The following is a 202433-nucleotide window of genomic DNA, read 5'->3' as shown; positions in this document are numbered from 1 at the left end:
TTAGTTTTTTAATGCTTAATAAATAGCCGTATTTAAACTAATAATAGTATAAAAAGGAGGAAAGAAGGTAGATTTATGAAAGTTGCTATTATGGGGGCTGGATTATCCGGACTAGCCTGTGCCATTATTTTAGAACAGCAGGGCATTTATCCTACTATATTTGAAAAGAGAAGTAGAGTTGGTGACAGGTTTGTAAATATGGAGAACATTTTTAATATACTAGAAAGACCAGTAAGTGATTCTTTAAATTACTTGAAAGATACCTATGGAATAACCCTAAAACCAATAAGTGAAGTGAAGGAAATAACAGCACATTCAAAAAATAGAAAAGGACACTTAAAAGGTAACTTTGGGTATTCTAATATTAGAGGAAGACACGAGGACTCTTTCGAGAATCAGCTACTTTTAAAGATTAAATCCCAAATAATTTATAATTCTCAGTGTAGTTATAATGAATTGTTAAAGGATTACTCACATATTGTAATAGCCACAGGGAACGGAGAGGACGCCGCTAGCATGAAAAATTACACACAGGATTTACAGGTTAGCATAATAGGTGCTACTATAGGTGGAGAATTCAATCCTAGCCATATTAGTACTTGGTATAATAATGATTTTGCACCTAAAGGATACGGATATTTAGTGCCTTTTTCACAAAGCAGAGCACAAATTTCTATTGCATACCCAGAGTATATAAAAGAAGATAGAATAGATAAGGATGAGTTGTGGAGTAGATTTTGCCAAGAGGTTCAAGAAGATGTTGGAAATAACTTAAACATTACTGATAACTTTAGTATTAAAGGATATAAGGTAGGTATTTGTAAGAAGCCTAAGATTAACAACACCTATTTTACAGGAAATTGTTTTGGTGCTATTATGCCTGCCTACGGATGCGGGCAAATTCCAGCTATGTTAACGGGTATATATGCAGCTTTGGATATATGTAGAAAGGGAAGTTATGATGAATTAACTAAGCCACTTCGACAATCCTACGAAGATTCACTAGTACTTAGAAGAGGTTTAGAAAAACTGGATAATGATAAACTGGATGTTTTAGTTTCCATACTTAACAGAAATCTGACTAGTCGAGCCTTAGATAAAAGTGTTGAGTTTAATTTTTTAAAGTTAATAAGTAAGTTCTTAAAACCTTTTATAAGGGATTAGAAATATATACTTTTAGAAAAAAGATACAGGAGAGTATTATTGATACACATCAATTAGCATAATACTTTTTAAATTTTCCTCATCTACATCATATTAGACAAATAGTGGAATGAGATTACAAGTCATTCCACTATTTGAGAAAATCTTTTTCGTAACTTATAATAGCCTCCTTAAGTTTATTGAAGGAAATAAGGAATTTTTCTGTTTCTTCTATACCTAATTCCTCTAGAATTTTGGAAAGATGTTGGGTTTTAATATCTCTGACCCTCTTAAAATCCGGACAGTTTTCAGATAGAAATATTTTAACAGTTCTACGATTTTCTTCAGGAATTTCTCTTATTAGGTTACCATTTTTCTCTAGACGATCTACAATTCCAGAAACGGTGCTTTTGGATAAACTCAATCTTTTGCTTAATTCATTCAAGCTGATTCCTGGATGCTCAGATAGGATATTCATAAGCATTATTTGGGGAACTGTGAAACCCAAGTCATCTGCTTCTTTTGTTATATGGCCTTTTAAAATTTTGCTTAACAATCTAAATATATCTATAATTTCCTCAGCATAATTGATTAGTTGTTGATTCACCATGCACCACTCCTTTACCTATTTGTTTTTATTGTTATCCTCGTGGAGAATACATAATTATTAGTACTCCAATGAGAGCGATAAATCCACCAATTAAATCAAATCTATCAGGAACTATGTTATCTATCTTCCATCCCCATAAAATTGAAAGAACTATGAAAATTCCACCATAAGCGGCGTAAACTCTTCCGAAGTTAGAGTTAGGCGGTTGAAGAGTTGGTACAATTCCGTAGATAATTAAAGAAACAGCACCAGCTAATCCATACCAAAAACTTTTACCATCCCTTATCCACAGCCACACTAGGTAGCCTCCACCTATTTCAAATAATCCAGCTAGTATAAAATAAAATATTGATTTAATAATTTCCAAGTGCATTTCTCCTCTCCTGTTATTCTTTACTTAAATACATGATAATAAATTATCATATTATGGAATATTTATCTATAGGTAGTCTAAAGATAAATAGGAAAAAGGCTGAATTTATAAATAAACAAAATTATTTAATGAGAAAAGTAAGATGACTTACAGTTTTATGGTATAATGGTACTGAATGGGAAAGGGGGAGAGTTATGATAGAATGGTGGAATGGCATACCAGTCTTCGAAAGGTTTTTTTGGATAGTGGCTTTTCCTTCTAGTGTTATTTTTGTGATTCAGACTATTATGACTTTATTGGGAATAGAGAATGGACATGACTTTGAAGTGCATAATTTAGATATGTCTCAAGATCTTCATGAACATAATATATTGGGCAATGAAAATTCGTTAGGTATTTTAGATGTTAAATTTAAATTATTTACCATAAGAAGTATAACTGTATTTTTTACCGTATCTTCATGGGCAGGAATTGTAGCTGAAAGGCATGGTAAAGAGCATTTGACTTCATTGCTAATAGCTATGTCCTTAGGATTTATAATGATGCTTGTTGTTTCCTTTATATATTACTTTGTTCAAAAACTTACAGAAGAAGGAAACATGGATATTAACAATGCCATTGGGAAAGAAGGAGAAGTTTATTTAACCATACCAAAACAGGGGGAAGGCTCAGGAAAAATACAGGTAGTGGTGCAAGGGGTCTTAAGGACTATGGATGCTGTTACTTATGGAGAAAAACTGGCTACAGGAGAGAAAGTAATAGTTATTAAAGTTGTTGATAACCAACTTTTGTTGGTTGAAAAAATAAACTAAGTTAGGGGGATTTGCTTGTGGAATTTTCTTCAATTATACTAATTTCAGTTATTATAGCGGTAATTTTTATTACTGTTATTTCAGTAGTTTCCAGGTATAAAAAATGTCCATCAGATAAGGTTCTTGTAGTTTACGGTAAAACTGGCAAAGGGAACGACGGAGCTTCTCGTTCTGCCAAATGTATACATGGTGGTGCAGCATTTATTTGGCCTGTAATTCAAAGTTATGAGTTTTTAGATTTAACTCCTATTTCTATCGAAGTAAACTTAACCAATGCCTTAAGTAAACAAAATATAAGGGTTGATGTTCCTTCAAGGTTTACTGTAGGTATTTCTACAGAACCTACCATCATGCCTAATGCAGCTGAAAGATTATTAGGATTACAATTAAGAGATATTCAAGAACTTGCTAAAGATATTATATTTGGTCAGTTAAGACTGGTTATAGCTACAATGGACATTGAAGAAATCAATTGTGATAGAGATAAGTTTCTTGCTAATGTTTCTCAAAATGTTGAAGCAGAACTCAAGAAAATAGGTTTAAAACTTATAAATGTTAATGTAACAGATATTAAGGATGAATCTGGATATATTGAAGCCCTCGGTAAGGAAGCAGCAGCTAAAGCTATAAATGATGCAAAAAAATCTGTTGCAGAGAAAAACCGTGATGGAGCTATAGGTGAGGCTAATGCTAAACAAGAAGAGAGAGTCAGTGTATCAGAAGCAAATGCTAAGGCGCTGCAAGGGGAGAATTTAGCAAAAATAACTGTTGCTAACTCAGAGGCAGAAAAGAGAGAAAAGGAAGCGGAAGCAAACAGGAGAGCTATAGCTGCAGAAAAGGTTCAGGCAGCAAAGGCGTTAGAGGAAGCATATATAGCAGAGGAACTAGCAGAGAAGTCTCGTGCTGAAAGAGAAAGAGCAACTAAGGAAGCAGATATTATAGTCCATGCAGAAATTGAAAAAAGAAAAGCAGAAATTGATGCTGAAGCAGAAGCGGAAAGAATCAGAAGACAGGCAAAAGGGGAAGCAGATGCGATACTTGCTAAGATGGAAGCACAGGCTAAAGGTACAATGGAAATACTAAGTAAACAGGCAGAAGGTTTTAAAAGGATAGTAGAGGCAGCAGGAGATGATGCACAAAATGCAGTAATGCTTATGATGGCTGATAAAATGGAGGAACTTGTTAAACTTCAGGTTGAGGCTATTAAAAATATTAAAATTGATAAGATTACTGTTTGGGATAGTATGGGCGGTAATGGAACACCAGCTACTGCTAATTTTCTTTCTGGAATGATGAAATCTATCCCACCACTAGAGGATGTTTTCAAAACAGCTGGCATGGAACTGCCAAAATATTTAAAAGGTGACTTGCTCAAAGAAGAGCAGAGGGATGAAGTAGAGATATAAAACAGGAGAGTTCATTAATTCCCAAGGGTAAATTAATGAACTCTCCTTAAATATTTAAGAAGGATAACCAGCGTAGCCTATTCCTAAAACCTCTGAGAGTTCCTTATCAACGGAAACTAAATCCTTAGAATTCAGCTGGTTTATGTTATCCTTTCCCATTGCAATTAATACTAGCTTCATCTCTTCTACAGAAGAAGTTAAAAAATTAGCTAATGTTTCAGCGCCTCTATCAATATCGAGCCTGTCTGTTAGCTTTCCATTATACAGCACCATTTGTGGAGCAGGATATTCAGGAAGAGCCTTAGTAATTTGACTTTGAATTAGTGCCATAAGTGCTATTGTTCCTATATAAACTGCATTAGCACCAAGGGCTAATGCTTTAACAAAATCTCCAGGTGTTTTTAAACCGCCAGTTATAATCAAGTCATACTTATTCTTTACACCCTTACTATCCAGGTATTTTGCTGCCCTTGATAGAGAATACAATGTTGGAAGTCCTACATCATCCTGCAGAGTAACCATAGATGCTGCGGTACCACCTTCGGAACCATCGATTACTATAAAATCTACATTTGTTTGTAAAATTACGTCTAATTCCTTTTCAATGTAATGAGTACCTGCAATTTTAACTCCAATAGGCACATCATACTGAGATTTTAAATTATTTAACAAGTTAATGATATCCTGCGAACTGTTTATACCTTTAAATCTTGCTCCACGAATTCCGTCTTGCCCATGTTTTAGGTGCCAAGTTTCTCGCATGTGTTGTCTTATTTTATCTGCCTTAATATTAGCAGGTAATGCACCACCCCAAGCACCCTGACCTAATTGCACCTCTATAGCATCAAGTCTTGAAAGTTGATCTTTTGTATTCATTACTTCATATCGATTATATTGACCTATAAGAAGGCTGGCACTTTCTCTTTCCTCATTTGAAAGAGCAGATTCCCCTGTATTAGTAGCTGTACCTACTTTACTAGCAGCTTTTGCTAATGAAACCTTTGCATCAAGACTTAAGGAACCACCATAGGACATTGCTGAAATCATTATAGGCATGCTTAACTTTAATGGTTTTTTTGCATTTTTTCCTATTGTAACTTCTGTGCTTATAGTAGTGTTATCAGCTGTAGGCAGTGAAAACAATTGAGTAGGATTTAAAAAAAGTTTACTCCAGTAGGAATGCACATTAGGACTTCCTAAAGGGCGTTCAAGTGCTTTTCCCAGTTCTCCTCTCAAACAAGCTTCTAGTGCTGCATGAACTGTTACCTTTTGTGCAGTTGTTACTGTGTCAAAAAGATTTTCACCGTACTGAGTTGTAAGTAATTTTGGAAGCATATTGTCAATTAAAGCATTTGAAACGTATCCTGTAATACCTTCAATCATGAAAATTCTCTCCTTTAAACTAGTATTATTTATTTTATTATTACTTTTTTATAAGCTAGTTATTCTTAATTATAGTTATCACTAAAGAAGATTATCCAGGAACCTACTACCTTGCTTTCAAGTTATTCTTAATTATAGTTACCACTAAAGCTAAGATTAGGAATAAATAATCCATTAATTACTCCTCCAATGACAATAAAAAGTACTACTATAAGTAAAAAAAATATTGTATTATATATACTATCAGGAAGAGGTTATTAAAATGAAACCTTATATTTAGGATAAAGGGGAGGTAACTGTGATGCAAAGCCTACAAAATATGGACCTAAATTTGCTAAGGTTTATCCATGATAATTTGCAAAATCCTATACTAGATAGAATAGTACCATTCATAACTTATTTGGGAAATGGAGGCATACTTTGGATCACTATAACAGTTGCTTTAGTGATTACCAAAAGGTATAGAAGGATTGGATTAATATGTGGACTAGCATTATTGGTGAATACTATTATTGGAGAGGGAATATTGAAACATTTATTTCAAAGACAGAGACCTTTTGTACTAGTGCCAACTGTTGATTTAATAATACCTAAGCCATCATCATACTCTTTTCCGTCAGGGCATACATCAACAGCCTTTGCTGCTGCAGGTATACTAGCAACTCAGTTTAAAAAATATAGGGTACCGATTATTATACTAGCGGTGCTGATAGCCTTATCAAGACTATATCTCTTTGTGCATTATCCGTCAGATATCTTAACAGGAGTTATAGTGGGATTATTTTCCGCAAAGATAGTGCTAAGATTTTATCCATCAGATAAAAAATATAAATTGGGAGTTCCTAAACAAGGCTTTACTATAAAAGAAGACTGATGATTATATATTTTGTCATCAGTCTTTTAATATTGGTTATATAACCATGTTTTGAAAATAACAAACTTGTGAAGAAGTTGACAAAGCTATTGGATAGTTAAAGCTTTTAGTAATATAGTGATTTTAATATGCACATAATATCTATAGAATATGAGTAAATTAAAGTCATTTACTGGAGGTATTTATAATGATAACTGAAATGCTTCACAAAATATCTAATGTTACCATGAAATCCGAACAAGTTACAGAAGACATTGTACTTTTACAATTTACTATTGTTAATGCATGTTTAGTAGGAAGTAAAGATGGATTTGTTCTTGTGGATACAGGTATGGAAAATTCAGCAGATTTTATTTTAAAAGAGGTGGCGGAAAGATTTGGTAGGAATACTAAACCTAAAGCAATTATACTTACTCATGGTCATTTTGATCATGTGGGATCAGTGATTAATTTAGCAAATCATTGGAATATACCAGTATACGCCCATCAGTTAGAGCTTCCTTATCTTACAGGGAAGAAGGACTATCCTCAAGGAGACTCAACAGTAGATGGAGGATTGGTATCAGAAATGTCTTCAGCCTTCCCGCACAAGGCTTTAAATTTAGGTGATAAGATTCACTCTTTACCACAGGATGGAACAGTGCCTGGTATGCCAGAGTGGACCTGGATACATACACCGGGACATACAGAAGGGCATATTTCATTATTTCGTGATAGAGACCGTACAGTTATAGCAGCAGATGCCTTCTGTACTTTAAAACAGGAATCACTATTCTCAGTGCTTAGCCAAGAAGAACAGATAAGTGGACCACCTAAATATTTAACTACAGACTGGAAGGCAGCAGAGCAATCAGTGAAAAAAATTGCAGAATTAAAACCGGCATTGGCAATAGTAAGTCATGGTTTACCAATGAAGGGAGAAAAATTAAGAGAACACCTACTAATGTTAGTTAATGACTTTAAAGAAATTGCGGTACCAGAACAGGGACGCTTTGTAAAATAACATAAGTTAAATTTTTAATTAACAAATTCTAAGTTTCAGATATGAGAAAAGTCTTTAATTGTCATTATAATAGACATATTAAACCATAACCATAGGTAAACTCTGTCAGAAGCTTAGAATTTTGTCTAATAAGAGGTTGATATTTTAAATTTACTTGACAAAATAATGCTATATCATATAATTACATTGTGAGTTAAATCTTGCAGTGCTTAAAACAAAATTATGGTAATGATAAAGGTCAAACTATTATACTAATAAAAAAGTTTAATTAACATTAAATGCAACTAATTTATCAGTATGATATAAGAAAGTTGCCATAGACTAGTTGGTGAAAACGTTTTTCTTGTTGAAGGAAATTATTCCAAATTAAACCAAAAAATTGAAGCAGAGAATTTGTATTTTTATGCAGTTATCTATGCTCCAATATATTGGTATGTCATAAATACGGAAGAGCTTAACGGTGATGAAAAACTATATTAAATAGTTATCATAAACTTGTGTACGAGAAATTAGCAGAGCACCTAAGTGATCAATAGAGGGTGTGGCTGAAATCCTATACAGGAGAAATAAAAAATATATTCAAAGGAGGAAAATTATGAGTGAAACACTAGCAAAGAACAAACGTCCTTTTGGTTTCTATGTTTGTTCAATATCGTTCATGTTAGAAAGAATGGCATATTATTCTGCCAAGTATTTAATTTTCGTTTTTGTTGCTGCTACGGTGGTAACAGGTGGATTAGGTCTCACAAAGGTTGAGGCTGCACTTATTCAATCAAATCTTGTTGCTTTTACGTACCTTGCACCTATTGTTGGTGGATACATTTCCGATAGATATATCGGCGCTAGATACTGTATTCCTGTTGGATTAGCTTTGATGGCTGTGGGATACTTTGTAGGTGGATTCGCAACCAGTGTTACAACTATGAATATAATGGTGGCCCTTGTAGCCATTGGTACGGGCCTTTTCAAAGGTAATGTTTCCGCAATTAACGGTTCTTTATTTGAAGATGAGAAACAGCTGGATTCAGCATTTTCAGTTCAATATTCCTTCGTTAACTTGGGATCCTTTATTGGAACAACATTTGTTGGTATTCTTGTAGCAACTACTTTTGCAAATGGTGCTATTCAGGGATTTAGACCTGCGTTTCAAGTATGCGGTGCCATCTGTCTTATTGATGCTTTATGGTTCCTTTTTGGGACAAGATTTCTTGGAGAAGTAGGTAAAAAGCCTTTTAAAGAGGGCAAACACGTTGAAAAGAAAGTTGAAACTGAAGTCAAGCCATTAACAAAAGTGGAGAAAAGAAAGGTTTTTGCAATTGTCTTAGTATCTATGTTTTCAGTTGTATTCTGGGTATTCTGGTATCTAACTTATTTGGCTGTTTACGATTACGGCGCTCAGTTTGTTAACATGAATCTAGGTAGCTTTGCAGTGCCTCTTTCATGGTTCGACTCTCTAAATGGTTTGGTATGTATTGCTCTTGGACCAGTATTGGCCGCATTGTGGTTTAAGCTTTCCAAGGGTCCTAAGGGTGATTTAAGTTTATTCAAAAAGTTAGCACTAGGACTTGGTTTTCTAGGAATGTCTTTCTTGATGCTTGTATTTGCAGAACTTTCAAGAGGTGTAGGGGCAGCAGATACATCTAAGGCAAGCATAGTTTGGATCATAGCATTTGGTATACTTCTTAGTATAGGAGAAATGTTGTTCTCACCACTTGGAAATTCCTTTGTTACTAAGTATGCACCAAACAAAATCTATTCAGTATTAATGGGAGTTTGGATTTTTGCTACCTTTGTTGCAGGTAAATCCTATGGATACCTGTATGCTATTGCTTCAAAATATCCAATAATGCAGTCCTATGTTATCATTCCGGTCATCTTGTTTGTATGTGCAGCATTACTGTTCTTATTTGATAAGAAGCTTGTAAAACTGTTAGAAGATAAAGACTCTGATAATAATGATAACAACATAGCTGAAACTGCATAAATGTTAATATAACAGATCTATTTTATAAAATAAAAAAGATGACTTCCTTGTATTACAGAGAAGTCATCTTTTTTTATAGTTTAGCTAAATCCGGCTATTCAATGTATTTTTTTCTTATTTCCTCAAGATTAGCTTTTTTTACATCCTCTACAACTTCGATAACACCAAGAATAGTTTCATCTTTAACTATCCCATAGCCACCTAGTTTATCGAAAGTTATCTCTAGGTCCACAACTCCTTTTTTTCCTTCAAAATATGTTAGTACATCACCGGTTTCAGCAGATACCAAATCAAATCTTCCTTCAGCGTTATCAAAGGAAGTTAAGTCAAAGGTTAGCTTAGTCTTTTTGTCCTTATCTACAACAACGATGAGAGGCTTTAGTTCGTAACCAACTCCTTTAATTGTAGTGCTTTGATTATTACCAACTACCAAAGCTTTGTTAACTACTATCTCAGTAGGAACTTTACTTAAATCACCGTAAATACTGTCCTGTTGAGGTACAGCAGCGCCTCCTCCACAGCAGCCGCTGCTTCCTGCAGGAGGCAGGGAGGAATCTGTTTTGGATGTATCCACTGAATCTAAATTATCTGTTACTTTAATAACTCCTCTTATCATTCCCATCCAGCAGCTAAAGGTAATATCATCAGCTGTTGGTGTAAATTCTATTATATTTTCTCCACTTTTTAGTTTTTTTCTTATATTTTGAGAAGGAACAACAATTTCGTTATTACAGGATGTAATTTGCTTACCATCAATTATCCATTTAACTGGAATACCTTTTTGGACATAAAAAGCATTAGGAATATATCCGCTGCTGTCTGCAGTCATATTTATAATTTGAACACCATCTTTTAATGTAGCTTTAGCTACATTTGCACCAGAAGATCCTACAGCCCTTTGTGGCATAAGTGAGCCTATTGTAGGGAGGTTTACACCGGCTAGTGCCAGGCCTCTTCTTCCCATTATAAGCCCAAGAACCACCACAAGAATTCCGCTAAATTTTAAAATTTTCTTTGTATACCCTTTGCTTAGCAGTCCTGAAATTGCACCAAAAGTCATCATTAAAGGCACTGTTCCAAGAGCGAATATAAACATTGATAAGGCGCCTTTTAATGCACTACCTGTGCCTAAAGCATAGAGCTGCATAGTTTGCAGGGGGCCGCAGGGCATAAAGCCGTTTAAAATACCTACTACAAAAGGGGCTTTTGGTTTGTTTTTAACCTTACAAAAAGACCAAGGAAGTTTTACTTGAAGCTTCCTAAACAAGGAAAAACCAGCCATATTAAGCCCCATTATGATCATAAATATCCCTGCAAAAATTTGAAGTGCTGATTGAGTTCTTAAAGAAAGAGATAAAACAGAACCTAGGGCACCAACTATGCCTCCTAAAATAGTATAAGAGATTACTCTTCCTAGGTTATATAATAATGTTGGTTTTATTGCTTCCAGCTTACTAGTGTCTTTATATGATAAACTTTGAGAGAGCATTATTCCACCGCACATACCTACACAGTGAATAGATGTCAGGATTCCCACTATAAACAGAACAAAGTAGGTAGCACCATTTAGCATACTGCTCATATCAATTCCAGAAGTTGAAGAACCAAGTAGAATAATAGCTGCTGCGATTACAAATATTCCAGCTAGATGAAAGCTTCCAGATTTTTCAGTAGAGTACCCTGCATTATTTATAATAGTTTTTAGCTCATTTAAGCTGCACAAATCCGAATCGAACTCAATAGCTACAAATTGTTTAACATAATCTGCTTTTGCCTTTAAAACTCCAACTTGCTTTAAAAGCTTTCCTTCAATAGTCTTTTCACAAGATGAACAGGTCATATCATATACTTTTATCTTTATTTTTTTTAAAGTCATAAATCCACCTCTTAATCAATAATAGCTTCAGTTATTATTTAGAAGTATACAACATTTTTATGTAGAATTTATGAAGATAAAAGTGTAAATTTTAAATTGAAACTTTACATTATTAGAAATTAATGATATTTTATATAGTATATGTGATTGAATAGGAGTGGTAGCAGTGAACAGAACAGTAAAAGTTTTCTTATTAGCACTGGCGACGGTTTTTACAGTTAATGGTGCAGTTTTTGCAGCGCCTAGAAGCAATTCTCAGTCTCAGGTTGAGAATTTAGAGATAAATATTGAAAAGCTAGACAATCAAATAGAAAGCGTGTTACATAATTTAGAGGATAATAAAAAACAGATAGCTAAAACAGGAAATGATATAAAGACTGCAGAAAAGGAAATAAAAACTGCGGAAGATAATATAAAAAAGCAACAAGGTATATTTAATAGTAGAATGAGAGCAATGTACATAAATGGTTCTAGTGGATATATAAATTTAGTATTGGATTCAGAAGGTATTGGAGATTTTATTTCAAGAGTTGATATGATGAAAAGAGTTATCAGCTTTGATAAAAAAGTAGTAGAAGATTATAAGGTAAAGCAGAGTGATATTAAAAATAAAAAGGACAAGCTAACTGCAGAAAATAAAAGGTTAGTATCTTTAAAATCAGATAACGAAAAAAAATTATCTAAACTTAATGAAGATAAAGAAAAGCAAAAGGCTTTAGTTGCCCAAGCAAGACAACAACAAAGGCTATTAGCTTCAGCAGACCAGGCTGTAGTTAATAGTGCATCAAAACAGGTTCAGGATATAAGGAAAGCAGCACCTAAAGTAAATTTATCAAGAGGTGCAGCATCAACTAGCAGTAACAATGTAATAGCCTATGCTTCCAATTTTTTAGGAACACCTTATGTATGGGGTGGAACTTCTCCTAATCCTGGCTTTGATTGTTCAGGATTTGTTCAGTATGTTTATGGACACTTTGGTGTATCTACAGGCAGAACAACTTACGATCAAATAAATCATGGGGCAGCTGTATCAAGAGACCAGCTTCAGGCAGGAGACTTAGTGTTTTTTGGGACAAGCGGAAACCCTACTCATGTAGGTATTTACCTAGGAAACGGTGCCTACATTCATGCTCCTCAGACAGGAGATGTAGTAAAAATATCACCACTTAATAGAAGAGATTATTTAACTGCAAGAAGAGTTAATTAATAATATATAAAAAAACCATCTTTAGTAAAGGATGGTTTTTTTTCATTTAATTTAATAGGTTAATAATCTTATAAATGCACAAACTGTCATTACAAAGGAAATTTAAATTAAAGAAAAGCTAAGGAGGAATAACATTATGGCAAGCAGAAATAGTAATAGAGTATTAGTACCAGAAGCAAAGGCAGGATTAAATCAATTTAAAATGGAATCAGCTAGAGAAGTAGGAGTAGATTTAAAAGAAGGCTATAATGGAGATCTTACAGCAAGAGAGGCTGGATCAGTAGGTGGAAACATGGTTAAAAAAATGGTTGAAGCTTATGAGCAAGGTTTAAAATAATATGAAGAAAAAAATCAGGTAGGTCATTTACTACCTGATTTTTTTCTTCATATTTTCTTCATAAGAAAGTGATATTATCTTCTCAAAGAAAAAGAGGAGGTAATAACATTGAACATGACACATTATATGTCCCTTCTAGCAGAGAATCAGCCTTGGAACTTAATAATATTTATGGCTATACCTGTTATAATGGCAGAAACACTTACCATAACTGAATTTTTTATTATTTTTAACAGAACTAAAAGTGGTGGCCTAAGGACGCTGAATAAAGTAGTTGGAATTTTTGATGGTTTTTATTTTACAGGAATTTTTATTTATCTATTGTTTAATGCAGTTATTCCTTTAACCAAAACTGGTGGTTGGCATACCTGGGTAGATGTGGTAGCTGTTGGTTTTTATCTAAGTGGAGTTTTATTCCTACTTCCAATTGCATTAATGGAGCTAGGTATTATATTTAGAAAAAAGACTGACAATGAAAAAATGAAAATTCATTTTATTTTAGTAGGTGGTTTCTTAGTTGTTGCACATATTGCAATGATTTTTGGTATGGTAGATCCTTCAATTATAAATGATATGTCAAATATGAAGATGGATATGTAGCATTATTATGCGACACAAAGGTAGCCTAGCAATTAGACTTGGCAGCCTGTGTATGTGGGCAGTTATGTAGTGTTCTATTAGCCCTCACTTCGACAACAGCCTCTAATGCTGGCTCGATTTTTAAAAAGGTCAAATTTTTCAATGCGTCTCTTCGAGAACTGAAAAATTTGAGTCCTTTTTAAACTCGCCAGAATAAGAGGCTGTAGTCTTGATTGAAGCTAATTTTCACACTACATAACTACCTACACACAGGTTACTAAGTTTTAATTCTTACCATAACTTTCCTTTTTATCTAAATAAAAATATCCTTATATTATAGGGCGATAAGCCCTAGCGTTATAAAACTTTTGGGTGCACTAAAAACAGGTGTGTAGGTAGCAGTATACCTCTATCGGTCACACCGGTGTTCAGTGCACCCAAACTTTTAGTATTTAGGACAATGGCCTAGCTTTAAGTTTTAGCCTCAGTCTTAATGGATTTTAAAACTAAAAATCCTGCTAGTGCCGATACAACGGATGCAGATATTATACTAATCTTAGCAGTAGACAATAAAGGCCCCTCAGTAAAGGATAGTGATGCAATAAATAATGACATTGTGAACCCAATACCGCTAAGTAAGCTGGCACCGTAGAGATGCTTAAAGGTTACTTTTGAAGGTAGCTTAGAGATTTGAAATTTAACTAATAAATAAGAGGTTATAAAAATACCTAATTGTTTTCCTAAGAAAAGACCTAGGAAAATCCCAAGACTGACAGGGTTTAAAAACTGTTCAGTAAAGCTGTTGATTTGAATGGTTACCCCTGAGTTAGCTAATGCAAATATAGGCATTATTAAAAGTGCAGACCAAGGCTCTAAAAGATGTTCTAGTTTATACAACATTGATTTTTTGAATGTACGAATATCTCTTCCAGATGGTATTGTCATTCCAAGTAAAACTCCAGCGAAAGTTGCATGTATACCGGACTTTAAAAAGCTAACCCACATAATAAGGCCTAAAGTTAGAAATACAGGGACGGAGTTGACTTTGAATTTATTTGCCAGTATAAGAATTATTAGTATTGCCAGAGCAATTATAAGGGCTATCCAAGAAATTTGGTTAGTATAGAATATAGCAATTACCAAAATAGCACCAAGGTCATCTACTATAGCTAAGGCAGTTAAAAAAACAGCAAGGCCTTTAGGTGCTTTTTTCCTTCCTACTAACGAAAGTATGCCTAAGGCAAAGGCTATATCAGTGGCCATAGGTGTACCCCAACCAGCAATAGTTTCTTGGTTATAGTTAAACACTATATAAATTAATGCAGGGATAATCATTCCACTAAAGGCAGCAGCTACAGGAAGTATGGTTTTTTTAATATCCTTAAGTTCACCAACTAGCACTTCTCTTTTAATTTCCATGCCAATGACAAAGAAAAACACAGCCATTAGCCCATCATTTATCCAATGAAGAACTGACATTGATAAGGAGTACTTACCATATCCAATGGTTACATAGCTATGCAGTATATTGTTATAAGTAGATGCTATGGGAGAGTTTGCAGCAATTATTGCTATAATAGCGCAAATCATAAGTACAATGCCGCTAGTAGATTCATGTTTGAAAAATTCTCTAAAAGGGGCAAGAATTTTACGTGCAAGTTTTACCATAATTTAATCACTCCTTTATGTTATCTAACTAATAGTCTAATCACAGATAATAATATTATTATCTGTATAACTTTAAATTGTTAACCTTTTTTGTTTAGTAGCATAAATGCAAAAAATAAAAAGAAGGAAAACTCATAAAAGAGTTTCCCTCCCTAGAAACCGAACTGCTTGAAAGCAAATTTTTAAATTTGCCCAACCGATAAGTATTCTTTTTGTTTTGTAGTAAAAATTATATCTTTAAATAATGCAGATGTCAATATTTATTAATATAAAATATCTTTATAAGGAGTCACAAAAACCCTATATCTTAATATAATATTATTAAGCAAATATGGTAAATCTAGTTGACAGATACAACATAAATGGTATACTATACTTAAACATATGAATATATGTTCAAATATAAAGAAAAAGGTGATAAAGGTGATTATTTTTGAAAATAATATAGATGTTTGCAATTGTAATGTAATACATGAAGATATAGTGCAAGAGGTAAGAAGTAATATACCTAAGGAAGAAACTCTCTACAGTTTATCAGAGTTGTTTAAAGTTTTAGGTGAACCTACTAGAGTTAAAATTTTATATGCTTTACTTAATGCGGAAATGTGTGTATGTGATATTGCGGCATTATTCAATATGACTCAATCTGCTATATCTCACCAACTTAGAATTCTAAAGCAATCAAGACTTGTAAAGTATAGAAGAGAAGGTAAGATTGTTTATTACTCTTTAGATGATGAACATGTTAAGCAAATATTTGATCAAGGATTAGTTCATATAAGCGAAAAATAATAAATTTGCATTTTATCCAATATATGTTAATCTAAAAATAATGAATTAGGATCAAGTGTAATATTCATTGAAATTTAAAAGTAACCTCAGACTATTAAATTTAATATTTTAAGGGGGAAATAATATGGATACTAATGTTAAAGAAAAGGGAGTGACTGGTGGAAATCTTATAACAGTAGTTAAAAAGAAACCGGGAAAGCTCAAAAAAGAATTAATATTAGAGGGGTTATGCTGTGCAAACTGTGCAGCTAAAATTGAGCAGAAGGTTGGACAGTTAAATGGAGTAGCCAGTGCCTCTATGAACTTTATTACAAAAACTTTAGCGGTAGAATTAGAAGAAATAAACAAGATGGACGAATTTATAGCAGCAGCAAAAAGTATCATAAATAAAATAGAACCGGATGTAGTGGTTAGAGAAAAAGTAACAGACAAGAGCGTTAAGACAGTATTAATATTAGAAGGATTGTGTTGTGCAAACTGTGCAGCTAAAATTGAAAGAGAAACGGAAAAGATACTTGGTGTACAAGCAGCCACAGTAGACTTTGTATCTAAAAAGTTAATTATAGATATAATAGATACTAATAGAAGAGATGAAATTTTTCATGAAGTAACAAAGATTGTAAATAGAATAGAGCCAGATGTAAAAGTGATTATAGGGGAGCAGGGTAAAACTAAAAGCTTAGAAAGTCATCAGCATACTCATGAACATGGAGGTGTGGACAAAGACGATTTTGTAAAATTTGCATTAGGCGCTGCTGCCTTCGGAATAGCTACAGTTTTAAACTTTTCCTTTTGGATAGAGTTTACCCTATACCTGGTAAGTTATTTATTAATAGGAGGAGAGGTATTAATAAAAGCAATCAAAAATATAGGTAGAGGGCAAATTTTTGATGAGAATTTCTTAATGTGTATAGCGACCATAGGAGCCTTTGCAATTAAACAATTTCCAGAAGCTGTAGCGGTTATGATGTTTTATCAAATAGGCGAGTTTTTTCAGGACTTAGCAGTGGATCGATCTAGAAAATCTATATCTGAACTGATGAATATTAGACCAGACTTTGCAAATGTGAAAGTTGGACAGAGTATAAAAAGGGTAGCACCAGAAGAAGTTAAGGTGGGAGATTTTATTTTGGTAAAGCCTGGTGAGAAGATTCCCTTGGATGGTAAGGTAGTTGAAGGAAGTTCTATGCTTGATACATCAGCCTTAACCGGTGAGTCTCTTCCTAGAGAAGTTCAATCTGGAGATAATGTGCTAGGCGGTTTTATAAATAAGAATGGACTTTTAACTATTAAAATAACTAAAGAGTTTGGGGAGTCAACAGTAGCTAAAATACTAGACTTAGTACAAAACGCAAGTAGTAAAAAAGCACCAACGGAGAGTTTCATAACTAAATTCGCAAGATATTATACACCAGCAGTTGTAATACTTGCAGCAGCTTTAGCTTTCTTACCACCATTATTTATAACTGGAGCAACCTTTTCAGAATGGTTGTATAGAGCATTAGTTTTTCTAGTGGTTTCCTGCCCTTGTGCTTTAGTTGTTTCGATTCCTCTTGGGTTCTTTGGAGGAATAGGTGGAGCATCTAAAAATGGTATTCTTGTAAAAGGTGGAAACTACTTGGAAGCTCTTAATAATGTAGAGACAGTAATATTCGACAAAACTGGTACTTTAACAAAGGGAGTATTTAAAGTTACAGAAATAAAGCCTAAGAGAAATGTTACAAGAGAAGAGTTACTAGAATATGCGGCATATGCAGAAAGTTACTCAAGTCACCCTATTGCAACATCTATATTAAACGCTTATGGTAAAAGAGTGAAAAAAGAGGAAGTTCAAGGTTATAATGAAATTTCAGGCCAAGGAGTGAAAGTAAGATTAAAAGGAAAAGAAATATTAGCAGGAAATTCAAGGTTAATGAAGAGTCAAGGAATTTCATATGATACTACAGAAGTAGTAGGAACAGTAGTTTATCTGGCTGTGGATAGACAATATGCAGGTTATATACTTATCTCTGATGAATTAAAGGAAGATTCAGCAAGGGCAATAGAAGCTTTAAGAGCTGTTGGAGTTAAGAAGACTGTAATGCTTACTGGCGACAATAAGATTGCCGCAGAGAAGATAGCTAGCGGCTTAGGTCTTGACGAAGTGTATTCAGAACTTTTACCAAATCAAAAGGTTGAGAAATTAGAAAAACTAGATAGAGAAAAATCCTCTAAGAGTAAGCTGATATTTGTAGGAGATGGAATTAATGACGCTCCTGTACTTGCAAGGGCGGATATAGGAATAGCTATGGGAGGAATAGGTTCTGATGCGGCTATAGAAGCGGCAGATGTAGTAATTATGACAGATGAGCCTTCTAAAATAGCTACTGCAATTAAAATAGCTAAGAGGACAAAAAGCATAGTATGGCAGAATATAATATTTGCATTGGGAGTTAAGGCTATAATACTAGTTTTAGGAGCTTTAGGTGTGGCTACTATGTGGGAAGCCGTATTCGGAGATGTAGGAGTGGCATTGATAGCAGTGCTAAATGCAATGAGAGCAATGAAGATAGATAGGGCCTAAAAATTACAAGTGTAAATTAAATCATTAATAAATACAGAAAATTAAAGAGAAAAATAGATTAAATAAAACAGAGTCAAAGAAGTCTCTATGGAAGCGCAAAATTCCGTAGAGACTTTTTTCTGTAATAAGCTTTAAATTTATCAGTTGGAAAATATCACATTAAATTTTTGTAAAAGAGCATTTTTGTAACAGAACATACACAATGGGGTGATATAATTAGAAAATAAGTTTAGCTGAGGAAAATTTAAATACTTATCACTATAATTTGGAGTTATCATTTATTGAAGGGAGAATATTTATGGTATCTAGGAAGGTTTTAGCGTTAGTATCACTGGCGGTTTTAATAGTTGGAGGCAATTTTCTAACTTGGGAACCTGAAGCACTAAATAGTAATGGTATAAATAATACAAACATAAATAAAACTGTACAGGCTTTCTATCATAGTGGTGTTAATACAGGAAATATAAAAAAAGATTTGCCTAGTGGTAAAAATTATATAGATGCATCAGGGCGATATAATAATAAACAAGATATGAAAAGACAGTTAAGAGGTAGGGAAATTAGGAGAGTACAAGGACAAAATCCAGTAGGAATAGTTGAGCCGATAAAAAGGACTCCTGTAAATAAAAATTCTGGCATTACCGATATAGCTTTAAACACTGATTCCGCTGTAAATGATCCGGGATATAAGTATGAATGGGCTGTGACTTTAACAGAGGCAAATAAGTCATGGGCTTTAATTAACCAACAGCGACAAATTAAAGTTGCAGTAGTAGACACAGGAGTTGATTATACTCATAATGATTTAAAGAATAGAGTTCTTACGGATTTGGGGTATAATTTTATTGATAATAACAAAAATGTAATGGATGATAATGGACATGGAACTCATGTATCTGGAATTATTGCAGCAGAGGCCAATAATAATGAAGGTATAACAGGGATAGTAGGAGCATTGGATGTAAAGATTATACCTATAAAGGTCCTAGATGCACAGGGAGAAGGAGAGGCAGATGTGGTTGCTAAAGGAATTAAATATGCTGCAGATAACGGTGCAGATATTATAAACCTAAGCTTTGGTACTGAAGGTGAAAGCAGGGTTATTGAAAGTGCTATAGCATATGCCAAAGAAAAAGGAGTATTTATTGTAGTTGCTGCAGGTAATGACAATTCAGATGCTGATTTATACACTCCTGCTGGAGATGATAAAGATGTTTATACAGTATCTGCTATAAGTCAACAGTATAAAAAAGCTAGTTTTTCTAATTATGGAACGTCAATTGATGCTGCTGCACCGGGAGTTAAAATAATAAGTACTGTACCTAATGGGTATGCAGTTTGGGATGGTACCAGTATGGCTGCACCTATAGTATCTGGAATCTCTGCATTAGTTAAAGCACAAAACCCTAATTTGACACCGGATGAAATTGCTGAGGTTTTAAATAGTACTACAACAGATATATTAACAACAGGGGAAGATTTACAGTCTGGTCATGGCTTAGTCAATGCTTATAAAGCTGTAAATAAGGTGAAATCCAATTTTTAAAAAGTTTTAGAAAGTTGGAATGTTCATTGAAAAAAAATCATAATGATATAGTACTCAAAGTACTAATTAAGATGCTCTCAATCAAAGCTATTCAAAGGAGGCATACGAAACAATGCTTGTAAGTCATTCCTATACTTTTCCTGTAAGCGAAATACGCAAACAGTTTCCGGCTTTAAGAAGAATCTATAATGGTAAACTGGCTGTTTATTTAGACGGACCTGGAGGTTCACAGGTAGTTGACACTTCAATTCAAGCAATATCAAACTATATGTCTAGTGGTAGTGCAAATCTTCATGGTCAGTTCCCAACTAGTAGAGAAACAGAAGAATTAATAAGAGAAGCAAAGGAAGCAATTGCAGATATGTTTGGAGCAAAGTCGAAGGAAGTGGCCTTTGGAGCAAATGCTACAAGTTTAGAGTTCTCAATTTCTAGGGCTCTTGGGCGCAATTGGCGAAAAGGAGATGAGATAGTTCTTTGTGAGTCAGATCATAGAGCAAACGTAGATCCTTGGTTAGCTATTGCAAAGGAAAAAGGAATGATAGTAAATTGGTTAAAAGTAAATAAGGATACTCTTACTTTAGATTTTACTACTCTTGGTTCTATTATAACGGATAAAACTCGTCTTATAGCCATAGGACTTGCTTCCAATGCTGTAGGCACAATAAATGAAGTTCAAATAGTATCATCTCGTGCAAGAGCAGTTAACGCTATTGTAGTAGTGGATGCTGTTCATGCCGCACCCCATTTTTCAATTAATCGTGATGAGTTAGGAGCAGATATTTTACTATGTTCAGCTTATAAATTCTTTGGACCACATATAGGTATAGCAGTAATTAAAGAAAATCTATTCAAAAGCTTAAACTCCTATAAGTTAGAACCAGCTCCATCTTATATTCCTGATAAATTAGAAACTGGTACTCAAAGTCATGAAGGAATAGCCGGCATAAAGCCAGCTATTGAATTTATAGCATCTCTTGGCACAGGAGAAACACGGAGAGAAAAAATAATATCAGGCTTTAAAAAAATAGAAGATTACGAGAATAGATTAGCTAGTAAGATTAGAAAAAGATTAAGTAAATTAGAAAGAGTAACTTTATACCAGGCCCCTGAGTGGGCTGGAAAAACTCCCACTATTGCCTTTACAATAGACGGGATGTCTTCAAAGGAAGTATGCAGAATAATGTCAGAAGAATATTCTATATTTGCTGGAGATGGGCATTTTTATGCAACTACCTTAGCCGAAAAGCTTAATGTAAATAAAACAGAAGGTTGGATTAGGGTAGGAATTGCGCCTTATAACAGTGAAGAGGAAGTAGATTTATTTATTAATGCAGTAAGAACATTAGTTAGTCAACTGCAGTAAAACACTAATAAGAACCCATTTCTTAAAAGACGTTAGGAAATGGGTTCTTATTTTGCTAAAAGAATATTACGTGGATAATTTATTTTTTGAAATAAGTATTATTTTTTAATAGTTTGTAATGAAATATGTAAAATTAAATATAATAAAAGAATTAATGTCATATAATGAGGACAAATTTAAAGAGATAGAATAGAAAAATTCAGACTAATACAGAAGATTATAAAAAAGTAATACAGCTTATCGAACTGTGGTGAATTGCATTATAAAATCTTAAAAATAAACAAAAAAACTATTGATACAGATTTCAAAATAGTATATAATAGACTCATAAGATAAGAAAAAGTCGTAATTGATTAAAGTATAAATGAAGGAATTAAAATAGGGATAATTCATTTATAGAATTAAGGAGTGAATGCAGATGATAAAACAATGGATGGGTTTTAATGAAGGTAAATGGACAGAAGAAATAAATGTTAGAGACTTTATACAAAAGAACTATAAAGTATATGAAGGAGACAAAAGTTTTTTAGCATCTCCTACAGAAAAAACTAAGAAGGTTTGGGAGCAGGCAGAAACGCTTATAATAGAAGAAATTAAAAAAGGTGTTATGGATGTTGAAACTAGTAGGTTTTCTGGTATAAACAGTTTCGAGCCAGGATACCTTGATAGAGAAAATGAAGTAATAGTTGGTTTTCAAACAGACGCCCCTTTAAAGAGAATAATGAACCCATATGGTGGAATGAGAATGGTAGAACAATCTCTTGAAGCTTATGGATTTAAGATGGATGAAGAGTTAAATAAGAATTTTAAAAAGTACAGAAAAACTCACAACGAAGGAGTTTTTGATGCTTATACAGAAGAAACAAGAAAGGCAAGAACAGTAGGACTACTTACAGGACTTCCAGACGCTTATGGAAGAGGAAGAATAATAGGCGACTATAGAAGAATAGCTCTTTATGGAATAGACTTCTTAATAGCTCAAAAGAAAAAAGATTTAAAAGAATTAAAAGGTTCATCAGAAGAAATTATAAGACTTAGAGAAGAAGTGAATATGCAAATCCGTGCTATGGTAGAATTAAAGGAAATGGCTGCGTCATACGGATTTGATATATCAAGCCCAGCTGAAAATGCTAGAGAAGCAGTTCAATTCTTATACTTTGGATATTTAGCTGCAGTTAAGGAAAATAATGGAGCTGCAATGTCTCTTGGAAGAAATACTACTTTCCTAGATATATTTATCGAGAGAGACCTTGAAAGTGGAATTATTTCAGAAGAAGAAGCTCAAGAAATAATTGACCAATTTGTTATAAAGTTAAGAATGGTAAGACATTTAAGAACTCCAGAATATAACGACCTATTTGCAGGAGATCCTAACTGGATAACAGAATCAATTGGAGGAGTAGGAGTAAATGGAAAGCCGCTTGTTACTAAAACAGCTTTTAGATTCCTACACACTTTAACTAATTTAACACCAGCACCAGAACCAAACATGACGGTACTATGGTCAGAAAAGTTACCAGCTAACTTCAAGAAGTACTGTGCAGAAATGTCTATAAAAACTGATGCTATTCAGTACGAAAATGATGATATAATGAGACCAATATATGGAGATGATTATGCTATAGCTTGCTGTGTATCTGCTATGGAAGTTGGTAAGAGAATGCAGTTCTTCGGCGCAAGAACAAACCTTGCTAAAGCATTACTTTATGCTATAAATGGTGGAGTTGACGAGAAGAAAAAGGCTAAAGATGGCAGCTTAATCCAAGTTGTACCTGGAATAGATAGAATAACTGATGAAGTTCTAGATTTTGATAAGGTAATGAAAAACTACAACAAAGTTATGGAATACGTAGCTGAGTTATATGTAGATACAATGAATACAATTCACTATATGCATGATAAATATGCTTATGAAGCAGGACAAATGGCTTTACATGACACAGATATCAAGAGATTTATGGCATTTGGTATAGCAGGATTATCTGTTGCAGCAGACTCACTAAGTGCTATAAAGTATGCTAAGGTTACACCTGTAAGAAACGAAGAGGGAATAGCTGTTGACTTTAACATAGAAGGAGATTTCCCTAAGTTTGGAAATGATGATGATAGAGTAGATGACCTAGCTGTAGAGGTTACAAAGAAATTCTCTACTGAACTTAAGAAGCATAAAACTTATAGAGATGCAGAACATTCACTTTCTGTTCTTACAATAACATCTAACGTAGTATATGGTAAGAAAACTGGATCAACTCCAGATGGAAGAAAAGCAGGAGAAGCTTTTGCTCCAGGAGCTAACCCTATGCACGGAAGAGATGAGAATGGAGCCTTAGCATCACTTAACTCAGTAGCTAAAATACCTTACAGAGAGTACTGCCAAGATGGAGTTTCAAACACATTCTCCATAATACCAGATGCTCTTGGAAAAGATGAAGAAAGTAGAATAAATAACCTTGTAAATATGATGGATGGATATTTCGGACAAGCTGCTTTCCATTTAAATGTTAATGTTCTTAGAAGAGAAACATTAGAAGATGCTATGGAGCATCCAGAAAAATATCCAACTTTAACAATAAGAGTTTCAGGATATGCTGTTCACTTTAACAGACTAACTAAAGAACAGCAAAGAGAAGTTATAAGCAGAACATTCCATGGAACAATGTAGTTAGTATATTGTAGTATCCCCTATAATTATATAACATCATGGATGGGCCCGTTGTTTTAATGCAGCGGGCTAAAGTTTTAGCTAACGATAGATTTAGTTTTGCTAAGAAAACTTTCGAATTTTAAATTTTACAAAGGGAGGATAATAAAATGACACTAGGAAGAATACATTCCTTTGAGAGTATGGGTTTAGTAGATGGGCCTGGAATTAGAACTGTAGTGTTTATGCAGGGCTGTGCTTTAAGATGTTCCTACTGCCACAATCCAGATACATGGATCTTTGCTGGAGGAACAGAGATAACACCACAGGAATTAGTGAAAAAGATTATAAGATTTAAACCTTATTTTAAGGATGGTGGCGGAGTAACATTTTCAGGTGGAGATCCTTTAATGCAGCCGGATTTTTTAGTAGAAACATTAAAACTATGCAAGGATGCGGGAATCCATACTACCATAGACACCGCAGGCTATGGTAGAGGAGGGTATGAGGAAATATTAAAATATATAGATTTAGTTCTCCTTGATATAAAGCATGTTACTGACGAAGGTTATAAAGACTTAACTGGAGCTAGTAAAAGAGGTTTTGATGAGTTTTTGGACGCTGTGCAAAAGGCAGGTACCAAGCTTTGGATAAGACATGTAATAGTACCAGGTATAACGGATTCTAAAGAGCATATTTTAAAATTAGCTGGAATGATAAGAAATATAAAAAATGTTGAAAAGATAGAACTTCTTCCATATCATACTTTAGGTGTTGACAAGTATAAAAAACTTGGCATAGAGTACAAATTGGAGAATGTAGAGACTATGGATGAAGAAGACTTGAAAGAGTTAGAAAATACTTTAAAAGAAGAGTTAAATAATTAAGTGGAATAATAATAAAGGGCTTTGGTAATCCCCTAAGTTAAGAAGAGCTGTTCAACTGAAGAGCTCTTTTTGCTTTGGGAAAAATAGTTTTATATAGACAGTTTATTTGCTGATTACGAGATCTGATATATTTTAAAAATTTAATACATAAAAATAAATAGTTAAATAATAGTGATTTTCTCTTTGAACTGTGCTAAAATCTATTTGTAAAAATGTAATATTTTATTATAAAATGTTGAAGAAAATATTTTCTTAGTGATGTTAGTTAACTAATGAAGAGACTGAACTAAAGGCTCTCTAGAGAAAATGTTATCAAAATAAGGAACTATAAAATTTTAAGTTTTAATAAGATTACAAATAAAGTTTACCATCTACAAAATTAAAATTGTCTGTAAAATATTAAAAAAAGCTAATTTTTTACGACAATTAAAGTATAATTAAACTTTGAAAGGAAGAACTTTATGAAAAAAAATATATCCATAAAATTAAAGATTTTAACAGTGCCTTTAACTATAATGTTTATAGTTATAGCTATAATAGCTACAGTAGCTATTACTATCGCTAGAGGCAAAATAATAGGCCAAATGCAGAATGATGGGGCAAATATGGCAAATCAATTGGCAAGCGAATTTGGGAAAAACAGTGCTGCTATAGATACTTTAAATGAGTCTATAGACACTAGAATAAAAACTTTAGGAAATTTCATTGTAACTAACTCTAATAGCGTAAATAATGAATATTTACTAGCTATAGCAAAGCAATTTGAAGTTGATGAAATAAACATTGTAGATTCTAGTAGAAAGATAGTTTATTCAAATTTACAACCTAATATAGGATTCGTATTTGACGATAAGCATATCTCTAACTCAGTGCTAAAGAATGAGAAAAGCGAGCTTATGGAAGCTATAAGAAAAAGCTCTGTAGGTGACAACTACTATAAATATGGTTATATAGCAAACCAAAATGGTGGAATGGTTCAAATAGGAGTACTTGCAAATAAAGTTCAAAAATTAAGTGAAAATCTACAGCTGCAAACTTTAATTCAAGATTTAACTAAGGATAAAAATATAGTGTATGCATTATTTATAGATAAAAACTTAAAAGCTGTAGCTCATAGTGAAAAGGATAGAATTGGAATATCACTCAATGATGAAGGAAGTAAAAAAGCAGCAGTAGAAGGAAAGACACATTCTTCAACTTTCCTTTATAAAGATAAGGTAAAAGTATATGATGTATTAGTTCCAGTTTATAAAAATGGTGCTCATATAGGAGCTATAGATATAGGGTTGTCTCTAGAAAACGTAACCAAGACTGTATATAATACAGTAATGTTAATTTCAGCCATTGCATTAGCTGCTTTTATAATATCCTCATTAATTATGATGAAAATATCTAGGGGAATAATAGATCCGCTTTTGAAACTAGTACAAGTATCAAAGAAGATATCTGAGGGGGATTTTGATAATGAGATATCTATTCAAAGTAATGATGAAATAGGGGTACTGGCATTAAGTTTTAGGAATATGTCAGATAGTCTTAAAAAAACCATGGGAATGATAAAAATGCAAAGTGCCAATGTAAATGATATGGCACAAAGTCTAAATATGAATGCAGAGCATATGAGTGGTGCTGCAAGTGAAGTTGCAGGAGCAATTCAGGAGGTAACTAAGGGAGCAGAAGAGCAGGCCAATGCTCTAGTTGAGGTTGCTAATCATATGTCTAGTCTATCTGATGAACTAGAAAATATAGAAAGAAAAATATCCATAGTAAAAGAAAGCTCAGATGCTACTGGAGATAAGGCGGCAGCTGGAAAAGATCAAATTGATATTTTGTTAAAATCAATTCAAGATATAAAGCTATCCTTTGAAATGGTGGTGGATAAGGTTAACAGCTTGAATACCAGTGTGTCAAAGGTGGGAAATATAACAGAGGTAATAAATGGAATATCAGAACAAACAAATCTTTTAGCTCTTAATGCGGCGATAGAAGCGGCAAGGGCAGGAGAATCAGGCAAGGGGTTTGCGGTGGTAGCAGAGGAAGTAAGAAGACTCGCTGAACAATCAAAAGGGTCCACTGAAGAAATACAAAGATTAATTTATTCAATAAGCAGTGAAACTGGAGAGGTAATAACAACGTCAAATGATGTTAAAAGCTTGGTGGAAAACCAGGTTAACATTGTAAAGAACACAATTATATCTTTCGACGATATGATTAAGGCTGTATCCAATATAACACCATTGGTAAATGACTCTTATGTATCTCTAGAAAAAACTATGAAATCCAAAGAATTAGTTTTAAGTAAAATAGAAGAAGTAACTTCAGTAGCAGAAGAAACGTCTGCGGCTTCAGAGGAAATTTCAGCATCTTCTCAGGAAATGATGGCAAGCACTGAGGAAGTTTCTAAATTTACATTTAAGCTAAATGATGTAGTAAAGCAGCTTAATGATGAGACAGATAAATTTAATATATAAATACTGAAATAACAGCTGATTCATTAGTATGAATCAGCTGTTTAACTAGCTTCTAATCCTAAATACATTTGGTTCTTTAGAATTATATTATAGTTACTTATAAGCTAAAAGCTTTCAAAGCAAAGATAATAATATTTCCAATATAGAAATTTTGAAGATTATAATAAGTTGAAAATAAGATCTTTCAAAATTATTATAATCTCTATTTTTATAAGATTAAAATTCGATATTTTAAAGGGGTTGAGAAATAACAATACATATTTAGGGGGAGAGTCCTAAATAAGCTGGATTAGAAACTATAAGAAGCAATAAACATTACTTCCTATAATTATTATAGCATATGAAGATTTAAAATCAACGCTTGTTTTAGAATATTTAGAAAATTCAAAGAAAGGAAAGCTGCAAAGTTAAATCAACATGCAACCTATATGCTAGGTAAGCAAAAATTAAATTGTTTTTATATGCACGTATATGTTATACTAATTGTATAATATGTATTATAAAGTATACTAAATGTTTGGGAAAATTAAATAAAGTATATCATTAATTTAGTGTAATAATGCTTTAAAGGAGATAAACAATATGATTTTCTATGATGAAAATAATTTGGATTTAATAGAAAAAGATTTAAGATATTTGCAATTATTATCTAAGCAATATCCAACAATTTCAGTTGCTAGTACGGAAATAATTAACCTTCAGGCGATTTTAAACTTGCCCAAAGGAACAGAGCATTTTATGACTGATGTTCATGGTGAATATGAGTCCTTTACCCATATGCTTAGAAATGCTTCAGGTGTGATAAAAAGAAAGATTGACGATGTGTTTGGAAATTCACTTAGGGAAGAGCAAAAGTCTAGTCTTGCAACATTAATTTACTATCCAGAACAAAAGTTAGAGCTGATTAAGCAAACGGAAACTAATCTTGAGGACTGGTATAAAATAACTCTTTATCAACTAATTGATTTGTGCAAAAATATATGTTCAAAATATACTCGTTCGAAAGTTAGAAAGGCTTTAACTCAAGATTTTGCATATATAATTGAAGAGTTGCTTCATGAACATGATGATAGAGTGGATAAACAGGCGTACTATAATGGTATTATAAAAACTATAATCGATATAGATAGAGCAGGAGAATTTATCATTGCTATATCTAACGTTATACAAAGATTAGTAGTAGATAGATTACACATTATAGGAGATATATATGACAGGGGACCTGGTGCTGAAATAATAATGGATGCATTAATGGATCATCACTCAGTAGATATACAGTGGGGAAATCATGATTTATTATGGATGGGAGCTGCAGCTGGCTGTGAGGCTTGTATCTGTAATGTACTTAGAATATCCCTTAGATATGCGAACCTCAGAACTATTGAAGATGGATATGGCATTAATCTACTACCTTTAGCTACCTTTGCTATGGAGTTTTACAATGATGATTCCTGCAAGGGCTTTGTATCTAAAACATTAGACAAGAATGTAAGTGAAAATGAATTAAATCTTCTTGCTAAGATGCATAAGGCTATTTCTTTGCTTCAATTTAAAGTAGAAGGTCATATTATTAAAAGGCATCCAGAGTTTCAAATGGATGACAGATTGCTTTTAGATAAAATAAATGTGGAAACCGAAGAAATCCAGTTATACGGAAAAAATTATAAACTTAATGATATAGTGTTTCCAACTGTTGATTGGAGCGATCCTTATAAGTTAACTGAGAGAGAAGAAGATTTACTTAAAAAGCTAACAGCATCTTTTGTTAACAGTGAAAAATTACAGAGACATATTAAGTTTTTATATAGTAAAGGAAGTATGTATTTAACTTATAATTCTAATCTTTTATTCCATGGATGTATACCTTTAAAAGAAGATGGAAGCTTTAAAGAAGTAAAAATAGGAACTATAAAATATAGTGGTAAGGCACTTTTGGATAGAATTGACAGGGTTGCAAGAGATTCCTATTTCTTCAAAGATGACATTAAATTGAAGAAATACGGAATGGACATGATGTGGTATTTATGGTGTGGACCAGATTCACCTGTATTTGGGAAGAAGAGAATGACTACCTTTGAAAGATATTTCATTGACGATAAATCCACTCATTATGAGGAAAAAGATTATTATTATAAGTATAGAGATAATGAACAGGTATGCAAGAATATTTTATCTGAGTTTAATCTTAATCCTAATACTTCCCATATTATTAATGGACATATTCCTGTAAAAACTAAGGAAGGGGAGAGTCCTATTAAAGCAAATGGACGGCTTCTTGTTATTGATGGGGGCTTTTGTAAAGCTTATCAACCACAAACAGGGATTGCAGGATATACACTAATTTATAATTCCTATGGTCTGTTGCTTACATCCCACGAACCATTTGCAGCTATTAAAAGGGCGGTTCAAGAGGACAAGGATATCATCTCCTCTACTAGAATATTAGAACATGTAGTTGCACGAAAGAGAGTTGCAGATACTGATGTAGGAGTAGGCTTAAGAGAAAGAGTAGCTGATTTAGAAAAGCTTTTAATAGCTTATAGAAAAGGACTTATTAAAGAAGGTAGTGAGGAAATAGTATCATAAAAGCAGTTTTATGCGATACAAAAATTTGAAGCACTGAACACTGGTGCTTCAAATTTTTGTGTCCCATAATACTTCTTATAATAGTGATGAAAACATTCTGCAGAAGGCTTCAAAGGCTTTTGTAATTGGAGAAAGATTGTTAAAAAAGTCTTCTGTTATCCTTTTGCTTCTTTTCAAGTCCTCAAAAAATAAATTTTCCAGTTCTTCTGTAGTTTCCTCATCGTAAATTACAGCGTTGATTTCATAGTTTAATACATAGCTTCTTATATCCATATTAGCAGTGCCTATTGTACATATCTTTCCATCTATAGAAGTAGTTTTCCCGTGGATAAATCCATTATAGTCATAAAAATATATCTTTACCCCATTTCTAGCTAAATCTTCTAGATATGTTCTTGAAGCATAATGAACTAGGAGGTGATCATATTTTCCAGGAAATAAAATATGAACACTAACGCCGCTTAGTACAGCAATTTTTAAAGCATTTAAGATGCTTTCACTTGGGATAAAATAAGGAGTTGTTATATAAATATGGTCCTGTGCCATACTTATCATTTTTAAAACTGCCTGCTCGATTGCTGGAAATTCTGAATCAGGTCCACTTTTTACTAATTGCATTAGTTTTCCGTTGCCATACTTGGTTTGGGGAAAAAAATCTTCGAAATTGTCTCCGTAGGAAAACTCTTCCTTATTGGCTGACTTTATAGTTGCAAAATCATCTAAAAATACTGCTTGAAGACCATAGGCGAAATCACCTTTTACCATAATGTGAGTGTCTCTCCAGTATCCAAATTTACTTTTTCCTATATACTCATCTCCTATATTTATACCTCCAACAAAGCCAACCTGGCCATCTATTACTACAATTTTTCTATGGTTTCGATAATTAATTTGAGTATTAATATACCTAAGCAAAGGTGCTAAGAAATAAGAGTATTGAACTATATCTACTCCCGCTTCTTTAAGTTCTGTGATGTAGGATTTTTTTAACTTTATACAGCCTACTCTATCAAATATTAATCTTACTTTCACTCCTTCTAAAGATTTCTTTATAAGAATTTCTTTTATTTCACTACCTATACCATCACTTTTTACAATATAGTATTCCATATGAATATGATTTTTAGCTTTTAACAGTTCTTCCTTTAATGATTCGAATTTTTCTGTACCATCTTTAAAGATTTTGATACTATTGTCTTTAAAAAGAGGGGACTCACTGTTTTTTGAGAGTAATTCGATTAAAGTAGTGTAACTGTTATTTTTTACATTTTTTATTGCCTCATAGATTAGTCTTTCCACATTTATATTGGTTTCATTATGAAGTTTATGCTTTTTCCAGTTTCGTCCTAGGAATATATATAGAAAAAAACCTATAGGAGGAAATAAAATAAAAACTAGCAGCCAAGCAATAGTTTTTTCTGGATTTTTCCTTTCTAATATAATTATAAATATAGATACTATTGCGTTAATTAAAAATAACCAATAGAGAGTAGTTTTCAACTTATTTCCACCTCCTTACAGTTATAATTTTTTATATTTGATTTTTAAGTTTCACGTAGTTAACTTCTTGAAGAATTTTATTTAATTAATAAAATTCTTTCTTAATTATAACATATTTAGAAAAGTTAAATAGGTACCAAGTAATTTTTATAAGAATAAAACAGTATTAGCTATTTTACCCACTAGTATATGAAATTACTCACATTAGTATAATAGTTTAAAATGGGAGCATTAAGAGTAAAGTTTTTTAATAACTATTATAAAAAAAGGGTTTTCACGGAATATATAGAATATTTTATTTGTAAAGTAAAATTTAGTTATAGTTTAATTGAAAGGGTGAGTTTTATGGACTTTGATAAAATATTATACTATGGTGCCACACCTACCTTTGTATTATTGTTTATTTTTTTGGCCTATGCCCTAGTAAAAAATTTGAAAAATAATAAAAAGCAATAAAGGTGGCACTATTGTAAATATGTTGCATTAATAAAAGGTATTTAAATGCTCATAATAAATTAAGAAAGTTAATTATGAGCTAGGAGTGATTTGAATATGCCACCATTAACATTGAAAGCAAAGGCTATCAGTTTATATAACAGTACAACAGTAAAATGTGAAAGTAGAGGATTTACTTTTACTCTTCAACAATCAGAAGAGAATCCGGAAAAAAATTATGCTATGAATCCTATGGAAGCGTTACTTTGTGCTTTAGGAGGATGTCAAGTTATCACAACAATTAACTATGCTAAAAAGCATAATATTGATTTAGAAGGCGTTTCAGTTGAATTGGAAGGAGAATTTGATACTGATGGTATACTTGGAATAAAGGATGTAAGATCAGGGTATAGCGGAATAAGTTGTAGGTTACTGTTAGATACTAATGAAAGCTCCAGAAAAATTGATAGTTTAATTAAAACTTTGCAAGAAAAGGCACCAGTAGTAGACACCATTAATAATCCGGTAAAACTACAGATAGAAGCAGTTACAATGTCTAAACATTAACGGTATTAATTTTTAGTTTTAAGATATAAGATATCAATAATTAATATACCTTTTTAGGACGAAATTTTGGAGAAAAAATTTCGTTCTTTTTAATAAGAAAAAGTACATATATATTATTTTTAAGATTTAAAAAGAATTTATGAATATGGTGATAGGGATATGGAAGATAAAATTAGTTGTATAACTTGTAGTTGGAGAAAAAGGAACAGCAAGAATAAGAAGCTGAAATTTAATTGCATCAATATAAAAAATGAATTTAAACTTCAGATGGCATACTTTAGTCAGCTTTATGAAAATTCCTTTGAGGCAGTAGCCATTCTTAATAATCAAGATGAAATAATAAGTATAAATAAGAGTTTTACAAAGATTTTTAAGTATGAACTTAATGAGGTAGTTGGGAAATCCATAAATGAGGTAATAGCAGATAGAAAATTGACAAAAGACGCTTTTGATATATCTAAAATCGTTTTACAAGGTGGCTTTGTAAGTCGGGAAACTACTAGAAAAAGAAAAGATGGACAATTAGTAAATGTAAAGATGACAGCCTTTCCTATAATAGTAAGCAATACTCAAATAGGTATATATGCTGTATACGAAGATATAACTGAGCAGAAAGTTATTGAAAAGGCACTGAAAGAACAAAAAGAATGGCTTAAGGTAACTCTATCTAGTATTGGAGACGGAGTTATAGCTACAGATAGAGAAGGAAAAATAAATTTTATGAATAATGCTGCTGCAGAACTCACTGGACACTCAGTAACTGAAGCTGAAGGGAGTGCGTTAACTGATATATTTAATGTGTCATGGGGAAAAAGCTATGATGATGATAGTGAGAGAAAAGACCTTATACTTATGACAGTGATAAATGAAGGGAAAACTTTTAAAAGTGAAGAAAATGTTCAGTTGATTTCTAAAGATAAAAAAGCATATAACATAAGTATATCAGCAGCACCAATACAAATAGAAGGTGGAAAGAGTATAGGAATGGTAATTACATTTCAAAATATTACAGACAGAGTGTTAATGGAAGAAAAACTTATAAAGATGAGTTTATACGACAGCCTTACAGAGGTATATAACAGGACTTATTTCCACAGTATTAGCAATGAACATGATAGTAAAAAATCTCAAAATCTTGGGTTAATTCTTTGTGATTTAGATGGATTAAAAATAATTAATGATACCCTAGGTCATTTTGTAGGTGATGAATTACTAATAGCTACTACGGAAGTTCTAAAAAAAGCATGTGGCAGTAATTGCATAGTTGCCAGAATTGGTGGAGATGAATTTGTAGTTGTATTGAAAAATACTAGTAAAAAAGAAATAGAGGAGTTAAATAGTAAAATTGAAAATGAAATAAAAACATACAATAAAAACAATAATAGACTGCATCTGAGTATATCAAAGGGAATAGCTTTCAGTGGACAAACATTCAAGTCTATGAAGGATATTTTTAAACAAGCAGACAATGATATGTACATATGTAAGTTACACAATAGAGAGAGTAATAGAAATGCAATAATGAAAACTATGATAAAAGCTTTAAAGGAAACAGATTTTGTTACAGAGGGACATATAGAAAGAATGAAAAAGATATCCGTTGGATTTGCTGCTAATTTAGGGCTGCCAAAGAAAATCATAAACTCAATAGGGCTTTTAGCTGAATTTCGTGATATTGGTAAGGTAGGGGTGTCTAGTGAGTTGTTGCAGAAACCTGGTATGCTAAATGATGAGGAAAAAAAGGAGTTGAAACGGCATAGTGAGATAGGTTATAGAATAGCAAAACATGCTACTGCTTTGGAGCATATCGCAGAACTAATACTAAAGCATCATGAAGCTTGGGATGGGAATGGATATCCAATAGGATTGAAAGGAGTACGTATTCCTATAGAATGTAGGATAATATCTATTGTAGATGCCTATGATGCAATGACAAGTAATAGTCCTTATAAAAAACCCATGAGTAAGAGGGAAGCCATAGAAGAACTTAAAAAATGTGGTGGTGTTCAATTCGACCCTGAATTAGTAGATAAATTTATTAAATATCTAAAACCATAGAGTTTCTCTAAACTCTATGGTTTTACAATTATACAGAGGTTTCAGATGGGGATTCTGAGACCTTTTTTTCTTTGCTGCCAAAAAAGGTTGAGAATAAAATTAATAAACCACCAATTACCTGGAATACTGTCATAGTTTCTTTTAGGAATACAAAGCCAAAGATGACAGCGGATATAGGATCGATATAACTTACTACAGCTATGCTTTGAGCTTTTAAATCCTTCATAGCGGAAAAGTATAATAAATAAGGTATTCCTGTATGTACTATTCCAACTATAAGAATAAATATTAGGCTTTTTAATCCAGAGATATGCAAATTGTTTCTGTATATTATAATTGGAAGTAATACTATTGCGGCGGTAGAGATCTGAACTACAGTCATTTCATAACCGGACAAACCCTTTATGTACTTGTTTAATAAAACAACTGAAGCATAAAATACTGCAGCCATAAGCCCAAAAATAATTCCTTTAATATGATTGTAATTAGCGCTAGAAGTAACCCCTTGGTTGTTTAATATTAGGAATAAACCAAGCATAGCACCAGCTACAGCAAAAAATTTAGATTTAGTAAATTTTTCTTTTAGGATAAAGGGTGACAACAGTATTACAAACACTGGAGCAAAGTAATAACTTAAGGTAGCGTTTGAAATAGTAGTATATTTGTAGGATTGAAATAAAAGCATCCAGTTAAATGCCATGGTTATACCAGAGGCAATTAGGATGTAGATTTTTTTTCTATCATCATTTTTATTTATAGATTGAGATTCTAGACTATTTTCTATGGAACTAGATTTGCTTATACTTTTTCTCGTGAAACCATATACTATAAGAAATATACTAGCTATGGTTGCACGAAGAAATACAGTTTCAATTGATGGTAAATCAATATTTTTGACGAAGAGTCCAATACTTCCCCATATAGCCATTGAAAGGATAACCTTAAACATAGCACTCATTTAAAAACCCCCCTTATTAAATTAATGGTTCTAAGATTAGGTTAAAATTACTATTTTTAATTATAACATATAAAGCAAATTAAGCTATAAATAAAGTACTGAATTTGTCATTTGATTTAATATTCTAAATTAAACCAATTCCATAATTATTTTCATGTGTAATATCTCAAAAGCTGTGATATAATTGAGCTATAAATTAATGTTTTAATAATAGGAGGGGAAAAATTGCTAAGGTGCGAAATCTGTGGTAGACAAGCGGATAAACATCATATAGTATACAGAAGCCAAGGAGGCGTGGATTTTCCATTGAATTTTAGATATCTCTGTTCTGAACATCATAGAGGAAAAGAAGGCCCTCACAAGAATAGGAGATTAGACTTAGAATATAAGTTGCAGATGCAGAAAAGCTTAGAGCAGTTATTATACAAGGAATATTACAGTATAGATGAACTTGTGCTCTTGCTTCAAATAAATAAAGGAATGTTAAAGAAGCTTTTTAAGGATTATAAACTATATAAAGAAGGTTATAAAAAATCCGATATAGTATTTAGACTTATGGGAAAAAAAGTATACACAGAATATATGCTTGAAGAATATTATGATTTTATAGCAAACTTTTAATTAAGGTAAATTATCTGATAAGGATTTTATATAATAGTAAATAAGTATCTAGGGATTTAATAATGGAATATTTAAGTAGAATTTATTACTAAGGTAAGGTAATTATAGACACTTTACTTTAGTAAAAAAACATTTTTCAGAATATTTAGCATTATGAAAAAGACTGTGTGAGAAACTGGCTTTTCTATTTTTTTATATTGAAATTTTCTTGAATTATTATAACAAATGGTTAGAATCTGTGGGGATTATATGATTTAACAATATCACAACAGAAATATGGGGGGATGGAAATGCAAGAAAATATTTTAATGATTTTAACTTTAGATGAAATTAAGAAAATTACAGAAGGATTAAAGTATGGATTGCTTTTTATGGATGAGAATGAAGGCAAATTTAACGAGAAAGAAAAGGACAATTTAGAGGATATGCTTATAAAGCTATTAAAAGCTCAATATGATTGTTCAAAAAGCTAGTTACGAAGATTATCTTTAGAAAATTCTTTAAAACAATCTTATTTATAAATACATTATTTTTATCTACATGGATAACCTATAAATGAAAAAACAGATAAGGGGGCTTTTTAAATATGGATAGATTTGAATTAGATGATATAAAAGATATTCATGTAGGTGATGTTCCAATAGCTAAAAAAGGAGTAATTGACAGCCTTTTAGGCAAGGATATTCATAAGGATGAGGTGCCTATGGAAAAACTTTCATCCTATAGAAAAGGCCATGAAATCGGAACACATGTAGAAAACTTACTCAAAGGTGATCAAGTGGATCGTAAAAAAGATGAACCAGAAATTGATTAAAATTTATAGTTGAACTTTCAAAAACTACCTTATTCTGAAAAAGATAAGGTGGTTTTTGTTTATATTTGGTATTTTATTCTATGTGTACATGTGCTAGCTATTATGATAAAATTTATTACTGCATCAACTAAATCAAATTCAAAGAGGTGTAGAAATGAAAAGAAAAATTGGTTTATGGGATTTAGTCTTCATGAATGTATCGGCATTATTCGGAATTAGGTGGATTGCAAAATCTACTGCCTCCAGCTTCGGATTAGGGCTTGGGGCTATACCAATATGGATTGTTTTCGCCTTTATCTTTTTTGTACCTAGTGCCTTAATATGTGCAGAATTAGCGGCTACATACCCTAGGGATGGTGGTCTCTATGAATGGGTAAAAGAAGCTTATGGTGAAAAGTGGGGATTTATGGTATCTTGGCTAAATTGGACTGCCAAGATATTTTGGTATTCGTCTTTTCTAACTTTTTTAACTGTTAATATTTCCTATATATTAGGAAGACCAGAACTTGCTACCAGCAAACTATTTGTACTGATAGCATCACTAGTTCTTTTTTGGATATTATCTCTAATAAGCACTAGAGGAATGGCCTTAGGAAAAGTTTTTACAAGTGCTGGAGCTTTGGGTTCTACAGTGCCGGCGATACTTTTAATAAGTATGGCCTTTATTTCGGTGTTTATATTTGGGAATAGACCAGCATCAACCTATACAATGGCTACCTTAACTCCTAAGTTAAGCGCAGATTCCTTTGCTTCAATTTCCTCTATAATGTTTGCACTTGCTGGTGCTGAAATTTCTGCAAATTTCGTAACAGAAGTTGAAGATGTTAAAAAGACTTTTCCAAGAGCGACTATAATAGCTGCAGCATTAGTTGGAGGACTTTATGTTTTAGGATCAATAGCCATTACTATGGTACTTCCATCCGATAAGATTACTGCATCACAGGGAATATTAGAGGCTCTTTCAGCAGTTGCAGGAGATTTAGGAATAGGTCCATGGTTTATACGTATTGTAGCCTTTGGAATAGCACTCTCAGTAATAGGTACTATAATAATTTATATAGCGTCCCCTATAAAAATGTTATTTGGAAGTGTGCAGAAAGGTATATTTTCAGAAAGATTAACAAAGGTTAATGACAGGAATATACCTGTTAATGCTGTTATACTTCAGGCGGTAATAGTAAGTATTATATTACTTGGCACTAATTTGCTGCCATCTGTTGATGCTATATATAACGTACTTCTTACAATGACTGCTTTAACAGCATTGTTTCCATATGTTCTTTTATTTGCTGCCTACATAAAATTGAGAAAGACTAGGTTAGGTGAGATTAGACCCTATGAAATGTCAAAATACAACAAGAATGCTATTGGGTTAGCATACTTAGTGCTAATAGTTACTGTGCTAGGAATAGTGTTATCAGCAGCGCCTGTTATGAATACTTTTAAGGAAAATCTACTATATGAGATAGAAATGGTAGGTGGAGCTGTTGTAGTTGTAGGACTAGGGCTGAGAATCTGGAGCAGCTTCGTTAAGAAAACAGGGTTTAAAGATAGAGTGGAAAGTAAAAGAATTTCACAATAAAAAGTATAAAAAAGTATGATTAAGTAGAAATTATAAGTTAGTTTTTACTTAATCATATTTTTAAGAAAATGAATAATTTATGTCATAAAGATATTATTTATATGCTGAAAATTAAAATTAATTTTGCTAATTTTAAGATTTGAACTTGCGAAATTTAGAAACTTTTTATATTATATAAATAAGGAATCACTTAAAAATATTTAATTAAGCAACAAAAATATTTTTCCAAGACTTAATCTAGTAATTCTTACTTAATAAGAGTTAACAAAGACTTAAGCATAATAAAGGAGGAGCTAAACTATGAATATGGAAAGACTTAATAAAGTGTTAAAAGAAATGGAAGCTGCAAATACACCTCAAATGTTGGTTTCTGATCCAGCAGCTATATTCTATCTAACTGGAAAATGGATTCATCCTGGTGAAAGAATGCTTGCACTATACATAAATTTAAATGGTAATAATAAATTATTTATAAATGAATTATTCCCTGTTACTGAAGACTTAGGAGTTGAAAAGGTTTGGTTTAATGACACTCAGGATGCAGTTGAAATCGTTTCCCGATATGTAGAAAAGGATAAACCAATGGGAGTTGATAAAAACTGGCCAGCTCGTTTCTTACTAAGACTTATGGAGCTAAAAGGAGGAAGCACTTTTATTAATGGTTCAGCAATATTAGACAGAGTTAGAATGTGTAAAGATGCTGCAGAGAGAGATTTGATGAGAGAGGCTTCAAGAATAAATGATTTAGCTGTAGACAGAATGATAAAGCTAATACCAGAAAAACATTCTGAAAAGAAGATGGGACAGTTATTATTAAGCATATATGAAGAGTTAGGTGCAGAAGGTTATTCCTTTGACCCAATTATAGCTTATGGAGCAAATGCTGCAGACCCACATCATGGATGCGATAACTCCGTAGTAAAAGAAGGAGATAGTGTAATAGTAGATATAGGTTGCGTAAAGGATTCTTATTGTTCAGATATGACAAGAACTGTATTCTATAAATACGCTTCAGATAAAGGTAAAGAAATATACAATATAGTACTAGAAGCTAATAGAAGAGCTATTGATATAGTTAAACCAGGAGTAAGATTCTGTGATATAGATGCTGCAGCAAGAGATCATATATCAGCTCATGGATATGGAAAGTTCTTTACTCATAGAACAGGACACTCAATAGGTATTGAAACTCATGACTTTGGTGATGTTTCTTCAGTAAATACTGATAGAGTACAGCCAGGTATGATATTCTCTGTAGAACCAGGTATATACTTACCAGGTGAAGTTGGAGTTAGAATAGAGGATTTAGTTTTAGTAACTGAGGACGGATGCGAAATACTTAATAAGTATGACAAAGAATTAATTATAGTAGAATAGTAAGACAAAAACCTGCTGTTATAAAATTTAAATATCAGCAGGTTTTTTGACTGATTAAATATTTAGCATTATAATTATATTTAAAGAGTAGAATATAAAGTATAAAAACTTATTGTAAAAACAAAGAATACCTATAAGGTTTTTAAAGAAAAGTATGTTAGGAGAAAGGGATAATATGAATATAGCTTTTTTTCTTACACCAAAAAATGATGTAATATATGCGAGTTTAAATTCAACAATGAGACAAGCATTGGAGAGGATGGAGTATCATAGATATACTGCTATACCTCTTATCGATGAAAAAGGAAAATATGTTGGAACTTTGACAGAGGGAGATTTGCTTTGGAAATTAAAGAATACCTCTGGGCTAACTTTTGACGATACAAGTAAGGTTTTTATAAAAGATATAGAGAGAAGGGTGAATAACAAGCCAGTCTATATTAATTCTGATATTGAAGACTTAATAACCTTATCTATTAACCAAAATTTCGTTCCAGTAGTAGACGATAACGAAATATTTATTGGGATAATCAAAAGAAGTGATATAATCAACTATTGGTATAAGAATTTATTTGCTAAAAAAGATTAAAAATCAGCTTAGGCTATATTACGTTAGTCTAATGATTATATCTAACATAATTTGTTCCACTTACTTTAAGGAATATTCATGGATTTTAATTTAAGTTTGTTCCAGAAAAGGTGTAAAATCTTTTCTGGAACAAACTTAGTGAAATTAAATATGTCTACATATGAGAGCCGTTATCGTTATTAGCTAAAACTCTTTGTTTTTGAGCAATACCTGCAGGGTTTCCACGCTGCATATATCCATTATCTGCTTCTCTACTGGCGTTATCTTCAGCATCCATAGACTTCATTTTTGCATCTGTTGTTGGATCAGACTTTTTGTTTGCCATAAATTTATCCCACCTTTATTTTTCTTCTTGTATTATCTTCCAGAATACTTTCCAGACATTCCGGGGATTTCCTTATTTATTCTTCTCTCTGCATCTTTAACTGCAGGATTGTGAACTCTATCTTTTTTTGTAAGAACCTCAATTTTTTTCTTAACCATTTACAACTCCCCTTTCAAAATTATTTTTTCCTACTGGAACAGTTTTATTCTTTATAATCAGTGGCTAATATTCCATTATTGTTTAAAGTAAATTATAAAAGAATAGGACAAAATAATGTTATCTAAATGTCTAAAATTCAACTCGCACTTGTAACTAAAAAAAGATTGAGAGGTGATTTTTTGCATTCAGATATATTAAAATTAAATGATGTTAGTATATTTACTGCAGATATAAAAGAAAACAATAGTCTTGCAATAGGAGTTCCACATCATACTCCATCTGGAACTTACAAAATGCCTTGTGAAAGTCATAAATATGGAGATGAAAATACAGGATATATTGGTAATTACATTGCGGAAATGCTAAACTGTTCTTTCTTATGCGCTTGTAATTATTTTATAGATCCAAATAAAAATCATGATTATAACTATAGCGATTATTATTTGGCACTTCAGAGGTGCAGGCCTAGATATTTAGTCGAAATACATGGACATGGACCCTTTAATGCTGGTGAGTATGATATAGAAATATCCTGTGGAAGTAAGGAAGAAGAAATCTATGCACATAATCTTAGAAAGGAAATTCAAAGATTAATAAATAACGAATGCTTAAAAAATGATAGTGACGGAGATTTAGCAGAATTAAAAAAGCTAAGAATAAATTCAGATTTTGATAATATATATTTCAAAGCAACTAAATCGTCCACCATAACTGATAAGAGATGGGTGAGCTATCATATTGAATTACCTCTTATGCTAAGGATATCTGATAAAAAAGAGGAGCTGCCAAAGATAGGGGAAAAGTTCACAAATATTCTCTGTAAGGCTATAGCAAATACTTGTAAGTGAATTTGTAATATAATAATTTTTTGGACTATTGGGAAAACTATCGTTGACAATGCTCTATTAAACTGGTAGTATATAAATACAGTTTAATATTAATTAATCCTTTGATGAGGAAGAGTAGCTGTATTACTTAGTTACAGAGAGTTGAGGATGGTGTGATCTCAATACGATAGTTACCAGTGAATGGGCCTTTGAGGAGTAAATCGAAATTTAGAGTTTTTAAAGAGTAGTCAATTACCGTAAGCCACACGTTATAGTGGATGAGGCATGTTAGTGCCTGAAATTAAGAGGTGTTTATTTTAAACACAATTTAGGTGGTACCGCGGATATCTCCGTCCTATTTATTAGGACGGAGTTTTTTATTTTAAATAAATATTTCAGGAGGAGTTGCTATGTTGTGAAAGAGTTTATATATTCATCTATTATCATTTGATTATTATTTGAAAAGGAGATGTATTTCATGAATGTAAAAAACCTTATCTTAAACTCACTGTTTTTAGCTATAGGTGCTGTATTGCATCAAATTTCCCCTCCAATAGTATTAGGTATGAAGCCGGATTTTTCTTTGGTAATGTTATTTATAATAATGATTCTAAATAAGGATTATAAAACTTGTATAAGTGCAGGAATTGTAGCAGGAATACTATCAGCAGCAACAACTACTTTTCCTGGGGGACAAATAGCAAATTTTATAGACAAGATTATAACAGCAAATGTAATATTTTTATTCTTAAAACCTATGAGAAATAATATAAACCATCAATTAAAAATTGTTTTAGTTACAATAGTAGGAACTATAGTAAGCGGCACAGTGTTTTTAACAGCAGCTTCTCTTATGGTAGGCCTACCGACTAAATTCACTATACTATTTTTATCTGTGGTTTTACCGGCATCTTTGATAAATACTGTAGCCTCACTTATATTATCTAATGTAGTAAATACAGCATTAAGAAGGGCTGTATAATAGGTTTAACTTACAGATAACAATAATCGCAAATTTAGAAAAAACTTAATTTGATTGAGTTAACCAATGGATTTTAATATTTTGGTTAACTCACTTTCGGATAAGTTTCCTGTGATTGTATATTCTATATTGTTATTTATCCATTTGATTTCCGTTATTAGTATGTTTGGGTTAGCTGTATCCTTAGTCTTAGAAACATATGCCTTTGAACCATTAAAGTCGATACTCTCACCAACATAATTTATATAAGTAGTGCTTTTATTTTGTACTATTCTAAAGTAAGTATTTTCAAAACTATAGTTCAATTTTACATATACTTCCTTAGAGTTATCTTTTGGTATTGATACATCTGTAAGCTGGAAGCCATTTGGTAAATAAGAAGGCATGAGAATTTTATCTCCCCAAAAGTTTTCGGCATCAGCAACACTTATAGGATTAGGAGAGTCTAATGCAACTTTCATAGAAGGCGTATCCATGTTTAAAAGGCTACTTTGAGGAATATCATTTGTTTCATCTATATTAAAGTCCAATGATGATTTTTCTGGTATACTATTTGTTGTATTATGTTGTGGCAAGGTTCTGGAAGCCTCTGTTTCTGGTACTCTGGTTAAGCTTTCATTTTTGCTTGAGTCAGTTAGGTTATTATCATTATTAGAGGAAATAACTTTTTCTTCCCTTTGGTTATTTTTAATAATGGTATCATAGTCATTCTGTTGACTTTTGTCTTTTGATTGAATTTCACCCTTTGTAAGATCGCTTTTTAAAGTATCTTGATCATTTGTCTTACTTTCCTTTGGAAAAGTATCATTATCAATATTATTAAGACTAATTGATTTATTAGGTAATTCTTTACTAACATTATTATTTAGTTTAGGGTTATGTAATATAAATTTATAGTTGAAAATTGAAAATGCTATAATAGCTGCTGATGCAGCAGTTATAAAAATTGGTTTAGTACTATGTTCTTTTTTTTCTTTGCACTTTTTTAAAGTTAATGATTTTAGTTCATCAGTAACTTTAATATCCTTAAGAACAGAATCCGTAATTTCTCTCAAATTATTAATATCTTTACTCATAGCTTATCTTCCCATCTAAATTATATTTTAAAATTTCTCTAGCCCTAAATAACTGACTCCTTACTGTTCCCTCAGGTATACATAGTATTTTACTTATTTCAGCAGTTGAAACTTCTTCATAATAAAAAAGAATAACTACTTCCTTATATTTTTTAGGAAGTTTCATAACTTCCTTTAGTAATTCATTATATTCGAATTGTTTAATAACTTCTTCATCGGGATTGTCCAAAATATTGGTATCACAATTGAAAAGTTTTTGATCTTGGTTGAATACTATTCTTTTTAACCAAGAACTTCTTAATATATCTTTACAAGTATTCATAGTAATAGATAAAATCCAAGTTTTTACACTGCTATTTCCTTGAAATTTATTAAGGTTCTTATAGACCTTCACAAACACTTCTTGGAATGCATCTTCTGCAAGATGCTTGTCCTTCAAGTATATATAGGCAATTCTGAGTACATCATTCCCATATTCGTCAATTAGTTTCTCAATCTCTTTATCCATATACGCAATAATATCTTATGTTAAGATATTTCCCCCTTTCAGCATATTAGACGCATTATAAGCGTCTTATGCTTCAAAAAATAAATGAAAAGTTTTAAAATTTTTGTTAAGGAATAAATTTTTACCAACCTAATAATTAAGAACATATAAACTATTACTTTAATCATATCTAAAGTAATTAATTTTACAATATTTATTTTGAAGTTTAATGAAGATAGAGACCTATATATCTTCAAATTTTCAACGAATTTTTCTTAAAAAATCCCCTTTCACAACTATCTTTGGTATTAGGCGTACTTAGTGGTAGAATGTTCCATTAGGTTTGTGATAGAATAAAATTGTAATTAAAGTAAATCTTAATATATATCAATATAAAAGGAGCTGGTTATATGTCATTTGATAATAACGAAGTAAGTTCAATGAATGAGGCTATGAATGAGATTGAATCCTCAATGAAAACTGTTAAAAGGGGAGAAATAGTAAAGGGGAAAGTAATCTCTGTTACAAATAATGGGGCAATTATTAATTTAGGATATATGTCAGATGGAGTTTTGCCAAAAAGTGAAGTTACTGAAGATACAGAGGTAAACCTTAATGAATTATTAAAAGAAAATGATGAGATTTATGTTTACATATTAGATATGAACGATGGAGAGGGCAATGTTGTTGTGTCTAAAAAGACAGCAGATAGAGAAAAGGTCTGGGAGCAGTTACAGGAGTTATTTACTGCAAACAATACTTTTGATGTAGTAGTTAAGGAAGTAGTAAAAGGAGGAGTAGTAGCCAACGTAAAGGGGGTTAGAGCTTTTATTCCAGCATCTCAACTATCAGCATCCTTTGTAAAGGATTTAAATGAATTTGTAGGCAAAACTCTGGAAGTAAAGGTGATTGAACTTGATAGAGATAAACAAAGATTAGTGCTATCTAGAAAAGAGGTAGAGCTAAAGGAGCGTGAAAGTAAGAAAGAAAAGCTATGGGAGGAAATTAAACCAGGGGAAAAAAGAATAGGTAAGGTAAGCAGACTTGCCAAGTTTGGTGCCTTTGTTGACTTGGGAGGAATAGATGGTCTAATTCATATATCAGAGCTTTCATGGAAGAGAGTTAAAGACCCTTCAGAAGTGGTCTCTGTTGGTCAACAGGTAGAAGTGTATGTGTTGGAAGCAGATAAAGAAAAAAATAGAATATCCTTAGCTTTAAAAGATCTAAGTGAAGATCCTTGGAACAATATCATAAAAAACTTTAAGATTGGAGATGTAATTGAGGGAACAGTCACTAAATTTTTAAACTTTGGTGCTTTTGTTGAGATAGGGCTAGGAGTTGAAGGATTAGTTCATCTTTCAGAGATATCCGAAGAAAGAATTACTAAGGCAAGTGATGTGTTAACTTTAGGACAAAAGGTAAAAGTTAAGATACTAAATATAGATGAGAAAGAAAAGAAAATAAGCTTAAGTATAAAGGAAGCTGTGGAAAAGCCAAAGGAAGACATTAAAAAATATGTTGATACAGCTTCAGGGGTGACTCTTGGAGATTTATTCAAAGACAAACTAAAGGATTTTAAGTTTGATTAAAGAAAAAGTAATTTTATTGTAATATAGTAGTTTTTAGTTGATAGAACAAGTTATCAAAATAGTGATAGCTTGTTTTATTTTGTTTACATGAGCTGGTAGGTTATGGTATGTTAATATGTGGAGAGATATTTCCACAATAATTAGGAACTTTTAAAATTTGACAAAAAAATTATAAATTTTTAACACATGAGCCATTTAATATGGTAAAATGTAAACAAGAGTGTATATTTATTTAATTTATGCATGTTATTTTTAAAATTTAATGGTAAATTTATTTTAATTAAAAGGCACAGAAAATTCCATGCAATTAATATAATTAGTTCAGTATAGAAAATGAAAGTTGGTGGGAGCTTGGAATATAAATTTTCGGAACTAGTGAACATGGGCGAGTTACAGGAGTTGGTTAATAGTTTTTATTCAGTAACAGGGATAAGTTGTCTAATAAAGGACAACGATGATAAATTAGTAGCCAAAAATAGTGATAATTGTAGTGATATAAACAAATATGATTTCTTATATAGATTTAAATGTGATGGGGCGGAAAGAAATATTTTAAAACAAATAAAAGAGGGTAAGGAATACGCTATATGTAGATGTACGAGCGGTTTGATATATATAGGTGCTCCGATAATAATTAATGGGAAAAACATAGCTACATTATTTGCAGGTCAAGTATTTTTTAAAGAACCTAAAATTGAATATTTTAAAAATCAGGCTAAGTATTTTGGACTTATTGAAGATGAATATATAAAAACTATACAGCAAATTCCTGTGGTTTCAGAAGATGATATTAAAAAAATGATAGATTTTCTTTGTAAGGGTGCAAGGATGTTCGGAGAATTAGGATATAAGAATCTAAAAGAATTAGAAGCTAATAAATTAATAAACGAAAATTATTTAGAACTTTCAGCTGTATATGAACAGCTTAGTGCTGCAGAACAAGAGCTTAGAGAACAGTACAAAGAGATGGAACGAATGGCATACTATGATTTTGTTACGGATTTACCTAACTGGAACTTTTTTAGAAAAGAGCTGAACGATAGGATAGATAACCATGAGTACTTTGCTGTTTACCACATTGATTTAGATAATTTTAAAAATGTTAACGATACCTTTGGACATGAGTATGGAGATAAGCTGTTAAAGAAAATAGGACAGGCTATTCAAAATGAGCTTGGCGAAGGGTTTATAGTATCAAGAACTGGTGGAGATGAGTTCTTGATACTGCAGACAGGGGTAGAAGATAAAGAAGTAGTTGCAGCAACTGCAGAGAGATTATTAGCATCCTCAAATGGTTTGTGGGAAATTGATGAAAAAGAGTTTTTCATATCAGTTAGTATAGGTATAAGCATTTATCCAGGTGATGGTGAAGATATTACTAGAATATTAAGAAATGCAAATATAGCAGTAAACAAAGCTAAGGCTGATGGAAAGAGTTCCTATAAGTTCTTTAAAAGATCAATGTATGATGAGGTTCTTAGAAAAACCGAATTAGAAGCTGAGCTTAGAAAGGCTATCAAAAATAGAGAATTTACGCTATATTATCAGCCGCAAGTAGATGTAGAGACTAGAAAAATAGTAAGTTTCGAAGCACTTATTAGGTGGAATAATAAAAAATTCGGGTGGGTTTCACCTAGAGAATTTATTAGCCTAGCTGAGGAAACAGGCTTAATAGTACCAATCGGTGAGTGGGTTTTAAGAACTGCTTGTAAGCAAAACAGGGAGTGGAGAAATAAAGGTTATTGTTATAATTTTATTTCTGTTAACGTCTCTGCCATTCAGCTTCAAAAAAGTGATTTTGTAGCGGCAGTTAAGAAGGTTTTGAAGGAAACAAATACAGATCCGCAAGCTTTGGAAATTGAAATAACAGAGAGTGTTATGATGGAGTCCTTAGAATTAAATTTAAGTGCCTTAAACGAGTTAAGAGGTATAGGGGTAAGAGTAGCTCTAGATGACTTTGGAACGGGATATTCTTCCTTAAATTATTTAAAAAGCTTACCTATAAACACGCTAAAAATAGACAAAACATTTATTGATGGACTTTGTAAAAATTCCTATGAAGAAATAATCACTGAGCAAATAATAAATCTTGCACATAAAATGGATTTAGAGGTCGTTGCAGAAGGGGTAGAGCTAGAGGAACAACTAAAATCTCTAGAAGTTAAAAGTTGTAATAAAATTCAAGGATATTATTTTGGAAGACCTCTTCCGCCAGAAGAAATGGCTACAGTTTTCGAAAACTCATCCTTTCAAAAGGGGATAAAGTAAAAATATTAGAAATAAAGCAGAAAAGCTAAGAACTTTTTATAAAACTGATAGCAAGTTCTTAACTTTTCTGCTTTTATTAAATATTTAGTAATGAAGATAAACTAAGAATCAGATAGAATATCGGATAAAAATTTACTGGTATTTCAGTACCTTCATCACATCTTCTCTTTTCATTAATAATTTAAATAAAGGGTATCCTATACAGGTGACTACAACAAATTCTCCTAGAGCGACATATAAAGCAGATTCCAAAAATGGAAGATTTAATGCAAAATATAATTCAGCCCCTACAATTAATCCGTTTGCTATAGTAGGCCAAAGGGTTGCAATAAATAAACTTTTTGTTTTCTTTATCATGTAAACTGCCAATAGAGTAGCTGTAGTTCCAACTAATACATCAACTATCCCTAAAGGGCTGTAAAGATTTGATATAGCACATCCAAGTACAAGACCAGGTATATATATAGGATCAATGAATGCTAAAAGAGTCATCACCTCGGAAAATCTAAATTGCACAGCACCGTAACTTAAGGGAGCTATGGATACTGTTGCTACTGCATATATGGCAGCAGTTATTGCAATTTTGACTAATTTTTTTATGTTTTTACTACTATTATTCATTTTATTCTCCTCCAACTCCAAAGTCAGTATTATTCCAAAGAATTTCTATATTATCATTATGCTCTAAGAAACTGTAATTCTCTCTAAACCATTGAATTAGCTCAGCGTCTCTCTTCAGGGGTGTAGTATTTTCAACATACATGTTTATACATCCGTATTGGAAATACTTTAATAAATATTCAATGTCTTTTTTAATCATATCTTTAGTTTGCCCTTTAATTCCTACCATGAGACATATAGAGTTGAAATATTTAGATACTTCCTCTGGACCTGAGAATATGGCTCCTTTATTTAGAACATTGTTTCTGAAATTGTCATCGAAGGTTTCTATACCGCATTTAAAGATAATGGGAACTTCAAAGAACTCCCTCATTTCATTAAGTCTGTTTCTATAAATCCAGTGACTTTCTAAAAATAGCTTTTCTATACCTTTAGAGAATATTGCTTCTTTAACGTCGGTTAAAGTATCCTTAGGTAATTCAAAACAGCTTCCTGAATTTATCACTTCTAAGGATCTGTACTTGCCTGTAATATTTTCAAGAACTTCTTTGTTTAGCCTTACATTGGCGGCGGTATCTTCGCTATTGTCGTGTATATAGTCACAAAAAGAACAGCGACTCCAAATACATGGTGACGCCTTAAGTAAAACAATTTCACGTTGATTTTTATCTTCTACTAAGCTGTATCGTATCATTTTTTATTTACCTCCTTGTTTTTTTTATTGTAGAAGTGGTTAGGCAAGGAACACTTCTCACGGCTTACAAACATTGATTATACAACACTTCCGGGGTATTGACAAGGCAAACGGCAAAAAAACGGCAAAAATTAAAAAATATTAATGTTACACTTAAAAATTATGATTAGGAATATAGGTAAATTTAGATGCGAAATAATATGTGTCTAGGTAATAAGAAAAATTGAGGATATAATAATAGGGGTTTTTATGTAATAAAGTAACTGCAGAATATTCAGCAGTTACCCGAGCTAATTATATTAAAACGTGTAAAGCATCAGCACCTTAAGACGCGTAAAGCATCTGCTACTTTTCTTGCGAAATTTAAAGGTTCATCAATAGATTCAAAGTGAATATACATGAGTCTTGGATTATCAAATAACCAATGGTTATGGAGAGCAGTAACTGTTATTCCATGTTCTCTAAGAATTGTAATGAAATCATTAATTTCTTTCTGTAAAATTACTGTTTCACCTAAATTAAGAGTTCTTCCACAGCTATCGGTAGATTCGAAAGAGAATAAAGCAGCTAAAGCTAATGGAGAATGAGTTGGTCTTCCTAATATTGTTGCATCTATATCTCTAAGAAATGTCACAACGCATAAATCTCTTGTAGATGTTAAAATTTCTGCTCCAAGTATCCTGGCAAATTGGTTGCAAAGATTACAAGGATTTTTAGTGTGGCTACAAGAATCTTTAGTTTTTTTATGACAATCTGTCATCTTAAGTCACCCCTATAATATTTTTTAGAAAATCAAGATTATAGCTTGTCCTTAGTTTTTGAGCAAAACTTGATTTTCTATGTAATATGGAGTGGGTACCTGTGGTAATATGATATGCAACTTACTTATATTTGTGCCTAATCAGGTATAATTCCTATAAAATCAAGTGAAAGAGAGAATATGTATGAGTAAGCAATATGTGAGATTAGCACTAGAAGATATGCGCTATAGAACATGCATTTCAACTTAAAGTAGAAAATAAAAGGATAATGCTTGCGTTCGCTAAGGTAGCCGCTGACTTAAGTAAAGACATTACGGAAGTAGAGAAAATGAAAAAAAATATGAACCATGAAGAATCATTAATAAAGAGGTTTGAGAAAAATATAAAAGATTTATAGTTAAAATCATGAGACAAATTTGAGATTTTATTGAGACAAAACACTGTTAAAAGTGATTTATAATAGTAGTATAGAAATTTGGACTAAAGGCTGTGTTAGGCAATGGGTATTACGTGGCACAGCTGGGAGAGGAAACTCCCCTTTAAATATGAAATAATAAGCAACTGGGGCTTACATGATAGGTTAGAATCCTATTTGTTCCTACTAAACATCCCCATACTCTGAGAAAAGGCACTTGGAGAAATATCAGGTGCCTTTAATTTAATAATTATGTAATACTAACGACACAAGACTGTAACATTAGATATCTATAATAATAATTGTCCTAAGTTGATAGAACTTAGAGGAAAATCCTTTTTAGGAGGTATTATTATGAAAGAGCTAGTTCTTGGTCTATTAGACATAATGACAATAGTAACAACTTTAGCATTGTGTAAAGCAAGTGGTAAAGCTGAAAGGATTCAGGAGAGTTTAAATAAACTAAATATAAATACAAAATAGAGATTATATAATAAGTCCCCCTTGTTATATATGGAAAAGCACTGGTAGAAATACTGGTGCTTATTTATTCTGAATACAAATAGAGGAGTTTTATTATAGCAATAAATCCAGTCTCTGTTTAAGATGCAGGCTTTAAATGAGAATAGAGTAAAATACTCTATCCTCAAATAAAAGTCATATGATATTTAAGTATTATCAGTCTCGATATAGTGAATCATTTATATCTTCGTTAATAACTGATTTATCACCACCAGCAGTTAATGAAGAAGTAGTTTCAGAATCTCTATCAGATAGTCTATTAAAGCTATTAACTTGAGAGTAATTTTTCAATCTTTTATCATCACTGCCTTTAGTTGGAATGTTTTTATTAGCATCCACAGTTAACACCTCCATTTCTTATAGTGTGCAAATAAAAGATAAATATAAGATTTTATAAAAATAGTTAAAAAAACACACCATAAGGGGGGGTAATTATGGAACAGCAGAAAGAAAAATATAAATATGACAAGTCCCTAAAAGAGATAGGAAAAAAACTTTACATGTGGAAGTTAGCAGTAAATAGAAAGGGAGAAGATATAGTTGATGCTGTCTCTAAGATATTAAGTGTATAGATTTTTATATCATGAATTTAGGGACTCAGCTGAGTCCCTTTTTCCGAGGCACTTATGCCGAGATTAATCCAAGTTCATTGGTGCATAAACATTGTATTTGAAAGCCGGATATATGGCTTCATTCACCACTTTGCTTTCCTCCCTGTTGTTACAGTATGCCTTTATAGAGAGTGTCTTTATCATCATTTTGTCATAGACAACGCTGGTTTTTGTGGCAATGTTTGCGTTTCTTAAAATATCTGCAAACTCTTTGCCGCTGTCCATATTGTCTGCTGTAATATCAAAGATGAAAAGCTTCTCCTTCTCAGATTTTTTAACGACAAGCCCCGGAATCAGAGTTCCTATAAATGTTGCGGTACATATCGCTATGATGCTGAGTATACCATCTGACTTTGCCATCCTCACAACAGCAAGCATATATACAGTTGTAGATAACGCTGCTAGCAAGCTGGAAAAGAAGAATTTTTCACGGGTTAGATATATATTCTTCATTGTGCCCAGAGTGTTATCCAGTAATTTAAGTAAAAATACTATTAAAATTTCCATTTTACCTCCTAATTTTTGTTGCAATAAAAAAACAAAAGCTCTTGTAATAAAAATCACAAGAGCCGAATAATATCTTAATTTATTGATAAAATTGTTTTGCGCCATAGGGCGTGTTCTTATGCAATTATATTAGTATATCATAAAATATATAAATTGTCTACATAATTGATTAATTCACCGACTACATAAATAAAATAAAAGGGTACTACAATTCACCTCTATGCCTTAGGTAGCCAAAAATTCCGCCGCATAGTCCGCCAAATATGTGAGCAAACTGTGATATATTATCTTTAATTAGAAGCCCACTTAGAATTTCCTTTCCGAGAAATACAAATGTAACAATAATAAGAGTAAGAGGTACCTTTCCAGATTCAACATTTGCAAAGGAACTAAGTAGTATTAGCATAAAAACAATTCCACTAGCTCCAAGAAGGCCAGCGTTAAAGAATATTGTATTTATAAGACCAGTTAAAAAGGCTGTTACTAAAATCATTTCCATTAGAGAGGAAGAACCATATTTTTCTTCTACCATAGGCCCGACAAGTAGAATAATTAAAAAATTACCTGAAAAATGACTCCAATTAGCATGACCTAAAATATAACTGAAAAGACGTACGTATTGAAGAGGGTCTTTAATGGAAGTTCTAAAGTTTGTAAAGAGTAAGTTATTAGTAAACCCGCCAGTAGACTTATCAAGTAGAAGAACAGCAAAAGAAATAAAGGTAAAGGTTAAAATCACTGGAGAGTTATAATGAATTCTTTTAAACATAAATTACACCTACTTTACATAATAGATTTATAAGATAAATACTAAGATTTAGGTTATCCAAATTATTATAATTATATCAGCATTGAAATAAATGTAAAGTTATAAAAACCCCATGTTAAAAACATAGGGTCTTACGGTAAATAAGTTTAATGTAGTAAATATTGAATTTTTAAGAAGAAGCTAGTTTAAGTTAGCTAGATTTATAATATTTTAAGTAATCAAATAGAGGTTTTCTTATTCTTATAAGTTGAAAAGCTAAATCTATAGTTGGATATCCTATTGTTTGAAAAAAGCTTATAATAGAATCATAAATTCTTACAATTTCATTAGAAGAACTCATAATTTTCTCCAATAAATTGCTTATATATTATTATATGAATTAGTAGAGTTAGCGTTACAAACTATACTACTGAATATAGTCATAATCATGTTTAGTATTATTTGTTATAGTTTTTAAGTATTCCTTCTAATATTCTAGCATGTCTACCTTCATCTTTAGCGGCTATGCTAAAGAATTCTCTGGCTGAATCAATTTTAAGTTCATCTGCCTTTAAGGAATCGGAATTTTTAGCATTATTAGCGAAAATTTCTCCCTCTAACATTTGCCGTATATCTTGAAAGCAGTTATCAGTAATCATTCCGTTAAGTTCAGCACAGGTTGCAGCGTGGTCTAATTCTTCTAAAGCCATAACCTTTAGAATTTCTGCTATATCTCCATAGCCTTGTCTCTGAGCCTGGCGGGCTATGGCCATGTATAAACCTGCTTCCTTTGTTTCACCAGTAAAGGTTTGTTTAACAGCTCTTTCTAATATAGTACCTTTAGTATCTCCTAAAGTACTTTCGATGGTTAGTTTAATTTCATCCATAATTCAAACATCCTTTCTATTATTTTAAATAGTCTTTTAGATTTTATTTTTTAGCATTGACAAATGCCTCATATATCCTGCTGGATAGTTCAGCATTATCTTGTTTTACATCATTTAAGTATAATAAAACGCTTCCGTTATAGTCTTTAGGATTTCCAAATAAAATTACTTCACAAGAACTCCTAAGTATGTTAATGATACATTCTTCATCATGATAAGCATTGCAATTTTTACACTGATTAAGAATAAGGCCAACAGTTTCAACTATGGAGCTTTCGTCAAAGATCTTTGTATCAAACAAAGGTATGTTATCTATTTCTCCATTAATAAATTGTTCATTAGTTTTCAAACAGGTAAGTAGATTTTTTTTGCAATAACCAATTAAACAGCTCTCTTTAGAGCATGTACCACAATCCTTTTCTCCTAAGCAGCATTTACCAACAGAAGTTATAAGAGAATTAAAGTTTATATCTGTTTCCAATAAATTCACCCTTTCCTTAATTTTATTCAATTCAAACTTAAATTATTAAATAATATAAATTACTACCTTGTAATAATTTCTACAACATATTAAAAAATCCTTCTAATTTCTAAAATTTTATTATCAAGTTTAGAGAAGTTAAGTTGACTCAATAGTAAAGGCAGTACAATATAACAAGCGATTTACTTGCATTGTACTGCCTTTGTGGTTAAGAGATTAAATTACTCCATTTGATCTATTGTTCTTGCTCTATTTTTTTGTTTTTCTTCTACATTAGCTAAAGTTTTACTATCTAATCTATTGCCAAAGTGGTCTAAGTATTCCTTTGTATCTTCATAATTTTCCTTTAAGTTCTCTAATGGATGATCATCATATTCAGCACCATAAACAATCTCATTTTTTAGGTGTTGAATCTCCGCTTCTCTAGCACATTGTATATCTCTAGCATGAGCTTTGTTTTTAGGATCACCTATATGAGAATATTGCTCAAGATGTCTCTCTGTTCTAGTATAGTTTTCTACGGTATCTATTAGCTGATCTATACGATGTGCATCTTTTTCTTGTTCTCTTGTTTTTTGCATTAATCTATCTTTTTCTTGTTGATTTGTCATTTATAATTCCTCCTCACATGTCATATGATACACTATTATTTTGACTTCTAAGAGGAGTTTTAATACTATAGAAAGTTTTCTAAAATTACAATTATTTTAGCAAGTATTATTTCTAATTTTATATTAAAGGTTAATGTTATTTTTTAACATTCTTAAATTTTTTATGCTTAAGTCTAAAACTTTGAAGGAGTGTGTTAATACACCTGTAGAGATATAGTCTACTCCAGTTTTAGCAATCTCATCTATACTATCTAAGGTAACATTGCCGGAAGCTTCTGTGGTTGCTTTTCTGTTTACAATTTTTACTGCTGTCTTTAAGGTTTCTATATCCATGTTATCTAACATTATTATATCCGCTTTAGCTTCTAGAGCTTCTTCAAGTTGACTTAAATTTTCTACTTCAACTTCTATTTTTCTAACAAAGGATGCATTCTTTTTTAACAACTCAATTGCATTTTTTATTCCTCCAGCAGCATCTATATGGTTATCTTTTATAAGAACTCCATCATTTAGCCCAAACCTATGATTACATCCTCCACCTACTTTTACTGCATATTTTTCAAAAACTCTCATACCAGGAGTAGTTTTTCTTGTATCTAAGAGCTTTGTAGTGGTTCCTTCTAATTTTCTTACAAATTTATCTGTAAGAGTAGCAATACCACTCATTCTTTGAAGGAAATTTAGCGCTACTCTTTCTCCAGTGAGGATAGCTCTAGTATTTCCGTAAATCTCACCAAGCTTCTGGCCCTTATAGATTTTATCTCCATCATTAACATAGAGTTCTGTATTAGCACTGCCTAAGAGAGTAAAAACTCTCGTAAAAATTTCTGTACCTGCTATAATGCCATCTTCTTTGGAAATTAAGTCTACAGTAGACTGAGAACAATGTCCAACTATAGAGTTAGTAGTTATATCCTCATAATAAATATCTTCTTTAAGAGCACCTTTAATAAGTTCATCAACAAGTAACCAGTTCATTTTTAAGATCTCCTCTCAACTTAAGTATGTTATCTATTAAAATTTGTTTATACTCCTTCTCATAATACTTAGTGTGATATTTAAGCCTAGGAGCTTGCATTTTATATATTTTTAGGGTATCAATAATGCTATTTATTTGAATAGCACCTCGCTTTGAAAAAACCAATCCCTCTAGTAGAGAATTACTAGCTAATCTATTAGCACCATGAACTCCAGTACAACTTACTTCTCCAAAGGCATACAGGTTTTTAAGAGAGGTTCTGCCCTGTAAATCTACATCTATACCTCCCATAAAATAATGTTGAGCCGGTGAAACTGGAATAGGTTCTTTTGCTATATCAACACCATTTTCTAAACACTTTATATATATATTTGGAAACCTTTTAATTAAAAAGTCCTTATTCATAAAACTAACATCAAGATAGACGTTGCGACTATTAGTCCTTTTTTCTTCTTCATATATATACCTTGTAACTACATCCCGAGGAAGAAGTTCCTCTACAAATCTTTTACCTTCATTATTTATTAGTTTACCGCCTTCACCTCTAACAGATTCAGAGATTAAAAACCTCTTTTCATCTTGATTAGAGCAAAAAAAAGCTGTAGGGTGAAACTGAATATAATTTAGATTTTTAACTTTTACTTTGTTTTTTATTGCGATGGCGATACCGTCTCCAGTAAGTATTCTCTGGTTAGTAGAGTTCTTAAATATACCGCCGATTCCTCCGGTAGCAAGGGTTGTAACTTTGGTTAGGATATTAATTTGTTCATTGTTTTTTAGACAAATTCCTCCCATACAAACATTATCCTTTTGTATAATATCTATTAAACAACAATTCTCCAATATAGTTATGTTTTTTCTTGACTTAATATTAGTAATAAGAATATCTTCTACTTTTTCACCAGTAAAGTCCTTACAATGCACTATTCTATTTATACTATGAGCTCCTTCACGGGTATAGCATAGGCCTTCTCTGTCTTTATCAAAATCTACACCTAAATTACAAAGGTGATTTATATTTTCCATTGATTCTTCAACTAAAGTTTTTACCGCTTCTACACTATTTTCCATTTGCCCAGCCCTTAAAGTATCTTGTGTAAAAGAATCTATATCAGTGTAGCCCCTAGCAACAGATATTCCTCCCTGGGCAAGACTGGTGTTACATTGGTCTATATTACCCTTTGAAATAATCACTATTTTTAAATCTTTTCTTAAATTAAGGGCGGTATACAACCCTGCGATGCCTGTGCCGACTATCAAAACATCCGCTAAAATATCCATGGATATTACCTCCCAAGCTCATGCATGTTAGCTAGTGATACATAAGCTTTTTTTCTTATCTCTTCATTTATTTCTATCTTATTTTCCATATTCAATAGACTATTATATACATCTTTTAAATAGGTTTTTTTCATATTTATACAGCTCATACCGCCTCCTGGAAGATAAAATTTCTTTTCAGGATTTTTTCTTTTTATCTCATGAAGAACACCTTCCTCCGTTACAATAAGAAACTTGCTATTAGAGCTTGTACTTACAAAGTTGATAATTTCACCAGTACTTCCTATAAAATCTGCAGCAGCTCGTACAGGTTTTTCACATTCAGGGTGGGCTGCAATTAGTATATCCTTATGTAGACTTCTAGCTTTTTCTAATGCTTCAGCTTTAACTTTTTTATGAGTTATACAGAATCCATCCCATAGTATAAATTCTTTATCAGGAATTTGCTCTGCTATATGTTCACCTAGGTTCTTATCCGGTAGAAATATTATTTCCTTTTCCTCTATACTATTTATAATTTTTAATGCATTAGAAGAAGTGCAGCATACATCAGATAGAGACTTTACCTCAGCAGAAGAATTTATGTAACAAACAACCTTTGCATGAGGATGCTTTTCTTTTAAAATTTTAACTTCTTCAGCTGCTGCCATGTCAGCCATAGGACAACCAGCATCTGCAGCAGGAAGAAGAACTATTTTTTCTGGTGATAAGATTTTCGCGCTTTCAGCCATAAATCTTACCCCACAAAAAACTATTAAATTTTCACTACATTCTCTTGCCATTTTGCTTAGATAATAGGAGTCTCCAACAGCATCAGCTATATCTTGAATTTCAGGTCTTTGATAATAATGAGCTAAAATTATGGCATTTTTCTCTTTTTTTAACTTTATGATTTCTTCATTTAGATTGATTTCCATTACTATTCCCCCGCTCGATATACATATTGTTTTACAGGTGTATATACACCTGTAAAACAATATTATCACCAAAGACAGGGAATATCAATATAAAATGAATTTTATTCCATAATTAATTGTAATAGAGCCATTAGTATTCTTCTCTCTACGCAAGAAAAATGACAATGGCTCTAAGTTATTATGATAAATATATTTAGAATAGTGGATCTTTAGGAAGTGGTTTTATATCTTGAAAAATATAATTATATATTTGCTCTTTAGTTGTACTTAAGCTTGGTTTAGGTACAAGATACCATATGTCATCTACTACTTCTCCTTTACAATAACCATCTACAGGAAATCTTTGTTGTTCTAAATTAGAAATACCAGAAAAAATAAATTTCCCTCCTACAGCCAGTATCTCTGACTTATCGAGACTTGTTTCCACCGATGGTAAAAGCTCAGAAACTATATATGGATATTTTCCAGGGGATACTGTTTTCATCTTGCTTATTATTTGGTTTAAAATTAGACGCTGCCTTTCTGTTCTTTCAAAATCGCCATCTCCAACCTTCCGTATTCTTGCATAGGCAACAGTTTGAATACCATCTAATGTTTGGAGTCCAGATGTTTTAACAAGGGAATAACCTTTTTTTTCGATTTCTCCAGTTTCAGCAATACATCTGTTAAGCTCTCTTAGTTCGTATTTTTTTACGTCAACGTCAATGCCTCCTAAACTATCAATGATTTTTGTCATTCCATTAAAATCTACAGTTACATAGTCTTTAATATTTAAGTCAAAATTATAATTAATTGTGTCTAAGGCTAATTTTGGTCCTCCATAGGTATATGCCTCAGTAATTTTAGTTTGGTTATGACCAGTTACTGCAACATAAGTATCCCGCATTATTGAAGACAATTTAATTTTATTATGCTTATAATCGATAGTAGCAATTATTATACAATCTGAATGAGGAGGATCTGACTTGCTACTTCTAGAGTCTACTCCGAATAATGCTATATTAACTATTGAGTTATTTGTTTTACTTTGTTCATCATAGAGCTTGGAAGAATCTTTTTCTATGTTCTTTTTAGTATAGGAGCCGTATTCATCATTGGATAAACTCTCTGAGTTATTTTCTTCTCTAGTAATAGGGTTAATTTTTATTTTATCTAACTGATAGTTAACATATAAAAAACTTCCTAAGCCGGCTATTGTTATAAATATGATTGTGAGAAAGATTATTTTTTTTAGATATCTTTTTTTATGCCTTCTTTTTCGTCTCATCTTTGGGTCCTCCTTGACTTAAATCAAGATTATTATTAGTAGTATTCGACATCTATAATAGAAATAAATCAAGGAAATACTTCCAAGCCACTGTATACCACAGTTGGACAGGTTATTAAGAAAAACGATTTAAAAAAATACTTGTGAATTTTCATGTTTTTTAATACTTTGCAAATAATATAAAGTGAAATAGTATTATATTTATTATCAAAGTAAATTTAGAACTATGGTAATGCTGTTAGTTAAATCTAAGGTGAAAATATGCTTTCCAAAAGTGAGGTGAAATTTATGAAAAGTGGAATTAGGTCAGATAACAAAGATCTAAAAGGGGAAAAGCTAGATTTTGACACAGTCCTAAGCAATAATAAAAAAGACCAGAAGAAGGCTGCTAAGAGCAAACCAGATGAAAAGTATCCTTGGGACTACTAAATATTAAAATACGGCATAAACTTAGATATGATTATCCTAAGTTATGTCGTATTTTAATATTAGTGAGGTATTGAATTTTCATAGATTACAGAAAGTTCAGTATAAACCTTTTTTAGTCTACTATACTCCTTGTTTAAGTTTTCTATATTGAAGGAAGATAACTTCTTAAAGGCCTGAGTTAGTTTTAATTCATATTCTAACATCTGAATCAAAAGCTTTAAATCAAAGGCTTTAAGGTTTAGTTCTATATCTTCATCTTTATCCAATGCATTTCTGCATAATGATAACACTGTACTATATACTGATATTCTCCTTTTTAATACAGCAACATGTTCACTATGATGAACATGTCCTTCAATGATTTTAGAAAGAAGGGATTCAGCACTTCCTAAAGCATGAGCAGTGGAAGAGTATACTACATTTAAATCATTTAAGCTAATTTTAATTTTTTTAGCGCCAGGATATATAAAGTCGTCGATAAAATACTCACCACTATTTTTTGGATTATCTTGTTTATCACCGTTCATTTACATTCCACCTTAATCAAGATTTTGTAATGCCATTAAGGTAATTATAGCCATACTTATAAAAAAATATGTATAATGGATTGAAAATAATGGATTTTCAAATCTGCTATAACGTAAAAACGGTAGTTAATATATGCAAGTATAATAAATTTTACTGTAGGAAAGCATAAACAATGTACAAGATGATAAAGTGGAGGTGTTTTATATTATGAAAGTTGGAGATAAAAGAAACTTTAAACAAAAGGGCTTTAAAGATCAAAATCAATTTTCAAAAAATCAAATAAAACAAACTATAGAAAAAAGGGCCTATAACGAAAGTGGTTATGAAAATAAAGATGGAGAACAATATGTGTAATAAAATTCTCTAAGTTGCAATTGTTGGAAAAAAGTTGACAAATGCAAATATGGTGATAGAATTAAAGTATAACCTAATTATTTGTGAAATCGGATATTTTTAGAAATTTCTAAAATGTTGGATTAGCAGATAAATTCAATGTGTTTTGAGTAAAACCTAACAGAAAGGAAATATCTGATCTGAAGGGAAATTAGAGTACACACAATAAATAGGTATTTATATCTATAAAATTGGGTAGAAATCTGACTTTCCCTAAAGTATAATTTAGGGAAAGTTTTTTATTTTCTGAAATAATGAAGGGGACTTTAGATGAAGACGATAAGGGGAATGATTATACCGATATTTATTTTAATAATATGGTGGACAGGCTCTGTTTTACATATTTTTAATGATTATATAATACCAAAGCCGTTGGCTGTAGCAAGTACTGCTTATGAATTATTAAAAAGCGGTATTTTGCTTAAGCATTTGATGGTTAGTTTTTACAGAGTGTTTTTAGGCTTTATAATAACCTTTGCAATAGCTTTTCCTTTTGCTATTTTCGTAGGAATGAATAAAAAAACTATGGACTATTTGGAACCTTTTTTAGAATTTAATAGACATATTCCACCAATGGCTGTTATTCCTATGTTAATATTGTGGTTTGGCATTGGAGAAACCTCCAAATTGGCAGTTATTTTTCTTGCTACCTTTTTTCCCGTGTTTTCAAGTACGTTAACTGGCATTACTAATTATGACAGAAAGCTTTTAGAAGTAGGAGAAGTATTTAATTTTAGCAGTAGAGATAAGTTTTTTAAGATAATATTTCCTCAAGCAGTTCCATATATATTAACCGGAATACAGCTAGGACTTGGTTACAGTTGGAGAGCTTTAATGGGGGCAGAACTTATTGCAGCATCTTCAGGTATAGGATACATGATAATGGATGCAGAGCAACTGTCCAGACCAGATATTATTATAGTAGGAATTTTTTCTATAGGAATTTTAGGCTATGCTGTTGACTATATCTGCTTAAAGCTTACAAATAAACTTGTAATTTATCATGGAAAAGAGGTTGAGTATGGAGGCACTGATAATAAGGAATCTATCCAAGAATTTTAATATAAAAGGAAGGGAAGTAAAGGCCCTTAACAATGTAAATCTATCTATAAAAGAGGGAAGTTTCACATCAATAGTTGGTAAAAGTGGCTGCGGAAAGACAACCCTCCTTAAAATAATATGTGGATTAGAGCAGCAAACAGAGGGGGAAATTAATTTTGGACAAACAATAAGGGAACTAGATAGAGCTAAAAGAGTAGGTATTGTTTTTCAGGAACCTAGACTTATGCCTTGGCTAACTGTAGAACAAAACATGGCCTTTCCTCTTACTAAAAATAGAGATAAAGAAGAAGTTTATTATATAGTTCATAAATACTTAGATATGTTGGGATTGGAAAGTTTCAAGGATGCTTACCCAGCTCAAATTTCAGGAGGCATGGCACAGAGGGTAGCCTTGGGAAGAACTCTTTGTTATGATCCTGAAGTAATTTTAATGGATGAACCATTAGGAGCTTTAGATGCCTTTAATAGGAGAAAACTACAAAATGAATTTATAAATATATTCAGAGAAAATAATAAAACTATAATTTTTGTAACACATGATGTAGAAGAAGCCATTTATTTGGGGCAGAAGGTAGTGGTGTTAGACAAAGGGAGTATCTTAAGTGAAATTCCTGTGTCTTTGGGCTATTATAGAGATGCTGCTTCTTTGGAGTTTATAAGACTAAGGGAACAAATAATGGATCAGCTTTTAAGTACATAGCCACAGGTTTGTAGAAAGTTATTATACAGTTTGTTAAGTAATTTATTTTAAATAAAATTGAGAATAGGGAATAAAGAATTAAGATTACAGTTTTTCTATAGTTTTAAGTTTCTGATTCTCCATTCCAAGCTAGAAGAAATTGGGGGGTAAAATGATGAAAGAATTTTTAGCAGAAGAGTTCATTATAGATTCTGAAATAAGAGAATCTATAGAAGAAGGAAAAGAAAAAGTCAAGGATAAAGAATATGTAGTAGGACTTATAGAAAAGGCGAAGGCATGTAAAGGTCTTACACATAGAGAAGCAGCAGTATTACTAAATATTGAAGATAAAGAAATATTAGAGGAAATGTTTAGAGCTGCGAGAAAGGTAAAGGAGACTATCTATGGAAATAGAATAGTTTTATTTGCACCACTTTATGTAAGCGACTATTGTGTTAATGGCTGTAAATATTGTGGATATAAGTGCACTAATAAGGATTTCCCAAGAAGAAAATTGACTATGGATGAGATAAAGCAAGAGGTAGAGTATATAGAGGCATTAGGACATAAGAGAATAGTGTTAGAGGCAGGGGAAGATCCTGTTAACTGTTCTCTAGATTATATAATCGATTGTATTAAAACTATTTACTCTATGAAATTTAAAAATGGCAGTATAAGACGTATAAATATTAATATTGCAGCTACTACTGTAGAGGACTATAAGAGGTTAAAAGATGCAGAAATAGGAACATATACGCTTTTCCAAGAAACCTATAATAAAGAAACTTATGAAAAGTTACACCCAGTAGGACCAAAACATAACTACAATTGGCATACTACTGCTATGCACAGAGCAAGGGCTGCCGGAATTGATGATGTAGGAATTGGCGTGCTATACGGTCTATACGATCATCAGTATGATACAGTAGCAATGCTTATGCATGCCGAACACTTGGAAAAAGCAACAGGAGTTGGCCCTCATACTATATCTATGCCAAGATTAAGAGCTGCAGATGGAGTAGATTTTAAAGAATTTCCTCACCTAATCACTGATGAGCAGTTTATAAAAATAGTAGCAGTTTTAAGATTAGCAGTCCCTTATACTGGAATGATTCTTTCAACTAGAGAGGAAGCAAATTTTAGAGACAAGGTTATATCTGTAGGTATATCACAGATAAGTGCTGGCTCCTGCGTGGGAGTAGGAAGTTATGCAGAAAGCAACGCGCTAAAACATTCAGATGAAAAACCTCAATTTGAAGTAGCGGACCACCGTACGCCGGCTGAAATTCTTAAAAATCTTTGCAAATCTGGTTATGTTCCAAGCTACTGTACAGCTTGTTATAGAGCAGGAAGAACTGGTGACAGATTTATGGAGTTTGCAAAGAGCGGCACTATTCACAATTTCTGTTTGCCTAATGCATTATTGACCTTTAAAGAATATTTAATAGACTACGCAGATGAAGAATTACTTGCTGTTGGAGCAGAAACTATAGAGAAGAATTTAATGGATATTCCAGATGAAAGAGTTAGAAAAGAAACTATAGAAAAGCTTGCAAGGATAGAAAAGGGAGAACGAGATTTAAGATTTTAGAAGGGAAGAGCAACAGTGAAGATTTTAAAAAAGTTAGGAATAATTTTTAGTTGTATTTTGATAACTACTACAACTTTTACAGGTTGTAATAAGTCCCAAGGTACAGCTAGTACATCAAATAATAAAGAGACCTCAGATAAAGTGAGCAATGTAAATATTTCTTATGTAAAGGCACCATTAAATGTACCTTCTATTATTGAAAAAAAGAAAAATATGTTTGAAGAAGAATTTTCTAGGAAGGATATTAAGGTTACTTATCATGAAATTACAGAAGGCTCTAAGATGACAGAGGCTGTTGCAGCTGGTTCATTAGATTTTTGTAATGCAATAGGGGCGACTTCTGTTATCTTAGCTGCTGCTAATGGGGTAAATATTAAAATTATAGGTATGTATAGCAGAGCGCCAAAGGCATTTACTATAATGGTTAAGGATCCTTCAATAAAAACATTATCAGATTTAAAAGGTAAGAAGGTTGTTGGGCCAAAGGGTACAATACTTCATCAGCTGCTGCTAGGAGCACTTAATAAGGAAAGCCTTAAGGTGGAAGATGTGCAGTTTATAAATATGGGAATACCCCAAGGAGTTTCTGCTATGATGTCAGGTAGTGCAGATGCAGCGCTAGTAGCAGGACCAGCAGTACCTCAAGCTATAGAAAAGGGTGCACGAGTTATAACTACAGGAGAGGGTATACTAGATGCAACTATTGTAATAGCAGCCAGAGGAGAATTATTAGAAAAACATCCTGAAATAGCAAAAACATATATGAGTGTCCATAATAAGAGTTTGGAATTTATGAAAAGTAATCAACAGGAAACCTATAAGTTAGCATCTGAAGAAACAGGTCTTTCCGTAGATAAGGTTATAGATATGTATAGCTGGTATGATTTTAACCCTAGTATTACAGCTAAGGATATTGAAGAATTAGAAAAAACTCAGCAATTTTTAAAGGAAAATGGAATGCTTACTAAAAATGTAGATATTAAAAGTCTAATAAAGGATATTTCAAAATAAGTGTTTTAATAAAAATAGACTATAGGTAGAAGACTACTTATAGTTTATTTTTTCATCATTTTAGGTTTAAATCTATTAAGGGCGAAGATTTCAAGTTATGCTAAAGAAGCAGAAGTAGCATTATACAAATGCAGTTATATAGGTTTGATAAAGATCAAAGTTATAAGTTTTTTATGGCTTTGATCTTTTACTATTTCAGGCTAGGTTTTTTACTAATAATTATAATTCCATCCTGGAGTTAGAGGGTGTATATCTACCACTGTTTTGAACCAAGATTTCTCGAATTCTATCTTTAATATATGGATTTTCGTATATAATCTCTAAATTATATCTACACTTTTTAACTATAGACATAAAGGTTAATCTTTTATTTGATTTTATTAAATTGTTAGTTGCTCTATCTATTTTTTGATTTATTACCTGTAGTTCTTTATAATATACCATTCTTGTTAGTATATAATTCCTTAACTCAGGATATTTTCTTACTACAAACCGTGTTACACCAGATTTTTCTGCAACCACAGCAAAGACTAATCTTTCCTTTTTAGAAATCATGTATTGTATAACAGTATCAACATCGCTTTTATACTCATCTAAATCTTTATAATAGGTTTCTGCCGCAATTAAACAGTTTTCCATGTTTGTTAACCCCTTTCGACAACATTTATACTATAATCATATAGCATAACTTGAAATTTGTAAATATATCCCTACTTAATTGACATAATGAAAGGAAAAGATAATATTTTGTTATAATAACCAGTATGTTCATAACCTTTTCTTATAAATATTGAAATATATAGAAGCAGTTGTTATACTTGGAATTACTATCGCGGGAATTAAGGAGGAATTTACTATGGCAAAGAACCCAAGAGAAATACTTAATGATTTTATGTCAGGTATGAATGAAGTAGCAAAAACTAATGGAGAACAAGTAAGTGCTTTTATGAATCTTGCAGGAGTTACTGGAGCATCAGGTGTAGTTGATGTGAAGACAAAAGAGCTTATAAGTATAGGAATTGCTGCATATAATAGATGTGAATACTGTATAGTTGTTCATACTTATAATGCTCTAAAAGCTGGTGCAACAAGAGAAGAAATAATGGAAGCAGCTATGGTAGCTGTAGGTTTCGGTGGAGGTCCATCTATGGCGTACAGCGTAACTTTATTAAAGGATTCAATAGATGAGTTTGAAAAGGATTTTAAATAGACAAGTATGCAAAGCAAAGCTATGTGTTAAAGGCACATAGCTTATTTTTATATGGATGATATTTTAAAAGCTATATTTTAAAGATAAGCAATATAAAGCTAAGTTTGCTCCAAGTTATGACAGTAAGTTAGTAATGGCAGAAAACTTTAATTAGGTTATAATATAATTATAGAAAAGCTAAGGAGGAGTATAGAATGAGTGACTTGAAAAAAATAGACATTAGAAATGTAGTTCGTGACAGCTATAAAAAGATAGCTGTAGCTAATGTAAAAAAATCTGGATGCTGTGGCGATAGTCTTTCTTTAAAGAATTCTTCAGTGGAAATATCTCGCAAGATAGGATATTCTAACGAGGAAATAGAGATGGCTCCAGAAGGTGCAAATATGGGGCTTGGCTGTGGAAATCCTCAGTTACTAGCTGATATAAAAGAAGGGGAAACAGTTATAGATCTAGGAAGTGGAGGCGGCTTTGATTGCTTTTTAGCCTCAAAAAAGGTTGGAATTAATGGGTACATAATTGGTGTAGATATGACTCCAGAAATGATAACTAAGGCAAGAATTTTAGCTAGAAAAAATAGATACAAAAATGTAGACTTTAGATTGGGAGAAATTGAAAATCTTCCTGTAGCAGATAATACAGCAGATGTAATTATATCTAATTGTGTCATAAATTTATCTCCTAATAAACAAAGAGTGTATAATGAAGCCTATCGTGTATTAAAGAAAAGAGGAAGAATTGCTATTTCTGATATAGTACTTATGAAAGAACTTACAGAAGAAATGAAGCAGGATGAAAAGCTTTACTGCGGCTGAGTTACCGGTGCATCTTCAGTTGAAGAGTTAAAGGCGTTCTTGGAAAAGGCAGGATTCAGTGATATAAGTATAGAAACTAGTGAAGTATCAAAGGAATATGCGGAAAAGTGGGGACATAATCTTAAAGTTGGAGAATATATCATGTCTGCATCTATTAAGGCATCAAAGATTTAAGAATAGGGAACAGGTCAAATTAGGAGGGAATAGCTATTAGTTATTCTCTTTTTTTTATTAAATAATTTCAAATTATTTAATTTATATCATTGCAAATAATTTGGTTTTATAAAATTATCTAGATAAAACTAAAAATTCACATATATATTGTTATAATTGTTAGAAAATTTATAACAATAATACAGATAAGATGATATAATGTATTTAAACAATATTTTGGAAACGATTTTACTAGTGGTTATTTTAATTGTATAATTTTTATTGCTATAAGTTTTAGTAAAATTTTATAAACATATGTAATTACAAAGGTAGGGGTAAGGAGTGAAAGTTAATGTTTCTTATGATTGACAATTATGATTCTTTTGTGTACAACCTTGTGAGATACTTAGAAGAACTAAAAGAAGATGTTAAGATAGTGAGAAATGATGAAGTAACCCTAGAAGATATAGGGAGAATGAATCCAGAGGGAATTATAATTTCACCAGGACCTAAGTCGCCAGAACAATCAGGAATTTGCGTAGATGTGATTAAGGAGTTTAGCGGTAAAATTCCTATACTAGGAATATGTCTTGGACATCAAAGCATAGGTTATGCCTTTGGAGCAAAAATAGTCAAGGGAAAGGAACCTGTACATGGAAAAATTTTCGATGTTTACCATAGCAATAAAGGAGTATTTAATGGACTAAAAAATCCTGTAAAGGTAACTAGATATCACTCCTTAATAGTAGATAAGAAAACTCTTCCAAGTTGTCTTGTAGTAACCGGAGAAACTTCCGATGGAGTTATAATGGCATTTAGACATAATAGGTACTTAGTTGAAGGAGTACAATTTCACCCAGAAGCAGAACTCACCGAATTTGGTCATGAAATGTTGAGGAACTTTTTAGAAGAGGCTAAGGAATTCAATAGTATGAAAGTGGAATTATAAATATTACAAAAGAGTGAAAAAATTGGGAGGAAATGCATGAAGGCTTTAATTGAAGAAATAAAAACTGAATTAGATGGCTTTGATATTTACTCTTTATTTAAAGAGGATAAAACAGTTACTCTTTTAGATAGTGGAATGGATTATGAAGGATTGGGGAGATATTCCTTTATAGGATTAAATCCTTTTTCTATATTTAAATATAAGAATAAGATTTGTACTATAGATAATGAAAGAATTGAAGGAGAACCTTTTGAGGAGCTTAAAAAGCTAATTAGCAAGTATAAGGTAGATAATGATACAGGACTTCCTTATATAGCTGGAGCTATGGGTTACTTTTCTTATGATTTAGGAAGGAGCATTGAAAGGATTCCTAGTATGTCAAAAGAGGAAATAAAAATACCGGACTGTTATTTTTATTTCTATGATAACGTCGTTATAGTAGATAATTTACAAAAGAAAACCTATATCACTGCAGTAGGGATACTAAAAGAAAAAAATGAAAGTATAAATGATATAAAAGGTAGAATTTTGGCAGGAAAAAGGGTTAAGTATGTAGACTTACAGGAAAGGACTACTAAGTTTTATTCTAATTTTGAGGAAGATGAATATATAGATACTGTAGAGAAGGTTAGACAATATATAAGAAACGGAGATATTTATATAACAAATTTAACTCAAAGATTTTCCTGTGAAACTAGAAGATCTCCATATGAAGTTTATAGAGATTTAAGACACATAAATCCTGCTCCTTTTGCTGCTTTTATAAATGTTGAAGATTTTAGCATAGTATCTTCATCACCGGAAAGATTTTTAGAGGTCAGAAATAATATGGTTGAAACAAGACCAATAAAGGGAACAAGACCTAGAGGCAAAAATAATGAGGAGGATTTAAAAAATAAAGTTGAACTAATGAATAGTGAAAAGGATAAGGCAGAACTCTTAATGATTGTGGATTTAGAGAGAAATGATTTAAGTAAAGTATGTAAACCTAATTCTGTAAAGGTTACAGAACTGTTTAAATTGGAGCAGTATAGTACAGTCTTTCACTTAGTATCAACGGTAGTGGGAGAGCTTAAAGATAAGTATACTGCTTTAGATTGCATAAAAGCATGTTTTCCCGGAGGTTCCATAACTGGTGCACCAAAGATTAGGTCAATGGAGATTATTGAGGAATTAGAAGAAACAAGAAGAAATATATATACAGGAGCTATAGGTTACTTAGGTTTTGACGGAAATGCAGATTTAAATATAGTTATAAGAACTATTTTGATGAAGGATGGAAAAGCTTATTTTGGAGTAGGTGGAGGAATTACATGGGAGTCAATAAAGGAAGCTGAATATGAAGAAACTATAGATAAGGCAAAAGCTCTCATGAGAGTACTATAATATTCTCTTGGTTATTTAAATAAATCTATTAATTTTTAATTTTTAAGAAGATATAAACTATTAACAAATTAAAATAAAATTTATTGATTAAAGGAGAGCGAGAAAAATGAGAGAGATGGATGAGATTTTAAAATATATCAGTGGAAGGATTAATATACTTGAGAATGAAAAAGAGGAACTATTTGAATTCTTAAAAAATGTTGGAGAAGTAAGTTCTATGGATGAAAAACAAAACTTAGTAGAGAAAAAAATAGAATTTTATGCAAAAATGGGAGCTTTATCTGAATTAGAAGAACTAAAGGAAAAATTAGCATAACTCTAAGGGGAATAGAAATGATTGTTTTAAACGGAGAGATGGTAAGGGAGAACAAAGTAAATATTGATACTGGGCTTTATTTCGGAAGAGGACTTTTTGAGACTATGCTAGTGACAGAAAAACCTATTTTTCTTAAAGAGCATCTAGATAGGATAAATAAGGGTCTTAAAATTATAGGAATAGATAAAAAAGTAAGTCCAGAACAAGTTCTAGATGCTGTGGAAAAGCTAAATTGCAGAAACTCTGTATTAAAGCTAGTTGTTACAGAAAAGAACACAATTTATAGTACAAGAAAAAATAATTACAGTGAAGAACAATATAAAAAAGGATTTAACGTCAACATAAGTTCTATAAAAAGAAATCCTTTTTCAAGGCTTACCTATTTAAAGTCTTTAAATTACTTAGAAAATATTTTAGAACATGAAAATTGTATTAAAGAAGGATATAACGAGGTATTATTTTTTAATACTAATGGAAAACTAGCAGAAGGAAGTATATCTAATGTTTTTTTTATAAAAAATAAAAAAATTTATACACCCTCTGTAGACTGTGGGTTACTTAATGGTACTATAAGAAATTTCATAGTAAGTAATTATGATGTAACAGAAGGTCAATTTACTAAAGAGGATTTAGAGGAAGCAGATGAGGTTTTTTTAACTAATAGCCTTATGGGAGTAATGAGTGTTACAAAAGTTTGTGGAAAGATTATGAGAAATAGTGGTATTATAGAAGTAATAAGAAGAAATTATGAACAAGCTGTAGGCATTATGGATTGCATAGAAACAAAAAAATAAGTAAAATAGTGCATTCCTACTATGATATTAAAGCTTATAAGAACAACAAAAAGGGGGGAGTTCTGGTAGTTAGCTTAATTATTTGCTACAGAAAAAACCAGAAGAGAGATGACAAAAATAATGAAAATTGGAAAGAAAGACTTTCAAATCGGCAAAAAAACTTATGTCATGGGTATACTTAATGTCACTCCAGACTCATTTTCTGACGGAGGAAAATTTAATAACTTTGATTTAGCAATAAGACATGCAAAGGAAATGATAGAAGAAGGAGCAGATATTATTGACGTAGGCGGAGAATCTACAAGACCTGGACATACACAAGTCTCTACAGAAGAAGAAATAAGTAGAATTGTTCCCATAATAAAAGCTTTGGTAAAAGAGATTGATGTACCTATTTCTATTGACACCTACAAAGGGGCAGTAGCAGAAGAAGCAATAAAGGCAGGAGCTTCATTAATAAATGATATATGGGGATTTAAAAAGGACTCATATATAGCAGAAGTAGCAGCAAAATATGATGTTCCTTGCTGTCTAATGCATAACCGAGATAATACCGATTATAATAACCTTATGGAAGATGTATTAAATGATTTAAGAGAAAGTATAGATATTGCTTTAAAAGCAGGCGTTAAGCCAGAAAATATTATGACAGATCCAGGAATAGGTTTTGGTAAAACACATGAACAAAACCTAGAGGTTATGAATCATTTAGAGGAACTTTCTACATTAGGATATCCTGTGCTGCTAGGAACATCCAGAAAGAGAATCATTGGCAACACTCTAGACCTTCCAGTAGATCAGAGAGTTGAAGGAACTGTTGCTACCACCGTTATAGGAATTATAAAAAGTTGTGATTTTGTAAGAGTTCATGATGTAAAAGAAAATTATAGAGCAGCTGTTATGACAGATGCTATAGTAAGAAGATAAAGAAGAATGCTTTTGGAATTGTGTCCAAAAGCTTTTTTTACGCCATAATTTACAATGAAATTAGATATAATGTGTCAATACTGATAACACCTGGAGATTTTTCATTTAATTTAATAGAGTAATAACTTGAAAATTACATATAATTTAAGTACAACAAAGGATAAACAAAATTAATAAAAAGAAATTAAAAGGAGGAATTAACTTATGGCAAATAGAGGAAATAGAGTATTAGTACCACAGGCAAAGGCAGGATTAGATCAATTTAAGATGGAATCTGCTAGAGAGGTAGGAGTAAACTTAAAAGAAGGATATAATGGAGATCTTACAGCAAGAGAAGCTGGATCAATAGGTGGAAACATGGTTAAAAAAATGGTTGAAGCTTATGAGCAAGGTTTAAAATAACATATGATTAAGCAGGAAAAAGTCAGATAGGTCATCTACTATCTGACTTTTTCTAATGATAAAATTTAATAGAATTATATAGGTACGTAATATTTACGAGGTGTTTTTATCATTCTTTTCGATATATATATTTAAAGCTTTAATGGCTAGGTTTGAGAGCTGTATAAATTGTATCAAGCTGTATATTAGCAAACCTACTGTTGAAAGGCAGAGTATTAGTCCTAATATTCCTACCGTAGTAACCAATGCTATGTTCAAAGGAACACCACCTCCTAGAATAAATATATTCGCTAAATAATAAAAAATTCTCATTAGCAGATAATTTAGACTAATTCTAGTAACAGTTTTTAAGGAATTTAATATTATATTAGTGTAAAGACTAAGGAGGTGAACGTGATGATGGATTTAACAGGAATAGGTGGATGCCAAGGACATCAAGGCCATAATACTCAAGGACCTTGTGAGCAAAGAGGAACTTTAATTTGTATTGAAATACCACCAGGAACAATAATTAGACTAGCAAATCTTTTAGAAATATCCTCACCTAGAGGCATAAGTTTGGTAATTAGAATTCCACTGTTAGGAGGTAATTCCAGCAGTGCTGCACTAGATTCTATTGTAAATTCCTTAAAACAAGCAGGCGGAACTATAGAATTTGTTAAGGGATGCTAGCTAGGATAATGATATAAGGTAGTTTATTATACTCCCCGTAGGATAATCCTGCGGGGCTTTTAGATTTAACAATTATATGGTAAGAAGATAATAATTTAATTAACGACTTTATTGAATTAAAAGTTAAAAAGAGTCAATAATTATAAAAAAGAAATTTTAATAGATAATACCTTTATTAAGAGTAGTGTTAAAATATTATGGAAGATGGAGTATGTTTTACTACAGGGACTACAGTGGCAATACAGTACTAATTTTCCAAAATAGTTATAGTGAGCACCTAGGTATCTCTAGGTGCTTATTAAATTCGTAGAAACTTGCTGTTGCCATAAAATACTTCATTAATAGCAATTATAATAACATATAATATTAGTGAAACAACAATTTACAATAAAGTACTTATTGGAGGTGACGCACTGTGGAAAGTAAGGACAAGGAAGAAAGGATGCTTGGAAGAAGTATAAAGGAAAATTTAGATCTTATGATGTCTTATGGTTCTGAGAATCTAGGCTTATATAGAGTAAAAAAGGATAATGCATCTAAAAATAGACTTGAGGAAGATATCAAAAACTAAGGTATAAGTAGGGTTTTATGCATAAAGTTCTATCCTTCTGAATATGTAAAAGTAGGAGGGATTTAATATGGTAAATACTGTAGTATGTAAAAAAGAAGGTTGCGTAGGAAATAGGTTTAAAATAAGTGTACAAAGGCTTAAAGTTGTTCTAATATGTACAGAATGTAGAACCTGTGAAAAATATGATAGAGAGATGAATCAAAATGTTCCAACCATTTGCAGGCAATGCGGAGGCGAAATTTTTAAAGTATGCAAAGATGTTGAGAAGAATGAAATATATTTTCAATGTGCAGAATGTGATAGAAAGTTTACATTTAGTTCCATGTTATAAATGTCTATGTTTAAAATGTTACTCAGTAAAAAAGAGCTTTTACTAAAATAATTAAAGGCTCTTTTTTGTTATTTTTATTTAAGCTATATAAATTATGTTGTATCATTATAATTAAAGAAACAAATTGGTTGGTGATTTTATTGACAGGAAAAATTAAATCTTTTTTATACGAGAACAAAAAGCGATATGTGAAAGGAGCTATAGCTCTTCTCCTTATAAATGTACTCCAAGTAACTATACCTAAAATTACAGGAAAACTCATAGACAGTGTTCAAATTGGCAGTATTGGCACAGGAGGAGTTGTCATGTACTCATCGCTAGTAGTAGCTGTTGCAGCGGCTATCTTTGGATTAAACTATCTAACAAGGCTTCAAATTATGGGTGCATCATTGCTATTTCAATATCAAACGAGAAATCATATCTTTAATCATTTGGAAAAGCTTTCTACTAGGTTTTTTAATAAAAATACTACAGGAGATATTATGGCTCTTTCTGTAAATGATGTCTCCGCGGTAAGAATGGCATTAGGAAGAGGAGTCAACTTAATAATAGATACATTATTTTTACTAATTTTAAGTCTTGTTACTATGGGGAACACCATAAGCATTAAGCTCACATTAATAGCCTTTTTACCATTTCCTTTATTAATATTAATAGCAGGTAATTTTGGTATAATTATAAACAAGAGATTTAAGATGGTCCAGGAATCCTTTGGTAATCTTACTACTAAGGTTCAGGAAAATATTTCAGGGATAAGAGTAATAAAGGCCTTTGTGCAGGAGAAGGAGGAAATAGAAAATTTCAAAAAGGTGAATAGAGCAAACTATGAAATTAACATGAAATTAGTTAAAACCTGGGGAGCTTTTTATCCTTTAACTGAATTCCTGACATCAGCTTCATATTTAATTGTATTGGTGTACGGCTCCACTTTGGTGCTAAAAGGCGAAATAACCTTAGGAGATTTCATTGCATTAAATAGTTATATAGGTGTTTTAGTTAGGCCTATTAGGTTTATAGGTTCTATAGTCAATGTAATTCAAAAGGGAAGGGCTTCTATGGAAAGAATTGAAAAGCTTTTTGGCGAAAAGTCTGAAGTCTTTGACAGCATTAAAGAGAATGCAGTGAATTATAAAATTAAAAGAGAAGACTTTAAGTTAGAAGGAACAGTTGATTTTAAAAATCTTACTTTTCGATATAGTAATGAACAGAAGCCTGTTCTTAAAGATATAAATTTATCTCTAAAGAAGGGTAAGATAACGGCGGTAGTGGGGAAGGTTGGTAGTGGCAAATCTACCTTGGCGAACCTAGTATTAAGACTTTATAATCCTCTGGAAAAAGGACAGCTTTTAATTGATGGTACAGATATTACAGAAATTCCCCTAAAGACTCTGAGAAGCTCTATAGGATATGTACCACAAGATAATTTCCTTTTTTCTCAATCCATTAAAGATAACATTGCTTTTTCAGAAAAGGAATATAGTATGGAAGAGATAAAAGAGGCAGCAAAGATAAGTCAGATATACCAAAGCATTCTGGATTTTCCAGATGGATTCAATACGGTGCTAGGCGAGAGGGGAGTAAATATATCTGGAGGACAAAAACAGAGAATTTCTATTGCTAGAGCAATAATAGGAAATCCATCTATACTTATTCTGGATGATTGTCTATCTGCAGTGGATACAAGTACGGAGAGTAAAATATTAAAAGAACTTAAAGATATTATGAAAAACTGCAGCTGTCTAATAATTTCTCATAGAATTTCAACTATAAAATATGCAGATGAAATAGTCCTGTTAGATGAAGGTTCTATTGCAGAAAGAGGAACCCACAATGACCTTATAGAATTAGGCGGACTATATTACGAGATGTACAAAAAACAGATTTTAGAGGAAAGTAATTAACATACCTAAGGGGGCAGGGTGATAGCATGAGAAAAAATTCTAGAAGATTAGAATATAACACAGCTGATAGTGAAAAAGTTGTTAAAAAAAATAATTCTAAAATGACCAAAAGACTTATGAAGTATATATTGCCCCACTGGAAGGGATTTTTATTATCATTGATACTAATTCTTATAGTATCTGCTGCAAGTCTTGCTAGACCTTACATAATAAAAGTTGCTATAGATAGCTATATAAAGAGAGGTTTGGATAAGTCTATACCTGTGAATAGTGCCATTAATAGTATAAAGATTTTAGCCTTTGTTTATTTCTCACTAATGCTTTTGGAGTTTATTCTAAGTTATTTTCAAGCTTATATTCTACAAAGCACAGGGAAAAAAATTATAATGAGGTTAAGAGAGGATATATTTAATCATCTGCAAAAGCTCCCTGTGGCTTATTTTGATAAAAACCCTGTAGGAAAGATTGTAACTAGAGTTACAAATGATACAGATTCCCTAAATGATATGTTTACAGATGTGGGAATTGGTTTTCTTCAGAATGTATTTATAATGTCAGGGATAATTGTTGTTATGATAAACTTGAACTCTACACTTACAGTGATATGTCTTTTAGTAACTCCGCTAATGTTTTTAGCTACCCTTTCCTTCAAAAAAAGAGCGAAGTCAGTCTTTAGAGAAATAAGAGCTAAGCTTGCTCTTATTAACAGCTTCATATCGGAAAATGTACCAGGTATGAAAATAATTCAGATATTTAATATGGAGAATAAAAAATATGAAGAGTTCAACAATATTAATAAGGATTTTTACGATTCCAGTTTGAAACAAATTGTACTTTTTGGTGTATTTAGACCCTTTATGGACGTAGTTAAAACCCTATCCCTTGCTCTAATTTTACTTTATGGAGGTACAGCTCTAGTTAAGGGCACAATAGAAGTTGGAACTCTTTATGCCTTTATAAATTACATAAATAGATTGTTTCAGCCAATTATAGAGCTTACAGACCAGTATAATACTTATCAAAGTTCCATGATTTCTGCAGAAAAAATTTTCGATTTATTAGATGAAGAAACAGAAAAACAACCACAGAAAGAAGAAAAATTGAGTAAAGTTAAAGGAGAAATTCAGTTTAGAAATGTATGGTTTGCTTATGAAGGTACAAACTGGGTGCTTAAAGATATTTCCTTTAATATTGGAAAGGGGCAATCTGCAGCTTTTGTTGGAACTACTGGAGCCGGTAAGACCAGTATAATAAATTTAATCTGTGGATTTTATCAGCATCAAAGGGGAGAAATATTAATTGATGGCATAAGTATAAAAAATATAAAAAAGGAAGATTTAAGGAAAAACATAGGATTGATTCTTCAGGATGTATTTTTATTTGCGGGAGATATAGAAACAAATATAAGATTATATAGTGAAGATATCTCTCTAGATGATGTGAAAAAGGCGGCAGAGTATGTAAATGCAGGTTATTTTATAGAAAATCTTTCCGAGGGCTATAAGCATCAGGTTAAAGAAAAAGGAGTTGAATTTTCTATGGGACAAAGACAGCTTTTATCCTTTGCAAGGGCTTTAGTACATAATCCGGCTATATTGGTTATGGATGAGGCTACCTCAAATATTGATACAGAAACGGAAGCAACTATACATCAAGTAGTGGAAAAGTTGATGAATGGCAGGACTAGTATTAGAATTGCTCATAGACTGTCTACCGTAAGAAATGTAGATAAAATTATAGTACTAGATAAAGGCCAGATTGTGGAAATAGGTTCTCATCAGGAGCTAATGCAGAGAGAAGGATTTTATAGTAATTTATATAAGCTTCAGTATAAGGGTATTATTTAGAACTGAAAAATATAGTTTTATAGATAGTTACTATGAAAATTCCTAGACTTAGAATTGGAAAAAGAAACGGTTTGCAAAAAGAACACTATAGTTATAAAATATAATCGAATAAATAAATAGGAGTTGATAAATTTGAATAACATCCTAAATATAATAAAAGATACAGTATTAACTTATGAGCAAAAGGTATTATCTCTTGCACGTGAAGCAGAAGCATCATTACAGGTTTTAAATATAAGCGAGGATGTGCAAAAGCTAAGGGAAGAGGGAATAATTTGTGATTTAAATGAGGGAAATGCACCTTATAGACCAAGATATATAGTGCCAGATTATGAAAAGTTTATGAAGCAGGGCAGTGAGTTTTTAGGATTAAAGCCTGCTGAAGATATTTGGGAGGCAGTTAATAACCTTTTAATTTTATACAAGCATGTCCCTTCTATAACATCAATGCCTGTATATATAGGAAACATTGATGAGTTATTAGAGCCTTTTGTAGAAGATGAAAAAGAGGCTTACAAGGCAATAAAATTGTTTTTAACTCATATAGATAGAACTATTACAGATTCCTTCTGCCATGCTAATATTGGGCATAAGGAAAGTAAAGCAGGAAAGATAATATTAGAGGTGCAAAGGGAACTTCAAACTGCCATACCTAATATTACACTAAAATACAGCAAAGAAACACCAAGGGATTTCGCAATAGAAGCTGTAAAGACAGCTTTAGTTACAGCTAAGCCAAGCTTTGCAAATCATGAGATGTTTTCTGAAGAATTTAAACCATATAACTACTCAATAGCTAGTTGTTACAATGGACTTTATATTGGAGGAGGAAGTTATACTTTAGTTAGGTTAAACTTAGCTGCTTTAGCTAAAAAGGCATCTAGTGTAGAGGTTTTCTTAAATGAAATTTTGCCAGATACTATGAAAAAGATGGCAGATTATATGGATGAAAGAATAAGATTTATAGTAGATGAAAGTGGTTTCTTCCAGTCTAATTTCCTAGCAAAAGAAGAACTAATTTACAAGGATAGGTTTACTGCTATGTTTGGTATGTTTGGATTGGCAGAATGCGTAAATAGTCTCTTAGGTGCCGTAGAGCAAGAGGATAGATTTGGTCATAGTGAGAAGGCCAATTCTTTAGGTCTTCAAATTATAGATAAAATGTACCAAGTTGTTAATAGTAGAAATAATAAGTACTGCGAAATAACAAAAGGGCATTTTCTTCTTCATGCACAGGTAGGTATTGAAACGGATAACGGAACAAGCCCAGGATGTAGAATACCTATAGGAGAGGAACCTCAACTATATGCACATCTACTTCAAAGTGCTAAATTTCATAAGTACTTTCCTTCAGGTATTGGTGACATATTTCCATTTGAAGCTACAGCGAAGAACAATCCTGATGCAGTTCTAGATATAATAAAAGGTGCATTTAATGAGGGAATGAGATATTTCTCATTATATTCCTCTGACAGTGACGTGATAAGAATAACTGGATATCTTGTTAAGAAATCAGATATAGAAAAGCTAAATAGAGGAGAACAGGTGCTTCAGGATACAGTGGTTTTAGGTCTTGGTGCAGTTAAAAACTCTAGAATATTAGAGAGAAAAGTAAGAGAAACTCTATAGATCAAGGGGAATGAATTGTAGTTATTTTCAAGTTAGCTATGTAGAAAATATTGAAATAGAAAGGTAATAATAATGCTTAAAGGTATTGTAAATAAAATTATTCCATTTAGTTCAGTAGATGGACCAGGAAATAGAACAGCAATTTTTTTTCAAGGATGTAATTTTGACTGTCTATATTGCCACAATCCAGAAACTATAAAAAGATGTGTAAATTGTGGAACATGCCTATTTAGCTGCAACTTCGATGCTATATCCATGATAGGAAATACAGTAGTATGGAATGAAGATAAATGTAAACATTGTGATGGATGTGTAAGAGTATGTAAAAATAGCTGTGGGCCAAAACAAAAAAGAATGAGTGTAGGAGAAATACTGAAGGAGATAATAAAGGTTAAGCCTTTTATATCAGGAATAACAGTGTCAGGGGGAGAGTGTACTCTTCAGGCTGAATTTCTAGTAGATTTATTTGATAAGGTGAAAAAGCTTGGGCTTACAGTATTCGTTGATACAAATGGATCAACGGATTTTAGAAAAAATAAAGAGCTTACAGAGTCTATGGACAAGGTTATGCTAGATATAAAGTCCTTTGATAGTGAAGAACACAAGATGCTTACAGGAAAGGACAATAATATTGTATTAGAAAACGCTAAATATCTTGCTAGCATTGATAAGCTTTATGAAGTAAGAACAGTAGTAGTGCCTAATGTTTTGGATAATTATAATAACGTAAATGAAATCAGTAAACTGATAGCATCATTAAACCCTGAAATAAGATACAAGCTTATAAAGTATAGACCTCTAGGAGTTAGGTTGGATAAGATAAATTCAACTCAACCTACAGATGGAATGATGGAAGAACTTAAGCTTGCCGCTGAGAAAAACGGATGTAAGAATGTATTGGTAATATAATATATAAATTTTTAGATGCTGTATTAATATTTGTCATTATTGTCAAAAATATAAGTTAATGAAGTGAAACTTGAATCAGGTGGGTTTTCAAACCCACCTGATTCCTTAGTTGAACGAATCCAGGGACGCGGCCGCTCTAATACTCCCTCTTGGAGAAGAGGGAGTATTAGAGTGGGTAGTCATCGGATAAATAATAATTAACAAATTATAGTTTTAGAAAGGTAAGGTACAGTAATGATAAAGGCATTTAAAAAACTATTATATATTACTATGGTTTTTATAATTGTATTTCCTCTTTCAGCATGTTCTGCTAATCCGGATACAACTATAAAGGGGTTTTTTGATGCATTAAAAAAGTCTGATATAGAAACAGCTTCAAAATACTTAAATGGAAATACTTCTATAGACAAAGGTGGGCTAAAATTTACTAAACCAGAGCATGAAAAGTTAGCTAAACAAGTGTTTACAAAAACAACCTATCAGATACTATCTTCTACTAATCACGGTGACACAACTATAGTGAAAACTAAAGTTACTGCTCCTGATTTGAATAGTATAGGTGGAGAACTTGTAACAGAATTATTTCCAACCATATTTAATAATGCAGCAAAAGGAGAGGAAATTAGTCAGGAAAAAGTAAATAAATCTATTATTGACTATTATAGCAAAAGACTTAACGAAGGAAATATCCCTATGACAACTAGTGAGGTGGATATAAAATTAAGCAAAAGTAAGGATAAAAAAATGTGGCTTATAAATCCAGATGAAAGTCTTTCAAATGCTATGACAGGTAACTTGTTTAAGTCATTAGGCACATTAGAAAGTGGGAAGATGACTATAAATCCCAGGAATAATTCTGGAGTTTACAAAGTAGGGGAAGAAGCTAGAACAGGCAATGTAGCAGTAAAAGTAAATAAAGTACAAAAGTGCCTAGGTGATGATTATGTCAAACCTATGATTGGAGACGAATTCGTAATAGTTACAGTGAAGGAAAGAAATCTAAGTAAGGACAGCAATATAGATTACAATGAAGCCTACTACCAGATACAAAACTCTAAAGGTCAGATCAAGGGTTTAGCTACAAATGCTTTCGATAGAAGACTAGATTCAGGAAGATTAATACCAGGAGGAGAGGTTGATGGAACTTTAACATTTGAGGTTCCTAAAGATGATCCTCAATTAACCCTTATATATAACCAAGATTCAAAGCCAGCATTGAGATTTAAGCTAAATTAAATAATTAATCTATATGAGATTATGTGAAATTAAAGTAACATAGTGGTATTATATTTGCTGGCAGAGTATAATAAGGACAATGGGTAAACTGTTTCACGTAAGGGAGAGGATAATAATGCTTAGTTACGTAGTAGCAATGGACAAAAATAGTACTATAGGAAAAGATAATGCTCTGCCTTGGTACCTACCAAAAGATCTAGAAAAATTTAAAGAAATTACAACAAAAGGGACCAAAACTATGATAATGGGCAGAAAAACCTTTGAATCTCTTCCTAAAATATTGCCAGACAGGCATCACATTGTCATTACTAGAGATAAAAATTTTAGGATAAATGATAATAGAGTAACGGTCATTAACAGTATAGAAGAGTTAACTCCATTAATAGAAGATAATAGAGAATATTTTGTTATAGGTGGAGGAGAAATTTTTGCTTTATTACTTCCTTTTACCGAGAAAATGTATATAACTAAAATAGATAAAGAGTTTCAGGGGGATACTTATTTTCCTAAATATGAGGAAAATAAGTGGAAGATACTTATGGAAGAAGAGGGAATAGTTGATGAGGAGAATAGGTATAGCTATAGATTTTTGATATTGCAGCGGATTTGTAATATATCTTCTAATTGACCAGCATAGTTCCATTAAGGGCAACATGAGTGCTTCTAAAAAGGGTAGTATTTTTAACTATTAGTCATATTTAAGAGTTTTAGCAAAAGTAGTAGTTACTGAAATTTTAGTAACTACTACTTTTATTTTATATAAGGATAGCCTAAAGTTTTTTACATTAAGTTATTATGTCATATCCAGTATTTTTTATACATCTTTCAATTTCCATTTGATTTGCAGGTTCGTTATAATCTATTTCTATAGAACCTCTACTCAAATCTACTGCAACCATTTGAATGCCTTCTATTTTATCTAAGGCGTTTTTCACCTTAGTCTTGCTTTGAGAACCAGCTAATCCAGAAACATTGTAGTGAACTGTTTTCATAAAAAAGTCTCCTTTCAGAATGTTATTTTAGTAAAATTATAATCTTAAGCTAGTAATTCTTCATCTACCATAGTATTTGAAAAGGTAGCTAATTTAATTCCAATAAATTATTCGCTTAACTTAAAAATAGAGAAAACTATAATAAGCATAAGACAAATAAATTCTACACATAATTGTAAGGTATAAGCATAGATTATTTTAAAGCGGATTTCTTTAATAAGGGGGCAAAGGTATGCCGGAGAAATATTGGCCAGAAACAGTGATACTATGGGGTGCTGGAGCTACTAAATCTTTAGGTCTTTACGCCACTAAGGAGTTAATTCAATTAGTAATTAAAATTAATAATAATGATTTTTCCTTTTTAGAAAATAAAGATGAAAAATTAAAAAAGGCTTTTAAAAAATTAGTAACTGAAGATTTAATAAAGGATCCTAGGCTTTCAAAAATATATGATTTGAAAGCTTTAGAAACTATTTTAAAGACAAATACTAAATTAAATATGCATGAGCTTTTTACAATGCTTGATCAACTTATAGATAATGATATGGGTTTTAATGCTTTTTGTAATGGGAAGACTGAATTTTTAAGGGTTGATAGAATAAAAGCAGCGAAAAGATGCTTGATTTTACTTATAGAAGAACTGGAAAGAATAAGTGTGCAGAAGTCACCAGGGTATATGGATGAACTTAGTGTAAGTTCTTACTACGAATTTTCTAAAGTACTTACAGAGCTTATGAGAGAAGAGGCCTTATTCTTTGAGAAAAGAGGGTATAAACGGGATGCTAGGAGATTTTACCTTTACTCTTATGCTATTATATCCTTTAACTGGGACCCGATACTGTTATGGAATATATTTAATGCCCATAAGGAAGAAAATGATAATCCAGTTCATTTAACAGACGGACTAAAATTGAGGCTATTTGATGATTTTGGAAGTAAAATAACTTCAACAGAAATGGACAGTTCAGAATCAGAAATATGGTACACTGCAGATGAATCTCAGTGCAAAAGAGTTAATGATTATAAATACCCATCTAGGATAGTCAGAATAGGAAAGATACTTTTTCCTCACGGGGTATTTGGGTCAAGAATATGTCCAGAATGTGGTAAATATATAACTACCTTTGGCAACAGGTGGGACAGATTATCAACAGAAGTTTTTGGGCCATCTGTATGTGAAGAATTACAAATTAATTGGAAATACAAGACAAAAAAGGAGGCTAAGTACAAGAGAGGGGCCATAGAATGTCCTTATTGTGGTCAAGTAACCTACCCTTATGATATGCCTCTAATAATGCAGACTTTAGCAAAAAAAAGAAGTATACCTCCCTTAGAAGAAATAAAAACAGAGATGGGATTACTAATGAAAAATGCAAAGCACATAATTTTTGCTGGATATAGCTTACCACTAGACGATATTATGGTAAAAACCTTTTTCATGTCATCTATATCAGGAAACGATAGAAGTAAACTAAAATGTACAGTAGTAAATTTTGATGAAAATTATAGAGGCAATGAAGATTGGTTAAGAGGGGAAGAATTAAATAGATATGTAAAGGAAAGCGGTAATAGTCAGGTAGTAGAATGCATAGAAAATGTTTGCGATATATTTAATATACAAAATGTAAGAGTATCCTTAAAGGGCGTACCTGATGTATTTATGGAACATGGAAGGTGCAAGAAAGAGAAAGTAATAGACTTACTATATCCAAAGGAATACTTTAAGGAAGGATTTCCTTTGATAAGAAATTAATTTTTTTCTAGGATTAAGAAAATGTGGATATTGATTAAGGTTAGCTTTAGGTTAAAAATCCTTTTAATCTAAAGCTAATTAAAAAATAAATAATTTTTTCAAAAACTAAGAATATTATTACTTTGAAAGTAATATTGAAATTCCCTATAAAAGTGGTAAAATTAAAACGTCGGTATTCTTTAAGAAACTGAACAACATTTTATAAAGGAGGGAATTTCGAATTATATCCATTAAGGAATAATATCGAAGAAGAATTATGGAAAAAGGATTAAGAACAGGAGTAAAATTTAAAACAAGACAGCTTACTGTAATTGGTATGCTCTCAGCTATCTCCATTATATTAGGAGTGACTGGATTAGGGTTTATACCAATTCCACCAGTTAAAGCAACTATACTACATGTGCCTGTTATTATAGGTGCTATTTTAGAAGGACCGGTAGTAGGGGCAATGGTAGGATTAATTTTCGGTATCTTCAGTATGGTACAAGCCATTACAACACCGACACCAGTATCCTTTATCTTTATGAATCCATTGGTAGCGGTAGTACCAAGGGTGCTTATAGCTTTAACCGCTTACTATACTTATAGGATTGTGAGAACAAATGTTAAAAGTTTAAATATAGCAGTTGCAGCAGCAGTTGGTTCTCTTACAAATACCATAGGAGTTCTTGGAATGATATATGCTATTTATCTTGAACCTTACGCAAAGGTACTTCATTTAAGCGTTAGTGGTGCAAAGAAAGGAATAATAGCTGTTGGTGCAACTAACGGAATTCCAGAGGCAATTTTATCAGTAATAATTACTGCAGCAGTAATAACTGCAGTTTCAAAAATAAGACGAAGATAAATTAAAATTAAAGAAAGACATAGTTTAGGAGTAATTACTTCTAAACTATGTCTTTTTCTGTTTATAAAAAAGTAATTTTTAGTCTTTTTAGAGCATATTTATATATCAGTGAAAAATTAATTCTATTATATAGAATTGAATTCCGCAATGTAGAATATTAGGAGGGAAAAAGATGACCAAGTTTAAGGTGCCGATTCTGATCTTCAACAGTATGAAAAGAAGGTATTGAAGAAATTGTATTAGGCTATAAATACAATAATTCAAGGTGGGGGGTATTATAAATGAAGATAGCTATAATTGGTGCAGGAGCTATGGGCAGTTTATATGGTGGATATCTATCAAAGTCTGGTGAAGAAGTGTATCTGGTTGATATTTGGCAGGAGCATATAGATAAAATAAACGAAAATGGTCTTATTATAAAAGAAGAAGATAGAGAATTAATCACTTACCCTAAAGCAACTACAAATGCTTCTGAGATAGGCATTGTAGATTTAGTAATAGTTTTTGTTAAGTCTACCTTAACAAGGGAGGTCGTAGAGAATAATAGGGATCTTCTAGGCCCTAATACTTTAGTTATGAGTTTACAGAATGGATATGGCAATATTGAGCAGATAGAGAGATATGTTAAAAGGGATGACATAATAGCAGGAACAACATCCCATGGTGCTATCATGATAGGCCCAGGAAAAATCAGTCATGCAGGAAGAGGGGACACTTGTATAGGCTGGGTAGGTTGCAACAAAAGTAATAGCATAGATGCTATCAGTAAATTACTACATAAATCAGGATTTAATACTATAATCTCAAATAACGTGATGGAACTTGTATGGAAAAAGCTTATAGTTAACGCAGGGATAAATGCTCTTACAGCTATACTAGAAGTAAAGAACGGAGAACTTTTGAATGAAGAAGATACAAGAACAGTTATGACAATGGCTATTGAAGAGGCGGTAGATGTTGCAGAAGCTGCAGGTATAAAACTCAATAAAGCAGAAACTGTAGAAAAGGTTATGAAGGTTGCTATAGACACTGCAAATAATAAATCCTCTATGCTCCAAGATATTTTAAATAAGAGAAAAACAGAAATAGATACAATAAATGGTGCTATTGTACAGGAGGGTAAAAGATATTGGATTAAGACACCGGTAAATCAGGTGCTTTATAATCTTATAAAAGCGAAAGAAAATCAGTATTTTAAGCAGAATACAAGTGAATAGTTATAGTGATTTTGGTATTTCGATTAATAAGACATAGTTGATAGTCTCATGGTATAGCTTCATGAGACTATTTTAGATAGAAAATTTTTAAGGAGAATTAAACATAAAGTAATATTTAGGTGGTGATTATTATGAGGATTATATAACTAATTTAAATCCTCACTAATCTTATGGAGGGAGTAAGGTGAAAAATAGTAAAAACCAAAATATAGGATATGCACAGAGTTATAAGGAACAGCTTACAGCTAGAAGTTTAATAATTGGAGCTTTAGGTGCTTTCATAATCACTTTAAGTTCAATGTATGTTGCACTTAGAATGGGAGCCCTTCCTTGGCCAACGATATTTGTTGCAATCTTATCTATGGCGGTACTAAAGCCATTAGGAAAGACAAATTTAAACGAAATAAATGTTGCAGCTACCACTATGTCGGCAGGAGGGCTTGTAGCAGGGGGATTAGCATTTACCATACCTGGAATATGGATGATAAATAAAAATGCAGCAGTAAGTGTATTATCTTTGCTTATGGTCACTTTATCAGGAACCATTTTAGCAATAATCTTTACTGTTTTAATTAGAAAGTACTTTATTGAGAAGGAGCAATTGCCTTTTCCTATGGGGATTGCAGCAGCTCAGACCCTTGTCGCAGGTGATGAAGGTGGAAGCAAAGCCAAAACTCTATTTATAACATTAGGGATTACTGCAGTGTTTACAGCAATAAGGGATTATTTTGGAAAAATTCCTGCAGCTATAACTTCTTCTACTTTAGCAGCAAAAAATATATTCTTTGGTGTTTGGGTATCTCCGATGGCAGTAGGCATTGGATATATTATTGGACCATTATACATGGGAACCTGGTTTCTAGGAGCTGTGATTAGTTATTTCTTTCTAATTCCTGTAGGTATTTCACAGGGAATCTTTAAGGATGTAGCAGCAGCTACAGCTTTTAAAGATAGCCTAGGTATAGGATTTATAGTAGGGGCAGGCATTGGAGTTCTTATAAAAGGTATACTTCCAAAGGCTAAAGAGTTATTTGCACCAATGCTTAAAGGTGAAACTGGCGACAACGGTATAAATTTAAAATGGGCTCCTATAGTTTTTGTAGTTATTGCTTTTATGCTTACAATTTTTACAGAAATGAGGCTTATTCCAAGTATTATTACAATATTAGGTGTTTGGGTCACAACTTCAATGGCAGCGACTATAACTGGCCAAACAGGTATAAACCCAATGGAAGTGTTCGGAATACTAGTATTACTTTTAGTAAAAGCTTTAGTTAATGTTGGTCCTATAGAAGGTTTCTTAGTAGCTGGAGTTATTGCTGTTGCTTGTGGTCTTGCTGGTGACGCTTTACAGGATTATAAAGCAGGATTTATTCTTAAAACCTCACCAAAAGCTCAGCTTATAGCTCAGACTGTTGGTGGTCTAGTGGGTGCCTTTGTATCAGTAGCAGTTTTATTTGTTATGCATAAGGCTTATGGAAATATGGGACCAGGGACAGAACTGGTAGCACCACAAGCTTATGCAGTATCCACTATGGTTTCAGGATTGCCAAACTTTAATGCCTTTCTAGCTGGACTTATTATAGGAACAATCTTATTCTTATTAAGAGTCCCTGTAATGACAGTAGGAATAGGAATATACTTACCTATGTATATTTCCACCGCCGCTTTTATTGGAGGACTGTTAAAATTTATAGTTCAAAAGATAAAACCGGATTCAGATGAAGATGGTCTGCTTGTATCATCGGGATTACTTGGTGGAGAGGGAATTACAGGAGTATTAATTGCGCTTATTAAAGTATTTACCTTAGGGTAGAGTTGAGTGGCAAAATGATTTGGAGTAAAATATTAGTTAAAGTACTTTAATTTTATTTTGACAATGGATAGCAATGTCCATTGTCAATTATTTAAATTAACAAGTAGTAGGAGGAGTTTATGAAAGAAGTTTTAGTAAATGAAATAAAAGGTATAAAGATTGGAAGTGCAGAGGACTTAAAGGCTCTTACAGGGTGTACTGTGGTTATTTGTGAAGCTGGAGCTACAGCTGGCGTTGATGTAAGAGGGGGATCACCAGGCACTCGAGAAACAGATCTACTTAACCCAGTGAATATGGTAGATAGAATCCATGCCGTTACTCTTTCAGGAGGCAGTGCTTTTGGATTAGATGCATCTAGTGGGGTAATGCAATACTTAGAAGAAAAAAATATTGGTTTTGATGTAGCTGTTACAAAGGTACCTATAGTATGCTCTGCAGTACTATTTGATTTAGTTGCTGGAGATTATAAGGTAAGACCGGATAAGTCAATGGGCTATGCAGCATGTAGAAATGCAGAGCTCAACCAGTGCAGAGAAGGTAACGTTGGTGCAGGTACCGGTGCAACAGTGGGAAAAATTAATGGTCCTGAGTACTCCATGAAAGGTGGATTAGGGTGTTATGCCCTTCAAGTAGGAGATCTTCAGGTAGGTGCGGTTATTGCTGTTAACTGCCTTGGCGATGTGGTAGATCCTTTAACTGGGAAAATAATTGCAGGGGCATTAAATGAGGATAAAAGTACCTTTGTTGATACGGAAGAAGTAATGATTTCTAGATATTCTGAAAAGAGGAATCTATTTAGCGGCAATACAACTATTGGTGTAGTAGTTACCAATGGAAAATTTACAAAAGCGGAAATGAATAAAATAGCATCTATGGCCCATAATGGATATGGGAGGACTATGAGACCTGCTCACTCCATGTTTGATGGAGACACAATATTCGCTATGGCAACAGGAACGGTTGAAGCAGACCTTAGTGTTGTAGGATTACTTGCAGCAAGGGTGGTAGAGCAAGCTGTGTTAAGAGCAGTTAAGAATGCTGAATCTGTGTTAGGATATAAAGCATACAAAGATATGTAATGCATAACAAAAGTTTGGAGCACTGAATACCAGTGTTCAGTGCCTCAAATTTTTGTGTCGCATCATACCTATAAAGTAATGTACTAAAAAAAATGTATTATTTTTTTATATTTTGGATAAAATTATATCGAAAAGTAGTTGACAAGTATGACATAACTCATTATAATATATAAATGTGTGGTGAACAAAACAACACATTGGGATATCGCCAAGCGGTAAGGCACCAGACTTTGACTCTGGCATTCGTAGGTTCAAATCCTGCTATCCCAGCCAGATGGTTTACTAGCTCAGTCGGTAGAGCACATGACTTTTAATCATGGTGTCCGGGGTTCGATTCCCCGGTAAGCCACCAAAAGCAATTGAATAAAGATATTAATTTATAATATTCTATTGCTAATTATAAATTAAATATGCAGGTGTGGCGGAATTGGCAGACGCACTAGACTTAGGATCTAGCGCCTTAGGCATGGGGGTTCGACTCCCTTCACCTGCACCATATTTAAACCATGATATTGGTACAATAGAAAGCTCTTGATTTCAAGGGCTTTTAGTGTTTTTTGGAGAAAAGCCAGTAGAAAATTTTAAGGTTTTAAGGTTGAATTTATAGATTTTTATAAGTAGTAGCTATGATGGATTAAATAAGTATCACATTTATAAAAAACTATGAGTTAACTATAAATAGTAATTTGTCATTGAGTTAAACATAAATTTAGTACAGTGCAATGTATCATCATAAACAATTTGTAAAAAATATAACTAAAAAAGAGGTATAAATTATGATAAAACCAATTATAAAAGATATATTGTTTTTAGGACAAAAATCAGAAGATGCAACTAAAAATGACATAGTGGTAATTGATGATTTAATAGATACATTAAGGGCAAACCTTGAGAATTGTGTTGGATTAGCTGGTAATATGATTGGAGTAAAGAAGCGTATATTAGTATTTGCTGTAGGCAACCTTATTGTGCCTATGATAAATCCAGTTGTATTAAATAAAGAAAAGATTTATGAAGCTGAAGAAAGTTGTTTATCTTTAATTGGCTTTAGAAAAACAAAGAGATATGAAAAGATAGAAGTGGAGTATCTTGATAGAAATTTTAAGAAGCAAAAGCAAGTGTTTACTGGATTTATAGCACAAATAATTCAACATGAAATGGATCATTTTGAAGGTATAATAATCTAATTGAATAATTAAAATATGAAGTAATTATTAGCCGAGAGGTTACTAAGAACCATGTGAGTTTGATAAGTGAAGTTTTCCTCTGATCATTAATTAATAATGATTAGGGCTGCTGTTATTTAGAAACATAGTATATACTTGATTTGAAAAGAAATAGATATTTAAAAAAGAAAGAGAGTGAAAAAATGGAAAAGTTTTTTAAAGCAATAGAGGAAAAAATAAGAAAGTCAGGATATCCTGGGGAAGTCAGTGGCGCAGAAATCTACGCTGAAATAAGTGATGAGGCCGAGGATCAAGAAGAAGGAAGTTACTTATTCATGAAGAAGCAAAATGATGATATCATGTTCGAATACAGAGTGGATATTTTAGAGGACAATATTAATTTATCAACCCTCACGATACATACATCAGAGAGAAATTACTTTATTGATTTTGATGCTGAATAGATAGACGCATTAGGGATGAAGTATGTTACTGGTAAAGTAAAACTGTATTAAAATATATGTTTAACCTAACTATCTCATTTAAATTACAGTGAAAAATCGATGATATATGTCATCGATTTTTTTTACATGTATTGAAAAACAATGTAAAAATTATTGATAAGTAGCCCTTTCCTCAGTGTTAAATGCCAATTCATGTTTTAGTACTTTAATAGAATATTAATAATGCTTAATTGTAAAAATATAATAAGGAATTCCTATTCTCTCGTTTAGGTATTTTCTAAAGGAAGGTTGTATTTTATTTCGAAGGGAGCAGCTTTGATGGATAACTCAACTACAAGTATAATTCCGGAATTACTTTTGATATTAATTTTAACTCTTATAAATGCATTTTTTTCAGCTGCTGAAATGGCTATAGTTTCACTAAATAAAAATAGAATAAATCATCTCTCGGAGGAAGGAAATGAAAAGGCACAGCTAATATTAAAATTGTTAAAAGAGCCAAGTAAGTTTCTTTCAACAATACAGGTTGGGATTACTCTTGCTGGTTTTTTCGCTAGTGCTTCTGCGGCTACATCTGTGTCAAAAAGTTTTTCACAGTTTCTTATGAGGTTCAACATACCTTATACTGAGAGAATCTCTGTAATTATAGTTACCATAATATTAGCCTATATTACATTAGTTTTTGGTGAGCTATTTCCTAAAAGAGTGGCTTTACAAAAATCTGAGACAATTGCTATGGCTTCTGTAAGACCTATTTTATATATTTCAAAGATAGCTAAACCCTTCGTAAGGCTGCTTTCAAACTCTACTAATATTTTAATTAGACTTAGTGGCATGAACCTGGAAAATCTGGAAGAAAAAGTATCTGAGGAAGAGATAAGATCAATGATAGAAGTTGGCCAGGAAAATGGTCTTTTCAATGAAACAGAAAAGGAAATGATTAATGGTATATTTGAATTTGATGATACCTTAGCTAAAGAAGTAATGAAAGCCAGACCAGATGTATTTACAATAGATATAGATACTCCTAGTAATATAGTTATTGAAAAGGTATTAGAAGAGAAATATTCTAGGGTACCTGTATATGAAGAAGACATAGATAATATAATCGGAATACTATATATAAAAGACCTGTTTAGTACTATACTAAAAGATTGTAATGATAAGGTAGATATAAGAGCGTTGCTAAGACCACCGTACTTTGTACCGGAGAACAAAAATATAGATATCTTATTTAAGGAGTTACAGAATACGAAAAATCCTATGGCAATTCTCATAGATGAATATGGCGGGTTTTCAGGCATTGTGACCATAGAAGATTTAGTGGAGGAGGTTATGGGAAACATATTCGATGAATATGATGAGTATGAGCAGCTAGTTAAAAAGATAGATGCAGATACCTACATAGTAAATGGGCTACTTTCAATAGATGAAGTAAATGAGTTATTACACTTGGAATTGGAGTCAGATAACTCAGATACTATTGGTGGATTCGTAGTTGATCTTTTAGGAAGTATTCCAAGGGATGACGAAGAACACACTGTAGAATATGAGAACTTGGTGTTTAAGATTGAGAAGATAAGTGAAAAAAGAATAGAAGAATTAAAGATATATATTAATAGGGAGAGCTAAATATGAATATAAAAAGGACCTATTCTAATAGGAGAAGGGAGCATATTCATATTATAAGGCAATATAATTTTGACACTGGAGAGTATACTGGTACTAGACTGGTCATATTCACGAAGGAAGGTATTAAGTACATAAAGGATTATGATAATTTTATTAAACATAGGTATAAGAATCCCAAGAGCAAGACTAATAATAACTCTTCATGGAGAATAAAAAAATCAAGTCTTAAAGATGTTATAATAAAAGAAATGTACAATACGGATGAAGACGGTAGGCTAAAAATGCATCATATTCTTTATGAATCAACAACAATTCCCCTTATTGAATATTATAATGTAGTTCTTAAAAAGGAAAAACTGCACTTAGATGAAGATATATTAGAATTTTTTTATAAATTGAGATAAAAACTCTTGTCTTTTATAACTGTTTGATAATTATAAAAGCAGGAGTTTATTTTTATTATCCACAATATCTTTAAGATTTATAGATATAGTATGGTTATACCATACTAAGTTGAAAAAAATGCAATTATATATTAGAATTAGTAATAAGTGCTATTTGAAATATTTGTAAAGTATGTATTAGTTTATATGTATCGTTAAAATACTAATAATTTAAAAGTATTTGCCTTAAAAATGATAGTTTTTATACGTAAATATAAGGAGGAATTTAAGTGAGAAGACTTAAAATTAGAGGAAAGTTATTTTTAATGATAACCTTTGTATTAGCAATTCTAAGTATATCTATTTTAACAGTTACATTTTATCAAGTGAATATTCTTACTAAAAACAATCTTGATAAACAGTTAAATTCAAATAGTAAATTAGCGTTAACTTTGATGGATAAAGTTAATAGTGGATATTGGAGAATAGATGGAGATAAACTTTACAAAGGCCAGTATTTAGTAAATGACAACCATGAGTTTGTAGATAAAATAAAAGAAGATACTGGTGACGAAATTACTATATTTTTAAATGATACAAGAATCTCTACAACTATCATTAATTCAGGAAAAAGAGCTACTGGAACCAAGGCCTCAGCGGAGGTTGTGGACAAAGTATTAAATAAAGGGGAAGAATATGTAGGTACTACAAATATTTTAAACACACCTTATGAAGTAAAATATGTTCCTATAAAGGATAGGGAAGGAAAAAACATAGGAATGTTTTTTTTAGGGGTAGAGAAAAGTAAGATTAATGAACAGGTTGTAAAATTAATGAGTATGATTGGGCTAATTACTTTAACAGTAGTTTTCTTTGCCTTTTTATTTGTTGTTAAAGTTACAAAAAGTATAACAGACCCTCTTCATAGCGCAGTGAGTTACTTTGGAATTATATCTAAGGGAGATTTATCTGTGGAAGTGTCTAAGGAATACGTAAAAAGAAATGATGAAATAGGAGATTTGTCTCGGGCTGCACAGAGAATGCATCAATCCTTTATGCAAATGATAATTGATGTTAAAAATCTTTCTGAGAACATAAATAATAAATCCAAAGATTTAAATTCTATTTCCGAAGAAATGTCTGTTATTTCTGAAAATGTGTCTAAAGAAATTTCTACAGTAGCAGATTTTACTGAAGAGCAGGCGGAAGATTTAACATCAATTACAACAGTACTAAATAGATTTGGAGAGAATCTAGATGAAATGGTACAAGCTATTAAAGAAATAGATGTTACCGCCAAAGATGTTAACTATATGGCTAATAAAAGCAATAATAAATTGGAAACTTTAATACAGTCTATAACAGAGATTAGTGGTTCTTTTAAAGAGTTTTCTGTAAAAATAAATATACTTGTAAAAGATATAGATAAAATTGATGAAATAACAAAGGTAATAAATGATATTGCAGATCAGACAAACCTTTTAGCTTTAAATGCTGCTATAGAGGCTGCCAGAGCTGGAGAAGCAGGGAGAGGGTTTGCCGTAGTTGCCCAGGAAATAAGAAACTTAGCAGATCAGAGCAAGATATCATCAGAGGATATAAATAAGCTTATAGATGGAATATCAAATGAAACAGAAAAAATTCTTTATAATACAAAAGGTATGAGCGAAGAGTTAAATAATGAGATTCTCATTATTAAGGAGAATATAGATTCTTTTAAAACAATAATTCAAGCTGTAGATGGAATTACTCCTAGAATAGAAGCAGTTAACATGTCCGCTTTAAATATAAGCGGGGAGAAAAATACTATTTTAGAAAAAATAGAAACATCTTCAGCAATTTCCGAGGAAACAGCAGCTTCCTCAAGAGAAATTGCTGCAGCATCAAGAGAAATGAGTAGTTCTTCTAACGAGGTGGCAGATACAGCAGGGGAGCTTTTAGACATGACTAAGGATATGATGGACAAGGTAAACAAATTTAAAATGTAAATATATTAAGGAGGATGAAACTATGGCGATAAAAGAAATTCTGTTATTAGGCAACAAAGAATTGTATCATATTTCAGAAGAATGTAAGTTTGAGGAGCTGGATTATATTAAATCAGTAATTCAGGATTTACAGGATACTATCATAGGCTTTCAAAAAACTCATGGATGGGGAAGGGCGATAGCTGCTCCTCAAATAGGAGTAAAGAAAAGGCTTATATATACTTATATAGATGGAAAACCTACCGTGTATATTAACCCTGTATTGATTTTTGAAGATGATGAGAAGATGGAAGTATTAGACGATTGCATGTCCTTTCCAGATATATTAGTAGATGTGATGAGATATAAGAGATGTAGAGTTGAATCCAGAAATTTAAACTGGGAGTTAGAAGTAAGAGAGTTTGAAGGCGGAATGTCAGAGCTTATACAGCATGAGTATGATCATCTTGATGGGATATTGGCAGTGCAGAGGGCAAGGGATAACAAGTCATTAAAGGTAAGAGTAAAATAGTATATAGTAAAGCTTTAGAGCATTAAATACTGACATACTTAATGAAAGTATGTTACTTAAAAACTTTCCTAAGAAAGGAAAACCTAGTTTTGGCTCGGCTTTTAAAACTAACTCCAACTCAATGCTTTCTTTGAAGGCTGAGTTGGAGTTAGCATTTTCAAAAGTTTTTACGTATTATTGTATATAACTTAGAATTAGGTTGATAAAGTATTATTATATAATAAGATAGTTTTTAAGTGGTGAAAAACACCATTAACAGAGGAAATAGGTTATGTGTTAAAATAAAACTATAGAACACTTTATAATTGAGGTGATTAGAATAAGGTACTTAGAAGTAGAGAATAAAATAATAAACGATAAAAATACAGAAAAATGCATATTAATTAATGGAAAGTCAGCTAGTGGTAAGACAACATTGGCTATAAAAAAGTATAAGTATCTAGTAGAAAAGGAAAATGTAAACACTGATCAGATACTAGTATTTATAATGAATAGATATCAAGGATTAACCTGGAAGAGAGAGTTATGCTTGAGAACTTCCTCGGAAACAAAGATATTCACATATCAGGGTTTTATAAGAAAAGAGCTAATAAAGTATTGGCCAATAGTAGAGAAAAATTGCTCTAAAATAAAGAAAAGTAGAGTTGGGCCGGAATTTGTATCAGCAGACACAGCAAATTACATGATGGAAATTTTAGTGAGTTTTTTTCGAAGTAAGGGCTACCTTTCAAATATAACTTCCACCTCTAGTAGAATAGCATCAGATTTAGTCTCAAATATAAACAAAGCGGCTTTATCTTTGTTAGATATAAAAGAAATAGGCAGTAGAATATATAATTCAATAGAAGTGAAAGAGGGAATTGACAAAGAAACCTATAACCATATGGACGAAATCATAGAACTATATATAAATAGATTTTTAAGTCAAGGAGTTGTAGATTATGGTTTAAGTGTATACTTATATAATAATTATTTGTTAAAAGATACTATTTACTTAGAATCTTTGAAAAAAATAAGATACTTAATTGTTGATGACTTAGATGAAGCTTCACCAGCAGAAATAGAGTTTATAAATACTTTAACTGAAAGTATAGATAAAGCTTATCTTTTTACTAATCCTGATGGTGGTTTTTGCAGTTATTATGGAGCAGATCTTAAATATGTGGAAGATGGTTTGACATTTATCGATAACAGCTTAAATTTAGAGGAACATTTTTGCTGCAAGGATGAATTTATAACCTTTGCAGATAAAATTAATGAAAGAACTTTGAATATCATATCCCGATGGGATAGTAAAATACCGGTTTCTTTTGATATATCTTCTCAGCTTAGAAGCGAGATGATAGAGAAAATAGGAGACAAAATAGTTGAACTTATTTGTAAAGGGAAAAAACCAGAGGAAATAGTACTGATGTCTCCATACAATGATTTTATATTAAGTTATGAGATAGAAAGTAAATTAAGGGGTATAGGTATAGGTGTAATAAACACATCTAAGAAAAGCAGGTTAATAGATAATCCCTTCATTCATGCTTTAGTAGTAATAGCTTATCTTTGTAGTGAGAGGATAGAAAGTAATTTTACTATAGATGATTACCGAAGATTTTTTAATACCATATTAAATTTAGATTTGATAAAATCATCTATACTTTCTAAGTATGCAGTAAAGAATAATATGCTTCAACCTTTAGAAGAAAAAGTTATTCAGAGAATTGGAGTAGAGAATGCTAAAAGATATAACTACCTAAAGAACTGGATTGACAAGCATAGGCTATATACTGGTATGGAGGGAATTCCTCTAGATGAGCTTTTTAGAAGAGCCTATCTAGAACTTTTGATTACTGTTCCTGGAAGTAGAAATAACATATTAGTATGCAAAAATTTAAGTGAAACTGCAGAAAAGTTTATAGGGATACTACTTCAATTTAATAAAATGGATAACCCAGAACAGAAGTTTATAGACTTCATTAGAAGTGATGCTACTGATTTTTATTCTCTTAGAGAATTAGAAGAAATAGCAGAAAAAGCTAATAGCGTAATAATAACTAACCCTTATAATTTTTTAACTTCAAATATAAAGAGTAAAGTTCAGATTCTGGCAGACATAAATAGCAATATGTGGTCTCCAAGAAACATTAAAGAGCTTACTAATAGCTATGTACTTAGAAAAACATGGAGTATTAATGAGGTATACACTAATGAACTAGAAGAACGAAACAGACAGAATAATTTAGTCTCTATAATAAAATGCATTATGAGAAAATGCAGTGAAGAGTTGTACTTCTATGGAAGTGAATATTCTGTAAGTGGTTATGAGCAGCAAAGCCTTTTTTCAGATTTAGTGATGGATATGATGAACGAAAATGATGATATGCATAATATTTAAAAAAGAGGTGACATAAGTGGCATTTAGAGATGACCAAATACCTATAATGGAATATACCGGAGGTACTATGGCAGTACCAGCAGTGCCAGGTGCAGGCAAGACCTTCATTGTAGCTAACCTAGCGGCTAGAATAATAGAAGAAAGAAGACATAAGCCAGGAAAGGTCTTAGTTGTAACATATATGAATAGTGCGGTAAACAATTTTAAAAGCAGGATAAGCTCTGTGCTAAAGGACAAAGGAATTACTACAACTAATGATTATGAAGTTATGACAATTCATAGTTTAGCTATGAAGATATTAAGAGACAGACCAGATGTAGTAGGGGTTAACGAGGAGTTCGGAATATTAGATGATGTGAGAAAGGTCTTTTATCTAAATGAAGCTATTGAGGAGTGGAGAAAAAATAATGGGGAGAGGATATTTAAGTCTCTTTTAACGGACAAAGCTGCGACAAACTATAGAGATAAGGGTCAGGACTGGTGGAAGGATTTTTTTAGTATCGCAGACTGCTTAATTAGTGAACTAAAACTTAATGATATATCTCCGGAAAAGCTTAGAAAATATTTGGAGTTCCTTTCCCATAATAGTATTATAAGACATATTTATGAAATTTATAGACTTTACACTAAAAGACTTAAAACTGAAGGATATCTTGATTATAATGATTTATTAGTGTTGGCATACAAAGCCCTTCTAAGGGATGAAAAGCTAAGAGATAAATTTCAAAGCAGATATACATTTATATTTGAAGATGAATGCCAGGATTCTAACTTGGTTCAGTGCAAGATTCTAGCCTTGATTTCAGAAAACAGCGGAAATCTTGTTAGAGTAGGGGATCTTAACCAGAGTATAATGGGCACTTTTACTTCCTCAGATCCTAGATTTTTTGCGGATTTTTGCAAGGATGCAGAGGAAAAACATGTTATGAATATGGCAGGGAGAAGTTCCAAGGAGATTATCGACTTAGCAAATTTTTTAGTGGAGTATGCTAGATCTAATCATCCAGTTCAAAGATGCAGGGAAGCATTAGCAGAACAAAAGCTAAGACTTGTAACAGGACTTGAAGATTTTAAAAATCCTCAGCTAGAGGAATATGGAATTCAAGCCTATTACCTAGATTCATGGGATGAGGTAAAGAAGGATACCATAAAAAAGATAATTGATTTTAAGAGTAGGTGTCCAGAGAAAACCATAGGGGTACTTGTCCCTTATAATAATCATGTAACTGAAATAGCAGGGGATCTTAGAAGACTTAATATAGAATGTGACGAGCTTTCCAATACTGCAGAAAAGCGAATTAGAGTTACTAAGGTTTTAGGTAATATGCTGCGCTTCCTAGGAGAGCCTGATAACATACATAAGTTTATGTCATTAATAGATGTACTTATTGATGACAATAGTGAAGAGAAAGAAGAGATATTAGAATTTATATCTAAAAATAAGGTAGATAGTTTAGTGAGAAGTGATATAAATCTAGAAAATACTAAGGTTTCAAGGCATTTATCAGAAAAAATAAAAGAAATAAATAAGGTGTTAAGTGTTTCTCAAAGTTCTATAGATAACTTGATTTTACATATAAGTACCTCATTGAATTTAAGTACAGAGGATAAGGCAATGGCTCAGGCAGTGGCTTCCTTTGTTAAGTACGAGATAAAAGAAAATCCAAGCTTAACCTTAGAAGAGATTTCAGAGCAGCTCTTAGATAACAAAAAATCTGTGTTTAAGCATATGTCAGATATAATATACGACTTACAAGGTTATGAGCCTGTACCAGGAAGAGTAACGGTGGCTACCTGTCATAAGTCAAAAGGGTTAGAGTGGGATTGCGTATTTCTTTTATGTTTAACAGAATATAATTTTCCAGCATTATTAAATGCTAGGTTTAGGTCTGACTATTATTACTTTAAAAAGGAGTATACAAATCCAGTAGCACTAGGAAAGTCTGAAATACAAAAGCTTTTAGGGGAAAGAGGCTATGATAATCCTTTCCTAGAGGCAAAGATAGATGTCTTAAATGAAAAAATAAGACTTTTATATGTAGCTATAACCAGAGCAAGAGAGTATTTATACTTGGTAGCCCATAACGGAAATCAAAGGTTTAACCCTGATAAACCTTCAAAGTATTTTGAGGTGCTTCAGAAATTTATAGAAGGTGAAAGAACAAGGAAGGGATAGATATGTTAGATATTAGGAAGCTTAAGTATTTTTACTATAGTCAAAATTCCTTAAATACTTTTAGTAAATGTCCACTGAAATTTAAACTAAAATATATGGAAGATATAGCTTGGAGAAATGACTCTCCTCTAGATTTAGAGTTTTATAACAGCATTAAGACTGGATTGGATTTCCACTTAATCTGTGAAAGATATTTTTCTAATATTCCAATAGGAATAGAGTGCTGCAGTGAAGAAGTTATAAAGTGGACAGAAGCTCTTAAAAGAAAAATGCTTATTAATAAAAATTATTTGTATTTTCCAGAATATGAAATAAAGATGGTAAAAGACCATATAAGGCTTCAGGCTAAATATGACTTGATTATTATTAAGCCTGATGGCGGCATAGAAATATGGGACTGGAAAACAGAAAACAGAAAACTTACACAAGTGGAAATGGAGAAAAGAGTTCAAACCATTGTTTATATGTATGTTATTATGGAAAGAGCTAAGGACATTTTTGGAATAGATGTAAAGGCTGAAGATATAAAAATGACATTTTGGCAGCCACATTATGAACATCAGGAACTAACGGTTTGTTATTCAAGAGATATTCATATGAAAAACGAAGAATATATAGAAAAGCTCATTAGGAATATCAAGGATTATAATTTTGAAGAAGATTTTAATAAGGAACTCTACTCTAAGCAATGTAAGTTTTGTGAATTTAATTATTTTTGTAATAATGAAAAGGTTAATTTTAACATAATAGAGGAATCAGATAGCTGCTAAACTATTCCTTTGAAGTTATCTCCATGGATGTATAATCAATTTTGTATAATATAAAACAGGGTTTTTTCGACTAAAATCGCACAAGCTATTAATGAAATGGGGAGATATCTATGAAAATTAATAGCTTTCTTTTATCAAAATATGATAGAGGTGAACAATTTGAGTATGGAGTAAAGTTAATACCAAATAGAACCTTGGATAGGCTAACAGACAGCATGGTTATCTCTGCAGAAAAAAATATTAGTGGAAAAAATTTATTTAATCTGTGCTTTAATAAGAGACAAGAAGGTAAATTGATTAACAATAAATTTATTTTGCCAGAGGAAAGTTTTAAAGAATACATTACTTTTCTAATGGGGTATTGCAATAAAATCAAAGAGCATGAAAAAAATAAAAAAACTGAATTTAATATTGAGGGTCAGGGCAAAATAATAATATCCTCCCTTAATAAAGATATTATAAAAATATCCTCTGAAAAAGCGGAAAAGGATTCAAAAGGTAAAGTGTTTTTTACTTTACTAAAAACAGAAATGCTGCAATACATCAAGGCATTGGATGATGTTTATCTAGGAAAAGAAATAACAAGTTTACTAATTTATCAGATGGGTTATCTAAATAATCCCTTAAGTAAAAAGGAAAGAGATAAGCTTTATTTAGATGCACTTTATGTATTTGCTGATTGTGCCTTAGATTATAAGGACAAGGAATCCTTTCAAATTTTATCAAAGGAAATAAAAAAGATATCAAGTGCTTAAAGTTTTCTAATGTGGTGTCGAATATGTATAGTACATATTCGACACCTTTTGTACTGTTAAAAAATATAACGTATGTATTCTGTAAAGTATAGAAAAAGGAGGAAATGACGTGAAAGAAGTAAATTCTATAGATAGCATAGATGATTTTATAAAGGAAAATAATTTAGCATTGATATACATATCTTTAGAAGAGTGTAGTGTCTGTAAAGTGCTGATGCCAAAGGTTGAGGAATTACTAAAAAAATATGATAAGATAAAGAGTATAAAGGTGGATATGGATCAGACTCCTGCAATATCAGGAAAGTTTTCTGTTTTTACAATTCCTACAATAATATTATTTATCCATGGAGAAGAATACATTAGAGAATCAAGATTTATAAGTATATCAGAATTAGATACTAAGATACAGAGATATTATGATATAATGTTTAAGTAAGGATATACAAGTTTAATAGTTTAAGAATTTAGCTAACTTTCTTAAAAGGATAGTTAACTGTTAACCCATGCAAATCCGTTAATCACTAAAGAAAAGGAGATGAGTTATTATTGGATAAGAAAAATATTAAACAGGTAAGCATTTACTCATTAATAGGAATAATAGTCTTTGTAGCGGTTTCCTTTGGTAGTTATAAATTTTATAAGGTACAAGCTTATAACAAACTTATAAGCAGTGCTAATAAATACATGGAGGAAGGAAACTATGAAAAGGCAATAGATGTGTTTAATGAAGCGTTGGAATATAAGGAAGATTCAAATGTAAAGAACAGTGTAATATTAGCAAAAAGTTTGTTAGCATCTCAAAAATACTACGAAGAGGGTGTTAAAGAGATGAAGAAGCAAGATTATGAGAAAGCAATTGATAGCTTTAAAAAGGTAGTAAAAGAAGATACAAAGAGATATGAAGATGCACGAAAAAAAATAGATGAGTGTACAAAAGCTTTTATAGCCTTAAACTTAAAAAATGCTTCTGAAGCTGCAAAAAACAGCAAATATGAAGAGGCCAATAAGTATTTAGATGAAATATTGAAAATAGATAGCGCAAACAAAGAGGCAAAAAAGCTGAAAGAGGATTATTCAACAGCTTCCAGTAAAAAACAACAAGGTTCAGAAGATAAAGACAAAGGTTATAGTGCAGGAGTAACAGCAGATCAAGCGGTTAAAATTGCAGCTAAATATGTGACTAATAAAGGGACAAATACTAAATTCAGCTTTGATCATGAAGATTCAAGGAATGGAGTTAATTACTACGTAATACATGCTTTTGAAGACATGGGAGATCATGTTGCTACCCTTGGTTGGTATTACATAGAGAAGGGTTATGGAAAAGCTTATGAATGGGATCTGGCTGAAGATCAACTAATACCATTAAATTAGGTAGCGGTAAAATAAAATTCAACTAGATATAACAAAAGTATTTATACAAATTATTAAAGGTATCAAATGGCCCCCTAGAAGTCATCTGGTACCTTTTTGTTATTCAAAAGCATTCATTTCAAGTTTTTCATAAAGTTCCTTATCGATATTATGAGTAAGGGTAAGTTTATTATCCTTTCTAAACCTAATTACTTGGGCTTTCATTCCATCGCCATAAACACCATCAAGTTTTCCAAGATAGTATCCTTTATCTCTAAGTCTCCTTTGAACTTCCCATACATCAGCACCTCTATCACCGGGAATCAGATTTCTAAAGTGATTAGAATAAAGTCCATAAGGACCACCATATATGACAACGGTAGTACCTACTCTTACTCGTTTATACAGATCTTCTACATCTTTATTAAACATTCTAATGCAACCTAAGGACTCAGCACCACCAATGGTTAAAGGCTTATTAGTTCCATGTATACCATATTTTCCCCAAGGTACATTTAGTGCCATCCATCTACTTCCGAAGCCTTTTCCCCAGTCAGCTTCTTTGCCAATAATAGTCCAGGTTCCAATAGGAGATGGAGTAGATGGTTTACCTCCAGCTATGGGATAACTTTTTATTACCTCATTAGTATCTTTATCTATTAGGAACATTTTCAAATCATTTAAGTCAACTAAAATATTATGGTTAGTATTATTTTCAATATTGGAGCTTACTTCAGGATTCAAAGCCCCTACATTAATGTTTGTGAAAAAAATTAACACTAATGTTAATAATATAGTTATAGGTAAAAATCTATGATTTTTCATTTAAACACCTCTAGTTGTTGATATGGTATAAATTATTTAGATATTCTAAAATGATATTCAGGGGTACTGGCAGTTATTGGCTTAAATTTATACCCTAGATCCTTATAATGTTTTATTATTTTAGGGAGAGCTAAGCATGTATTTTTATTAGGTTGATCGCAGTGGGCCAGCAAAAATACTTTAGTCGGATTAATACATTTACTAGTGGCCTCTCTGTATAGTTTATCTGCAGGGGTATTATAATCTAGGCCGTCGGATACACTTAGGTTCCAGTCATATATTTTATAGTCTTTAGCATGTAGCTTCTCTAAAAGACTTCTACTTAAATGATTTTTACTTCCTGAAGGAAACCTGATTGGCTTAGGTTCAGTGCCTATAACTCGTTTAATTTCTGCTGCAGTTTTATCCATTTCGTCAATAAAGGCATTGTCACTAGAATATATTTTCTTATACTGGTGAGTGTAAGTATGAAGACCAATACTATGACCTTCATTGAACATTCTTTTTATTATTTCCTCTCTACCTTCAATTTTATAACCTACAACAAAAAAGGTAGCTTTCACATTTTCTTCTTTTAGAATATCTAAGATTTTATTTGTTACTACAGTACTTGGGCCATCATCTAAAGTTAAATATACAACTTTTTCAGTACTATTAGCTGTAGAAGCTGGGTCTGCCTTAGCTATGTTTAAAGAGCCCATTAATATAAGACTAGCAAGTAATACTGTAATGATTGATACAATCCTTTTTTTGTTTGACATAATCATGCCTCCTTATATGCAAATAGGTTTATCCATTTATGTGTATGAGAAAAAATCTAATTCTGTTATCTCCCCAACCTAAATCCCAAGGTACATGATACCTATCCGTAGTGTGAGAGTTAACTAAAGGATATCCATGGGAGTCCCAACCAGTAATTACTGCAAAGTGATCAGTAGTTCCCTTCTTTTCGTAGCATACTAAGTCCGCCAGTTGAAGTCTTTGAACTATACCATTAGCAAACTGTAAAGTAGATGCTGTTAGCTCACTAAAAGTCCCTTTTCCAATCACACTTCCAGTACCGCTATACCGTAAGTAGTCTTTTAATCCATCTGCATTTACCCAAGCAACAGTGCCTTGATTATTGCCAGCTTTAGAGTATTCACAGTGCCAAGCTGAATCCATAGGAAGGGCACCAGCTTCTTTATCACCTAAAACCTGAGAGGCATAGTTTGTGCAATCTCCCCCTATACCGTTAAAGTCCTTGTATTTTTTGTTATATTTAAAATCATTACCACTTCCCCAAGCTGCGCCACAGTACTTATCTGCATATTGAACAGCTTGCCGTCTATTATAGAAAAACCTTTTGTTACTTTGAGCATTCCTACAGCTTAAAAGCATACTAACGAGGGTTGGTTTATAAGTAGCATGTAAACCATCAGAAGGAATTAGATTTTCTGCTATATCTCCGGAATAGGCTTGTAGAGCATCTTCAAAACAGTCTGTATAACAGTCATTATAAACAAGCCATTTATTATTTTTTTTCGTAAGACTGAGAGTATGTTTTATACCTACTCCAAAGGAGTTAGTTATTGGAGTTTCATCTGCGGGATAAATATAATCAAATTTATAGCTTTCCTCTAAGGAGATTGTCAATCTTCTATCTTTAGAAGGAATTTTGTTGATTCTCACGTCAGATTGAACTTTTGCAAGCTTTATACCTCTTTCCTTACACCAGGTGTGTAAATACTTAACACGTTTGACCTCATGCTCTAAAGCCCATTGACCATATTTTTCAGAAGTATCAAAGAGACCTTTCAAAGATAACAAATCTCCAGTTACAAAGGCTGAGGAACGCTTATTATATATATCCTCTACCACAGTCTTTAATTCATTTTCATCATAGCTTTCCTTAGTAATAAGGCAATTTTGTGAAGCATAAACAACAGTATTACTGTTAAAGTTTGAAAGTGACATACTAATAAGCAAAGTTATGAAAAGATATATAGTAAATTTTTTCTTGTGGTATAAGTTATAATGCAAAGGAAAAACCTCCCTGGTGATAGTTTATATTAGTATAAATGCTTATTTTAGTATTTACACTTTCTACGGTTTTAACATAATTAAAACGATAAAAGTACAAGTTAAATAATGGCAGTTTATATTAGTATTGTTGGATTTATGAGGAATTAAAGTTTAATTATAAAATTAAAGCTTTTCCTTCACAAAAACCACATAATTTGGTATCATAATATTTTAGAGATATAATAGTATAAATAAATATTAATTCAGACAAAACTTACAGAATTTTTACAGTTAGAACTGCTTATTCCATTAAGTATATGATGAAATCTATTAATATTTTTAAAGTATTAAGTTCTGATTAAGATAAATATGCTACAGTAAGTCAATAATATTAATAGCTTACAATGCGAAATCAATACAGGGAGTGATAAAAATGGAGGTTTATTTCGATAACAGTGCTACTACAAAGCCTTATGACGAGGTTATTGAAGCAATGGTTGATATAATGAAAAACTACTATGGAAACCCTTCTTCAGCCCATTCATTAGGCTTGAAGGCAGAACAAAAAATGAATGAAAGTAGAGATATAGTATCAAAAACTTTAAACTGTAGTAGAGATGAAGTAATATTTACATCAGGAGGTAGTGAAAGTAATAACTTTTTAATTAGAGGCTTCATAAAAGAAGGTTCTCATATAATTACTACCAATATTGAACATCCTAGTGTTTTAAATACATGTAAAGAATTAGAAAAAGAGGGGGTACAGGTTACTTTTCTGAAAGTAGATTGTACTGGAAAAATAGACTTACAAGAGCTAGAGAAAAGTATCAATAAAGATACACAACTTGTAAGTATCATGCATGTAAATAACGAAACTGGCATAGTACAGGATATTGATGCCATAGGTAAACTTATAAAAGAAAAAAGTAGTAGAATTAAATTTCATGTAGATGCAGTACAAAGCTATGGCAAATACAAAATAGATGTGCAGAAATCAAAAATAGACTTGCTATCTGCTAGTGGACATAAGATACATGGTCCAAGGGGAGTTGGGGTAGCTTATGTTAGAAAAGGATTAATGCCAAAACCTTTAATATACGGAGGCGGTCAGGAAAAAAGTTTTAGATCTGGTACTGAAAATTTGGCGGCAGTAGTAGGATTTGCTAAAGCTGCAGAAAAAATATATAAAAATCGTGAAAATAATTTTGAAAGAGTACTAGAACTAAAAAAGTATTTTATACAAAAGGTTAGAGATATATCTAATGTAAAGATAAATAGCGAAGGTGATAGCTACATTCCTCATGTATTAAGTATTTCTTTTGCTGGTGTAAGAGGAGAGGTTTTACTTCACTTCCTTGAGGAAAAGGGAATTTATGTTTCTACTGGTTCAGCCTGCTCTGCCAAGGGTAATAAAGATAGCCATGTACTGGGTGCTATAGGATTGAAAACTGAGGAAACTAAGGGTACAATAAGATTTAGTTTTAGTGAGCATAATACTAGAGAAGAAGTAGATTATACAATAGAGGCTTTAAAAAATGCCTTGAAATTTTTAAGGAGAGTTGGAAAATGAAGAAATTATTATTGATAAAATATGCACCAGAAATATTTTTAAAAGGATTAAATAGAGGAAAGTTCGAAAGAAGATTAAATGATAACATAAAGAGAGTATTAGAGGGTACAAATTATAGTTTTGTTTCAGACCAAGGAAGATGGTTTTTAGAATGTGAGGATATTGAAGAGGGAATAAAGAGGGTAAAGAGAGTATTTGGAGTTTCTGAAATATGTATAGTAACTGAAGTTGCAGCCAATATGGAGGAAATTCAAAAACAGGCCCTTAAGGAAATAGAAGAAATTAAGCCAGCTACTTTTAAGGTAGAAACTAATAGAGCTAATAAGAGTTTTCCAGGGAACTCTATGGAAGTAAGTAGAGAAGTAGGAGCTTATATTTTAAGAAACAGCGAAGACTTAAAGGTAAGTGTAAGCAAGCCAGAATGCATAGTAAATGTGGAAATAAGAGAGAGAGCCTATGTTTATTCTAAGAGAATAAAGGCTGTAGGTGGTATGCCTTATGGTACAAATGGCAGCACGATGCTTATGCTTTCAGGAGGAATAGATTCTCCAGTAGCAGGTTACATGATGGCTAGACGTGGAGTAGAGCTAAATTGTGTATACTTCCATAGCCACCCTTACACTAGTGAAAGAGCTAAAGAAAAGGTTAAGGATTTAGCATATATTTTAAAGGAATATACAGGAAGAATAAATTTATATGTGGTTCCTTTTACAGAAATTCAGATGCAGATTATTGAAAAGTGTAGAGAAGATGAACTAACAATAATAATGAGAAGATTTATGATGAGATTAGCTTGTAAGTTAGCAGAAATTCATGAAGTTAATTCTGTAACTACTGGTGAGAGTGTAGGGCAGGTTGCAAGTCAAACTATGGAAGGTCTGGTAGTAAGTAATGATGTAGCAGATAGACCAGTATTTAGACCTTTAATTGCTATGGATAAGATAGATATAATGGATATATCTAGAGATATAGGAACTTACGAAACTTCAATTTTACCTTATGAAGATTGCTGTACTATTTTTGTACCTAAGCATCCTAAGACAAAGCCAAGACTTGATAGTATAAGAAAGGCTGAAGAGGCTCTTGACATTGAACTGCTTGTAGAAAATGCAGTTAAGGGCACTGAAGTTTTTAGATAATAAATAATGGACAGTGAAGAAGTTTTTCTTCATTGTCCATTATCAATTTAGTTAAAAAAATTCATAATCATCTCTTTTTTTTCTTTTATTTTTTATGACTTCCTCAAGTTTATCCGGTGCATCTACCTGAATAAAAGCAAGTTGTCCCCCAGGATATATACCATTGTTAGTTACTTTATAACCATCATGATTATGCATAGGGTAAAATTGAGGGAATAATTTATCATTGACATCATTACTGCCCTGAGAATAAATTTGTAGATAATTCGTAAGAGTAGGTTTTTGGCATTTTAAAGGCTCTGTTGGAATATTAAAGATTGCTGAGGAATCTTCTTGAGATAGAGATTTAAGCTGACTATATAAATAAGGCACTCCAGAAAAACCTTTTGTTATATAGTTTTTGTATTCCTCTCTCTTGTCATCTGAAGATATAATTAAATCATAGGTTTGACCTGAGGCTATAGAAACAGTGCATCCCATTTCACCAATTTCATTTGCAGTATTTTTAATATTTAAATGTGACTTCAATTTTAAAATGCTATTCAGAACTGCATCTTTTCCAGCCACTAGAAAAGGCCATCCATGAACATACCAAGGCACTACCTGATACCCCATATTTATCATTCTTAGAAGAAACTTTTCTCCTGTTTTCACATGAACATAAGACTCATAGTTAGCTTCCCCTGCCTTTGATGTTAAAGGATGGGGATAAAGTGTATCAGGAAAAGATCTTCCATTAATTAACCAATAGTCTGATTTGTAATTTATGGCGTTGAAGGATGAATTGTTAAAAACACTTTCATGCCATGTAGAGTCTATATCTGACAAAAGCATGGTGTATTCTTTGTCGAAATAAGTAGAAACATTTTCGTATGCAAAATTTCTATTAGTAGCAGTAAAAGGAATATGACTTTGTTCAGTGCCATTAAAACACCATCTACCAGACTTATTCTTCTTTATACCGGCTTCATTTAAGCTTTTCATGGAAGGGTACACAATTAGTGCTCCATACATACCCATTTGAATATGTTCGGAGGCTTCAACCTGGCAATGATACATACAAGTGCCGCTACCCATTGGTTTGTAATAGTAAGTGATTGCAGGAGGGCATTCCTTTAACTTTTCCCATACAGGCACACCAAAGGAGGTTTCAGGGAATCCATCTATTTGAGTGGATACATGGGCTCCGTGAATATGGATTGTGTGATAATTTCTAAGATCTGGTCTGTATTTCATACCTAGGTTTATTAAGGTTATTAATATATCATCATCTACTTCACCCCATATTAATGGAGAGGGGATAGAGGCAGTACCTTTTAAGTTTTGGTAATCACTCCAGTTATGAGGATTTTGCCAATTTAAATTAGAATTGATTATGGTACTGTCTACCCTAAATAACCCTCCTACAAAGCCAAAAACATATAGGTTTTTCCTATCTGTTGAGTTATCAGAAAGGCTAGAACTTGAAGGTGAATTTATAAATCCATCTGTTGAAAACAATACATAATGTCTTACAGACATTTAAAACACCTCACTTTTTAATCTGTATTGTAAATAGTCTTTACTAATTCATCATATTCTTATAAGTGAGGTTAGGTTACTGTTAATAAGTACGTTTCCGTAACAAATGCTGTTTTACAGGACATCTTAATTGTTAATTACACTTTAAACTTATTTATGGCTTCCTCAAGAGATTCACAGATAGTTACTAAATTTTCTGCTTCTGTTTCAATGCTTTGGATAGATGAAAGCTGTTCCTCTGCGGAAGCAGCAACTTCTTCTGTTTCATTGGCGTTTTCATCTGATATAACTGCTATATTTTTTATAGAGGTATCTACAAATGAAGCGTCTTTCTCAATATTTTCTATTTCCGTAGCAATTTCATGTATATGTTCCTTTATAGTTGTAGACACTTTCTTAATATTATCAAACATTTCAATTGTGCTTAAGACAGCCTTTTTCTGTTCTTCCATTAGACTATTCATATTGTGAACTTCCTCTGAGGACTGTCGTGTATAAGCTTGAGTTTCATTAATCAAGTTATATATGTTTTTCGTAGCATCATTAGATTGCTCTGACAGTTTACGTATTTCTTCAGCAACTACTGCAAAACCTCTTCCATGTTCACCGGCACGAGCTGCCTCTATTGATGCGTTTAAAGCCAGTAAATTTGTTTGAGCTGTAATGCTTTCAATGGTACTGATAATTTGTCCGATTTCTTGGGATTTTTGCGAAAGAGAATCCATTGACATAAGTACTTTACTAAAGGCTTGTAGGTTTTCTGACATTGTATCACTTTGATGTTTAATAATCTGAACACCGGATGTTGCCACTTCCTCACCCTTTTGGGATAATTCCTCAGAGTATGATATATTTTCGTTTATATTTATAAGCTTTTCAGTAATAAAGCTTATAGAATTGCTTCCTTCTTTAGCAGCGGCAGCTTGATTAAAAGCCCCTTTAGAAACATTTGTTATACTATTTGTAACCTGTTCAGAAGCCTTAGAAACTTCATTTGTAAACTTCATCATATCCTCTGAAGATGACGTTACAGCTTTACTAAGTTCTTTTGACTTAGATAATAAATCTCTAATATTTAATACTAAATTATTAAAAGATTTCATAAGGTATCCTAACTCGTCTTTAGAGTGAATTTTTCCCTGAACTGTCAGGTCACCTTCTTCTACCTTGGTAATTAAAGAAGACATTTGAGAGATAAATATTGCAATATTCCTATAGGTTTTCATTGTAGTAACACTAAGTAGCACTATAAGCAAAATTCCAAATACTATAATAGAGATTAATATTCTTTTAAACTGCAAATTTTGAAGCTCGGCCTTTTTATTGATTTCTTTGATGGAATTATGAGAAATAGCCTTTATTTGCTCTACTAAGCTATCTAGCATATCTGTAGGGACTCTGTCCTGTCCTTTTACTAGAGTATCTACAGTAATATAGCTGTCAGCTGTATTAGGATCAAAGCTTTTTAATGCATTATTGTAAGCTTCATTTAACTTATTGTGACTATTAGAAAAGTCATCTACTATCTTAGTATCAATATTAAGTTCTTTCATATGTTCTTTTAGTGCTTGAAGATCTGATTTAACCTTTTCACTTTCATTTAAAAACTCTTTGTAATTGCTTTCCAAGGATTCTTTATTTGTACCTCTAAGAAGGGTGTTTTTCCAAGCTTGTACCTGTTTTTTAAAGTGAAGTTGGGTACTACGGGAACTATCAACTAATTCAAGATAGTTTTCAATCAATGATAACCTAGCATTGGATTGTTCTTTAATCTGGCTTAGTGAAGTCCAAGAGAATGTGCCTAAACTTACTGTAATTATTATGCATATGGATATGAGCATAATTAAATTTCTTCGTATTTTGTTATTTTTCATATAATTTCCTCCACCAAATATGTAATAGATTAATTATATATTACTAATATTTATTAATATGTTCAATATGTTTATACAAAGCGTAAAAAAAGGAGCAGATATAGGGTCAATCTATATCTGCTCCAAAATTGGTCTTATAATGTATATATAGGGGGAGGAGTGTCAACGAAAACAAAGAAAAACATCCATTTATAAGTTTATCCTTATTTTAATCAATTAATATGTCATTAATTAAGGGGGATCAATTAATAAATATTTTCCTTTGATATTTATTATTATATATTAATGTTTATTAAAACGCAAGTGTAAAATTTAAATTTTTAAAAATAACTAAATTTTATACTTTGCCTATTGATAATATATAAATTTATCAATCTTTCTAATATCAACTTCAAAGGGATGCCAGTTATAACCATCCCATCTCCAACCAGCAGTATGTCCTCCGCCTATAAAAGAAATATAAGCCCAGAATTCTACGCCATCTCTAAACCATAGGTATGTGTATTTAAATATAGCAGCTTTAAGAGGAGCAGAATCTACACCTAGACCAGTCATTTGTAAGTAGTTAACAGGCGATGATTTTGAAGAGGTAAAGTTTGGTGGAGGTGAAACAGGTGGTTTAGAAATTAGTGAACCTATTGTTCCACCTACAGGTGGAAAGCATTGAGTACCTCATCTAAATGAAGAACTGTTAAAATTATTTGACATAACCAATTTAAATCACATCCTAGAGGATCGTTAGAAGCATCCAAATCCAGCAACTAAATCTGAATTCAACCTAAAAGGTACCCAGTTAGAACCAGTCCATCTATAGCCAGCGAAAGAGGTATCATCTACATAATTAATCCATGACCAAAATCCAGTATTAATATTCAGCCATATATAGACATATCTAAACATACATGTACCTATTACACTGGTATCAACAGCATAAAAAAATCCAGTGCCTGAACCAGTAGTTTCGTACACAGCTTGTATTTTAGATGGTATAAAGTTAGGTGGAGGACCAGGAGGAGCTATAGAAGGTGGAGTTCCTGTTAAACCAGGAGATAAACTAAACTGTTCAGGTTGAAAAGTTTGGCGACAAAGCGGTTCATAAGGGCAATTGCTATAGTAAAAATACATTCTTATACTCTCCTTTAAAAGCTTACATTACATATTATGTTTTTAAATAACAAAAGGTTAATACTATATTGTAAAAAATAGTATAATCTAAATAAATGGGCAGATTTTTATTATCAATATCTAATTAGAAAAGCTCTGTTATCAAATAAATATTCTATAAGAATAATGTATTTTCAAAATTTAAAATATTACGAAAGGAATACGGATACTTGTATAGAACTTATATGCATCAGGGGGGATGCATATGAAAAATACTACAAATAGTTGTGAGACACTGGATAAATTTATACATAAGAAAATTATTATTATTGTTATTTTAGTCATATTTTTAAACCTTTTAATAAAAAATTGGCTTTTTACCCATATTTTTATTGAATATCTAACTAATATTGTGGGAATGAGCGTATGTATTATAGCGCTAAACACTTATAAGATATGCAAAAATGAGTTTTTTGCATTTTTGGCTGTAGCTTTTGCTTTCATATTCCTATTTGAGTTTATGCAGATGGCTGCTTACCAAGGCATAAGTATTATAGGTCAAAGTAATTATAATCTTACTGTGCAGCTTAACTTAATTAAAAGCTATTATAGTTGTATAACTGCTGTATTAGCATTTAGGTATATAAGAACAAGATTAAAGATTAATGTGATATTTTACATGTTTTTATCTATATCATTCATACTACTTTTATCCATTTTTTATTTTAGAGTATTCCCAGTATGCTATATAGAAGGTTACGGACTTACTACATTCAAGAAGGTAAGTGAATTTATGATATGTATAATGTACATTATCAGCATTATAAAGTTGAGAAAAGCAAAATTTTACTTTAATCAGCAGGTTTATAGTTACTTATTTTATTCTTTAGTATTAATTTTAGCCTCTAATGTTCTTTTTAGCTTATATATAAATGAATATAGTACACAAAATATTGTTGGACACTTATTATTAATTTTATCTTACTTTTTCTTATATAAAGCAGCAGTACAGAGCACCTTAAGAGCACCCTTTAAGTTTTTATTCTCAGAACTCAGTATAAAAAATATAAGATTAAATGAACGTAACAGGGAACTTGAATATGCACGGAAAATTGCAGAGGATGATAGACAGAGATACAAAAACTTAGTAGAAAATATACAGGTTCCCATAATAGTAAAAAAGGGAGAAAAGATCACCTTTGCTAACAAAAGTGCCTTAAGTCTCTTTAAAGCAAAATCACAAGAAGAGCTTATAGGTGAATGTCTATTGAAGGTTGTACCAGAAGAGCATAGAGATCTTGTTAAAACTTGCATTGCAAGCCAGAAGGAAGAAGGGGAACGGAATTACCATGGACTAAAGCTTCTTGCTTTGGATGGAAGTTATTTGTATGTAGATGTATCCAAATTAAATATAAGATATGGTGGTTTAAATTACAGCTATTTTGTGTTTAAAGATATTGCTGAAAAACAGAAGAGGAAAGAAGTTGAAAGAAAGCTTAAAGAAACAATGGAACTTGAAAAGCTAAGAACAGAATTTTTTGCAAATCTATCCCATGAGTTTAGAACGCCTATAAATGTTATTTATAGTGCACTTCAAGTTATGGATATATATATTAAAAACGAAAATATCTATAATATAACTAAATATATATCAACAGTAAGACAAAACTGCTATAGATTACTTAGACTGGTTAACAATTTAATAGACATTACTAAGATTGATGCTGGATTTTATAAATTTAACTTAAAAAATTGTGACATAGTAAGTTTAGTTGAAAATACTGTAGAATCAGTGTTACCCTACATACAAGGTAATGGAATGGAGATTACTTTTGATACGGATATAGAAGAAAAGATAACCGCCTGTGATCCAGATATGATTGAAAGGGTGATGCTTAATTTAATTTCAAATTCAATAAAATATAGAAGAGAATATGGAGGTGCTATTACTATTAATATATATAATAGTGATGAAGGTATCACTATATCTATAAAAGATAACGGAATAGGTATACCGTTGAATAAGCAGAGCAATATCTTTGAAAGATTTGTACAGGCTAACAATTTACTGACAAGAAAATGTGAAGGAAGCGGAATTGGTCTCTCTATAGTAAAATCTTTAGTAGAAATGCACAAAGGAACTATAACTTTAATAAGTGAAGAGGGAGAAGGGAGCGAGTTTGTTATTGATATTCCATTGAATATTACAAAAGGAGAAGAGTGTGGCAAGAACTTATTTGTAGGAGGGGACATAATGGAAAAGGTGAATATTGAGTTTTCTGATATATATAATTTGGGATAAAGTACAGAAGATAAACCTCTTCTCTTTTGTCCTGAAAAATATGAAGAGGTTATAAATTATTTGTGTGTTAAAAATAAATATCTGGGAAAAATATTATGAAAGACTTACTAATTAATCGAATTAATCGAAAGGAGAATTCTATGAGAAAAACTTTAGTTTTAGGGTCCACTATAGTTATGGTGGCAGCATATGTTTTTTCAAGAAAAATAAGAAATGATGCACTAATAAGATGTTTTGTAAATAAGCAAGCAGAAGTAGAGGATGACGATTATACTTCAATAAGTGAAGAAAATGGGGAAAATACTGTGGTGTATGAGAACTCTTGTAACTTTCCTCCATCTAAATCTAAAACATTAAAACTTAAGACTAACAATTCATTAATTACCTTAAATTTTAAATGGAACTTCTCTTTTGGTGGAGGAAAGCTTTTTAAATAGTTAATTAAGAAAGTATTATTTTTCATCTATTAGCTGTTTATGTCTAAAGCAACCTGTTATGTGATCATTTATAATCCCTGTTGCTTGCAGGTGAGAATAAACTATAATAGAGCCTAAAAACTTAAAACCTCTTCTTTTTAAGTCCTTGCTGACTCTATCTGACAACTCAGAGCTTGCAGGGACTTCAGATAGGCTTTCCCAATGGTTAACAATGGGATTGTAATCTACAAACTTCCATATGTAATTATCAAAGCTTCCAAACTCTTCTTGTATTTTAAGAAACATTTGAGCATTGTTAACTGAAGCTTCAATCTTTCGTCTATTTCTTATAATCCCTTGATTTTCAAGTAGTTCATTTATCTTTTCTTCTGAATATAAGGCAACTTTTTCAGGGGCAAAGTTATCATAAGCTTTTCTATAGTTTTCCCTTTTTCTTAAAATTGTTATCCAGCTAAGGCCGGCCTGGGCAGACTCTAATACTAAAAATTCAAAATGTTTTCTTTCATCATGAACAGGAACACCCCACTCTTCATCATGATATTTTATATAAATAGGGTCAGTTCCGCACCAAGAACACCTTTCCATACTTTTATCACCTTCTAATATTTTATTTTTTAATAGTTTAAATATTCCTATAGGCAACGGTATTTAATCCTTTATTTATATATAATAACAAATTTAAGTTAACATATAAAGGATTAGGGTATTACAGGTATAAAGTGGTTATATAGAACTTATTTAGTAACATATAAATAATAAGGAAGCAATTGGAGGGATATGGTAAAAGTGATAATTGACTTTTCTTATAATAAGAAAACTATAGATTTTATTCAAGGACATATTTTGAAAGGAACTTTTTATAAATGCAGCTATATAAGATATAAAACTTTATACAGAAATCCAGCTCCTGGAACTGAAAATGTTGAATTGTATAATTTTACTCCAAGAGGGGGAACTAGAGCTTCGGTGCTTATTCTTCATGGTCTTGGGAGCAGAAATATTAAATTTATGCTTTGGCTTGGAACTCATCTTGCTTCCGTTGGAGTTAACTCAACTATTATTATTCTACCTGGTAACTACACTCGTGTAGAGGATAAGTCAGTAAGTGGGCGGAGCTATATATGGCCGGATATTAAGCTTATGTATCAATTTTGGGAGCATGCAGTAGTTGATGTTAGGACTACTATAGATTTATTACAACAGCAGAAAATTTGGAATGAAAATAATTGTGTAGTAGGCTATTGTTTGGGAGGTATGATTTCATCAATATTAGCATCCATTGACAAAAGAATAGAGCAGACAATATTCATGACTACAGGAGGATATATCCCAAAAATATTACACGAATCCCATGTAACTGCTTTTGCTAGGAGACTTTTTGAGAAGGGATTAAATAGTGAGTATTATTTGCAGGATAAAGCAAGGTTGTATAACATATATAAGGAACAATTTCCTATAGTTAAAGAGATGAATCTATCAGAAATAATAGGAAATAAATTCATACATCCTTTATTTAGAATAGATCCTATTTCCTATGCCCATTTACTGGATAAGTCCAAGGTTACCTTTATAGATGCTTTGTTTGATGAAACACTGCCTTTAAAAAGTAGGACTATGCTTTTTAAGGAAATGAAGGGCGCGAATAGGTATATAGTTCCTACTACTCATGTAGGGTGGCTTCCTTTTGAATCTTTTCTGGCTCAGTATATATTACTTAAAGTAAACATTAATGACAAAAAATCTGCTGCTTTAGTTAAAAAGAAACAAGAAATCTTTGATTATATTAATCTTAAGTTTTTAGGCAAACTATAAATTAATAAAATTTCTTTTAAATAAGCCAAACAAATATAAAATCAATGAATAGTTTCTAAATAGGATTAGCATAATAATTCTATAATATAAAATTATTAATTTGTTAAGAAAATGTAAATATAGATAACTATTTCATATTTACCTATTGACATTGTTGAATTTTCAGAATACAATGATATAAAATAATATTAAAAAAGCAATGACAAGGACGAGTAAATATATTACTGTTCAAAGAGAGAGAAACTGATTCGCTGAAAGGTTTCTTGTTCAAGAATTATTGAAAACCACCTTAGAGTTGAGTACTGAAATTAGTAGGTATGTCCGTAGCCAGCGTTAATGGTTTAGAGATGATAGTTTTAAATACCGATGTTTAAATCAGAGATTTATTTATACTATTAATTTGAGTGGAACCGCGATGTATGCTCGCCTCAAAATTGAGGGGAGTTTTTTGTTTTTTTAAAAATATAATACAAATAAATGCAATGATGAGGAAGAGTAAATAGTATTCTAATCACAGAGATGGAAATCCATTGGCTGAAAGATTTCTTGTTTAAGAACTATTGAAAACCACCTCTGAGCTAAATGCTGAATTTTAGTAGGCATCCTTCGCTTTCTGGCGTTAACAGTTTAAAGTGATAGCTTAACTTTTGTCGTTAATTAAAATTAGGTGATTAAAAACTTAATTTTAATTTTATAGCTATAATTTGGGTGGAACCGCGATCATAACTCGTCCCATTTTTGGGATGGGTTTTATTTTTTTACAAATATACAATATATTGAAAAAATTAAAAATTAAGGGAGGAATAATCATGAAAACCATAACCACCAGTAGTATTTTAATGAAATTATTTAAAAATAGGAGGGATAGAGATGACTTGTATAGCTATGCTTGGCTATGGCACTGTAGGTAGTGGGGTAGCTGAACTTATATTAAAAAATAAAAATAGATTGAGAAAAAATATTAAGGATGAATTAATCCTATCTAACGTATTAGTTAGGAATTTAGAGAAACACAAAGAAAGCGACAATATAAATATCCTAACAAAGGATATTGAGGATATATTTAGAGGAAATGTAGATATAGTAGTTGAGGCTATGGGGGGAGTAAACCCAGCTTATGAATATGTTAAAAGAGCATTGCAGTTAAAGAAACATGTGGTTACAGCAAATAAGGATTTAATAGCAGAGCATGGAGGAGAACTTTTAGATATAGCAAACAAAAATGGAGTTGTACTAAGATTTGAAGCCAGCGTAGGAGGAGGAATACCTATTCTAAAATCCTTAAGCGAGTGTCTTGTAGGAAATAACATAAAAGGTATTAAGGCTATTCTTAATGGAACAACAAATTTTATATTATCAAAAATGAGCAAGGAAAATATGAGCTATGAAGAGGCACTAAAACTTGCACAAGATATGGGTTTTGCTGAGGCGAATCCAGAAAGTGATGTAATGGGCTATGATGCAGCCAGAAAGTTATCAATACTTTCCACTATGGCCTTTGAAGAGAAGGTTAACTGGAAAAACATTAAAATCAATGGGATAACTGATATTGATACTGTGGATTTTCAATATGCCCAAGGTGAAGGTTTTGAAATTAAATTACTGGCAATTGGGGAATATCAGGATAATAGTATATATGCTTCTGTTTCTCCGGTCATGGTAAGAAAGAATTCTACCCTAGGTAGAATTGAAAATGAGTATAATGCTATTTTAATAGATGGAGATGCAGTTGGGGATGTAGTATTCACAGGTAAGGGAGCAGGAATGTTTCCTACTGCTAGTGCTGTGTTCTCTGATATAGTGGATATTATTCAAAATAAGAAAGAGAAGGGAATTTTATTTGATTATAACGAAGCATCGGTAGATACCCTTTGGAGAAAAGAAAATAAATGGCTTCTAAGAGTAAATACAAGGAATAGAGTAGATGCTATGGCAGGTTTATCTGAACTGTTTCCTTATTGTAAGATTATTACTAAAGGCATGTATGGTTTAGAAGATGAGGTTGCAGCCTTTGTAAAGTCAGAAAATGAAGCTGTATTAGATAGAAATATAGAAACTTTAAGAGAAAAGATAGATTGTAATAATATTAAAAAAATGATGATGTTAGAAGATTAATTAAAATTGGGGGATTAAAAAATGAAATGGATGGGTCTTATAGAAAATTACAGAGAGTTTTTGCCTGTTAATGAAGGTACAAGAATAATTAGTTTATGTGAAGGTAACACACCATTAATTAGAGCAGAGAATATTGAAAAACTTATGCCTGGACTTGAAATATATTTAAAATATGAAGGATTAAATCCAACAGGGTCTTTTAAGGACAGAGGGATGACTATGGCAGTAACTAAAGCTGTAGAAGAAGGTTCAAAGGCTATAATATGTGCTTCTACAGGAAATACTTCTGCAGCAGCCGCTGCCTATGCCGCAAAAGCTGGTATAAAATCTATAGTCATAATACCAAATAAGAAAATAGCAATGGGAAAACTAGCACAGGCATTAGCCTACGGGGCAAAGGTAATAGCTATTGATGGAAATTTTGATGATGCCTTAAATATGGTTAAGGAAATATCAGAAAAGCATCCTATAACACTAGTAAATTCAATAAACCCTTATAGAATAGAAGGACAAAAAACTGCTGCCTTTGAATTATGTGAACAGCTTGGTGAAAGTCCAGATTATGTATCAATACCTGTGGGAAATGCGGGGAATATAACTGCTTATTGGAAGGGTTTTATGGAATATAAGGAAATAGGTAAAATAGATAATTTACCTAAAATGATAGGCTTTCAAGCAGAAGGAGCTGCTCCTATAGTTAACAATAAAGTGGTAGAAAATCCTGAGACTATAGCAACAGCAATAAGAATCGGAAACCCTGCAAGCTGGAAAAAGGCAGTATCAGCCTTAGTAGAGTCGAAGGGAGTTATAGACAAAATAAGTGATGAGGAAATATTAAAGGCTTATAAGATGTTAGCAAGCTTAGAGGGAATATTTGCTGAGCCAGCTTCTTGCATATCAATAGCAGGATTATATAAGCTCTATAAGGAAGGAAGAATTAAGGGAGATAGCAAGGTTGTATGTATACTTACAGGAAACGGGCTTAAAGATCCAGATACTGCAGTGAATTCAGGAGGAGATATAGTAACATTACCTTGTGATTTTAAAGTAATAGAAGAAGAAATAATTCATAAATAAATTTGATGTATCTTAATTAAACTAGAAAATTCAATGTATACAAAAACCTTGTGAATTAGGAAGGAGGAAAAATTTATGATAAAAGTTAGAATACCTGCTACAACTGCTAATATGGGGCCAGGTTTTGATACCTTAGGAATGGCTTTGAAGCTATATAATGAAATTGAAGTTGAAGAGAAATGTGGAGAAACTGAAATTTATAATAACGGACAGAGAAGTCAAGATGATTATAGGGAAAATTTGATATATACTAGCATGATAAAAACATTAAGTAGGTTTGACTATAATTATGATGGGTTTTATATAAATGTTTCCAGATGCGATATACCTATATGTAGAGGACTTGGAAGTAGCGCTGCTTGTATAGTTGGAGGAGTTGCTGCGGCTAATGCCCTTATGGGTGAGGTTATGTCTATGGATAAAATAATAGAGGTGGCTACAGAAATAGAAGGTCATCCTGACAATATAGTTCCTGCAGCAGTAGGAGGAATGGTTGTTTCACTGCAAGAAGGAGAAAAGGTGAGCTATTCAAAGGTACAGTTGCCTCATAAGTTAAAATTTGCAGCAATGATACCAAATTTTCAAGTAAGTACAGCTATGTCAAGAGGGGTACTTCCAAAGAGCTATTTAAAGGAAGACTGTGTTTTTAATATATCAAGATCTGCTATGCTGATAAGTGCTCTGTACAATGGGGAGTTTGACAAACTTAGAACTTGCTTTGGTGATAGAATTCATCAGCCTTATAGAAAAACTCTAATTAAAAACGCAGAACTAATATTAGATAAAGCTAGAGAAATAGGGGCTATAGGAGAATTTATCAGCGGTTCTGGTTCTACACTTATGGCTGTGGTAGAGCCTAAAGATGAAGAAAGGTTTGAAAAGGAAGTTAAAAGCTTTTTAAGCAGTTTTGAAGATCAGTGGAAGGTCATATTGTTGGAACCAGATATGGAAGGAATAAAAGTTGGATCATATTAATATTATAGCTTAATTCTGAAAATGAACTACAGCTCAATGCTTTCTTAAAAAGATGAGTTGTAGTTCATAATAGTTTAATTTATAATTCACATGAATATAATATATAGAAAATATTATATTCAGGAAGTGATTATTATAAAAATATATATTTATAAGCCTGTAATAGTAAGAATTATAATTATTACAGAGATATTGATATATTGTTCATTTATTTATATTGATTACAATACAAATTTTAGATGTATGTATTCAGCTGTATTAAAGTATGTGGGAATATTACTATGTTTACTGCTTACTGTTTTAATAGGAAGTAAAGGACATGATAAAAAAGATACTAGATTACTAAAATTGGCATTTTTTTTAACTGCTGTAGCTGACTTGTTTATGGTGATTTTAGATTTTAATACCTTAGGTATACTTGTATTTTGTTTAGTACAAATAACCTACATAAAACGACATAGGAGAGCAATAAGAAAGAAAGATAAGTTAACTTGGTTAACATTAGCAATAATATTAGTTATTATAATTTCTAGGATACTTACAGGTAGCTTTAATGAAGGAACAAACAACACCAGCTTAAGTGAAGTTACTTTAACTTTGGGAAGTATTTATGCTGTTATACTATCTTATAGTGTTTACACTGGCTGGAAAACTGTTAAGGGAAATTTCTATCCAGTTTATAGTAAATATTTAATTTCTATTGGCATAACTTTATTTCTACTTTGTGATATAAATGTTGCTCTATCAAGCATAGCACAGAATTTATTTATAGATAGCATTGAGATTTCAGCTGTTTCAGGATTTCTAGTTTGGATATTCTATCTACCATCACAGGTGTTATTGGCATTAAGCGGATATAGTAGAAAATAGGTAAATTATAAACTCTGTAATGCTATTGTAACTTATTGTATTAACAAAAATTATATAATAATATAAAGACAAGCTTTCCTTTTGTTGAAATACAGAATAATATTACTAACAGGAGGTTGTACGGTGAGCAAGGTATTGATAATAGAAGATGAAGAGAGTATTAGAGGATTTTTAAAAATTAATTTTCAAAGGCATAATTTTTTAGTTGTAGAATCCAGCTCTGGGGAAGAAGGTCTGGAGAAGGCAAGGTTAGAAAATCCAGATGTTGTTCTTCTGGATGTTATGCTTCCGGGAATTGATGGTTTTCAGGTATGTGAAAAGCTAAGAAAGGATTTTTCTAATATTGGAATAATTATGCTTACAGCCAGAGGACAGGATGAAGACAGAATAAAAGGACTGGAGTTTGGTGCAGATGACTATGTTGTAAAGCCCTTTAATCCATTGGAGGTAATACTTAGGGCAAAATCTTTGATGAGAAGAATGGTTGAGAAAGAAGAAAAATTGCAATGCGAAACCTTAAATAGTGGACCCTTTGTTTTAGATATATACTCACAAAAGGTGTTTAAGAATAATAAAGAACTATCACTTACTCCAAAGGAATTTATTCTCATGAAACTTTTCCTGGAGAGTCCTGGAAGAGCTTTTACAAGAAATGAACTACTAGACACAGTCTGGGGGTATAATTTTGTAGGAGATACAAAAATAGTAGATGTTAACATAAGAAGACTGAGAGCGAAGATTGAGGATAGATCTTCAGATACATTATACATAGAAACTGTTTGGGGCACTGGTTATAGATGGAGAAAGGAATAAATAAATGATTATAAAAGAAAAAGATAAGGTTTCTTCAAAGGGAATAAAAGTAAGGCTTGTCGGTAACTTTATGCTTATTATTTTAATTAGCGTTATTGCTTTTGAAGGGTTACTTATTTATTTTACAAAATATTATTTTTATAAGAATGTGGAAGGCGTACTAACAAATCAGATAAAAATAGCTTCAGACTTTTATGAAAAGTATTTTTCAAATGTTGATTTAAAAAACAATGTTCTTGATAATGTTGATGTATTTTGGAGACAAACTACTGCTCAGGTACAGATTATTGAACCAACGGGAAGAATTTTGATGGATTCAGTAGGGGTATTAAATAAAGAACCTTTGGATAGTTCCGATTTTAAAGATGCATTAAAGGATGAAAAGGGGATATTTATAGGGAATGAAGACTATAACAAAGAAAAAGTTATAGCAATTTCCTACCCATTAAAATCCGATGGAAGAATAGTGGGAGTATTACGATTTATATCTTCTCTTAAGGAAATAGATAAGGTTATATTAAATATATCCTTAATACTCATAAGTATTGGAGTAATAGTTATTTTAATTGCTGGGGCAATAAGTATAATTATTGCACACAGTATTGTACATCCGCTTAAAGAAGTTACTAGTGCTGCAGAACTAATGGCATCAGGAAACTTAAAAATAAGAATAAATAAAGAAAAAAATGATGAGATAGGTAGGCTTGCAGATACATTAAACTTTATGGCTGAAGAAATTGAAAAAAGAGATAAGATAAAAAATGAATTTATATCCTTAGTATCTCACGAACTAAGAACACCATTAACATCTATTAAAGGTTGGGCAATTACCCTTAAAACTGATGAAACGAATGACAGAGATATATTATACGAAGGATTAAACATTATTGAAAAGGAGAGCGACAGGTTAACAGCTATGGTAGAAGAATTGCTGGACTTTTCAAGACTTGTGTCAGGAAAGGTTACATTAAAGAGGGAAAAAACAGATATTATAAAGATCCTTGAATACATAGAAAAATATATGGGCTTAAGAGCAAAAAGAGAAAGAATTAACTTTAAGGTAGTCTATGAAGAATTACCTTTCATAGAAGTTGATAAAGATAGGATAAAGCAGGTACTAATAAATCTTTTAGATAATGCTTTTAAGTTTACCTCCCCAGGTGGAAATGTGGTTTTGAGTGCATTAAGGGAAGAAAATTTAATAATTTTGAAAGTAGAGGATACTGGTTGCGGAATAGGTAGAGAGGATTTACCTCATATAAAAGAAAAATTTTATAAAGGGAAAAATAGTAAGTCTCAAACAGGGCTAGGGTTATCAATATGCGATGAGATAATACAAATGCATAATGGAAGTCTTAGTATTGAAAGTGAATTGAACAAAGGCACATCTGCAATTATTAGCATCCCTCTCAAAATAGAAAACAAAGGTGAAAAAAGTCATGAAACTAAGATATAGTAATTTATTTATAACATTGATATATATTTTTTTCCTTACTGGATGTATAAAGGTTGACTTTAATATTGAAGAAAAAATAGTACCTCCTGAAGATGCCGTTAATGCACTACAGGGAACTTGGATTATAGAGAAGTGCCTATCATTAGAAGGAAAGGAAGAAGATGCTAGTAAAGCTAGTAAGTATCTTGGAAAGTATGCCTTATTCGATAATAAAATCAGTGTCTTAGGAGGGGATATCTGTATCAATCCTGAGTATAAGATACGGAATGTAGGGTCTAATGATTATTTACTATCCAAATATAAGACAAGTGCAGAGAAATTTGGACTTGAAAAAGAAAAGATAGATGTAGTTACGGTAACATCAAAAAATCAAGTATTCTATGATTTTATTATAATAGATTATAATAATTTGCTAGTGTGTACAGGTGATAATTTTCTTTACCTACATAAAGTATCAGATAAGATAGATAAGACTGTAAAGGAAAACAGTTTAAGAAACTCTAGTAAAAGAAAAATAAAAAGTGTTACGGAGGAAGATTCTTTGCTAAGATCAGCAGTTTTGCTGGGCATACGTTCATCAGAAAATACTTATAAAACCATATGGGTAGCAACAAGGAATAAAGAACTTAAGCCTATTATGTATACAGAACAACTTTTTGTGCCTAGAATGAAAGGCTTTTGGGAAGTAGGGGCATATAAAGAAGTAACTAACAAGGGTACCACTTCAAGTATATATGCAAATTCCTTGACTAGTCCAACTTCAGAAAAATCTAAGGCTAAAATGAAAAATGTATTAACTGAAAAGGTAGAAAGAAGGATTACGTTCATTGGAAATGACTATATAGGCACAGAGTATGATTCAAGATTTCAGGTTATACCTATAGATAACATAGGCATTGGTAAAGGAATTGATATTTCCGATATAGCAAATGAAAACGGATATACTGCTATGTTAAGATCCAGTGAAGCTTTCATTTCATCCCTTGACAAAGATAAATCCAAGCTTATTATGAAGAACCCTAGAAGAGATAACTTCACACTTCAAAGGAGAAATGGGCATTGGATTATGAAAGGTAGATTAGACTATAAGCACTATGCACAGGAGAATAGTTATGAGGATTTTGATATAAATATAATGATACCTTTAAAGCTTATAAGCTACGATGAACTATATATTCCATGGAGTGAAATAAAGTCAAGAATTCCAGAAGCTTTAGATGCATTTGTATCGCCTAATAAAGATATTGCATTAATAGAAGGAAAAGGAAGCATATATGTATATTCTATAAAAGATGGAAAGCTATCTGAACAGCCATTAAAAAAAGTTTATTTAGATGAAGGGGATTCTATTGTTATGGCAGAATGGGCTATAGGAGAATATGCAGAAAAGTGGGAAAGATTCGTAGGTCAAAAATTTACTCCTTTAGGTGAAGAGTTTGAATAACTCTTCTCTTTCTTTTCAAGTTTAATATTAGTAGTCTAAAAATATTAAATTTAAAGTGGTAAGTTACTTTTAAAGCAACTTACCACTTTAAGTGAATTTATCCCTATTTTATAATCCCGAACTCATACCCTTCAGACTTTAAAAGCTCTATTATAGAAGGGAGAGCATCAACGGTAGTCTGCTTAGTCACTGTATCATGCATTAAAATTACAACATTATTTTTTGAACTTTCTGCAGTAGTGATTTGACCTTTAATAGTTGATAACTGCTCAGCAACAGATACGTTATTTTTAACTCCATCTCTGTTTTCAGCGTTCCAATCTACAAAGTACATTCCATTTTTTATAAGGTCCTCTCTCATTGGTTTCTTCCAGGATTCAAAGGAGCCTGCAGGAAACCTTATTATTCTCGTAGAAACTGTTTTGCCAAGGGCATTGCCAATAGCGTTATTGGTTTGCTGAATCTGCGATTTGAATACTTGTACATCAACGTTTCTGTGAGGATATAGAACTTTATAATTATGACTATAAGTATGATTTCCTATAGCATGTCCATCATCTGAAATCTGTTTTAAAATCTGAGGATTTTTATCAACAGCGTTTCCTACTACAAAGAATGTTGCATGAACCTTATATTTTTTTAATATATCAAGAATTTTCGGAGTTATACTAGTATTTGGACCATCATCAAAAGTTAAAAAAGCATATTTTTTTCCATTACTTCTTCCGAAGTTGTACACTTCTTCTGCTTTCACAGAGAGAATTTCCTCTGCTTTTTCTTTGTTACCTCCAGCTTGCAATGTGTTATCTTGGTCATTATTAGCTGTTGGTTTTAATTTTTCACTATTATTACCATCACTTGTATTGGATAAAAGTATAGATGAACTGCCATTTTTATTTAGCAGTGATGACTTTTGATTAAATAACATTGCAGAGAATAAAATTATAATAACCGTCGTACAAAAGATAAATCTTTTTCTCGACTTAATTTTTACTTTATGCAAACGCTTTTTTCTCATATTTTGTCCCCCCATATTTTGTATAATACTGTCTATACTTATATACTATAGTATTATTTAGAAGAAAGGGTTACAAAAAAAGAAAAAATAAGTTACAAATTGGTTACAATAGTTAACTATGCTATTTCTGGAGGTTATCTAGTTTGGCATTAATAGTAGACCAATAGTCTGCATTTTCTAGTCCAAGTCTCCAAATAGCTATACCTGCTAAACTATTGGAATTTACCACATCTAATTTATAGGAGAGGCTTGTACTATTTTCAAACCAAACAGTGTGTGCGGCTCCGGATTTATCTTTATATTCAAAGTATGGACTTTGGGATTTATCGTCCCAGTGAATTTCAGCATTATAAGTTTCTGCTAGTTTGTATATTGAATCAATGCCATAGGCCTTTGCTCCATTTAAAGACCAATCATATCCGTAACTTGCTACTCCTAAAACTATTTTAGAAGAAGGGATAACAGATGCAGCATAGTTAACAACATTTTTCACCCAATTAATAGAGGCAACAGCACCAGCAGAACCACTAGGAGAGTGCTCATCGTAGGTCATTATAACAACTTGGTCTGTATACTTTCCTATTGACTTATAATCATAGGCACCACTCCAGCTATCTTTCACGTTATCAGCGGTCTTTGCTGGTACTGAAACTGTAACAGTAAAACCTTGGGATCTTAGTGCCGGGTAGAGCTCCTTTAAAAAAGTTGTATAATGTTCTCTGTTAGAATAATGAAGATTTTCAAGATCAATATTTACACCTTTATAGTTATTTTCTTTTAATTCATTTACAATATTTTTAATTAATAACTGTCTGTTATTTGGATTCTCTAGTAATTCTTTAGCTATATCGCTTTTAAAATTATTGGTTACCATGGCAAAAGGGTTGATTTTTTTACTATTAGCATAGGAAATCTGTTCCTTCGGCACTGTACCTGACAAAGTACCTTTGCCATCTACATTATAGGTTGCCGTAGCTATACTATTTATTGAGCTAGTATTATCCACCATTTTATTATAGGAAGAGGTATCCTCAGGATGGTAGAAGGTTGTAAATGCCATTACAGTCTTTTTTGCCACAGCCTTATCTGATGAGGTTGTAACTATAATATTTTTTTTGCTAAATTGAAAAAAGGCTATAGATATAAAAGCGATAAAGCTGATTGCTAAAAGAGCCAGTAATAATCTTTTTTTATTAAGCATAAAGTTTATCTCCTTTACATATTTAGCGTATAAGATATACACTGATTTATATTTAATGAAAAAGTTGCCTATTACCAAGTTTGAACTAAGGCCAGCTATAAACTATTATGTATAAGATATTGTATAAATTCAAATGTAACTTTTACCGTGAATAGTATAACTTAAATTAAATGGGAAGGTTTATAGAACTACAGTAACAGTATTTAGAAAAGTCTGTGGAAGTGTTAAATACGCATATAGATTGGAATAAGGTTACGAAATTTTAATAAAGGTTAAAATTTTATTAAATATTAGAATAAAACATAATAATTTTCTTTAAAAATACGATTATTAAAATAACAGTACTTTTTAGGAGGGTTTTTGTGTGGGAAAAAATTCAGTGTGATTACTTTATAGAATTAGTTGTAATTATTCTGGAGGATATGGTGGATATATTAAGTAAAGAAAATATAAATAATCTAGAGCTAGAGGCGAGAAAATCTAATTTCTATTATGCAAGTAAAAAATTTGAAGACTTAGTGTTAAGCTATAGTAACAGTAATCCTGCCTGCGGTAAATATAATATATTTATAAAACCAGTGAAGACAGTCAATAACTTAATTTTAGAGCTTAATAATTCTTTAGGCAGGAAAGATAGACAGAAATACCGTACTAAAATTTTAGAATATATACAATTGATAAGAAGATTACAACAAAAACTACTATAATAATAAGAATGGTTTAGCCTGTGTAGAAGAAAGTTTTGAGGTGTTTTTAAAGTTTAACACCACAGACATATCTAAACACAGGCTGTGTATTTTTAAATTTACTATATTGAGATAAAAACTAAAAAATCCTCAAGACTTTATCTAAATTAAAACTGATGTTATAATACTAACTAGATAATAGTTAGTATTAAGCGGATTATATAAATTTAGTAGGAATCTTTTAGAAGAGAGGTATTTGCATGAATAAAAAAGATTTAGCAGATTTGAGAAAAGAATTTAAATTAAGTAGTTATATGATGCCTATAAAAGAAATATATAGTGTTTATCTAAAAAAAGATAACGGTGAAATTATAACAAAAGAATTAAATTATTTTGAAATGATGGATATAGAGAAAAGAGAGCTTTATTTAGAAAATTTTAAAAAGGTTTTAACAGGACCTATAGATACAAAAATCTTTGAACTTGATTTTAAAATGAATTTAGGACAAGATTCAGAAGAAGTTGTAGCAGCAGGCATTGACTTAGATCAAAGTACTAGGGATGTAGTTAGAGAGTTAAATGCTGGAATGGCAGGAGAACAAAGATACGGGGAACTAGAAGGCACTCAAACTATTCTCTATAATGCACTAAGTTCCGGTGAAAGTATAGTAGAATATGCTGATAAAATCGTAGAAAAAATAGCTAGGAATTACACCTATGAGACAGATATAGTTATAAACTTTATAAAGGCTGAATACTTTAAAGGTAATAAAAAGAGGAGTAAAGAAGCAGAAGAATCAATAGATGATTATGTACAAGCTATAGAGTTTATTGTATGCAGTATAAATAAGATAGATGTTCCTAAAAAAGTACTTAAGTTTGATTATTCCGAAATGACCTTTAAGCCAAATTCGGCCTTGGATGTAGAGGTTAATCTAAAGTCTCCTTTAGATGGATTCATGTTTCCAAGCATCAGTAGTGAGTATATTGATGTGAATAAAATAATATATTATTCATCTAAAGCAAAGCAAATAAATGTAGGTTTTGTTGAGAATGTTTTAGACTGTGGCATTAAGCCCACTGCAATAGAAGAAAAAGAAAGCTTTCATGCTATATTAAATACTGTAGTAGGAGACAAAATAAAGACTGATACCATGCAGGAAATATATGAGAGAATAAATGAAAAGCTTGAACTTGCAGAGGAAGAAGATGATGAAGAGCCGACTATAGATATGAAAGAAATAACAAAGGTTTTAGAGGAAACTGGTATCGAAGAAACAGAAGTGGTAAAAAGTGCTTTTGAAGAAATTTGTGGTGGAGACTATGAATTTAAGATTAAAAATATAGTTCCGGATTTTAATAGCAGATCTATTAAAATTGAAAATGAAACCACTAATATAACTATTACACCAAGGGAATTAAGTTCCATTAGACAAGTTATAGATAAAAGTGGAAAGAAGTGTCTTTTGATTGAACTTACAGAGGATGTACAGATTAATGGATTTAGGTTAGAAAGTGAAGAATTTGAAAGTATATAAGTATGACAAAGTTGGAATTAATATATTAAATAAGGCAAATTTGTAAATATAAAGCAAAGTAGAAGGCTATAGAGGTTTCTACTTTGCTTTTATTATCTCAAGTGCATTATTTTAGTTTCCTGATTTTTTCCATTATTTCTTTAAAGTCATAGATTGCCAGTATCACAAGGGTGGGAGGGGTAGATATTATAAAAATAATAAAAATAAATTGAAGAATTGATTTTTCTAACATTATAGCTACCTTATTACATCTTATATATCTATAAATATTATGCTTTGTTGTTAGTACATATTCAATTAAATAATATAAAAAATAACACACCCAATAAATTTAATTTAATAAAATTTACTGAGTGTATCACTTATGGTAGTTTTTATACAAAATTCCGATTTTTACTTAGAACATTTTTAGTATTATCTTTTAGCACTTTCTAAGGCTCTTGAAACAGCTAGTTTCCAATTGTCAACAGTTGCAGGATGGCTACTGCTTATATTAACATTAGCAGTTTGATTTCTAACTATAGCTGCTGCTAAGTCTATTTTAGCTCTATCAAGAGTAGTTAAACTAGTTGCAGTAGCATCAGGGCCTGTAGCAGTTCCTGTATGGCCACCTTTATAAGCGTTACCATTTGGAGCTACATCAGCGTTACGTCCTGAAATACTTGTATTTGTACCACCCATAACTCCACCAGTAGGGCCGCCTATAGCGCCGCCAGTAACTCCATTAGCATTATTGCCCATAGTTCCACCAGTAGTTCCAGTACCGCCCATAGCACTACCAGTATTTCCAGTAGCTCTATTATTAACGCCAGGTGTAGGTCCAGCAGCATTATTGTTGCCTACAGTGCCATTTGCATTATTTCCTGTAGTAGTACCAACGGTTGTTCCTGGTGTTAAATTATAGTGTGCAACATCTCTTCCTTGTGGATCAAGAGTTTTAAGAACTACATCAGTAATTCTGCCGCCACTTACAGTAACTATAGCAGCATCTGTTCCTCTTGAGTCTTTATTTCCCTCACCTAGATAAACACCATCTTTATAACCTGCTGTGCTTACATTAGGAGCATTAGCAGTGTTACGATTAGTAACATCGTTACGAACATTTTGACCTACATTTTGACCTGCATTTCTTATATCTTGAGCTGCATTTCTTACGGGCTGATTTACATTATTATTTCTGTATGCTGTATTCCTATTTCCACATGCACTTAAAGAACATGTCACTAACGCTGCCGCAACTAAACTTGCTACTTTTTTCATAGTGTTACCTCCTAGTTTATTAAATTTCACTTCAAAGAAACTTTACCTATAAGTACTAGATAACAAATTTATTATTTATTTTATAGGACGAGGTTTCATATATAGATTAACCTGTTGAAAAAAAATTATGCTTTAATAAATGCTAGTGTATAATTTCACTATATAGTAAAAGTTTCACAAAATTAATTGCTTGCTGCTTTTATACTGAAATTAAAAATAAAGGAAGTAAAATGAAAGGGAGTTTTTTAGGGTAAAATAGATATTAGAAAAACAGCAAGGTATTAAGGCCATTGCTGTTTTGGATAATTGATAGGACATGGAAGTTATTGCTTATTGTTGAGATTGATTTGATTGTTGATCCTGTTGATTTTGTTGAGATAGGTTTTGTAATTCTTTAACATCTTGTTGAACCTGTTGCTGTGGATTTGCATAAGCATTGTACCATTGTTTATTTATAGCCATATCAGATAGCCTAAAATGTTGATTTATACAATTTGTTAACTGAGCACTTAACAGCTGTCTTAGTTGAGGATTTGTTGTCTCAGTTATAGTTTTAGCAAGAGAAGAAATATCCATTTTAGAGGATATTAACATATCTAATGCTATATCTTTATCATTAAGGCTGCCACTGTTATTTTGGTCATCTGAATCAGTTCCAAGTAAGTTGTCTATCCAAGACATAGTTATCTCCTCCTATTGTTGTAAATTAGCTTGATTGCTTATGAATTGCTGCATTTGCTCAAGTGAGCTTTTTTTAGAATTTAAAGAATCCTGCATGAAGCTTTTTAGTTCTTCATCTTGAACCATTGACAGACTTGCTTGGGTCTTTTTTGCACCTATGATTCCAGCATTCATTAATTCGTGAAGTTCTAGCATTTCATGAGGAGCTAATCCATTAGATTTGTTTTGCTGGTTGTTATTTTTTTGATTGTTGTTCTGTTCATTATTATTCTGTTGATTATTATTGTTACAACTATTGTTATCAGCCATAGATAACACCTCCTTACTAGATTATTTTTAGCTAAAGGGGTGTAAATAACCATGGAAATCAAAGGAAAATAATCTTGATTTTAAGTATAAAAAAAGATAACTAGCTTTTAAAACTAGTTATCTTTTGAGATTTACTATGCGCTTACTTTGAATTCCTTTGTTTCTTCTTTATTAAAGCCTTCTCTATCAAATTCACCTTCAGAGTTTGCCACTAATAGAGATACTACTGATGCACCGGTTACATTTGTTGCAGTTCTAGCCATGTCTATTATTGTGTCAACTCCCATAAGCATTGCAATACCTTCAATAGGTAGGCCCATTCCTGCCATTACTACTGTAGCCATGATAGAAGCAGTTCCAGGTACTCCAGCAGTTCCAATTGAAGCTATTGTAGTTACTACTACTAGAAGTATGTAGCCAGTTATTGTCATAGGAACATCAAATACTCTTGCTACAAAGATAGCGGCAATTGCAGGATATAAACCACCGCAACCATTCATTCCCATTGTAGCTCCCATTGGAGCTACAAAGCTTGCCACTCTATCAGATATCTTTACTTTGTGAGTTAAGCATTTTATAGTAACAGGTAGAGTTCCGTAACTGCTTCTTGTAGTAAAGGCAACTACTTGAGCTTCATAGATTTTTTTGAAGAAAGTAATAGGATTAACTTTAACTACAAAAGCTAATAAACTTCCGTGTACAAGGGCAACCTGCAGTATGCAAGCTATATAAACCGCTAAAATCATCTTTCCTAATGGAAGAAGGGTAGCTATTCCATATTGTCCAGTAACAGAAGCCATTAGTCCAAGAACGCCATAAGGAGTTATTTCTAATATCATATCTGTAACTCTAAACATTATACGAGAAAATGAGTTAAAGAAACTCTTAACTGGTTTAACAACTTCAGGATTTATAGCTCCTTCAATTGTCATTGCAACAGCTATTATTATTGAAAATACTATTACAGGAATAATCTTAGCATTAGCCATGTCAGAAACAGGGTTAGATGGAACCATGTCTAATAAAACTTTTGCGAAAGTAGGGATTTCTCTAGCTTTAAAACTTGCATCCTTCGCAAATTTAATACCAGCACCAGGATCCATTGCAAGAGCTACTACAACTCCAATAATAGCTGCTACAGCTGTAGTAGATAAAAGCCAAACAAGGGTTTTAGTTCCAACCTTTTTTAATTTTTCAGTACTATCTAAAGAAGTAATACTGGAGATTATTGTAGGAACAACTAAAGGTATTACTAACATCTTAATTAAACTTACATATATTTGACCAATTGGTTGTACGGACTGAATATTCTTCTTAAATACTAGTCCAATTACTACACCAAGAACCATACCAATCAACACTCTGTTTCCAAAGCTTACATTTTTCTTTTTTAAGAAATACAAAAATAATAACATCAATACTGCCACTAACAAACTTAAGTAATTTGGATTCATAAATTTCACTCCTATTAATATATTTTTATTTAGATTACAATATATCACTGCGCGCTTGTGTTATATTGTAAGATTTAATTCAGGGTAATTTAATATTTACCTGAATTTTATTAAGCTTATGTATAAACCTTGCTTTATTGATACATAGTTGTAATGCAATGAAGCGAAAGTAGCTTAGCTATAGATTAATTGTAGTAGCCATAGAAACAATGCAAAAGATTATTATTGCAAAATAAAAAATCTTCTACCTCTGTAATAATTTACAGAGGCAGAAGATTATACTTCCACGGTTCCACTCTGATTAGGCATGTTTATGCCCATCTTTAATTTGGTACAGTAATACCATATCTCTATAACGGGAGAACCCGTAGCAGCCTACTATGATTCGGCCTAATGCTCACAGGGGCACTTCAACAATAATCCTACATAAAGCTCTTACACCAAGTGAGCTTCTCTCTGAATGATTCATATAGTTTACTTTTCCTGATCACTGCATTTAATTCATATTAAACTAATCAGATTTAACATGTGTTTATTATACAGTGATATTTTACAAAAAGCAATAGCTTTTATAAATTAAAACCGTTAGGCTGTCCAGGAAAAATAAACCACTGCTAGTCTATATCAATTTTTCTCTTTCTTTTCAATACAGTCATCACGTTTTGCACTCCTAAAACTTTGATAATTTATATATTTACTTATGTTATTATAATAGAATATGAAGTATAATTATGTTAACTTAATTCAATAAGGGGTAGCAGTATGAATAGTGAAAAATATAAAATAGATAATTATAAAGTTATTGCTAAAAAGTTTTATAGTGAGAGGTCAATAGATAAGGCTCTTAGTTTTTATGAAAAAGCGTACAATTGTAAGGATGGAAACAAAGATACAGAACTTTTAATTGACATGGCTCTGCTTTATGATGAGTTAGGACAATATGATTTTGCAAAGGAAAAGTATAGAGAGGTATTAAGAATTAATTCCAGGGATGAAAGGGCTTATTACGGACTAGCAATAATATATGACAATAAAAAACAATATAAAGAGGCTGTAGATTATTATCTTAAAGCTATTGAAATAAATCCTAAATATAATAGAGCCTATTTTTTTCTTGCAGGAGCCTACGATGAAATAGGTCAGAAGGAAAAGGCCATTGACTGTTACAGAAAAGTTATAGATATGGATAGCAAAGATTTTTGGGCTTATACTAATTTAAGTGCTATATATGAAGAACAAGGCCAGTATCAATTAGCGCTACAAATGCTAGAGCACAGCTTAGAAATTGATCCCAATCATTATCTTGCTCTATTTAACATGGCAGTGGTGTTAGGAAGGTTAAATAGATATGATGAAGCTATAAGTTTCTACAAGCTTTCTATATCAGAAAATTCTAAGTACGCCTATAGCTACTTAAATTTATCTATAATCTACAAAGAAAGAAAAGAATACGAAAGTGCAATAAGGATTATTACTGCTGGAATTTATAATAATCCAGAAGAAGGTTTTCTTTATTATAATAGAGCCTGTTTTTATGTACATATAGATAAATTACAGGAAGCAATAGAGGATTTATATGAAGCTGTAAAACTATATCCTGGCTTTGTGAAGTATATAAAAGAAGATGAAGAGTTAAATCCTTTAAAAAATACTGAAGAATATATGAGATTAATAAAGAGTTAAGACAAGTCTGCTATTTAAAGTAGGCTTGTCTTAATTTTATAATACATTATTTTTAAGAATTAATTTTGGCATGATTTTGAACATTACAGTTTGAATCTATTAACTTGTTCCATCATTTCTTTTGTCATTTTACTAAGTTTTTGTGCAGAAGAGGCAACTTCCTCTGAAGAACAGCTCATCTCCTCAGCAGAAGCAGAAACTTGTTCTGTGGAAGCAGATATTTCTTCTGATATAGAGGAAGAGGATTCTATTTTTTCTAAAATTACATTTTTGTCTGCACTAAGAGCTATGGTGGAGGTATTAATGTGAGTTATTTGAGGTATTATTGCATTGATGGCTTCTATGATTGTTTTAAAGGAGTTAGTAGTTATATCTATGATATTCATTTGATTATTTAACTCTTTATTCATCTTATCCGTTGAATTTAGTATTATATTAGAGTTATCAGAAATACCTTTTACTAATTTATTTATGTTTTCCAGTGATGCCTTGCTTTGTTCTGCAAGCTTTCTAATTTCCTCAGCTACTACGGAAAAACCTTTTCCAGCCTCTCCAGCTCTTGCTGCTTCAATAGCAGCATTTAATGCAAGTAGATTTGTTTGATCGGAAATACTATTTATAAAGGTTGTAATCTCATTAATTTTGTTTATATCTTCTCCAAGGCTTGAAATTTTAACAATAAATTCTTTAAAGGTTACGCTTACTTCACTTACAGACTCAATTAGGATATTCATGTTATTATTGCTCTCATTAGCCATTGAACTAATTCCTTTAGAATTTACATCTACATTTTTAATTGCTTTCACAATTGAGTCTAATTTTTCGCTGAATTCATTTAGTATAGCAGTTATATTTACTAATTCTTCAGTTTGAGAGCTTGTACCTCTAGCAGCATCTTCTATTGCAGAAGCTATGTTTTCAGAGGATGACGACATTTGCTCAGATATAGTAGATAAGTTTTCAGATTGAGTGTCAATGATTTTTGATTTCTCTTCAATAGCTTTAATTATGGTGGAAATATTGGAAACGGTTTTCGAAAGAGATTTTTTCATAATTCCAAATTCATTTGTGCTTTCTACATCTATATTTATTGTGAAATTACCGGAAGAAACTGTTTCTAAATTTGTTATCATCTCTTCAGAGGATTTTTTAATAATCTGCAATATAAGATAGCTTACTATTAAAGATATGACAATTGATATCAGGAATGTGGCCAACATAAGTTTTACAATGTTAGAGTAAATGCTGTTACTTCTTTTATTGGTTTTATCAGCGGCATTTTCATTATAATCTCTTAGCTTTACAAGAATATCCTCTCCTTTAGTGCCTATATCAGAGAAGACTTTGTAATCTTCATGGGATAACTTTTCATCCTTACTTAGCTTAATCTTTGCCTGCTCCCAAGCTTTCATGTACTCAGAATAGTTATCTTTGAACAGCTTTAACTGTTCAGCTTCCTCAGGCTTGATATTAGTAGACTCATACTCTTTTATTCTTTTTTGCACATTTGCATCGTATTCTTTTATCTTGGCATCAACGGTTGTATCATATTGAAAAAAAGCCTTAGTAAATTGAATCCTTATATTTAAAAAATTTCCTCTAATTCCGCCAAGTCTTGATATGGGTATTAAATTGTCATCGTACATGGAAGTCATATTGTTATTTATTGTTTTCATATTCCAAAACCCTTGAATACCAATAACTAGCATAAAAGCTATTAATAAGAAGTTTAAGAAAAAAACCATAGTTGCTATTTTTAGATTTTTAACCTTCCTTGACATTGTATCACCCCTGTAAAGTTTTATTGTTTTAAAGTGAAAATAATATGTTAGTTTAAAGGCAATATATCATTTGCGCCTATTTACAAAACAATCCTAAAAAACCAACACCTTCCAATATAATTATAAAGTAATAATGAATAAAGTACAATAACAGCATAAATTATATAATTATGTAGTCTAGAAATATAAATATTAATTTCATGTAACAAATTCAAAAATTAACATTTAAATTCTACACTTATAGTATAAAACAAAACTAAGTATCAAATAATAACAATTATTATTGATTATTTTTACAGTTAGTAGTAAAATATAAATAAATCATACTAAAATAGTCGGATATAAGTAGAGATATAGCCGCCAATCCTTTATATAAAAATAAGGATATACTTTTTCTACTTATCCACTGAAGAGAAAATACATAAGTATTTTTAATCTGAATTCAGAGTAAAATACTCGGTTATAAAGGAGAGATAACTAAGATGTTAAAGATAAACAACTTAAGAGCCTATGTTGAAAATAAGGAAATACTAAAAGGATTGAACCTAGAAATAGGAAAAGGTGAGATACATGTAATCATGGGGCCTAATGGTGCTGGAAAATCAACCCTTGCAAATATATTAATGGGACATCCAAAGTATTCAATTACAGAGGGTGAAATAATTTTTCAAGGAGAAGTGATTAATGAATTAAAGGTAAATGAAAGGGCAAAAAAGGGGATGTTTTTATCCTTTCAATATCCGGAAGAAGTACCAGGAATAACAGTAGAAAATTTTCTGCGCACAGCAAAGGGGGCAGTGTCAGGAAAGGTTCAAAATATCATACAGTTTAGGAAAGTACTAAAGGAAAAGATGAGACTTTTAAAAATTGATGAAAACTATGCTCAAAGATATTTAAATTTGGGGTTTTCTGGTGGAGAAAAAAAGAAGAACGAAATACTTCAAATGGCATTACTTGAGCCAAAGCTTGCAATTTTAGATGAAACAGATTCAGGATTAGATGTAGATGCTGTTAGAGTTGTAGCAGAAGGTGTTAGAGAATTAAAGAACGAAGAAAATTCAATTCTTATAATAACTCATCTCAACCGTTTGTTAGAGTATCTAAAACCAGACTATGTTCATATTTTAATGGACGGAAGAATTGTAAAGACTGGAGATATTTCTTTAGCAAAAGAGATTGAAGAAAAGGGATATGATTCAATAAGAGGGCAGTTATAGAAACTTTTAAAAAAGAGGTGTAGAAGTTGGAAAAGAGAAAAACTTACATTGAGGATATAGAACGCAGCATTTATGATATGAAAAATGAGTTTCAATACAGTTATAAGACAGAAAAAGGACTAACAAGAGAAATAATAGAACAGATATCTGATGAGAAGAATGAACCTCAGTGGATGAGAGATTTTAGAATTAAGTCTTTAGAAATATATAATAGTATGCCTATGCCATCTTGGGGACCGGATCTAACAGAGTTAGATGTAGATAATATAATAACCTATATTAGACCTAACACTAATATGAAACATGATTGGGAGGAGGTTCCTAAAGATATAAAGAAAACTTTTGATTTATTAGGAATCCCAAAGGCTGAGCAGCAGTCACTGGCAGGAGTAGGCGCACAGTACGATTCAGAAGTTGTTTATCATAATGTAAGCAGAGAGTTAACCAGCCAAGGTGTGCTTTATATGGATATGGAAACAGCAGTAAAGGAATATGAGCAATTAGTAAAACCATATTTTATGAAGCTTGTACCACCAAGTGATCATAAGTTTGCAGCCCTTCACGGCGCGGTATGGTCAGGAGGTTCCTTTGTATATGTACCTGCTGGCATTCAAGTGGATATACCGATTCAGTCTTACTTTAGGTTAAATGCTCCGGGAGCAGGACAATTTGAACATACCCTAATTATAGTTGAAAAGGGAGCAAGAATTCATTATATAGAAGGATGCTCTGCTCCAAAATACTATGTTAACAATCTGCATGCTGGTTGTGTAGAGTTATTTGTAAAGGAAGAAGCAACCCTTAGATACAGCACTATAGAAAACTGGTCTAGGAACATGTACAACTTAAATACAAAGAGAGCAGTGGTGGATAAAAAGGGAACTATTGAGTGGATATCCGGTTCCTTTGGATCCAAGGTGTCAATGCTTTACCCTATGAGTATTTTAAGAGGAGAAGGTGCTAAATCAGAATTTACAGGAGTCACCTTTGCAGGATCAGGTCAACACTTAGATACTGGATCTAAGGTAGTCCATGCAGCACCACATACAACTTCTACCATAAATTCAAAGTCTATATCTAAAAATGGTGGAGTTGCCTTATACAGAGGACTTCTAAGTGCCACTCCAAATGCTCACCATGCTAAAGCCACAGTATCTTGTGAATCTTTAATGCTTGATAACCAATCAAGATCAGATACTGTACCGGTTATAAGTGTTGCTAATGATAGTATAGATATTGGCCATGAAGCTAAAATAGGCAGGATAAGTGATGAGGCTATATTTTACTTAATGAGCAGAGGACTAAGTGAAGAAGAAGCAAAGGCAATGATAGTTAGGGGATTTGTAGAACCTATAGCCAAGGAACTTCCTCTTGAATATGCGGTGGAGATGAACAATTTAATCAAGTTAGAATTAGAAGGAACTATAGGGTAAGGGGTGAGATAAATGAATCTTAGTATGAGAGAAGCTTTAAATAATAAGTATGATGATATTTCGGAAATTCTAAATTCAATAAATGAAGAAAAGAACCATAAGTTAAATCAGACAGCGGTTCCTGCTTGGAAACATTTAAAGGTGAATAACTTTAATTTAGAAAGTTTCCACCTTCCTAAGATAGAACCTTTTAATAAAGACTATATAAACTTAGAAAACGACACCTTAGACAAAGCAGTAGTTTTAGAAACTAAAAACGCATTATGGGTAGTAGAGGACATAGAAGAGCTAATAAATTTAAAAGATAGCTTTGGAATATCAGATAAGTTTATAGCCTTAGGTGAATATAACTTTAACACCGGTGTGTATGTTAGAAGTTATGAGAATGAAAGAGTAGAATCTCCTATTAGACTGAGCTTTGAAATGGATGAAAAAAATCCTACAACTGTAGATCATAACATAGTGGTGGCAGAAAAGGGCAGTAAGGTAACTGTTGTTATAGATTATAGTACAAAAGATTACTATGACGGGTTTCACAATGGGGTTACAAAGGTGTTTGCAAAGGAAAATTCAGAAGTTACAATAGTCAAAGTTCAGAGAATGAATGATAAATCAATGCATTTTGATTCCAATGTTGCCTTTGTGGAAAGGGACGCTAAGGTTAATTGGGTAATAATTGAATTAGGAAGTAAAATTAACGTAACTAACTACATATCAAATCTTGAAGGTAACAACAGCGTCTCACAGTTATACTCTGCATATCTTGTGGATGGAACCGGAAAGCAGGATATTTACTACACAGCAAATCATAGAGGAATGAGAAGTGAAAGTAATATGGAGATTAAAGGTGTAGTAAAGGACGAGGGAAGAAAAGTATTCAGAGGTAATATAGATTTTAAAAAAGGATCTTCAAGATCTAAAGGATCACAGGAAGAAGATGTACTTTTACTAAGTCCTAAAGTAAAAACAGACTCAATTCCAATGCTATTATGTGAAGAGGATGATGTGGAAGGGGCACATGCAGCAACAGTTGGACAAATAGACGAGGCTAAATTGTTCTATCTAATGAGCAGGGGTTTTAGTGAAAAGGAAGCTGAGAAGCTAGTGATAGAAGCCAGATTTAGTCCGATTTTTGAGAAAGTACCAGTGTTAGAACTAAGAGAGTTTTTAGAAGAAGAGTTAAAAAAGAGGCTTATAGATGATGTTAATTGTTAACTAATTGTAATTGGAGGAATAATATGAGCAAAATTGATGTAAATAAGATAAGGTCAGATTTTCCTATCCTTTCACTACAGGTAAATAATAAAAATTTAGTTTATCTAGATAATGGGGCTACCACTCACAAACCTAAATCTGTTATTAAGGCAATAACCAATTATAACGAAAGGCTTAACGGAAATCCCCACAGAGGAGCTCATTATCTAAGTGTAGCAGCAACGGAGGCTTATGAAGAAGCTAGGGAGAAGGTTAAAAATTTTATAGGAGCGGAAAAAGCTAAAGAAATAATATTTACTAAAAATACTACTGAATCCTTAAATCTAATTGCTTATACCTATGGAATGACTTTCATAGAACCAGGAGATGAAATTGTAGTTACTATATCTGAACATCACAGTAATATTTTGCCTTGGCAGATGGTGGCTAAGGCCAAAAATGCTACACTAAAATATATGTATATTGATAAAGAAGGAAGACTTTTAGAAGAAGAATATAAAAGCAAGATTACCGATAAAACAAAGTTGGTAGCAGTAGCACAAATGTCTAATGTTCTTGGAACAATTTATCCTATAAGGGAAATTACTAAATATGCCCATGAAAAGGGAGCTATTGTAGTAGTTGATGGAGCACAGAGTGTACCTCATATGAAAGTTAATGTAAGAGATATTGATGCTGATTTCTTTGTTTTTTCAGGACACAAGGCATTGGCGCCTATGGGGATTGGAGTTCTATATGGAAAAGAAGAGTTATTATTAAGTATGCCACCATTTTTAAGAGGTGGAGATATGATAGAATATGTTACAGAGCAGAATTCAACCTTTGCTGAGTTACCTTTTAAATTTGAAGCAGGAACACAAAATGTTGAGGGTGCAGTGGCACTATCTGCAGCTATAGATTATTTAGAATCAGTGGGCATGGATAACATTGCAGAATATGAAAAAGAGCTTACAGAATATGCACTAAGTAAGATAAAAGAAATACCGTATATAACTGTGTATGGACCTAAGAATATAAATAATAGAGGTGGTCTTATATCCTTTAATATAGAAGGAGTCCACCCCCATGATGTGTCTAGTATTGTAGATAGCTATGGGGTAGCGGTAAGAGCTGGTCACCATTGTGCACAACCTCTTATGAAGTACTTAGGTATTGGGTCTTCCTCCAGAGCAAGCTTCTACTTTTATAATACTATTGAAGAAGTAGATATGTTTATTGAAAGTATAAAGAATGTAAGGAAGTGGTTAGGGTATGGAGAATCTTAGTTCTATATATTCTGAAATAATTATGGAGCACAACCAAAGTAATCATAATAAAAGGCATTTAGAGCATGCTGACTGCAGGGAAAGAGGGCATAATCCCAGCTGTGGAGATGATATAACCCTTTCTCTTAAATTTGAAGGTGATATTATTAAAGATGCAGCTTTTCAGGGAAGTGGTTGTGCAATTTCTCAGGCATCTACCTCTATAATGATAGATATTATTAAAGGTAAATCTAAGAAAGAGGCTCTAGAATATGTAAACACCTTCATAGGTATGATTAAAAAGGAAATTACAGAAGAGGAACAACTAGAAAAATTGGAAGACGCTATAGCTTTAAGAAATATTTCAACTATGCCTGCCAGGGTAAAATGTGCTGTGTTGCCATGGCATACTCTAAAGGAAGGAATAAAAGAAAGATAACGTTGAAGCTCCCCTAAAATTTAGGGGAGTTATTTTATTTATTATATGTCAAATGTTCATGTCTAACATATAATAAATTAAAATAGTTGGACAAACTAAAATTTGTAGGTAGGGAAGTCAGATGTTTGTAATAAACTCAGTTTTTCAAGAAACCTTCAATTCTTTGCTAGTTTTAGATAAATTAAAGGATTTAAGTACATTTCAGGTTTCTAGTTTAATATTACTTATTTTAATTATTGTAGATACAATGTTAGGATTAAAGGTAGCAATAAAGTACAATCGTGTAGGTAGCAGAGGTTTTTTAAAGTTTGTTAAAAAGGTAGTACTATATACAACAGCTATAATAAGCGTAAGACTGCTAGAGGTTGGAATGCTTGCCTTTATTACTACTACACTGTTATCCCAATTAATGTTAGCCTTCCTTATTGTATCAGAAACCATAAGTATACTGGAGAACCTTACTATATTAGGAGTACCTATTCCATCAAACTTCATTTCAATCATCGTTAGTAATTTAAAGATTGCAGGCTTCGATAAAGTGTTAGAGGCAAGAAGAAGTAATGAAAAAGATATTATAGAAATTGATGATATTATAAAATATCAATTGCCAAATTTCAAGGAAAAGAATATTAGGATGTTACTAGATATAAAATTTAGGACATGGAAACTTATATCTGAACAGATAGACAAGGATATTAGTGGAAATGATTCTAATAAGGAAAGGTTATATTACAAAGTATTATCTTTAATAGAACTAGGGTTTAGAGAAATGGAACAGGAATTTGAAAACGAAAAGATTTGTAAGGAATGTGTTGAAAAGTTTTTTGAAATTCATCAGTCAAAAAGAAACAAACTATTAAAAAAGGTTGAGGAGATTTGCTACTCGGAAAAAAGTATTGAGGATAAAAAGGATGAATTAATTGATAGTATCTTAGTGTTATTATATGAAACCATAGTGGATGCTTATAAAATTATTTAATAACTTAGGGACTTTTATAGATTGTCATTTTATATATTTAACTAGGGAGGATAACCTAAAAAAACAACTCAGCGTGAACTGAGTTGTTTTTTTAGATTAAATTATGGATATAATTAAAGGAATTTTATTATAGCAACAGTATTAAGTATAACCAGACTTATAAAATTTATTCATTGGAGTTATTGCTATTTTTACAAATAATTTAATAGTTTAATAAGCCTAAATTTGCACAAACTTATATTACAACAAGGAAACATCATAAAATAACAAAATTATAAGGAGGAACATATTATGGCAAATAGAAATAGTAATAGAGTATTAGTACCAGAGGCAAAGGCAGGATTAAATCAATTTAAAATGGAATCAGCTAGAGAGGTAGGAGTAGATTTAAAAGAAGGTTATAATGGAGATTTAACAGCTAGAGAAGCTGGATCTGTAGGTGGAAACATGGTTAAAAAGATGGTTGAAGCTTACGAACAAGGCTTAAAATAGTATACGATTAATAGAAAAGAGTCAAGTATAACTAGTACTTGGCTCTTTTCCATTAAATTTATAATTTGCAATAAGGTTATTTAGCAATTTAGTATATATAATTTAAATACTTTCTAGATGAAAAACCTTCTATTCCATTTATCTTAATCTTTACCCAGTTACCATCCTTTGAGTAGTCTAGTACTTCTGCATATTGATTTTTACCTAATACTCCAAGTATGGAAGCAGTACTTGATGGATTACTTCTTATATTTAGTTGATACACATTATTAATTGTCACATATTTACCACTTGGTATAGAGGTAAAAAGCTCACCCCATACCCATCCAGTTTTTCCGTTGTAATTCACCAGGTACCATCCATTGGCCTGGTCAATTAGATAAAGTATAGTTCCCTTTGGAATAGTACCTAGTAAGGCAGCATCATCAGAAGGTGCCGCTTTAAAATATGCTGAATAAGTGACCTTTGTCACCTGAGCAAACTGACCAGCTTTAACAGGACTTTGAGAAGATTGCTGTGAAGAATTTGAACTGTTACTATCATCTACAATATTTATATATCTGCCAGGTACATAGCCGTTATTTATATCATCCATAGTAACAAAATATTTTTTTGTTCCTTGAATTCCACCAAAAATTTGTTCCCAGGTAGATTCATAGGTATAAGCACCAGAAATTCCGTTTAACGTACCCCATTTATCAAAAATTAAAACATGATCTCCAGCTCTATTTAATATATCCATATGCTTAAGCTCATTTAAACTTATTTTTTTAAAATATTTGTCAAACATAGTTGAAGTTGATATTTTATAATCTTGTATATTAAAGACTGCTTGTACAAATCCAGAACAGTCAATACCGGCAGTTCCTGATATATATCCCAGTCCAGCTTCTGTATTTACATTTCCTGTATAAGCACCTTTATTAACCCCGTCTAAAAAGTTTGTCCAAGGAGCATTGATGGATTTTGAGTCTAGGGAGTCTTGTCCACCCCAGTTATAAGGTATACCAGTAAATTGAGCAGTTGTTACATTATCAAATTGGCTTGGGGAAGTTACATAAGAAGCGTACTTTGGGTCTAAGTTTCCATTTTTATTCTTATCATATGTCCATGTTAAGTTTATTATCTTTAAAGCTCTTTCCTCAGCTTCACTTCTTGTTATTGGATTTTGCACTGTATTGGCACTGACAGATTTAATAGGAGCAACTACTGTAGTTATTCCAAATAGAATACCAATTATTAGAGAACTGATTTTTTTCATTGAAGACCTCCTTTTAATCCTTAATATAAATCTATGATGTTATTATAAATTAGGATAGTAAAAGTTATCAATAATCAAATTATGGCACTGAGGGAGGATTCTTAATGATTACAGGGGGAGATGAAGGAGATAAAGTTGTGGGTTTTAACAGTAATTAAGTTATAAGAAAAATAGAGTCAGGTAAAAACCTAACTCTATTTTCTGATCTTGAATCTTTTTACAGATTCATTTAGATACTCTATAGATATAACCAAATTTTCTAACTTATCAACTATTGACTGTATAACACTTACTTGTTCTTCTGTAGAAGCAGAAACTTCTTCTGTTGCAGCATTAAATTCTGAGGAAGTGTCTAGGATATTTTGCATAAGAAGTTTTAATTGATTACTGTCGTTATCTATACTGTTAATCTGCGAATATGCGTGCTCAATACTATTAATTGTTGAGTTTATATTCAGTTCTATATTATTATAGTCCTTAAATATACTATCATTAATAGCTTGTCTATTCTTATCTAGCTCTATAGATTGATTTTTAATATCTTCAGATAGTTTAGATTCAGATTTTACTTTATTTAGCAACTCATCTATATTCTTAACTGCCCTGGAAGATTCTTCAGCTAGTTTCCTTATCTGTTCCGCAACTACAGCAAAGCCCTTTCCATGCTCGCCAGCCCGTGCAGCTTCTATAGAAGCATTAAGAGCAAGTAAATTTGTCTGAGTGGCAATGCCAGAAATAGACGCAGTCATACTTTCGATTTCCTTTACATTTTCATTAAATACACCTATTATTTCATAGATCTTTTCAGACTGTTCAATATTTTTGTTTTCTAGTTCCTTTAAATAGTTTAAGTTATATAGACCACCGTGTACAACTTCATTTGTATGATCAGATTTTTCCTTTATTTCTGTAATGTTATTATTTATTACGTTTAACTTATTAGCAAAGTTGTCTAAAAACTCCTTTCCGCTATTGACATTTACGGAAAGATTAGTTGATTCTGCAGCAATTCCGTTTACAGCTCCAGAAATTTCTGTAGACATATTGGCTACAAATTTGGCTTGGTCTTTAAGTTCTACAGATGCAGTATTTACTGAAGTGTAGGTAGAAATAATGTTTTCTATGATCTTTTTTAAATCTAATATCATAGAATTAAAGCTTCTGCTAAGATCTCCTATTTCATCCTTGCTATAAAAAGTAGTTTCTTCTGTCAAATCTCCCTCTGCAAGCTTTTTCGTATTTTTATTTAATATTAAAATTCCTTTTAAGAATCTATTTGTAGCAAATATAGTAACAGCAATAGATATTAAAAGGGATATAATCAATGCTGCAATAAACCCTTTAATCAATGAATTCAGTGGTTTCTTATATTCTTCTACAGGCGTTGAAATTCCAATAATCCAACCAGTGGACTTTAAAGGTTCATAAACAAAGCATTTTTCCTTTCCATCATAGTCCTCCTGTAAAAACACTTTAGTTGATCCACTATGGATGTTGCTAACCATTGTTTTATATAATCCATTTACAACCTGTGACATATTCTTGGAGTTACCCTCTGTCCATTGAAAGTCTTTATTTGGGTGAACTATAAAATCATAACTAGCGTCAAGTAAAAAACCATAACTATTTTCTACATCTTTAACTTGTTCAACTACTGTAGTTAAATAATCTACATAAATATCTGCAGCAGCTACTGCTATTACAGAGCCATCCTTTTTAATAGATTTTGAAATAGAGATAACCATTTTCTTAGTAGTTGAATCTAAATAAGGTTTGGTATAAGCTATCTTATCACTATTTAAAGCTAGTTTATACCAGTCTTTTTCAGCTGGATTATAGTCAGCGGGAGGTATCCAACCATCACCGGATATCATACTTTTATCTTTAAAGGCTATGTAGAAACATAATACATTTGGATTTGATTTTTGCTTTGCTATAAAGTAGTTTAATAACCTATCACTGTCGTAAGAATCATAATACTGAAGATCATTTGCCATTTCCTCAACTATCTCACCCTGCTGTGTAAGCCAGCCATTAAGCTGTTCAGAATACTTTTCAGCAGTTACAATAGAATGCTGCTGAGCTTGTTTGATAACTGTGTTATAAGAAATATAATAGCTAATAGTAAGTGAAAGTAGAAGGCAAATTAGACATAATGCACTTACCACAATAGGAAGTTTAACCCTTAAACTTTTCATTTGTATCCCTCTTTTCTGCAATTTCAATTTAGTCAAATATATATAAAACAAGGTTAAGAACCTAGGTGTTTTTATATCCACCGTTATTATATTTATACAATATAGTTAAATATTATTATATCACTTTATGTCAAAAAATCTAATAGTTATTATAAAAACAATCCAATTTATCAACCTAATGCAAGTTGATTGTGCAATAAATTTAACTAGTTTAAAAATAGAAAAGAAATAAGATATTTTTTACGTAAATCATTAATATAAATAAATAGTTGTAGAAAATTGTCATAAATATTATTATAATAAAGTTATTAAAGTGTTTATGCAATCACTATCTGCCCTAATACCATCATACTCTTTAAGGCAGGAATAAAGAGCGGATGCGACGGTGGATAATCACTTCTAACCTTCAGTGGGGGCAATACCTTATTTGAAGCCAAGAATTCTGTTTATGTAAGGAGATGTAAAATTACTATGAGGCTTACTTTATTAAATGAGAGTATAGTAGGAAAAGAATTAGCAGTATCAGTATACCTATCTAGTGGTATGATTTATGCAAGTGAAGGTATAAAAATAACTGAAAGCAATATAAAAATATTACAAAAAGTAGGAATAGATACGGTTTATATTAAAGATGAAAATGATGATATAAATTTAAAGGAAATATTAAATACTCCTATTAGACTTGAGGTAATTAGAGAGTTAAAGATTATATACGATAATATAAAAAAGAATAAGACTATTGACGAAAAAAAGATTATCAACATTGCTAATAGGATTATTGATAACCTAGATGTATCGGAAAACTCATTTTTGCTTAGTAACATAGGACAGAAAGATGAAGAATTAAAATTAGTAATTCATTCTATTAATGTAGCTATACTTTCCTTATTAGTAGCAATGAATAAAAATTATAGTAGAGACAAGCTTGAGAAATTAGCTGTAGGTGCTATGCTTCACGATGTGGGAAAATTATTTGATGAAGGGGAAAAGCATTGCCTATTAGGATATGAATTTATAAAAAGCCAAACTCACATACCGGTAACTTCTTACATGTGCATTTTACATCACCATGAATGTGAAGACGGGACAGGTTATCCGGAGAAGATTAAAGGGGATAAGATTCATGAATTTGCAAAAATAGTTGCTATATGTAATGAATATAACAATTTATTGCAATCTGGAAGTTTTGCATTACCTAGTATGGCAATAGAATATATTACTAGTCAAGCTGGTAGAAAATTTAATGATGAAATATTTAAGGAGTTTATTAATTCTGTGTATTGTTATCCAAACGGATTATTTGTAAAGCTAAATAACGGTGTAGAAGGAGTAGTTGTACTACAAAACAAGAACTTCCCAACAAGGCCAATGATAGGGGTTATGGAAAATGGAAAGCCTGTTATATATAATTTGATGGAAAATTTATCATTGTTTATCGAGAAAGTAGTTCTTTAGATAGAAAACTAAAGGGATATTAACAGTTACTTCATTAACAAATAGTAAAGTTAACATTATATTCACATATAAGTATTATTAAATAAGAAGGATTTTCAAGTACATTGTTGAATATAAACAAATACTAGATTATTTAAAATGGAGGAGATAGGATGAAGTCATTAAAAGGAACAAAAACTGCTGAAAACTTGATGAAGGCCTTTGCTGGAGAATCACAGGCAAGAACTAGGTATACATATTATGCATCTGCAGCTAAAAAGGAAGGTTATGTACAGATTTATAATCTATTTATGGAAACTGCTGAAAATGAAAAAGAGCATGCAAAGGTATTTTTTAAACATCTAAAAGGAAGTTTAGATGGAGAAATGGTGGAGATAACTGCATCATATCCAGTAGCACTAGGAGATACTAAATCAAATCTACTAGCTGCAGCAAATGGTGAAAATGAAGAATGGGCAGAACTTTATCCAGAGTTTGCAAAAGTAGCTGAGGAAGAAGGATTTACATCAGTAGCGGTATCCTTTAGAAAAATAGCTGAAGTTGAAAAACACCATGAAGCTAGATATAGAAAGTTACTTAGCAATATAGAAAATGATACTATGTTTAAAAAGGACAGTTCAGTTCTATGGAAATGTAATAACTGCGGATATATATATGAGGGAGAGAGCTCTCCAGAAGTATGTCCTGCTTGCATACATCCACAGGGATATTTTGAAGTATTTGTTGAGAATTATTAAATTGTAAGTTATTTATAGAGGGGGGAAGTTGTAGCTAATAATGCTGGAATTTTCCCTCATTTTTAATAATTAACTATTAAATCTATTGCTTTCTATTTTAGGTAAGATTATAATTAATATAGTTAATATAGTTAACTATATTAACTATATTAAAGCTTATAGATTTTAACAGTTGAATTTATAAATAGCTAAGACAGGAGGGGAATCAATGTTTAGTTCCTTTAGACGAAAAATGAGTATTGGATTTATTACACTTTCATTAGTATGCATTGCTTATACAGTAACTTTAATGAGTGTACAGTTTGGAAAATTATTTACCACACAGGTGGCAAATGATGCATTAAACCTAGCTTTATCTATAGAGAATGGTATAGAAAGCTATGAAACAGACAACTTACAAGACATACAAAAATATATAGAGCATAGCAAGGAAGATGCCAAAAATGTATCCTATATGGCAATAGTTAACCAAGAAAATAAAATTATAGTAAGTACAAGCAAAAACGACATTGGGAATACTGCAACAGAAAAGGCTTTATCAGTTACTAAGAGTGGACAAGCCATTCATCATGATGAGAAAGGCGGTGAAACCAAGGAACTTGTTCATGAAACTATAGTTCCATTTAAAGATAAGTCTGGGGATAAAGGCGCCCTAATAATTCAAACTTCTTTAAAAGAAGTTGAAGAACTGCCTATTACCATACTAAAGAAGGTAAGTTTATTTATAATAATTATAATAGCGCTTGCAGTACTTGTATCCTATATAGTTTCAAGAAGGTTTGCGAAACCTATAATGGCTATGGTAGCAGATTTGAAAAAGGTAAGTGAAGGAGACTTAACAGTTCAGTTTAAATCTACAGGAAAAGATGAAACTTCTCTTGTGTCTGATAGTATGAATTATACAATAAAGGTTATAAGAACTATGATTGAAAAAATTAAAGAAGCAGCCTCAGAGCTTGAGGGAGTTTCTGGAAATCTAGCCCTTTCTAGTAATGGAGTAGCATCTTCTAGTGAAGAAATAGCTGCTTCAATGACAGAGGTTACGGAGAGTACAACAAGACAATCAGATAAGACTGTTGAGACGCTGCAACTTTTAGAAGAGTTTTCCGAAAATCTAGTTAAGGTAGTTGATGAGCTTCATATAGTTACAAATAGCAGTAATAGAATAAAGCTTTCGGCGGATAACGGTACAGTAAAGATTGAAGAACTTAATAAGGCAGTGGAACAGCTGCAGAAAACATTTTTATATGTTACTGATAAGGTTAAAGTTTTAAACGATAATGTTAATAAAATTAACACTGTTACAGAGGTTATAACCAGTGTTGCAGAACAAACAAATCTATTAGCGTTAAATGCATCAATTGAAGCTGCTAGAGCTGGGGAATCAGGAAGAGGATTTTCAGTAGTAGCTGATGAAATAAGAAAACTGGCTGAACAGGTTTTAGACTCTTCAAAGAGTATTAATACAATAGTTAGCACTATTACTAGTAATACAAAGGAGCTTTCTAAAACTTCAGAAGTTGCCTCTAATTTTATTGTAGGACAAGGTGAAATAGTAGAAAATACTATAGATGCATTAAAAGAAATACTACTAGAAACAGAGAAAATAGTTCCTCAGGTAAAATCTGTTAATGAAACTTTAAACAGTACTGTAGAATCTAAGGATGGAATAATATCCAACATTCAGGGCTTTGCTAACGATGCACAGGAAATATCTGCAGCCACTGAATCGGTAACAGCAGCTATAGAAGAGGAAACGGCATCAGCAGAGGAGTTAAATAGAACGGTAAATAGCTTAACTGATATGTCTAAGAGATTAGCAGAAAGTATAGAAAAGTTTAAAATCTAGAATAGTAACTAGGGACTGCTGAAAGCAGGTAGTCATCGGATAAATTTTCATGAATAAAAACCATGCATATAGGGAATTTGTTTTCCTATTTATGCATGGTTTTTGTTTTTGTATAGGACTTTTATGAATTTTGTAGAAGTCCCTATTTTACTTGCTTTGTTTTTGTTGCATAGGGCCATGGTCCTTTGCTGCTGGCATAGCTGCTTTAATAGCGTCAGCTTTTTCCTGTGATATAATACCAGCAGTTACAAGCTCAGCAGTTAGATCAGTTTTTTCTTTTTTATTGTTTTCAAAATAAGTTTTACGTTCAGCTTCTGTCATATTCTTAACTTTATCCATTTCAGCTTTTTTCTCGGTTTGCTTTTGGTTCATAAAATCCAAAATTTTATTTTCTTCATCCTGTGTGATAGTTCCAGCAGTAACTAGTTTATCAAGCTGGTTTTTAAATCCTTCTGTACCCATTCCATGTCCTTTTCCGCCCCCAGGACCTCTATGGGTTACTTTGGCTATAGCATCTGCTTGTTCCTGTGTTAGAGTTCCAGATGTAACTAATTCACTTAAAAAATTAGTTTTTTCTGCTGGCTTATTATTTTCAAAATAAGTTTTGCGTTCAGCTTCTGTCATATTTTTAATTTTATCCATCTCTGCTTGTCTTTCAGTGTCTTTTTGCTTAAAATAATCTAAAACTTTAGTTTCTTGATCAGCTGTAATAGTTCCGGCAGTAACTAACTTATCAAGCTCAGTTTTCATATTTTCTGCTGAGACTTTCTTATTAATTCTAGTTTCTTGTCTTTTTGTATTATCTCCAGTTGTTCCATCTGCACTACTCTTTGCGAAAACAAAGCTTCCTGTTGATAGAAGAACACTTCCAGCTACTACTGCAGTTATAACTTTACTCATTAATTTTTTACTCTTCATTTTATCTCTCCTTTAAGTGCTTTTATTTTTATAACTTATTATTTGTTATGAGTATATAATATCCTTTAATTGTCACAATTCCGTTACAACTTGGTTAATATTTCATAGATAATAATTAATAACTTGTTAAAAACTAGACGCAATTTAATAATTTAATTTAAGTTATTTGTAAATACTAGAATGTAACTAGGCTTTATAAAAGGTGGTGATTTGTAGTGGAATCTGCTAATAATGTTGTTGGTGAGAGAGCGAAAAATGATCCTATAGGAAGTGACTTAGAGGATAATCTTAACAAATTAAAGGCTATTTTTGTTTATCCAGAAAATAAGGATTTTATTATCAGAGATATTCATATAAAGGCTATAAATATAGATGGAAAGATATTATATCTACATGGCACTGTAAATGGGGACATAATAGAAAAACACATTATTATGCCTCTGCTAGAAAAATCTGAGCCTAACGAAAGTAATGAAAATATTTGTGCTTTTTTAATGAAAAGTATTATAACTGGAAGAAATGTTAAAAAGGTTAGTAGCTTTAAAGAGATTTCAAATGAAATTATAAATGGAAATACAATACTGCTTATTAAGGGGCATAATGAGGCTATTTCTGTATCCACCACAAAGTATGAACATAGATCTGTAGAAAAGCCTACTACAGAGAATGCACTAAAAGGTCCAAAGGAATCCTTCACAGAATCCTGTTCTGTTAATCGTTCATTAATTAGAAAGCACTTAAAGGATTCTAAGCTTATTTCGGAAAGTATTATTCTCGATACCACAGTTTTTAATGAGATTTTTATTATGTACATAAAGGATATTGCAAATCCTCAATTACTAGAAGAAGTAAGAGCAAGACTTTCAAAAATTAGTATGGAGAATGTAAAAAATCTTTCAATATTGGAACAGTATATAGAAGATAAGACCTACTCTCTGGTGCCTACAGTTCTACTTACAGAAAGGCCAGATAGGGTGGTAGCCTTTCTTGAAGAAGGATATGTGGCAATGCTTATGGAAGGAGCTCCTTATAGTTTAATAGTGCCTGTAACTATTTGGTCATTTTTTCATACCTCTGAAGATCAATATCAAAGATGGGCCTATGGTAATTTTACAAGATTATTAAGAATGATAGCCTGTTATATTGCACTGCTTACACCAGGCCTATATATAGCTGTAAGCAGCTATCATATTGATATGATACCTACAGATTTAGTTCTTGCTATAGCAGCAAGCAGAGAGAAACTTCCCTTTCCAGCTATAATTGAAGTGCTATTGATGGAACTAGCCTTTGATTTAATTAGAGAGGCAGGAGTAAGGGTGCCAACTCCTATAGGGCCTACTATTGGAATAGTTGGAGCTCTTATTTTAGGTCAGGCAGCAGTTCAAGCCAATATTGTAAGTCCGATACTAGTAATCGTTGTATCATTAACAGGTTTGTCATCCTTTGCGATTCCAGAAACAAGTTTAAATTTTATGATTAGAATAGGAAGATTTATTTTTTTATTTGCTGGAGCAGCAATGGGGTTTTATGGAATGGCAGTATGCTTTGCTGTATTAATAACCTATTTAAGTACCATAAAGTCCTTTGGAGTTCCCTTCAATTCACCTATAGCTCCCTATTATAAATCTTCTAAAGATACAATTACTAGACCGCCGGCATGGAAGCAATTACTAAGGCCTTCATTCCTTAGGCCTATGGATAAGGTCAGAAGTAAGAAGCCGAAGGGAGAGTGATTATTCTGTTTAAGCAACCTAATAATAAAACTGGAACTAGAGAGTTTTTTGCAATGATTGCTTTTACTATAGGTATGCAGGCTGCAGACACAACGCCAACATTGCTTTTTAAGGAAGCTAAAAGTGCTGCCTGGATGATGGTGTTAATATCATCAGTTATCCCTTCCGTTTGCCTTCTTATTCTTCTAAGGATTTTAAAAAAATATGAGAATAAAGGCCTAGTAGAAATTATATATCAGCTAACAGGAAAATATATAGGTTTCATACTAAGTAGTACATTAACTATTTTAATAATACTATTTTCTGCAATTAATACTAGAAGCTATATTGATATATTATCAAATGTATTCTTCTTAAATACACCGGTAATAGTATTATATTTCATATTGATGGTAGGCAGTTCTTTAATTGCCTACCATGGTCTAGAGGCTATAGGAAGATTTGCATGGATTAGTTTTCCTTATGTTTCATTGGCGTTGACAATATATGTAATACTAGTTATTAAGAATCTTAATTTTGGTTTTTTATTTCCTATTTTCGGTTGTGGTATCAAAAATATTATAAAGGGTGGGATAACTAATAGCACTCTCTTTGGTGAAGTGATTTTTTTTACTATTTTCTTTCCCTATGTGAGAAATTATAACTCCTATAAGACTGCAAACATTATAGGATTAGGCTTTGTGACCTTTGTAATTTCTTCATTTTGTGCAATATATATGATGGCTTTCGATTATCCCCCAGCAGTAATTATAAATTTTCCTTACCAAACTCTTGCCAGACTTATATATGTGGGAAGATTTCTTGGAAATTTAGAGGCGTTTTTTTTAGCCTTTTGGGTTATAGGATCAATTATTCGTTTTTCTGTATACATTTATATGGATGCAGCCTTTTTAGGGAAAACATTAAGGTTAGAAGAGTTTGAACCGCTAATTCCACTTTGTGCTGCGTTGACTATGGCTATTGGAATGATACCAGAAAACTTTTTCCATATAATTGAGGTTGCAAAAACCTTTTTGTTAAAAATAGCTTTAGTCTTTATTTATTCACTACCTTTTATCCTTTTAATCATTTCTAAATTGAAAGGAGATTGTAAAAATGAAGTTTAGAAAGGTTAGTTTTTTTATGATCTTAATATTGGTGGTAACTCTATTTAGCGGCTGTTGGGATAAGGTTGAAATAGAGGAACAGGGTTATGTTGCTGCCATTGGAATAGATAAGGGTAGTGAAAAAATGATGAGAATAACCTTTCAAATTACAAATCCTAAAGCTGGGGGAGGTAGTGGAAATACACCTCAGGGTGGTGGTGGCAACAGTCAGCCGTCAGATATTATAACAGTAGAAGCACCAGGACTTCTTACTGCCAGGGAGTTAGTAAGTGTATCTGTAACAAGAAGAATATCTCTTTCCCATGCAAAGATTTTAGTTGTAGGTGAAGATTTAGCAAAAACTAAAGAATTTTTTCGTGCCCTGGAGTCATCGCTGCGGGACAAGGAAATTAGACGTGCTATGAGTTTAATGATATCTAGAGAAAAGGCTGAAGATTTTATTAGACAAAATAAGCCTATCCTAGAGGATAGACCTGAAAAGTTCTTTCAGTTTATGGCAAGAAGATGGAGGGATACAGGATTGGTTCCACCTAACTCAAACTTAAACAGATTTATGCAGCGTACTGAAGAAGGAGGAAGTCTTTTTTTAACTACCTATGGTACTGCAAAAAATTTTTCTGATAAAGATGGAAAAAATGAGGCGGATTTTCTACCAGGTCAGGTAAATAAGAAGGGAGGGAATCCTACTGAAATAATAGGCTCTGCTGTGTTCAAAGAGGGAAGGATGATTGGGAGTTTAACTGGAGATGAAACCAGATTAGTTGCAATTTTAAGACCTAAACCAGAGGTAAGGAGTATGGTGTTTACTTTTCCTGATCCATTAAATGAAAAGTATCGTACTGTAGGGAGGGTTATAAAACAACAGAAAACTAAGATTCATGTTGATATTACCGAAGGGGCTCCAGTTATAGATGTAACTGTACCAATCTCAATTGATATACTGTCTATCCCTAGCTTTGAGAGCTATCCTGAAGATATGAATAAGCAAGCTATATTAAAAAACTCAATAGAAAGTTATTTAGAAAAGGAGTCCATGAAGGTAGTACAAAAATCACAGCGTGACTTAAATGGAGATCCCTTCCTATGGGAGCTTGCAGCTAGGAAAAAATTTTTGACCTATGACGATTATAAAGGCTACGATTGGATGAAAAAGTTTCCTAAAGCTGAGATTACAATTCATTATAAAGTAAACTTGAAAAGCTTTGGTAAACAACTTAATCCGCCTGAGAAGCAGGATATAAAACAGTAACTATAGGATGGTTTATAAATATGACTTGGATATTTCTTTTAATTTATATAATTATTGCGTGGTTTACTCTTAGATTTGCAAGGATATCATGGAAAAAAGGAAAAAAATTTAGCAGCATAATTATTGTTATCCTAGTATTAATCTTGGTAGCATTAGCTGTTGGAATATTTATTATAGGGACAAAATAGATCAATATAATAAAAACACCTTAATTAATTTGAAATAATGACGAAGAATAAATTATAACATGATAATTGAGAAGGTGGGAAAATGCTGCGAGATTTATTTGTTAACATAAGTATATTAATTTCTTTTATATTTTTAGGCTTTATATTTTTTAAGGATACTCCAGTAAATCATAAGTCTTCGGTGAAAATAAGATATACAGCAGGAATAATAGGAGGAGTCTTAGGAGTGATTCTAATGACATTAAACATTCAGCCTAGTGTAAATTCTTTAGTAGACTTGAGGTTTATTCCAGTAATCATAGTGGCCATTTATGCAGGAACCTTCCCAGCTATAGTTACTGCAGTTATAATAGCTTTGTTTAGGATACTTTTATTTAAGGTGAATTTCTCAACAATACTAGCTGTAACAGCTATTATGCTAAGCGCTGTTGGGAATGGAGCTATATCAAAGTTAACTGCAAGGCTTTGGGAAAAATGGTCAGCCATGTGCTTATTCAGCGTTATGTTATTTACAATTAAGCTAGGGATTACTTTAAAGGGATCTGATCAATTATACAATACAGTTTTAGAGTTTTGGATTACCTCTATCCTAGCATCTTTAGCTATATATCATGTGATAAAATATGCTGAAGAGACCTATGTTATCTTCACCAAGTTTAAGGAACAGTCAACAAAAGACTTTTTAACAGGTTTAAGTAATTCGAGAGAATTTAATTTATTGTTTGATAACTTAACTGATAGGGTGGGCAAGGATATTGATAGATTTTCAATACTAATAATTGATATAGATTATTTTAAAAGGATTAATGACAGTTATGGTCACCCTGCAGGAGATGCTGTTCTTAAACAATTAGCAGTAGTTTTAAGCAATGTATGCAGTCCTGATGATGTTATATCACGTATTGGTGGAGAAGAGTTTGCTATCCTCTTGCCAGATAGCAACTATATGAAGGCTTCATGGGTAGCGGAACGGATTAGAATGGCAATAAAAAGACATAAATTTTTATTGCAAAATGGGTTAGAAGTAAGCTGTACTGTATCAATTGGAGTTGCTACATATCCAGATACTGTTACAGATGCCAATAGGTTAATCAGTAAAGCTGACCAGGCACTTTACAAAGCAAAGGAAATGGGAAGAAATAGGGTGTTTTGTATAGGAGATAACTGTAATTTAATACAGCATGGAGAGATTACTAAGTAGCATCTTATTGCATAACAAAAGTTAGGTGCACTGAACATCGGTGTTCAGTGTACCTAAACTTTTATGTCCCATCATACTTTTATAGTTCGGTTATAATAATAGGTTCTCCTTTGGTAACTACTATTGTATGCTCATATTGGGCAACTAAGCTTTTATCTTCAGTTCTTAATGTCCAACCATCCTTTTCTTCTACAGTAAATTCAGAGCCAGCAGAGATAAATGGTTCTATTGCTAGTACAAGTCCTTCTTTTAGCAGATAATCCTGTGACTTATCAAAAAAGTTTGGAACATACTCCGGTTCTTCGTGAAGCCTTTTTCCAATACCATGACCTGTTAAATCCTTAATTACAGTAAAGCCATTATTCCTAGCTTCATTGTGGATTGCTCTCCCTATTTGATTAAGTTTAACACCAGGACGTACCTTTTCCATAGCCTTGTAAAATGCTGATTTTGAACATTCACAAAGTTTTTTGGCTAATGAGGATGAAGGTTCAACGGTTATAGTAACACCAGTGTCAGCGAAATAACCATCTAACTCTGCAGATATATCAATATTAACTAAATCTCCTTCCTTAACAATTCTTTCATCTGGTATTCCGTGGGCTGCCACTTCATTTATGCTTATACAGGTGGCACCAGGAAAATTATACTCATATCTTGGAGCAGATCTTGCACCATATTTAGAGAGGACCTCTTCACCAATGCGATCAAGTTCAGCGGTGGTGATACCTGGTTTAATATTTTTAATCATCTCTTCACGGGCTAATGCTACTATTCTTCCTATTTTTTTTAAAGCTTCTAAATCTCTTTCAGAGGTTATAATCATATATAACAATCCTTCCTTTCATATCCTACTTTATATTTAGTAAATAATTTCAGTTTACTATAAATAATGTTTACTCGCAAAACAATTATTATAACTTTAAATTAATATGAGTATATGTTAAGATTAACAATTAGGATTCAAGGTATAATAATATTAGCGGATTAAAGGAGGAGAATAAATGGATAGATCTAAACAACTAGGTGAAGGAAGTGTTGGAAGTTTATTACTTAAGTTTTCTATTCCTGCTATTGTCGGTATGGTAGTAAATGCACTTTATAATATTATAGACAGAATATTCGTAGGAAGAGGCGTAGGGCTTTTAGGTATTTCTGCCACAACAGTAGCCTTTCCTATAGCAATTGTTATTATGGCCTTTGGAATGCTGGTAGGAATTGGTGCTGCTGCTACTGTATCCTTAAAGCTTGGTCAAAAAAAGAAAGAAGAGGCAGAACAAATATTAGGCAATTCCTTTACGTTGCTTATTTTAGTGTCCATATTTGTAACTGTTTTGGGGCTCATTTTTGAGGAACCTCTGTTAATAATGTTTGGAGCAAGTGAAGAGGTTTTACCTCTAGCAAAAGAGTTTATTACAGTAATTTTACTAGGAGCTGTACTACAAAATATAGGTTTTGGACTTAATAATATTATACGTTCAGAGGGAAATCCTAGAATGGCAATGATTACTATGCTAATTGGAGCTATACTAAATACTATCTTCAATCCTCTATTTATTTTTGTTTTTAATCTAGGCATAAGAGGATCAGCTTTGGCCACTATAGTGTCACAGGCGGTTTGTTCTATATGGGTACTCTCATATTTTATGGGTAAAAAAAGTTCACTGAAACTTAAGACTGAAAATTTAAAGCTAAATATTAATATTGTAAAACAAATATTTGCCATAGGGTTATCTCCTTTTTTAATGCAACTGGCTGCCGGAGTAATTAATATAACCTTTAATAAAAGTCTGCAGACCTATGGAGGAGATATTGCTATTGCTGCTATGGGTATTATAAACAGTGTTACTATGTTAATATTGATGCCTATTTTCGGCATAAATCAAGGATCACAGCCTATTATAGGCTATAATTATGGTGCTAGAAATTTCACAAGGGTAAAGAAGGCATTAAAGCTAGCAGTACTGGCGGCTACGGCAGTATCTTCTATAGGTTTTATTATTGTAGAGTTGTTTCCGAGAGCAATCATAAGCATTTTTAGCAGCACAGATGTAGAACTAATAAATATAGGTTCAACAGGAATTAGAATATTTCTAGCGATGCTTCCAATTATAGGATTTCAAATTGTAAGTTCAAATTATTTTCAAGCAGTAGGAAAAGCAAAAGTTTCTGTATTTTTAAGTTTGTCCAGGCAAGTTATAATGCTGCTGCCATTGCTGCTTATTTTGCCTAACTTTTTAAAGTTAAATGGAGTATGGATTTCTGGTCCAGCGGCTGATGCTCTTTCTTCTATTTTAACAGGAGTATTTTTGTTTAAAGAACTTAAGCGTTTAGGAAATGCTGAACCAAAAGTGGTGTAAGAATATATATATAATAATCTTGGATAAATATTATGTTAAAGTATAAATTAGGGGTAGCAATGGCTACCTTTAATTTAAATTCTGTAATTACAACCCTATACATATTTACTTAACTTTATTTATATGATAAACTTTATTAGGTTGTAAATAAAATTTCACCTTACGGTGAGAGAGGTTCGCGAACTCCCTCTATAAAAAACTAAGGATTGGAATGCTGTATCCTTAGGTACGGCTTTTTTTGTTTTGCCGTACTTTCGCAAAAAATATTGAAGGAGACAGATAAAATGAGGAAAAAGGTAATTATTGATTGTGATCCTGGTATTGATGATTCACTGGCCCTAATACTTGCTTTAAAAAGTCCAGAACTAGAGATTTTAGGAATTACTACTGTGTCAGGGAATGTTCCAGCACTTCAGGGAGCTAAGAATGCTTTAAAGGTTCTGAAGTTATTAAATAGACTGGATGTACCAGTTTATGCAGGAGAAGAAGTTCCTCTTGTAAGAGAACTAGTTACTGCAGAAGATACTCACGGTGATGATGGACTAGGAGCAACCTTTATGTCAGAGGTTTCAGAAGCTATCATAAAAAATGGAGCTGTAGATTTTATTTTAAGTACCATAGAAAAGGAAGAATCTATAAGTATAATAGCTTTAGGCCCTCTTACCAATATTGCCAGAGCTATGGAGAAAGATTTACAGACTTTTAGTAAGGCTCAGGAAATAGTTTCTATGGGCGGAACTTTCAAGAGTCATGGCAACTGTTCCCCAGTGGCTGAATTTAATTACTGGGTTGATCCACATGCAGTAAAATATGTCTTTGACCACTTAACTATACCTATGGCTATGGTAGGCTTAGATGTTACAAGAGAGATAGTGTTAACTCCAAACTATATAGAACTTTTAAGACAGATGAATACTGAGCTTTCAAGGTTTATTGTAGATATTATTAGATTCTACGTGGACTTTCACTGGAAACAGGAGAGAACACTTGGATGTGTCATAAATGATCCTTTAGCTGTAGCTTACTTTATGGATAGAACATTATGTAGTGGATTTGATTCCTATGTGGATGTAGTTACAGAAGGAATTGCTATAGGTCAGACAGTGGTAGATTGTGGCAACTTCTATAAACATAAATCTAATTGTTTTGTACTAGACAAAGTCCAAAGCCATAAATTTATGGAGATTTTTCTGACTAGATTATTTCCTGAATTTACAGAGGATATAGCTTTAGTACTGAAGGATAACAAATATAGTTATTAAGGAGGAGAGAATATGAAAAAAATATCACCTTTTCACATTGTAATCATTGCACTATGTGCAAATATAAATATAGCAGGTTCCTTTATTGCACTTAACTTAAAACTTCCTGTTTATCTTGATACCATAGGAACTATTTTAGCCTCTTTTTTAATGGGAACAACCTATGGGGTTATGGTAGGAATCATAAGTAGCTTAGTGGCAACTATTGCTTTTGACCCCGTTTCATTCTTTTTCACCCCAGCTCAAATAGTTATAGCAATAGTATCAGGAGTACTATATAGCAAAAATATATTGAAAGGAATCTGGATTCCTGTGGGGATATTAGCAATTACTGTTTCAGGGTCATTAGTTGCTTCAATAATAGCAGCTTTTGCATTTGGAGGAATCACTTCCTCTGGATCTTCCTACGTAGTTGCAATACTTAGAAGTAGCGGAGTAAATCTTTTTAAAAGTGTTTTCACAGTTCAAATTTTTACAGATATTTTAGATAAGAGTATAGCTGTAGCTGCTGCTCTTCTTTCTCTTAAATGGATGCCTAAACAGATTATATTAAGATTAAAAAGAACTAATAATCCAAGTGAAATAGGTAGAAGTGCTTTCTAACATAGATTGTTTATCTAAAAGAAAAATCCTTCAGAGGGTATCCTCTGGGGATTTTTTTATTTGTATAGAGAGAATATTAACTCTTTACCCATTAACTTAAACTAATAACACTGTCATTAAGGAACTCTATTTTTGTAATTATTTTAAGTAAATAGAATAGATATAGAGTATGAATATTACTACAAAGGGGAGTTGTGGTATGTTTAACGGCAGTGAAAAGGTTCCAAAAACTCTAGCAGTAAAGATAGACAAGCTAAAAACTAATATAAGCTACAAGAATAATGTTAAGGAGTTACTAAATTATATAGCTGGCAGTGATATTTACAATGCTAGTTTTGTGGAGGGTTTTAACTTATACTTTGGAGATAGCTATGCTTCAGAAAATCTTATACTGTATTTTACAGTAGACAAAAGCAGGGTAGTAATAAGTGATGAAAATATTAGTGGAGATAGCTGTAAAATGTTTTTTCAGTTTACTGACTATGCAAAAGAGTTAAGGTATGACTTACATTGGGATGGAGGAATAACGGCATCATTGACAAGCAGCAAGGAAATAAAAGTACTAAAAAAAGCTTTAGAAGAGATGGCCAATAATAAAAGTTTAATATATAAATATAATGTAAAGAAACTAACTACCAGACAGGAGAGAATAAATTTAAAAATTGAAGAGATTTTATCTAGAAAAATAAATCTATCATAAAGTTAATTTTTTAGTAGATTTATAACATCATAATTAGTTAAGTTACTAATTATGATGTTTTTTTATATAATAAGGAAATTAAAAATATAATGAGATTTAGGGAAAAATAACATGATTTGGTAACAAATAAGGTAAATTACAAAATTTTGAAAAAGTTATAAATATGTACTATAATATATATAAGATAATAGCACAAATATATCTATTTAGTAATATTAATACTTACGAAGGATATAGAGAGTGAGGGAGAGCGTATTGAATAGTTTAAATATAGAAACACTTAAATCTAAGGGAATTTTTTTTAATGAGATTGACAAAGACAAGCTGTCTAGCGAACCGGAAATTAACTACTCTAAGCTCAGTGGTGACAATGATGAGGGAAAAAGAAAAAAATTGCAGGAAATGAAGAATGAAATTGAACTTAAGATTAAAAATATTTTGAGTAACTCTGAGGAAAGTATAAAAAGCACTGTTCCCATCATAAATAATGTTAACAAGCAGCTGATGCAGGATAACTTACTTCTAAAAATAAAAATAGAAAGTATGAAGCAGGTATCTAAAAACATATTGAACCATTGTAATGATTTAAAGGCAAGAACTTTGGAGTCAGATAGCCAGGAGCTAAAGGAAGTACTAGATTCTATAGTTGAAAAATTTAAAAATGAACTTCAAAAGGTAAAGGAGGAGTAATTGAAAGAATATGTTAGTAGATATATTTAAAGATATTCAAAGTTTAAAAAAAGATTATGAGAAGAATGGCAGTAATACTGGAAATAGGTTAAGTAGTGGACACTTATCTAAACTTGAGGATTCTGCGGAATTTGAAAGTAGTTTAAACAGTATATATAGTTTACTGCAATCCATGGAAGTTATTAATAATGATGTTGTAAATAACAAAAACTTGCTGAAGAATGTTTTAGATAAAGACCATGAGGAGAAAAAGAGATGTATAGAAAGGATAAAAAGTATAATTAATGCTTATGTAAACATTTATGACTTTATAGATGGCATAAGACAAGCTATTCAAAAGTCAAGTTTTAATAACGATATGACTTTAATCAATACAGTTAATTCATTACTTAGATTTTTAGAAAAAGAGTACTTAGAGGTAGGTCTTACGGTATATGCTCCAAATGTTGATATAGATAAATTTGATAAAAGCAAGCATGAAATTGCAGGGACAGAAAGAAATATAACTTTATCTAATGATACTATAACTCAAGTTTTAAAGAAGGGATTTTATTATAATGATAGAAACATAAGGTTTATAAGAACTGCTAGAGTAATAACAGTACTGAACTAGCAGAATAAGTTAATGGGTGGTTTGTTATGGGGGAATTAATACAGTATTATAAACAAGGAATGAAGTACTTTGTTGAAGGAAGCTTAGATAAAGCTTTTAGTTATCTAACTTTAGTAGCTTCTGCGGGGATAGAAGAGGAGAAACTTAATAATGCTATTGCATTAATGCTTATATATAAAGGGAACTTCGAAGAAGCATATAAGATTTTTGCTCTTAATAATAAAAACTATAGAGACGGAATTAGTGAAAGATATTTATCAAGTATTGAGCAAATTAATAATTGTATAGAGAAACACAATTTAGCAGTAAGCTTAATTAAGCAGTATAAATATGAAGAGGCTTTATTTCACCTGCTTTCTTTAAGAACATTGGGCTTTAGAACTCTAAACGATGACATTTTGACATGTTCTATATATGCTATAAAAAGGGATTATGTGAAGTGTAAAGAAATACTGGAAGAAATGCACCTAATAAACAAAGAAGAAGTTTTTTACTATGAAATGAAGGATTATATAGATAAGAAAAAATATTCAAAGTTTAAGCTATACGCTGCTTCCGTTGCTGCAGTAGCAATTATTTTTTCATCTATTGCCATATCAGGATTTAATAAAAAATCCAATAATACTGAAAAGGAAGCTATTTCTAAACCAACTGTCAGCGTAAAGAAAACAAATGCAGAAACAGATTATAAAATACTGGCTAATCTAAGTAATGATATGATGAAAGAAAATCTATATGATTTTTGGGCGAAGGATAAAGAACTGGATTCATCTAAGTTAGATGAAAATAGCAGAAGCTTATATAATCAGTTGAAAAACACATTTAAAGATAAGGCAGAATCATATTTTTATAACAATGGACTAGAACTTTATAGAAGTGAAAATTATAAAAAAGCCTTTGAGTATATGTCTATTGCTTACGAAAACAAGAAGGGCAGCTATTTAGATGAACATATTATTTTTTATTTGGCTAAATCAGCCAAAGCCAGTGGAAAGGGAGGATCAGAATACTATAGGGAATACATAAATAAGTATCCAAAAGGCTGTTATATACAAGAATCCCTTTATGATTTAGCAATCATTGATTACAAGAGCAACAATATAAAAGAAGCTAAGAAGTATGCTTCTATTATAGTAGAACAATATTCTGATACTATGTATAATAATGATAAAATAAGAAGTATAATAGAGTAATGAATAATAGTATCTTAAAAGCTGAAGGCAGAAGCTCCTTCAGCTTTTAAAAATTAATTTAGTAATCTTCAGGTGTATAGTTGAGATAGTTTGGATTTACTGTAGTTTTTTTATTAACAATTGTATATAATTATTAATAAGCTATTAAATTTCCGTATTAGTTTATATTTTTATAGATGGTTGAAAAATATTAAAAAATAAACTGATATTTTACTAAGGAGGAAACTATGCTAAAAATCTGGGGAAGAATAGTTAAAAATGATAAAATAATTAAAGATGAAGTAGTTACGTCTAATCTTGAAGGAAGCTACCAAGATAATCTAAAGGCTTGCATTACTGAAATGTGTTATAAACTTGACATTTCAAAACCTTACTGGCTCCCTATCAATTTAGAAGAATATAATAATAGAAGTAAAACTAGTTTTACTGAGCATAATTTTATTGAGGAGATAGACTTTGATAAATTTATAATAGAAGAGTTAGATGTAAAAAAGTAGTTCTATACTTTAGCTAGAAAAGATGATCAGTAATATTTGCTGATCATTATTATTTAGGTTGTATTTAAAACTTAAAATACATTAGCCTTAATTTGGGTATAAACTAATAAAAGGGGATGATTTAAGTGAAACTAATTATAGCTATTGTCCAGCGAAAGGATGCAAATCCTTTGATAGACTCCTTGACAGAAGGTGGATTCAAGGTAACAAAGATAGCATCCACGGGAGGATTCCTTAAGTCCGGAAACACTACTCTTCTAGTAGGAGTAGAACAGCAGGAGGTTGATAACGTTATCTCTAGGATAAAAGAAAAATGCAAAGGCGAAACTAAGTCTGTAGAGACAGAGGATTCTTTGGCCAAGTCAATAAAGACATATGACTCTTACTCTGATAAGAAAGAGGTCAAGGTTGGTGGAGCAACTGTATTTGTCATTGATGTAGATAAGTTCAAGAAAGTATAGTTGATATAGGTAAATAAAAATCTATAAAATTATTATAAAATATAAGAAATAAAAAGATATTAGGTGATATACTGTGAAATTTAGATATAATGTACTAAATTAGCTAAATTAAGCCTTTGAAATATTAGTAGTATAAGTTTAGTATAAATATATAATGACATGTAGCTTTTAAAACTACATGGTATCGTAACAATATAAGATATTGGAGGTAATGATTCTATGTTTCACAATTTCAGAGAACCTGTTAGTGGTCTAACTCATTTATTTGGTGCTTTTGCATCTGTTATAGGTCTAATTGTTCTAGTGGTTTATTCGGTTATACAGCAAAGTACTTGGCATATTGTTACCTTTTCGGTTTTTGGAATAAGTTTAATATTGCTTTATACTGCTAGTTCAGTATATCATTTAGTTTCCATATCGGAAAAGGCAATTGCAATACTTAGAAGGATAGATCATTCTATGATATACGTTTTAATTGCAGGAAGCTATACTCCTATTTGTCTGATTGCACTTAGAGGTGCTTGGGGATGGAGTATTTTTGGAACAATATGGGGATTAACTATTGTGGGAATACTAGTAAAAAATTTTTGGTTTAATGCTCCTAGATGGATTTCAACAGCTTTTTATATTGGTATGGGATGGCTTGTTATTATTGCTATATATCCTTTAGGAAAGGTGCTTCCAGGGGCTGGAATGGCTTGGCTTTTCGCTGGAGGAATTTCTTATACTATTGGCGGAGTGATTTATGCTACTAAAAGACCTAGAATTAATTTTAAGCATTTTGGATTCCACGAAATTTTTCACATCTTCGTATTATTAGGAAGCTTTTGTCATTACTGGCTTATGTTTAAATACATGTTATATATTTAATAATAAGAAAGTCTCTAGTTTTAATAAGTTGAAACTAGAGGCCTTTTTTTATTTTTAGCTACATTATTGTTTTAAAAAATGTATGGTTTTTTTGATTTTTAGTAAACTAATGACATATAGAGGGGAGGTTGTGACAATTCATGAAAAATATACTTAAAATATATAGAAGAGACTTTAAAAATATAATAACAAACTGGGTTGCCCTAGTAGTTGTAATTGCTTTAATGATATTACCGGCACTCTATGCTTGGTTTAATATAAAGTCTGCCTGGGACCCTTATGGAAATACCGCTGGTATTTTAGTTGCTGTAGTCAATAAAGATAAGGGAGCACAGTTTAGTGGTCAAAAGCTAGATGTAGGAAAACAGGTACTAGAAAAGCTAAAAACCAATACTAGTATAGGTTGGAGATTTGTAGACGAGAAAACTGCAGAGGAAGGTGTTAAGTATGGAAAATACTATGCTAGTATTACAATACCTGAAAACTTTTCAAAGAGGCTATTAACAGTTGTAGAAAGTGAACCACAAAAGGCAGATTTAATCTATAAAGTAAATGAAAAAAGAAATGCAGTAGCTCCAAAGATTACTCAAAAAGGTGCAACAAGTCTTCAAGAACAACTAAATAGTACTTTTGTTAAAACAGTAAATGGCATAATATTTGATATTTTTAATAGATTAGGTATCGAACTAGAGGAGGGCAAACCTGTACTGCAAAGTTTTATAAATATAATTTTCGAAATTGATAATAGAATACCCCAGATAAATAAAGCTGTAGATGATCTATATAATGGAGTAGTAACTTTACAGGGATTTGTAAGAAGAGTTCAATCAGATTTGCCAATAGTTGAAGATACGATAGATAAGGCATCTAATGTAGTGAATACAGGTGAAAGCTTTTTGGTTAAAGTTAGAGATAGTCTAAAGAATGCAGCCCCATTAATCAAAGAAAATTTAGTTACCCTAGATAATGCTGCACATATAGCAGAGGATGAGATAAATGATGCAGCAGATTTAGCAGCTTCAAATCCAAGCAGAGCAAAAGAGCTATTATCAGTGGTGAGAGATAGATATAATAGAATAATAAAGGATACTAATGTTCTTTTGGATTTTCTTAAGTCCCTTGGAAATGCTTCAGACAATAAAGTTATAAAAGGTTCTATAAATTCATTAACAAACTTGAGAGATAGAATACAAGGTCATGTAAATAATATAAATTTTTTAATTAGTTCTATTGATAGAGGAGAGCAGGTGACAGCAGATATTTTAAGTACCCTTAAAAAGGATTCTGCAGCAATAACCAAGTTTTTAGATAGTGAAGTTAGCAATTTTGATACTGTAACAGCACCGGCAGTAAATAGTGTAATGGAGAACTCTATTGCAGTAGCAGATAATACCTTGAAGTTACTGGCAGATGCTAAAAATGATTTGCCTGTTGTAAGTGAATTGTTGAAAAAAGTCAATACAGGGACAGAATTGGGATTACAGGATATCACTGAATTGAAAGGAAGACTTCCAGCTACTATGGATGCTATACATACCACGGCAGAAAGGTTAAGAGCCTTAAATGATGATGATAAATTAAATGAGATTATAAGAATATTGAGATTGGATGCTCGAAAGGAAAGTGAATTTATTGCTAGTCCTATAAATTTAATACAGGACAGGATGTTTCCTATTCCTAATTACGGTTCTGCTATGTCACCATTTTTCACTTCCTTATCACTATGGGTTGGGTGTCTCATACTAGTTTCCATACTTTCTGTTGAAGTACCTGATCTAGAGGAAGGCAAAAGATTAAAACCACAGGAAATATATTTGGGAAGATATTTGACTTTTTTAACCATAGCTATCTTCCAAGCGCTAGTTGTAACTATAGGAGATATATACTTGCTTAAAACCTATGTTGCAAATCCGACAATTTTTATAATATATGCTGTATATATAAGTATAGTATTTAGCATGATTGTTTACACTTTGGTATCTGTATTTGGCAATGTAGGGAAGGCTTTAGCAATGATATTATTAGTACTTCAAATATCTTCCTCTGGTGGAACATTTCCTATAGAGGTTACACCAGCATTCTTTCAACATTTAAATCCCTTTATTCCCTTCACATATGCAGTAGGTGGAATGAGAGAAGCTGTTGGTGGAGTTCTTTGGGATTTGTTAGGTTATAATGCAGCTATTCTAGGAATTTACTTTTTTATTTTTATTATTATAGGAATAGCTTGGAAAGAGTTATTAAGTGGAATAATTACAAAATTTGTAGAGAAATTTAAAGAAAGTGGCTTAGTGGGAGAATAATATAATAAGATAAAAGAATATAACTAGTATATTTAATACTAGAGCCATCTCTAGTATTAAATATACTAGTTATATTTTTTCAAATTCATCTCTTTTAACAAGAAAATCTGCAAATAGATATATTATTATATAAATAGGAAATGAATAAATGGATTTCCAATTATCTGCACAATATATTTTTAAGTACCGAAAAAAAGGTTCAAAAACAAAAGTAGAAAGACTAGAGAAAACAAGTGCTTTTATAAAGGGACTTATTTTGGCCTTATATTGCAGTAAAAACATTATAAAAACAGGAAAAAGAGAAAAATCCCAAGGAATATATCCAGGAATAATAGGAACCACCTTCCAATTATAGTGCCATGCTCCAAGTATAACTCCAATAAAGTCTAGATAAGAGGTGATAAGCATAATTATAACTCCTACTAGTAATAATCTATAAGTACTTTCCTTTCTTTTAAATTTTATCCATAAAAGCCATGGAGTAATAGTTAAAATTACTAGTAACCACCACCGCCATTTAAATAGCATTTCTGCCTTCCAAAGATAAGACATTTTACTATTTGCATCTATAATTAACTTATAGATTTCATAAACTTTTTCTTCCATTATTTTACCTCTTAAATTAAAATATATGATTATTATTCCCGGAATTATCAGTAAATATATAATTGTTAAAATATAATAAGGACTTAAAGTTTACACAGAGTTAGGCATATTGTACAATGGAAGTATATGGTTACAACTTATATTAAAATATTTTTAAGGGGTGAAAATTTTGTTTAAGTGTTTTAAAAACAAAAAGTGGACAGCTGCGTTGATCACAGTGTTTATGCTCTTTTCCCTTTTAACACCTGGTGCCTTTACAGAAGTCAAAGCTGAGGAGCTAGTTAAGGTATTTGACCTAATAGAAATTACAGACTTTCATGGGGCATTGGAAGATTCAAGCACACCAGCACTTCCGGCAGGAGCAGTTCTTGCAAATAACATTAAAGATATAAAAAACTCAAATCCAGATAGAACTTTGATTATGGGTGGGGGAGATCTTTATCAAGGAACACCTATGTCCAATGTATTATTTGGAGTTCCAGTTCAAAAGTTAATGAGCAGCATAGGAATGGAAGTAACCACACTTGGTAATCATGAATTTGACTGGGGACTGGACAAGATTATAAACACTACAATGAAGGATGCTAAATATTCAATAATTTGTGCAAACCTTTATGATAAGAATAAAGGAAAAAGGGTCTTTGAGCCTTATAAAATAATAACAAAAGATGGGGTTAAAATAGCTGTTATTGGAGCTATATCTACAGAAACTCCAGGAATAGTTTTACCTGCAAATGTGCAAAATTATAAATTTACTGACCCAACAACAGAACTAAATGCTGTAGCAAAGGAAATTAAAAATAGTAAAAAAGCAGATGTAGTCCTAGCTTTACTACATGAAGGAAGTAATGCAGATAGCAAGACAGGCCCAGTATTTGATATAGCAGATAAGTTATCTAATGTAGACGCAGTGTTAGGCGGACATTCACATACTGTTGTACAAGCTAAAAGCAAAAATGGAATACCTGTTGTAATAGGAAAAGCACAGGGAAAAGGATTTATAGATTTAAAGATGACTATAGATGAAACAGGAAAAATATCCTTTAATAATGTAGAGCAAAGCTACATAGCTATTGACAATAATAATTTAAATGGATATAAAGCAGCAAAGCCAGTTATAGAATCAGGAGCAGCGGCTATTGTAGAAGAAGCTAAGAAAGCTGTTGGACCTACCTTTAATGAAGTAATAGGACATACAAATATAGATTTAACTAGAAAGCAAAGTAGTACTCCTTTTGGAGAATCCTATCTTGGAAATTGGACAACGGATATTATTAGAAAAGCGGGAAAGGCAGACGTAGCTTTTCAAAACAATGGAGGTATAAGAGTAGATGTGACTGCAGGAGATATTACTGTAGGTACAATATTTAGCCTAATGCCTTTTGATAATGAAGTGGTTACTGTTAATATGAATAAGATCCAACTGACTAAAGTGTTTGAACAAGCTGTAGCGGATAAAGGAAAGGGAATTCAGGTATCTGGACTAAAGGTTACCTATGATACTAGTAAGGCAGAAGGAAATAGGGTAACAAGCTTAACTAGAGAAGATGGAAAAGCTATTTCTGAAAGTGAAGTATTAAAAGTAGCAACTAATGATTTTCTAGCTTCTGGTGGAGACGGATTTCCGGCATTTACTGAATCGGAGGTTAAGGCCACTTTTAATAACCCACATATACTTGTAAGAGATGTGTTAATAGAAGATGTAAGGGCTAACAAGGGAATAGTTACTACTATGAATAATAGACTTGCTGTTGCTGCAGAATCAACTGTAGGTCAGACAGTTACAATAAAGGGAGAAGACAGATATGAAACTGCCGCTAAGATTTCACAGGCTGGATGGGAGAAGGAATCTAATACTGCAATAATAGTAAATGGAGAGACTTTCGCTGATGCACTTACAGCAGCACCACTAGCTAAACAAAATAATGCGCCAATACTTTTAACTCAGACAAATAAGCTGCCAGAAACTACAAAGGCTGAATTAAGAAGATTGAAATCAAGATTTATTATTATAGTAGGCGGAGAAGGCGTAGTATCTAAGGAGATAGAGACAGAGCTTAATAAAATAGCCTTAGAAAATGTAGGGGTATTAAAGATAATGCCTAAAGTAATGCGAATAGGAGGTTCAGATAGATTCGAAACTTCTGTCAATGTTGCTAAAGCTATTGAAAATTCTACTAGTGCTGTCATAGCAAATGGATACGAATATGCAGATTCCTTGTCAATATCATCAATAGCTGCAGCAAAGGGAATTCCTATACTTTTAACAGATAAAAATAAACTTCCTGAAAAGGTAAGTGCATATTTATCAGAAAAGAAATTAATAGATTCTTATATAGTTGGTTTAGAAGGATCTGTAGATAAAAATGTTGAAGCAGAGGTAAATAAGGTAGTTTCTAAAACTACTTTAAGATTAGGCGGCAGAGATAGGTATGAAACTAACATAAGTATATTAAAGTATTTTGAAAAGGACATGAGTTTTGATAAACTGTACTTAGCACTTGGAGACGGACCTAAGGGAGATGAATTTGCAGATGCTCTTTCTGGCGCGGCTTTAGCAGCAGAGGGTAATGCACCGATGATTTTAACAAATAATTCAGTTTCTAAGGAAACATTAAATTATATGAAAGATAAAGTTAAATCGAATACTGTTATTATATTGATTGGTGGACAGACTTCAATTCCTAAATCCTTTTAAGGTATCTTATAACTACATTACTAAGTTACTAGAGAAGAAATAAAGTTATTAGTTAACTGTTTTTAGATATATTAGTATATCTAAAAGCAGTTAATTTTTTTCTGAAATTTAGATAAATTATGGATATAGTCATTATATTTGTAACAAATATTACAGACAGTAAAAATCTTTAATGTTATAATCATATTCGTACTATAGGTTATAGGTAACATTTAAAAAATTCAACAGTAAACAAGAAGTTTAATGAACAGGAGAGAGATTATGGGTAACAATTTTGGTAACTTACAAAAAATAATAGATGGGAAAAGAAAATTTGCAATAACACCATATATTCCAGGTGGGTTTATTCTTCCAGAAACTCTTGAAAAGATAGCAAGAGTTACAAAAAAGTATAATGGAGTACTAAAAATTACATCAGGACAGAGAATATTGATAACAAATTTAGAGGAAAGTGATCTGCCAGCTATTTGGGAAGAGTTAGGTATGGAACCAGCGGTAAAGACACAAAATTCAGTTAAGAATGTAGAAATGTGTCCTGCAGGTTTTTGCAAAAGATCAAAACATAATACCATTGGTATAGGAATGAAACTAGCTAAAAAATATCAGTGGATGGATATGCCTTGTAGGACAAAGATAGGTGTTGCAGGATGTAGAAATGCCTGCGGTAGTGTGTACAGTAAGGATATAGGGGTAATAGCAGATATTCCAGGAATGATGGTAATTGCAGGCGGATCTGCAGGGTATAATCCAAGACTAGCAGATATTATAGCAGCAGAACTAACAGAGGAACAGGCAATAAAGTTAGTGGATAGTATTTTTGATTACTATAAAGAAAATGCAGAAGCAGGGGAAAAATTAGGATTCTTTATAGATAGAATAGGAGTAGAAAAATTTAAAAATGATGTACTAAAGAGAGTTGAATTATCTTAAGCAGGAAAGGTTAACTGTATGGTAAGATAATAGGGAAGAAGAATGCATTGTTCAGAAAAACTTAAATCCAAAAGGACAGCTTATTAACTTATCTACAAGCAGTAAGCTGTCCTTAATTTATGCATATAAATATTAGGTTGTTTAAAGCCTTTTTTTACACTCTAGGTATAAAACTTTTACAAATTTTTTTATGTTAATTCGAGTATTAGATATAGAAGGCTTAGTTCCGTTTTTTAATTCCATCATTATTTTTCTAACCTCTGTAAAATCAAAAAATTTAGAGGCGTATTCTTCAAACTTAGGATTTGAATAATCTGTTAAACCTAGTGAAGCTAGATGGTTTAGAGCTTGAAATATTGATCTTCTTATCCGTTGTTCAGATGCTTTAATTTCTTTTTTTAAATCTGAGGAATCTGCTGAGGTTCCAAGCTTATTCAAGGCTATTGTAGTAAAAATGTCCTTTAAAGGAGGAAAGTCATGTTCAGAAGCTTTATCTTTTTCGTAGTTTACTAGATATTTTAGCATATCTAACAAATCTTTACTGCCACTTTCACCTATCATCCCTAGTTCCATTAGAAGAAACTGACCTGAACTGACTATGCTTTCATTATTAAGAATAGGGAATTTCTTTTCTTTAGATTTTCCAACTTCAAGAATACTTAGTGCTTTTTGAATATCTAATATAGATTTTTCTAAATGTATATGTTCTAATAATTTTCGGATAACACCTACTACTTCTAGACGATTAATTGGTTTTGTAATATAGTATTCCACTCCAAGAGAGTAGGCTTCTCCAATAATTCCTTTATCTTCTACCTGAGAAAGCATAATGATTTTTCCATTAAAAGAGCAATTTAAATTACGGACAGTTTCGATACCATCTCTAATGGGCATTAGTAAGTCAATAATTAGGATATCTACATTCTTTAATTCTAGTAAATGATGATCTATTACTGAACCGTTATCTGCTTCTCCTACAACTTCACCTAAATCATAATCTTCAATAATTTCAGCTAACATAGAGCGAATAGCCTCGTCATCATCGGCAATAAAAAAACGCATGGTATCATCCTTTCTTAATTAAACTATTAATTGGTATCTTTATAGTAAAAATTGTTTCATTTTTTTCAGTGATAGATTCAACTGTTAATGTGCCATTAAGATTTGCAACTAATTCTTTCACATAAGGCAGTCCCATGCCTGTTGATGGATTTCCAGATACGTCATACTTGGTAGTGTATCCTGGTTTGAAAATTAATTCCTTTTTCTTTTGGGGTATACCTACACCATTGTCCCATACTGTAAATTGAACTAAGTGGTCAGTTTTATTAATGGAAATTTTAATTAAACCTGAATCCACAATAGATTCTACTGCATTAGAGACTAAATTATTGATAATAGATAAAACAGTGTAAATATGTAACGGAGGCAGCTGCCCTTGAATATTAGAAATAAATGTAATGTTTTTATTAAGTAACATAGCATAATTTTTATTTGTTTTAAGGATAATATTGTATATTTTTAATATATCCATATAATCACTAGAACTTTCTGCAGAAATTAATTTATTAAGACCTGCATAAATTCTTTGGTTGTCTTTTTTGATTTCATGAATTTCACCAGCCAATTGTAATATTTCTTTAGATATCTCTTCTACAACTAAAGGTGAGTTGCTTTTTTCTAGCTTTCTATATAAATTATAACATTTTCTTGTTATATCCTCTGAATCTCTGAGGGTTTTCTTCAATTGAATAGATTCTTCATATAAGTTAGAAATAAGAGACAGCATATGAATGTTACGTTCTTGGTGCTGTTTAGATTCTAACTTTGCTTCATGTAGTTTTAATACAGTAAAAAAGCTTAGAGCAAAAAAGCTTCGTATAATTGCTATAATAATAATCTTACTAAGCATAGGTAGAGTGATCAAATTTCCTAAAACAAAGTGTCTAACAGATAACTCAACTATAGCAGAGGTTATTTCAATAAATATAGACATAAAACCAATAATTAAAGGTTTACTATGAAAGTTATTCACTCTTACAAGATAAAAGAGACTAGAGTATGTAGCATAATAAAAAGCTGAAGAAAAGTGAATAATGAAATCATATTCAAATTGAAATCCCCTGTTTACTATCCAATCTAAAGCTATACGGAAAGAGATAACAGAGATTCCAACAATGAATCCAGATAAAACTAGCCAATATCTCTTTCGAATCCACAGCAAAAAAAAGAAAAAGGCTGTAGTGCCAAAACTAACTCTGAAGGTATCATTAAAAGGGTAGAACTTTAATTCACCAGTTAAAGGTACAGTAATTATCATTAAAGCAAGAATGATTAAATCTTCTTTCAATAGGTCAGCACTCCTTTGCACGTATTATGTAAAAAGTAATTGGGAAATATCCATAAATCAGAATAACAGAAAATTCAACAATATACTAGTGCCAAATATAATTAAATACTAATCTATAAGTTGAGTGCCGGGTATATCTACCAAGGCTAAATAAGAGAATTAGATATTTTATTTATTTCTGAATAATTTTAAAATTAAGTGAAAAGTTGGTTTTATTCTTTAAGTATTTAAAATAAAAAATGAGATTTAAGTCAATAGTCTATTAAATGGTAGTTTGGACAATGAATTATTCATTTTTTGAAAAATTTTTATAAGATTATTTGTAGTTTTTTGTTGGATTTCGTAGTTTGGGTTATAAAATTTATTCATGATAACAGATCATAAATTTAATTGTATATAGAAAGTAAAAGGAAAGGTGGTACTATATGAAAAAGTTTAAGTTTGGTTTAGCAGCACAAATTGTTGTAGGACTTATATTAGGTATTATAGTCGGTGCTGTTTTTTATGGTAATCCAGCGGTAGAAACTTATTTAAAACCTTTTGGAGATATTTTTCTTCGCTTAATAAAGATGATAGTTGTGCCAATCGTATTTTCATCACTAGTTGTAGGTATTGCAGGAGCAGGAGATATTAAGCAGGTTGGTAAATTAGGTGGGAAGACTATTTTATACTTTGAAATAGTAACTACCGTGGCTATCGTAGTAGGTTTATTAATAGGTAATCTATTCCATCCAGGAACAGGAATAGATATGAGTTCTCTTACAAAAACCAATATATCTACTTATGTAGATACAGCTGAGCAAGTAGGACATCATAGCTTTGCGGATACATTTATAAACATTGTTCCAACAAATATTTTTCAAGCATTAACTAAAGGGGACATGCTTGCTGTAATATTCTTTTCAGTTATCTTTGGATTAGGAGTTGCAGCAATTGGAGAAAAAGGAAAACCTGTTCTTCAATTCTGTCAGGGAACTGCAGATGCAATGTTCTGGGTAACAAACTTAATTATGAAAACTGCTCCAATTGGTGTATTTTCATTAATAGGAGTTACCGTTTCTAAATTTGGATTAAAGTCTTTAATTCCATTAGGAAAGCTCGCCATAACTACTTATGGAGCAATGATTTTCTTTGTACTTGTTGTCCTTGGATTAGTAGGAAAGATTATTGGAACAAGTATAATAAGCATTATAAAAATACTAAAAGAAGAGCTTATTCTTGCTTATAGTACTTCAAGTTCAGAAACAGTTCTTCCTAAAATCATGGAGAAGATGGAGAAATTCGGATGTCCAAAATCTATTGCAACTTTTGTTGTACCAACTGGATATTCCTTTAATCTAGATGGATCTACATTATATCAAGCAATTGCCGCTATATTTATAGCTCAAATGTATGGAATTCACTTGCCGATTTCAGAGCAAATTAAATTAGTGCTAGTACTTATGGTAACTTCAAAGGGAATAGCAGGAGTACCAGGGGTATCCTTCGTAGTATTACTGGCTACCTTAGGTTCTGTTGGAATTCCTTTAGAGGGGCTGGCATTTATTGCTGGAATAGACCGTATTTTAGATATGGCAAGAACTGCTGTTAACGTAGTTGGTAATTCCCTAGCTGTAGTTGTTATATCTAAGTGGGAAGGTCAGTATAATAAGATAAAGGGTCAGAAGTACTTAGAAACCTTTGAAAAGGCTGCTTAGATAAATATTATTTTATTAGCCAAACTCTATCATTGACTATAATTTAGTCAATGAATATTCAAATACATGTTATCCCTATATTTGATGACCTTGTTCGATTTAAAGAACAAGGTTATTTTTTTAAAAAATTTTTGTTTTATAAGAGACTATGCTTTAAGACAAATTGATAGTCAAATAAGTGAAATAAAGTGAGGAAGAAAAATACTTCTTTGTAATAAATAAAAGATGGAATTTGTGGCAAAATAAAGGAAACATCAATATTATAAAGGGAGTGTGTTGCTCGTGAGTTTTAAAATTAATGATAAAGTAACATGGGTAGGTAAAATAGATTGGGAACTTAGAAAGTTTCATGGAGAGGAGTATTCTACTCACAAGGGTTCCTCTTATAATTCATATTTAATAAGAGACAAAAAAACAGTATTAATGGATACAGTATGGCTCCCCTTTGCTAAAGAGTTCATTATCAATCTGAAAAAGGAAATAAACCTAAAAGAAATAGACTACATAATTATGAACCATTCAGAGCCAGATCATAGTGGAGCTCTTCCAGAGCTTATGAAGGAGATACCAGATGTTCCTATATACTGTACTAAAAATGGTGCTAAATTGCTAAAAGGACATTACCATCAGGATTGGAATTTTGTTGAGGTGAAGACAGGGGATACCTTAGACATTGGAGACAGCAAGTTAACCTTTGTTGAGGCAAAAATGCTTCACTGGCCAGATACAATGTTCACATATATGTCAGAAGAAAATATACTGTTTAGTAACGATGCCTTTGGACAGCACTATGCATCGGAGTATATGTATAATGACCTAGCAGATACCTGCGAACTGTACCAGCAGGCAATAAAATACTATGCAAATATATTAACTCCTTTTAGTGTTTTTGTGGAAAAGAAAATTAATGAGGTACTGGCGTTGAATTTACCAGTAGATATGATATGCACCAGCCATGGTGTCATATGGAGAGATAATCCATTACAAATAGTAAACAAATATTTAGAATGGGCAAAAAATTATCAAGAAAATCAGATTACTATTATATATGATAGTATGTGGAATGCCACAAGGAGAATGGCAGAACTAATTGGAGAAGGAATAAAGAAATCTGATAGTACTATAAATTTGAAGATATTTAATTCAGCAAAGACTGATAAAAATGATGTGATAACAGAGATTTTCAAATCAAAGGCTATACTTGTTGGATCATCTACAATAAATAAAGGCATTCTTTCATCAACTTCAGGAATATTAGAAATGATACGAGGTTTAGGCTTTAAAAATAAAAAAGCAGCAGCCTTTGGAAGCTATGGTTGGAGTGGAGAGAATATAAAGATGATTACTGAAGATTTGAAAAAGGCAGGCTTTGAGGTAGTTAACGATGGTATAAAGGAATTATGGTATCCCGGTGAGGAAGAAGAGGATAGATGTAAGAAATTCGGAGAGGATTTTGTTAAAGAATTATAGAATTAATATAAAAGTCCTTATAACCTAACTATAAGGACTTTTATATTGTCTAATTAGGGGGTACATTTTATGGCAAAGGTATATTTTAAAGAGATAGAGTCTTACTCGAAAACTGCTGAAATAAGCAAGGCAGCTGCAGAGCTTATAAGGGAACTTGTTGAAAGGGAAGGGATAAGTTTAGAGAAGTTTATACCTTTAAAGGTTCATTTTGGTGAAAAGGGAAACAAGACCTTCATAAAATCAGAAAACTTTAACGGAATAATAGAGTACTTAAAAGAAAGAGAAATAGAAAGTGCCTTTATCGAGACCAATGTATTATATATGGGAGAAAGGACAACTAAAGCAAAGCATATGAAACTGGCAGAGGAACATGGATTCACTCAGCTGCCTGTAATAATAGCAGATGGTGAAAATGGAGAAGCCTATGAAGCTGTAGAGATAAATAAAAAACATTTTGAAAAATGTAAGATAGGTAGGGAGATTGCAATACAGAGGCAGGTTATTGTTCTCAGTCATTTTAAAGGACACGGTCTTGCAGGGTTTGGTGGTGCTATAAAGCAGCTTGCTATGGGCTGTGCCTCTAGAGGAGGAAAGCTTGACCAACATGCTAATTCAAAACCTAAAGTTAATTATTTTAAGTGTAAAGCATGTAAAATCTGTGCCGCTAACTGTCCAGAAAATGCAATAATTATAGGAACAAAGGCAAAAATAGATAAAAACAAATGTGTAGGCTGTGCAGCCTGTCAGGCTAGATGTCCTTACGGTGCTATTTCAAATAGCTGGGTTCAATCTCTGTCAAAATCCTTCAATGAAAGGTTAGCAGAATATGCTTATGCCGCTGCAAAGGATAAAAGGAATGTATATATAACTTTTGCTTTTAATATCACGAGAGGCTGTGATTGTGAAGGACATAGTATGAAGCCAATAGCAAAGGATATAGGAGTATTTGCTTCAACAGACCCAGTGGCTATAGATAAAGCTTGCTTAGATGCTCTAGATAAGGCATCAGGTAAGACAGTATTTAAAAGAGGAAGAAACACTCTTGAGTATGCAGAAAAAATAGGACTAGGAAGTATGGAATATGAATTAGTTCAGATATAGTATATTTAGCCACATTAGGAAAAACTCTTGATGTGGTTTTTGATGTAGGTTAACATTAGAGTAGTTAAATTTACATATAAATAAGGTTGGCAATTTTTTATATTAATGATAGAATGTTATTTGTTGTTTTGAAAACAGAATTATAACATAAAGGAAGTGATGTCCACATGGATTCGAAAAAAAGAAGCATAGTTATAGCTATAATGGTAGCAATGTTTCTTGGTGCTGTAGAAGGAACCGTTGTTACTACTGCTGTGCCAACAATAGTAAGAGAATTAAATGGTTTTGAGTTAATAAGCTGGGTTTTCTCTTTATACTTGCTAACATCAGCTATTTCTACACCTATATATGGAAAGCTAGCTGACTTATATGGAAGAAAGAATGTTCTTTCCATAGGAATAATAATTTTTCTAATAGGTAGTTCACTATGTGGCTTATCAAGAAGCATGCATCAGCTGATAGCCTTTCGTGCACTACAGGGACTAGGTGCAGGGGCGATTTTTACTGTAACTTATACTATAGTAGGTGATGTTTTCGATCTTTCAGAGAGAGCAAAGGTACAAGGCTGGATAAGCAGCACCTGGGGAATAGCTAGTCTTGCAGGACCGTTTTTAGGTGGTTTTTTAATAGATTATCTTTCATGGCATTGGATTTTCTTTATAAATATACCTTTTGGAATACTGTCTATATGGCTGCTTCAAAGAAATCTAAATGAAAATTTTACAAAGAAAAAATGCAAGATTGATTATGCAGGTACTGTAGCTTTATCCAGTGCTATTATATTCCTTTTATATGGTACAATGGCAGGAGGAAAAGGTTCTTTTTCTATAATGATATCTTTAATGGCAACGGCTTTAGCCCTAGCAGCCTTCTACTTTATAGAAAAAAGAGCAGAGGAACCTATCATTCCCTTTGAAATTTTCACAAAGACTAATATAATTGTAAATATTATTAGCTTTTTAGCTTCAGCGGTATTGATTGCAGCAGATGTTTATATGCCTTTATACATGCAAAATGTTTTAGGGTTTGGAGCAACTATTTCTGGGTTATCAATGGCACCTATGTCTGTAACCTGGCTTTTATCTTCAGTGGTTCTTGGTAAAGCTATACCTAAGTATGGAGAAAAAATAGTAATTGGAGTATCTTCTCTTATTATATTAATAAGCTGTATATTCCTACCAACCTTAGATGTTAACTCATCTCTATTGTTAGTTATAATCTATGTTTCTATAATGGGATTTGGTTTTGGAGGATGTTTTACAACCTTAACAATAGTAGTACAATCCTCTGTAGATTATAGTAAAAGAGGGGCAGCAACGGCTTCTAACTCTCTTGTACGTACATTGGGACAGACTATAGGTGTAAGTGTTTTTGGAAGTATGTTTAATTTAAGTATTATTAAATACTTTAGCAAGTTAGGTATCATGGGCATAGATCCGAGTAATCTTTACTCTGCATCAAGTGCTAGCACAGGGGTATCTCTTGAACAGATAAAAGCTTCCTTAAACTCAGGACTTCACTTAGTGTTTATAGTATTAATATGTATTACTGCAATTAGTTTATTGTTATCTTTTACACTTCCAAGTGGATTAAAGAATGAGGAAGTAGCCTAGCAGATTATTGAGACACAAAGGTGGCTTAGCAATTAGACTTGGCAGCCTGTGCATATGAGCAGATATATAGTGCTCTGTTAGCCCTCTCATCGACAACAGCCTCTAATGTTGGCTCGATTTTCAAAAAGGTCAAATTTTTCAATGCATCTCTTCGAGAGCTGAAAAATCTGAATCCTTTTTGAACTCACCAACATAAGAGGCTGTAGTCTTGTTCGAAGCTAACTGCCGCACTATATATCTACCCACACACAGGCTACAAAGTTTTAATTCTTATTACAAGTTTCCTTTTGTCTAAATAAAATTACCCTTAGATTATAGGGCGACAAGCCCTTGTGTTATAAGATTTTTAATAGAATTGCAGAAGAGTTTTTACTAAATAAACAGTTATTTTATCTGTCCGGAGGGACTCTACAAAGTATTTAAGCATAAAAGAATAAGTGTCATAGCTTGATTAAGAACCTTTCATTTACCAGAATTACAAACTTTAAGTACATAGAGTAGTTATATCTACGCTCCGCATTTTTATTTATAAGTTTTAACAATTAATCTGACCAATAATACTACTAGCACTTTGGTTTATTAGCTATGCTACCGCATAGATTTTATATGTGATGACGGATATAATAAAACTTTTGGCTGCACTAAAAACAGGTGTGTAGGTAGAGGTATACTGAGTAGAAAGCTTCGAATAAGGGTTAGAAGGTCTTATGCTAGCGATTTCCAAAATGTTAACGAAAACTCAGCTTTCGCAGAAAGCATTGAGTTTGAGTTCATTTTCGAAGTTGAGCCAGCATTAGACCTTCTTCCTGAAATGAGGGCTTTCAAGCAGTATACCTCTATCGGTCACACCGGTGTTCAGTGCACCAAAACTTTTGTGTCCCATCATACTTTAAGTGTTATCATTTCTACTCAAAAGTCACAGTTAGATATTCTGAATTTGTAATTTCATCTGTATAATGGCTCCAACTGTAAGCTCCGTCTTTCCAAAGCTCATTGTATATTTTAGTTACTGCCTTTTCTACATCATAAATACTTTCACTGTAATTTGAAATCCTAAAGGTTAACTCTGAGTTATTTTGTCTAACAGCTTCTTTTATAGAACTATAAAACTCGTTATAGTTTTTCACTACTTTAATAGCGTTGCCTCTTCTGTCCTTCTCTACTAAGTTTAAATTATTAAAACTGTAGGTTGTACTAGTGCATTTTGGATAATTGTTTTTATTCCATCTATGATTTTTTACTATTTGTTCATCGGTAATATTAAAGTAAGAATATCTAGGTTCATTAGAGCTATTTTCCGTAACTGGATCATTCCAAGTTGGATCTAAGTGGTAATATTCACCACCTATTTTAACTATATTCCAAGCATGACTAATCCAGCCTGTTTCGTCTTTAGCCTCACCAATTATTATTTTTGACTCAATGCCAACAGCTTTTAGCAGCCTGTCCATAAGCTCTGCATATCCTTGACAAACTCCTGTCTTATTTGCTAGTAAACCATAAGCAGTATAGGATTCCTTTGGCATATTTTTAGTAAATAGTCTTTCATCGTACTGAGCATTATTTACTATATAATCATGAAGAGCAGCTTCCTTTTCATAATCCTTCATTTCTGATTTTATAACTTTATTTACTATCTCATCAACCTTTTGTTGCACAAATTTTTCTTTGTTTATCAGATTTTCTTTACTATCATAATACTTAAAGTTAAGTGTTAACTTTGCTGGAATAGAATTTACCACTGTTATAGTTGTACCTTCAATAATACCTAATAATTGAGGAGTTTCCTGTGATATTTTACCAACTACATCTAAATTATAAGTCTTTTCACTATAATTTAATGTTCTTAAAGTTAAGGTGCTATCATAATTAAGCATTGCATCCTTTACAGCAGCATAGTATTGATCATAATTAGTGACTACCTTTAAATCTCCACTATTGATTTTGCTTCCAGAAAGATTGTACCACACCTCCTCTGTCTTATCATAGTAAACCATACTAAAAAAAGCAAATAGTAAAAGCATACAAATTCCTAGAAGGATTCTAAATCTTTTTTTAAACATAATAGTCTCCTTTTATTCCAATAGTTCATATTTCGAAGTTAACATAGTTCCTTTATAAGCACAATGATAATATAAATACAGCTTTAGTAATTAATTCACAATAAGGTTTTCATTAAATTTATAGATGTAAATTTCCAGTTTATATAACTTAAATATGGTTAATATAATATCAGGCTTTTACTATTAACTATTTGGAGGAGAAAAATGGATATAAAAAGTAATGTGGATTTAGAAAAGCTCAATAGAATAGATAGCGGGCAGTCCTTTGAGTATAGGGATATAGTTAAAGAGGATCTGCCACTTAGCAGACATCCAGAAGATGGAGCGTTGTTTAAAAAGGAAGTTGAAGATGGTGTCGTTGATGATGTAGTAGTTAGCGATCCAGGAGCTAACCACATTGAATATAAAAAGTTATAAACTAAATTTGGAGGTGTTATAGTGAGAAAACTTTCAGAAGGTGAATTATTATCTTTAACAGGATTATTAACAATGGAAAAGGATGGCTTAATATTAGCAAAGGCCATGCAAAATCTAATAACAGATGACGAATTAAAAAAACAGGCAGAGGCTAGCGTATTAGCTATGGAAGGCAGGATAAAAGGTATACAGCAATTTATAAATGAAAATGAAATAACTGGGGAGGTGCAATAGTATGGCAAATTTCATAAGCAATATGGTTAAAAACGGAACAGATATGGATGATGCAGTTATAGCTAACAGCATGATGGGGTCTGCAAAAGCTGCTGCAGATGCCTATCTTAATGCTACTATGCTTAGTGCAACTCCAGAGCTAAGAGCTATGTATGCATCAAGTTTAAATCAAATAATTGCTGGTCACTCAGCTCTTGTAGAATTAACTGTAAATCGTGATTGGGAAAAACCTTATAATTCACCTGTACAGCAGTTAGCTGAGGCTTATGATAAATCTAAAGACACAGTTTAGTTGAATATATTTTACAAAATAAACCAAAGGATATCTGCCTAAAATAACAAGCAGATATCTTTTTTGATGAATAAGAAAACATTTAGAAAGGAAATGGAGGAGTAATTATGTATTTTGGATATAAAAAAGGTTTTTCTTCATGTCCATTTGGTAAATACATAACATCTATTGGAGTATTAATAAGCATTTTAATTACAAATAGTGGATGCACTAATTTATCTTCAAATTCCCTGCAGCCAGCAGCACCTCAGGGAGCTAATATCCAGCAGGGAAAAACAACTATAGGTAACAGTACAAGTGCCTCAGAAGTGGCCTCAAAGGTATCTCCATCAGTAGTTGGAATTACAGCAACGGTTATTGGAGAAGGTGGGAAAAAGGTACAGGGAGTCGGGTCGGGGATTATAGTGGATGAAAGGGGATATATTTTAACTAACAACCATGTAGCAGGAAGGAATGTAGAAAATATAGTTGTATATTTATATGACGGCAGAGAAGTAGGTGGAACAAATCTTTGGGCTGATCCTGTTCAGGATCTTGCAGTTGTTAAAATTGACACAGATAGGTTAACGGCAGCGGAACTAGGTGATTCACAGGGAATAAGAGTGGGAGAACAGGCTATTGCCATTGGAAACCCATTAGGACTAACCTTCCAAAGAACAGTGACTGCAGGAATTATTAGTGCGGTAAACAGGACTATAGAAGTCCAAGGAGGAAATTTCATGGAGGGGTTAATTCAAACAGACGCATCTATAAATCCAGGAAATAGCGGAGGACCACTAATTAATGCAAATGGTCAAGTAGTAGGCGTTAACACTGTAAAGGTGCTTACGGCAGAGGCTATGGGTTTTGCTGTTCCAATTAATATTGCTAAGCCTGTAATAAGCAAAATAGTCAGGGATGGTAAATTTGCAACTCCTACTATGGGAATTCAAGGATTAGACAAAGAGCTTTCTAAAGCATATGGGTTTAAGGCTACCGAAGGAGTGCATGTATATGATTGTAAGGATGGCGGATGTGCTCAAAAAGCTGGAATTAAAAAGGGAGATACTATTTTAGCTGTTAACGGAAAAGCAATAAATACTGCATGCCAATTAAAAGAAGAGTTATATGCAGTAGGGCCAGGAAAAAATATAAAACTCAAAATAAAGGATACTAGTGGCAAAGAAAAGAATGTATCCTTCACTTTAGAGGAATGGAAGTAAAATAATGGTTTAAATCATTTACTATAGATTTAGGCTAATTGTAGATAATAGGAGATGAGTGATATTAATACTAAACCACCCATCTCCTATAAGTTTTTACATTATAAAAAAGGTAAGTTACAAGTTATTTAATATCATACCTTTTTCCATAACTATTACTATGTACCTTTTCGTAATCCAAATCTTCTTCTTTATGGGCCTCTTTTATTTCATCTGGATATCCTATTGAAATTATAGATAAAACATTTATGTTATCTGGGATATTTAAAATCTCCCTAACATAATTCTCAGCAGTTTTTCCTTCTGTATGATTTCGTTTTCTTATTTGTATCCAACAGGAGCCTAGCCCCATAGATTCTACAGTAAGCTGAATTATGGCTGAAGCAATAGATGTGTCTTCAATCCAAACATCGCTTCGGGAAGAATTTCCAAGTACAACTATACCAAGTTGTGCATTTTTTAAAAAGGATGACCCTAGTTTTGAATGAGAAAGTCTTTCTAGTAGAGTCCTATCCTCTACTATAATAAATTCCCAAGGATTTAAACCTCTAGAAGAAGGAGATAAAAGAGCGCCTTGGACTATTTCAACAATCTTTTCCTTTTCAATTCTCTTATCTTCATACTTTCTAATGCTTCTTCTCTTCTTTAATAATTTCAACATACTCTGAGACCTCCTAAAATATAATTTGCTTTTAATTAGCTATTTAAAGAATATATATCGGAGAATTCAATGTCAATTCTCTCGATTTTGGATTTGGTATGTATCTCCTTTATGTTTTTAGCTTGACCTTCTAATATTTTTACAGGAAGCTCTATTATAAACTCAGTACCCACTCCTATAGAACTCCTTACGGATACCTCTCCTCCGTGAAGCTCAACAAGTGCTTTTACAAGAGAAAGACCAATTCCACTGCCCTCACTTCGTCTAGAAAGAGATTTATCAACCTGTCTAAACCTTTCAAAGATGATTTCTAGCTTATCCTTGGGGATACCAGGACCGGTATCTTTCACAGATATACTTATACTCTCACCATTATCGGATATTATTACGTTTATTTCATCTCCAGAGGTTGTAAATTTTATAGCATTGGATAATAGATTTAACATTATCCGCTCTATTTTATCAGCATCAAAGCTCATAAATTTTTCTTCTATATCTGTGTCAAATATAAGGGTTATACCTTTACTTTCTACATATTCTGCTACGGATATAGTAATATCTTCAATTACACTAATTATATTATGATTTTTTAAATTCAAGGTAAAAAAACCAGAATCTATTCTAGATAAGTCTATAAAATTATTTACTAGTCTTAAAAGCCTATAGCAGTTCTGCTTCATAGTCTTCAAATAATTTCTCACCTTAACTAAGTTAGCAGAAGATACATCCTTGGTATATATAGGAAGTATTTGTACAGCACCTAGTATTACATTTAAGGGTGTTCTAAGTTCATGAGATATGTTAGCGAAGTGTTCAGTAAGTACTTTATTAAATTCTAGAGTTTCCTTTAGTATACGTTGATTTTCCACTATATCCTTTTTTAGTATTTCAACTTGTTTATCAGAGCTAATATCTCTCATAATGTCCAATATGGCAGTTTTGCCACCATAGATAATGTAAGTTGCGCGGCCTTCAATATCAATAGAAGTCCCTTCTTTAGTTAAAATTTTAGATTCATAAGAATAAGAGATATTTTTTTCTGAGATTATTTTATTAATGGAATTTTTAAAATTCATCTTTTCATCTTCATGTAAGAAATTTGTAACAGCCAGTCCAATAAGATCATTACTATTTTCAAAGCCTACAAGTCTGGAGGCAGTGTCGTTTGCAAAAATAATTCTATTTTCTGCATATATCATGATAGCATCATGAGAATGTTCAATTAGAAGCTGGTAGCATTCGTCATTCTTTAAAAATGCCTCTTCCAATAGCCTTTTTTGATTGTTTTCGTTAAACAATTTTTCGCGAGTTTCTATGAAATCACTGTATAATTTTCTATATGGTTTCTTTAAGCCTATTTGTATAACCGCTTTATAAAGTAAGTAGAAGGAAAGTGCCCTTAGAACAAAGGCAGTTATATGAACAATACCATAAGGATTAGTGAAAATAGAAAACATAAGTTCGCTTAAAATTCTAAGGCCAACTGAAAGTTCCATAAATACAATCATTTCTCTATTTGATTTGTGTCTTGCTTTAAAAAATAGTACCATACTGCATAGAAAAATGAAGCAGGTTATGTTCCTTGTATAGGTATTAAAAGCGGTGAAGCCCTTATTCGTAATGTATACATTAGGAAATATTCTCAAATAGTATATAGATATTAATATGAAAAAGGTTACAATAAAGTATCCATAAAAGAATAGATTTATTTTTAACTTCTTAAAATCTTTATATAAAATTATGCTAGCTATTAAAGTTGCAACAGATCCTAAAAATCTAGCAGAGGCCCATAACTGAGAAGTTAGGTTTGTATGAGAGAAGCCTAAGGCTTTAGCTTGGCAGTAAGCAATGGTATAGAGGATATCAAGGCTGCCTACGAAACCGTAGCCTATACCTAGTACCAGTAGAAAATCATTTTTCAAAATATCGTAGGTATTAAGTGCAAATAAAAGCACTGAAAATCGTACTATTATACCAGTAAACATCATTGTACTATGAAATAATGAGTAGTTCTTTGGTGCTATAAAGAGGGAAGCTGTAATACATAAAATAATTCCGAATAAGTATGTAACTATATTTGACTTTCTATTTAATAAATTACACTTGTTGAATTTAGAGACAATTTGTTGCTCCATATAGCATTCCTCCTGCAACACAATAAACCTAAATTATACAGTTTATTATATTATTTTGTTAATAATACAATATTTGTCACCTATTCTAATATTATAGTATACTATATACTTTTTTTCTATATTTTTCATTAATGAAAAAACGACAGAAACCGAATGTTTACTCATCACTAAGAGATAAACTTCGGAGTTTATAGGGAAAATTGTTTAAGAGCAAAAATTGAAAAACAATTAATTTATTTATCAATTTGTCACACATATATAGACAGCATTCATATAATATCCCTAAGAGTAATAAATAGGAGAAGCATAATAATGTACTGCGAAACTTGTTTAAGTAATTTTGTCAAAAATTTTTTGCCACCTATGGCAGAGCTTTTATGGTTTAAAAAACCCTATAAAAGATTGGCAATAATCACAGCAGACTTAGATGGAGATAAAAAGTCAGAAATAATTGCAGCCTATAAGTTAAAGGGTGAATGTTATGTTGTTATAATAAAAAACTACAAAGATGTATGGTGTGTAGCTGCTAGCATTAAAGGTAAGGGCTACGATATAAACTATCTAAATGCTAACAAGGTTGAAGATAAACAAACTAATAATCTAATAATAGGATGGCAAGTGGGGGCCATCTGGGCTGAGCTTGACATTTTTCAATGGACAGAAAAGGGGCTTAAAAACATACTTAATGAAGATATACCTTATAGTAAAATCCAGGTTAAAGACATGGTGGGAGACAATGTCAAAGATGGAAAAGCAGAAATAGCATTGTGGAAGAAGGATACGGGAAAGGCATATAAAGTTGAAGTTCTTAGATGGGATGGTAAAAAATTAGTTCCAGCTTTAGATGTATATCCTTATTATTTTAAAAGAGTGGTCTCATACTATGAAAATAGGGTAAAGGAATTACCGGAGGCTGCCTTTTACTGGTACTATCTTGCAGATGCTCAGTTAAAGGCTGAAATGCCGGAAAAAGCTTTAAGATCTGTCCATATGGCTATGAAGTTAGTTATGAAATTTAAATATGAATACCCTTCTGAGGATGATCTAATTAAACTAGAAAGAAAAATATTAGAAAAGTTACAAAATAGAAGTATAAAGTTATACCCAGCATCTGTAAAAATTATAGGTGGTGTAGAATGGGGATTTATAAACAATAATGGTGATTTTATAATTAAGCCTATTTATACTAATGCATATAGTTTCCAGGATAATAATCTTGCAATTGTTCAAGAAAACAATCTTTATGGGGTTATTGATGAGACAGGAAAATATGTTATCCAGCCTAAGTATGATACTATAAATCAATTTTCAGAAGGTAGGGCATCAGTGGTAGACAGTAGCGGCTTTAAGGTAATTGATGAAAAAGGAATTGAGTTAACTAAAAAATCCTACTCATTTATAGGAAGCTACAGCGAAGGAATGGTAATAGCAGTAAGAACTAATACAGAGGGACAATGGCTATATGGATACTTAGATAAAGAAGGTAATGAAGCAATATCCTTAAATTATAAAGATGCAGGTGATTTTAAAAATGGTAAGGCTGTTGTTAAAATAAATGAAGGAGAATATGCACTTATAAATACTAAGGGACAAAAGCTAAATACTTATAAATATGCCTTTGTAGGACAATTAAATGAAGGCCTTTTAGCATTCAAGGAAAATGAAGAAGGTAAGTATGGTTATATAGATGAAAGTGGAAATGTGGTCATACTAACTAGATACACCAGTGCACAGCCTTTTAATGAAGGTAGAGCAGTGGTTAATGTTGCTGAAGATTATGGTAACAGTTATGGTGTCATTGACAGAAGAGGTAATTTTATAATTATGCCTAGGTATAACGATGTGAATTTGCTAGGAGAAAGTATGATCTCTCTGGGAATAGCTATTAGTAAAGAAAATCCACGTATAGGTTCAAAATATGCTATTGCAAATGCTGATGGTAAACTTCTTACTGATTTTATTTACTACGGTGTATCAAATTATAGCAGTGGATTTGCCTCCGCCTATGATAGTAAATATACATTTTTTATTGATAGAACAGGAATGGCAGCTAAAGGCCTTCCTAAGGTAGAGGGAAGTGGAGTACTATCCTTTGAAGGAGACTTGATTAGGGCAGAGGTTGACCAGAGGTTATCCTACTATAGCAAAATGGGAAAAGTTATATTTAAGCAAAATACTGTAATTCCATTGAATAATCAGTATGCTGTAAAGGAAGAAAAATATAAACCAAATAAGGATTACCTGGTGTACTATCCACAAGTTGAAGGTATGAAAAATAAGCAAAGACAAAAAAAGGCGAATATCAAGTTAAAAGAGTTATCACAGGTTAAACCTATTGATGTTGACATACAACTTGAATATAGTTATACTGGGGACTTTTCCGTTGAATTTTTCAGAAAGAATTTATTAGTTTTAGAGCTTGTGGGATACCAATATTACTTTGGTGCAGCTCATGGAATGCCAACTAGAGTTTATGCTAATGTTGATTTAGTAACAGGAGTATTTTATCAGCTTAAAGATTTGTTCAAAAAGAATAGTAACTATGTGAAAGTGTTAAGTGATATTATAGAATATAAAATAAAAAATGATAAACAGTATGAATACGTTTGGTTAGACAGTTACAAGGGAATTAAGGAGGACCAACCTTTTTATATAAAGGACGATGCTCTTTATATTTATTTTAATGTTTATGAAATCGCACCATATGTTGCAGGCACGCCAACCTTTAAAATAGATTTTAAGGATATCATGAATATTATCGACACTAACGGTGACTTTTGGAGATCTTTTAATTAGGTAAACTATTGTAAAGTTTAGGTAGTAAAATCCTAGACTTTACAATAGTTTTTATTATGTTACGGCTTAGAGTTAACAGAACTTGTTATAAAAATTTCTGCTTATTGGGATTATTATCATGTAACATGAAGGAATTTAAGGAATTTTATAGAATAATATATTTAGTCTCTTTTCAGAAAAGTGTAAATAGCGCAAAATAATAAAATATTTCAATATATGTAATAAATTTTTAAGAACTAAAATAAATTAAAGTATATGGAAAAGACCCTAGTTAATTAGGTTTACATAATTATTGTTAATAAATATTAATGCTTTAAGGTTAAATATTACCAGCTAGGTTAATTTCGTAAAAATATTTTATGATACTAGCTTGGCTTGTAATATTAATATATTAAAATTTTAAATACTTAGGGGGTACTTTTTATGAAAAAAGTAATTTCAATGGTAGTATTGGCAGCAGCATTAGCTACCGGATTTACAGGATGTAGTTCATCTCAACAAACAAGCAGTTCCACAGAAAATAAAAGTGAGAAGCCATCCATAGGATGCGCTATCTATAAATTCGATGACACTTTTATGACTGGAGTTCGTAATGCCATTTCTGAGGCTGCAAAGGACAAGGCTAATGTAGAAATAGTAGATAGCCAAAATTCACAGACTACACAAAATGATAAGGTTGACCTCTTTATAACAAAGAAGGTTAAAAGCTTAGAAATAAACCCTGTTGATCGTACTGCTGCAGGTGTAATTATTGATAAAGCACAGAAAGCTAATATACCAGTAGTATTTTTTAACCGTGAGCCTTTACCAGAAGACATGAAAAAATGGGATAAGGTTTACTATGTAGGTGCAAAGGCAGAGCAATCTGGAACAATGCAAGGAGAACTTATAGCTAAGTACTGGAAGGCTCATCCAGAAGCAGATAAAAACAAGGATGGAGTTATCCAATATGTAATGTTAAAGGGTGAACCAGGACATCAAGATGCTGAATTACGTACAAAATATTCAATAAAAGCAGTAGAAGATGCAGGATTAAAGACACAAAAGCTTGCTGAAGATACAGCTATGTGGGATCGTGTAAAAGGACAGGAAAAAATGGCTGCATTCTTAGCTTCAAATGGAGACAAAATAGAAGCAGTATTTGCTAATAATGACGATATGGCTCTTGGAGCAATAGAAGCTTTAAAAGCTGGTGGATATTTTAAAGGAGATAAATATGTTCCAGTAGTTGGAGTTGATGCTACTGCACCAGGATTACAAGCAATTGGAGACGGAACTATGCTAGGAACAGTACTTAATGATGCTAAAAATCAAGGTATTGCTACATTTAAAGTTTCAGAAGTACTTGCAAAAGGACAAACTCCAAGCAAAGAAAATATAGGTTATGATATAACTGATGGAAAATATATTTGGATAAACTATAAACCAATAACTAAAGACAATATGAATGACGCTAAATAAGGATTAATATTACAAGCTAAAATATTGTGAAGATAAAAACAAGGTGTAGTATGATTTTCTGCTACTACCTTGTTTTCTGATTATAAGCAAGTAGATTTATTTTGGTCTATATAGAAAAGTTTATGTTTTAGTAGGTGAAAAAGTTATCACTTCTTTTCTTTGGCAAATTAAAGAACTACAGGAGGCGGTAGAGTGAATGAAGATAAATATCTACTGGAAATGAATAACATCTCAAAGGAGTTTCCTGGTGTAAAGGCATTAGATAATGTAACACTTAAGGTTCGTGCAGGCTCTGTACATGCATTGATGGGAGAAAATGGTGCTGGAAAGTCTACACTTATGAAATGTCTTTTCGGAATATATAAACAGGATTCCGGTGATATATTGTTAAATGGTGAAAAGGTATTGACAAATAGTTCAAAGGATGCACTGGACTTAGGAATTGCAATGATTCACCAAGAACTTCACCCTGTTAAATTTAGAAATGTAATGGAGAATATGTGGCTTGGAAGATTTCCTATGAAAAACTATGGATTATTTAAATTGGTAGATGAAAAACAAATGTATAAGGATACTGAAGAGCTTTTTAAAAGCTTAGATATGGATATTAATCCTAACACCGTAGTTGGCAACTTATCAGTATCTGTGGTACAACAAATGGAAATAGCAAAGGCTGTTTCTTATAAGGCAAAAGTTATAATTATGGACGAGCCAACCTCATCATTAACGGAGAATGAGGTAGAGCACCTTTTTAAAATTATAAATGATTTAAAGAAAAAGGGTGTTGCGATAATTTATATATCTCACAAAATTGAAGAGATACTTAAAATATCAGATGAAGTAACCATAATGAGAGATGGAAAAAAGGTTGGGTCTTGGAACGCATCAGAACTTACCACAGATATTATAATATCTAAAATGGTTGGCAGAGACCTTACAAATAGATTTCCGGAGAAGGATAATAAACCTGGTGAAGTAGTATTAAAAATAGAAGGAGTTACATCCATATTCCCCAAATCCTTTAAAAATGTATCTGTTGAGCTTAAAAAAGGAGAGATATTGGGGGTAGGGGGGCTTGTTGGAGCTCAACGTACAGAGTTTTGGGAGGCAGTTTTTGGACTTAGAAGCATAGAATCTGGGAAGATTTTTATAAATGGTAAGGAAGTTAATATAAAGTCTCCCATTGATGCAAAAAAATATAAAATCGCATTACTTACTGAAGAACGTAGAGCAACAGGTATATTTCCTGTGTTGTCCGTTCTTGAAAATACAGTAGTAGCAAATGTAGATAACTATAGAAATAAGATTGGATTACTTAATGACAAAAAAAGAAGAGAAGATACAGAGGAGGGGATAAAAAAGTTTAGGACTAAAACTCCTTCTTTTAAAACATTAATTAAAGACTTATCAGGGGGAAATCAGCAAAAAGTACTTCTTGCTAGATGGCTTCTTACAGAACCAGATATATTGATTCTTGATGAACCTACTCGTGGTATTGATGTAGGTGCAAAATATGAAATATATACAATAATAGTAGAGTTAGCAAAGCAAGGTAAAAGTATTGTGATGATATCTTCGGAAATGCCTGAACTTTTAGGTATGTCTGATAGAATAATGGTTATGTGCGAAGGAAAACTTGCAGGGATAATCGATGGAAAAACTGCTACAGAAGAAAAAATAATGACCCTTGCAAGTAAGTATATGGTGTAAAATGGGGAGGTTTCTATAAATGGCTGATTTAGATAGAAAAAAGGTATTTGGTTTTATTAAACAGAATGCAATTTACATAGTTTTAGTAGTATTAATATTAGGTATTGCTGTAAAAGATCCTCGTTTCTTATCAGTAAGTTGTCTTCGAGATATTCTGATTCAGAGTTCTACAAGAGTAATTATTGCTTTAGGAGCTGCATTTATAATATTAACTGGTGGTGCAGATCTTTCCGCTGGTCGTGTAGTTGGTTTTTCAGCAGTTATTTCTGCTTCCATGCTTCAATCACCTGCATATACAAATAGATTTTATCCTAATTTACCTCATCTTCCGCTTATATTACCAATTCTAATCGCTGTAGCAGCGGGACTTGCAGTAGGTGTTTTAAATGGTTTTGTTGTATCGAGGTTTCAAGTACCGCCTTTTATAGCAACCTTAGGTACAATGGTTATTGTATATGGAGCAAACTCTATTTATTTTGATCTTCCTCCGAATAATTCACAACCTATAGGAGGATTAAGAAAGGATTTTTCAGAACTTGGGACAGGTTCTTTATTTGGGATTCCCTATATATTAATAATTGCTATTATAACAGTATTAGTGATATGGATAGTGTTAAACAAAACAAGACTAGGAAAAAATCTGTATGCAATAGGAGGAAACAAGGATGCAGCAATAGTTTCTGGTATAAATGTAAAAAGTAGTTTGTTATGGCTATATATCATTGCCGGCACACTCTATGGTATTGCTGGTGTTCTTGAGGCTGCGAGAACTGGTGGAGCAACTAACAATTATGGTAACATGTATGAAATGGATGCAATAGCAGCCTGTGTTGTTGGAGGGTGGTCAGTATCTGGAGGTGTTGGTACAGTTCCAGGAATTGTAGTAGGTGTACTTATATTTAGTGTAATAAACTATGGATTAACTTTTATAGGGGTAAGTCCTTACTGGCAGCTTATTATAAAAGGTCTTATAATTGTTTCTGCAGTGGCTTTTGATATTAGAAAATATATAGCTAAAAAGTAAGAGAAATTAGTATCAACAAGGGTACTATACTACAAAAAAGTGCATTATTGAATGATATCCTTTATATAAGGTAAAATAAGAATATCTACAACATAAATAGATAGAAAAAATAAATTGGTGTAGTGATTATTGCACTAAATATACTAAGGAGTGATATTATGCCAGTTGTAAAAGTAGGAATATCAAAACTTACTAAGGAAAAGAAAAAGGAAGTAATAGAAAGGGTTTCAGAAACATTAAGTGATATAACTAATATACCTAAACAAGCTTTTGTTGTACTTATTGATGAGTATGATGCTGATAATGTAGGTGTGGGCGGAGTACAGTTATCTGAACATAAGTAACTATACTGTTACAGCTTAAAGTATAAAAGTAATCTCCTGTAGTCAGACTTGGGATAAAGTCAATTACAGGAGACTTTTTCATGGTTAATTATATTTTACACTTCTATCTATTGATAAAAATAAGAGTTAAAAAATTACAAGAGGTATGTTTACAAAATTACTATTTTAGGAAATTAATTTATTCATTTCAACAGCAATATTTTTTAAACTCTCGGCACTGCTGGTTAACTCCTCGCTTACAGCTAGGTTTTGGCTTATAGACTTGCTAACTAAATTAAAATTATTTATAGCTTCCTTTGTGGTGTCAGAAATATTGCAATTAAAAGTAACAACATTTTCAGTTTCTAATAGAAGAGTATTAGTTAACTTACTTATTTCTTTTATATTTTTTCCAGAATCCTTTAACCCAGTTAGCATAATCCTAATGTTGTCAACAGCATTGTTTATAATAGCATCTCCATTGTTTATCTTTTCAGTATTCTCAGTCATGAGATGCTCTACTTGAATAACTCTTTCTTTAAATTCATTAGTAATTAGAGCTACATCGTTTAGGGAATTCCTTGTATTTTCAGCAAGAATTCTGATTTCATCTGCAACAACTGCAAAACCTTTTCCAAGCTGGCCTGCTCTTGCGGCCTCAATTGATGCATTTAACGCAAGAAGATTAGTTTGTTCAGATATTTCTCTTATTATAAAGAGTATATCATCGATTTGTTGAGATTTTTCTTCTAGTATCTTTGTAGCATCAAAGGTATTTTCTACACTATCTTTTATGCTGCTTATAATATTTAGAGTTTCAGTTAATGCCTCTTCATTTTGATTAGATAAATGAATGAGATTTGTAGAATTACTTTCAGTATCCTTAGCTTTAATTGAGATAGATTCGTTTGCGTTTAAAAGTTCATTGAGTACTCTAGTATTTTCAGTAGAGTTATTTAGCAGCTTATCTGCATCTTCAGAAATTGTTTGAGTAGTGTTTGATATTTCCTCCATAGATTTGCTCTCTTCCGTAGCTATAGCAGCTAATGTTTCACTTGAGCTTAATAAGCATTTAGCAAACTCGGCAGTTTTATTAAATAAATTACGTATATTTTCGTTATTATTCTTTAGTTCCTCTTCGCTTTTTTCAATAGAATTTAGTAGTCTAGATGAAAAAGATGTAAAAGCTATAATAGCAAAGGAAACTAGGAATATAGAGATTATTCTAAGAATCAACTCTCTTAAAAAGAACTGATCTGGCAATGTATAAGGGTTTGTAGTGAACAATATAATTTCTGAGATAACACTTAATATAATGGAAATTATATTCATCTTATTATCTAAAAATAGGGAACCTAGTATGATAAAATAAAACACTGTTACCCAAAGTTCTCTAGATGGAATTATGAAACCCATATATATGTAATTTATATAAGAAGCAGCAAGTATAACCATTTTTAAGTTTTTAAAGACTTTATTGTTAAGCTTTTTATCTGCAATTGCTTGCTTATACATAACAGTGAGAACAACTATTTCAAGAATACCTAGAAAAAATAGTGTGATTAAATAAGTCCAACTAACTTCATTATATAAACCTAATAGCTTCATTATAGCAAACATTGATCCTGCTATTAATGCACTTATAGAGTAGATAACTATGACGAATTTTAATGTTTGCTCTTGATATTTAACTATAGTGTTTGAATCAATTTGCATATTATTATTCAACTCCTTGAAATTACTACCATTTGTACAATAGAGTTCCTATACTATATCCAGAGGCTACTGAGCAGAATATAACTATATCATCTCTATCAAATTTTTTATATTTTAATCTGTCATCTAAAGCCATAATAGGGCTTGTACACCCAGTATATCCATATTTGTTTCCAATGAAGGTTGCTTTACTTATATCGGCATGAAGCTTGTCTAAGGTTAACTCAAGATCTACTCGTGAAAATTGTGACATAAAATAATGGTTAACGTTCTCTGGTTTGTATCCATGATCTTGTAAAAGTTCTATAATTGTTTCACTCCATTTTTCCGAAAGAAAACTAAAATCAAAGGGTTTCCAAAACATCTTTTTGTCTTCAGAATCAATACAGCTGTTGGGAATATTTGACATACCGCATCCTGGCATAGTTATAGACCAATAGTAGGAATCATCTGTAAACATTCTAGAACCTAAAATTCCTCTTTCTTCTTCTTCCTCTTTTGCTTCAAGCACTAATGCAGCTGCGCCGTCAGCAGAACAGCCAAAGGCAACCATGTCATCTTCTCTAGCTAGTTTGCTAATTAGTAATGAGCCAACAACTAATATTCTTTTGTATTTTTTGTCAGTTTTAAGATATCTAGCGGCTATGTCCATACCGGTTATCATACCTATGCAATTAGAGTTAACATCGAAGACTGACGAAACATTCTCTGCTTTAAGCTGATTTTTGATTAAAAGAGCACAACAAGGTGATAGATATTCAGGGGTGTCTGAAACTGAGATAATCATATCAATATCAGATATAGATAATCCTGCATTAACTAAAGCTTCATTAGAGGCTCTAACTGCCATAGTAACACTAGTTTCATTATTATCGGCAAGTGTTCTAACTTCTCTACCTAACTTGGACATAAGCGCTGCAGCATGATCTTCAAGTTGGTATTTCTTAAAATGCTCGATAAAATAGTGATTATCCAATTGTTTGTTGGGATGATATGCTCCAACTCCAACTATATGTACATTCTTATACATAGTAACTCCTCCTAATAACTTGCTGCAAAAACAAAAAATAGCAATGCTAAGCAATACGATTTTTAAACAGCGTTAACCTAGCAACCTGACAATCATAGGAAAATATCCTTTAGACTCATGGCTTTGCGTCCTTATCTTTAGATAAGTTTGCCTTGTTTAGTTTAACTATTATTTGTTTAAGCTACTATTTTAATAACAGTTTTAATTATACCATAATTTTCATAAAACTCAACATACCTGTTAAATTATGTCTAAAGTGTGTTATACATGTCATTAAACATGAATTATGTAAAAATAAGGGTAGTTAGGTTGTGATTTACACAAACCTAACTACCCTTATTAGTAAGTTGACAATCTATTTTATTTTTCTACCAGCCTGTCATCGCTAAATTCTCCTACAATAACTTCTCCATCAACGCAGACAAACATACCCTGTCCTTCCTTTTTATCATCTTTCCATTGACCTATGTATTTTTCACCGTCTGGCCAGGTATGAACTCCTTCACCATGTCTTAAATCATTTTTCCAGCTTCCTGCATAAGTGTCGCCATCAGACCAGATGTAAATGCCTTCTCCTGATTTTTCACCATTTTCCCAGTTACCTATGTATTTTTCACCATCTGGCCAAGTATATATTCCATAGCCATGCTTTTCATCATTTTTCCATTCTCCAATATACTTCTCTCCAGATATCCAGGTAAGAGTACCTTGACCATTCATTTGGTTGTTGTGCCATTGACCTACGTATTTACTGCCATCCTTATAATAGTAGGTTCCCTGTCCTTCCATTTTGCCATCTTTCTTATCTCCAACGTAGGTTCCACCATGAATATGCTGCTTAACTATAGGCTGAGGAGTACCTACCTTTACCTTGTCTAAGTCAACTTTAGTTAATTGTAATTTCTTCATATTTTATCTCTCCTTTGGGTATTTTTCTAGTTAGGCCTAAAATGTAGTTTTTATATGTTTTATAAATATAAATCTATTCATATTATAACCATTTTATAGAATGGTAAGAATAATATTATCACATAATGGGATAAGAAGATATTAGAAATAAGAATTATAGCGAGCTAAGTTAACTAATATTGAAAGTAACAAATTCCCTTCAAGAAGCATAAGATGATACAATAGTGCTGATTTAGGAGGATTTTATGGGAAAACATAAAAAGACTAATCTACTTAGGCAGAATAATTCTAATCTATCAGAATCAACTAAAAAACCTGAAATAATCAATCCTAAAAGAAAAAAGAAAAGAATAGTGGGAGAAGTTAAAGAAAAAAGAGAAAAGAATGTTAAGCACTTTTTAAAAGAAGATCTAACCTTTGAAGCAGTTATTTATAATGAAAATGTTCACTATTATAGTGATGGGCAGTGGAAAGATATAGATAACTCAATAATAGATAGTAAAGACGAAGAAAATAACGATGTATTTGAAAATAGGGAAAATGACATTAAAATTAAGATTGGTAAAAAGGTTAAAAATAAGAAATTAGTGACTATTAGAAAAGATAAATATGAAATATCTTGGGGAATTGATAAAGCTTCAAATTCTAATGGTAAAGTAAAAGGTAAAGAAAAGTTGAGATCTAAAAACGAGCATCAACCTAGAAACAAAAGCAGTGATAAACAAGTTAAATACAGACAACAGCAAGATGAAAGCAACAAAATCATTGAAACTGAAAATCTAAATAAACAAACTCTAAAAAACATCTCATCTACAGTAGAATTCCAAAATGTGTATCCCAATATAGATTTACAATACACAATAATTGCAAATAATTTAAAAGAAAGTTTAATAATCAAAAGCAAAGTAGATAATCCTGTATTTACTTTTAATTTGAATGTAAAAAATTTGGTGCCAAAAATTCAGCAAGACTATTCAATAGTATTTTATGATGATAAGGACACATCAATAGTTGTATTTAAGATTGATCCACCCTTTATGTATGATGGAAATGGAGAAACAAGTGAGGATATTAAGGTAACTCTTATTGAAGATAAAAAGGGCTATAATTTATCATGGATTCCGAACAACCAATGGTTAAAGGATGCTAATAGAAAATATCCTATTATTATAGATCCAACAATTTCAACACCACAGGAAGCTAAAAGTATTTTTGATAGCTATATCTCCTCAAACTACTCAAATTCAAACTATGGAAAAAGTGTTGCTCTAAGAGTAGGAAAATTTAATGATTTTGGTGTCACAAGAAGCTTTATTAGGTTTACACTGCCAACAGATAAGTTAACGTCCGGTGACTTAGTAGTAGGAGCTTATCTAAACTTAAACTTGGCAATATCAAACTATGATAAACGACAGGTTAATGTTTATAAGGTGCTGGCACCTTGGGATCCAGCAAGTATAAGTTGGAGCAATGCACCGGCAGTAAACGATAAAAGAATAGAAGATTATCAGCTAGTTAGCACTGCTGCAGGCAGCTGGGTTACATGGGATATAACAAGAGTAGTAAAGGAATGGCTTCGAGACGGTGCAAACTATGGATTAATGCTTAGAAACAGTGATGAAACTCTTAGCTATAATCAGTTTTTTTCCTCGGATGTAAGTGATTATGATGAGTATGGTAATAATCTTGCAATAGCTAGACCAGTAATAGCAATACAGTATGTTAATAATTCAGGATTAGAAAACTACTGGACTTACCATTCTCAGGATGTAGGGAGAGCAGGAACTGGATATGTTAACGATTTTAATGGCAATCTTGTCTTTATCCATAATGATATAAGTATGAGTGGCAGCAAAATGCCAATTACTTTAAACCATGTATTTAACAGTAATGAAAAAGACATTGTTTCTGGGTATGGAAATGGATGGAGA

At 31.9% G+C, this 202433-nt stretch carries 184 protein-coding genes, 3 tRNA genes, 2 riboswitches and 5 other annotated features; of the genes, 130 read left to right on the top strand and 57 right to left on the bottom strand.

The annotated features are described in order from the left end of the window. Positions 1-75 precede the first annotated feature (75 nt). Positions 76-1164: an NAD(P)-binding protein gene (locus tag P8V03_RS07445; RefSeq protein WP_318797657.1), complete on the top strand. Its 1089-nt coding sequence runs from the start codon at positions 76-78 to the stop codon at positions 1162-1164. 130 nt (positions 1165-1294) lie between these two features. Here P8V03_RS07445 and P8V03_RS07440 read toward each other — a convergent pair whose 3' ends face one another. Next, positions 1295-1753: a MarR family winged helix-turn-helix transcriptional regulator gene (locus tag P8V03_RS07440; protein WP_318797655.1), complete on the bottom strand. Its 459-nt coding sequence runs from the start codon at positions 1751-1753 to the stop codon at positions 1295-1297. 31 nt (positions 1754-1784) lie between these two features. Further along, complete coding sequence (locus P8V03_RS07435) at positions 1785-2120, bottom strand: YnfA family protein (protein ID WP_318797668.1); 336 nt, start codon at positions 2118-2120, stop codon at positions 1785-1787. 200 nt (positions 2121-2320) lie between these two features. On the opposite strand from P8V03_RS07435, the gene P8V03_RS07430 reads away from it, so the two are divergent. Beyond that, positions 2321-2938, top strand: a complete 618-nt coding sequence (locus tag P8V03_RS07430) for an NfeD family protein (RefSeq protein ID WP_318797653.1) — start codon at positions 2321-2323, stop codon at positions 2936-2938. A gap of 17 nt (positions 2939-2955) precedes the next feature. After that, the gene (locus tag P8V03_RS07425) at positions 2956-4344 is read left to right on the top strand and encodes a flotillin family protein (RefSeq protein ID WP_261673344.1); all 1389 of its coding nucleotides are present in this window, start codon (positions 2956-2958) and stop codon (positions 4342-4344) included. 54 nt (positions 4345-4398) lie between these two features. Here the strand turns inward: P8V03_RS07425 and P8V03_RS07420 are convergent, their stop codons facing one another. Next, the gene (locus P8V03_RS07420) at positions 4399-5727 is read right to left on the bottom strand and encodes an FMN-binding glutamate synthase family protein (RefSeq protein ID WP_261673343.1); all 1329 of its coding nucleotides are present in this window, start codon (positions 5725-5727) and stop codon (positions 4399-4401) included. 301 nt (positions 5728-6028) lie between these two features. Between P8V03_RS07420 and P8V03_RS07415 the strand changes: the two genes are divergently transcribed. The 3 genes from P8V03_RS07415 to P8V03_RS07405 all read left to right on the top strand — a co-directional run bounded on the left by P8V03_RS07415 (position 6029) and on the right by P8V03_RS07405 (position 9588). After that, complete coding sequence (locus tag P8V03_RS07415) at positions 6029-6601, top strand: phosphatase PAP2 family protein (RefSeq protein WP_318797649.1); 573 nt, start codon at positions 6029-6031, stop codon at positions 6599-6601. A gap of 187 nt (positions 6602-6788) precedes the next feature. Then, positions 6789-7604, top strand: a complete 816-nt coding sequence (locus tag P8V03_RS07410; RefSeq protein WP_318797647.1) for an MBL fold metallo-hydrolase — start codon at positions 6789-6791, stop codon at positions 7602-7604. Positions 7605-8199: 595 nt separating this feature from the next. Then, the gene (locus P8V03_RS07405; RefSeq protein ID WP_318797645.1) at positions 8200-9588 is read left to right on the top strand and encodes a peptide MFS transporter; all 1389 of its coding nucleotides are present in this window, start codon (positions 8200-8202) and stop codon (positions 9586-9588) included. A gap of 94 nt (positions 9589-9682) precedes the next feature. Here the strand turns inward: P8V03_RS07405 and P8V03_RS07400 are convergent, their stop codons facing one another. After that, positions 9683-11464 carry an urease accessory protein UreH domain-containing protein gene (locus tag P8V03_RS07400; RefSeq protein ID WP_318797643.1) on the bottom strand — a complete coding sequence of 594 codons (1782 nt, stop codon included), beginning with the start codon at positions 11462-11464 and terminating at the stop codon, positions 9683-9685. Positions 11465-11630: 166 nt separating this feature from the next. Here P8V03_RS07400 and P8V03_RS07395 point away from each other — a divergent pair, with 166 nt between their 5' ends. The 3 genes from P8V03_RS07395 (at position 11631) to P8V03_RS07385 (ending at position 13608) form a co-directional block, all read left to right on the top strand. Next, the gene (locus P8V03_RS07395; protein WP_261672874.1) at positions 11631-12671 is read left to right on the top strand and encodes a C40 family peptidase; all 1041 of its coding nucleotides are present in this window, start codon (positions 11631-11633) and stop codon (positions 12669-12671) included. Positions 12672-12807: 136 nt separating this feature from the next. Further along, positions 12808-13008 (top strand): alpha/beta-type small acid-soluble spore protein, encoded by a 201-nt coding sequence (locus P8V03_RS07390; RefSeq protein WP_261672873.1) that lies wholly within the window; start codon positions 12808-12810, stop codon positions 13006-13008. A gap of 108 nt (positions 13009-13116) precedes the next feature. Next, complete coding sequence (locus tag P8V03_RS07385) at positions 13117-13608, top strand: DUF6803 family protein (protein ID WP_318797640.1); 492 nt, start codon at positions 13117-13119, stop codon at positions 13606-13608. Between the two features lie 450 nt (positions 13609-14058). Here the strand turns inward: P8V03_RS07385 and nhaA are convergent, their stop codons facing one another. Next, the gene (gene nhaA, locus P8V03_RS07380; protein ID WP_318797666.1) at positions 14059-15258 is read right to left on the bottom strand and encodes a Na+/H+ antiporter NhaA; all 1200 of its coding nucleotides are present in this window, start codon (positions 15256-15258) and stop codon (positions 14059-14061) included. A gap of 138 nt (positions 15259-15396) precedes the next feature. After that, positions 15397-15453, bottom strand: a sequence feature (sodium ion sensor (DUF1646 type); this cis-regulatory element may regulate processes involved in with the transportation of sodium ions). A gap of 186 nt (positions 15454-15639) precedes the next feature. Here nhaA and P8V03_RS07375 point away from each other — a divergent pair. The 8 genes from P8V03_RS07375 to P8V03_RS07340 all read left to right on the top strand — a co-directional run bounded on the left by P8V03_RS07375 (position 15640) and on the right by P8V03_RS07340 (position 30104). After that, on the top strand, positions 15640-16047 hold the full coding sequence (locus P8V03_RS07375) for an ArsR/SmtB family transcription factor (protein WP_261672871.1): 408 nt from the start codon (positions 15640-15642) through the stop codon (positions 16045-16047). A 124-nt stretch (positions 16048-16171) separates the two neighbouring features. After that, positions 16172-18610 (top strand): heavy metal translocating P-type ATPase, encoded by a 2439-nt coding sequence (locus P8V03_RS07370; protein ID WP_318797638.1) that lies wholly within the window; start codon positions 16172-16174, stop codon positions 18608-18610. Positions 18611-18908: 298 nt separating this feature from the next. After that, a complete protein-coding gene (locus tag P8V03_RS07365) occupies positions 18909-20156 on the top strand; it encodes a S8 family peptidase (protein ID WP_318797636.1) in 1248 nt (415 codons plus the stop codon). Positions 20157-20268: 112 nt separating this feature from the next. Then, entirely contained in the window at positions 20269-21519 is a 1251-nt protein-coding gene (locus P8V03_RS07360; protein ID WP_318797634.1) for a cysteine desulfurase-like protein, read from the top strand. A gap of 418 nt (positions 21520-21937) precedes the next feature. After that, positions 21938-24181 carry a formate C-acetyltransferase gene (pflB, locus tag P8V03_RS07355; RefSeq protein WP_261672867.1) on the top strand — a complete coding sequence of 748 codons (2244 nt, stop codon included), beginning with the start codon at positions 21938-21940 and terminating at the stop codon, positions 24179-24181. 149 nt (positions 24182-24330) lie between these two features. Further along, complete coding sequence (gene pflA, locus P8V03_RS07350) at positions 24331-25047, top strand: pyruvate formate-lyase-activating protein (RefSeq protein WP_261672866.1); 717 nt, start codon at positions 24331-24333, stop codon at positions 25045-25047. Positions 25048-25508: 461 nt separating this feature from the next. Further along, positions 25509-27518 carry a methyl-accepting chemotaxis protein gene (locus P8V03_RS07345; protein ID WP_318797631.1) on the top strand — a complete coding sequence of 670 codons (2010 nt, stop codon included), beginning with the start codon at positions 25509-25511 and terminating at the stop codon, positions 27516-27518. A 582-nt stretch (positions 27519-28100) separates the two neighbouring features. Continuing rightward, complete coding sequence (locus P8V03_RS07340; protein ID WP_261672864.1) at positions 28101-30104, top strand: fructose-1,6-bisphosphatase; 2004 nt, start codon at positions 28101-28103, stop codon at positions 30102-30104. Between the two features lie 75 nt (positions 30105-30179). On the opposite strand, the gene cls is transcribed toward P8V03_RS07340, so the two are convergent. Next, complete coding sequence (gene cls / locus P8V03_RS07335; protein WP_261672863.1) at positions 30180-31604, bottom strand: cardiolipin synthase; 1425 nt, start codon at positions 31602-31604, stop codon at positions 30180-30182. Between the two features lie 552 nt (positions 31605-32156). On the opposite strand from cls, the gene P8V03_RS07330 reads away from it, so the two are divergent. Both P8V03_RS07330 and P8V03_RS07325 read left to right on the top strand, forming a co-directional pair. Beyond that, positions 32157-32606, top strand: a complete 450-nt coding sequence (locus P8V03_RS07330) for an OsmC family protein (protein WP_261672862.1) — start codon at positions 32157-32159, stop codon at positions 32604-32606. A gap of 159 nt (positions 32607-32765) precedes the next feature. Beyond that, positions 32766-34664, top strand: coding sequence for a sensor domain-containing diguanylate cyclase/phosphohydrolase (locus P8V03_RS07325; protein ID WP_261672861.1), 1899 nt, complete (start codon positions 32766-32768; stop codon positions 34662-34664). A gap of 28 nt (positions 34665-34692) precedes the next feature. Here P8V03_RS07325 and P8V03_RS07320 read toward each other — a convergent pair whose 3' ends face one another. Further along, a complete protein-coding gene (locus tag P8V03_RS07320; RefSeq protein WP_261672860.1) occupies positions 34693-35622 on the bottom strand; it encodes a DMT family transporter in 930 nt (309 codons plus the stop codon). A 225-nt stretch (positions 35623-35847) separates the two neighbouring features. Between P8V03_RS07320 and P8V03_RS07315 the strand changes: the two genes are divergently transcribed. The 6 genes from P8V03_RS07315 to P8V03_RS07290 all read left to right on the top strand — a co-directional run bounded on the left by P8V03_RS07315 (position 35848) and on the right by P8V03_RS07290 (position 40605). Beyond that, positions 35848-36243, top strand: a complete 396-nt coding sequence (locus tag P8V03_RS07315) for an HNH endonuclease (RefSeq protein ID WP_261672859.1) — start codon at positions 35848-35850, stop codon at positions 36241-36243. A gap of 290 nt (positions 36244-36533) precedes the next feature. After that, complete coding sequence (locus P8V03_RS07310; protein ID WP_261672858.1) at positions 36534-36716, top strand: hypothetical protein; 183 nt, start codon at positions 36534-36536, stop codon at positions 36714-36716. A 113-nt stretch (positions 36717-36829) separates the two neighbouring features. Beyond that, a complete protein-coding gene (locus P8V03_RS07305; RefSeq protein WP_261672857.1) occupies positions 36830-37057 on the top strand; it encodes a hypothetical protein in 228 nt (75 codons plus the stop codon). Positions 37058-37211: 154 nt separating this feature from the next. Continuing rightward, a complete protein-coding gene (locus P8V03_RS07300; RefSeq protein ID WP_261672856.1) occupies positions 37212-38639 on the top strand; it encodes an APC family permease in 1428 nt (475 codons plus the stop codon). Between the two features lie 300 nt (positions 38640-38939). Continuing rightward, a complete protein-coding gene (locus P8V03_RS07295; protein WP_261672855.1) occupies positions 38940-40016 on the top strand; it encodes a M24 family metallopeptidase in 1077 nt (358 codons plus the stop codon). Positions 40017-40191: 175 nt separating this feature from the next. Further along, positions 40192-40605, top strand: coding sequence for a CBS domain-containing protein (locus P8V03_RS07290; protein WP_261672854.1), 414 nt, complete (start codon positions 40192-40194; stop codon positions 40603-40605). Positions 40606-40759: 154 nt separating this feature from the next. On the opposite strand, the gene P8V03_RS07285 is transcribed toward P8V03_RS07290, so the two are convergent. Both P8V03_RS07285 and P8V03_RS07280 read right to left on the bottom strand, forming a co-directional pair. Beyond that, the gene (locus tag P8V03_RS07285) at positions 40760-40930 is read right to left on the bottom strand and encodes a hypothetical protein (RefSeq protein ID WP_261672853.1); all 171 of its coding nucleotides are present in this window, start codon (positions 40928-40930) and stop codon (positions 40760-40762) included. Positions 40931-40962: 32 nt separating this feature from the next. After that, the gene (locus tag P8V03_RS07280; protein WP_261672852.1) at positions 40963-41088 is read right to left on the bottom strand and encodes a hypothetical protein; all 126 of its coding nucleotides are present in this window, start codon (positions 41086-41088) and stop codon (positions 40963-40965) included. Between the two features lie 180 nt (positions 41089-41268). On the opposite strand from P8V03_RS07280, the gene P8V03_RS07275 reads away from it, so the two are divergent. Together P8V03_RS07275 and P8V03_RS07270 are read left to right on the top strand one after the other, a co-directional pair. Beyond that, on the top strand, positions 41269-41937 hold the full coding sequence (locus P8V03_RS07275; protein ID WP_318797623.1) for a hypothetical protein: 669 nt from the start codon (positions 41269-41271) through the stop codon (positions 41935-41937). 92 nt (positions 41938-42029) lie between these two features. Next, positions 42030-42277: a binding site (T-box leader), on the top strand. Positions 42278-42394: 117 nt separating this feature from the next. Further along, on the top strand, positions 42395-42898 hold the full coding sequence (locus tag P8V03_RS07270) for a tryptophan transporter (protein ID WP_318797621.1): 504 nt from the start codon (positions 42395-42397) through the stop codon (positions 42896-42898). Positions 42899-42957: 59 nt separating this feature from the next. On the opposite strand, the gene P8V03_RS07265 is transcribed toward P8V03_RS07270, so the two are convergent. Beyond that, positions 42958-43974, bottom strand: coding sequence for a DUF4367 domain-containing protein (locus P8V03_RS07265; RefSeq protein WP_318797619.1), 1017 nt, complete (start codon positions 43972-43974; stop codon positions 42958-42960). Continuing rightward, a complete protein-coding gene (locus P8V03_RS07260) occupies positions 43967-44482 on the bottom strand; it encodes a sigma-70 family RNA polymerase sigma factor (protein ID WP_318797617.1) in 516 nt (171 codons plus the stop codon). Before P8V03_RS07260 ends, P8V03_RS07265 begins: the two co-directional genes overlap by 8 nt. 389 nt (positions 44483-44871) lie before the next feature. Between P8V03_RS07260 and rpsA the strand changes: the two genes are divergently transcribed. Both rpsA and P8V03_RS07250 read left to right on the top strand, forming a co-directional pair. Further along, entirely contained in the window at positions 44872-46050 is a 1179-nt protein-coding gene (rpsA, locus tag P8V03_RS07255; protein WP_318797615.1) for a 30S ribosomal protein S1, read from the top strand. Positions 46051-46401: 351 nt separating this feature from the next. Further along, positions 46402-48318, top strand: coding sequence for an EAL domain-containing protein (locus tag P8V03_RS07250; protein WP_261672846.1), 1917 nt, complete (start codon positions 46402-46404; stop codon positions 48316-48318). Between the two features lie 132 nt (positions 48319-48450). Here the strand turns inward: P8V03_RS07250 and P8V03_RS07245 are convergent, their stop codons facing one another. The 3 genes from P8V03_RS07245 to P8V03_RS07235 form a co-directional block, all read right to left on the bottom strand. Then, positions 48451-48939: a QueT transporter family protein gene (locus tag P8V03_RS07245; RefSeq protein WP_261672845.1), complete on the bottom strand. Its 489-nt coding sequence runs from the start codon at positions 48937-48939 to the stop codon at positions 48451-48453. Between the two features lies 1 nt (position 48940). After that, a complete protein-coding gene (locus tag P8V03_RS07240; RefSeq protein WP_318797612.1) occupies positions 48941-49633 on the bottom strand; it encodes a radical SAM protein in 693 nt (230 codons plus the stop codon). Between the two features lie 316 nt (positions 49634-49949). Next, entirely contained in the window at positions 49950-50393 is a 444-nt protein-coding gene (locus P8V03_RS07235) for a DUF1259 domain-containing protein (protein WP_261672842.1), read from the bottom strand. A 770-nt stretch (positions 50394-51163) separates the two neighbouring features. Here P8V03_RS07235 and P8V03_RS07230 point away from each other — a divergent pair. Continuing rightward, a complete protein-coding gene (locus P8V03_RS07230; protein WP_318797609.1) occupies positions 51164-51292 on the top strand; it encodes a hypothetical protein in 129 nt (42 codons plus the stop codon). 195 nt (positions 51293-51487) lie between these two features. Here the strand turns inward: P8V03_RS07230 and P8V03_RS07225 are convergent, their stop codons facing one another. Next, complete coding sequence (locus P8V03_RS07225; RefSeq protein WP_318797607.1) at positions 51488-51670, bottom strand: hypothetical protein; 183 nt, start codon at positions 51668-51670, stop codon at positions 51488-51490. A 95-nt stretch (positions 51671-51765) separates the two neighbouring features. On the opposite strand from P8V03_RS07225, the gene P8V03_RS07220 reads away from it, so the two are divergent. Beyond that, a complete protein-coding gene (locus P8V03_RS07220; RefSeq protein ID WP_318797605.1) occupies positions 51766-51903 on the top strand; it encodes a hypothetical protein in 138 nt (45 codons plus the stop codon). Positions 51904-51966: 63 nt separating this feature from the next. On the opposite strand, the gene P8V03_RS07215 is transcribed toward P8V03_RS07220, so the two are convergent. The 10 genes from P8V03_RS07215 to P8V03_RS07170 form a co-directional block, all read right to left on the bottom strand. After that, entirely contained in the window at positions 51967-52449 is a 483-nt protein-coding gene (locus tag P8V03_RS07215; RefSeq protein ID WP_318797603.1) for a hypothetical protein, read from the bottom strand. 205 nt (positions 52450-52654) lie between these two features. Further along, on the bottom strand, positions 52655-53218 hold the full coding sequence (locus P8V03_RS07210; protein ID WP_261672836.1) for a rhomboid family intramembrane serine protease: 564 nt from the start codon (positions 53216-53218) through the stop codon (positions 52655-52657). Positions 53219-53408: 190 nt separating this feature from the next. Beyond that, positions 53409-53558 carry a hypothetical protein gene (locus P8V03_RS07205; protein ID WP_261672834.1) on the bottom strand — a complete coding sequence of 50 codons (150 nt, stop codon included), beginning with the start codon at positions 53556-53558 and terminating at the stop codon, positions 53409-53411. Positions 53559-53655: 97 nt separating this feature from the next. Then, the gene (locus tag P8V03_RS07200) at positions 53656-54084 is read right to left on the bottom strand and encodes a ferritin family protein (RefSeq protein WP_318797600.1); all 429 of its coding nucleotides are present in this window, start codon (positions 54082-54084) and stop codon (positions 53656-53658) included. Positions 54085-54127: 43 nt separating this feature from the next. Continuing rightward, complete coding sequence (locus P8V03_RS07195) at positions 54128-54565, bottom strand: hypothetical protein (RefSeq protein WP_318797598.1); 438 nt, start codon at positions 54563-54565, stop codon at positions 54128-54130. Between the two features lie 221 nt (positions 54566-54786). Further along, positions 54787-55176 carry a hypothetical protein gene (locus P8V03_RS07190; RefSeq protein ID WP_261672831.1) on the bottom strand — a complete coding sequence of 130 codons (390 nt, stop codon included), beginning with the start codon at positions 55174-55176 and terminating at the stop codon, positions 54787-54789. A gap of 123 nt (positions 55177-55299) precedes the next feature. Further along, positions 55300-56154 carry a carboxylating nicotinate-nucleotide diphosphorylase gene (nadC, locus tag P8V03_RS07185; RefSeq protein WP_318797596.1) on the bottom strand — a complete coding sequence of 285 codons (855 nt, stop codon included), beginning with the start codon at positions 56152-56154 and terminating at the stop codon, positions 55300-55302. Then, complete coding sequence (locus P8V03_RS07180; protein WP_318797594.1) at positions 56135-57436, bottom strand: L-aspartate oxidase; 1302 nt, start codon at positions 57434-57436, stop codon at positions 56135-56137. Before P8V03_RS07180 ends, nadC begins: the two co-directional genes overlap by 20 nt. 5 nt (positions 57437-57441) lie before the next feature. Further along, positions 57442-58353, bottom strand: coding sequence for a quinolinate synthase NadA (gene nadA, locus P8V03_RS07175; protein WP_428978967.1), 912 nt, complete (start codon positions 58351-58353; stop codon positions 57442-57444). Positions 58354-58546: 193 nt separating this feature from the next. Next, entirely contained in the window at positions 58547-59620 is a 1074-nt protein-coding gene (locus P8V03_RS07170) for an LCP family protein (RefSeq protein WP_318797592.1), read from the bottom strand. Between the two features lie 288 nt (positions 59621-59908). Between P8V03_RS07170 and P8V03_RS07165 the strand changes: the two genes are divergently transcribed. Beyond that, on the top strand, positions 59909-60049 hold the full coding sequence (locus P8V03_RS07165; protein WP_318797589.1) for a hypothetical protein: 141 nt from the start codon (positions 59909-59911) through the stop codon (positions 60047-60049). A 59-nt stretch (positions 60050-60108) separates the two neighbouring features. On the opposite strand, the gene P8V03_RS07160 is transcribed toward P8V03_RS07165, so the two are convergent. Beyond that, positions 60109-60576 carry a hypothetical protein gene (locus tag P8V03_RS07160; protein ID WP_318797586.1) on the bottom strand — a complete coding sequence of 156 codons (468 nt, stop codon included), beginning with the start codon at positions 60574-60576 and terminating at the stop codon, positions 60109-60111. Between the two features lie 208 nt (positions 60577-60784). Here P8V03_RS07160 and P8V03_RS07155 point away from each other — a divergent pair, with 208 nt between their 5' ends. From P8V03_RS07155 to P8V03_RS07135, 5 genes are all read left to right on the top strand, one after another. Continuing rightward, positions 60785-60931: a hypothetical protein gene (locus P8V03_RS07155; RefSeq protein ID WP_261672825.1), complete on the top strand. Its 147-nt coding sequence runs from the start codon at positions 60785-60787 to the stop codon at positions 60929-60931. 309 nt (positions 60932-61240) lie between these two features. After that, positions 61241-62032 (top strand): ABC transporter permease, encoded by a 792-nt coding sequence (locus tag P8V03_RS07150; protein ID WP_318797583.1) that lies wholly within the window; start codon positions 61241-61243, stop codon positions 62030-62032. Continuing rightward, positions 61992-62732 (top strand): ABC transporter ATP-binding protein, encoded by a 741-nt coding sequence (locus P8V03_RS07145; protein ID WP_318797580.1) that lies wholly within the window; start codon positions 61992-61994, stop codon positions 62730-62732. The genes P8V03_RS07150 and P8V03_RS07145 overlap by 41 nt, the downstream gene beginning before the upstream one ends. A 154-nt stretch (positions 62733-62886) precedes the next feature. Beyond that, positions 62887-64302, top strand: a complete 1416-nt coding sequence (hydG, locus tag P8V03_RS07140; RefSeq protein ID WP_428978966.1) for a [FeFe] hydrogenase H-cluster radical SAM maturase HydG — start codon at positions 62887-62889, stop codon at positions 64300-64302. Between the two features lie 15 nt (positions 64303-64317). Further along, complete coding sequence (locus tag P8V03_RS07135) at positions 64318-65313, top strand: ABC transporter substrate-binding protein (protein ID WP_318797575.1); 996 nt, start codon at positions 64318-64320, stop codon at positions 65311-65313. Positions 65314-65532: 219 nt separating this feature from the next. Here P8V03_RS07135 and P8V03_RS07130 read toward each other — a convergent pair whose 3' ends face one another. Then, positions 65533-65952 (bottom strand): hypothetical protein, encoded by a 420-nt coding sequence (locus tag P8V03_RS07130; protein ID WP_261672820.1) that lies wholly within the window; start codon positions 65950-65952, stop codon positions 65533-65535. A 217-nt stretch (positions 65953-66169) separates the two neighbouring features. Between P8V03_RS07130 and P8V03_RS07125 the strand changes: the two genes are divergently transcribed. From P8V03_RS07125 to P8V03_RS07090, 8 genes are all read left to right on the top strand, one after another. Next, positions 66170-66523, top strand: coding sequence for a carboxymuconolactone decarboxylase family protein (locus P8V03_RS07125; RefSeq protein ID WP_318797572.1), 354 nt, complete (start codon positions 66170-66172; stop codon positions 66521-66523). A 194-nt stretch (positions 66524-66717) separates the two neighbouring features. Beyond that, complete coding sequence (arsM, locus tag P8V03_RS07120) at positions 66718-67509, top strand: arsenite methyltransferase (protein WP_318797570.1); 792 nt, start codon at positions 66718-66720, stop codon at positions 67507-67509. 331 nt (positions 67510-67840) lie between these two features. Beyond that, positions 67841-68437 (top strand): anthranilate synthase component II, encoded by a 597-nt coding sequence (locus P8V03_RS07115; RefSeq protein WP_318797568.1) that lies wholly within the window; start codon positions 67841-67843, stop codon positions 68435-68437. 36 nt (positions 68438-68473) lie between these two features. Then, entirely contained in the window at positions 68474-69823 is a 1350-nt protein-coding gene (pabB, locus tag P8V03_RS07110; RefSeq protein WP_318797566.1) for an aminodeoxychorismate synthase component I, read from the top strand. A gap of 106 nt (positions 69824-69929) precedes the next feature. Further along, positions 69930-70139, top strand: a complete 210-nt coding sequence (locus P8V03_RS07105) for a hypothetical protein (RefSeq protein WP_261672815.1) — start codon at positions 69930-69932, stop codon at positions 70137-70139. A gap of 17 nt (positions 70140-70156) precedes the next feature. Continuing rightward, positions 70157-70933 (top strand): aminotransferase class IV, encoded by a 777-nt coding sequence (locus tag P8V03_RS07100; RefSeq protein WP_318797564.1) that lies wholly within the window; start codon positions 70157-70159, stop codon positions 70931-70933. Positions 70934-71053: 120 nt separating this feature from the next. Next, positions 71054-71860, top strand: a complete 807-nt coding sequence (gene folP, locus P8V03_RS07095) for a dihydropteroate synthase (RefSeq protein WP_318797562.1) — start codon at positions 71054-71056, stop codon at positions 71858-71860. A gap of 204 nt (positions 71861-72064) precedes the next feature. After that, positions 72065-72262: an alpha/beta-type small acid-soluble spore protein gene (locus P8V03_RS07090; RefSeq protein WP_318797560.1), complete on the top strand. Its 198-nt coding sequence runs from the start codon at positions 72065-72067 to the stop codon at positions 72260-72262. A gap of 93 nt (positions 72263-72355) precedes the next feature. On the opposite strand, the gene P8V03_RS07085 is transcribed toward P8V03_RS07090, so the two are convergent. After that, the gene (locus P8V03_RS07085) at positions 72356-72520 is read right to left on the bottom strand and encodes a hypothetical protein (protein WP_261672811.1); all 165 of its coding nucleotides are present in this window, start codon (positions 72518-72520) and stop codon (positions 72356-72358) included. A 138-nt stretch (positions 72521-72658) separates the two neighbouring features. Between P8V03_RS07085 and P8V03_RS07080 the strand changes: the two genes are divergently transcribed. The 9 genes from P8V03_RS07080 (at position 72659) to P8V03_RS07040 (ending at position 81986) form a co-directional block, all read left to right on the top strand. Next, on the top strand, positions 72659-72934 hold the full coding sequence (locus P8V03_RS07080; protein WP_261672810.1) for a hypothetical protein: 276 nt from the start codon (positions 72659-72661) through the stop codon (positions 72932-72934). A gap of 415 nt (positions 72935-73349) precedes the next feature. Further along, positions 73350-73505 (top strand): hypothetical protein, encoded by a 156-nt coding sequence (locus tag P8V03_RS07075; RefSeq protein WP_318797557.1) that lies wholly within the window; start codon positions 73350-73352, stop codon positions 73503-73505. 67 nt (positions 73506-73572) lie between these two features. Beyond that, the gene (locus tag P8V03_RS07070; protein WP_261672808.1) at positions 73573-73836 is read left to right on the top strand and encodes a hypothetical protein; all 264 of its coding nucleotides are present in this window, start codon (positions 73573-73575) and stop codon (positions 73834-73836) included. A 140-nt stretch (positions 73837-73976) separates the two neighbouring features. Next, positions 73977-75737, top strand: coding sequence for an ABC transporter ATP-binding protein (locus P8V03_RS07065; protein ID WP_318797555.1), 1761 nt, complete (start codon positions 73977-73979; stop codon positions 75735-75737). A 26-nt stretch (positions 75738-75763) separates the two neighbouring features. Then, on the top strand, positions 75764-77584 hold the full coding sequence (locus P8V03_RS07060) for an ABC transporter ATP-binding protein (RefSeq protein ID WP_318797553.1): 1821 nt from the start codon (positions 75764-75766) through the stop codon (positions 77582-77584). Between the two features lie 132 nt (positions 77585-77716). Then, positions 77717-79213, top strand: coding sequence for a YjjI family glycine radical enzyme (locus P8V03_RS07055; RefSeq protein ID WP_318797551.1), 1497 nt, complete (start codon positions 77717-77719; stop codon positions 79211-79213). A gap of 72 nt (positions 79214-79285) precedes the next feature. Beyond that, positions 79286-80122 carry a YjjW family glycine radical enzyme activase gene (locus P8V03_RS07050; RefSeq protein ID WP_318797548.1) on the top strand — a complete coding sequence of 279 codons (837 nt, stop codon included), beginning with the start codon at positions 79286-79288 and terminating at the stop codon, positions 80120-80122. Between the two features lie 234 nt (positions 80123-80356). Next, entirely contained in the window at positions 80357-81358 is a 1002-nt protein-coding gene (locus P8V03_RS07045) for a DUF4352 domain-containing protein (protein WP_318797546.1), read from the top strand. Between the two features lie 115 nt (positions 81359-81473). Next, positions 81474-81986, top strand: coding sequence for a dihydrofolate reductase (locus P8V03_RS07040; RefSeq protein ID WP_318797545.1), 513 nt, complete (start codon positions 81474-81476; stop codon positions 81984-81986). 157 nt (positions 81987-82143) lie between these two features. Here the strand turns inward: P8V03_RS07040 and P8V03_RS07035 are convergent, their stop codons facing one another. After that, positions 82144-82350: a heavy-metal-associated domain-containing protein gene (locus P8V03_RS07035; protein WP_261672800.1), complete on the bottom strand. Its 207-nt coding sequence runs from the start codon at positions 82348-82350 to the stop codon at positions 82144-82146. Between the two features lie 232 nt (positions 82351-82582). On the opposite strand from P8V03_RS07035, the gene P8V03_RS07030 reads away from it, so the two are divergent. The 20 genes from P8V03_RS07030 to P8V03_RS06935 all read left to right on the top strand — a co-directional run bounded on the left by P8V03_RS07030 (position 82583) and on the right by P8V03_RS06935 (position 102667). Beyond that, positions 82583-84103 carry a hypothetical protein gene (locus P8V03_RS07030; RefSeq protein ID WP_318797542.1) on the top strand — a complete coding sequence of 507 codons (1521 nt, stop codon included), beginning with the start codon at positions 82583-82585 and terminating at the stop codon, positions 84101-84103. Between the two features lie 256 nt (positions 84104-84359). Next, on the top strand, positions 84360-84950 hold the full coding sequence (locus P8V03_RS07025) for an ECF transporter S component (protein WP_318797540.1): 591 nt from the start codon (positions 84360-84362) through the stop codon (positions 84948-84950). A 281-nt stretch (positions 84951-85231) separates the two neighbouring features. Further along, positions 85232-86167, top strand: a complete 936-nt coding sequence (locus tag P8V03_RS07020) for a ketopantoate reductase family protein (protein WP_318797538.1) — start codon at positions 85232-85234, stop codon at positions 86165-86167. 184 nt (positions 86168-86351) lie between these two features. Then, complete coding sequence (locus P8V03_RS07015; RefSeq protein WP_318797536.1) at positions 86352-87983, top strand: OPT/YSL family transporter; 1632 nt, start codon at positions 86352-86354, stop codon at positions 87981-87983. 119 nt (positions 87984-88102) lie between these two features. After that, the gene (locus tag P8V03_RS07010; protein WP_318797534.1) at positions 88103-89062 is read left to right on the top strand and encodes a P1 family peptidase; all 960 of its coding nucleotides are present in this window, start codon (positions 88103-88105) and stop codon (positions 89060-89062) included. A 198-nt stretch (positions 89063-89260) separates the two neighbouring features. Continuing rightward, a tRNA-Gln gene (locus P8V03_RS07005) sits at positions 89261-89335 on the top strand. A 3-nt stretch (positions 89336-89338) separates the two neighbouring features. Further along, positions 89339-89414, top strand: a tRNA-Lys gene (locus P8V03_RS07000). Between the two features lie 60 nt (positions 89415-89474). After that, positions 89475-89558, top strand: a tRNA-Leu gene (locus P8V03_RS06995). 280 nt (positions 89559-89838) lie between these two features. Next, positions 89839-90249 (top strand): peptide deformylase, encoded by a 411-nt coding sequence (locus P8V03_RS06990; RefSeq protein ID WP_318797532.1) that lies wholly within the window; start codon positions 89839-89841, stop codon positions 90247-90249. A 182-nt stretch (positions 90250-90431) separates the two neighbouring features. Continuing rightward, entirely contained in the window at positions 90432-90692 is a 261-nt protein-coding gene (locus P8V03_RS06985; RefSeq protein ID WP_318797530.1) for a hypothetical protein, read from the top strand. Positions 90693-91010: 318 nt separating this feature from the next. Continuing rightward, positions 91011-92324, top strand: coding sequence for a hemolysin family protein (locus tag P8V03_RS06980; RefSeq protein WP_318797528.1), 1314 nt, complete (start codon positions 91011-91013; stop codon positions 92322-92324). A 2-nt stretch (positions 92325-92326) separates the two neighbouring features. Beyond that, entirely contained in the window at positions 92327-92728 is a 402-nt protein-coding gene (locus P8V03_RS06975; RefSeq protein ID WP_318797526.1) for a hypothetical protein, read from the top strand. Between the two features lie 269 nt (positions 92729-92997). After that, a complete protein-coding gene (locus P8V03_RS06970; protein WP_318797524.1) occupies positions 92998-94695 on the top strand; it encodes a methyl-accepting chemotaxis protein in 1698 nt (565 codons plus the stop codon). 22 nt (positions 94696-94717) lie between these two features. After that, entirely contained in the window at positions 94718-95206 is a 489-nt protein-coding gene (locus P8V03_RS06965) for a peptide deformylase (RefSeq protein WP_318797522.1), read from the top strand. Positions 95207-95516: 310 nt separating this feature from the next. Continuing rightward, positions 95517-97592, top strand: a complete 2076-nt coding sequence (locus P8V03_RS06960) for a UvrD-helicase domain-containing protein (RefSeq protein WP_346432502.1) — start codon at positions 95517-95519, stop codon at positions 97590-97592. 16 nt (positions 97593-97608) lie between these two features. Further along, positions 97609-99768, top strand: a complete 2160-nt coding sequence (locus P8V03_RS06955; RefSeq protein ID WP_261672473.1) for an ATP-dependent helicase — start codon at positions 97609-97611, stop codon at positions 99766-99768. A 2-nt stretch (positions 99769-99770) separates the two neighbouring features. After that, positions 99771-100538: a PD-(D/E)XK nuclease family protein gene (locus P8V03_RS06950; protein WP_318797518.1), complete on the top strand. Its 768-nt coding sequence runs from the start codon at positions 99771-99773 to the stop codon at positions 100536-100538. A gap of 110 nt (positions 100539-100648) precedes the next feature. Further along, positions 100649-101293 (top strand): hypothetical protein, encoded by a 645-nt coding sequence (locus tag P8V03_RS06945; RefSeq protein ID WP_261672475.1) that lies wholly within the window; start codon positions 100649-100651, stop codon positions 101291-101293. A 109-nt stretch (positions 101294-101402) separates the two neighbouring features. Further along, positions 101403-101729: a thioredoxin family protein gene (locus P8V03_RS06940; protein ID WP_261672476.1), complete on the top strand. Its 327-nt coding sequence runs from the start codon at positions 101403-101405 to the stop codon at positions 101727-101729. 110 nt (positions 101730-101839) lie between these two features. Beyond that, positions 101840-102667, top strand: coding sequence for a tetratricopeptide repeat protein (locus P8V03_RS06935; RefSeq protein WP_261672477.1), 828 nt, complete (start codon positions 101840-101842; stop codon positions 102665-102667). A 99-nt stretch (positions 102668-102766) separates the two neighbouring features. On the opposite strand, the gene P8V03_RS06930 is transcribed toward P8V03_RS06935, so the two are convergent. The 3 genes from P8V03_RS06930 to P8V03_RS06920 are packed head-to-tail and all read right to left on the bottom strand — an operon-like array spanning position 102767 to position 105427. Next, the gene (locus P8V03_RS06930; RefSeq protein ID WP_261672478.1) at positions 102767-103471 is read right to left on the bottom strand and encodes a L,D-transpeptidase family protein; all 705 of its coding nucleotides are present in this window, start codon (positions 103469-103471) and stop codon (positions 102767-102769) included. 32 nt (positions 103472-103503) lie between these two features. Beyond that, positions 103504-104238, bottom strand: coding sequence for a polysaccharide deacetylase family protein (locus tag P8V03_RS06925; RefSeq protein ID WP_396125134.1), 735 nt, complete (start codon positions 104236-104238; stop codon positions 103504-103506). Positions 104239-104260: 22 nt separating this feature from the next. Next, positions 104261-105427 carry an amidase domain-containing protein gene (locus P8V03_RS06920; RefSeq protein WP_318797660.1) on the bottom strand — a complete coding sequence of 389 codons (1167 nt, stop codon included), beginning with the start codon at positions 105425-105427 and terminating at the stop codon, positions 104261-104263. A 481-nt stretch (positions 105428-105908) separates the two neighbouring features. Between P8V03_RS06920 and P8V03_RS06915 the strand changes: the two genes are divergently transcribed. Further along, entirely contained in the window at positions 105909-107045 is a 1137-nt protein-coding gene (locus P8V03_RS06915; protein WP_261672480.1) for a cysteine desulfurase family protein, read from the top strand. Beyond that, on the top strand, positions 107042-108184 hold the full coding sequence (thiI, locus tag P8V03_RS06910) for a tRNA uracil 4-sulfurtransferase ThiI (protein ID WP_261672481.1): 1143 nt from the start codon (positions 107042-107044) through the stop codon (positions 108182-108184). Before P8V03_RS06915 ends, thiI begins: the two co-directional genes overlap by 4 nt. A gap of 51 nt (positions 108185-108235) precedes the next feature. Here the strand turns inward: thiI and P8V03_RS06905 are convergent, their stop codons facing one another. From P8V03_RS06905 to P8V03_RS06890, 4 genes are all read right to left on the bottom strand, one after another. Further along, positions 108236-109705 carry a multicopper oxidase domain-containing protein gene (locus P8V03_RS06905; protein ID WP_261672482.1) on the bottom strand — a complete coding sequence of 490 codons (1470 nt, stop codon included), beginning with the start codon at positions 109703-109705 and terminating at the stop codon, positions 108236-108238. Positions 109706-109842: 137 nt separating this feature from the next. Continuing rightward, positions 109843-111579 (bottom strand): methyl-accepting chemotaxis protein, encoded by a 1737-nt coding sequence (locus P8V03_RS06900; RefSeq protein ID WP_318797512.1) that lies wholly within the window; start codon positions 111577-111579, stop codon positions 109843-109845. 348 nt (positions 111580-111927) lie between these two features. Beyond that, positions 111928-112134, bottom strand: a complete 207-nt coding sequence (locus P8V03_RS06895) for a hypothetical protein (protein WP_261672485.1) — start codon at positions 112132-112134, stop codon at positions 111928-111930. Between the two features lie 183 nt (positions 112135-112317). Next, positions 112318-112704, bottom strand: coding sequence for a hypothetical protein (locus tag P8V03_RS06890; RefSeq protein WP_261672486.1), 387 nt, complete (start codon positions 112702-112704; stop codon positions 112318-112320). A 244-nt stretch (positions 112705-112948) separates the two neighbouring features. On the opposite strand from P8V03_RS06890, the gene P8V03_RS06885 reads away from it, so the two are divergent. Together P8V03_RS06885 and P8V03_RS06880 are read left to right on the top strand one after the other, a co-directional pair. Continuing rightward, positions 112949-114985 (top strand): sensor histidine kinase, encoded by a 2037-nt coding sequence (locus tag P8V03_RS06885; protein WP_261672487.1) that lies wholly within the window; start codon positions 112949-112951, stop codon positions 114983-114985. Positions 114986-115125: 140 nt separating this feature from the next. Continuing rightward, positions 115126-115422 (top strand): hypothetical protein, encoded by a 297-nt coding sequence (locus tag P8V03_RS06880; protein ID WP_261672488.1) that lies wholly within the window; start codon positions 115126-115128, stop codon positions 115420-115422. Between the two features lie 15 nt (positions 115423-115437). On the opposite strand, the gene P8V03_RS06875 is transcribed toward P8V03_RS06880, so the two are convergent. Then, positions 115438-116007, bottom strand: a complete 570-nt coding sequence (locus P8V03_RS06875; protein WP_261672489.1) for a DNA-3-methyladenine glycosylase I — start codon at positions 116005-116007, stop codon at positions 115438-115440. Between the two features lie 192 nt (positions 116008-116199). On the opposite strand from P8V03_RS06875, the gene P8V03_RS06870 reads away from it, so the two are divergent. The 8 genes from P8V03_RS06870 to P8V03_RS06835 all read left to right on the top strand — a co-directional run bounded on the left by P8V03_RS06870 (position 116200) and on the right by P8V03_RS06835 (position 125984). Beyond that, positions 116200-117234 carry an alpha/beta hydrolase family protein gene (locus tag P8V03_RS06870; RefSeq protein ID WP_261672490.1) on the top strand — a complete coding sequence of 345 codons (1035 nt, stop codon included), beginning with the start codon at positions 116200-116202 and terminating at the stop codon, positions 117232-117234. 190 nt (positions 117235-117424) lie between these two features. Further along, positions 117425-117668, top strand: a binding site (T-box leader). 39 nt (positions 117669-117707) lie between these two features. After that, positions 117708-117972 (top strand) — a binding site (T-box leader). A 132-nt stretch (positions 117973-118104) separates the two neighbouring features. Next, positions 118105-119349, top strand: coding sequence for a homoserine dehydrogenase (locus P8V03_RS06865; RefSeq protein ID WP_261672491.1), 1245 nt, complete (start codon positions 118105-118107; stop codon positions 119347-119349). A gap of 21 nt (positions 119350-119370) precedes the next feature. After that, positions 119371-120426: a threonine synthase gene (gene thrC, locus P8V03_RS06860; RefSeq protein ID WP_261672492.1), complete on the top strand. Its 1056-nt coding sequence runs from the start codon at positions 119371-119373 to the stop codon at positions 120424-120426. A 75-nt stretch (positions 120427-120501) separates the two neighbouring features. Further along, the gene (gene thrB, locus P8V03_RS06855) at positions 120502-121401 is read left to right on the top strand and encodes a homoserine kinase (RefSeq protein WP_261672493.1); all 900 of its coding nucleotides are present in this window, start codon (positions 120502-120504) and stop codon (positions 121399-121401) included. Between the two features lie 243 nt (positions 121402-121644). Beyond that, a complete protein-coding gene (locus P8V03_RS06850) occupies positions 121645-122271 on the top strand; it encodes a lysoplasmalogenase family protein (RefSeq protein WP_318797506.1) in 627 nt (208 codons plus the stop codon). Between the two features lie 123 nt (positions 122272-122394). Beyond that, positions 122395-123084: a response regulator transcription factor gene (locus P8V03_RS06845; RefSeq protein ID WP_261672495.1), complete on the top strand. Its 690-nt coding sequence runs from the start codon at positions 122395-122397 to the stop codon at positions 123082-123084. 4 nt (positions 123085-123088) lie between these two features. Next, positions 123089-124540, top strand: coding sequence for a sensor histidine kinase (locus tag P8V03_RS06840; protein ID WP_261672496.1), 1452 nt, complete (start codon positions 123089-123091; stop codon positions 124538-124540). Beyond that, positions 124524-125984, top strand: coding sequence for a hypothetical protein (locus P8V03_RS06835; protein WP_261672497.1), 1461 nt, complete (start codon positions 124524-124526; stop codon positions 125982-125984). Before P8V03_RS06840 ends, P8V03_RS06835 begins: the two co-directional genes overlap by 17 nt. A gap of 103 nt (positions 125985-126087) precedes the next feature. On the opposite strand, the gene P8V03_RS06830 is transcribed toward P8V03_RS06835, so the two are convergent. Both P8V03_RS06830 and P8V03_RS06825 read right to left on the bottom strand, forming a co-directional pair. Next, a complete protein-coding gene (locus P8V03_RS06830; protein ID WP_318797502.1) occupies positions 126088-127002 on the bottom strand; it encodes a polysaccharide deacetylase family protein in 915 nt (304 codons plus the stop codon). A gap of 121 nt (positions 127003-127123) precedes the next feature. Next, positions 127124-128203, bottom strand: coding sequence for a glycosyl hydrolase family 18 protein (locus tag P8V03_RS06825; RefSeq protein ID WP_318797501.1), 1080 nt, complete (start codon positions 128201-128203; stop codon positions 127124-127126). A 362-nt stretch (positions 128204-128565) separates the two neighbouring features. Between P8V03_RS06825 and P8V03_RS06820 the strand changes: the two genes are divergently transcribed. Then, a complete protein-coding gene (locus P8V03_RS06820) occupies positions 128566-128910 on the top strand; it encodes a hypothetical protein (protein WP_318797499.1) in 345 nt (114 codons plus the stop codon). A 239-nt stretch (positions 128911-129149) separates the two neighbouring features. Continuing rightward, positions 129150-130427 (top strand): DUF4317 family protein, encoded by a 1278-nt coding sequence (locus P8V03_RS06815; protein WP_318797497.1) that lies wholly within the window; start codon positions 129150-129152, stop codon positions 130425-130427. 414 nt (positions 130428-130841) lie between these two features. Here the strand turns inward: P8V03_RS06815 and P8V03_RS06810 are convergent, their stop codons facing one another. The 4 genes from P8V03_RS06810 to P8V03_RS06795 all read right to left on the bottom strand — a co-directional run bounded on the left by P8V03_RS06810 (position 130842) and on the right by P8V03_RS06795 (position 134131). After that, a complete protein-coding gene (locus P8V03_RS06810) occupies positions 130842-131687 on the bottom strand; it encodes a hypothetical protein (protein WP_318797495.1) in 846 nt (281 codons plus the stop codon). 330 nt (positions 131688-132017) lie between these two features. After that, a complete protein-coding gene (locus tag P8V03_RS06805; protein ID WP_261672508.1) occupies positions 132018-132368 on the bottom strand; it encodes a spore coat protein in 351 nt (116 codons plus the stop codon). A gap of 12 nt (positions 132369-132380) precedes the next feature. Continuing rightward, a complete protein-coding gene (locus tag P8V03_RS06800; protein ID WP_261672509.1) occupies positions 132381-132677 on the bottom strand; it encodes a hypothetical protein in 297 nt (98 codons plus the stop codon). 134 nt (positions 132678-132811) lie between these two features. Beyond that, the gene (locus tag P8V03_RS06795; RefSeq protein WP_261672510.1) at positions 132812-134131 is read right to left on the bottom strand and encodes a dicarboxylate/amino acid:cation symporter; all 1320 of its coding nucleotides are present in this window, start codon (positions 134129-134131) and stop codon (positions 132812-132814) included. 261 nt (positions 134132-134392) lie between these two features. After that, positions 134393-134631: a binding site (T-box leader), on the bottom strand. Between the two features lie 262 nt (positions 134632-134893). On the opposite strand from P8V03_RS06795, the gene P8V03_RS06790 reads away from it, so the two are divergent. Continuing rightward, the gene (locus P8V03_RS06790) at positions 134894-135814 is read left to right on the top strand and encodes a tetratricopeptide repeat protein (RefSeq protein WP_318797492.1); all 921 of its coding nucleotides are present in this window, start codon (positions 134894-134896) and stop codon (positions 135812-135814) included. An 83-nt stretch (positions 135815-135897) separates the two neighbouring features. Here P8V03_RS06790 and P8V03_RS06785 read toward each other — a convergent pair whose 3' ends face one another. Continuing rightward, positions 135898-137595 (bottom strand): methyl-accepting chemotaxis protein, encoded by a 1698-nt coding sequence (locus tag P8V03_RS06785; protein ID WP_318797490.1) that lies wholly within the window; start codon positions 137593-137595, stop codon positions 135898-135900. Positions 137596-138077: 482 nt separating this feature from the next. Here P8V03_RS06785 and sufC point away from each other — a divergent pair, with 482 nt between their 5' ends. The 7 genes from sufC (at position 138078) to P8V03_RS06750 (ending at position 144614) form a co-directional block, all read left to right on the top strand. Continuing rightward, the gene (gene sufC / locus P8V03_RS06780; protein WP_318797488.1) at positions 138078-138812 is read left to right on the top strand and encodes a Fe-S cluster assembly ATPase SufC; all 735 of its coding nucleotides are present in this window, start codon (positions 138078-138080) and stop codon (positions 138810-138812) included. Positions 138813-138838: 26 nt separating this feature from the next. Further along, positions 138839-140245: a Fe-S cluster assembly protein SufB gene (gene sufB / locus P8V03_RS06775; protein WP_318797486.1), complete on the top strand. Its 1407-nt coding sequence runs from the start codon at positions 138839-138841 to the stop codon at positions 140243-140245. Positions 140246-140257: 12 nt separating this feature from the next. Continuing rightward, positions 140258-141460 carry a Fe-S cluster assembly protein SufD gene (sufD, locus tag P8V03_RS06770; RefSeq protein ID WP_318797484.1) on the top strand — a complete coding sequence of 401 codons (1203 nt, stop codon included), beginning with the start codon at positions 140258-140260 and terminating at the stop codon, positions 141458-141460. Between the two features lie 23 nt (positions 141461-141483). Beyond that, the gene (locus tag P8V03_RS06765; RefSeq protein ID WP_318797482.1) at positions 141484-142725 is read left to right on the top strand and encodes a cysteine desulfurase; all 1242 of its coding nucleotides are present in this window, start codon (positions 141484-141486) and stop codon (positions 142723-142725) included. After that, positions 142712-143143 carry a Fe-S cluster assembly sulfur transfer protein SufU gene (gene sufU / locus P8V03_RS06760; RefSeq protein WP_261672516.1) on the top strand — a complete coding sequence of 144 codons (432 nt, stop codon included), beginning with the start codon at positions 142712-142714 and terminating at the stop codon, positions 143141-143143. Before P8V03_RS06765 ends, sufU begins: the two co-directional genes overlap by 14 nt. Positions 143144-143264: 121 nt before the next feature. Then, positions 143265-144122, top strand: a complete 858-nt coding sequence (locus P8V03_RS06755) for a phage holin family protein (protein ID WP_318797478.1) — start codon at positions 143265-143267, stop codon at positions 144120-144122. A gap of 291 nt (positions 144123-144413) precedes the next feature. Continuing rightward, entirely contained in the window at positions 144414-144614 is a 201-nt protein-coding gene (locus P8V03_RS06750) for an alpha/beta-type small acid-soluble spore protein (protein ID WP_261672518.1), read from the top strand. Positions 144615-144702: 88 nt separating this feature from the next. Here the strand turns inward: P8V03_RS06750 and P8V03_RS06745 are convergent, their stop codons facing one another. Both P8V03_RS06745 and P8V03_RS06740 read right to left on the bottom strand, forming a co-directional pair. Beyond that, positions 144703-145875, bottom strand: a complete 1173-nt coding sequence (locus P8V03_RS06745) for an SH3 domain-containing protein (protein WP_318797474.1) — start codon at positions 145873-145875, stop codon at positions 144703-144705. A gap of 194 nt (positions 145876-146069) precedes the next feature. After that, a complete protein-coding gene (locus P8V03_RS06740; RefSeq protein WP_318797470.1) occupies positions 146070-148073 on the bottom strand; it encodes a methyl-accepting chemotaxis protein in 2004 nt (667 codons plus the stop codon). 471 nt (positions 148074-148544) lie between these two features. Here P8V03_RS06740 and P8V03_RS06735 point away from each other — a divergent pair, with 471 nt between their 5' ends. The 3 genes from P8V03_RS06735 (at position 148545) to P8V03_RS06725 (ending at position 152114) form a co-directional block, all read left to right on the top strand. Further along, positions 148545-149528, top strand: a complete 984-nt coding sequence (locus tag P8V03_RS06735; RefSeq protein WP_318797467.1) for an HD-GYP domain-containing protein — start codon at positions 148545-148547, stop codon at positions 149526-149528. A 152-nt stretch (positions 149529-149680) separates the two neighbouring features. Further along, positions 149681-150265 (top strand): rubrerythrin, encoded by a 585-nt coding sequence (gene rbr, locus P8V03_RS06730; protein WP_318797465.1) that lies wholly within the window; start codon positions 149681-149683, stop codon positions 150263-150265. A gap of 208 nt (positions 150266-150473) precedes the next feature. After that, a complete protein-coding gene (locus P8V03_RS06725) occupies positions 150474-152114 on the top strand; it encodes a methyl-accepting chemotaxis protein (protein WP_318797463.1) in 1641 nt (546 codons plus the stop codon). A gap of 147 nt (positions 152115-152261) precedes the next feature. Here P8V03_RS06725 and P8V03_RS06720 read toward each other — a convergent pair whose 3' ends face one another. After that, positions 152262-153032: a hypothetical protein gene (locus P8V03_RS06720; RefSeq protein ID WP_261672530.1), complete on the bottom strand. Its 771-nt coding sequence runs from the start codon at positions 153030-153032 to the stop codon at positions 152262-152264. A gap of 215 nt (positions 153033-153247) precedes the next feature. Here P8V03_RS06720 and P8V03_RS06715 point away from each other — a divergent pair, with 215 nt between their 5' ends. From P8V03_RS06715 to P8V03_RS06700, 4 genes are all read left to right on the top strand, one after another. Next, positions 153248-154768 (top strand): spore germination protein, encoded by a 1521-nt coding sequence (locus P8V03_RS06715; protein ID WP_318797460.1) that lies wholly within the window; start codon positions 153248-153250, stop codon positions 154766-154768. Continuing rightward, a complete protein-coding gene (locus tag P8V03_RS06710) occupies positions 154765-155874 on the top strand; it encodes a GerAB/ArcD/ProY family transporter (RefSeq protein WP_318797458.1) in 1110 nt (369 codons plus the stop codon). The genes P8V03_RS06715 and P8V03_RS06710 overlap by 4 nt, the downstream gene beginning before the upstream one ends. Continuing rightward, on the top strand, positions 155864-157123 hold the full coding sequence (locus P8V03_RS06705; RefSeq protein ID WP_318797456.1) for a Ger(x)C family spore germination protein: 1260 nt from the start codon (positions 155864-155866) through the stop codon (positions 157121-157123). The genes P8V03_RS06710 and P8V03_RS06705 overlap by 11 nt, the downstream gene beginning before the upstream one ends. Before the next feature lie 270 nt (positions 157124-157393). Next, positions 157394-158512, top strand: a complete 1119-nt coding sequence (locus P8V03_RS06700) for a GGDEF domain-containing protein (protein ID WP_318797454.1) — start codon at positions 157394-157396, stop codon at positions 158510-158512. A 79-nt stretch (positions 158513-158591) separates the two neighbouring features. On the opposite strand, the gene map is transcribed toward P8V03_RS06700, so the two are convergent. Then, positions 158592-159338, bottom strand: coding sequence for a type I methionyl aminopeptidase (gene map / locus P8V03_RS06695; protein WP_318797452.1), 747 nt, complete (start codon positions 159336-159338; stop codon positions 158592-158594). A gap of 178 nt (positions 159339-159516) precedes the next feature. Here map and P8V03_RS06690 point away from each other — a divergent pair, with 178 nt between their 5' ends. The 11 genes from P8V03_RS06690 to P8V03_RS06640 all read left to right on the top strand — a co-directional run bounded on the left by P8V03_RS06690 (position 159517) and on the right by P8V03_RS06640 (position 170064). After that, positions 159517-160872: an MATE family efflux transporter gene (locus tag P8V03_RS06690; protein WP_261672539.1), complete on the top strand. Its 1356-nt coding sequence runs from the start codon at positions 159517-159519 to the stop codon at positions 160870-160872. 165 nt (positions 160873-161037) lie between these two features. After that, positions 161038-161081: riboswitch (PreQ1 riboswitch) on the top strand. 75 nt (positions 161082-161156) lie between these two features. Continuing rightward, entirely contained in the window at positions 161157-162134 is a 978-nt protein-coding gene (locus P8V03_RS06685) for a nucleoside hydrolase (protein WP_318797450.1), read from the top strand. A gap of 12 nt (positions 162135-162146) precedes the next feature. Continuing rightward, positions 162147-162737, top strand: coding sequence for an ECF transporter S component (locus P8V03_RS06680; RefSeq protein ID WP_318797448.1), 591 nt, complete (start codon positions 162147-162149; stop codon positions 162735-162737). A 199-nt stretch (positions 162738-162936) separates the two neighbouring features. Further along, positions 162937-163437, top strand: a complete 501-nt coding sequence (locus P8V03_RS06675; protein ID WP_261672544.1) for a hypothetical protein — start codon at positions 162937-162939, stop codon at positions 163435-163437. Positions 163438-163692: 255 nt separating this feature from the next. After that, on the top strand, positions 163693-164127 hold the full coding sequence (locus tag P8V03_RS06670) for a hypothetical protein (RefSeq protein ID WP_318797445.1): 435 nt from the start codon (positions 163693-163695) through the stop codon (positions 164125-164127). Positions 164128-164137: 10 nt separating this feature from the next. Further along, positions 164138-164740, top strand: coding sequence for a nucleotide exchange factor GrpE (grpE, locus tag P8V03_RS06665; protein WP_261672546.1), 603 nt, complete (start codon positions 164138-164140; stop codon positions 164738-164740). A 26-nt stretch (positions 164741-164766) separates the two neighbouring features. Next, the gene (locus P8V03_RS06660; RefSeq protein ID WP_318797442.1) at positions 164767-165933 is read left to right on the top strand and encodes a tetratricopeptide repeat protein; all 1167 of its coding nucleotides are present in this window, start codon (positions 164767-164769) and stop codon (positions 165931-165933) included. Between the two features lie 227 nt (positions 165934-166160). Further along, positions 166161-166430 carry a hypothetical protein gene (locus P8V03_RS06655; protein ID WP_261672548.1) on the top strand — a complete coding sequence of 90 codons (270 nt, stop codon included), beginning with the start codon at positions 166161-166163 and terminating at the stop codon, positions 166428-166430. Positions 166431-166555: 125 nt separating this feature from the next. Continuing rightward, complete coding sequence (locus tag P8V03_RS06650) at positions 166556-166891, top strand: cyclic-di-AMP receptor (protein ID WP_261672549.1); 336 nt, start codon at positions 166556-166558, stop codon at positions 166889-166891. Positions 166892-167110: 219 nt separating this feature from the next. Further along, positions 167111-167761 (top strand): PAQR family membrane homeostasis protein TrhA, encoded by a 651-nt coding sequence (gene trhA, locus P8V03_RS06645; protein ID WP_261672550.1) that lies wholly within the window; start codon positions 167111-167113, stop codon positions 167759-167761. Positions 167762-167901: 140 nt separating this feature from the next. Continuing rightward, positions 167902-170064, top strand: coding sequence for a YhgE/Pip domain-containing protein (locus P8V03_RS06640; protein WP_318797436.1), 2163 nt, complete (start codon positions 167902-167904; stop codon positions 170062-170064). 69 nt (positions 170065-170133) lie between these two features. Here the strand turns inward: P8V03_RS06640 and P8V03_RS06635 are convergent, their stop codons facing one another. After that, complete coding sequence (locus P8V03_RS06635; protein WP_318797433.1) at positions 170134-170670, bottom strand: CBO0543 family protein; 537 nt, start codon at positions 170668-170670, stop codon at positions 170134-170136. 169 nt (positions 170671-170839) lie between these two features. Here P8V03_RS06635 and P8V03_RS06630 point away from each other — a divergent pair, with 169 nt between their 5' ends. Further along, entirely contained in the window at positions 170840-173368 is a 2529-nt protein-coding gene (locus P8V03_RS06630) for a cell wall-binding repeat-containing protein (protein WP_318797431.1), read from the top strand. Positions 173369-173629: 261 nt separating this feature from the next. Beyond that, positions 173630-174298 carry a nitrite/sulfite reductase domain-containing protein gene (locus tag P8V03_RS06625; protein ID WP_318797428.1) on the top strand — a complete coding sequence of 223 codons (669 nt, stop codon included), beginning with the start codon at positions 173630-173632 and terminating at the stop codon, positions 174296-174298. A gap of 141 nt (positions 174299-174439) precedes the next feature. Here the strand turns inward: P8V03_RS06625 and P8V03_RS06620 are convergent, their stop codons facing one another. Next, positions 174440-175360: a response regulator gene (locus tag P8V03_RS06620; protein ID WP_318797426.1), complete on the bottom strand. Its 921-nt coding sequence runs from the start codon at positions 175358-175360 to the stop codon at positions 174440-174442. Positions 175361-175364: 4 nt separating this feature from the next. Beyond that, positions 175365-176648, bottom strand: coding sequence for a sensor histidine kinase (locus P8V03_RS06615; RefSeq protein WP_318797424.1), 1284 nt, complete (start codon positions 176646-176648; stop codon positions 175365-175367). Positions 176649-177073: 425 nt separating this feature from the next. On the opposite strand from P8V03_RS06615, the gene P8V03_RS06610 reads away from it, so the two are divergent. The 4 genes from P8V03_RS06610 to P8V03_RS06595 all read left to right on the top strand — a co-directional run bounded on the left by P8V03_RS06610 (position 177074) and on the right by P8V03_RS06595 (position 182529). Next, positions 177074-178345, top strand: coding sequence for a cation:dicarboxylate symporter family transporter (locus P8V03_RS06610; protein WP_318797422.1), 1272 nt, complete (start codon positions 177074-177076; stop codon positions 178343-178345). Positions 178346-178627: 282 nt separating this feature from the next. Next, on the top strand, positions 178628-179815 hold the full coding sequence (locus P8V03_RS06605; protein WP_318797420.1) for an anaerobic nitric oxide reductase flavorubredoxin: 1188 nt from the start codon (positions 178628-178630) through the stop codon (positions 179813-179815). Positions 179816-179884: 69 nt separating this feature from the next. Continuing rightward, complete coding sequence (locus P8V03_RS06600) at positions 179885-180916, top strand: DUF362 domain-containing protein (protein ID WP_318797418.1); 1032 nt, start codon at positions 179885-179887, stop codon at positions 180914-180916. A 167-nt stretch (positions 180917-181083) separates the two neighbouring features. Beyond that, positions 181084-182529 (top strand): MDR family MFS transporter, encoded by a 1446-nt coding sequence (locus P8V03_RS06595; RefSeq protein ID WP_261672563.1) that lies wholly within the window; start codon positions 181084-181086, stop codon positions 182527-182529. 905 nt (positions 182530-183434) lie between these two features. Here the strand turns inward: P8V03_RS06595 and P8V03_RS06590 are convergent. Beyond that, complete coding sequence (locus P8V03_RS06590) at positions 183435-184592, bottom strand: transglutaminase domain-containing protein (RefSeq protein WP_318797415.1); 1158 nt, start codon at positions 184590-184592, stop codon at positions 183435-183437. A 204-nt stretch (positions 184593-184796) separates the two neighbouring features. On the opposite strand from P8V03_RS06590, the gene P8V03_RS06585 reads away from it, so the two are divergent. The 4 genes from P8V03_RS06585 to P8V03_RS06570 all read left to right on the top strand — a co-directional run bounded on the left by P8V03_RS06585 (position 184797) and on the right by P8V03_RS06570 (position 186737). Next, positions 184797-185009 (top strand): hypothetical protein, encoded by a 213-nt coding sequence (locus P8V03_RS06585; RefSeq protein ID WP_261672565.1) that lies wholly within the window; start codon positions 184797-184799, stop codon positions 185007-185009. A gap of 21 nt (positions 185010-185030) precedes the next feature. Further along, positions 185031-185243, top strand: coding sequence for a hypothetical protein (locus P8V03_RS06580; protein WP_261672566.1), 213 nt, complete (start codon positions 185031-185033; stop codon positions 185241-185243). A 1-nt stretch (position 185244) separates the two neighbouring features. Further along, the gene (locus tag P8V03_RS06575; protein ID WP_261672567.1) at positions 185245-185535 is read left to right on the top strand and encodes a spore coat protein; all 291 of its coding nucleotides are present in this window, start codon (positions 185245-185247) and stop codon (positions 185533-185535) included. A gap of 107 nt (positions 185536-185642) precedes the next feature. Further along, positions 185643-186737: a S1C family serine protease gene (locus P8V03_RS06570; protein ID WP_318797412.1), complete on the top strand. Its 1095-nt coding sequence runs from the start codon at positions 185643-185645 to the stop codon at positions 186735-186737. 124 nt (positions 186738-186861) lie between these two features. On the opposite strand, the gene P8V03_RS06565 is transcribed toward P8V03_RS06570, so the two are convergent. Together P8V03_RS06565 and P8V03_RS06560 are read right to left on the bottom strand one after the other, a co-directional pair. Beyond that, entirely contained in the window at positions 186862-187398 is a 537-nt protein-coding gene (locus P8V03_RS06565) for a nitroreductase family protein (protein WP_318797410.1), read from the bottom strand. A gap of 35 nt (positions 187399-187433) precedes the next feature. Then, the gene (locus tag P8V03_RS06560) at positions 187434-189533 is read right to left on the bottom strand and encodes a sensor histidine kinase (protein WP_318797407.1); all 2100 of its coding nucleotides are present in this window, start codon (positions 189531-189533) and stop codon (positions 187434-187436) included. A 312-nt stretch (positions 189534-189845) separates the two neighbouring features. Here P8V03_RS06560 and P8V03_RS06555 point away from each other — a divergent pair, with 312 nt between their 5' ends. The 5 genes from P8V03_RS06555 (at position 189846) to dmpI (ending at position 196868) form a co-directional block, all read left to right on the top strand. Then, complete coding sequence (locus P8V03_RS06555) at positions 189846-192329, top strand: WG repeat-containing protein (RefSeq protein WP_318797405.1); 2484 nt, start codon at positions 189846-189848, stop codon at positions 192327-192329. A gap of 423 nt (positions 192330-192752) precedes the next feature. Then, positions 192753-193790, top strand: a complete 1038-nt coding sequence (locus tag P8V03_RS06550; RefSeq protein ID WP_261672573.1) for a galactose ABC transporter substrate-binding protein — start codon at positions 192753-192755, stop codon at positions 193788-193790. Positions 193791-194009: 219 nt separating this feature from the next. Continuing rightward, positions 194010-195500, top strand: a complete 1491-nt coding sequence (locus tag P8V03_RS06545) for a sugar ABC transporter ATP-binding protein (protein WP_261672583.1) — start codon at positions 194010-194012, stop codon at positions 195498-195500. Positions 195501-195519: 19 nt separating this feature from the next. After that, complete coding sequence (gene mglC / locus P8V03_RS06540; protein ID WP_261672574.1) at positions 195520-196524, top strand: galactose/methyl galactoside ABC transporter permease MglC; 1005 nt, start codon at positions 195520-195522, stop codon at positions 196522-196524. A gap of 158 nt (positions 196525-196682) precedes the next feature. Continuing rightward, positions 196683-196868, top strand: a complete 186-nt coding sequence (gene dmpI, locus P8V03_RS06535; protein ID WP_261672575.1) for a 4-oxalocrotonate tautomerase DmpI — start codon at positions 196683-196685, stop codon at positions 196866-196868. A gap of 165 nt (positions 196869-197033) precedes the next feature. Here dmpI and P8V03_RS06530 read toward each other — a convergent pair whose 3' ends face one another. From P8V03_RS06530 to P8V03_RS06520, 3 genes are all read right to left on the bottom strand, one after another. Continuing rightward, the gene (locus P8V03_RS06530; RefSeq protein WP_318797400.1) at positions 197034-198563 is read right to left on the bottom strand and encodes a methyl-accepting chemotaxis protein; all 1530 of its coding nucleotides are present in this window, start codon (positions 198561-198563) and stop codon (positions 197034-197036) included. 25 nt (positions 198564-198588) lie between these two features. Beyond that, on the bottom strand, positions 198589-199593 hold the full coding sequence (locus tag P8V03_RS06525; RefSeq protein ID WP_261672577.1) for a ketoacyl-ACP synthase III: 1005 nt from the start codon (positions 199591-199593) through the stop codon (positions 198589-198591). Positions 199594-199669: 76 nt separating this feature from the next. Next, a riboswitch (cyclic di-GMP riboswitch) is annotated at positions 199670-199755 on the bottom strand. A gap of 198 nt (positions 199756-199953) precedes the next feature. After that, positions 199954-200502: an MORN repeat-containing protein gene (locus P8V03_RS06520; protein WP_261672578.1), complete on the bottom strand. Its 549-nt coding sequence runs from the start codon at positions 200500-200502 to the stop codon at positions 199954-199956. A 245-nt stretch (positions 200503-200747) separates the two neighbouring features. Between P8V03_RS06520 and P8V03_RS06515 the strand changes: the two genes are divergently transcribed. After that, positions 200748-202433 (top strand): DNRLRE domain-containing protein (locus P8V03_RS06515; RefSeq protein WP_318797397.1); only part of this gene is annotated, 1686 nt, incomplete at its 3' end.

Origin of the sequence: Clostridium tanneri, assembly GCF_033659955.1 — a bacterium.
GTDB classification, from domain to species: domain Bacteria; phylum Bacillota; class Clostridia; order Clostridiales; family Clostridiaceae; genus Clostridium_AM; species Clostridium_AM tanneri.
The sequence above is the reverse complement of the archived record's forward strand: the minus strand, read 5'-3'. Positions and strand labels throughout refer to the sequence as shown.

Coding starts and splice junctions, on each gene's coding strand:
- P8V03_RS07445 (WP_318797657.1), top strand. CDS start 76: ATGAAAGTTGCTATTATGGGGGCTGGATTATCCGGACTAGCCTGTGCC.
- P8V03_RS07440 (WP_318797655.1), bottom strand. CDS start 1,753: ATGGTGAATCAACAACTAATCAATTATGCTGAGGAAATTATAGATATA.
- P8V03_RS07430 (WP_318797653.1), top strand. CDS start 2,321: ATGATAGAATGGTGGAATGGCATACCAGTCTTCGAAAGGTTTTTTTGG.
- P8V03_RS07420 (WP_261673343.1), bottom strand. CDS start 5,727: ATGATTGAAGGTATTACAGGATACGTTTCAAATGCTTTAATTGACAAT.
- P8V03_RS07415 (WP_318797649.1), top strand. CDS start 6,029: ATGCAAAGCCTACAAAATATGGACCTAAATTTGCTAAGGTTTATCCAT.
- P8V03_RS07410 (WP_318797647.1), top strand. CDS start 6,789: ATGATAACTGAAATGCTTCACAAAATATCTAATGTTACCATGAAATCC.
- P8V03_RS07405 (WP_318797645.1), top strand. CDS start 8,200: ATGAGTGAAACACTAGCAAAGAACAAACGTCCTTTTGGTTTCTATGTT.
- P8V03_RS07400 (WP_318797643.1), bottom strand. CDS start 11,464: ATGACTTTAAAAAAAATAAAGATAAAAGTATATGATATGACCTGTTCA.
- P8V03_RS07390 (WP_261672873.1), top strand. CDS start 12,808: ATGGCAAGCAGAAATAGTAATAGAGTATTAGTACCAGAAGCAAAGGCA.
- P8V03_RS07375 (WP_261672871.1), top strand. CDS start 15,640: ATGAATATATGTTCAAATATAAAGAAAAAGGTGATAAAGGTGATTATT.
- P8V03_RS07370 (WP_318797638.1), top strand. CDS start 16,172: ATGGATACTAATGTTAAAGAAAAGGGAGTGACTGGTGGAAATCTTATA.
- P8V03_RS07365 (WP_318797636.1), top strand. CDS start 18,909: ATGGTATCTAGGAAGGTTTTAGCGTTAGTATCACTGGCGGTTTTAATA.
- P8V03_RS07360 (WP_318797634.1), top strand. CDS start 20,269: ATGCTTGTAAGTCATTCCTATACTTTTCCTGTAAGCGAAATACGCAAA.
- pflB (WP_261672867.1), top strand. CDS start 21,938: ATGATAAAACAATGGATGGGTTTTAATGAAGGTAAATGGACAGAAGAA.
- pflA (WP_261672866.1), top strand. CDS start 24,331: ATGACACTAGGAAGAATACATTCCTTTGAGAGTATGGGTTTAGTAGAT.
- P8V03_RS07345 (WP_318797631.1), top strand. CDS start 25,509: ATGAAAAAAAATATATCCATAAAATTAAAGATTTTAACAGTGCCTTTA.
- P8V03_RS07340 (WP_261672864.1), top strand. CDS start 28,101: ATGATTTTCTATGATGAAAATAATTTGGATTTAATAGAAAAAGATTTA.
- P8V03_RS07330 (WP_261672862.1), top strand. CDS start 32,157: ATGCCACCATTAACATTGAAAGCAAAGGCTATCAGTTTATATAACAGT.
- P8V03_RS07325 (WP_261672861.1), top strand. CDS start 32,766: ATGGAAGATAAAATTAGTTGTATAACTTGTAGTTGGAGAAAAAGGAAC.
- P8V03_RS07320 (WP_261672860.1), bottom strand. CDS start 35,622: ATGAGTGCTATGTTTAAGGTTATCCTTTCAATGGCTATATGGGGAAGT.
- P8V03_RS07310 (WP_261672858.1), top strand. CDS start 36,534: ATGCAAGAAAATATTTTAATGATTTTAACTTTAGATGAAATTAAGAAA.
- P8V03_RS07305 (WP_261672857.1), top strand. CDS start 36,830: ATGGATAGATTTGAATTAGATGATATAAAAGATATTCATGTAGGTGAT.
- P8V03_RS07300 (WP_261672856.1), top strand. CDS start 37,212: ATGAAAAGAAAAATTGGTTTATGGGATTTAGTCTTCATGAATGTATCG.
- P8V03_RS07295 (WP_261672855.1), top strand. CDS start 38,940: ATGAATATGGAAAGACTTAATAAAGTGTTAAAAGAAATGGAAGCTGCA.
- P8V03_RS07290 (WP_261672854.1), top strand. CDS start 40,192: ATGAATATAGCTTTTTTTCTTACACCAAAAAATGATGTAATATATGCG.
- P8V03_RS07285 (WP_261672853.1), bottom strand. CDS start 40,930: ATGGCAAACAAAAAGTCTGATCCAACAACAGATGCAAAAATGAAGTCT.
- P8V03_RS07280 (WP_261672852.1), bottom strand. CDS start 41,088: ATGGTTAAGAAAAAAATTGAGGTTCTTACAAAAAAAGATAGAGTTCAC.
- P8V03_RS07270 (WP_318797621.1), top strand. CDS start 42,395: ATGAATGTAAAAAACCTTATCTTAAACTCACTGTTTTTAGCTATAGGT.
- P8V03_RS07265 (WP_318797619.1), bottom strand. CDS start 43,974: ATGAGTAAAGATATTAATAATTTGAGAGAAATTACGGATTCTGTTCTT.
- P8V03_RS07260 (WP_318797617.1), bottom strand. CDS start 44,482: ATGGATAAAGAGATTGAGAAACTAATTGACGAATATGGGAATGATGTA.
- rpsA (WP_318797615.1), top strand. CDS start 44,872: ATGTCATTTGATAATAACGAAGTAAGTTCAATGAATGAGGCTATGAAT.
- P8V03_RS07245 (WP_261672845.1), bottom strand. CDS start 48,939: ATGAATAATAGTAGTAAAAACATAAAAAAATTAGTCAAAATTGCAATA.
- P8V03_RS07240 (WP_318797612.1), bottom strand. CDS start 49,633: ATGATACGATACAGCTTAGTAGAAGATAAAAATCAACGTGAAATTGTT.
- P8V03_RS07235 (WP_261672842.1), bottom strand. CDS start 50,393: ATGACAGATTGTCATAAAAAAACTAAAGATTCTTGTAGCCACACTAAA.
- P8V03_RS07230 (WP_318797609.1), top strand. CDS start 51,164: ATGAAAGAGCTAGTTCTTGGTCTATTAGACATAATGACAATAGTAACA.
- P8V03_RS07220 (WP_318797605.1), top strand. CDS start 51,766: ATGGAACAGCAGAAAGAAAAATATAAATATGACAAGTCCCTAAAAGAG.
- P8V03_RS07215 (WP_318797603.1), bottom strand. CDS start 52,449: ATGGAAATTTTAATAGTATTTTTACTTAAATTACTGGATAACACTCTG.
- P8V03_RS07210 (WP_261672836.1), bottom strand. CDS start 53,218: ATGTTTAAAAGAATTCATTATAACTCTCCAGTGATTTTAACCTTTACC.
- P8V03_RS07205 (WP_261672834.1), bottom strand. CDS start 53,558: ATGAGTTCTTCTAATGAAATTGTAAGAATTTATGATTCTATTATAAGC.
- P8V03_RS07200 (WP_318797600.1), bottom strand. CDS start 54,084: ATGGATGAAATTAAACTAACCATCGAAAGTACTTTAGGAGATACTAAA.
- P8V03_RS07190 (WP_261672831.1), bottom strand. CDS start 55,176: ATGACAAATCAACAAGAAAAAGATAGATTAATGCAAAAAACAAGAGAA.
- nadC (WP_318797596.1), bottom strand. CDS start 56,154: ATGAACTGGTTACTTGTTGATGAACTTATTAAAGGTGCTCTTAAAGAA.
- P8V03_RS07180 (WP_318797594.1), bottom strand. CDS start 57,436: ATGGATATTTTAGCGGATGTTTTGATAGTCGGCACAGGCATCGCAGGG.
- nadA (WP_428978967.1), bottom strand. CDS start 58,353: ATGGAAATCAATCTAAATGAAGAAATCATAAAGTTAAAAAAAGAGAAA.
- P8V03_RS07170 (WP_318797592.1), bottom strand. CDS start 59,620: ATGAGACGAAAAAGAAGGCATAAAAAAAGATATCTAAAAAAAATAATC.
- P8V03_RS07165 (WP_318797589.1), top strand. CDS start 59,909: ATGAAAAGTGGAATTAGGTCAGATAACAAAGATCTAAAAGGGGAAAAG.
- P8V03_RS07160 (WP_318797586.1), bottom strand. CDS start 60,576: ATGAACGGTGATAAACAAGATAATCCAAAAAATAGTGGTGAGTATTTT.
- P8V03_RS07155 (WP_261672825.1), top strand. CDS start 60,785: ATGAAAGTTGGAGATAAAAGAAACTTTAAACAAAAGGGCTTTAAAGAT.
- P8V03_RS07150 (WP_318797583.1), top strand. CDS start 61,241: ATGAAGACGATAAGGGGAATGATTATACCGATATTTATTTTAATAATA.
- P8V03_RS07145 (WP_318797580.1), top strand. CDS start 61,992: ATGGAGGCACTGATAATAAGGAATCTATCCAAGAATTTTAATATAAAA.
- hydG (WP_428978966.1), top strand. CDS start 62,887: ATGAAAGAATTTTTAGCAGAAGAGTTCATTATAGATTCTGAAATAAGA.
- P8V03_RS07130 (WP_261672820.1), bottom strand. CDS start 65,952: ATGGAAAACTGTTTAATTGCGGCAGAAACCTATTATAAAGATTTAGAT.
- P8V03_RS07125 (WP_318797572.1), top strand. CDS start 66,170: ATGGCAAAGAACCCAAGAGAAATACTTAATGATTTTATGTCAGGTATG.
- P8V03_RS07115 (WP_318797568.1), top strand. CDS start 67,841: ATGTTTCTTATGATTGACAATTATGATTCTTTTGTGTACAACCTTGTG.
- pabB (WP_318797566.1), top strand. CDS start 68,474: ATGAAGGCTTTAATTGAAGAAATAAAAACTGAATTAGATGGCTTTGAT.
- P8V03_RS07105 (WP_261672815.1), top strand. CDS start 69,930: ATGAGAGAGATGGATGAGATTTTAAAATATATCAGTGGAAGGATTAAT.
- P8V03_RS07100 (WP_318797564.1), top strand. CDS start 70,157: ATGATTGTTTTAAACGGAGAGATGGTAAGGGAGAACAAAGTAAATATT.
- folP (WP_318797562.1), top strand. CDS start 71,054: ATGAAAATTGGAAAGAAAGACTTTCAAATCGGCAAAAAAACTTATGTC.
- P8V03_RS07090 (WP_318797560.1), top strand. CDS start 72,065: ATGGCAAATAGAGGAAATAGAGTATTAGTACCACAGGCAAAGGCAGGA.
- P8V03_RS07080 (WP_261672810.1), top strand. CDS start 72,659: ATGATGGATTTAACAGGAATAGGTGGATGCCAAGGACATCAAGGCCAT.
- P8V03_RS07070 (WP_261672808.1), top strand. CDS start 73,573: ATGGTAAATACTGTAGTATGTAAAAAAGAAGGTTGCGTAGGAAATAGG.
- P8V03_RS07060 (WP_318797553.1), top strand. CDS start 75,764: ATGAGAAAAAATTCTAGAAGATTAGAATATAACACAGCTGATAGTGAA.
- P8V03_RS07050 (WP_318797548.1), top strand. CDS start 79,286: ATGCTTAAAGGTATTGTAAATAAAATTATTCCATTTAGTTCAGTAGAT.
- P8V03_RS07045 (WP_318797546.1), top strand. CDS start 80,357: ATGATAAAGGCATTTAAAAAACTATTATATATTACTATGGTTTTTATA.
- P8V03_RS07040 (WP_318797545.1), top strand. CDS start 81,474: ATGCTTAGTTACGTAGTAGCAATGGACAAAAATAGTACTATAGGAAAA.
- P8V03_RS07035 (WP_261672800.1), bottom strand. CDS start 82,350: ATGAAAACAGTTCACTACAATGTTTCTGGATTAGCTGGTTCTCAAAGC.
- P8V03_RS07030 (WP_318797542.1), top strand. CDS start 82,583: ATGCCGGAGAAATATTGGCCAGAAACAGTGATACTATGGGGTGCTGGA.
- P8V03_RS07025 (WP_318797540.1), top strand. CDS start 84,360: ATGGAAAAAGGATTAAGAACAGGAGTAAAATTTAAAACAAGACAGCTT.
- P8V03_RS07020 (WP_318797538.1), top strand. CDS start 85,232: ATGAAGATAGCTATAATTGGTGCAGGAGCTATGGGCAGTTTATATGGT.
- P8V03_RS07010 (WP_318797534.1), top strand. CDS start 88,103: ATGAAAGAAGTTTTAGTAAATGAAATAAAAGGTATAAAGATTGGAAGT.
- P8V03_RS06990 (WP_318797532.1), top strand. CDS start 89,839: ATGATAAAACCAATTATAAAAGATATATTGTTTTTAGGACAAAAATCA.
- P8V03_RS06985 (WP_318797530.1), top strand. CDS start 90,432: ATGGAAAAGTTTTTTAAAGCAATAGAGGAAAAAATAAGAAAGTCAGGA.
- P8V03_RS06980 (WP_318797528.1), top strand. CDS start 91,011: ATGGATAACTCAACTACAAGTATAATTCCGGAATTACTTTTGATATTA.
- P8V03_RS06975 (WP_318797526.1), top strand. CDS start 92,327: ATGAATATAAAAAGGACCTATTCTAATAGGAGAAGGGAGCATATTCAT.
- P8V03_RS06965 (WP_318797522.1), top strand. CDS start 94,718: ATGGCGATAAAAGAAATTCTGTTATTAGGCAACAAAGAATTGTATCAT.
- P8V03_RS06950 (WP_318797518.1), top strand. CDS start 99,771: ATGTTAGATATTAGGAAGCTTAAGTATTTTTACTATAGTCAAAATTCC.
- P8V03_RS06945 (WP_261672475.1), top strand. CDS start 100,649: ATGAAAATTAATAGCTTTCTTTTATCAAAATATGATAGAGGTGAACAA.
- P8V03_RS06930 (WP_261672478.1), bottom strand. CDS start 103,471: ATGAAAAATCATAGATTTTTACCTATAACTATATTATTAACATTAGTG.
- P8V03_RS06925 (WP_396125134.1), bottom strand. CDS start 104,238: ATGATTATGTCAAACAAAAAAAGGATTGTATCAATCATTACAGTATTA.
- P8V03_RS06920 (WP_318797660.1), bottom strand. CDS start 105,427: ATGTCACTTTCAAACTTTAACAGTAATACTGTTGTTTATGCTTCACAA.
- P8V03_RS06915 (WP_261672480.1), top strand. CDS start 105,909: ATGGAGGTTTATTTCGATAACAGTGCTACTACAAAGCCTTATGACGAG.
- thiI (WP_261672481.1), top strand. CDS start 107,042: ATGAAGAAATTATTATTGATAAAATATGCACCAGAAATATTTTTAAAA.
- P8V03_RS06905 (WP_261672482.1), bottom strand. CDS start 109,705: ATGTCTGTAAGACATTATGTATTGTTTTCAACAGATGGATTTATAAAT.
- P8V03_RS06900 (WP_318797512.1), bottom strand. CDS start 111,579: ATGAAAAATAACAAAATACGAAGAAATTTAATTATGCTCATATCCATA.
- P8V03_RS06895 (WP_261672485.1), bottom strand. CDS start 112,134: ATGACTGGTCTAGGTGTAGATTCTGCTCCTCTTAAAGCTGCTATATTT.
- P8V03_RS06890 (WP_261672486.1), bottom strand. CDS start 112,704: ATGTATTTTTACTATAGCAATTGCCCTTATGAACCGCTTTGTCGCCAA.
- P8V03_RS06885 (WP_261672487.1), top strand. CDS start 112,949: ATGAAAAATACTACAAATAGTTGTGAGACACTGGATAAATTTATACAT.
- P8V03_RS06880 (WP_261672488.1), top strand. CDS start 115,126: ATGAGAAAAACTTTAGTTTTAGGGTCCACTATAGTTATGGTGGCAGCA.
- P8V03_RS06875 (WP_261672489.1), bottom strand. CDS start 116,007: ATGGAAAGGTGTTCTTGGTGCGGAACTGACCCTATTTATATAAAATAT.
- P8V03_RS06870 (WP_261672490.1), top strand. CDS start 116,200: ATGGTAAAAGTGATAATTGACTTTTCTTATAATAAGAAAACTATAGAT.
- P8V03_RS06865 (WP_261672491.1), top strand. CDS start 118,105: ATGACTTGTATAGCTATGCTTGGCTATGGCACTGTAGGTAGTGGGGTA.
- thrC (WP_261672492.1), top strand. CDS start 119,371: ATGAAATGGATGGGTCTTATAGAAAATTACAGAGAGTTTTTGCCTGTT.
- thrB (WP_261672493.1), top strand. CDS start 120,502: ATGATAAAAGTTAGAATACCTGCTACAACTGCTAATATGGGGCCAGGT.
- P8V03_RS06850 (WP_318797506.1), top strand. CDS start 121,645: ATGTATTCAGCTGTATTAAAGTATGTGGGAATATTACTATGTTTACTG.
- P8V03_RS06840 (WP_261672496.1), top strand. CDS start 123,089: ATGATTATAAAAGAAAAAGATAAGGTTTCTTCAAAGGGAATAAAAGTA.
- P8V03_RS06835 (WP_261672497.1), top strand. CDS start 124,524: ATGAAACTAAGATATAGTAATTTATTTATAACATTGATATATATTTTT.
- P8V03_RS06830 (WP_318797502.1), bottom strand. CDS start 127,002: ATGAGAAAAAAGCGTTTGCATAAAGTAAAAATTAAGTCGAGAAAAAGA.
- P8V03_RS06825 (WP_318797501.1), bottom strand. CDS start 128,203: ATGCTTAATAAAAAAAGATTATTACTGGCTCTTTTAGCAATCAGCTTT.
- P8V03_RS06815 (WP_318797497.1), top strand. CDS start 129,150: ATGAATAAAAAAGATTTAGCAGATTTGAGAAAAGAATTTAAATTAAGT.
- P8V03_RS06810 (WP_318797495.1), bottom strand. CDS start 131,687: ATGAAAAAAGTAGCAAGTTTAGTTGCGGCAGCGTTAGTGACATGTTCT.
- P8V03_RS06805 (WP_261672508.1), bottom strand. CDS start 132,368: ATGTCTTGGATAGACAACTTACTTGGAACTGATTCAGATGACCAAAAT.
- P8V03_RS06800 (WP_261672509.1), bottom strand. CDS start 132,677: ATGGCTGATAACAATAGTTGTAACAATAATAATCAACAGAATAATAAT.
- P8V03_RS06795 (WP_261672510.1), bottom strand. CDS start 134,131: ATGAATCCAAATTACTTAAGTTTGTTAGTGGCAGTATTGATGTTATTA.
- P8V03_RS06790 (WP_318797492.1), top strand. CDS start 134,894: ATGAATAGTGAAAAATATAAAATAGATAATTATAAAGTTATTGCTAAA.
- P8V03_RS06785 (WP_318797490.1), bottom strand. CDS start 137,595: ATGTCAAGGAAGGTTAAAAATCTAAAAATAGCAACTATGGTTTTTTTC.
- sufC (WP_318797488.1), top strand. CDS start 138,078: ATGTTAAAGATAAACAACTTAAGAGCCTATGTTGAAAATAAGGAAATA.
- sufD (WP_318797484.1), top strand. CDS start 140,258: ATGAATCTTAGTATGAGAGAAGCTTTAAATAATAAGTATGATGATATT.
- P8V03_RS06765 (WP_318797482.1), top strand. CDS start 141,484: ATGAGCAAAATTGATGTAAATAAGATAAGGTCAGATTTTCCTATCCTT.
- sufU (WP_261672516.1), top strand. CDS start 142,712: ATGGAGAATCTTAGTTCTATATATTCTGAAATAATTATGGAGCACAAC.
- P8V03_RS06755 (WP_318797478.1), top strand. CDS start 143,265: ATGTTTGTAATAAACTCAGTTTTTCAAGAAACCTTCAATTCTTTGCTA.
- P8V03_RS06750 (WP_261672518.1), top strand. CDS start 144,414: ATGGCAAATAGAAATAGTAATAGAGTATTAGTACCAGAGGCAAAGGCA.
- P8V03_RS06745 (WP_318797474.1), bottom strand. CDS start 145,875: ATGAAAAAAATCAGTTCTCTAATAATTGGTATTCTATTTGGAATAACT.
- P8V03_RS06740 (WP_318797470.1), bottom strand. CDS start 148,073: ATGAAAAGTTTAAGGGTTAAACTTCCTATTGTGGTAAGTGCATTATGT.
- P8V03_RS06735 (WP_318797467.1), top strand. CDS start 148,545: ATGAGGCTTACTTTATTAAATGAGAGTATAGTAGGAAAAGAATTAGCA.
- rbr (WP_318797465.1), top strand. CDS start 149,681: ATGAAGTCATTAAAAGGAACAAAAACTGCTGAAAACTTGATGAAGGCC.
- P8V03_RS06725 (WP_318797463.1), top strand. CDS start 150,474: ATGTTTAGTTCCTTTAGACGAAAAATGAGTATTGGATTTATTACACTT.
- P8V03_RS06720 (WP_261672530.1), bottom strand. CDS start 153,032: ATGAAGAGTAAAAAATTAATGAGTAAAGTTATAACTGCAGTAGTAGCT.
- P8V03_RS06705 (WP_318797456.1), top strand. CDS start 155,864: ATGAAGTTTAGAAAGGTTAGTTTTTTTATGATCTTAATATTGGTGGTA.
- P8V03_RS06700 (WP_318797454.1), top strand. CDS start 157,394: ATGCTGCGAGATTTATTTGTTAACATAAGTATATTAATTTCTTTTATA.
- map (WP_318797452.1), bottom strand. CDS start 159,338: ATGATTATAACCTCTGAAAGAGATTTAGAAGCTTTAAAAAAAATAGGA.
- P8V03_RS06690 (WP_261672539.1), top strand. CDS start 159,517: ATGGATAGATCTAAACAACTAGGTGAAGGAAGTGTTGGAAGTTTATTA.
- P8V03_RS06685 (WP_318797450.1), top strand. CDS start 161,157: ATGAGGAAAAAGGTAATTATTGATTGTGATCCTGGTATTGATGATTCA.
- P8V03_RS06680 (WP_318797448.1), top strand. CDS start 162,147: ATGAAAAAAATATCACCTTTTCACATTGTAATCATTGCACTATGTGCA.
- P8V03_RS06675 (WP_261672544.1), top strand. CDS start 162,937: ATGTTTAACGGCAGTGAAAAGGTTCCAAAAACTCTAGCAGTAAAGATA.
- grpE (WP_261672546.1), top strand. CDS start 164,138: ATGTTAGTAGATATATTTAAAGATATTCAAAGTTTAAAAAAAGATTAT.
- P8V03_RS06660 (WP_318797442.1), top strand. CDS start 164,767: ATGGGGGAATTAATACAGTATTATAAACAAGGAATGAAGTACTTTGTT.
- P8V03_RS06655 (WP_261672548.1), top strand. CDS start 166,161: ATGCTAAAAATCTGGGGAAGAATAGTTAAAAATGATAAAATAATTAAA.
- trhA (WP_261672550.1), top strand. CDS start 167,111: ATGTTTCACAATTTCAGAGAACCTGTTAGTGGTCTAACTCATTTATTT.
- P8V03_RS06640 (WP_318797436.1), top strand. CDS start 167,902: ATGAAAAATATACTTAAAATATATAGAAGAGACTTTAAAAATATAATA.
- P8V03_RS06635 (WP_318797433.1), bottom strand. CDS start 170,670: ATGGAAGAAAAAGTTTATGAAATCTATAAGTTAATTATAGATGCAAAT.
- P8V03_RS06625 (WP_318797428.1), top strand. CDS start 173,630: ATGGGTAACAATTTTGGTAACTTACAAAAAATAATAGATGGGAAAAGA.
- P8V03_RS06620 (WP_318797426.1), bottom strand. CDS start 175,360: ATGCGTTTTTTTATTGCCGATGATGACGAGGCTATTCGCTCTATGTTA.
- P8V03_RS06610 (WP_318797422.1), top strand. CDS start 177,074: ATGAAAAAGTTTAAGTTTGGTTTAGCAGCACAAATTGTTGTAGGACTT.
- P8V03_RS06600 (WP_318797418.1), top strand. CDS start 179,885: ATGGCAAAGGTATATTTTAAAGAGATAGAGTCTTACTCGAAAACTGCT.
- P8V03_RS06595 (WP_261672563.1), top strand. CDS start 181,084: ATGGATTCGAAAAAAAGAAGCATAGTTATAGCTATAATGGTAGCAATG.
- P8V03_RS06590 (WP_318797415.1), bottom strand. CDS start 184,592: ATGTTTAAAAAAAGATTTAGAATCCTTCTAGGAATTTGTATGCTTTTA.
- P8V03_RS06585 (WP_261672565.1), top strand. CDS start 184,797: ATGGATATAAAAAGTAATGTGGATTTAGAAAAGCTCAATAGAATAGAT.
- P8V03_RS06575 (WP_261672567.1), top strand. CDS start 185,245: ATGGCAAATTTCATAAGCAATATGGTTAAAAACGGAACAGATATGGAT.
- P8V03_RS06570 (WP_318797412.1), top strand. CDS start 185,643: ATGTATTTTGGATATAAAAAAGGTTTTTCTTCATGTCCATTTGGTAAA.
- P8V03_RS06565 (WP_318797410.1), bottom strand. CDS start 187,398: ATGTTGAAATTATTAAAGAAGAGAAGAAGCATTAGAAAGTATGAAGAT.
- P8V03_RS06560 (WP_318797407.1), bottom strand. CDS start 189,533: ATGGAGCAACAAATTGTCTCTAAATTCAACAAGTGTAATTTATTAAAT.
- P8V03_RS06555 (WP_318797405.1), top strand. CDS start 189,846: ATGTACTGCGAAACTTGTTTAAGTAATTTTGTCAAAAATTTTTTGCCA.
- P8V03_RS06550 (WP_261672573.1), top strand. CDS start 192,753: ATGAAAAAAGTAATTTCAATGGTAGTATTGGCAGCAGCATTAGCTACC.
- P8V03_RS06545 (WP_261672583.1), top strand. CDS start 194,010: ATGAATAACATCTCAAAGGAGTTTCCTGGTGTAAAGGCATTAGATAAT.
- mglC (WP_261672574.1), top strand. CDS start 195,520: ATGGCTGATTTAGATAGAAAAAAGGTATTTGGTTTTATTAAACAGAAT.
- dmpI (WP_261672575.1), top strand. CDS start 196,683: ATGCCAGTTGTAAAAGTAGGAATATCAAAACTTACTAAGGAAAAGAAA.
- P8V03_RS06530 (WP_318797400.1), bottom strand. CDS start 198,563: ATGCAAATTGATTCAAACACTATAGTTAAATATCAAGAGCAAACATTA.
- P8V03_RS06525 (WP_261672577.1), bottom strand. CDS start 199,593: ATGTATAAGAATGTACATATAGTTGGAGTTGGAGCATATCATCCCAAC.
- P8V03_RS06520 (WP_261672578.1), bottom strand. CDS start 200,502: ATGAAGAAATTACAATTAACTAAAGTTGACTTAGACAAGGTAAAGGTA.